This window comes from Corynebacterium sp. A21 (assembly GCF_052266655.1).
In the GTDB taxonomy this organism is placed as follows: Bacteria; Actinomycetota; Actinomycetes; order Mycobacteriales; family Mycobacteriaceae; genus Corynebacterium.
In genome coordinates this window covers 1-230686 of sequence record NZ_JBQPQY010000002.1, presented here as the reverse complement: position 1 = coordinate 230686, position 230686 = coordinate 1, and the positions used below count along the sequence as shown (strand labels likewise).

The 230686-nt window shown below is 62.2% G+C and carries 195 protein-coding genes, 1 tRNA gene and 2 pseudogenes (1 of these 198 cut by a window edge); 116 read left to right on the top strand and 82 right to left on the bottom strand.

Annotated elements, in window-relative coordinates; genetic code table 11:
* The 3 genes in view from ACTU46_RS05145 to ACTU46_RS05135 are tightly spaced (each overlapping or abutting the next) and all read right to left on the bottom strand, a layout consistent with a single transcriptional unit that may run on beyond the window.
* Nucleotides 1-904: the 5' portion of an Mrp/NBP35 family ATP-binding protein gene (locus tag ACTU46_RS05145; protein ID WP_443380000.1), read on the bottom strand. 227 nt of this gene lie to the left of the window's left edge; only the first 904 of its 1131 coding nucleotides appear in the window; it begins with the start codon at nt 902-904; its stop codon lies beyond the left edge, outside the window.
* Nucleotides 904-1494 (bottom strand): DUF1003 domain-containing protein, encoded by a 591-nt coding sequence (locus ACTU46_RS05140; protein ID WP_443379997.1) that lies wholly within the window; start codon nt 1492-1494, stop codon nt 904-906. The genes ACTU46_RS05145 and ACTU46_RS05140 overlap by 1 nt, the downstream gene beginning before the upstream one ends.
* Complete coding sequence (locus ACTU46_RS05135; RefSeq protein WP_443379994.1) at nt 1487-2770, bottom strand: magnesium transporter MgtE N-terminal domain-containing protein; 1284 nt, start codon at nt 2768-2770, stop codon at nt 1487-1489. Before ACTU46_RS05135 ends, ACTU46_RS05140 begins: the two co-directional genes overlap by 8 nt.
* Nucleotides 2771-2875: 105 nt before the next feature.
* On the opposite strand from ACTU46_RS05135, the gene ACTU46_RS05130 reads away from it, so the two are divergent.
* Both ACTU46_RS05130 and ACTU46_RS05125 read left to right on the top strand, forming a co-directional pair.
* Nucleotides 2876-3406, top strand: a complete 531-nt coding sequence (locus ACTU46_RS05130) for a general stress protein (protein WP_443379991.1) — start codon at nt 2876-2878, stop codon at nt 3404-3406.
* Nucleotides 3407-3449: 43 nt separating this feature from the next.
* On the top strand, nt 3450-4160 hold the full coding sequence (locus ACTU46_RS05125; RefSeq protein ID WP_443379988.1) for a hypothetical protein: 711 nt from the start codon (nt 3450-3452) through the stop codon (nt 4158-4160).
* 112 nt (nt 4161-4272) lie between these two features.
* Here ACTU46_RS05125 and ACTU46_RS05120 read toward each other — a convergent pair whose 3' ends face one another.
* The 4 genes from ACTU46_RS05120 to ACTU46_RS05105 form a co-directional block, all read right to left on the bottom strand.
* Nucleotides 4273-7998 carry a multifunctional oxoglutarate decarboxylase/oxoglutarate dehydrogenase thiamine pyrophosphate-binding subunit/dihydrolipoyllysine-residue succinyltransferase subunit gene (locus ACTU46_RS05120; protein WP_443379985.1) on the bottom strand — a complete coding sequence of 1242 codons (3726 nt, stop codon included), beginning with the start codon at nt 7996-7998 and terminating at the stop codon, nt 4273-4275.
* Nucleotides 7999-8140: 142 nt separating this feature from the next.
* Complete coding sequence (locus tag ACTU46_RS05115) at nt 8141-11758, bottom strand: ABC transporter ATP-binding protein (RefSeq protein ID WP_443379982.1); 3618 nt, start codon at nt 11756-11758, stop codon at nt 8141-8143.
* An 11-nt stretch (nt 11759-11769) separates the two neighbouring features.
* Nucleotides 11770-12567, bottom strand: coding sequence for a hypothetical protein (locus tag ACTU46_RS05110; protein ID WP_443379979.1), 798 nt, complete (start codon nt 12565-12567; stop codon nt 11770-11772).
* A 9-nt stretch (nt 12568-12576) separates the two neighbouring features.
* A complete protein-coding gene (locus ACTU46_RS05105; protein WP_443379976.1) occupies nt 12577-13398 on the bottom strand; it encodes a shikimate 5-dehydrogenase in 822 nt (273 codons plus the stop codon).
* A 34-nt stretch (nt 13399-13432) separates the two neighbouring features.
* Here ACTU46_RS05105 and ACTU46_RS05100 point away from each other — a divergent pair, with 34 nt between their 5' ends.
* Both ACTU46_RS05100 and ACTU46_RS05095 read left to right on the top strand, forming a co-directional pair.
* Nucleotides 13433-15010 carry a carboxylesterase/lipase family protein gene (locus tag ACTU46_RS05100; RefSeq protein WP_443379974.1) on the top strand — a complete coding sequence of 526 codons (1578 nt, stop codon included), beginning with the start codon at nt 13433-13435 and terminating at the stop codon, nt 15008-15010.
* A 139-nt stretch (nt 15011-15149) separates the two neighbouring features.
* A complete protein-coding gene (locus ACTU46_RS05095) occupies nt 15150-16022 on the top strand; it encodes a hypothetical protein (protein ID WP_443379971.1) in 873 nt (290 codons plus the stop codon).
* An 83-nt stretch (nt 16023-16105) separates the two neighbouring features.
* On the opposite strand, the gene ACTU46_RS05090 is transcribed toward ACTU46_RS05095, so the two are convergent.
* Complete coding sequence (locus tag ACTU46_RS05090) at nt 16106-16642, bottom strand: hypothetical protein (protein ID WP_443379968.1); 537 nt, start codon at nt 16640-16642, stop codon at nt 16106-16108.
* A gap of 130 nt (nt 16643-16772) precedes the next feature.
* On the opposite strand from ACTU46_RS05090, the gene ACTU46_RS05085 reads away from it, so the two are divergent.
* Together ACTU46_RS05085 and ACTU46_RS05080 are read left to right on the top strand one after the other, a co-directional pair.
* Nucleotides 16773-18026, top strand: coding sequence for an MFS transporter (locus ACTU46_RS05085; protein WP_443379965.1), 1254 nt, complete (start codon nt 16773-16775; stop codon nt 18024-18026).
* Nucleotides 18027-19397, top strand: a complete 1371-nt coding sequence (locus ACTU46_RS05080; RefSeq protein ID WP_443379962.1) for a DHA2 family efflux MFS transporter permease subunit — start codon at nt 18027-18029, stop codon at nt 19395-19397. It begins immediately after the preceding gene.
* A gap of 37 nt (nt 19398-19434) precedes the next feature.
* On the opposite strand, the gene ACTU46_RS05075 is transcribed toward ACTU46_RS05080, so the two are convergent.
* Complete coding sequence (locus ACTU46_RS05075; protein WP_443379959.1) at nt 19435-19818, bottom strand: hypothetical protein; 384 nt, start codon at nt 19816-19818, stop codon at nt 19435-19437.
* Between the two features lie 146 nt (nt 19819-19964).
* Complete coding sequence (locus ACTU46_RS05070) at nt 19965-21128, bottom strand: esterase-like activity of phytase family protein (protein ID WP_443379956.1); 1164 nt, start codon at nt 21126-21128, stop codon at nt 19965-19967.
* A gap of 186 nt (nt 21129-21314) precedes the next feature.
* Between ACTU46_RS05070 and ACTU46_RS05065 the strand changes: the two genes are divergently transcribed.
* From ACTU46_RS05065 to ACTU46_RS05055, 3 genes are all read left to right on the top strand, one after another.
* Nucleotides 21315-21992 (top strand): YczE/YyaS/YitT family protein, encoded by a 678-nt coding sequence (locus ACTU46_RS05065; protein ID WP_443379954.1) that lies wholly within the window; start codon nt 21315-21317, stop codon nt 21990-21992.
* A gap of 158 nt (nt 21993-22150) precedes the next feature.
* A complete protein-coding gene (locus ACTU46_RS05060; RefSeq protein ID WP_443379951.1) occupies nt 22151-22474 on the top strand; it encodes a helix-turn-helix domain-containing protein in 324 nt (107 codons plus the stop codon).
* A 1081-nt stretch (nt 22475-23555) separates the two neighbouring features.
* Nucleotides 23556-24245, top strand: coding sequence for a hypothetical protein (locus ACTU46_RS05055; protein WP_443379949.1), 690 nt, complete (start codon nt 23556-23558; stop codon nt 24243-24245).
* 180 nt (nt 24246-24425) lie between these two features.
* Here ACTU46_RS05055 and ACTU46_RS05050 read toward each other — a convergent pair.
* Nucleotides 24426-24726 (bottom strand): annotated as a pseudogene (locus ACTU46_RS05050) (DDE-type integrase/transposase/recombinase); the annotation flags it as partial.
* Nucleotides 24727-25171: 445 nt separating this feature from the next.
* On the bottom strand, nt 25172-26668 hold the full coding sequence (locus ACTU46_RS05045; protein WP_443379946.1) for an esterase/lipase family protein: 1497 nt from the start codon (nt 26666-26668) through the stop codon (nt 25172-25174).
* Nucleotides 26669-27128: 460 nt separating this feature from the next.
* On the opposite strand from ACTU46_RS05045, the gene ACTU46_RS05040 reads away from it, so the two are divergent.
* The 9 genes from ACTU46_RS05040 to ACTU46_RS05000 all read left to right on the top strand — a co-directional run bounded on the left by ACTU46_RS05040 (nt 27129) and on the right by ACTU46_RS05000 (nt 39286).
* Nucleotides 27129-28076 carry a UTP--glucose-1-phosphate uridylyltransferase gene (locus ACTU46_RS05040; protein ID WP_443379943.1) on the top strand — a complete coding sequence of 316 codons (948 nt, stop codon included), beginning with the start codon at nt 27129-27131 and terminating at the stop codon, nt 28074-28076.
* 620 nt (nt 28077-28696) lie between these two features.
* Entirely contained in the window at nt 28697-29608 is a 912-nt protein-coding gene (locus tag ACTU46_RS05035) for an Ltp family lipoprotein (RefSeq protein WP_443379940.1), read from the top strand.
* A 278-nt stretch (nt 29609-29886) separates the two neighbouring features.
* Nucleotides 29887-31404: a hypothetical protein gene (locus ACTU46_RS05030; protein WP_443379937.1), complete on the top strand. Its 1518-nt coding sequence runs from the start codon at nt 29887-29889 to the stop codon at nt 31402-31404.
* A 419-nt stretch (nt 31405-31823) separates the two neighbouring features.
* The gene (locus tag ACTU46_RS05025) at nt 31824-34151 is read left to right on the top strand and encodes an nSTAND3 domain-containing NTPase (protein ID WP_443379934.1); all 2328 of its coding nucleotides are present in this window, start codon (nt 31824-31826) and stop codon (nt 34149-34151) included.
* A 489-nt stretch (nt 34152-34640) separates the two neighbouring features.
* Nucleotides 34641-35678 carry a substrate-binding domain-containing protein gene (locus tag ACTU46_RS05020; RefSeq protein ID WP_443380401.1) on the top strand — a complete coding sequence of 346 codons (1038 nt, stop codon included), beginning with the start codon at nt 34641-34643 and terminating at the stop codon, nt 35676-35678.
* Nucleotides 35675-36670 (top strand): ABC transporter permease, encoded by a 996-nt coding sequence (locus ACTU46_RS05015; RefSeq protein ID WP_443379931.1) that lies wholly within the window; start codon nt 35675-35677, stop codon nt 36668-36670. The genes ACTU46_RS05020 and ACTU46_RS05015 overlap by 4 nt, the downstream gene beginning before the upstream one ends.
* Nucleotides 36667-37428 carry an ATP-binding cassette domain-containing protein gene (locus tag ACTU46_RS05010; RefSeq protein WP_443379928.1) on the top strand — a complete coding sequence of 254 codons (762 nt, stop codon included), beginning with the start codon at nt 36667-36669 and terminating at the stop codon, nt 37426-37428. Before ACTU46_RS05015 ends, ACTU46_RS05010 begins: the two co-directional genes overlap by 4 nt.
* Before the next feature lie 81 nt (nt 37429-37509).
* Nucleotides 37510-38160 carry a hypothetical protein gene (locus ACTU46_RS05005; RefSeq protein ID WP_443379926.1) on the top strand — a complete coding sequence of 217 codons (651 nt, stop codon included), beginning with the start codon at nt 37510-37512 and terminating at the stop codon, nt 38158-38160.
* Nucleotides 38129-39286: an ImmA/IrrE family metallo-endopeptidase gene (locus tag ACTU46_RS05000; RefSeq protein WP_443379923.1), complete on the top strand. Its 1158-nt coding sequence runs from the start codon at nt 38129-38131 to the stop codon at nt 39284-39286. The genes ACTU46_RS05005 and ACTU46_RS05000 overlap by 32 nt, the downstream gene beginning before the upstream one ends.
* 338 nt (nt 39287-39624) lie before the next feature.
* Here the strand turns inward: ACTU46_RS05000 and ACTU46_RS04995 are convergent, their stop codons facing one another.
* The 4 genes from ACTU46_RS04995 to hutG (ACTU46_RS04980) form a co-directional block, all read right to left on the bottom strand.
* Nucleotides 39625-40062 (bottom strand): hypothetical protein, encoded by a 438-nt coding sequence (locus tag ACTU46_RS04995; protein ID WP_443379920.1) that lies wholly within the window; start codon nt 40060-40062, stop codon nt 39625-39627.
* A gap of 501 nt (nt 40063-40563) precedes the next feature.
* Nucleotides 40564-43491 (bottom strand): DEAD/DEAH box helicase, encoded by a 2928-nt coding sequence (locus tag ACTU46_RS04990; protein WP_443379917.1) that lies wholly within the window; start codon nt 43489-43491, stop codon nt 40564-40566.
* Nucleotides 43492-43887: a (deoxy)nucleoside triphosphate pyrophosphohydrolase gene (locus ACTU46_RS04985; RefSeq protein WP_443379915.1), complete on the bottom strand. Its 396-nt coding sequence runs from the start codon at nt 43885-43887 to the stop codon at nt 43492-43494.
* 137 nt (nt 43888-44024) lie between these two features.
* The gene (gene hutG / locus ACTU46_RS04980; RefSeq protein ID WP_443379912.1) at nt 44025-44978 is read right to left on the bottom strand and encodes a formimidoylglutamase; all 954 of its coding nucleotides are present in this window, start codon (nt 44976-44978) and stop codon (nt 44025-44027) included.
* A 146-nt stretch (nt 44979-45124) separates the two neighbouring features.
* Here hutG (ACTU46_RS04980) and ACTU46_RS04975 point away from each other — a divergent pair, with 146 nt between their 5' ends.
* The 5 genes and pseudogenes from ACTU46_RS04975 (at nt 45125) to ACTU46_RS04955 (ending at nt 49515) form a co-directional block, all read left to right on the top strand.
* The gene (locus tag ACTU46_RS04975) at nt 45125-45451 is read left to right on the top strand and encodes a hypothetical protein (protein WP_443379909.1); all 327 of its coding nucleotides are present in this window, start codon (nt 45125-45127) and stop codon (nt 45449-45451) included.
* A gap of 2 nt (nt 45452-45453) precedes the next feature.
* Nucleotides 45454-45693 (top strand): hypothetical protein, encoded by a 240-nt coding sequence (locus tag ACTU46_RS04970; RefSeq protein WP_443379906.1) that lies wholly within the window; start codon nt 45454-45456, stop codon nt 45691-45693.
* A 157-nt stretch (nt 45694-45850) separates the two neighbouring features.
* Nucleotides 45851-46858 (top strand): hypothetical protein, encoded by a 1008-nt coding sequence (locus ACTU46_RS04965; protein WP_443379903.1) that lies wholly within the window; start codon nt 45851-45853, stop codon nt 46856-46858.
* A gap of 150 nt (nt 46859-47008) precedes the next feature.
* A pseudogene (locus ACTU46_RS04960) lies at nt 47009-47841 on the top strand (urocanate hydratase); the annotation flags it as partial.
* Nucleotides 47842-48180: 339 nt separating this feature from the next.
* Nucleotides 48181-49515, top strand: coding sequence for an alkaline phosphatase PhoX (locus ACTU46_RS04955; protein WP_443379901.1), 1335 nt, complete (start codon nt 48181-48183; stop codon nt 49513-49515).
* Between the two features lie 132 nt (nt 49516-49647).
* Here the strand turns inward: ACTU46_RS04955 and phnE are convergent, their stop codons facing one another.
* From phnE to ACTU46_RS04940, 3 genes are read right to left on the bottom strand one after another with little or no spacing between them, the layout of a single operon-like run.
* Nucleotides 49648-51396, bottom strand: coding sequence for a phosphonate ABC transporter, permease protein PhnE (gene phnE / locus ACTU46_RS04950; RefSeq protein WP_443379898.1), 1749 nt, complete (start codon nt 51394-51396; stop codon nt 49648-49650).
* A 13-nt stretch (nt 51397-51409) separates the two neighbouring features.
* The gene (gene phnC / locus ACTU46_RS04945; RefSeq protein WP_443379895.1) at nt 51410-52246 is read right to left on the bottom strand and encodes a phosphonate ABC transporter ATP-binding protein; all 837 of its coding nucleotides are present in this window, start codon (nt 52244-52246) and stop codon (nt 51410-51412) included.
* Nucleotides 52247-52294: 48 nt separating this feature from the next.
* Complete coding sequence (locus ACTU46_RS04940; protein WP_443379892.1) at nt 52295-53251, bottom strand: phosphate/phosphite/phosphonate ABC transporter substrate-binding protein; 957 nt, start codon at nt 53249-53251, stop codon at nt 52295-52297.
* A gap of 470 nt (nt 53252-53721) precedes the next feature.
* Here ACTU46_RS04940 and ACTU46_RS04935 point away from each other — a divergent pair, with 470 nt between their 5' ends.
* Nucleotides 53722-54414, top strand: a complete 693-nt coding sequence (locus tag ACTU46_RS04935; RefSeq protein ID WP_443379889.1) for a tyrosine-protein phosphatase — start codon at nt 53722-53724, stop codon at nt 54412-54414.
* Between the two features lie 49 nt (nt 54415-54463).
* On the opposite strand, the gene ACTU46_RS04930 is transcribed toward ACTU46_RS04935, so the two are convergent.
* The 3 genes from ACTU46_RS04930 to hutG (ACTU46_RS04920) form a co-directional block, all read right to left on the bottom strand.
* The gene (locus ACTU46_RS04930) at nt 54464-54622 is read right to left on the bottom strand and encodes a hypothetical protein (RefSeq protein WP_443379886.1); all 159 of its coding nucleotides are present in this window, start codon (nt 54620-54622) and stop codon (nt 54464-54466) included.
* A 65-nt stretch (nt 54623-54687) separates the two neighbouring features.
* Nucleotides 54688-55203, bottom strand: coding sequence for a GntR family transcriptional regulator (locus ACTU46_RS04925; protein ID WP_443379883.1), 516 nt, complete (start codon nt 55201-55203; stop codon nt 54688-54690).
* A gap of 195 nt (nt 55204-55398) precedes the next feature.
* Nucleotides 55399-56322: a formimidoylglutamase gene (gene hutG / locus ACTU46_RS04920; RefSeq protein WP_443379880.1), complete on the bottom strand. Its 924-nt coding sequence runs from the start codon at nt 56320-56322 to the stop codon at nt 55399-55401.
* Nucleotides 56323-56896: 574 nt separating this feature from the next.
* Between hutG (ACTU46_RS04920) and ACTU46_RS04915 the strand changes: the two genes are divergently transcribed.
* The gene (locus ACTU46_RS04915) at nt 56897-57262 is read left to right on the top strand and encodes a DUF4440 domain-containing protein (RefSeq protein WP_443379878.1); all 366 of its coding nucleotides are present in this window, start codon (nt 56897-56899) and stop codon (nt 57260-57262) included.
* A gap of 75 nt (nt 57263-57337) precedes the next feature.
* On the opposite strand, the gene solA is transcribed toward ACTU46_RS04915, so the two are convergent.
* Complete coding sequence (gene solA, locus ACTU46_RS04910) at nt 57338-58555, bottom strand: N-methyl-L-tryptophan oxidase (protein WP_443379875.1); 1218 nt, start codon at nt 58553-58555, stop codon at nt 57338-57340.
* Nucleotides 58556-58773: 218 nt separating this feature from the next.
* On the bottom strand, nt 58774-60201 hold the full coding sequence (locus ACTU46_RS04905) for an amino acid permease (RefSeq protein ID WP_443379872.1): 1428 nt from the start codon (nt 60199-60201) through the stop codon (nt 58774-58776).
* Between the two features lie 192 nt (nt 60202-60393).
* Between ACTU46_RS04905 and ACTU46_RS04900 the strand changes: the two genes are divergently transcribed.
* Nucleotides 60394-62424 (top strand): DEAD/DEAH box helicase, encoded by a 2031-nt coding sequence (locus tag ACTU46_RS04900; protein WP_443379869.1) that lies wholly within the window; start codon nt 60394-60396, stop codon nt 62422-62424.
* 572 nt (nt 62425-62996) lie between these two features.
* Here the strand turns inward: ACTU46_RS04900 and ACTU46_RS04895 are convergent.
* The 3 genes from ACTU46_RS04895 to putP all read right to left on the bottom strand — a co-directional run bounded on the left by ACTU46_RS04895 (nt 62997) and on the right by putP (nt 65906).
* Nucleotides 62997-63479 (bottom strand): DUF2269 domain-containing protein, encoded by a 483-nt coding sequence (locus tag ACTU46_RS04895; RefSeq protein WP_443380400.1) that lies wholly within the window; start codon nt 63477-63479, stop codon nt 62997-62999.
* A gap of 64 nt (nt 63480-63543) precedes the next feature.
* Nucleotides 63544-64209 carry an HNH endonuclease family protein gene (locus ACTU46_RS04890; protein ID WP_443379866.1) on the bottom strand — a complete coding sequence of 222 codons (666 nt, stop codon included), beginning with the start codon at nt 64207-64209 and terminating at the stop codon, nt 63544-63546.
* A 113-nt stretch (nt 64210-64322) separates the two neighbouring features.
* On the bottom strand, nt 64323-65906 hold the full coding sequence (gene putP, locus ACTU46_RS04885) for a sodium/proline symporter PutP (RefSeq protein WP_443379863.1): 1584 nt from the start codon (nt 65904-65906) through the stop codon (nt 64323-64325).
* A gap of 403 nt (nt 65907-66309) precedes the next feature.
* On the opposite strand from putP, the gene ACTU46_RS04880 reads away from it, so the two are divergent.
* Genes ACTU46_RS04880 through ACTU46_RS04865 form a run of 4 tightly spaced genes read left to right on the top strand, consistent with a single transcriptional unit; the run spans nt 66310 to nt 73993 of the window.
* Nucleotides 66310-69378 carry a DEAD/DEAH box helicase gene (locus ACTU46_RS04880; RefSeq protein ID WP_443379860.1) on the top strand — a complete coding sequence of 1023 codons (3069 nt, stop codon included), beginning with the start codon at nt 66310-66312 and terminating at the stop codon, nt 69376-69378.
* A complete protein-coding gene (locus tag ACTU46_RS04875) occupies nt 69375-70169 on the top strand; it encodes an SWIM zinc finger family protein (RefSeq protein ID WP_443379857.1) in 795 nt (264 codons plus the stop codon). The genes ACTU46_RS04880 and ACTU46_RS04875 overlap by 4 nt, the downstream gene beginning before the upstream one ends.
* A 60-nt stretch (nt 70170-70229) precedes the next feature.
* Complete coding sequence (locus tag ACTU46_RS04870) at nt 70230-71375, top strand: metallophosphoesterase family protein (RefSeq protein WP_443379854.1); 1146 nt, start codon at nt 70230-70232, stop codon at nt 71373-71375.
* Nucleotides 71376-71380: 5 nt separating this feature from the next.
* Nucleotides 71381-73993: an AAA family ATPase gene (locus ACTU46_RS04865; protein ID WP_443379851.1), complete on the top strand. Its 2613-nt coding sequence runs from the start codon at nt 71381-71383 to the stop codon at nt 73991-73993.
* A 70-nt stretch (nt 73994-74063) separates the two neighbouring features.
* Here ACTU46_RS04865 and ACTU46_RS04860 read toward each other — a convergent pair whose 3' ends face one another.
* Complete coding sequence (locus tag ACTU46_RS04860; RefSeq protein ID WP_443379848.1) at nt 74064-75566, bottom strand: acetyl-CoA hydrolase/transferase family protein; 1503 nt, start codon at nt 75564-75566, stop codon at nt 74064-74066.
* A gap of 102 nt (nt 75567-75668) precedes the next feature.
* Here ACTU46_RS04860 and ACTU46_RS04855 point away from each other — a divergent pair, with 102 nt between their 5' ends.
* On the top strand, nt 75669-76625 hold the full coding sequence (locus tag ACTU46_RS04855) for a GlxA family transcriptional regulator (protein ID WP_443379845.1): 957 nt from the start codon (nt 75669-75671) through the stop codon (nt 76623-76625).
* Between the two features lie 99 nt (nt 76626-76724).
* Here ACTU46_RS04855 and ACTU46_RS04850 read toward each other — a convergent pair whose 3' ends face one another.
* Nucleotides 76725-77264, bottom strand: coding sequence for a YceI family protein (locus ACTU46_RS04850; RefSeq protein ID WP_443379842.1), 540 nt, complete (start codon nt 77262-77264; stop codon nt 76725-76727).
* 257 nt (nt 77265-77521) lie between these two features.
* On the opposite strand from ACTU46_RS04850, the gene ACTU46_RS04845 reads away from it, so the two are divergent.
* Entirely contained in the window at nt 77522-78013 is a 492-nt protein-coding gene (locus tag ACTU46_RS04845; RefSeq protein WP_443379839.1) for a MarR family winged helix-turn-helix transcriptional regulator, read from the top strand.
* A gap of 132 nt (nt 78014-78145) precedes the next feature.
* Nucleotides 78146-78358 carry a PspC domain-containing protein gene (locus ACTU46_RS04840; RefSeq protein ID WP_443379836.1) on the top strand — a complete coding sequence of 71 codons (213 nt, stop codon included), beginning with the start codon at nt 78146-78148 and terminating at the stop codon, nt 78356-78358.
* Between the two features lie 269 nt (nt 78359-78627).
* Here the strand turns inward: ACTU46_RS04840 and ACTU46_RS04835 are convergent.
* Nucleotides 78628-78703: transfer RNA gene (locus ACTU46_RS04835), tRNA-Arg, on the bottom strand.
* A gap of 93 nt (nt 78704-78796) precedes the next feature.
* Complete coding sequence (locus ACTU46_RS04830) at nt 78797-80353, bottom strand: alpha/beta hydrolase (RefSeq protein WP_443379833.1); 1557 nt, start codon at nt 80351-80353, stop codon at nt 78797-78799.
* Between the two features lie 205 nt (nt 80354-80558).
* Here ACTU46_RS04830 and argS point away from each other — a divergent pair, with 205 nt between their 5' ends.
* Nucleotides 80559-82211 (top strand): arginine--tRNA ligase, encoded by a 1653-nt coding sequence (gene argS / locus ACTU46_RS04825; RefSeq protein WP_443379830.1) that lies wholly within the window; start codon nt 80559-80561, stop codon nt 82209-82211.
* Nucleotides 82212-83561, top strand: coding sequence for a diaminopimelate decarboxylase (gene lysA / locus ACTU46_RS04820; protein ID WP_443379827.1), 1350 nt, complete (start codon nt 82212-82214; stop codon nt 83559-83561).
* Nucleotides 83562-83636: 75 nt separating this feature from the next.
* On the opposite strand, the gene ACTU46_RS04815 is transcribed toward lysA, so the two are convergent.
* On the bottom strand, nt 83637-84548 hold the full coding sequence (locus tag ACTU46_RS04815; RefSeq protein WP_443379824.1) for a hypothetical protein: 912 nt from the start codon (nt 84546-84548) through the stop codon (nt 83637-83639).
* Between the two features lie 233 nt (nt 84549-84781).
* Here ACTU46_RS04815 and ACTU46_RS04810 point away from each other — a divergent pair, with 233 nt between their 5' ends.
* Complete coding sequence (locus tag ACTU46_RS04810) at nt 84782-85438, top strand: response regulator (protein ID WP_443379821.1); 657 nt, start codon at nt 84782-84784, stop codon at nt 85436-85438.
* Nucleotides 85435-87783, top strand: coding sequence for a hypothetical protein (locus tag ACTU46_RS04805; protein ID WP_443379818.1), 2349 nt, complete (start codon nt 85435-85437; stop codon nt 87781-87783). The genes ACTU46_RS04810 and ACTU46_RS04805 overlap by 4 nt, the downstream gene beginning before the upstream one ends.
* Before the next feature lie 53 nt (nt 87784-87836).
* On the opposite strand, the gene ACTU46_RS04800 is transcribed toward ACTU46_RS04805, so the two are convergent.
* Both ACTU46_RS04800 and ACTU46_RS04795 read right to left on the bottom strand, forming a co-directional pair.
* A complete protein-coding gene (locus ACTU46_RS04800) occupies nt 87837-88598 on the bottom strand; it encodes a hypothetical protein (RefSeq protein WP_443379816.1) in 762 nt (253 codons plus the stop codon).
* 27 nt (nt 88599-88625) lie between these two features.
* Nucleotides 88626-89402, bottom strand: a complete 777-nt coding sequence (locus tag ACTU46_RS04795) for a hypothetical protein (protein ID WP_443379813.1) — start codon at nt 89400-89402, stop codon at nt 88626-88628.
* 359 nt (nt 89403-89761) lie between these two features.
* On the opposite strand from ACTU46_RS04795, the gene ACTU46_RS04790 reads away from it, so the two are divergent.
* From ACTU46_RS04790 to thrB, 4 genes are all read left to right on the top strand, one after another.
* A complete protein-coding gene (locus ACTU46_RS04790; protein WP_443379810.1) occupies nt 89762-90418 on the top strand; it encodes a LuxR C-terminal-related transcriptional regulator in 657 nt (218 codons plus the stop codon).
* Entirely contained in the window at nt 90418-92763 is a 2346-nt protein-coding gene (locus ACTU46_RS04785; protein ID WP_443379807.1) for a hypothetical protein, read from the top strand. The genes ACTU46_RS04790 and ACTU46_RS04785 overlap by 1 nt, the downstream gene beginning before the upstream one ends.
* 239 nt (nt 92764-93002) lie before the next feature.
* Nucleotides 93003-94340, top strand: coding sequence for a homoserine dehydrogenase (locus tag ACTU46_RS04780; RefSeq protein ID WP_443379804.1), 1338 nt, complete (start codon nt 93003-93005; stop codon nt 94338-94340).
* Nucleotides 94341-94344: 4 nt separating this feature from the next.
* Nucleotides 94345-95274: a homoserine kinase gene (gene thrB, locus ACTU46_RS04775; protein ID WP_443379801.1), complete on the top strand. Its 930-nt coding sequence runs from the start codon at nt 94345-94347 to the stop codon at nt 95272-95274.
* Between the two features lie 75 nt (nt 95275-95349).
* On the opposite strand, the gene ACTU46_RS04770 is transcribed toward thrB, so the two are convergent.
* The 8 genes from ACTU46_RS04770 to ACTU46_RS04735 all read right to left on the bottom strand — a co-directional run bounded on the left by ACTU46_RS04770 (nt 95350) and on the right by ACTU46_RS04735 (nt 107081).
* The gene (locus ACTU46_RS04770) at nt 95350-96060 is read right to left on the bottom strand and encodes a helix-turn-helix transcriptional regulator (RefSeq protein ID WP_443379798.1); all 711 of its coding nucleotides are present in this window, start codon (nt 96058-96060) and stop codon (nt 95350-95352) included.
* Complete coding sequence (locus ACTU46_RS04765) at nt 96057-97982, bottom strand: ATP-binding cassette domain-containing protein (protein WP_443379796.1); 1926 nt, start codon at nt 97980-97982, stop codon at nt 96057-96059. Before ACTU46_RS04765 ends, ACTU46_RS04770 begins: the two co-directional genes overlap by 4 nt.
* Before the next feature lies 1 nt (nt 97983).
* Entirely contained in the window at nt 97984-98769 is a 786-nt protein-coding gene (locus ACTU46_RS04760; protein WP_443379793.1) for an extracellular solute-binding protein, read from the bottom strand.
* A 70-nt stretch (nt 98770-98839) separates the two neighbouring features.
* The gene (narI, locus tag ACTU46_RS04755; RefSeq protein ID WP_443379791.1) at nt 98840-99619 is read right to left on the bottom strand and encodes a respiratory nitrate reductase subunit gamma; all 780 of its coding nucleotides are present in this window, start codon (nt 99617-99619) and stop codon (nt 98840-98842) included.
* Between the two features lie 15 nt (nt 99620-99634).
* On the bottom strand, nt 99635-100324 hold the full coding sequence (gene narJ, locus ACTU46_RS04750) for a nitrate reductase molybdenum cofactor assembly chaperone (protein ID WP_443379789.1): 690 nt from the start codon (nt 100322-100324) through the stop codon (nt 99635-99637).
* On the bottom strand, nt 100324-101946 hold the full coding sequence (gene narH, locus ACTU46_RS04745) for a nitrate reductase subunit beta (protein ID WP_443379787.1): 1623 nt from the start codon (nt 101944-101946) through the stop codon (nt 100324-100326). The genes narJ and narH overlap by 1 nt, the downstream gene beginning before the upstream one ends.
* A complete protein-coding gene (locus ACTU46_RS04740; protein ID WP_443379784.1) occupies nt 101946-105689 on the bottom strand; it encodes a nitrate reductase subunit alpha in 3744 nt (1247 codons plus the stop codon). The genes narH and ACTU46_RS04740 overlap by 1 nt, the downstream gene beginning before the upstream one ends.
* Nucleotides 105690-105746: 57 nt before the next feature.
* Entirely contained in the window at nt 105747-107081 is a 1335-nt protein-coding gene (locus tag ACTU46_RS04735) for a nitrate/nitrite transporter (RefSeq protein ID WP_443379781.1), read from the bottom strand.
* Between the two features lie 283 nt (nt 107082-107364).
* On the opposite strand from ACTU46_RS04735, the gene ACTU46_RS04730 reads away from it, so the two are divergent.
* Nucleotides 107365-107850 carry a molybdopterin-binding protein gene (locus tag ACTU46_RS04730; RefSeq protein WP_443379779.1) on the top strand — a complete coding sequence of 162 codons (486 nt, stop codon included), beginning with the start codon at nt 107365-107367 and terminating at the stop codon, nt 107848-107850.
* Here ACTU46_RS04730 and mobA read toward each other — a convergent pair.
* From mobA to ACTU46_RS04705, 5 genes are all read right to left on the bottom strand, one after another.
* A complete protein-coding gene (mobA, locus tag ACTU46_RS04725) occupies nt 107847-108452 on the bottom strand; it encodes a molybdenum cofactor guanylyltransferase (protein WP_443379776.1) in 606 nt (201 codons plus the stop codon). The genes ACTU46_RS04730 and mobA overlap by 4 nt on opposite strands.
* Nucleotides 108449-108937: a cyclic pyranopterin monophosphate synthase MoaC gene (gene moaC / locus ACTU46_RS04720; RefSeq protein WP_443379773.1), complete on the bottom strand. Its 489-nt coding sequence runs from the start codon at nt 108935-108937 to the stop codon at nt 108449-108451. Before moaC ends, mobA begins: the two co-directional genes overlap by 4 nt.
* Before the next feature lie 11 nt (nt 108938-108948).
* Complete coding sequence (locus ACTU46_RS04715) at nt 108949-110238, bottom strand: molybdopterin molybdotransferase MoeA (RefSeq protein WP_443379770.1); 1290 nt, start codon at nt 110236-110238, stop codon at nt 108949-108951.
* 5 nt (nt 110239-110243) lie between these two features.
* Nucleotides 110244-111344, bottom strand: coding sequence for a GTP 3',8-cyclase MoaA (gene moaA, locus ACTU46_RS04710; protein WP_443379768.1), 1101 nt, complete (start codon nt 111342-111344; stop codon nt 110244-110246).
* Nucleotides 111345-111419: 75 nt separating this feature from the next.
* On the bottom strand, nt 111420-113135 hold the full coding sequence (locus tag ACTU46_RS04705) for a long-chain fatty-acid--CoA ligase (protein WP_443379766.1): 1716 nt from the start codon (nt 113133-113135) through the stop codon (nt 111420-111422).
* 473 nt (nt 113136-113608) lie between these two features.
* On the opposite strand from ACTU46_RS04705, the gene rho reads away from it, so the two are divergent.
* From rho to ACTU46_RS04610, 19 genes are all read left to right on the top strand, one after another.
* Nucleotides 113609-115996 carry a transcription termination factor Rho gene (gene rho / locus ACTU46_RS04700; RefSeq protein ID WP_443379763.1) on the top strand — a complete coding sequence of 796 codons (2388 nt, stop codon included), beginning with the start codon at nt 113609-113611 and terminating at the stop codon, nt 115994-115996.
* A 2-nt stretch (nt 115997-115998) separates the two neighbouring features.
* Nucleotides 115999-117072: a peptide chain release factor 1 gene (gene prfA / locus ACTU46_RS04695; RefSeq protein WP_443379761.1), complete on the top strand. Its 1074-nt coding sequence runs from the start codon at nt 115999-116001 to the stop codon at nt 117070-117072.
* Between the two features lie 7 nt (nt 117073-117079).
* Nucleotides 117080-117907 carry a peptide chain release factor N(5)-glutamine methyltransferase gene (gene prmC, locus ACTU46_RS04690; protein WP_443379759.1) on the top strand — a complete coding sequence of 276 codons (828 nt, stop codon included), beginning with the start codon at nt 117080-117082 and terminating at the stop codon, nt 117905-117907.
* Nucleotides 117908-117944: 37 nt separating this feature from the next.
* Nucleotides 117945-118604 carry an L-threonylcarbamoyladenylate synthase gene (locus ACTU46_RS04685; protein WP_443379756.1) on the top strand — a complete coding sequence of 220 codons (660 nt, stop codon included), beginning with the start codon at nt 117945-117947 and terminating at the stop codon, nt 118602-118604.
* The gene (locus ACTU46_RS04680; protein WP_443379753.1) at nt 118605-119762 is read left to right on the top strand and encodes a glycosyltransferase family 4 protein; all 1158 of its coding nucleotides are present in this window, start codon (nt 118605-118607) and stop codon (nt 119760-119762) included.
* Nucleotides 119763-120147: 385 nt separating this feature from the next.
* Nucleotides 120148-120513 carry a hypothetical protein gene (locus ACTU46_RS04675; RefSeq protein ID WP_443380399.1) on the top strand — a complete coding sequence of 122 codons (366 nt, stop codon included), beginning with the start codon at nt 120148-120150 and terminating at the stop codon, nt 120511-120513.
* Nucleotides 120514-121214: 701 nt separating this feature from the next.
* The gene (atpB, locus tag ACTU46_RS04670; RefSeq protein ID WP_443379750.1) at nt 121215-122012 is read left to right on the top strand and encodes a F0F1 ATP synthase subunit A; all 798 of its coding nucleotides are present in this window, start codon (nt 121215-121217) and stop codon (nt 122010-122012) included.
* A 92-nt stretch (nt 122013-122104) separates the two neighbouring features.
* Entirely contained in the window at nt 122105-122356 is a 252-nt protein-coding gene (locus ACTU46_RS04665; RefSeq protein ID WP_443379747.1) for an ATP synthase F0 subunit C, read from the top strand.
* A gap of 30 nt (nt 122357-122386) precedes the next feature.
* Entirely contained in the window at nt 122387-122956 is a 570-nt protein-coding gene (locus tag ACTU46_RS04660) for a F0F1 ATP synthase subunit B (RefSeq protein ID WP_443379744.1), read from the top strand.
* A 5-nt stretch (nt 122957-122961) separates the two neighbouring features.
* The gene (locus ACTU46_RS04655; protein ID WP_443379741.1) at nt 122962-123780 is read left to right on the top strand and encodes a F0F1 ATP synthase subunit delta; all 819 of its coding nucleotides are present in this window, start codon (nt 122962-122964) and stop codon (nt 123778-123780) included.
* A gap of 57 nt (nt 123781-123837) precedes the next feature.
* The gene (gene atpA / locus ACTU46_RS04650) at nt 123838-125481 is read left to right on the top strand and encodes a F0F1 ATP synthase subunit alpha (protein WP_443380398.1); all 1644 of its coding nucleotides are present in this window, start codon (nt 123838-123840) and stop codon (nt 125479-125481) included.
* Between the two features lie 56 nt (nt 125482-125537).
* Complete coding sequence (locus tag ACTU46_RS04645; RefSeq protein ID WP_443379738.1) at nt 125538-126515, top strand: F0F1 ATP synthase subunit gamma; 978 nt, start codon at nt 125538-125540, stop codon at nt 126513-126515.
* A 2-nt stretch (nt 126516-126517) separates the two neighbouring features.
* A complete protein-coding gene (gene atpD, locus ACTU46_RS04640) occupies nt 126518-127963 on the top strand; it encodes a F0F1 ATP synthase subunit beta (RefSeq protein WP_443379736.1) in 1446 nt (481 codons plus the stop codon).
* Nucleotides 127964-127976: 13 nt separating this feature from the next.
* Nucleotides 127977-128348 carry a F0F1 ATP synthase subunit epsilon gene (locus ACTU46_RS04635; RefSeq protein WP_443379733.1) on the top strand — a complete coding sequence of 124 codons (372 nt, stop codon included), beginning with the start codon at nt 127977-127979 and terminating at the stop codon, nt 128346-128348.
* Nucleotides 128349-128603: 255 nt separating this feature from the next.
* The gene (locus ACTU46_RS04630; RefSeq protein ID WP_443379730.1) at nt 128604-129071 is read left to right on the top strand and encodes a DUF2550 domain-containing protein; all 468 of its coding nucleotides are present in this window, start codon (nt 128604-128606) and stop codon (nt 129069-129071) included.
* A 28-nt stretch (nt 129072-129099) separates the two neighbouring features.
* A complete protein-coding gene (nucS, locus tag ACTU46_RS04625; RefSeq protein ID WP_443379728.1) occupies nt 129100-129792 on the top strand; it encodes an endonuclease NucS in 693 nt (230 codons plus the stop codon).
* A complete protein-coding gene (locus ACTU46_RS04620; RefSeq protein WP_443379726.1) occupies nt 129792-130079 on the top strand; it encodes a hypothetical protein in 288 nt (95 codons plus the stop codon). The genes nucS and ACTU46_RS04620 overlap by 1 nt, the downstream gene beginning before the upstream one ends.
* Before the next feature lie 69 nt (nt 130080-130148).
* The gene (locus ACTU46_RS04615) at nt 130149-130469 is read left to right on the top strand and encodes a thiamine-binding protein (protein ID WP_443379723.1); all 321 of its coding nucleotides are present in this window, start codon (nt 130149-130151) and stop codon (nt 130467-130469) included.
* 1 nt (nt 130470) lies between these two features.
* Complete coding sequence (locus ACTU46_RS04610) at nt 130471-131451, top strand: tetratricopeptide repeat protein (protein WP_443379720.1); 981 nt, start codon at nt 130471-130473, stop codon at nt 131449-131451.
* Between the two features lie 40 nt (nt 131452-131491).
* On the opposite strand, the gene ACTU46_RS04605 is transcribed toward ACTU46_RS04610, so the two are convergent.
* Nucleotides 131492-133420: an FAD/NAD(P)-binding protein gene (locus ACTU46_RS04605; protein ID WP_443379717.1), complete on the bottom strand. Its 1929-nt coding sequence runs from the start codon at nt 133418-133420 to the stop codon at nt 131492-131494.
* Nucleotides 133421-133712: 292 nt separating this feature from the next.
* On the opposite strand from ACTU46_RS04605, the gene ACTU46_RS04600 reads away from it, so the two are divergent.
* From ACTU46_RS04600 to ACTU46_RS04575, 6 genes are read left to right on the top strand one after another with little or no spacing between them, the layout of a single operon-like run.
* Entirely contained in the window at nt 133713-134720 is a 1008-nt protein-coding gene (locus tag ACTU46_RS04600) for an amino acid ABC transporter permease (protein WP_443379714.1), read from the top strand.
* Entirely contained in the window at nt 134721-135530 is an 810-nt protein-coding gene (locus ACTU46_RS04595; RefSeq protein ID WP_443379711.1) for an amino acid ABC transporter ATP-binding protein, read from the top strand. It begins immediately after the preceding gene.
* Nucleotides 135531-136502: a transporter substrate-binding domain-containing protein gene (locus ACTU46_RS04590; protein ID WP_443379708.1), complete on the top strand. Its 972-nt coding sequence runs from the start codon at nt 135531-135533 to the stop codon at nt 136500-136502.
* The gene (locus ACTU46_RS04585) at nt 136489-137313 is read left to right on the top strand and encodes a DUF1684 domain-containing protein (protein ID WP_443379705.1); all 825 of its coding nucleotides are present in this window, start codon (nt 136489-136491) and stop codon (nt 137311-137313) included. Before ACTU46_RS04590 ends, ACTU46_RS04585 begins: the two co-directional genes overlap by 14 nt.
* 8 nt (nt 137314-137321) lie before the next feature.
* Nucleotides 137322-138434 (top strand): LLM class flavin-dependent oxidoreductase, encoded by a 1113-nt coding sequence (locus ACTU46_RS04580; RefSeq protein ID WP_443379703.1) that lies wholly within the window; start codon nt 137322-137324, stop codon nt 138432-138434.
* Nucleotide 138435: 1 nt separating this feature from the next.
* A complete protein-coding gene (locus tag ACTU46_RS04575; RefSeq protein WP_443379700.1) occupies nt 138436-139743 on the top strand; it encodes an LLM class flavin-dependent oxidoreductase in 1308 nt (435 codons plus the stop codon).
* A gap of 92 nt (nt 139744-139835) precedes the next feature.
* On the opposite strand, the gene glgB is transcribed toward ACTU46_RS04575, so the two are convergent.
* Nucleotides 139836-142043 carry a 1,4-alpha-glucan branching protein GlgB gene (gene glgB, locus ACTU46_RS04570; protein ID WP_443379697.1) on the bottom strand — a complete coding sequence of 736 codons (2208 nt, stop codon included), beginning with the start codon at nt 142041-142043 and terminating at the stop codon, nt 139836-139838.
* 194 nt (nt 142044-142237) lie between these two features.
* The gene (locus ACTU46_RS04565) at nt 142238-144250 is read right to left on the bottom strand and encodes a maltotransferase domain-containing protein (protein ID WP_443379694.1); all 2013 of its coding nucleotides are present in this window, start codon (nt 144248-144250) and stop codon (nt 142238-142240) included.
* Nucleotides 144251-144346: 96 nt separating this feature from the next.
* Between ACTU46_RS04565 and ACTU46_RS04560 the strand changes: the two genes are divergently transcribed.
* From ACTU46_RS04560 to ACTU46_RS04535, 6 genes are all read left to right on the top strand, one after another.
* Complete coding sequence (locus ACTU46_RS04560; protein WP_443379691.1) at nt 144347-145168, top strand: ABC transporter ATP-binding protein; 822 nt, start codon at nt 144347-144349, stop codon at nt 145166-145168.
* 111 nt (nt 145169-145279) lie between these two features.
* Complete coding sequence (locus ACTU46_RS04555; protein WP_443379688.1) at nt 145280-146092, top strand: NUDIX hydrolase; 813 nt, start codon at nt 145280-145282, stop codon at nt 146090-146092.
* Nucleotides 146089-147282, top strand: coding sequence for a THUMP-like domain-containing protein (locus ACTU46_RS04550; protein WP_443379686.1), 1194 nt, complete (start codon nt 146089-146091; stop codon nt 147280-147282). The genes ACTU46_RS04555 and ACTU46_RS04550 overlap by 4 nt, the downstream gene beginning before the upstream one ends.
* A gap of 107 nt (nt 147283-147389) precedes the next feature.
* Nucleotides 147390-148187, top strand: a complete 798-nt coding sequence (locus ACTU46_RS04545) for an electron transfer flavoprotein subunit beta/FixA family protein (protein ID WP_443380397.1) — start codon at nt 147390-147392, stop codon at nt 148185-148187.
* A 42-nt stretch (nt 148188-148229) separates the two neighbouring features.
* Nucleotides 148230-149186, top strand: a complete 957-nt coding sequence (locus ACTU46_RS04540) for an electron transfer flavoprotein subunit alpha/FixB family protein (RefSeq protein WP_443379683.1) — start codon at nt 148230-148232, stop codon at nt 149184-149186.
* Nucleotides 149187-149191: 5 nt separating this feature from the next.
* On the top strand, nt 149192-150325 hold the full coding sequence (locus tag ACTU46_RS04535) for a cysteine desulfurase family protein (protein ID WP_443379680.1): 1134 nt from the start codon (nt 149192-149194) through the stop codon (nt 150323-150325).
* 7 nt (nt 150326-150332) lie between these two features.
* Here ACTU46_RS04535 and ACTU46_RS04530 read toward each other — a convergent pair whose 3' ends face one another.
* The 9 genes from ACTU46_RS04530 to ACTU46_RS04490 form a co-directional block, all read right to left on the bottom strand.
* A complete protein-coding gene (locus tag ACTU46_RS04530) occupies nt 150333-150617 on the bottom strand; it encodes a hypothetical protein (RefSeq protein ID WP_443379677.1) in 285 nt (94 codons plus the stop codon).
* Between the two features lie 471 nt (nt 150618-151088).
* Complete coding sequence (locus ACTU46_RS04525; protein WP_443379674.1) at nt 151089-151415, bottom strand: hypothetical protein; 327 nt, start codon at nt 151413-151415, stop codon at nt 151089-151091.
* A gap of 245 nt (nt 151416-151660) precedes the next feature.
* Nucleotides 151661-152503 carry a sugar phosphate isomerase/epimerase family protein gene (locus ACTU46_RS04520; protein WP_443379671.1) on the bottom strand — a complete coding sequence of 281 codons (843 nt, stop codon included), beginning with the start codon at nt 152501-152503 and terminating at the stop codon, nt 151661-151663.
* Nucleotides 152504-152526: 23 nt separating this feature from the next.
* Nucleotides 152527-153372 carry a sugar phosphate isomerase/epimerase family protein gene (locus ACTU46_RS04515; protein ID WP_443379668.1) on the bottom strand — a complete coding sequence of 282 codons (846 nt, stop codon included), beginning with the start codon at nt 153370-153372 and terminating at the stop codon, nt 152527-152529.
* A 34-nt stretch (nt 153373-153406) separates the two neighbouring features.
* Nucleotides 153407-153844 (bottom strand): hypothetical protein, encoded by a 438-nt coding sequence (locus tag ACTU46_RS04510; protein WP_443379665.1) that lies wholly within the window; start codon nt 153842-153844, stop codon nt 153407-153409.
* Nucleotides 153845-153901: 57 nt separating this feature from the next.
* Nucleotides 153902-154396, bottom strand: a complete 495-nt coding sequence (locus tag ACTU46_RS04505; protein ID WP_443379663.1) for an LLM class flavin-dependent oxidoreductase — start codon at nt 154394-154396, stop codon at nt 153902-153904.
* Between the two features lie 9 nt (nt 154397-154405).
* Nucleotides 154406-154954 (bottom strand): Rrf2 family transcriptional regulator, encoded by a 549-nt coding sequence (locus ACTU46_RS04500; protein ID WP_443379660.1) that lies wholly within the window; start codon nt 154952-154954, stop codon nt 154406-154408.
* Nucleotides 154955-155498: 544 nt separating this feature from the next.
* A complete protein-coding gene (locus ACTU46_RS04495; protein WP_443379658.1) occupies nt 155499-156389 on the bottom strand; it encodes a spermidine synthase in 891 nt (296 codons plus the stop codon).
* Nucleotides 156390-156430: 41 nt separating this feature from the next.
* Nucleotides 156431-157597, bottom strand: coding sequence for an AAA family ATPase (locus ACTU46_RS04490; RefSeq protein WP_443379656.1), 1167 nt, complete (start codon nt 157595-157597; stop codon nt 156431-156433).
* 339 nt (nt 157598-157936) lie between these two features.
* On the opposite strand from ACTU46_RS04490, the gene mnmA reads away from it, so the two are divergent.
* The 3 genes from mnmA to ACTU46_RS04475 all read left to right on the top strand — a co-directional run bounded on the left by mnmA (nt 157937) and on the right by ACTU46_RS04475 (nt 160749).
* Nucleotides 157937-159034, top strand: a complete 1098-nt coding sequence (mnmA, locus tag ACTU46_RS04485; RefSeq protein ID WP_443379653.1) for a tRNA 2-thiouridine(34) synthase MnmA — start codon at nt 157937-157939, stop codon at nt 159032-159034.
* Entirely contained in the window at nt 159034-160080 is a 1047-nt protein-coding gene (locus tag ACTU46_RS04480) for a hypothetical protein (protein ID WP_443379650.1), read from the top strand. Before mnmA ends, ACTU46_RS04480 begins: the two co-directional genes overlap by 1 nt.
* 420 nt (nt 160081-160500) lie before the next feature.
* Nucleotides 160501-160749, top strand: a complete 249-nt coding sequence (locus tag ACTU46_RS04475; protein WP_443379647.1) for a hypothetical protein — start codon at nt 160501-160503, stop codon at nt 160747-160749.
* A 488-nt stretch (nt 160750-161237) separates the two neighbouring features.
* On the opposite strand, the gene ACTU46_RS04470 is transcribed toward ACTU46_RS04475, so the two are convergent.
* Together ACTU46_RS04470 and ACTU46_RS04465 are read right to left on the bottom strand one after the other, a co-directional pair.
* Nucleotides 161238-161447 (bottom strand): heavy-metal-associated domain-containing protein, encoded by a 210-nt coding sequence (locus ACTU46_RS04470; protein ID WP_443379645.1) that lies wholly within the window; start codon nt 161445-161447, stop codon nt 161238-161240.
* Nucleotides 161448-161545: 98 nt separating this feature from the next.
* A complete protein-coding gene (locus ACTU46_RS04465) occupies nt 161546-162217 on the bottom strand; it encodes a 3'-5' exonuclease (RefSeq protein ID WP_443379642.1) in 672 nt (223 codons plus the stop codon).
* Between the two features lie 89 nt (nt 162218-162306).
* Between ACTU46_RS04465 and ligA the strand changes: the two genes are divergently transcribed.
* Nucleotides 162307-164391, top strand: coding sequence for an NAD-dependent DNA ligase LigA (gene ligA / locus ACTU46_RS04460; protein WP_443379640.1), 2085 nt, complete (start codon nt 162307-162309; stop codon nt 164389-164391).
* 60 nt (nt 164392-164451) lie between these two features.
* Here the strand turns inward: ligA and ACTU46_RS04455 are convergent, their stop codons facing one another.
* Nucleotides 164452-165111, bottom strand: a complete 660-nt coding sequence (locus tag ACTU46_RS04455) for an amino acid-binding ACT domain protein (RefSeq protein ID WP_443380396.1) — start codon at nt 165109-165111, stop codon at nt 164452-164454.
* 204 nt (nt 165112-165315) lie between these two features.
* Here ACTU46_RS04455 and gatC point away from each other — a divergent pair, with 204 nt between their 5' ends.
* From gatC to ACTU46_RS04435, 4 genes are all read left to right on the top strand, one after another.
* On the top strand, nt 165316-165615 hold the full coding sequence (gatC, locus tag ACTU46_RS04450; RefSeq protein ID WP_443379637.1) for an Asp-tRNA(Asn)/Glu-tRNA(Gln) amidotransferase subunit GatC: 300 nt from the start codon (nt 165316-165318) through the stop codon (nt 165613-165615).
* A 2-nt stretch (nt 165616-165617) separates the two neighbouring features.
* Nucleotides 165618-167105 carry an Asp-tRNA(Asn)/Glu-tRNA(Gln) amidotransferase subunit GatA gene (gatA, locus tag ACTU46_RS04445; RefSeq protein WP_443379634.1) on the top strand — a complete coding sequence of 496 codons (1488 nt, stop codon included), beginning with the start codon at nt 165618-165620 and terminating at the stop codon, nt 167103-167105.
* 265 nt (nt 167106-167370) lie between these two features.
* Entirely contained in the window at nt 167371-167823 is a 453-nt protein-coding gene (locus tag ACTU46_RS04440) for a hypothetical protein (protein ID WP_443379631.1), read from the top strand.
* A 133-nt stretch (nt 167824-167956) separates the two neighbouring features.
* Entirely contained in the window at nt 167957-168445 is a 489-nt protein-coding gene (locus ACTU46_RS04435) for a hypothetical protein (RefSeq protein ID WP_443379629.1), read from the top strand.
* Between the two features lie 249 nt (nt 168446-168694).
* Here the strand turns inward: ACTU46_RS04435 and ACTU46_RS04430 are convergent, their stop codons facing one another.
* Nucleotides 168695-169237 carry a hypothetical protein gene (locus tag ACTU46_RS04430; protein WP_443379626.1) on the bottom strand — a complete coding sequence of 181 codons (543 nt, stop codon included), beginning with the start codon at nt 169235-169237 and terminating at the stop codon, nt 168695-168697.
* Between the two features lie 518 nt (nt 169238-169755).
* On the opposite strand from ACTU46_RS04430, the gene ACTU46_RS04425 reads away from it, so the two are divergent.
* From ACTU46_RS04425 to ACTU46_RS04415, 3 genes are all read left to right on the top strand, one after another.
* A complete protein-coding gene (locus tag ACTU46_RS04425) occupies nt 169756-170814 on the top strand; it encodes a DUF1611 domain-containing protein (RefSeq protein ID WP_443380395.1) in 1059 nt (352 codons plus the stop codon).
* Nucleotides 170815-170836: 22 nt separating this feature from the next.
* On the top strand, nt 170837-172627 hold the full coding sequence (locus ACTU46_RS04420; protein WP_443379624.1) for an ABC transporter transmembrane domain-containing protein: 1791 nt from the start codon (nt 170837-170839) through the stop codon (nt 172625-172627).
* A 158-nt stretch (nt 172628-172785) separates the two neighbouring features.
* The gene (locus ACTU46_RS04415) at nt 172786-173646 is read left to right on the top strand and encodes a siderophore-interacting protein (protein ID WP_443379622.1); all 861 of its coding nucleotides are present in this window, start codon (nt 172786-172788) and stop codon (nt 173644-173646) included.
* A 79-nt stretch (nt 173647-173725) separates the two neighbouring features.
* Here ACTU46_RS04415 and ACTU46_RS04410 read toward each other — a convergent pair whose 3' ends face one another.
* Nucleotides 173726-174049, bottom strand: coding sequence for a hypothetical protein (locus ACTU46_RS04410; protein WP_443379619.1), 324 nt, complete (start codon nt 174047-174049; stop codon nt 173726-173728).
* A 96-nt stretch (nt 174050-174145) separates the two neighbouring features.
* Between ACTU46_RS04410 and ACTU46_RS04405 the strand changes: the two genes are divergently transcribed.
* Both ACTU46_RS04405 and ACTU46_RS04400 read left to right on the top strand, forming a co-directional pair.
* A complete protein-coding gene (locus ACTU46_RS04405) occupies nt 174146-175564 on the top strand; it encodes an MFS transporter (protein ID WP_443379616.1) in 1419 nt (472 codons plus the stop codon).
* 28 nt (nt 175565-175592) lie between these two features.
* The gene (locus tag ACTU46_RS04400; RefSeq protein WP_443379613.1) at nt 175593-176624 is read left to right on the top strand and encodes a 6-phosphofructokinase; all 1032 of its coding nucleotides are present in this window, start codon (nt 175593-175595) and stop codon (nt 176622-176624) included.
* Between the two features lie 10 nt (nt 176625-176634).
* On the opposite strand, the gene ACTU46_RS04395 is transcribed toward ACTU46_RS04400, so the two are convergent.
* Entirely contained in the window at nt 176635-176925 is a 291-nt protein-coding gene (locus ACTU46_RS04395) for a serine hydrolase (RefSeq protein ID WP_443379610.1), read from the bottom strand.
* A 458-nt stretch (nt 176926-177383) separates the two neighbouring features.
* On the opposite strand from ACTU46_RS04395, the gene gatB reads away from it, so the two are divergent.
* Nucleotides 177384-178889 (top strand): Asp-tRNA(Asn)/Glu-tRNA(Gln) amidotransferase subunit GatB, encoded by a 1506-nt coding sequence (gene gatB / locus ACTU46_RS04390; protein ID WP_443379608.1) that lies wholly within the window; start codon nt 177384-177386, stop codon nt 178887-178889.
* 152 nt (nt 178890-179041) lie between these two features.
* On the opposite strand, the gene ACTU46_RS04385 is transcribed toward gatB, so the two are convergent.
* Complete coding sequence (locus ACTU46_RS04385) at nt 179042-180364, bottom strand: glycosyltransferase 87 family protein (protein WP_443379605.1); 1323 nt, start codon at nt 180362-180364, stop codon at nt 179042-179044.
* Nucleotides 180365-180927: 563 nt separating this feature from the next.
* Here ACTU46_RS04385 and ACTU46_RS04380 point away from each other — a divergent pair.
* The 3 genes from ACTU46_RS04380 (at nt 180928) to mgrA (ending at nt 183697) form a co-directional block, all read left to right on the top strand.
* Nucleotides 180928-181506 carry an NADPH-dependent F420 reductase gene (locus ACTU46_RS04380; RefSeq protein ID WP_443380394.1) on the top strand — a complete coding sequence of 193 codons (579 nt, stop codon included), beginning with the start codon at nt 180928-180930 and terminating at the stop codon, nt 181504-181506.
* A 69-nt stretch (nt 181507-181575) separates the two neighbouring features.
* Complete coding sequence (locus ACTU46_RS04375) at nt 181576-182487, top strand: VOC family protein (RefSeq protein WP_443379603.1); 912 nt, start codon at nt 181576-181578, stop codon at nt 182485-182487.
* Between the two features lie 103 nt (nt 182488-182590).
* A complete protein-coding gene (gene mgrA / locus ACTU46_RS04370; RefSeq protein ID WP_443379600.1) occupies nt 182591-183697 on the top strand; it encodes an L-glyceraldehyde 3-phosphate reductase in 1107 nt (368 codons plus the stop codon).
* A 46-nt stretch (nt 183698-183743) separates the two neighbouring features.
* Here the strand turns inward: mgrA and ACTU46_RS04365 are convergent, their stop codons facing one another.
* Nucleotides 183744-184451, bottom strand: coding sequence for a LysE/ArgO family amino acid transporter (locus tag ACTU46_RS04365; protein ID WP_443379597.1), 708 nt, complete (start codon nt 184449-184451; stop codon nt 183744-183746).
* Between the two features lie 70 nt (nt 184452-184521).
* Between ACTU46_RS04365 and ACTU46_RS04360 the strand changes: the two genes are divergently transcribed.
* Nucleotides 184522-185418, top strand: coding sequence for a LysR family transcriptional regulator ArgP (locus ACTU46_RS04360; protein ID WP_443379594.1), 897 nt, complete (start codon nt 184522-184524; stop codon nt 185416-185418).
* Here the strand turns inward: ACTU46_RS04360 and ACTU46_RS04355 are convergent.
* Nucleotides 185415-186494 carry a glutathione S-transferase family protein gene (locus ACTU46_RS04355; RefSeq protein ID WP_443379591.1) on the bottom strand — a complete coding sequence of 360 codons (1080 nt, stop codon included), beginning with the start codon at nt 186492-186494 and terminating at the stop codon, nt 185415-185417. The two genes, ACTU46_RS04360 and ACTU46_RS04355, sit on opposite strands and share 4 nt — an antisense overlap.
* A 139-nt stretch (nt 186495-186633) precedes the next feature.
* Here ACTU46_RS04355 and ACTU46_RS04350 point away from each other — a divergent pair, with 139 nt between their 5' ends.
* Both ACTU46_RS04350 and ACTU46_RS04345 read left to right on the top strand, forming a co-directional pair.
* Entirely contained in the window at nt 186634-187437 is an 804-nt protein-coding gene (locus ACTU46_RS04350) for an HNH endonuclease family protein (protein ID WP_443379589.1), read from the top strand.
* A gap of 74 nt (nt 187438-187511) precedes the next feature.
* A complete protein-coding gene (locus tag ACTU46_RS04345; RefSeq protein ID WP_443379586.1) occupies nt 187512-188783 on the top strand; it encodes a DoxX family membrane protein in 1272 nt (423 codons plus the stop codon).
* 381 nt (nt 188784-189164) lie between these two features.
* Here ACTU46_RS04345 and ACTU46_RS04340 read toward each other — a convergent pair whose 3' ends face one another.
* The 4 genes from ACTU46_RS04340 to ACTU46_RS04325 form a co-directional block, all read right to left on the bottom strand.
* Entirely contained in the window at nt 189165-190478 is a 1314-nt protein-coding gene (locus ACTU46_RS04340) for a glycosyltransferase family 87 protein (RefSeq protein WP_443379583.1), read from the bottom strand.
* A gap of 88 nt (nt 190479-190566) precedes the next feature.
* Nucleotides 190567-192408: a dihydroxy-acid dehydratase gene (gene ilvD, locus ACTU46_RS04335; protein WP_443379580.1), complete on the bottom strand. Its 1842-nt coding sequence runs from the start codon at nt 192406-192408 to the stop codon at nt 190567-190569.
* A 58-nt stretch (nt 192409-192466) separates the two neighbouring features.
* Nucleotides 192467-193120, bottom strand: coding sequence for a PH domain-containing protein (locus ACTU46_RS04330; RefSeq protein WP_443379577.1), 654 nt, complete (start codon nt 193118-193120; stop codon nt 192467-192469).
* 209 nt (nt 193121-193329) lie between these two features.
* Nucleotides 193330-195027, bottom strand: coding sequence for a mechanosensitive ion channel domain-containing protein (locus tag ACTU46_RS04325; RefSeq protein WP_443379574.1), 1698 nt, complete (start codon nt 195025-195027; stop codon nt 193330-193332).
* A 444-nt stretch (nt 195028-195471) separates the two neighbouring features.
* On the opposite strand from ACTU46_RS04325, the gene ACTU46_RS04320 reads away from it, so the two are divergent.
* The 3 genes from ACTU46_RS04320 (at nt 195472) to ilvC (ending at nt 199138) form a co-directional block, all read left to right on the top strand.
* Nucleotides 195472-197337 (top strand): acetolactate synthase large subunit, encoded by a 1866-nt coding sequence (locus ACTU46_RS04320; RefSeq protein WP_443379571.1) that lies wholly within the window; start codon nt 195472-195474, stop codon nt 197335-197337.
* Nucleotides 197338-197856: an acetolactate synthase small subunit gene (gene ilvN, locus ACTU46_RS04315; protein ID WP_443379568.1), complete on the top strand. Its 519-nt coding sequence runs from the start codon at nt 197338-197340 to the stop codon at nt 197854-197856.
* 268 nt (nt 197857-198124) lie between these two features.
* Entirely contained in the window at nt 198125-199138 is a 1014-nt protein-coding gene (ilvC, locus tag ACTU46_RS04310; protein WP_443379565.1) for a ketol-acid reductoisomerase, read from the top strand.
* Nucleotides 199139-199183: 45 nt separating this feature from the next.
* Here ilvC and ACTU46_RS04305 read toward each other — a convergent pair whose 3' ends face one another.
* The 3 genes from ACTU46_RS04305 to ACTU46_RS04295 form a co-directional block, all read right to left on the bottom strand.
* Entirely contained in the window at nt 199184-200392 is a 1209-nt protein-coding gene (locus ACTU46_RS04305; protein ID WP_443379562.1) for a tyrosine-type recombinase/integrase, read from the bottom strand.
* A gap of 100 nt (nt 200393-200492) precedes the next feature.
* Nucleotides 200493-201767: a hypothetical protein gene (locus ACTU46_RS04300; RefSeq protein WP_443379559.1), complete on the bottom strand. Its 1275-nt coding sequence runs from the start codon at nt 201765-201767 to the stop codon at nt 200493-200495.
* Complete coding sequence (locus ACTU46_RS04295) at nt 201764-202021, bottom strand: hypothetical protein (protein ID WP_443379556.1); 258 nt, start codon at nt 202019-202021, stop codon at nt 201764-201766. The genes ACTU46_RS04300 and ACTU46_RS04295 overlap by 4 nt, the downstream gene beginning before the upstream one ends.
* A gap of 358 nt (nt 202022-202379) precedes the next feature.
* Between ACTU46_RS04295 and ACTU46_RS04290 the strand changes: the two genes are divergently transcribed.
* The 4 genes from ACTU46_RS04290 (at nt 202380) to serA (ending at nt 208839) form a co-directional block, all read left to right on the top strand.
* Nucleotides 202380-203387 carry a cation diffusion facilitator family transporter gene (locus ACTU46_RS04290; protein WP_443379553.1) on the top strand — a complete coding sequence of 336 codons (1008 nt, stop codon included), beginning with the start codon at nt 202380-202382 and terminating at the stop codon, nt 203385-203387.
* 41 nt (nt 203388-203428) lie between these two features.
* Entirely contained in the window at nt 203429-205231 is a 1803-nt protein-coding gene (locus tag ACTU46_RS04285) for a GmrSD restriction endonuclease domain-containing protein (RefSeq protein WP_443379550.1), read from the top strand.
* A 109-nt stretch (nt 205232-205340) separates the two neighbouring features.
* The gene (locus ACTU46_RS04280; RefSeq protein WP_443380393.1) at nt 205341-207047 is read left to right on the top strand and encodes an MBL fold metallo-hydrolase; all 1707 of its coding nucleotides are present in this window, start codon (nt 205341-205343) and stop codon (nt 207045-207047) included.
* 208 nt (nt 207048-207255) lie between these two features.
* Entirely contained in the window at nt 207256-208839 is a 1584-nt protein-coding gene (gene serA / locus ACTU46_RS04275) for a phosphoglycerate dehydrogenase (protein WP_443379547.1), read from the top strand.
* Nucleotides 208840-208993: 154 nt separating this feature from the next.
* Here the strand turns inward: serA and ACTU46_RS04270 are convergent, their stop codons facing one another.
* Nucleotides 208994-209959 carry a helix-turn-helix domain-containing protein gene (locus ACTU46_RS04270; protein WP_443379544.1) on the bottom strand — a complete coding sequence of 322 codons (966 nt, stop codon included), beginning with the start codon at nt 209957-209959 and terminating at the stop codon, nt 208994-208996.
* A 286-nt stretch (nt 209960-210245) separates the two neighbouring features.
* On the opposite strand from ACTU46_RS04270, the gene ACTU46_RS04265 reads away from it, so the two are divergent.
* The 8 genes from ACTU46_RS04265 to ACTU46_RS04230 all read left to right on the top strand — a co-directional run bounded on the left by ACTU46_RS04265 (nt 210246) and on the right by ACTU46_RS04230 (nt 217376).
* Nucleotides 210246-211217, top strand: a complete 972-nt coding sequence (locus ACTU46_RS04265; protein WP_443379541.1) for a VOC family protein — start codon at nt 210246-210248, stop codon at nt 211215-211217.
* Nucleotides 211210-211836 carry an alpha/beta hydrolase gene (locus ACTU46_RS04260; protein WP_443379538.1) on the top strand — a complete coding sequence of 209 codons (627 nt, stop codon included), beginning with the start codon at nt 211210-211212 and terminating at the stop codon, nt 211834-211836. Before ACTU46_RS04265 ends, ACTU46_RS04260 begins: the two co-directional genes overlap by 8 nt.
* 31 nt (nt 211837-211867) lie before the next feature.
* Nucleotides 211868-213082 carry an acyl-CoA dehydrogenase family protein gene (locus ACTU46_RS04255; RefSeq protein WP_443379535.1) on the top strand — a complete coding sequence of 405 codons (1215 nt, stop codon included), beginning with the start codon at nt 211868-211870 and terminating at the stop codon, nt 213080-213082.
* Nucleotides 213082-213612 carry a flavin reductase family protein gene (locus ACTU46_RS04250; RefSeq protein WP_443379532.1) on the top strand — a complete coding sequence of 177 codons (531 nt, stop codon included), beginning with the start codon at nt 213082-213084 and terminating at the stop codon, nt 213610-213612. Before ACTU46_RS04255 ends, ACTU46_RS04250 begins: the two co-directional genes overlap by 1 nt.
* Nucleotides 213612-214631, top strand: a complete 1020-nt coding sequence (locus tag ACTU46_RS04245; RefSeq protein WP_443379529.1) for an alpha/beta fold hydrolase — start codon at nt 213612-213614, stop codon at nt 214629-214631. Before ACTU46_RS04250 ends, ACTU46_RS04245 begins: the two co-directional genes overlap by 1 nt.
* The gene (locus ACTU46_RS04240; RefSeq protein WP_443379526.1) at nt 214613-215797 is read left to right on the top strand and encodes an iron-containing alcohol dehydrogenase; all 1185 of its coding nucleotides are present in this window, start codon (nt 214613-214615) and stop codon (nt 215795-215797) included. Before ACTU46_RS04245 ends, ACTU46_RS04240 begins: the two co-directional genes overlap by 19 nt.
* 53 nt (nt 215798-215850) lie before the next feature.
* The gene (locus tag ACTU46_RS04235; RefSeq protein ID WP_443379524.1) at nt 215851-216867 is read left to right on the top strand and encodes a 3-isopropylmalate dehydrogenase; all 1017 of its coding nucleotides are present in this window, start codon (nt 215851-215853) and stop codon (nt 216865-216867) included.
* Between the two features lie 230 nt (nt 216868-217097).
* Entirely contained in the window at nt 217098-217376 is a 279-nt protein-coding gene (locus tag ACTU46_RS04230) for a PLDc N-terminal domain-containing protein (RefSeq protein WP_443379521.1), read from the top strand.
* Nucleotides 217377-217952: 576 nt separating this feature from the next.
* Here the strand turns inward: ACTU46_RS04230 and ACTU46_RS04225 are convergent.
* Entirely contained in the window at nt 217953-218129 is a 177-nt protein-coding gene (locus ACTU46_RS04225; protein ID WP_443379518.1) for a hypothetical protein, read from the bottom strand.
* A gap of 252 nt (nt 218130-218381) precedes the next feature.
* Between ACTU46_RS04225 and ACTU46_RS04220 the strand changes: the two genes are divergently transcribed.
* The 5 genes from ACTU46_RS04220 to ACTU46_RS04200 all read left to right on the top strand — a co-directional run bounded on the left by ACTU46_RS04220 (nt 218382) and on the right by ACTU46_RS04200 (nt 223736).
* A complete protein-coding gene (locus tag ACTU46_RS04220) occupies nt 218382-219221 on the top strand; it encodes a GDSL-type esterase/lipase family protein (protein ID WP_443379515.1) in 840 nt (279 codons plus the stop codon).
* A gap of 182 nt (nt 219222-219403) precedes the next feature.
* Nucleotides 219404-221260: a DUF294 nucleotidyltransferase-like domain-containing protein gene (locus ACTU46_RS04215; protein WP_443379512.1), complete on the top strand. Its 1857-nt coding sequence runs from the start codon at nt 219404-219406 to the stop codon at nt 221258-221260.
* A 2-nt stretch (nt 221261-221262) separates the two neighbouring features.
* Nucleotides 221263-221928: an exonuclease domain-containing protein gene (locus tag ACTU46_RS04210; RefSeq protein WP_443380392.1), complete on the top strand. Its 666-nt coding sequence runs from the start codon at nt 221263-221265 to the stop codon at nt 221926-221928.
* A 334-nt stretch (nt 221929-222262) separates the two neighbouring features.
* Nucleotides 222263-223069, top strand: a complete 807-nt coding sequence (locus tag ACTU46_RS04205) for a fumarylacetoacetate hydrolase family protein (RefSeq protein ID WP_443379509.1) — start codon at nt 222263-222265, stop codon at nt 223067-223069.
* A 22-nt stretch (nt 223070-223091) separates the two neighbouring features.
* Entirely contained in the window at nt 223092-223736 is a 645-nt protein-coding gene (locus ACTU46_RS04200) for a class I SAM-dependent methyltransferase (protein ID WP_443379506.1), read from the top strand.
* A 22-nt stretch (nt 223737-223758) separates the two neighbouring features.
* On the opposite strand, the gene ACTU46_RS04195 is transcribed toward ACTU46_RS04200, so the two are convergent.
* Nucleotides 223759-224877, bottom strand: a complete 1119-nt coding sequence (locus tag ACTU46_RS04195; RefSeq protein WP_443379503.1) for an isochorismate synthase — start codon at nt 224875-224877, stop codon at nt 223759-223761.
* 60 nt (nt 224878-224937) lie between these two features.
* On the opposite strand from ACTU46_RS04195, the gene ACTU46_RS04190 reads away from it, so the two are divergent.
* The 3 genes from ACTU46_RS04190 to gltX all read left to right on the top strand — a co-directional run bounded on the left by ACTU46_RS04190 (nt 224938) and on the right by gltX (nt 228465).
* Nucleotides 224938-225870, top strand: coding sequence for an alpha/beta hydrolase family esterase (locus ACTU46_RS04190; protein WP_443379500.1), 933 nt, complete (start codon nt 224938-224940; stop codon nt 225868-225870).
* Nucleotides 225871-225977: 107 nt separating this feature from the next.
* The gene (locus tag ACTU46_RS04185; protein ID WP_443379497.1) at nt 225978-226958 is read left to right on the top strand and encodes an alpha/beta hydrolase family esterase; all 981 of its coding nucleotides are present in this window, start codon (nt 225978-225980) and stop codon (nt 226956-226958) included.
* Between the two features lie 25 nt (nt 226959-226983).
* Complete coding sequence (gltX, locus tag ACTU46_RS04180) at nt 226984-228465, top strand: glutamate--tRNA ligase (protein WP_443379494.1); 1482 nt, start codon at nt 226984-226986, stop codon at nt 228463-228465.
* 70 nt (nt 228466-228535) lie between these two features.
* Here gltX and ACTU46_RS04175 read toward each other — a convergent pair whose 3' ends face one another.
* The 4 genes from ACTU46_RS04175 to ACTU46_RS04160 form a co-directional block, all read right to left on the bottom strand.
* Entirely contained in the window at nt 228536-228760 is a 225-nt protein-coding gene (locus tag ACTU46_RS04175) for a helix-turn-helix domain-containing protein (RefSeq protein WP_443379491.1), read from the bottom strand.
* The gene (locus ACTU46_RS04170) at nt 228760-229254 is read right to left on the bottom strand and encodes a DUF2975 domain-containing protein (RefSeq protein ID WP_443379488.1); all 495 of its coding nucleotides are present in this window, start codon (nt 229252-229254) and stop codon (nt 228760-228762) included. Before ACTU46_RS04170 ends, ACTU46_RS04175 begins: the two co-directional genes overlap by 1 nt.
* Before the next feature lie 71 nt (nt 229255-229325).
* Nucleotides 229326-229877 (bottom strand): TetR/AcrR family transcriptional regulator, encoded by a 552-nt coding sequence (locus tag ACTU46_RS04165; RefSeq protein ID WP_443379486.1) that lies wholly within the window; start codon nt 229875-229877, stop codon nt 229326-229328.
* Nucleotides 229878-229882: 5 nt separating this feature from the next.
* Nucleotides 229883-230434 (bottom strand): SRPBCC family protein, encoded by a 552-nt coding sequence (locus ACTU46_RS04160; protein ID WP_443379483.1) that lies wholly within the window; start codon nt 230432-230434, stop codon nt 229883-229885.
* Between the last annotated feature and the right edge of the window lie 252 nt (nt 230435-230686).

Genomic DNA, 230686 nt, shown 5'->3' with positions numbered 1-230686 from the left:
CCTCGCCGCCACCGCTACCGAAGATCTCCATGGTGGAGCCGTCCGGCATGATCATGGCACTCATATTCTCGATGACACCGGCCACGCGCTGGCGGGTCTGCTGGGTGATCGTACCGGCGCGCTCAGCGACGGTGGCCGCGGCAGACTGCGGGGTGGTCACGATCAGGAGTTCAGCGCTGGGGACCAGCTGTGCCACCGAGATGGCGACATCGCCGGTTCCCGGGGGCAGGTCCATGAAGAGGACATCCAGGTCGCCCCAGAAGACATCAGCCAGGAACTGCTGGATCGCACGGTGCAGCATCGGTCCACGCCAGACAACGGGGGCATTGCCCTCGACGAAATGGGCGATGGAGATGATCTTCACGCCATGGGCCATCGGCGGCATGATCATGTCATCGACCTGATGCGGGTTATCGGTGTTGCCGAGCATGTCGGGGATACTGTGGCCGTAGATGTCGGCATCGAGAATGCCCACGCGCAGACCACTGGCGGCCATGGCGGTGGCCAGGTTGACGGTCATCGAGGACTTACCGACGCCGCCCTTACCTGAGGCCACCGCGTAGACGCGGGTGGTGGAATCAGGGCGGGCGAAGGGGATCTCGGGCTGGGCGGCATCGCCGCGCAAGGAGGTGCGGAGCTCGCGTCGCTGTTCGTCGCTCATGACATCGGTGGTTACCGTGACGGTGCCGATGCCTTCGAGATCCTCGACCGCGGACTGCGTATTGGTGGTCAGGGTGGTTTTCATCGGGCAGGCGGCGATGGTGAGATAGATTTCCACCGCGACATCGGAACCGTTGACGGCGATGGATTTGACCATGCCGAGTTCGGTGATGGGCTTGCCGATTTCTGGATCCTCTACGCGGGACAGCGCGCTGCGGACAGCGGATTCAGTTACTTGAGACATCACTGATCCATTCTAGTACTTCGTTTCTTGAAGTCATCCTCGGCTAGCTCACCCTGAGTGGGGTCATGGAGATCAGCGGGGGAGCCCATCCGGTCCGCGGACTCATCATCGAGCTTGGCTTCGATGCGCTCCATCAGATTGCGCAGGTCATCCAGTTCGCGGCGCAGGTAGTCACGGGAGACGGTGTCCCCGATGGCCAGCCGGACACCGGCGAGTTCCCGGGCGAGGAATTCGGTGTCGGCCTTGGTCTCCTCTGAACGGCGGCGATCAGCGGAGATGGTGACCTTGTCCCGGTCCTCCTGACGGTTCTGGGCCAGCAGGATCAGCGGGGCGGCGTAGGCGGCCTGGGTGGAGAACGCCAGGTTGAGCAGAATGAAGGGATAAACGTCCCAGCTCCACCAGAAGCCGCCGATGTTCAGTGCGATCCAGACGATCACCATCACGGTCTGCCACATCAGGTACTGGCCGGTACCGAAGAATCGGGCGACCCGTTCCGCCGCCGCGCCCACTGCATCATCGTCGAAGGAGAAGAGCCGCTTTCGCTTGGCGGCGATCGGGGTACCCAGTTCATAGCGGTTGTAGTCAGCCATGGTTCACCTCCTGGCGAAAGCCGGTCTCGCGCCAGTCCTCCGGCAGCATGTGGTCGAGCAGGTCATCCACGGCAACTGCCCCGATGAGGTGGTTGTCCGCGTCGAGAACCGGTCCGCACACCAGGTTGTAGGTGGCGAAGTAGCGCGCGGCGGTCTCCTGGTCATCATCGGCGTAGAGCGGTGGCAGATCCGGGTCGAGGATACCGGCGATCAGGGTCGAAGGGGGTTCCCGCAGCAGCTTCTGCAGATGTACGCACCCCAGATACTTACCCGTCGGTGTGGCGGTCGGCGGACGAACCACGAAGATCAGGGAAGCCAGCGAGGTGGGCAGATCGGGATTTCGGGCATGAGCCAGAGCCTCAGCGACCGTGGTTTGTGGGGAGAGAATCAGTGGCTCCGGGGTCATCAACGCACCGACGGTATCGGGGCTGAAGCTCATCAGGCGACGCACCGGGGCGGACTCCTGCGGATCCATCAGATCCAGCAGTACCTCAGCCTTGGTGTCCGGTAGCTCACCGAGCAGATCGGCGGCATCATCCGGGTCCATCTCCTCGAGCACGTCCGCGGCACGTTCAATGCCCAGGGCCTCAATCAGCTCGGCCTGGTCATCATCGGGCAGCTCCTGGAGAATATCTGCCAGCCGCTCATCATTGAGCTCGGCGGCGACCTGCTCACGCTGTCGGCGGGGGAGATCACCGAGGGACTTGGCCACGTCCGCCGGACGCATGTCAGTGAAGCCGGCGATGATTTCGGCGGTGGAGTCGGTGACCCCGACACCTCCGGCGGTGACACCGTGGATATGGGACCAGGGAATGGTGAAGAGTTTGGGGCTGCGGCCGAACTTGGGGCGCTCGCCGAAGACCGCGACCCGGGAGATCACCCAGTCCCGGGTGCGGGTCCGTTCCAGCTCCACATCGGCGATCTCCACCGGGCGATCATGGAGCTGGGTGAACTCAGGATCATCGGTATGGACTTTGGTGCCCACCATGTCCTCCATGATGGAGAGCTCACCGGCCCTGGAATGGAAGGCGCGCAAGGAGACGGAACCGGAGACCAGATGGATGTCCCCGGGTTCGATCGCGGCGATGCGCAGCATGGGCAGGAAAATCCGGCGGTTGTTGACCAACTCGACCACCACTCCCAGCGCACGGGAGGAACGGCCATCGGGGCGGATGCTGACGACGACGTCACGGACCCGGCCGATCACATCGGTGTCGGGGCCGCGGACCTGCATGCCGCGAAGTCGACCAGCGTAGACACGGGTGACGGTACTCATGGTGTCGTATTCTACCGCCGGTGGAACTATCCACCTACCTGCCACGTTGTCACTAGGAAAGCCACATTGAACATGGCCAATGATAGGGAAAGTGAGTCAAGAGAAATGTCGACGAACACCGGCCGTAACAAGCGGGTAAATAGTGATCGCGCCACGCGCCGTCGCCCCGAGGGCTGGCCGGTAGGAAGCTTCGAGTCCTATGAGCAGGCCCAGCGGGCAGTGGATCTGCTCAGCGACCGGGAGTTCCCGGTGGATGAGCTGACCATCGTCGGCCTCAATCTCATGGAGGTCGAGCGGGTCACCGGCAGACTCACCTGGGGAAAGGTCATTCTCGGCGGTGCCGCCAGCGGTGCGTGGCTCGGTGTTTTCTTCGGACTGCTCATGGGTATTCTCGGCGGTGGTTTCCTGACCCCGATGATTATCGGTGTGGTGATGGGTGCCGTCTTCGGCATCGTGCTCACCGCCGTCCCCTACGGCTTCAGCGGTGGTCGTCGGGACTTCACCTCCCAGACCCAGATCGTCGCCAGCCGATATGATGTGCTCTGTGCTCCTGGCAATGCCAAGGAAGCCCGCGATGTCATCGCGGAGTCCGGGATCGCTGGGCCGGTCCAGCCGATCAGCTCCCGGAGTGAGTAATCTATCCGGGGTAAGAAACACCGGCTTTTCCAGGAGGAACCACATGCTGAAACACCGGAAGATCGGGGTGCTCGCAGCCAGCGGTACGCTCGCCCTGCTCCTGGGTGGTTGTGCCGCTGCGGAACCGGGAACTGCGCAGCAGGCCAGCGCAAACACCCTGGTCATTGCGGTGATCACTGATACCCCGGACTCCACCGAGCAAATGGTGCTCGGTGAGCTCTATCAGCGGGCGCTGGAGGAATCGGAGCGGGACGTGGTCATCGATGTCATAGCGGCCAACGAGAGCGAGCACGGGATCTCCCGGCTGGGGGACACCTTCTCTGATCTGACCATCGGCTGCACCGGCGACCTGCTGACCGCCTTCCACCCTGATCGGGCCCGCGAGATTGCGGCGGAAATTAAGGCGCATCCGGAACAGGATTTCCGCCAGGCCACCTATGAGGCGCTGATCGGTGCGCTGCCCGCGCATTTTGATGCCCCGGATCCCTCGCCCGCTGAGGGGTGTGGTGGGACGAAGCGGCATAATGGTCTGCCGGAGAATATTGTGCCGGTGTTTGAGAAGGACTCGATCGCCAGATCGGATCTGGAGGCACTGAACCAACTGGGGCGGTCCCTGTCCACCGAGGCCATCAGGATGATCGTCGATGAGGCCCGGGAACGGGGTTCGGTCTCCGGGGCGGTGGATGACTACTTCTCCGGCAGGGGTTCCTTCACCGGTGGCGGAGATGCGCGCCAGGAGCAGCAGGAAGCCTGAAAACCTGAATCTCTCGGCGGCGTCGAAAAGCAAGGCATAAAGAACGATGGCATGAAGAAATGGCCCTCAACTTCCTGGGAAGTTGAGGGCCATGTCTTATGGCTGAAGAGAATTACTTCTCGAAAGCCTCGTCAAGCAGCTTCTTCTGCTCGGCCTGGTGAACCTTCGACACGCCGGTGGCGGTGGAGGACTGGGCACGGCGGGAGACGCGGACCATCTTGGGCATATCCGGGATGAGGTCGCGCAGGTGCTCCTGGTAGAAGGGCCACGGACCCTGGTTGGCCGGCTCGTCCTGGACGAAGCGGATCTGCTCGGCGTTCGGGTAGGTCTCGAAAGCCTCGCGCAGCCGGTTGAAGGGGATCGGATGCAGCATCTCGATGCGGACGATAGCGACATCATCGCGGCCGTCCTTCTCGCGACGCTTCTCCAGCTCCCAGTACAGCTTGCCGGAGACCAACTGGATGGTCTTGACCTTCTCCGGGTTACCGATGATCTTGCCGTCACGGTCGACCTGGTTCGGGTCATTGATGACGGACTGGAACTTGGTGACCTCGGTGAAGTCTTCCACTGCGGAAGCAGCCGCCTTCATACGCAGCATGGACTTCGGGGTGAAGACGATCAGCGGGCGCTTCAGATCCGACATCGCGTGGCGACGCAGCAGGTGGAAGTGGTTGGCCGGGGTGGAGGGCTGAGCCACGGTCATGGAACCCTCGGCACAGAGCTGCAGGAAGCGCTCGATGCGTGCGGAGGAGTGGTCCGGACCCTGCCCCTCGTAGCCGTGCGGCAGCAGCAGCACGAGCTTGGAGGTTTGGCCCCACTTGGCTTCACCGGAGGAGACGTACTCGTCGATGATGGTCTGGGCGCCGTTGGCGAAGTCGCCGAACTGTGCCTCCCAGGCCACGAGGGCATCCTCGTTGGCCACGGAGTAGCCGTACTCGAAGCCCATGCCGGCGTACTCGGTCAGCGCGGAGTTGTAGACCAGGAACTTGCCGCCGTTGCCCTTCTGGTAGGCGAGCTCGTTCAGACCGTTGTACTCGTTGCCGTTGTTCGGGTCGAAGACCACGGCGTGGCGCTGGGTGAAGGTACCACGACGGGAATCCTCACCGGCCAGGCGGACGAGCCGGCCGGCGTTGGCCAGGGAACCGAAGGCGATGAGTTCGCCCCAGCCCCAGTCGATGCCACCCTCGCGGACAGCCTCGGCGCGCTTCTTGGCCACCGGGGCGACGCGGGAGTGCAGCTCGAAGTCATCGGGAACGTTGGCGTAGGCCTGACCGATCTCCAGGAGCTCCTCGCGGGTGATGTTGGTTTCCATGCCCAGCGGCAGTTCCTGGGAACCGGTGATGCCGGTCTGCTCCTGGACGGCCCGCTTCTCGGATTCCTTGACCTCGTTGAAGACGGACTCCATCTGGTCGTGGAAGTCCAGGGCCACCTTCTCGGCGTCCTCCACGGAAAGATCGCCACGGCCGATGAGATCCTCGGTGTAGTGGGCGCGAACGGTTTCCTTGTTGTTGATGATCTCGTACATCTTCGGCTGGGTCATGGAGGGGTCATCAGCCTCGTTGTGACCGCGGCGACGGTAGCAGATCATGTCGATGAAGACATCCTTGCCGAAGCGACGACGATATTCGGTGGCCAGCTGGCCAACCCAGACCACAGCCTCCGGGTCATCGCCGTTGACGTGGAAGACCGGGCAACCGAAGCCCTTGGCGATGTCGGTGGAGTAGTGCGAGGAACGGCCAGAATCCGGGGTGGTGGTGAAACCGATCTGGTTGTTGACCACGATGTGGATGGTGCCGCCGACGGTGAAGCCACGCAGCTGAGCCAGGTTGATGGTCTCGGGCACGATACCCAGGCCGGAGAAGGCGGCGTCGCCGTGGATCAGCAGCGGAACGACGGTGAAGCCGTCCTCGCCCTTGTCCAGCAGGTCCTGCTTGGCACGTGCGATGCCCTCCATGACCGGGTTGACGGCCTCGAGGTGGGAAGGGTTGGCGGTCAGGGAGACCTTGATCTCGCCGTCGCCGAACATCTGCAGGTGGGTGCCCTCGGAACCGAGGTGGTACTTCACGTCACCGGAGCCACCGATCTGGCCCTGTTCCATGTTGCCCTCGAACTCGTTGAAGATATTCGCGAGGGGCTTGCCGACGATGTTGAAGAGCACGTTCAGGCGACCACGGTGCGGCATACCGATGACGACCTCGTCCAGGCCCTGGCCGGCAGCGGTGTCGATGGCGGCATCCATCAGCGGGATCAGTGCCTCAGCACCCTCGAGGGAGAAGCGCTTCTGGCCGACGTACTTGGTCTGCAGGAAGTTCTCGAAGGCCTCAGCGGCATTGAGCTTCTGCAGGATGTACTTCTGCTCGGCACCGGTGGGCTTCGGGATGCCGGCCTCGATGCGGTCCTGCAGCCAGAGGCGCTCATCGCGGTCGAGGATGTGGGTGTACTCGGAGCCGACCTTGAGGGTGTAGGCCTGACGCAGGGTGGAGAGCACCTCGCGCAGGGTCATGGTCTCCTTGCCACCGAAGCCACCGACGTGGAAGCGGCGGTCGAGGTCCCAGAGGGTCAGCCCGTGGGTCTCCATCTCCAGGTCACGGTGGTCCGGAACCGGCATGCCGGGCTGGTGCCAGAGCAGCGGGTTGGTGTCGGCGATGAGGTGGCCGCGGCTGCGGTAGGCCTCGATCAGCTGCATGACCCGGGTGTTCTTGTCGATGCCGGTGTTGGGCAGGTCCTGCGCCCAGCGGATCGGGGTGTAGGGGATGTGCATCTCATCGAAGATGTGGTCCCAGAAGGCATTGTCGACCAGCAGCTGGCTGAGGGTGCGGAGGAACTCGCCGGACTCGGCGCCCTGGATCACGCGGTGATCGTAGGTGGCGGTCATGGTGACGAGCTTGCCCACACCCAGCTCTGCCAGGCGGTCTGCGGAAGCACCCTGGAACTCAGCCGGGTAGTCCATGGAACCGACGGCGATGATGGCGCCCTGGCCCTTGGTCAGTCGCGCCATGGAGTGGCGGGTACCGATGCCACCCGGGTTGGTCAGGGAGATGGTGACACCCTGGAAATCGTCCATCTTCAGCTTGCCGATACGGGCACGGTTGACGATGTCCTCGTAGGCCTCGATGAACTGGGCGAAGCCCATTGACTCGGTTTCCTTGATGGCGGCAGACACCAGGGAACGGGAGCCATCCTTCTGCGGCAGGTCAATGGCCAGACCGACATTGATGTGCTCCGGCTGAACGGCAGAGGGCTTGCCCTCGATGACGTCATAGGAGACATTCATGGCCGGGTGGGCCATGACTGCCTTGACCATGGCATAACCGATGATGTGGGTGAAGGAGATCTTGCCGCCGCGGGTCCGCTTGAGCTGGTCATTGACCATCGAGCGGTTCTCGAACATCAGGCGGGCCGGCATATCGCGCACCGAGGTGGCGGTCGGAATCTCGAGGGAGGCTTCCATGTTCTTGGCGATTGCCCGGAAGGCACCCTTGAGCGGAGCGGAGCCGGACTCCGGAGCGCTCTTGATATTGGCCAGCGGTGACTTGCTGATGGAATCCTTGGCCACGGCCTTCTTCTTCTCCACTGCCTGCTTAATGGTTTGACCGGATTCGCGGGCCTTGGTGGCCACCTTCGCCGGTTCCTTCTGTTTTTCTGCTTCTACGCCGAGACCCTTGGCCGGGGCGACTGTTTTCTGAGGCGCACCCTTCTGGATGGCCGTACTCGGCGCACCCTTGGTTTCGAAGAGCTCCCGCCATTCCCGGTCAACTGCCCCCGGGTCCTTCTGGAACTGCTGGAACATCTCGTCTACCAGCCACTGGTTCTGGCCGAAAGTACTAGCGCTGCTCACGGCAGGATCTCGCCTCATTTCCTTGATGAATTCTATTCAAAATCTTTTGTTGTCGTATTCCCTTAACAGGGTAACCGGTCTGCTCCCAAGGGCGAACACGCCTAGGGGGTCATTTACCACCCCCGACTGTAGCGAATCCTACTTATTGAGAATTCCACATCGCGGCATACAGTCCGCCAGCGTGAAGAAGCTTCAGGTGAGAACCGTCCTCGATGATACGCCCACGGTCGATCACCAGGATACGGTCGGCCCGGGCCGCGGTGGCCAGCCGGTGCGCGACGATGACCGAGGTGCGTCCCCGGGTGACGGCTGCCGAGGCATCGAGGACGGTGGCTTCGGTCGCCGGGTCCAGGGTGGCGGTGGCCTCATCGAGCAGTAGTACACCTGGTTCAATCAGTTCGGCCCGGGCGAGGGCGATGAGTTGGCGCTGGCCGGAGGACAACCCCTGGCCGCCTTCGCCCACGCGGTGGTGCAGGCCGTCAGGAAGCCGGGAGAGCGCCTCGAGGGCACCGACCCGGCGGATCACGGCGATGATCTCAGCCTCGGTGGCATCGGGTTTGCCATAGGCGATGTTCGCGGCGACGGTGCCGGGGAAGAGATGGGATTCCTGGGGGACGGAACCGATCGCGGCGCGCCAGTCCCGTAGCGGGAACTCCCGCAGGTCCGTGCCGCTGGCCCGCACGGCACCCGAGACCGGATCATAAAAGCGGGACAACAGCTTGACGACGGTCGATTTACCCGCGCCGGTGGGTCCCACCAGCGCCACGGTGGTGCCGGGCTCGATGCGCACATCCAGGCCCCTCGTCACTTCAGCGCCCTCATCGGTGTAGGCGAAGGTGACGTCCGAAAGCTCGATGATCCCGGTGGCCGCCCGGTGAGCGTTGGGGTTGGTTCCCCGGTCGGGGACCTCGGTTTCCTCGGCGAGCAGACCGCGGATGCGGCCCAAACCGACCGCAGCCTGCTGGTAGCTGTCGAAGATCTGACCGAGCTGCTGCAGTGGGCCGAAGAGCTGGCTGAGATACATCACGAAGGCGATCAGCACGCCCGTGCTGATCTGGCCATCGGTGACATGGGCGGCACCGACCCCCAACACCGCCGCCTGTGCCAGTTCGGAGACCGCACCGATACCGGGGAAGTAGATCGAGACCGCGGTCTGGGAGCGGACCCGCAGCTTCCGGTAGTGGTCTGATTCCGCAGTGAGCCGGGCGAAGGTGGCATCGGTCATGCCGTGCATCTGGGAGGTACGTAGTCCGTTGACCGCTTCGGCGAAGGTCGCGTTGACCTGGCTGACCTGTTCCCGGGCCTGGCTGTAGAGCTGGGAGGAGATCCGCCGGAAGATCAGCGTGGCCAGCAGGATCACCGGGATCGCGGCGAAGGCCACCAGTGCCAGTGGGGCATCGGTGTAGAGCAGCATCGCGATGATGCCGGCCAGGGTGGCCAGCGCGACGATGGCCTCGGCGAGTCCGGTCTGCAGGAAGGCACTGAGATTGTCGATGTCGGTGGTCATCCGGGTCAGGATGCGCCCGGACATGGTTGATTCGTAGTAGCTCATCGAGAGTCGCTGCAGGTGTGCGAAGCTGCGCAGTCGCAGACCGAAGAGCAGCCGCTCACCGGTGCGCGCGGTCAGGATGGTGCGCAGCCAGGCGGAGAGCCACCCTACCGCCACCACCGCCAGACCTGCTCCCGCCACCGGCCACAGGGCGGCGGGATCCTGCTCACCGACACCGCGGTCCACCGCCAGGCGCATCAGGGTGGGGAAGGCCAAGCCGGTGAGCACTCCCAGGGCGAGCAAGGCCACCACCGCCACCAGCAGCCACTTCACCTCCCGGAACAGCGCGGAGACCCGGAAAGCGCCGGTTTCCCGGCGGATGTGTTCGGCGTCGATCGCGGGTTGTTCGGTGGCCGGGGGCAGGGCGGCGATCCGGCGCGCCACCAACTCACTCGGGGCCTCCGGGTCCTCCCAGGTGACCCCGGGGAAAAGTTCCGTGCGGCTTTCCGGGTCATCGGTGCGGGTAGCCGGATCAAAGAGCCGGGCGAAACGATGGTTATCCGCCAGGGACGCCAGCGTTCCCTCAGCGACGGTGCGGCCCTCATCGATGACGATCACCCGTTCCGCCAGCCGCAGGGTGGATTGCCGGTGGGCGATGGCGATGACCGTGACATCCGCCAGGGCGCGGCGCAGATTGGCGGTGATCTCAGCTTCGGTGCGGGCATCGATGGCGGAGGTGGCATCATCGAGAATGATCACCCGGGGTTGCGCGAACAGTGCCCGGGCCAGGGCGATGCGTTGTCGCTGGCCGCCGGAGAGGGTCAGCCCGCGCTCCCCGATGACGGTGGCGTAGCCCTCCGCCAAGTCCTCGATGAACTCCGCGGCACAGGCCAGTCGGGCAGCCTCGGCGACCTCTTCCGCGGTGGCGGCGGCACCCATCGCGATATTGTCGTGGATACTCGCGGAGTAGAGGAAGGGCTCATCAAAGACGCAGATCACGGCCTTGCGGAGCGCATCGCGGGTGATCTCGTTGTAGTCGGTCTCCTGGCCGTCGCGGTCAACCAGCAGGATCCGGCCGGCATCCGGTTCGTGGAAACCGCCGAGCAGTTGTACCGCCAGGGATTTCCCGGCCCCCGTCGGGCCCACCACCCCGAGGGTTTCCCCGGGTGCGACCTGGAAATCAAGTCCCTGGAGGACCGGGCGGTCCGGGGTGGCGAACTCCACCTGCTCGAGCCGCAGACCCAGCGGGCCGGCGGGGAGCTCCCCGGGCTGATCCGGATCCCGGTGCTCGGGGCCGGCGGCGATCAATTCGCTGATGCGGTCGACGGAGGCCAGGCCGATCTGGAAACGCACCACCATTCCCGAGAGCATGCGGGTGATCGCGGTCAGCTGGGTGAGGTAGATGGAGAAGGCGAAGAAGGTGCCCACGGTGATCTCACCCTGGATGGCCAGCCAGCCGCCGAGGATGATGTTGACCACCAAGGCGATCTGGGGGAGTTCCTCCAGGAGTGGCTGGAAACGGGCGTTGAGGCGGGCCAGCCGCATCCGCCGGGCATAGAGATTGCGGCTGTGCTGCTCCAACCGGTCGGTCTCCCGCTCCTCCTGGGCGAAGGCCTTGACCACCCGGACGCCGGAGACATTCTGTTCCACCTGGCTCGCCAGATCAGCGGTCGCCTGCTGGGAATCCCAGGAGGCGGCGTAGAGCCGACCGCGGGCCCGGGCGGAGACCATCGCGATCACCGGGAGGAAGGCCAGTGCCATGAGGGTCAGCCAGGGGGAGATGGTGCCCATGATCACCACGATGAACACCAGCTTGACCAGACTGCCCACCGCCAGAGGGAGCATGGCCAGCAGTCCCTGGACCTGCCCGAGATCACTGATGGAGCGGGAAACCACCTGGCCGGTGCTGAGCCGGTCCTGCGCGGGGCCGTCGAGCCGCTGCAGGGACCCCAGGACATCCAGCCGCAACAGGTGCTGGATATCGATGGAGAGCTTGCCGGCGGTCATGCGACGGCCGAACTGAAAAGCGAAGCGGGACAGGGCGACGATCACCAGCACGATGATGATCGCGCGCAGTGGACTGAGACCGGGCAGCAGGGCGGCAGCCACGCCACCATCAGAGGATCCCACCGCCACATCAACGGCGTCGCGGGTCAGCAGCGGGATGGCCAGCTCGAAGCCGACCACCCCCAGCGTGGTCGCCAGAGCGAGGGCCGCGACGGCGCGCTTTCGTTGCAGCGCGCGCCCCAGCTGCCTCAGTCCTTCACTCACGCTGAGCGATATTACTTTCGGAAGCGCCGGAGGAAGGCGATCTTCGGTGCCTTGATCGAATTCTTCGCCGGCGCCGGGGCGGAAAACTGTGCCGGCGGGGCGCCCAGGGACTCCGCGGCGTTATTGATCACCTTTCCCGCCAATTTACGGTTGGCGATGCTGCCGATGACCGCGCCGATCCCGAAAGGCATGATCTTGCCCAGCCAGGACGCCCCCATCTTCTTGGTCACCTGCCGCAGCGCTATGCGCATCAGCCGGTTGTTGACCTCTCCCAGCCGGGCCACGGAGAAGCGGGAGATCGTGGAGACCGAAGGCAGTCCAACGGAGCCCTCCTTCATGTCACCGGCGAAGATATCGGTCAGCGCATTGCCCTTGGAACCCAGCAGCACCACCAGGATCAGGGCGCGGCGACGTTCCGGCTCAGTGATGTCCACCCCGCGCAGATAAGCCGAAGAGACGGTGTAGAAGGCGGCCGCATCGAGGAAGACCACAGACTCCGCGCTGATGGCCACCGCACCGGTGAGGAAACCGATGCCCGGAACCATGGCGGTGGCACCCACCCCGGCGCCGCTGCCGGTGGCCAGGTTGCGGAAATGCTTATCCATCAGCTGCTGGATCTGCGCCGGGGTGGCCTCCGGCTTCTGGGAGCGCAGGTAGTTCACATAGCGTTCGATGACCGAGGTCTGCATGCTCACTGCGCGGTCCATGACCTTGATCAGGGCGCGGCCACCTGCACCAGCGCTGCGTTCCAGCGCCTGCGGATCCGAACTGATTCCATCGGTGATGATCACATTGTTTTTGAGGGGCATGGCAAACCTCTATTCGTTGGTGACGTAGCTTGCAGTGGCATATTCCTCCGCCGCCGCAATATCTGCGGAGGAGGGGCGGACCCCGGTGTAGAGCTCAAACTGTGCGGCAGCCTGCAACGCGAGGACCTGCTCGCCGGTGATGGTCGGGATGCCCAGCCGGCGTGCGCTCTCGATCAAGGGAGTGCTGACCGGGTCAGCCACCACATCAAACACCAGGGCGGCCCGAGAAATTTCCGCATCGCTGAAGGAGCGTTCGTGTTCATTGCCCGCCGCCATGCCGATCGGGGTCACATTGACCAGCAGCTGCGCGTCCGCCGGAACCTCGGTGGAGAATTCCCAGCCGAAACGACGCGCCAGGGAGGCGCCGGTGACATGGTTGCGGGCCACAACGGTGCCGGACATGCCGTGATCACTCAGTGCGGCGACCACCGCATTGGCCATCCCACCCGAGCCCCGCACCGTCACCGACAGCTCGGCCGGGACCTCGCGGATCAGTTCCGCCACGGCGGTGTAATCGGTGTTGTAGCCGGTGAGATTGCCCCCCTCATTGACGATGGTATTGACCGAGCGGATGCGCTCGGCGGAGGGATCGAGGGCGTCGAGAAGCGGGATGACCTGCTCCTTGAAAGGCATGGAGACCCCGGCACCACGGATATCGAGCCCACGGATACCCGCCACCGCGGCGGTGATGTCCAGCGGGGCGACCGCCTTATAGAGGAAGTTCAGCTCGTACTTGGCGTAGAGCCAGTTGTGGAAGCGCACCCCGTGGTTTCCGGGCCTCGCAGCCAGGGAAATACAGAGGGTGGTTTCGCGATCGACAAAATTGACCATGACTACCACCCTAAACACAACTACCGTAGATGGTATGAACGACAGGTCTTTTTCCACGGCTCCGGTCGCTGCGACGACCTCCGGATACGTGCGCGGCGCTGTTGACCGGGAATTGGGGATCCGCACCTGGAAGGGAGTTCCCTTCGGTGAGGACACCTCCGGCAACAACCGATTTCGCGCCCCGCGCCCAGCCCCCGGCTGGTACGGCGTACGTGACTGCACCAGCTACGGCCCACCCGCACCTCAACCCGTCTACTCCTGGACCGACCGGATCATCGGCAGTGAAGACTGTCTCCACCTCGACATCGTCCGCCCTGATACCGAGGAGGAACTCCCCGTGGTGGTCTACTTCCACGGTGGCTCCTTCATCATGGGTTCTTCCCATGAGCAGATGCTCCGCGGTTTTCACCTGGCCACCAGAATGAACGTGGTCTACGTGTCCGTGAATTTCCGCCTCGGCACACTCGGCTACCTGGACATGCGCAGCATCGGTGATGACTGCGTGGCCACCCCGGCACTGCGCGACCAACTACTCTCCCTGCAGTGGGTGCATGAGAACATCGACAGCTTCGGCGGGGATCCGGACAATGTCACCATCATGGGTGAATCCGCCGGCGGCGCCTCGGTGATCACGCTGATGTGCGTGCCCGCGGCGAAGGGCCTCTACCACCGGGCGATCGCCCAGTCCCCGCCGATCGCCATGCTGCACTCCACCGCGCAATCCACCCTCTGGGCCCGGGAACTGGTGTTCAATATGGCCCACCCGCGGCAGACCACCCTTAACTCGCTGCGCCAGGAATCGGCCGCCGACCTGGTGCGCGCCGGGCAATCCATGATGTGGGGCACGGGGGAGCTGATCCACCTCAATCCCTGCTTCAGTCCGACCGTTGACGGCGACACCCTGCCCGCGCATCCGCTGAGCGTGTTCGACATCGGGGAGCAGGGGCAGGTGCCGCTGCTGATCGGCACCAACCATGATGAAACCAGTTTCGGCAAGTTCTTCTACCTCCGCAGCTCGGCGCGGAGCCGCGCGGCGCTGCGGCTACTCTCCGCCTTCGATCCGGTCAACGCCGGCCAGGTCCTGGACGCCTACGGTGGCGCCGTCGCCCGCCCCGACTTCGCGGAATTGCTTGCCGACGCCATCTTCTGGGCGCCCGCGGTCCGGCTCGCGGGGGACCACTCCCGGGCCAACCACACCTGGATGTACCGCTTCGACTACGCCCCGCCCGCGCTGCGTTGGCTGGGACTCGGCGCCATGCACTCGCTGGAGCTCTCGGCCATCTACGGCGACCCCGCCTCCTCCCGCACCCGTGGTCTCTCGCGGTGGGGTGGGCTCGACGGACTGGATGAGCTGACCGAGACGATGCAGGACCACTGGGCGCATTTCATCCACCACGGCAACCCCGGGGAGGACTGGCAGGACTATCACACCAGTGCCTCCGAGGACCCCGGGCGGGCGACCAAGATTTTCGACATCAACCCTCAGCTGGAGTTCGATCCCAAGGCCACGCAACGCCGGGCCTGGCGAGACTACGACATGCTCGAATGGGGTAATGGCAGGCCCGAATTACTGCAGGAACTGGGCTTGGTGGATGAGTCCCCCTGGGAGTAGCTCCGGGCCCCGGTGCAAAATTTCCGCCGGCTTAAGCCAGAATTGCTGGGCAGCGAGCGGCTGACCCCGCTAGGCTTGGGACGGATCGTCACAGTCTGTGGCGAGCACTCATCACGTTTCGTTGGAAGGTTTGCCGGACATGAGCTTTTTCGAGGACATCGCGGCGGCCCTGGATGCCGATGGCATCGAGTCCCGCGTCAATGACGACACCATGTTTGTTCCGATCACCTCTGACCTGGAGATCCAGTTCGTAGAGATCGACGCCCTTCTTCCGGCTGCAAATGTCTACATCGCCGCAGCGGATGTGGATGAGGACGACGAGGACTTTGAGGCCGTGCTGGTCTCCGTCGTGTTCAGCGTCGAAGGCGCAGTGGAGACCGTCGCCCGACACGTGGCTACCGACCAGGTGATCACCGTTCTGCGTGATCTGCTGGAAGGCACTGATGAGCGGATCGGCGAGCTGGAATTCTACCAGGACGCCCTCAACGCCAACCTGGTCCGCGCGGAGGTTGGCTCGAACTCCGAGCTCCAGGTGCTGATTGAGGTACTCGACGGTGTCCCCACCGCCGAGGTCACCTTCGTCGCCATCGGTGAGAGCTTTGAGGACCTGGTCGACCAGGCCATCTCCGAGCTCTGGGAGTCCGATGGCGAGGCGATGCTCACCGACGAGGACCGTCAGAAGATGTTCGCCGAGCTCTCCAATGACATCGAGCTGGAGACCGACGAGATCCTCGACCTGGGTACCTTCATCGACTTCGACCGACTCTTCGACATCCTCTCCCTGGCCGCCGATCAGGCCGAGGACTGGGAGCAGCAGTTGGTCCCCTTCGAAGATGAGGAGTTCGACGAGCCCGAGGTCTACGATATCTTCGGCGAGGACGACCTCGACGATGAAGACGAAGACGATGATGATGACTTCGACGAGGATGAGGACGATTCCTTCGAAGACGCTGATGAGGATGCTGAAGACTCCGAGGTGGTGGCAGTGGAGACTGCCGAAGCCAAGAAGTAGAACCTTCCGCTAGTCTGCTGAAGCTGTCGCGCCCTGGAGGCGCGGCAGCTTTGTGCTTTCCTGGGACGCGTTTTCTGGGGCAGCTAAGCCGCATCCGCCATTCCCGCGAACAGCGAGGACGGGGAGTTCACCGGCTGGTAGTGACTGTCCACCAGCCAGCAGTAGGTCGGTGCCGGCCCACCCTCGATCTCATGGACGGCATCGATCAGCTCTTCTGAGACGAGTGCCCGGATCCAGGCTTCTGCAATACGCCGTTCGGGAGCACCTCCCTTGGGATCGGTGAGCCGGGCCGAGATGACGTAGGCCGGCTCCCGGGTTTCCCCGAAGCTACGGACCCGGGCTTTGGCGCGTGGCCCCACCCGGTGCCGGGTCAGCGTGGCGGTGAGATCATCACCACCGTGCACCGCCGGCAGGTGTTTGGACGGTGGTCGCCAGGTGGGCAGGGGTCTGGCCAGGGAACGCGGGTGGTGCAGGATCGAGTGAAGCGCCTGGAGTGTCGGGGCCTCATCCTGCCGGATCTGCTGAGCCAGGTCGGCCGGAGTGAGCGGGGCCCGGGAGGAATGGAGGGAAGCGGAGAAGCGGGAGAAGGAGCGCTTGCGGGAGTTCGGTACTTTCAACATGGCCTGAATCCTAGAAGCTCGTGCGAACATGCATACGAACAAATGATAGAACAACTGTTCGAATCATTCAAGTGGGCGGGAGCCGCAGCAATGGCCACTTGCGGGGCAACGGGCTAGCCTAATTAGTAACATGATGAAGGATCAACTAAATACGCAGCCGGGTACCGGTGAGCGCGTGGCCCCCGTGCCCAAGATTCCCACTGAGATCTGGGTACTGATTTCCGCTGCTTTCATTATCGCGATCGGCTATGGCCTGGTCGCCCCGATTATCCCGCAGTTCGCCCAGACCTTTGATGTCGGCATGGCTGCCGCCGGCGCAGTGGTATCCATCTTCGCTTTGAGTCGACTGCTTTTCGCTCCAGTCTCCGGCCAGCTCATCGACAAGCTCGGCTCCCGGAAGGTCTACCTCACCGGCTTGATGACGGTCGCGGTGACCACCGGCCTGGTGGCCTTCGCCCAGGAGTACTGGCATATTCTGCTGCTACGCGGTCTCGGCGGTATTGGTTCGACGATGTTCACCGTCTCCGCCATGGGCCTGGTGGTGCGGATGTCCCCGCCGGCCATCCGTGGCAAGGCCTCGAGCGCCTATGCCTCGGCCTTCCTCCTCGGCAATATCATCGGCCCGGTGGTCGGCGCCGCCCTGTCGATGCTGGGCATGCGCATCCCCTTCGCCATCTACGGCGCTTCGGTGGCTCTGGCGGCCTTCGTCGTCTGGTGGAAGATGCCCAAGATGGACGCCGCTACCGAGCGCAAGGGGGACACTGAACCCCCGCTGCGCTTCATGGAGGCCTTCCGGGACTCGGCCTACCGCAGTGCCCTGGTCGGGGCCTTCGCCAATGGTTGGTCGAACTTCGGTGTCCGGGTGGCCACGCTGCCGCTCTTCGCCGCGGCCATCTTCGAACATGGTGGTGCCACCGCTGGTTTAGCCATGGCCACCTTCGCCGTCGGTAATGCAATCTCGCTGCAGTTCGCCGGCACATTGTCAGACAAGATCGGGCGCAAACCGCTGATCATCTCGGGCTTGGTGATCAATGCGATCTTCACCGGTGCCATGGGCTTCGCCACCGGCTTCTGGCCGTTGTTGATCATCTCGGCGGCCGCCGGTTTCGGTGCCGGCATGCTCAACCCGGCGCAGCAGGCCAGCCTGGCCGATGTCATCGGTTCCAAGCGCTCCGGCGGCAAGGTGCTGGCCAATTTCCAGATGGCGCAGGACTTCGGCGCGATCACCGGCCCGATTCTGGTCGGCATGATCGCAGAGACCATGGGCTTCAAATACGGCTTCCTGCTCTGTGGCGTCATCGGCCTGCTGGCTGCGGCGTTCTGGGCCTTCGGCCGTGAAACCGTGGACCGGAAAGAGATGCATAATCCGGAAAGGGTTGATTAAATGACCGGCAAGATCAGTACCACCCCGATTCCGGAGAAACAGGCCTGGCGGGCGCTTGCCGCGCTCTGCATCGGTCTCTTTGTCACGCTGCTGGATCAGTCCCTGGTGGCGGTTTCCCTGCCCCGGATCCGCGAGGAGTTCGACGCCAGCATCAACCAGGTGGTCTGGGTTTCCGCGATCTACCTGTTGACCTTCGCGGTCCCGCTGCTGATCACCGGCCGACTGGGGGACCGCTTCGGCCAGCGCAATGTCTACCTGGTGGGCATGGCGATCTTCACCCTCGCGGCCTTCGCCTGCTCCCAGGCACCCAGCATTGAGGTCCTGATCATGCTCCGCGCGCTACAGGGGCTCGGTGGCTCATTGATCAACCCGCAGCCACTGAGCATCATCCACCGGATCTTCGCCCATCACCGCCGTGGCACCGCCACCGGGGTGTGGAGCGCGGTGGCCAGCTCGGCGGGACTGTTCGGGCCGGTTATCGGCGGTGTGCTGGTGGGAACGGTCGGCTGGCGCTGGGTCTTTTTCGTCTATGTCCCGCTCGGCCTGATCTCGCTGATCATGGTCGCCCGCTACGTCCCGAAACTGCCCACCGGCACCGGAAAGATCGATCTGCTCAGCGGCCTGGTCTCCCTGATCGCCGTGCTGGCGGTCGTCTTCTCCCTCCAGCAGGGCCCTGAGGTGGGCTGGAGCTGGTGGCTCTGGGTGATTCTCGCGATCGGCATCCTCGCCATCGTCTTCTTCATCCGTCTCCAGAAGCGCAAGGGCAAGGACGCGCTCGTCCCGCTCGAGCTCTTCCGTAACCGCAACTTCAGCCTCGGTGTCTTCGCCGTCGCGATGCTCGGCTTCACCGTCTACTCCGTGAACCTGCCCATCATGCTCTACCTCCAGGTCGGCCAGGGCATGTCCGCGGAATATGCCGGCCTCATGCTCGTGCCCATGGGGGTGATCTCCGTGTTCATGGCCCCGATCATCGGCCGTATCACCGACAAGGTTGCGCCGGGCCTGATCTCCCAGATCGGCTTCGGTGCGATGATCGCGGCGATGAGCATTTTCGGCATCATGATGCACCTGGAGGTCTCACCCGCCTGGCTGCTGGTCTCGATCCTGCTGCTCGGCTTCGCCAACTCCATGTGCTGGGCGCCGAACTCGACGATCTCCATGCGTGACCTGCCGCCGGATCTCGTCGGTGCGGGCTCCGGTGTCTACAACACCTCCCGCCAGGTCGGTGCGGTACTCGGCGCGGCGGCCCTCGGCGCGGTGATGCAGATGGGCGTGAACTCGATCAGCTTCGGTGCGGCGATGGGAAACGCCCTACTCCTGCCGGTGGTGTTCCTGGTGGCAGGTCTGATCGCGGTTTCGCGGTTCAAGTAGGGCGCTTATCGACGGCCGTGCCGTCCGAGGACTGGGGTCAGGCGGCGGCTTCGGCCGCTGCGGCATCCTTCCACCGGCGTGCGGTGATGAAGGACCGTACCCCGACGATGACATAGATGATCAGCAGTACGAAAGTGATGGCGCTGACGATCACGGCAGCTGGACGTTCCGCAGTGCCAGCGAAGACATCACCCAACTGGATCACGTTCATGAAGGTCCCGAGGATGCCCAGAATCGCGACGACCAGGGCAATGTGGATGCCGATCTTCGGGTTCTTCAGGCCGATCAATCCGCAGATCAGGACGACGGCGCCGAGGATCGCCGGGATCAGCGCGGTCCAGCTGACAAAAGAGGTGGCGATGTACGCGATGACCCCGAGTGCGATGAGGATGACGCCGAGGCCGATGGTGGTGCGAGGCATGGTGCTCCTTGGAGAAGGTATTTTCAGAGGAAAAACATTGCTTAGGCTAAGCAATTCCTCATCAACGCTACCAACAAGCAGAGCAAAACTAAGACCCTGAGCGGCTGAATCACTCCAGCCATCCAGGGTCTCCGGGGCTACCCGGGCTACCTTAGGTCCACGGCCACCGTGTGCAGGAGGGTGCGCTGGGTGGCGTTGAAGTTGTCATCGCTGATCACCAGCAGGGAGCGGCGGCCGTCCTCAAGCTGCGGTCCCCAGGCCAGGCCCTCGACGTTCTCGGGGTGCTCGGCGTTGTCATCGAAACTGAAGAGCAGCTCCTTGGTGGCGGGGGTCTCCTCCCCGGTCAGTGCCGGGGTGTCCAGGATGTCGGTGGCACCGTCCAGGGTGATCCGGTAGAGCTCGGCGCGGTTGCCCTCCTCCGGGATGAAGCCGCGTTCCAGGACGATGAAGCTGCCGTCCCCGACCGCGAGGATCTCGGCCATGCCGCGGTCGGTGGCGCCGGGGTACTTCGGTCCCACCTCCACCGCGTACTCGGCGGTGGGGTTTCCGGTGGCCAGGTCAAAGGTGGTCAGGCGGACCGTCGCGCCTTCTTCCTCGGTGTTGGCGGGGCCATCCTGCTGGAGGGCGCCCTCGTTCAGGGTGATGGCAGTCAGACCATCGGCGGACAGGGTCAGACCCTCATTGGCGTTATTGTGGCGGATACCGGTGGTCAGCTCGGCATCCGGGGTGTGGTGCGCCGGAACTGCCAACTCATCGATGGCCCGGCCAGTGGGGTCGGAGATGACCACCTGGGGTGCCCGGAAGTCGCCCTCGCGGGCGAAACCCTCGGTGGTCCAGAGCAGGTTGCCGTCGGGGAGCACACGCAGGGACTCGGGGTCCACCGCAAGCTCGGCGAAGGGCTGGCCCTGGGCATCGGTCAGCTCAATGATGTCGGTGATGGTGGCAGCGGAAACCGCTCCCTGCTCATCGAAAGTGATGTCGAGGTGGTAGGCGCGCGCCGGGCCACGCTGGGCCGGGTCGTCGGAGATGGCGATGTAGTGAGATCCTGCCACGTGCTCGATGCCGGAGAGACCGCCCAGGGGTGCGGCGGCCAGGCGCTCGTCGAGGTCTGTCTCCCAGGTGGCTTCGCTCAGATCCAGGTACCCGAGGTATTCGGTGACGGGCGCAGCGTCAGTGGAGCTGCCGGGGAACTGCAGGGAGCTTGAGGAGTGGAGCAGCTCCGAGCTGAGAGCGGCGGCGGGGCCGGCAGCAAGCGGAAGTGCGGTGGCGGTCAGGATCAGGGCGGTGCCGATGCGGCGGTTCAGGTTCATGGAACCGAGAGTGCCCGGCAATGGTGTCACTTAGGGGATCTTCAGGTGGCCCAGTGGTGAGCGCGGGTTGAACTTCCGGGCGCTTATCGACGCTCCCGGCATCCAGGCGTGGGTCGCAAGCGCTCGGGACGTCCTACCTCCTCACCTCAGCCCCAAATCTTCCCTCGTAAGGTAGAACTAAACTCTATGCCCGCAGACGAAACTTCGATGGATCCCGCCCAGCGCTACAGCACCTCAACCAGGTGGGTGCTGTTCTTTCTCGGGGTGTGGGTGATGACGGTCGGCATCGCCCTGACGGTCCACGCGGAGCTGGGTACCACCCCGATCTCCACGGTCCCGGCTGCCATCGCCGCTGCCACACCGTTGTCCTTCGGGGTGATCACCATCCTGTTGAGTCTGGTCTTTATCCTGGCTCAGGTGCTCATCCTGCGGCGGCGATTTGCGCTGTTCCAGTTCTGGCAGCTCCTGGTGGCGTTCATCTTCGGTGCGCTCTGCGATCTCTCGCTGGCCATGACCTCATTTATTCAGCCGGGCAATTATCTGCTGCAGTGGGTCGTGGTGATTCTCGGTGCGGTGCTGGTATCGGTGGGCGTCTTCCTGCAGATCCTTCCCCGGATTCTGTACGCCCCAGGGGAGGGGATCGTCGTGGCAATCGCGCTGGCCTCGGGCTGGCGCTTCGGTACCGTCAAGCAGTGTTTCGACTGGTCGCTGGTGGTCATCGCGATCATCATCTCCCTGATGTTCGTCGGGGAGCTGGCTGGGGTGCGCGAAGGCACCGTCTTCGCGGCCTTCGCCGTGGGTGGGCTGACCAAGGTCTATCAGCGTGTCTACGATGCTGGACTCCGACGCCGCAGGTTTCTTTAGAACCGCAGGTCCAGAGAGGGCGCTTATCGACGCCCGCGCCACCCCGGGGAGGGCCGCGGGTTCCGGCTGCCTCAGATCGACCCTGGCGGATATGGGATGGAAGCCAGTAGTACTTCGTTAGCTTTTGTGGGTGGGGCCCATCGGCGTAATGTCCGATTATGGGCACGACAACCACCCTCCACACCCCAGATGACCTGCGCACTTTCGTCGCGGAGGTCTTCGCCTCCCTGGCCGAATTTGAGCGCGATCTCATTCGGGAGCGGACCAACGCTGGTCTTGAAGCAGCGCGGGCGAGGGACCGGCCACCACTACTGAGCGGAGACAAGCTGCGCACCGCGCGGCAACTCTACGAGCAAAAGGACATGACCGTCGCCCAGATCGGTGAGGTCTTGGGAGTGAGTCGAATCACCGTCTACCGCGCGCTGCGCCGAGAATCCGGGGCGCTGCCGACACGGAAGCAAACATCTACCAAGACCGCATAACGGACCCACCCGGGTAGCGACGCCATATGAAGCTGCGGGAAAGCCCCCAAACGAAGCTGCGAGTCACACATTAATGTGACACGATTTTCCGCATGACTCAGTTTTCTTACTGGCTTGTCACCGATCCGGCCGGAAAGGGTGCCCTTTCACGTATGGGCGTCTGTCTTTGAGTGGAGGAGAATTCTGAACTTTTGAGTTGCCGTTGCAAACCCGCTTTTGGGGCCAAATTGGTGGAACCGCCACCTATCGTGCGCTACATGCTAATGAATAGAGAGTAATCCGAAACCTCTATTTGCAACAGCACCGCATAACTGCGGGCACACCGGCGGTTATGCCTGGGCGGTGGCCACCAGGCCCCACTGGTGGGGAGGCGATATCCAGCACGATTTCGGCAGCCTTCACGATCTTCATTATTCAATAATTACGCATTTAGATACTTTTGAAGCTATGCCTGGCCCATGCCGATGTAGGAATATCTTTCTCCGATACTTGCGAAGGAGCCATAATCTTGTTGCAAAGCCGGCGGACTTTAAGGCCCCAGTTCCCGGGAAATGGGACGCTCGTAGCCAACCCTTCCGAGAGATCATCGACTCAGGCCAGGCTGTTCCGGTTCCCATCCCCCCACCCATCGCTTGGGCGGTCAGCTGCAGAAAGTGAACCGTTAAAGGGGGACTGAATTCTCTCCGTTAATTTTTCGCTCCTATAACTTTATAGGTGCTGTTGCAAACTTGGGATTCTAAGACATTGATGTGAAATCCCGAGTTTGCAAAAACACTATGGAAGTCGCGTCCTGGGAAACGTTTCAAACCCTATTCGATTACGAAACAGTCCAAAAGTCTTTTCGGGATTGACACTAGTGGTCCGCATGCGGGATGCTGCCTATAGTTAGCTCCACAAAATAAATCATGTTGCTATTATCTCCTTAATTCCTGTGGGGATCGGAAAAGCGAAAGCTTAAAGAAATATTTTCGCAAACATGGGGCTTTAAAGCTCAGAGAATACTTCCTTAACTTTGTTCTGTTCTTCTTCTGCAAAATCTTTTCCCCAAAAGAGTATTTCCCAACGACATCCAGAAAAGGAGATGGGCAACATGGGATTCAAATTGCGTCTGCGTGAGGTCTACGCCAAGGACGAAACAAACACGCTTGGCACGGAATGGGGTTCCGACGAGATTTACGTCGGCGGTGCCGGCCTGGAACTCAGAGGAACTGCCAACCCGTGGGTACATAAGATTGAGCCCTTCAAGGTGGGATCGTTCGACGACGGCGACCGGAAAACATACAGTCCTCCACGCGAACTGGCGGACTTCGGGCTCGGCTCCAGCGTCTTCCCAAAGGGAATTATGATGATTCTCTTCCTCGCAGAGCGTGACGGCGGAGATGACATCAAGAAGGCGTACCAGAAACTCTGCGAAAAGTTCGAAGGGCTCTCGAAAGAGCTGAAAACAGACATGGCTGCCGACGCTGAACCTGAGAGCGAGATCGAACAGAAGATGAACTGGATTCGCTACCTCGAGAAGGCAGGGGAAGCCGCGAACTTCGTCTACAACCACTGGAAGGGCGATGAGATGTTCCCGCCTCAGCAGGTGAATGCGGTCATCGAATCCGAGCAGCATCGTTGGAACGGCGAACAGGTCAGCCGTGAAGAAGTTCTGCACTATCAGGGGCACGGTGGCCACTACATTCTGAAATACGACTGGGCGGCGCCAGCGGCATCCTCGAGAGTCCGCATGCACGAAGGACGATTCTTCGGTCTGGAGCGGCGAGTTTGAGAGACCATTGCAGATGACGATGTAGCGCGGGGCGGCACGTCGATGCCCGTGTGGGGGCCGACGTGCCCTTGCCTGTCCTCACGCTCGCCACACCCTCGATTGGGTGCTGTTACAAACTTCGAGAGGGGAGCCGAGAAGGCTCCCTTTTTATCGCGTGATCAGCGCTATGTGCCTGCGTTGTCAGGCTGTCTCGAACACTCGGCTGACGATCACGGCATCCGGGTTCAGTTGCCCATAGGCGAACATCGTGCCCTGCCCCTTCCGCAATGAGTGCATCGCCTCCATCCCCTTTGAGCGGCAGGTCACGCGGACGTCCTGTTCTTGAATGATCCCTTCCGGCCCGAGGATCCGTTTCAGCCAGTCATGACCCCCTTCAATGACGTTGCCCAAGGTATTTCATCTGCCGGTGTTCCTCTGTGGGAGGACAGATTGCTTCCGCCTTCAACTCGGATATTGCCTTGGCTAGGGATGGTGCCTTGTCAGGCCCCGGGTTTTTGTGCTGTCTCGGTAGTTTTTGACAGTGGGTCTTAGGACTTAATGGACAGGGAGTCTCACGAGTTCCTGGACACGATGTCTCAGCAGTTTATGGACAGCATGTCTCATGACATGATGGACAGCAACGGTTCATTGTGTGAGCTATGGCTCTTTCCTCTTCGATGCATAGACGCATCGCCGAATTCGATCCCCTCACTGCCGGGACAACGATCAGCCAGTTCTGCAAGGACCAACAGATCAGCCGGCAAACGTTCTACAACATCCGCGACCGCGTCACAGAACTTGGTGACGCCGGTATCATCCCCGGTTCGACTGCACCGATCACACCACACCGACTCCACAATGACCAGGTCCGCGATCAGGTCGTGCCGCCCTGGGGAAGTTGCTCCTCATCAGCGGATGTCCGTGAGTGGGCACTGTGCTGGTGCAGGTTATCGCACCCGAACTGTGAGCCTGATCTGGGCATGTGCACCGAAGAGTGCTTTTCCCTTGGCCGGCAGGCTGAAGTACGTGGTCCACAGCCCGGGTTGAGGTGACTTGCCCTGCAGGGGTTCTCCGGTGGGTCGGTAATCCTCAAGGCGGGTGGTGATCTGTGAGACCCAGGTGGCCCAGGCCGCTGTTTTTCCGTTGTGTAGCGCGATATCGATGAGCAGGTCATCGTCGAAATCAGCAATCTGCTCCTGGTGATTGACGAAGTCGAAGATCCGGCCAAGTCCCTCGCGCTCCACGAGGGAGAAGATCCGCAACTTCAGAATGTAGCGGTTTTCATTGTGGCCGGACGGTCGAAGGGTGGAATCAGAGATCAGGAATGTAGTGACGAGAGGGTTGGGTTGGTCGCCATCGTCGCTGGGGGATGTGAGGATCACCGGGCAAAGATGGCGGGCTACCTGCTCGTGCATGAGGATACTCTGACCGCGAACCGAAGCTTCTACATCAGCCTGCCAGCTACGCTCCGGACCGCCGGGAAGACGTAGTCCCACCAGATCAGCGGTGGCCTCTAAATCACCGAAGAGAAACCGGCGGAGGTTCTGATATCCCGCTTCCGAATTGACGATGCCGTAGCGTCCGCTGTGGCTGCGGTGTACGAAGGCAAATCTGGCACCCGGAATATAGGCGCTTTCCGTCTGGACCAGGCCATCGCTTTTGGGGCCGACGGCCCAGGAAGAGACCCCCATCTCGAAGTCCCCGTGGTTGGTGCCTACCAGCGTGAAGATCCGGTCCTTGGGGAAGTCCTCATCGTCCATGAGCTGAGGTTTCCAGTCTCGGGGCCGGGGCCCGGCCGGGGAGGGGTTGAGATACTCCCACATTCGGTCCGGGCCGAAGATATCGGTACCTCGGATACCTGTCAGGTCGCGGAGTCTTTCAATCAAGCCGAAACCGACATCGAAATTGATCCCGCCGTGTGGGGTGGCATAGGTGAACAGTCGGTCGACATAGTCGGTGGCGTGGCCTGACTTGTCTGGAATGATCTTCTGGATCAGACACCGGCAGATCAAGCCACCCATGGAATGTGCCACCAGGTGAACTCGTGGAGCACCAGTTTTGGCACGGATAGTATCAATCAACTCCAGCAACCCCTGGGCGGCAGCCTCGATATTGAAGGGCTCACGCTGGTTACCACCGAATTCGGAGGCGGTGTCATAGAAGCGGTAGATCCAGATGGTGGGAGCCTCGACGGAGCCATCCTGCTGCCCCTGCAGCCAGCTTGTCTGGTTGCCATAGACGAAAAGCCGATAGTCATGGTCGATCATCAACCGGAGCAGGGGACTTTCGAACTGGTAGAAGCGGATCTTTCCCTCCACTCCGGCGCGGACGTAGGTGGACCCGGTGTTGAACCCGTAGAAGGGGTCCTCCACTGACTTATCCACAGTGCCCGGATCAGCGAATCCCCGCACGTAGATGATGGGTAGGCGTCGCGACTGTTCCATGACACATCTCCAAGCAAGCGGCTGATGAAGTTATGACGGGTGGGGTGGTCCAGGAGCCCGAAACCTCAATGGGAGGGCTGGTGGTGGCGGTATGGAGCGAGTGGGTTTGTTGGCAAAAGTATATCAGCGAACGATGGTTTCGAGAGGGGTTTCAGTGGAGTATCGCGGGCAACGTGCGAGATCTGCCTCCTGGCCTGCGGGAGCTGTGCTCCTCGCCGGGATTTCGGGGCGTCGATAAGCGTCGTGCTGGTTAGGTAGCGGAGTTCCGTGGTGGGAAACCTTTAGCTCAACATAGGTGAGACTTAATTGAATGAACATTAGAAAGACTTTAGATTAAATCTAGAAGCCATTTTGCATGCCTCCAGCCTGTGCTGACCATAGCCTGGGGGACACTATTTACATATCCATTTTCCAGGTGCATAACACGGAATTCAATAATTTCTCTCAGTACCGTGACAGTATGACCACTTATGAACACCCTTTCGGGGTCAAGACCGTCGTTGTTCCCTCTGCTGGCATGGGAACCAGGTTTCTGCCGGCGACCAAGACTGTTCCTAAGGAATTACTACCCGTCGTCGATACACCCGGCATTGAACTCATTGCTGAGGAAGCCTCCTGCCTGGGGGCATCACGCATGGTGATCATCACGTCCCCAGGAAAACCCGCACTGCTGGCCCATTTCGGGGACTTCCCGGAGCTGGTGGAGATCCTCACCGAACGTGGCAAGACCGAGCAGGTGGACAAGGTCCAGCGCGCCGGCAAACTGATCAGCCCCGTCGCAGTGGTACAGGAACACCCACTGGGACTGGGCCATGCGGTCGGACTGGCTGAGTCCGTGATGGATCCGGATGAGGAAGTCTTCGCGGTCATGCTGCCGGATGATCTGGTGCTGCCGATGGGTGTGATGGAGAAGATGGCACGGGTGCGAGCTGAACTAGGTGGTTCGGTGTTGTGCGCGTGCGTGGTGGAGTCCGATGAGGTCAGCAGCTACGGAGTATTCCAAGTCGAGGACATCGAGTCGACTGATGGGCTGCAGACCGACCGGGTTAAGCGGGTGGTGGGCATGGTGGAGAAACCGGACCCCGCCGAAGCTCCCTCGAACTACGTGGCCACCGGCAGGTACCTGTTGGACCGCGGGATCTTTGAGGCGCTGAAGCAGACCAAGCCAGGTAAGGGTGGCGAGATCCAGCTGACCGATGCCATCGAGCAGATGATCCGCGAAGGCCATCCGGTGCATGTCGTGGTCCATGAGGGCAAGCGCCATGACCTGGGAAATCCAGCCGGCTACATTTCTGCGGTGGTTGATTTCGGACTGGCGCACCCGACGTATGGCCCCGGATTGAAGAAGGCCCTAATTGCGCTGCTGGCCGAGCACCAGGCCGTCGAAGACCTCACGCTGAGGTCCTGAATGGGCAGAAGCTGGGGTGTCGGGGCGGGAAGCCTGCTGAACTGAATGCATGAAGATTTGAGAGGTTGGTGGGGTAGGGCGCCAACTCACCAAAGGAGCCCTGTGGGAGTAGCAACGTTCCGGGTGGACGCCGGCCAGGGCGTCTCGCGCCCGGCGGCCCGTTCCAGTACCCCAACAGCGGTGACTATCTTCTCATCGAGATGGATCTCGATAAAAGCCACGCTCGAGGGATCTTCGCTGACGGTATGGACATTGCAGTGATCCCTTTCTTAGGGGGACGACCGGTGATTGTCGCCCAGAATCGAGACAATATAGAGGTCGAGGTGGGCTATGTTTCACACGCGTTAATTCTGGGGGGAGCGTTGGGGTCCGGGCTTGACGTTACTGACTGACAGCTCTGAACTGCGTTTTTCATGCCGCTGGTATTGCTCGGTTGAATAGCGGGTATGCCGAGCTGGTCGACCCGATAACCCTGGCCTGGCAGAAGGTGCTCCGAGGTGTTCCTTATATCTCTCACTACTCCACACAGATCCTTATTGAATCAACAGCATTTGTTCATCTAATGATATTCTTATTGGGAGTATTTTCACATATCCCACTAATAGATCTGAGGAATAGAGATGAACAGGAAAAGTGATGATCAAGGGGATCATGGTGATCAGCCGCTGTACGGCGCACAGCAGCAATACGGCAATCCATCACCTCAAAGCGGTGGCATAAACCCCAATCAGGTAGGCCCTCTAGATGGAGGGACTCTGCAGTTGAGGAAGCCCTGGTATAAGAAAGGCAAAAGTATCGCCGGAGTTATAGCAGTACTCCTCGTCGTCGGGCTGGTAGGTAGTTGCAATTCAGAAAGCTCGGAGACCACAAACACTGCACAGACTTCATCGCCCGAGGTAACTCGGGCGGCATCCAGTACCTCTGAAACTCGGGCGGCATCCAGTACCTCTGAAACTCCATCAGAAGAGGAAGGTACATCTGAAGGGGAAACGCCAATAGAAACTTCTGCTGATGTATCCCCACAGGCAACCCAAGTGATAGAACAGCCACAGACTGAAGCATCGGCTGAACAAACGACCCGAGAGCAATCCGCAGTAGACAATATTTCATCGGGGAACAGGAACGCTTTACGTCAGGCGGAAAGCTATCTCAATTATTCCAGCTTCTCAGCCCCCGGTCTCTATGATCAGCTTATCTACGAGGGTTATCTGCCGGAGGAGGCTCAGTATGGAGTTGATAATGTAGCGGCCGATTGGAATGAACAAGCGCTCGGGTCCGCCAGTGACTACCTGGACTACTCGGGCTTTTCAGCGACAAGCCTCTATGACCAGCTCATCTATGAGGAATTCACTCCCGAACAGGCGCAGTATGGCATCGATAATGTGAATGCAGATTGGCTTGCTGAAGCAGTTGAGGCAGCAGAGAGCTATACGGACTACTCGGCGTTCTCTGCTTCTGGTCTTTATGACCAGCTCATCTATGAAGGATTCACTCCCGAACAAGCACAACATGGCGTAAATAGCGTTCAGTAGTTGTATGCGCAAATCTCGCTGGGCGACTAAAGGAGAGGGAATCTAGCCCATGTCCGCTCTCCTTAAATGTTGCACAGGGACAGGATGCTGACTATTGCGCCGTCTTCTCACTGAGGGGCAGGTCCCTGTGAGAAGAACTCATCAGCGCAACGCACTATCCCAACCCCACCAGCACAAATGAAACTGAGCCATCTGCGGTGACTGATAAATTTCAATGGCGTGTGCGGTTGTTTGAAAAACTGAGGGAATGTGGACTGTTTAGATGGTAAAACTGACCCATGACAACAGAGCTCTCAGTACCCGGACCGCGTTACTTCTCTGAGGGTCCTGTTCACTTGGCAATCGGACGTGAGGATGACGTCACAACCTGGGAAATTATCGGACATCCCTTTGCCGAACGGATTCCGCTCGGCGAGCTTGAAGCTAGCTTGAGTCATCTTAATTTCGAATTCAACAATCTCGCGGAAACCGTGGTTTCACTATCCGTAAATGACTCCGCTTCTCGATCCAAAAAATCAGCAGAACTCGATCCCGCAGTGAGCAATTTGATCGCAGAGGCGAGCGCAGTGTTTTGGAAGCTGCGGATGCAGGATATTTCGGATGCGACCGACGGACTACACCTGCCTGCTGTCAATGAACTTGGACGGTTCAACTTCAGTGGTGAACCCTTGCTCAATGAGTTACACGCAAGGCGCCGTCGCGAATCAAGTACCGAGGAAAGTGAGATTTCTCAGCTGGGTGAGGTCGTGAAGTCGCTCAGGGAAAAGATTTCCTTTGGTGCGGCGGGCTTGACCGCAGCTGAACCAGATGCGTTGCCGGAGATTTCAAAGAAGGCCTTGCAAGCTGATGGTTGGGCACACCAGATTGCTTTGTTGGTGGCTGCGGAGGAGTGCCTGGCGATAGATACTCTGGCCAAGGTTCGTGCCAGTAGGGGATTGGGTACGGAATCGGATTCGGAATTCCTCGCCTTTATGCTCGGGAATCGGCATCTGGATCTCCAGCTTGCGAGCAGTTTGGAGGATCTTCATCTGCGACTCGAGGCGTATGACCCTAACCTTTTAGAGAAGCTCAAGAACACACGGACCCTTCACCGCCTTAACGAGATACTTGAGCTGTCTTCTGCTTTCAAGGAAATGCGGCGAGGCAGTGCTAGTGATGATATCCCGGCGGAAGTCCCTGAAGAGTCTGAGGCCACGATAGTTGAGGATTTCAATGAGGAGGCGCTCGCCGCGGTTTTCGGTGAGCGCTTCGAGAAGATGCTCAAGTATGCCATTGAGCGAGTTGCTGAATTACGGGAGAAATACCCTCACGATGGTATTTCGGGGACTGAAACTCGATTGAGGCGGCTATTCCAGAGTGAAGCCTCTGGTCAGGTTATTGATAGGGAGATCCCTTCGGCGGATCTTCTGGATCTCACTGCGCTCTATGCCATGTCACTGGCAGTGCTCCGGGAGATACCCGTTGACGATCCGCAAAAGCGGAAGAAGCAGGCCAAGAAGCTTTCCATGGCGGTCAAGACGACTGAGCTAGCCAATAATGCTGTGACTCCTGAGATGGTGGCGAAGATCGTTCATATAACTCACCTCCAATTGGAGTTCTTCCTGACGAAGTTGGTCATCAATCCAGCAACGCCCTGGGGGAATGCCGCCAGCTTCGTTGTCCCAGTGTTCACAGGCGTGTTGAGGCGGATTGCTCGGGATAACTCTCCCGCAGCAATCGCTCAGGTTGCGATAACTTCGCTGCATGGCTCTATGCTTCGACTGCTGGCATTCGCGGTACACAAGAGCATGCACTAATCTCGAGAACCTCATCGCGCATTCCAGTCCAGCCATAACCATCCCCGCCGGCTAACCTCAGTTTCATGTCCTCCCTGTTCCCTTGGCAGCGACACAATCTCGCCGTCATAGACGAAGCCCTGCCCGGGGCGTTGATTCTCCGGGTGAGCACCCGAGACCCGCTGAGCACTCAAGACCACGCCACCCACGACCACGCCGTCACCTGGCAACAGCACCCGCCGGCACCTCGCCGACCCTGGACTCAGCCACCCCCGAGTCCCAGTCACCTCACGAATTCACGTGAAAAATCCGGGTTAGCTCCACACAGCTTTAACATCGAGCGAGTTCGCCCCGAAATGCTCCTAGATTAAACTGCAGGTGGATAGAATGAACGGCCACTATTTCTTGTGTGCTGCAGCAACGCAAAGGCTGAGTGAACAATGGCATATCAATATAGCGAATTAGGCTCGCATGAATTTGAAGCGCTAGCGACACGAGTTTTTTGTCGGATGCGCGACAGCGAACGATTCCAGCTTTTCCAAGTTGGTCCTGATCGTGGCATAGATGGGGTAGTCACACTAAACACAGCGGACGGTTCAGGAAAGCGGGTGATGATTCAAGCGAAAAATCATCGTAAATACAACAGTTCAGATGTTCTTCCAGACCTTGAAAAATTCCGACCAGATGAGTTCGATGAATACGTTCTGGCACATGCAGCAAGCCTGTCAGAAAATGCAGTGGATCGCATTCAACACCGATTTCAGGAATTATACGGTGACGCACCCATCACAGTGCTAGGGCAGCAAACCATTGAACAGGTCTTAAAAGAGCGAGAAAATAAGGGCATTCTCGAAAGTTTTCCGAAACTCTTTCTCAATTCTTTAATGGATCTCGACCACATCATCCACCGTGAAATTTGGGAGTACTCCCAAAACAAGATCAACGCACTGGAATCACAATCCCCACAACTTGTGGAAACCCAGGCATCACGCGAGATCGCCCAACGGTTGGTCGAGGAAAAAGTCTGCGTGGTCGCAGGCCCAGCGGGTATAGGTAAGACAGTTAGCACCTTTCTCGCAGCACAACGCATCATTGAAAAAGAGAAGACCAGCGGACTTGTCGAGTACTCGCAAATCTGCTTCGTACAAGACATCAAAGATATCTATAAAGTGTCACCCCGATTGAGTGGTGTGATATTTATCTTCGATGATTTTTTAGGAGATATCACTCTTAATCCCCAGATTCCTAACGGAAATTTCCGTCAGTTCGTGGATGCAATTGACAAAATACTGCAATCCAAACTAGATCGCCTGGTTTATATTTCGCGTGATTACATCCTGAAAGATCTTCAAGCTGCTCGTGAAGATGAGAAAGATGGTGCGCTATTTGACCGCATTCACCAGCTCGCGCTCGCTGACCGTCAAAGTCGCCTCGAAGTCTTTGCATCGCTTACGTCTCAAAGAATTCGCGAACTCCGCCAGATTTCCCCAGAGTACGTAACTGACTCCTTCAAGACGGCGATGATAAATAACCGAGAGTACGAGCAGTTATTAATATTGGAGTTCTTTAATCCTCGAGCTTTGTACACGGCACTGGGGAACGAAGAAAGACTCGACGGCACATCGCTGAATCGATTGAAAGAAGAAGTAGGAAATCCTCTTACCGCGATTAAGTCCGCTACGAAAAGCCTGACCGAAGATACGTTCCTTGTTCTGCGGGCAGTGTTTGTCTCTGAAAGTTTGACAGTTGAGAGCTTGCGTAAATTACACTTCAGCCGGAACATAGATTATCGTGAACTGCTTAGAGCCCTCGATGGGATTTGGGTGAATATTGCTTCCGATCACTACTCTTGGTTGGGCAGATCGAACAGGGTTAAAGACCCAACCGTCAGTCTTGCCAACCCTACAGTGAAAGAGTTTCTAGCCGAGCGCTTCCTTTCAACAGAAGCCGAGATCAACTACTCATTCGATATCGGCCGTAGATTAGGTGCTTACGCTGGTCTTGCCCAAGCGGTTCAAGATACTGACAGGCCTCTAGGGGAATTTGACTGTTTTGCGATTTGGGTGTTTCTCGATCGCTGCCTCGACGAGATGGAAAACAATGAGCTTAATCTCTGGGCCACCCCTGGCTTTCGTGCTCTGATTCTCTGGCTTGCTCGGAGCGATCAAGACTCAGAGTCGACAAGGCGGATCAAACAACAACTCCGAAAACAGGCTTTAGACCCGCACACATTATTTCGATATGAGTTCGACATCGAAGAATTCAAGATAATATTTGAATCTATCTTTGACGGTGATGCTTGGCCTGTCGATGAAGGAGTTATGTTATCGCGCCTAATTCTAGAGATACTGGAGAAATGTGGAAGCCCCGATGAGCTCGATGAATTTCGGAATTGGTTCGAAACTCTCAACAATGCGATAGTAGTGCAAGTGGATTTGATGGAATTCATTTCTGGTTCTGAAGAAACGTTCGTTGATATGATCAGGGACAACTGGGAGAACTTTGGAGACGTTCAAGAGATTAGCGATTATGTCTCTGATTTCCAGCGCTCACTCAGCCTCTTAGGGTATTCCAGTGATTTCATTGCCCTAGACCAACTTTGCGACGACTTTAGCGAATGGCAAGAACAGAATATGTTGGACAGGGCCGTATCAAAAGATGAAGGGCGAACTTTAGTCGAGCTTCTTGAATCCAGGAAGATTATTAACCAAGATGAAGATGGTCAGTTAGAACGCGAAGCATCCTTAGTTCGAGGAATGTTCGAGTAGGCCCTTCAAGTTTTGTCGAAGTAAAAAAATATCAGATGCGCGGGGATAGATAAGGGATGCTAGTTATTGGCGGTAAGGGCCGCAGGTGCTCCATTGTTAGGGACGTGCTTTTGGTAGCAGGGTTCTGATGATCCGGTAGCACTCGGATGAGCACACAGCAGAACCAGCGACAGATCCACATCGGTCAGGCCTGTCACCTAGAGCAGCCGGGCTCCGGATGCTTACCGCGGCACCCTCACCCTCCGCGACCTGGCCCACCGCGAACGCCAGCATCTCGCCTTGGCCACCGTGACCGTAGTGGAGATCGTCGGAATCAGCCTCAAGGGTCATCAGGGCTAACCGCACCACCAGGCACCGCGCCATATACCGCCACATACCCGGCCCAGGTATCCCCAGCACAACCCCTCTGAATCGATCACGAAAGCCCGGCAGCCACCAGAACACCGTTTGACTTGATGCGTTGACCTGCGCAAACTCGTTATTGTGAAGATCAATCCGCGTTCCTCCCGTACCCAGCACCCAGGCTCGCCGAAGCGACTCAGTGTCAAGGCAGTCGCCGCCACCCTAGTAGCCACCGCCCTTGTCCTCACCGGTTGTTCCGCCACCGGTGGGGCCCCGCGTAACACTGGCGGCGGTGAGGGTGGCGGGACTGTGGATACGCCGCGGTTGACGGTGTCCATGGTCAGCCATGGCGCGCCGGGGGATACCTTCTGGGATCTGGTGCGCAAGGGTGCGGAGGATGCCGCGCGGAAGAACAATATTGAGCTGCTCTATTCGGCTGATCCGCAGGTCCCCAACCAGGCGAACCTGATCCAGTCGGCCATTGATGCCGATGTGGATGGCCTGGCGGTGACCATGCCGAACGCGGATGCCCTGGGGCCCGCAGCCCAGCGGGCTGTCGATGCCGGCATCCCCGTGGTCGGTCTCAACGCCGGGATGGAGCGCTATCAGGACTTCGGGTTGAGTGGTTTCTTCGGCCAGGAGGAGAAGGTCGCCGGCACCCGTGCGGGGGAGCGATTGGCCACCGATGGTGCGAGTCACGTCCTTTGCGTGATCCACGAGCAGGGCAACTCTTCCCAGGAGGATCGCTGTGCCGGTGTCGCTGAGGGTGCAGGCAGTAGCACTGAGGTGGAGACCATCTACGTCAACGGCATGGACCTGACTTCGGTGCAGTCCACCCTGCAGGCGAAGCTCTCCCAGGACCCCTCGATCGACTGGGTCATGGGCCTGGTCGCCCCGGTTGCGATGACCGCCGTGAACTCGGTTGAGGGTGCGAATTCCCCGGCGAAGATCTCCACCTTCGACACTAATGCCCAGCTGGTGGATGCGATCAAGAATGAGCAGATCGAGTGGGCGATCGACCAGCAGCCCTACCTGCAGGGCTATCTGGCCATCGACGCCATCTGGCTCGCCCACCGCAACGGCAGCACCGTCGGTGGCGGCCGCCCCGTCTTCACCGGGCCGAGCTTTGTCGATGCCACTAACGTGGACACCATTGCCGAGGCCGCGAAGGAGGGCCTGCGGTGACCCAACTCAAGAACCTTGCCAAGCGCCCGGAGCTGACCAGCCTGCTCGGCGCGGTCATCATTTTCGTGCTCTTCATGGTGGTGGCCCCGGCCTTCCGCTCCTTTGATGCCTTTGCCACCGTGCTCTATGCCAGCTCCACCATCGGCATCATGGCCATTGCCGTGGGCTTGCTGATGATCGGTGATGAGTTTGACCTCTCCACCGGTGTCGCCGTGACCACCGCGGCGCTGGCCGCGACAATGCTCAACTACAACCTCTGGCTGAACTCCTGGGTCGGTGCGTTGATCTCGCTGTTGATCTCGCTGGCCATCGGTTTCTTCAACGGCTACCTGGTGACCAAGACCAAGATCGCCTCCTTCCTGATCACCCTGGCTGCCTTCCTCATGCTCCAGGGGCTGAACCTCGCGATCACCAAGATGATCACCGGGGCGGTAGCCACCCCGATCATCTCGGACATGGAGGGCTTCGGCTCCGCGAAGGCCGTGTTCGCCAGTAGCGTCAGCATCTTCGGTGTGAACGTCCAGATCACCGTTTTCTGGTGGATCCTCTTCGTGGCCTTGGGCAGCTACCTGCTCTACAAGACCAAGTTCGGCAACTGGATCTTCGCGGTCGGCGGCGATGAGGAGGCCTCCCGCGCGGTGGGTGTGCCTGTCAAGCGGGTGAAGATCACCCTGTTTATGTTCGTCGGTTTCGCCGCCTGGTTCCTCGGCATGCACAACCTGTTCATGTTCGATTCCATCCAGGCCGGCCAGGGCGTGGGCAATGAGTTCCTCTACATCATCGCCGCCGTGATCGGCGGTTGTTCGATGACCGGTGGCCGTGGCACCGTGATCGGTACCGCCATCGGAGCCCTGATCTTCGGCATGGTCAACCAGGGCATCGTCTACGCCGGCTGGAACCCGGACTGGTTCATGTTCTTCCTCGGCGGCATGCTGCTCTTTGCGGTGCTGTCCAACAACAGCTTCGAGAAGTTCAACAAGGAGAGGTCATGACGGCATTGATCCAGCTGGAGGGAATCTCCAAGGACTACGGCGCCTTCCGCGCGCTCTCGGACATCAACCTCTCCGTCGCAGAGGGTGAGGTGACCTGCGTGCTCGGCGACAACGGTGCCGGCAAGTCCACCCTGATCAAGATCCTCTCCGGGCTGCACCCGGCCTCGGCGGGCACGATGACAGTGGGTGGGGAAGAAGTCCGCTTTACGACGCCCCGCCAGGCCATCGACGCCGGCATCGCCACCGTCTACCAGGATCTGGCCGTAGTCGGCCAGATGAGCGTGTGGCGCAACTTCTTCCTCGGCCAGGAGCTCACCGGATTTCTGGGCAAGCTCCGTGAGGCGGAGATGAAGCAGATCGCCGATGAGCAGCTACGCGAGATGGGCATTGAACTGCGCAATGTGGATGTCCCCGTGGCTTCGCTCTCCGGTGGTCAGCGCCAGGTGGTGGCCATTGCCCGAGCCATCTACTTCGGTGCCCGAGTGTTGATCCTGGATGAGCCGACGGCCGCACTGGGTGTGAAGCAGTCCGGGATGGTGCTCAAGTTCATTGCCGCGGCCCGGGACCGGGGGATCGGGGTCATCTTCATCACCCACAACCCGCACCACGCCTACCTGGTGGGCAACCACTTCATCATCTTGAACCTGGGGGAGCGGGTGCTCGATGCCTCCCGCGCTGAGGTCACTCTCGATGAGCTGACCCTGCAGATGGCTGGTGGGGGAGAGCTGGATGCGTTGGGGCACGAGTTGAGGGGTTAACAGCAATCCCCATTGCTGGTTTTTCAACCTCAAGTGTGGTATAAAAAGTGGAAGTAGTTGAATTTATCCCATGGAGGTCAAATGTCCCCGGCAAAAGCTGTTGTAAGTCCCCAAAGGGAACCTGACATTGATGAGGAATTGGCGAGATACGGACTTACCTGGGAGATTGTCCAGAATGCTGTTGTGGAAGCGCTTGAACGAGGGGGCGACAGCTTCTTGAACGCTTTACCTTCTACCCGTGGCACGCTGATTTATCACACGATGTTTGGAGTGCTCAATAATCAGCTTGCTCCCAGTGGGTGGATTGTCAATTCTAAGCATTGCAAGATGTTGTCCCCTGAAAAGGATTTCTACTTTTCACCTAAGAGTGCAACTGGGGTAGCGGCCCCTCAGTTCGGCCCGCCAAGATTGGATCTGCGTATTAGTTCGCTCGCAGCGCAAGCGCTAAATGCAAATTCAGATTCAGAATTGCAAGGTGCGCTTCCTTTGGAAGGGGTGACGAAGAAGGAATCGCTCGCTGCCCCCATACGACACGTGTATCTCATGATTGAGTGTGTGGACGAGAATAGCGTTCGACTGGAACTCGGGGAGCCGTTGAATGTAAGCGATTCTGGAATTGTTGATCAATGGGCGCGCCGAATTATTCTTCCAACGGTTAGTAGGGCGGGTATTACGACGTCATTTGGGGATGAGGACGATTATGAATTCGGATTTGGGATTGAACCTCGCTGAGGGCTTTGAACCTTCAAGGCTTCGTGTTGCTCGTTTAAGAAATGGCAAAACGATGAAGGCTTTCAGTGAGGACTCTGGAGTCAGTATCCGCTCGCTCAGCAATTTTGAGAAGGGCCAGGGTGCGCCCCCAAGTCCGAAGACGATATCTAGCCTTGCAGTAGCTTTAGAGGTTCAGCCAGATTTTTTTAATGGTGAACCTTTAGAAGTGCCAACTATTGGCGCAGTTAGCTTCCGAAAACTCACTAAGACAAGTGCAAAGCAGCGGGACGCTGCATTGGCTAATTCAACTCTCGTCATAGAGCTATTTCGTTTGATAAGTGAGCGGTTTGTTCTTCCCCACGCTGAGTTGCCAACGTTTGAAAATGTTCGACCTTCAGATGCTGCTTACCGTTTGAGGGCCGAATGGGGACTTGGAGAACGGCCAATTAGCAATCTTCTTGCCCTTCTTGAGTCTAAAGGTATTAGAGTTGCTGCCATTCTTCCAGGGCAAAGAGAAATTGATGCATTTTGTTTTGAGCGAGATGGCGAGAAATTTATTCTTTTGAATACTGGGAAGTCTGGTGAGCGACAACGTTTTGATCTCGCTCATGAGTTAGGTCATTTTATTCTTCATTCAAAGGATGACCTATCGACTTCGGAGTCAAAAGAAAGGGAAAAAGAAGCCAATGAATTTGCCGCCGCCTTCTTAATGCCTGCGGCACGAGTATTCGCTCAGAATCTGAGGGCCGCAACCATTGATGACATTCACGAGGCGAAGTCTTATTGGAAGGTTTCGGCAATGGCGATGACGCACCGTCTTGGTGAACTCGGTTTACTTTCAGAATGGCAGTATAGAAACGCTATGGTTCAACTCTCTCGAGCGGGATATAGGAGTGCTGAACCAGGGGGAATTGTTCCAGAGCGTTCCGTAATGCTTCCACAAGTGCTGTATGGGAAGTCGACCAAGCTTGGATTGTCAGAGATCGCTGCGCAGCTCAAGCTACCGAGAAAAGAAGTGGCAACTTGGCTAAATGGATTGCTGCCCCTTGTATTTGAAGGGGGTGCAACAGGTTCCCCGAGGGAGCTTCAAGAATCTGTTACTAAACGAACTGGTAGTGGGGAAAGCAGTCGACTTAGGCTAGTTTAGCTGTTCGAGGACTATATTTAATTTTCTAGTTGTGAAACTGGTATAGATCTATATTCAGTCGGCCTGGGTAGAGTTCCACAAGACTATGGAGACGCGATCTCTTAGGGGAGACTGTCGGCGAGCCGTCGCTGACTGAGGGGATTCTACATGCGCTGGCAGCGAGGGGGTGGTGAGTGCTTATCGACGACGCGGTAGCAGTGCGATGCGGCAGCGCCCAGGCTTTGAGCTTGGCGCTGGGTGGAATTGTTAAAGAAACGGTTAAGCAGCAAGTGTGCCGGCGCTGCCGGTTGTAGAAGATCTTGATCCAGCCGAGGCCGTAGATCTGGGGAGTCCTATTCTTAATTAGTTGCTGCGAGCAACCGAGCATGAACATTCGCAGCGACTTCGTAGATTTTCTCGACATAACCATCACGTTGCTTATGCTGAGTGCCTTTGAGGCCGTCAGCAGATTCTAGGCCGGCAATCGGAGAGTGAACGTCCTGCGCCGTTGCGGGCATGGAATGCATGTGCGGAACATGCCCGAGCAGGTGCTCGACCTCAGGTTGTCCGAGGTTTTCTGAGATGCGTCGAGCTTCATCCCTAAACTTGCCGCGAAAGCGCTCAAAGGCAGCAACTAGCTGTTCTTGACCATTAGCTTTCTTCTTCACATACTCGAGCGTGGTGTACCCGAGATAGAAGAGCTTATGGTCGCCTTGACCGTGCAGACGCAGCTTCCGAGTCTTTGACTTAACGTCGGTGGCGTAGGAGTTCCATTGCGCAAGGTTGCCTTCTGACATCTCGCTGTATTCGGTAATCCAATTGACCCGCGCTTATTTCGGGAACCGGAGTTATGGTGAAGCGGATACCCAGAAAACCAGTACCATTTACCTGCGCGCGTCATCAACCTTGCTCTCTTCAATCTTCCTGCAGCTAAAATTGGGGAGGTGAGTTATCACAATGTCGATCGTGTGTCCGTTGATGTCTCAGAAGTGGTATAACCAATCTTTGTGAACTTCATCATGACTCGAAGGCCAAGCAAGCGAACATCAGAAGTCTGTTGCCGAACTATTGGGCTAGTTTCTGGTCAGCGCATGACTCACTGGATGGCATGCTGCGGGCGGGTAGATGGTACTGGGTACCGGCATTCTGGCTATCCGGGATGCGTGCGTTACTCGTATGAATCAAGCGCTCTACCACTCGTGCCCCTTGATCCCGGCCAACGCCTTATGGCGTTCCACTAACCCGTTGTTTTCCCGGGAATAGGGCGGGTAAGGCCCTATTCCCGTGAAAAGAACGGGTTAAGAGTTGTGAGAATTGGTCAAATACTCATAGAGCCCCTGTTCTACAGGCGAAGCCAGTTTGAGGTCCATGGTTACGACATCAAGCTGGGTGCCATCGTTTCCGGGCATTTTCTTCTGTTCCTGATTCTGGGAATCCACCTGACCTATGTAATAGAAGTCTTTACCCTCCGCATCATCCTTCTTAACGAAAAGGTGGAGATCTAGCTCATTATTGAAGATGGGCTGGAGTTCAGCACTCTTCAAAGTTCGTTTGCTCTTGGTATACCAGTGCATTGTTTGAGGGTCGGTAAATTCGTCTCCGTACTTGGTGCTTTCAGAGACTTCCTCATCCTTGTGGTACGTCACAAAGATCGGCATGGTCGCCGTAGTGGAATCTTTCTTATATCCAAATAGCGTGCTTTGGTGATCACTTGGCCAGTTTAGGAGCCAGCAAACTTCCTTCCGGGAGTACATCGCTCCGGGCTTGAGTTCCCCAGACCAAAAGCCACGTTCTCGAGAAAGGAAAAGCCCTGTTTCGATGATGTCATCGACGTGACTGCTAAATGTTTCAGCCGAGCTGTGGCTTGTTCTTGGAGGAGCGAAGTAGAGATCGCGAAATGCCGGACTGAGCTCAAAGGTGTTGCCGGATTTCACTATCAAGGGCTGGTTTCCATACTTCTTAGACTGTGCCTTGGTATAGAACTCTAAAGAGAGTATGCGCTCGATCGAGCTCAGCGTGTGTTCCGATCGCGTGGTCCCCTTAGAATCCAACAACTCGATATAAGTGAACACTCTGACCGAGGATTGCTCAATGAGCTCCTTGATGAGGAGAAGTTCATGAGGACGCTTACCCGAAAGCAGCTCGGTGGACAGGAATGTCAGCACAGCAGATTCTTCTGGAGTCGGCCCATTGTCAACAAAGTTGAGAGACTTGAGCAGTTGCCAATAGTTTCTTAACGCAGGTCCCGTCTCATACTCTGCGGCCAATAGAACTGGATCAACAGTGTCAAAGCGAGCAAAGTCGAATAGCTTGGGAACCCGACCTAAGCGCTGCTGTAACTGGACGATGTCGCCTTTAAAGACCTGCTTCCCAGTGAGTTTTGCCTTGCTGAGCGACTCCAGAATTCGCGCTTGTGCGATCTGATCAAAGTTCACGCTGGACACTCCAGCAATAGTGTTGGTGGAGTTATTGTCCAAAAGATTCTTGCGAATTGAATCCTTGTTTCTTGAGTTATCTCCGAATAATGCGACGGGGATGAGGTAGTTATTTTGATAGTTGCCGATGAAGTCGATAACTCGGAGATGGTCCTTGCCGGCTGCCTTGCGCAGTCCGCGACCAAGCTGCTGGGTAAAGATGATGCTGGACTGAGTGCCTCGAAGCATAACCACCTGATTGACGGGTGGGATGTCGATGCCTTCGTTGAAGATATCGACAGACAGGATGTAGTCGAGCTGGCCGCCTTCAAGTTCTCTTACGACTGCTTCACGCACATCATTGGAGTCATCACCGGTGAGGACCTTAGTGCGAAGCTTCTGTCCGTTCAGCGTGGACTCATTGAGGAGGCGGGAAAGCTCATAGGCCTCGCTCTTCTTGCTGCAGAACATCAGTCCCTTGACGCTAGTGGGATGTCCGTATTTACGCAGGGTGCGGAGGATATGAACTACGCGCTCTTCAGAGACCAATCGAGATAACTGAGCAACATCATCAATGGTCTCGTTATCTTCACTGGTGAAATCGGTGACGCCGTAGTAGTGGAAGGGGACAAGCATTTTTGCTTCGAGAGCCTCATGAAGTCGAATCTCATAGGGCACGTTGTAATCAAAGAGTTCGAATACGTTGAATCCATCGGTGCGCTCGGGAGTTCCAGTCAACCCAAGCAGGTACTTCGGGGAGAAATGATCGATAATCTGACGGTAGCTTTCGGCGCCTGACCGGTGAACCTCATCAATGATTATGTAGTCGAATTCCTCGGGATCGAGAGAATTAAGGGTGGCTTCGCGGGAAAGTGTCTGGACCATTGCGAAGACATATTTGCGATCGATTTGGCGAAGGTTGCCGACCAGCTTGCCGAATTTCTCTGCGGGTTCTTCGAGAACTCGTTGGAATTCGGAGATTGCTTTGTTGAGTATCTGTTCGCGATGGACAATGAACAGCATCTTCTTCGGCTGGACGGCGCGCACCGCTAGCGCAGCGAGAATAGTTTTACCGGTACCAGTTGCAGAAATGACGACAGCTTTGCTTTCGCCCTGATCACGTAACTCTCGAAGTGCTTCCAGTGCTTTGGATTGCATTTCATTAGGAACGATTTTGCCGTCGACTGGCATATCGAGGGTGCTATCACCGCCAGCAACACGCACTGGGCGGAAAGTGCGATTGCGCTCGTAGTTGATAATCCACTCTTCGCTAAGCGGAAGGGAGCGGTCCTTTTGTCGCTGTATTGCGTCATTGAGTTGGTAGGCGATATCTCCGTCGGGGAGAGCTGAGAAACGCAGGTTCCATTCCTGATTAACCAGAAGAGCGTTGTCGGTTAGGTTTGAGCTGCCGATGATGGCAGTAATTCCCTCCTCGCGGTGAAAAATATAGCCCTTTGCATGGAAGCCGCGGTCAGCATCCTCATGAATGTAGACGTTGATATTTTCCAGCAGTAGCAATTCTCTAAAAGCTGCTGGATCATTGAAATCCAAGTAGTTGGAAGTGATGATCTCGCCGGTCCCCGGAAACTCAAGGAGTGCTTCTTTGAGCAGCGCAATACCTCGGGGACTGATGAAGGCCACCGAGAAAATAAATTGCTTCGCTCGAGACAATTCCTGACGAATGGCGTGGAGCATCTTGTGCTCATCGCTATTTGCAATGAGCAGAGGATTCAGAATCTGGTCAGATCTAACTGCAGCATTGAGAAAGCCGAATTCTGTATCTCTTCTCAAAGAAGAGCTATCTGCCATCATTTAGCCGAGCTGCTTAGCAATCAGTTCTACTGCTGGAATATCAGCCGGAGCCCACTCCAAGGAGTGCAACTCATCGGCGGATAACCAGCGAACTTCCTCGTGCTCAGTGAGCTGTGGTTCGCCGTTTTGAACAGTGCAGTAATACGTGGAGAGCACAACGATGCCGAAGTCATATTCATGCTCTGTGGTGGTGATGAATTCCCCAATTGAAGCATCAATAAGGAGCTCTTCTTGGAGCTCACGGGCTAGTGATTCCTCAGGAGTTTCACCGGCTTCGATCTTGCCGCCGGGAAACTCCCAGTAGCCTGCCAGCGCTTTACCGGGACCGCGACGAGCAGCAAGAATCTTATTGCCGTCGGTAAGTACAGCTCCGGTCACGTTAATGCGCTTTTTCATTTATGCTCCCAAATCTCAGTAGAAAACTCCTGTTCAGGCTAACACGTAGGGGATATCCTACTGGCTGTGATAATCAATATTTGAGTCGATCGCAGCGAAAGTTGGAGCTGTAGATCGGTTCGAGTGTGAACGTGTTCTTAGCGGGACAGTGAGCTGACCACGTGGGTGGAGATCGCGTCGTCGATAAGCCGTGCCGCGGCTTTCGCTGTGCGAGCGTCGAGGTCGAAGGAAGGGTTGAGCTCCACGACGTCGATAAGTTTCAGATGGCCGGTAGCGGCCAAGGCCATGGCGATTGCGCGGATGTGTGACATGGGCACGCCGAGGGTGGCGGGCGAGCTGACTCCCGGGGCCTCGTGGGCGGGGAGGACATCGAGATCGATGCTCAGGTGGAGGTTTTTGAACGCAGGGACCGTCTTGAACACGACCTCGGCAGCTTTGAGGGGGGAGAGCATAGCGATCTCATCATCATTGATCACCATCGCATCCAGGGCGATTGCGGTGGCGTGCAGGGCCTCGGTGTTGCCGGGGCGGGAGATCCCGATGACGGTGTAGTCGAAACCCTCTGGATCCAGGTCCGCGATCTGCTTGAAAGGGGTATCGGAGGAAGGTTCCTCCGCAGTACGAAGGTCGAAGTGGGCATCCAGGTTCACGATCGAAGCACTGTGCAGCGCGCGGCGAAGGCCCAAGTGGGAGCCGAAGGCTGCCTCATGGCCACCACCAAGGACGATGGGGAGGTGGCCCGCCTGGATTAGCGCAGCGACGGCCGTTGCTAGCTCTTCCTGAGCGCTCTCCAGATCCTCTCCGTTGACGGTAATGGTGCCGGCATCGTAGCGCGGGATGTGGTCGTGGATAGCGAAGGGGGCCAGCGCCCGGCGGATCGCATCGGGACCTGCTTTGGTGCCCAGTCGGCCGCTGTCACGGCGCACGCCCTCATCGGAAGCAAGGCCGATCAGGGCGATACCGGGGGAGCGTGCGGCGGGCTTGTTCAGTGGACGGATGACCGAATGCCAGCGGGCATGCTCGGGACCAGGGCCGTCGTTGGGGCCCGCCCAGATCTCAGGGGGAAGCTCTGGGGGAAACTGGTGGTTCATGCTCCATAGGTTACGAGGAATTCGGCTCGCGAGCAGGGCAGTGACCTGCCGTCGGGCTCAGATTGCAAACAGGAGCGAGCAGACATGCCCCAGATCCCCGAAGCACGCAACACGCTGTTCATCTTCACCTGCTGAGCACTCTCGGGGTGCCGATCTCCGCGGCCCGGATCCGCTCCGAATTTGAACTGCTGTGTTCCACGGTCTATCACTGGCTCGGCGGGATGGAGGTCGCTGGCTACGTAGTGGGACTGCCCGAGGGGCAGGTCTTTTGCCTGGGGTTGGTGGCCTACACCCTCTTGAATGCATGCACCACCCAGCAGCAGGTGGAGCGCCTCGGCGCGAAACTGGTGGACAAGGCAGGCCGCCGAGATGGTCGGCGGTTCCGCTCACATCTCCCGGATGACGGGCTCGAAGATTCGCTACCTCAACGAGCACCGTTCGTCGGGAACTCCTTCGCTGGTCCACCCCGGTAGGCGTGCGGCTGCAATCCCCGCGCACCGCCTTCGGAAATGCGATGTTCGCCGCATTGACTGAGATGGGGGCCAAGGCGGCGTTCGACACCGCGGATACCGTCGGTGAGATCTGGCGGGAGTTCCGGCAGGAGCTGGTTGCGATCCAGGAACAGGGGTTCGTCGAGGAGGTGGAGATGTCAGCCATGGGCACCGCAGTTTCTCGGTGGCGGTGCGGTCGCGGAGGATTTAAAGGGGTTGAATAGGGGAGTGTTTCCTCGAGTCCAGGCGATGGGGATCCGTGGATCCATTTCAGGTGGGGTCAGCTATTGGGGTACTTGAAATGATCTGATTCATTGCAGTAGCAATAGTCAAGTAATATTTAGCTGATATTACCATTCACAGAGATTGAAATGAGCCTTAATGAGCATTCTCCCTCGACCCGATGGCCCCCAGGGATCTCAGAATCCGACATCTAACCGGGAAAATAGCCCAGGTTCTGAATTTACCGGATTGGGACAATCGGCAGACTTCCCTAGTGTCGGTGCGACCTTCGCAGCAAAGGAAGGCGTCCATCCATCAGAGAACTATGGGCAGGTGGCCGAGGCCCCAACTTCTGCGCAGACTCCGGATATGCCTGCCAGTGCAGGTTTAAAGCCTCGAAACTTGGTACTCCTCATTGCCAAATATGTCCTGGCGTGCATTTCATTAGGACTCGGGGTCTTATTAGTATTTTCCGGTTGTGATTCGAATTTTACCGCCACCAAGAGTGGGAGACTTACTGCCATTTTGTTTGGCTTGGTCTTCGCGGTTCCTGCCGTTTGGTTTCTCGTTTGCGAAGTGATTGACAAGTACAAGATCCCGAAGACTGGCCGCCGGTTGAAGCGCTTCTCCTGGATTTCGGTGCTGGCTTCCGTAGTGTTCCTTGGGACGTTCTTTCTGACTCCGGAAGAGGGTAGCGGTAGTCACCTGGCCAGCACAGGAGCCTTCCAGGCAGTCCTAGCGGCTCACACTGAAGCGCAGGAGAACTGCTTTGACCTGGTTTTAAGCCACGCCAAATACCCCGCTAGTGCGCAGGTCGCTGAATCAGAAAGTGCCATCAGCGTGGCTACCTCCGGCCAGTTAGTGGTTCATTCATTTGCGGGAATCGCCTATTTTCCAAATCAGTTCGGCGTCTTGAGTGAGATGGAATTTCTTTGCGAGCGGAAGCAGGATGCTCGTGGCGTTGTTGGAACTGCTGCTGAAGCCGAGTTGACCTATCAGAGTGTGGACGTTGAAGAGGTTGAGTACTTCGCCACCGCTCCAGATACCCGCCCCACAGAGATTTCGGAGACTGTGGATACCGACGATATTCTTGGCTTCGATAATGCGGAGACACAGCCTCAAAGTGTTTATGTGTTCATCGAGAATACTGAGGAATCCGAATCCTAGTTTCGGTATGTTGAAGGTGCTCTATTATGTACTTTCGTGAGCCGAATTTTGCGGGGCAATTAATGGTGGGGAGCTTCGTCTAGCAACATGAATCTGCTGCGCCGGAATCTCCACGTTCTGCTCATCCAGCTGCCCCTACACCTTCCGCCGGACGGTGGTCTGATGATGTACGACCAAATGACCACGGGTTCCTCAATTTACATCGCTACCCAGGGCACCTTCCAGGGCAACTACGAAACCTTCGCTGCCAAGCGATTCAATGGCTCGCTCAGGGGAACCATCACCTTGACCGGTAGCTGCGGCGGCGTGGGCGATGCCCAGCCGCTGGTCGTGACGCTGAACGGTGGCGTCTGCATCATGGTTGACGTGGATACTTCCTGCCTCGAGCGCCGCCGCGGCAAGCGATATCTCAATGAGATCGCGCCCTCCCTTGGGTCCCACCATCGAGTGTGCCGGCCAGGCCAAGGCCACAGGTGAAGCTGTGTCCAGCGGTGTAGTGGGCAACGTCGTCGCAATCTTCCCCGAACTGCTGAATCGCCACCACGTCGGCGAGATCACCAGGTATCACCGCTCCTTTGAGTTTGCCAGCTTCGTCCCGCCTGTATTCACCCGCTATCCTGCGAGGGTCGAGGACCCCTTCCCGGGGATACGGAAGGCATTCGCGCCACCGATGGGGCCATAAAGGAGTTCCTTCTCGAGAATGAACACCAGCACACCGCTGGATCGATGCGGAAGGGGAGTACGTGGAGTTCGAGGGCCTGCTGGCTCGGATGAAAGTCATCAACTCTTTGTCCGCTGATTGAGAAAGCCAAGACCAGACAGCTGTTCAATTAGCTGGTTGCCGAGGGCAAGTTCAAGACTCTGATCGGCATCAGCCGCGACCACCTGGACTCCGCGGTTCGGTGGCCTCGCCCTACCGCGAGACTGAGGCCAAGCTCGAAGGCTCGGACGTGATCGCCGACTGGCCGCTGCTCAATGTCCTAATGTCGCCTGCCCGAGTGCTACCTGGGTTTCCCTCCACCACGGCAGCGGGAGATGGTCATTCTACTGGGCGGAACACCTCCGCCGCCTCCACCAACTTCGCTGGTCACCTGCACGCATCAACACTCGCACTGCGGGATACATAAGTCTCGGTTAATATTCACAGCGTCTCAAAACCCTCTACAAAGGTGCTATTTATTTAGCAGATGAAGGTTTTGTGGACCATGCATGCCTGGTTTTGGGGGCAACTCCCTAAGGCGTCAATAAACCTATTGATCAATCGGTAGAAATTGGTTCCGGGTGAAGGCCACGGAGCCGATTTCGGTGAGGACAAAAGCGAGATGAGCATGAACCAAGGATTCAACCGTCGCGGATTTCTGAAGGCCTCCGGCGTGGCAACTGCTGCCGCCACGCTGGCCGCACTGATGGGAACCACCGCACACGCAGCCGAGGGACGTCTGCAGGGCAAGGACACCATGCAGGCTCCGAATAACGGTGGCTATGGTCCGCTGCAGCCGGCACCGGGTGGGGAACTGCTCCTGCCCGCCGGTTTCACCTACGTGGCCATCGGTCACACCGGCACCCCGATGAGCGATGGCACCCCGACCCCGGGTATGCACGACGGCATGGCGGCTTTCGCTGGTGTCGGCGGCATGATCAACCTGGTCCGCAACCATGAGAACTCCCAGGGCGCAGCCTTCGGTGGAAACAGCTACGATCCGGCAGCTGCCGGCGGTACCACCAACCTCGTCTTCGATCCCTCCAAGATGGAACTGGTGGCCACCCACCCCTCCCTGACCGGCACCATCCGCAACTGTGCCGGTGGCCCGACCCCGGCCGGCACCTGGCTGACCTGTGAGGAAACCTTCACCGGTCTCGATGTTGCACACCCGCACGGCTACATCTTCGAGGTGCCGGCGGACGCCACCTCGCCGGTTGATCCCGTCCCGCTCAAGGCGATGGGCCGCTTCACCCACGAGGCCATCGCCGTGGATCCGGAGACCGGCATCATCTACGAGACTGAGGACCGTGGCACCTCCGGCTTCTACCGCTTCATCCCCAATGACCGCGACAACCTGGTCGCCGGTGGCCAGCTCCAGATGATGGCCATCAAGGCACGCTCGCAGTATGACACCCGCTTCAGCCAGCGGGTGGCCAAGCCGCTGCCCGTCGAGTGGGTCGACATCAACGATCCGGATCCGGACAGCTCCGACAGCCTGGCCGTGTTCAAGCAGGGCTGGGAGCAGGGCGGCGCCGTCTTCGACCGCCTCGAGGGCGCCTGGTACGGCGAGGGCTCGATCTACATCAACTCCACCAGCGGTGGCGACGCCGGCCTGGGCCAGGTCTGGCGTTACACCCCGCGCGGCAACTCCGGCGGCCAGCTTGAGCTGGTCTACGAGTCCACCGATCCCGAGGTTCTGGAAAGCCCGGATAACCTGTGTGTCTCCCCGAACACCGGTGGCCTGGTGCTCTGCGAGGACGGCAGCAGCAAGGACCTCCTGCGCGGCATCACCCCGGACGGCAAGATCTTCGACCTGGCTGAGCTGAACTCCAATAGCAGCAGCGAGCTCGCCGGTGCCACCTTCAGCCCGGACGGCAAGATCCTCTTCTTCAACGTCCAGACCCCGGGTATCACCTACGCCATCACCGGCCCCTGGGAGAACGGCGCGCTCTAAGACTGCTTGAGCAGCCTTATCGCCCCAGGCACCGACACGAGAACACCGCCCGAATCACTTCGGGCGGTGTTCTCGTGTCTCAGGGCTCAGCGGCTCAGCACCGGGTGGTTCGCGGGCGTCGATAAGCGTTGTCTAGCGGACCACGCGCCGGGCCCACATGGACAGGCCCTCAAGGGCGAGGGTGACCGCGATGATCATGATCAGCATGTAGGTCACCGTGTCGAAAGCCATGACCCTCGAGGCATTGAGCAGATAGAAGCCGATACCACCGGCACCGACGATGCCCAGGAGGGTGGCGGCGCGGATATTGTTGTCCAGCTGGTAAATCACGTGCGCCACGAAGGAGGGCATCGCCTGCCGGAATGTCGCCGTGAAGAACACCTGGGTGCGGTTGGCGCCGTTGGCACGCAGCGCCTCCTGCACGTCGGTATCGGTCTCCTCGATGGAGTCGGCCAGTAGCTTGGAGAGCAGACCGATCGAACCGATGGCCAAGGCGATGGCACCCGGCACGGGGCCGAGACCGGTGATCACGATCAGGATGATGGCCAGGATCAGATCCGGGATCGCGCGGATACAGACGATCACCCCGCGGAAGAAGCCCTGAACCCGCGCACTGCCGGACACATTCTTGGCTGCCAGAATACCGATCGGGATGGAGAGGACTGAACCCATCAGGGTGGCGGCCAGCCCGATCTGGATGGTCTCAAGCATGGCCAGCCACAGCGTCGGACCCAGGTCGCCATCGGAGGGCGGGAAGAACAGACCGATGGTGTGCGGGACCGTCGACAAGCGTGAGAAGGGGTCATTGGAGAACATATCGGCACCGATGGCCGCCAGTGCAACGAGCACACCGAGCGTGACCAGGTAAAGAACCCGACGGATTCGGCCCGCAGTCCAATGAGGGCTGACCTGGATCGCACCAGCTGGGGTGCGGGGCACCTCGTAGCCCAGCACAATTTTCCCGGACTTCTCCGCGGAGGCGGTGGTGCGGCCACGCAGCCGGTCGGCAGACTTCCAGAAGACCCCGTAGAAGCCCTGGGACTTGGCCGTGTCCTTGCCCAGGAGAGCCGCACGAGCGGAACCGGAGACCATCTCCGTGATCAGGCAAAGCACCAGGACGATCAGTGCCCAGGCGATGCCCTCGGAGTAGTTACGGGTGTTCAGGCTGTTGGAGATCTCCATGCCGATGCCGGTGACGCCGACATAGCCGAGGATCACGCTGGCCCGGAGGTTGACATCGAAGCGGTGCAGTGCGGTGGCGATCAGCTGCGGCATCAACTGCGGAATGATCGCAGTGATGACGAACTGGGCCCGCCCCGCTCCAGCGGCCCGCAGCGCCTCACTGGGACCCGGATCGACCTGCTCAATGGCATCGGCATAGAGCTTGGCCACCATGCCGATGGAACCGATACCCAGCGCCAGTACACCAGGCAGGCCACCGAGGCCGAAGATACGGAAGAACAGGATCGCCAGCACCAGGTCCGGGATCGCACGCGTGACGACGATCAGAGCACGCGAGGTCAGGCGCGCTCCATTGCCGGTGGTGGTGTTCGAGGCCGCGAATACCGCGAGCGGGATGCTCAGGAGCACGGCTAGGACCGTGGCCAAAAAGACGATGGCCAGGGTAGTCAGCGTGGCTTCCAGGATCTCGCCGAAGCTCGGGAAATCCAGCGGGAAGATATCGGCGATGAAATCCACGGCGTTGTTGAAGGAATCGACGAACGTGGCGAGGTTGATCTTCAGGTCCCACACGGACCAGGCCGCCGCGGCGAAGATAACCAGGAGGACGATGCGCAGCAGGTTGCTCTCCAACGAAGGGCGGGGCTTCGTCGGGACCTGAGTGGCGGAACTGCGCGGGGCAGCCGAAAGGGAAGTGGTCATGTGCGCGGCCCCATCAACGAATCGCGGCGACAGCAGGGCCACCGACAGACTGCTCGGTGGACTGCTGGACCGGCTGTTCCACTGACGCGGAGCTGACCCGGTCGTAGATGCCCAGGGCCGCTTCCTTGCTGAGGCTCTGGGCGTCCGCGTCGAGTACCACCTGTCCGGAATTCAGACCGATGATCCGGTCGGCGAATCCCAGCGCCACCTGCACCTGGTGGAGGCTGCAGATGACGGTGAGATCATCCTCCCGCGCGATCTGCGCGAGCAGGTCGATCACGCTGGCGGAGGAGACCGGGTCCAGGGAAGCCACCGGCTCATCGGCCAGCATGATCTTCGGCTCCTGGATCAGGGCGCGGGCGATGGCCACCCGCTGCTGCTGCCCACCGGAGAGGGTGTCCGCGCGCTGGAAGGCCTTATCGGCCAGTCCGACGCGGGCCAGATGCTCCATCGCTGCCTCCCGGACCTTCTTCGGGTACATGAACAGGCCGAGGCGGGGACCGTTGAGCGCGCCGAGCCGGCCGCTGCAGACATTTTCCAGCACGGAGGTCGGGCCGACCAGGTTGAAGTGCTGGAAGACCATCGCGACGTCGCGACGCAGGGCGCGCAGCTGGGACTCCTTGGCGGTATCCACCCGCACCCCCAGCGTCTCGACGGTTCCGCTGGTGGGCTTATGCAGCCCGTTGAGGTGGCGGAGCAGGGTGGACTTGCCGGAACCGGAGAGCCCGAGCAGCACGGTCACCTGCTTTGACCCAAAAGAGAGATTGACATCATTGAGTGCGTGGACATCCCCGTTGAACACCTTGGAGACATTCTTCAGCACAATGTGGGGAGGGGTGGTTTCGGACATCAGCGTGATCCTTTCGAACTGAGTCAGGACGCGTGGGCGGGGAAGAAATTAAGCCGCGCAGGCCTCAGCCTGGGTGACTTCGCAGACGCGTCGGACACCGTCGTAGCTGGAATCCTCCACGTCGATGTAGCCCCAACGGTCCTGGGGCAGGCTGCAGTCATCCTCGCTGGTGCAGTAACCGTTCTCGACGAGCGCTTCCTTGTTGATCATGGTGGTGAAGATCTCCTTGATCTGCGCGACCTTCTCCTCTCCGAGCTGGTTGTGCACCGCCACCGGAGCAGAGACGATGCCCTCGGACTCCCAGACGACCTCGAGGTCGCCCTCCTGGAGGGTGCCGTCCTCGATCAGGCTGCCCATCACGCCATCATGGGCGAAACCGGCATCACAGCTGTTGGAAGCCACGGAAATCGCGGAGGCATCATGCCCGCCCGCGTACACCGGCTCGACATCATTTTCCGGGTCGATGCCGGCTTCCAGAAGACCAGCGCTGGGGTAGAGGTAGCCGGAGGTGGAGGTCGGGTCGACGAAGCAGACCGTCTTGTCCTTGAAACCGGCGATATCAGTGATATCAGAGTCGGCGGGGACGATGCCGAAGGACTGGTAGCTCGCGCGGTCCGTGGCGGAGTCGGCGGAGGTGGCCACCGCAGTGACGTCGACTCCGGAATCGACAGCCGAAACATAGGAGAAGGGGCCGTAGGATCCGATATCGACCTGGCCGGCCGCCTGCGCCTCGATCAGCGCGGCGTAGCTGGTGACCTGCTGAAACTCAACATCGACACCGAGCTCCTTTTCGAGGACCTCAATGATCACGCTGAAGTCATCGGAGATTGCGGTGGAGTCCTCGCCGGGGGCAGCCGCGAAGACCAGGGTGTCTGAGCCTTCCGAGTCGCTGGAAGCTTCAGATGAGACGGCAGACTGGCCGCAGGCGGTCAGCGCGAAGAGTGCGCCGACAGACATGGCTGCCAGGGCAATGCGGTGGGCGTTCTTCTTGGGGGAGATGAACATGATCATCCTTAAAAATTTGGGCGGTACCTTCCTCCGGCATGACACCCGATGTGGGATGGGCCCAGCAGCGCTGAGAGGACTGGGGAGGTAGCGCAATGGCTTTCAATGGAACAACGACATCATTCACCGTGTAAACAAAACTGAAGCATCGGTAAGGGATCGTTCATGAAACGTTTCTATTAACATTTTAAAAGGTTGTCTGACATGAGATATCACCATTAACCTGATGTTAATTTTGCCCTTGAAGCTTCATGAACAGATGGCGAACGATTCTTCCTTATTGGCGAAAGAAGTCCCAGGTTATTGCCATTGAGCAGGCGCTATGTCAAGGTATGTTAGCGCACATTGAATGAGCTGAGTTTGGTTTTGAAGAAAATAATTCACATAGATTTGTGTCTGAAATCCCATTAATGAACCGGTATCATTTATATCTTGAGCTACCCGACTGAGATTAAAGGAATGAAAAACTTATGTACCTGCATAACCTGCGGAGCCTCGAGGGGATTCGCGTGAACGGCGGAGCCATTGCACCGGGGACGGTCTACCGCAGCGCTGGCCCACTCGCCAAAGACACAGATTTCCTCGGAGTCCATGAAGAGCTGGGAATCCGGTGGGTTCTCGATCTTCGGGAAGATGCTGAGCGAAGCAGTACCCAGGCCTGGCCTGCCACCCACTTCAACGTGTCCTCGGTCCCGGTCTTCGAGAACCAGCTGGCCAACACCTCCTGGTCCGAGCTCGATGATGTCTACCGCGTCATGGTGGAAAACCATGGACATCAACTGGGGAAGGCAGTGGACTTCCTCGCCGAGGCAAGCCAGCAGGACGGTGGGATCCTGGTGCACTGCACGGCCGGAAAAGACCGGACCGGGGTAGTGATCGCCCTGCTGCTTGCTCTCCTGGGCGCAGACAAGAAGGATATCGTCGCTGACTACCTGAAATCCTCCGAGATGCTGGGAGCTGGGTACCTCCGGGATCGGGGCCGGCTTCCGGAGGCCAATCGGCTCCCCGGTGCTGAAATCAACGTGATGATTGATGTCCGGCAGTCCTGTCTAGACCTGACTGAGATGCTGATCAACCAGCGCGGTGGGATCGCCAGCTACCTGGCAGACCATGGACTCGGTGACTCTTCGGCGGCCCTGCTCAGCCAACACCTGGTCCGATAGCCGCGAGGTATTGTTGGCGGCCTCTGTGCCTGGCGTGTTGGGTTGGGCTTTATCGGTAGGTAAAGGTCAGCCGGACAGCATCCAGCCGGAACCAGGTATCGCTCAGGAGGAGAGGTACCTCGGATTCTGAGTCAATCATCAGGCTCTCGACGTGGGAACCCAGGCTCGGCTTCTCCAGATTCATAACCCGCCAGGCCTCAGTGGGCATATCCTCCACGGTGACCACCGACTGTTTTCGCTTCGGATTAAAACCATAGGATCGGATTGATTCCGTCAGGGACTTGAACACCGGGAGGGCGGCATCGATTTCTTGGAGAGCGGGTGGAGCAGCAAAGTCTGAGTGTGGATGCTCTCCACCCCATTGATGCTGCCGATCCGGGTCAGTCGCAGCAGCGGGCTATTATCCGTCACATTAAAGCGCTGCGCCTGATGCTCGGGGAGGGGAACCCGATCCACGGATATCACCCGCATTTCGCTCAAGGCTCCGGTGGGCTGCACCACCTCATGGAGTGAGAGTAGTGCGGCATCTGAGGAGAGAAGATAGTCGAAGCGATCATTGACGAACGTTCCGATACCGCGAACGCGTTTGATCAGCAGCCGGGCCTCCAGGCTCTCCAGAGCAGTGCGTACCGCTGCCCGCTTCGCACCGAATCGGGACATCAGCTCATGTTCCGTGGGTAGCTGGGCTCCAGGCTGCAAGTGCCGGATCTCGGCGGTGAGGACCTCGGCGATCTCCTGGCCGGAATGCGCTGGGTTATCTGGCGTGCCCAGGGGTGGTAGATGCTCCACGGGAGGAACCCTTTCGAATCGGCAGCGATGGCGCGTCAGAACATGACGGTGCGCTGGATCTTCACCGACTGTCCGCTGACGTTCAGCGCTCAGCTTAGTTGTTGGGGCCGAAACTTCCGGGTCGAGGGGGTTGGAAACGCAGATCCCTGATCGCGCACCTGCCGGTGCGATATGGGGTCCCTATGGCACGGCCACCTACTGCCGATAAGAGGAGATCGCATCCTCAATCAGTCGGGCGGCGGCCTGTGCGGTGCGGTCGTCGATGTCGAAGCGGGGGTTGAGTTCCACGACGTCGATAAGCTTCAGCCGGCCGGTGCAGGCCAGCGCCTTGACGATGGCCCGGATGCGCGCCAGATCCACACCGACGGCGGCTGGGGCACTGACCCCGGGAGCGATGCAGGCGGGTAGCACGTCGAGGTCGATGCTCAGGTGGATGTGTTCGTGGCCTTCGACGGCGGCAAGTGCTGCCTCGGCGGCCTGGCGGGGAGTCATCTCGGCGAGCTCGTCATCGGTGGTCACACCGACGCCGAGTTTAGCCGCGACATCGAAAAGCGCGCGGGTGTTATTGGGCCGGGAGATGCCGAAGACGTTGTAGGAGAAGTGTTCTCCCTCCAATTCAGCGATCTGCTGGAAAGGGGTTCCCGAACTTGCCTGGCAGGACTTGCGCAGATTGAGATGGGCGTCGAGGTTGACGATGGTGGACAAGCCGACCGCGGCGCGCAGGCCACGGTGGGAACCGAAGGCGGTTTCGTGCCCGCCGCCGAGCGCCACCACGAGATGACCATCTTCGATGAGATCCAGGACTGTGTTGGAGAGCTCGCGTTGGCCATCCTCGAGGGCACCATCCTGGACGACGATGGTTCCGGCATCATAACGCGGGATATCGTCGTGGATGGCCAAGGAAGCGAGTGCGGTGCGGATGGCGGCAGGGCCATCAGCGGCACCGACGCGACCATGATTACGGCGGACGCCCTCGTCAGAGGCGAATCCGATGAGTGTGGCACCGGGAAAATCCTCGACGGGCGAGATGGCTGAGTTCCAACGTGCGTGTTCGGGGCCGGGGCCATCAATGCGGCCGACCCAGGCAGTGGGGGAAAATTCCCGGATGGTAACCGTCATACCCGTTGAGGCTATTTGAAAAGTTCGGAGGTAGCATCATCTCAAGGTGGGGGAGGCTCAAAATTTCTGAATACCCCTAACTTTTGCCCAGGAAACTTTATGGGTGAAAGGGGAGGATTTTTGCTGCTTGGCAGCATGATCGCCAGGCGCGATGAACACCTCCAAATGGGATGGAGAATGTATGAAAATTACGCCATTTTTGCAGGTAGGCCGCCTTTTGGGTGGCCGCTAGTGTGACGTTAATGTGGTGTGCCCTCTCCGCTATGGGCGGCTTGACGTCCGATAAGAATTGGTTCCAGGTGATGGTGAGGGGCATTTCTATTGGGGTGCCGGTGGGGGTGCCAATGTTTAGCCACTTCCAGCCTCGGGATCAGCCGTCGGTCGGGATCTGATCATCCTGCCGGGCCATATCCTCATGTAGGTACTGCGGCCAGCGGGACACCTCGGCGGGCGGTGGCTGAGGTCTACGCCCCGGGGCAGCCGGGGTGCACCGAGATGAGGTTGGAGCGCGTACTGTCGCCCTGAAGGATTCCTGTGGGTGTGCCAGCTCATAGTATTGGCGTACCCTGGAAACATGAGCGAACTGCTTCCCGCCTTCGTCCACGACTTCTTCGTCCAATACGCCGAGGCTCTGCTGGCCAGAGACGCTGCCGGCCTTGCGGAACTCTACGCGGTCCCGGCACTGATCCTCTTCCCGGGAAATTCAGTCCCGGTCAGCGAGCGAACACAAGCCGAGGAGTTCTTCGCCGCTTCCTGGGAGCAATACGAGGGCGTTGAATCCCTCACCAATGAGGTCCATGTGGTGGGGGAAGCTCCCTCATCACTGTGGGTCGACGTGGCCTGGAGCTATGACGGCCAGGTCCGGGAGCGGTTCTGCTACCAGCTGATCGAGGATGCAGGGGAGTGGCGAATTGCGGTGCTGACGCCGCTGGCAGTTTAGGACCTCGGCCCCGGCCTTGGCGAGTGCCCCGGCGAGCTAGTTGTCCACTGCGGGCGGGGCATCGATGAGCACTGCTCAGGCAGACTGTTCCACGGTGGCGCGGACCTCGGAGAAACGCAGCGGATCAAACATCGGGACCCCGCAGTCCGGACTGTCCCCCTCGACCAGGTCGGCGAGCATCTCGCCGACCACCGGCACGAACTTGAAGCCGTGCCCGGAGAAACCACAGGCCAGGATGAAGGCCTCCCGACCGGGGCGCGGATCGCGGCCGATGACGAAATGCTCGTCTGCGGTGGTGGTGTACATACAGACCTTGGCCTCGACGAACTCACCGGCACCCAGGTCCGGCAGGGTGCGGGAGAGTCGTTCGCGCATGGCGGTCTGCTCATCCTCGCTGACCTCCCGGTTGAGCCGGTCCGGATCCGCCGCCGATCCCCGACGGAAGAAGGCCACCTTCGTGCCGCCCCGGGGGCCGTCGATGGAGGGGAACCCGTAGATCTGTTCACCCGCGGCAGTCTCGTGGACGTACACCGGTCCGGTGCGGAAATCTTCCTGCCGGGTGGTGGGCCGGAACCAGTACATCACCTGGCGTTCCACCTTCATCGGAATGCGTAGCTCTGCCAGGATCCCCGGAGCCCAGGCGCCGGCGGTGACCACGACCCGGTTTCCGGTGAATATCCCGGTGCTGGTGTGGACCGCAATACCGCCTCCGGGTAGCTGCTCGGTGCGCAGCACCCTGGTGTTCTCCAGGACGGTGGCGCCGTGCTCGCGGGCCCGATCCACCTGGGCCTGCACCGTGGCTTCCGGAATGACGTAGCCGGCGTTGTCCTCGACGAGGGCCTCCTCGCCCGCAGCCGGGGTGAACTGCGGAAATTCAGCGGTCACCTCTGCGTCCTTGAGCACCCGGTGAGGGAGCCCGTGGATCCGGGAGGCCAGCAGCGATCCGGCGAAGGTGGGGGAGGCGGCAGGTCCCATGTAGAGGCCACCGGTGCGGAAGAACAGTCCGGCTCCGCCCCGTTCGCGCTGCCAGGTGTCCAGGTCATCCCAGAGTTCATAGGCGCGGCGCAGCAGCGGCACATAGTCGGGGTGTTCGAAATAGGACTGGCGGATCAGCCGGGAGCCGCCGTGGCTGGATCCCAGGGCATGGGCGATGGTGAACTGCTCAATACCGAGAACCTGGTGTCCGCGCCGGGCCAGGTGGTCGAGGGCGGCGGAGCCCATCGCACCGACCCCGATAATGATCGCGTCGTAGACCGTGCCGCTCAATTCTGCGGCCTCGGGGTGCTGTTTCATGGTGGTGGCTCCTGATCGGATTATCAGAGGGCGATGGGACCGAAGATTTCCGGCTGCCTGGTCTTATTGTGCCCGGTCGCAGCGGATGCGGAAAGGCCTCACCCCAGGTCGCCCGAACCCACCCAGCGAGGGGTCCGCTGATCAGGAAAAACGCCAAACCCCGCCCAGCGTGAGCTGGGCGGGGCGTCGATAAGCAGCGCGCCGATAAACGCGGGTTTTTAATCCTTCAGCGGATCAAGTTCCTCATAATTCACCGGGGCGATCGCCTTGGGGCGGCCGGTGGCGAAGTAGAGCACCGTCATCAACACCAGGAAGCCGACACCCACACCGAGGGCGAGGTGGTAGTTCGAGAACCACATCATGATGCCGAAGGTGAAGATGATGAAGGCGATCGCGAAGTACTGGCCATAAGGAAAGAGGGGGACCGGGAACTTCAGGCTCTTCACCTCGGCCGCATCCATATGGCGGCGTGAGGCGACCTGGGCGAGCAGGATCATCAGCCAGACGTAGACCGTGGCGAAGGTGGCCAGCGAGGCGACGATGACGAAGACCTCCTCCGGCAGCACGGCATTGAGGATGACGCCGGCAACCAGGACGATCAGCAGGATCGCGGTGGTCATCACCGGAACACCAGACTTGGTGACTTTACCCATGGCCTTCGGGGCCAGGTTCTCCTTGGCCAGGCCGGTGAGCACGCGTCCGGCACCGAAGAGATCCGCGTTGATGGCCGAGAGGGCGGCGGTGATCACCACGGCGTTGAGGAGCGCGGCGGCCCAGTTCACACCGAGGGTGTCGAAGATCTGGACGAAGGGGGATTCCTCGCCGGTGATGCTCGGCCAGGGGTTCAGCGCCAGGATGACCAGGATCGCACCGACATAGAAGAGGAGGATGCGTACCGGGACAGTGTTAACAGCCTTCGGGATCGCCTTGGCGGGATTTTCCGCCTCGGAGCCGGCGACGCCGATGATCTCGGTGCCGCCGAAGGCGAAGAGCACCAGGATGAAGGCGGCAATCATGCCCCCGACCCCGTTCGGGAAGAAGCCGCCGTGTTCCCAGAGGTTGGAGATACCGGATACCTCGGAGCTGGTGCCCAGACCAAAAGCGAGGATGGCGGCACCGCCGAGGATCATCGCCACCACCGCAGTGACCTTAATGATGGTGAAGATGAATTCCAGCTCACCGAACCAGCGCACACTGGCAAGGTTTGCGCCGCCGACGATCAGCAGGGTCGCTGCCACCCAGATCCACTGTGGGGAGTCCGGGAACCAGAACTTCATGTAGATGCCGATGGCGGTGAGGTCGGCCAGACAGACGATCAACATCTCGAAGGCGAACATCCAGCCGGTGATATAGCCGGCCCAACCACCCAGGTGGGCGCGGGTGTACACCGCGAAGGAACCGCGCACCGGGTGGTGCACGGACATCTCGCCGAGGGCCCGGAGCATGAAGTACACGACCGCGCCGCCGAGCAGATAAACCAACAATACGGAAGGGCCGGCTGCCTGGATCGCGCCGGCGGAACCGTAGAACAGGCCCGTGCCGATCGCTGAACCAAGGGCGATGAAGTGAATGTGGCGGGCTTTCAGTCCGCGGCGCTTGAATTCGGTGGGTGGTGCGGCGGCAGCTGTGCCCGTCGGGGAAACCACAGGTAGAACCTCTACTTTGCTCGTTAATTGAGTCCGTGTCGGCTGATGTTCCGTCGGGACTTCGAGGTGATGTGACGGCGTTTGACTTTACGCTGGGTTGGTTGGCAAAAAGAAACGGGTGGGCTAGATCATGTTGGTTAATTTGCTAAAGGAATAGCTTTATCGAGAAAGATGCACTAAAGTTTCTCAGCAATGAGCATTACCGATAACGCCGCCGGTGGCGTAGAAGAACCGGACAACATTATTTCGTCGGACTCTCAGGAAACTTCGCAGGATAGTGCAGTTGACGCTGCATCCGCACCCACCAACGTTGAGGAAGTTCTGGCTGTTGGCCAGGACGACGCAGCTGAGGTAGAGGCGGACCAGAATAACGGGGATGCGAACACTTCTGAGGCCACCGGCTCCGCGGATGCGGACAACGATTCCACCGGGTTCAACAGCCTCGGACTTCCTCCTGAGGTTCTAGCAGCCGTCAAGAAGATCGGCTACGAAACTCCTTCACCTATTCAGGCCCAGACCATTCCGGTCCTGATGGACGGCAAAGATGTCGTCGGTCTCGCGCAGACCGGTACCGGCAAGACGGCAGCATTCGCGCTGCCGATCCTCGCCCGTATCGATCCTTCTGTGCGCAGCCCGCAGGCTCTCGTGTTGGCACCTACCCGTGAGCTCGCGCTCCAGGTTGCTGACTCCTTCCAGTCCTTCGCCGATCACCTGGGCAAGATCCAGGTGCTGCCGATCTACGGTGGCCAGGCTTATGGCATTCAGCTCTCCGGCCTTCGCCGTGGTGCACAGATTGTCGTCGGTACCCCGGGTCGTGTCATCGACCACCTGGAAAAGGGCTCCCTGGACATCTCCGGTCTGCGCTTCCTCGTCCTGGACGAGGCAGATGAGATGCTCAACATGGGCTTCCAGGAGGACGTCGAGCGTATTCTCGCCGACACCCCCGAGGACAAGCAGGTCGCTCTCTTCTCTGCAACGATGCCCAATGGCATCCGCAAGATCTCGAAGCAGTACCTGAATGATCCCCGCGAGATCTCGGTCAAGTCCGAGACCCGCACGGCAACCAACATCAAGCAGAGCTACCTCAACGTTGCACACCGCAACAAGCTCGATGCGCTGACCCGGATCCTCGAGGTCACCAAGTTCGAAGCAATGATTCTGTTCGTGCGCACCAAGCACGAGACCGAAGAAGTTGCCGAGAAGCTCCGCGCCCGCGGATTCTCCGCTGCAGCCATCAACGGCGATATCGCCCAGGCTCAGCGTGAGCGCACCGTGGACCAGCTCAAGGACGGCCGCCTGGACATCCTGGTTGCCACCGACGTCGCTGCCCGTGGTCTTGACGTTGAGCGCATCTCTCACGTGCTCAACTTCGATATCCCGAATGACACCGAGTCCTACGTCCACCGCATTGGCCGTACCGGCCGTGCCGGTCGTAGCGGCGAGGCAATCCTCTTCGTCACCCCGCGTGAGCGCCGGATGCTGCGGTCCATCGAGCGTGCGACCAACGCAACGCTCATTGAGATGGAACTGCCTTCCGTTGATGACGTGAACGAGGGCCGTAAGGTCAAGTTCACCGACTCGATCACCAAGTCCCTCGAGGACAAGCAGATCGATGTCTTCCGCACCATGATCAAGGCCTACGCCGAGGAGCATGACGTCCCGCTGGAGGATGTTGCTGCTGCTCTGGCTACCCAGGCTCAGGCTGGTGAGGACTTCCTCCTCAAGGATCTGCCGCCGCAGAAGCGTGACCGCTTCGAACGCGACGATCGTCGTGGTGATGACCGCCGTGGCGGCCGTGACCGGGATCGTGGCGACCGCGGAGATCGTGGCGGGGACCGTGGTGGCTCTCGCTTCGAGCGCAGCGCCGACATGCAGGTTTACCGCATTGCCGTTGGTAAGCGTCAGCAGGTTCGTCCGGGTGCCATCGTCGGCGCCCTGGCTAACGAGGGTGGTCTGAACTCCAAGGACTTCGGCCGCATCACCATCGCCGTGGACCACACCTTGGTTGAGCTGCCCAAGGGCCTCGGCCAGGATGTCCTCGGACGTCTGGCTGACACCCGCATCTCGGGGCAGCTGATCAACATCGAGCCCGACAATGGTCAATCCCCTCGTTCCGACGACGGCGACCGTGGCGGTTACCGTGGTGGCCGTGGCGGCGACCGCGGTGGATACCGTGGCGGACGCGACAACGATCGTGGTGGCCGTGGCGGCTGGCGCGACTAATCTCCCCGGAGATCGTAGTCTGATCTCGTTCTGAGATCACAAGCCTTCAAAAGAGCCCGTTTCCTTCCCCCTTGCGGGGCAAGGAGACGGGCTCTCTTGTGCTTTTGGGGTGGGGGCGGGCGGTGCGCTGAGGACTTCTCAAGGCCATCCCGCACCGCCTGGTTCCAGGGCATCCTGCTTATTGCTCAGCTGATTCACTCCCGAACTTCGCCGTGACATAGCTGCGGATGATGGTGAGTTCCTTATTTCCCTACTGACTTTCTCTGTTATCGGATTCATGGCTCAGGCATCGTGGCGGAATTCCACAGGCTGCCGGCCATCATTGACCATAGAACAGTCAGGGCGGTGGAGTTGACTATCAGATGGTGATCCTGCACGTCCCAGCGGAGCACGTTCCAGCGAAGCACGTCCCAAACAACCTGATGCCGGGGCAGGAAGCAGGGCGGCCGCGCAGCCGCCCAGGATCTTCTCTGCAGGCGCAGTACCGCCACCACTCGAATCCAAACAGCACCCCGCGCATGGCAAAAGCCCCCGGTCAGAGGATTCGACCGAGGGCTTGGGCACGGAATATTCTAGAGGAACATCAGCACCAGGATGATCACCCAGAGCAGGGCGAAGATACCACCGAACATGGAGAGCTGGCCCTTGGCCTTCTTCCAGTCAGCGATCTCGAAGGTCTTGCCTGCTGCGTCCTCAGCGTCGAGCAGACCCAGCGCGCCCACCATTTTCTTCTGGCGCGGGATGATCAGGAAGAGCAGCAGGGCCCAGGCGATCACGGCCAGGGCGATGGAGGCGTGGAAGTTGCCCATCTTCCAATAAGCGGTGTTGGTGAACATCACGGCGACACCGAGGATCGGGATGAGCAGGGAGAGCATGCCATAGGTGTTGGTGACCTTGTGCAGCAGCTTGGCCATGCCGGCGGCCTTATCGGCGTCCTTGCCGGAGCCGCTGTGGGCTTCTACTGCGCGGACATGAAAGGAGGAGGTGGCGTAGGTGACCGGGCCGAGGAAGAGGACGGCGGTGAGCACGTGCAGGAAGATGAAAATGGTGGACATCATAGAGTGAATCGGGCCTTTCAGAGGACTGTTGGGTGATCATTGATTCAGTGGTCCAGCCTATTCAACCGCCTATGATTTCGCTAAGTCGGCACTGAATCTTCATCGCTCTGAGATCTTCCGCCGGAAGCGGCAGGGCGTAGATCGCGGCCACGTGGGCCAGTCGACGGGCGTACCAGCATCGCGCCTTCGAATCCTCCGGTAGCCAGGTGGCGGGGAGCAGATCGGATTTCTGCTGGTTGGCTTTCCGGGAGGTGAGCACCAGGTTGCGGGGGTCGTTGGCAAAACTCAGGCGTTCTTCAAAGCTCCAGGCGTGGGCCCCGAGATCCCAGGCGGCGCTCAGCGGCAGGATGTGGTCGATCTCCACGGGCTCAGCATCCGGGCTGATGTCTAACTCCTTCCCGGTGTAGGGATCTACCGTTTCGCCGCTGGCCGAGCAGTCCGGCCCCGGGGGCTGTGCGACTGCGGTGGCGATGATCAGGTCCCGGGTGGTGCAGAAGGCGTGGGGCACCGGGGCTGGCGCCCAGCCGGAGCCGAAGTGCTCGCGCTCATAGCCGAGGATGCGGACACGTTGGGGGACCGGCGGGACGGTGGCCAGGGAGTCGGCTAAGCGTGGCGGCGACCCGCCGGGCGGCTCGGGTCCATCGGAGAGATAGGGGAGCAGGGCGGCAATCAGGAGTGCTGCCGTGGCCAAAGTCAGCAGCCGGAGATATAGACGCTTGGGATCCATACCCTCTTGGACCCCGGGGGAGTCCGCGGTGGTTCCAGGTGGGTAGCGCTATTCCCCCTCGCCCGCGAACGTGCTGGGCGGTGAGGGGGTCAGGCTGGGGAGTCGCGGGCGGGTTAGCTGTGGTCGGTGACCTCGCCGGTGCTGATCTTCTCCTTCGCGGTGGAGATGTCCAGATCGGGGTTGGCCTTCGTGATCTTGGACAGTCGGGTGGCTTCGTCGAATTCCTCGAGGATCTCCGGCTTCGGCGGGCTGGTCAGCAATGAGACCACGACCAGGACGATAGTGGAGACGAGGAAGCCCGGGACGAGTTCGTAGATGATGTCACTGCCGCCGGTCATGCCCCAACCGGTGGAGACGATGGCACCGATGACCATGGAGGACAGGGCGCCGGCGACATTGAGGCGCTTCCAGTAGAGCGAGGCCAGCATCAGCGGGCCGAAGGCGGAGCCGAAACCGGCCCAGGCGAAGCCCACCAGGCCGAGAATGGAGTCACTGGGGTTGATGGCCAGCGCCGCGGCGAGGAGGGCGACGATGACGACCATGGCGCGGGAGAGATTGATGAGGAACTTTTCGCTGGGCAGATTCTTCTTGAAGATCTTGTAGAGATCCTCGATCAGCGAGGAGGAGACCACCAGCAGCTGGGAGGACATGGTGGACATGATGGCCGCCAGCACGGCGGTGAGCACCAGACCGGCGATCAGCGGGTGGAAGAGGAGGCGGGCCATGTCCAGGAAGATGGTTTCGAAGGCGGACTGGTCGACGATGGAGAAATCCGGGTTCTGGGAGAAGAAGACGGTACCGATCACGGCGGTGGCGGTAGCTCCGACAATGCAGAGGAACATCCAGCCGATGCCGATGAGACGGCCCTGCTTGGCATCTGCGGGAGTGCGCAGCGCCATGAAACGAACCACGACGTGGGGCTGGCCGAAGTAGCCCAGTCCCCAGGCGAGGTTACCGATGATCGCGGCGGCGGAGACCCCGGAGATCATGGACCAGTAGGTCGGGTTGCCGCCCTCGTGCGGACCGTAGGTGTTCTCGGTGGCCCAGGTGAAGATATCGCTCGGGTTGTCCAGGGTGATCAGGGCCATGACCGGCACGATGATCAGGGCGCCGAACATCATCAGGCCCTGCACCACATCGGTGTAGGAGACGGCCAGGAAGCCGCCGACGAAGGTGTAGCAGACGGTGACGGCGCCGACGACCAGCAGGCCGATCAGGTATTCGCCACCGAAGGTCGACTCGAAGTAACGGCCACCGGCGACCATGCCGGAGGAGACGTAGAAGGTGAAGAAGAAGATGATGATGATTGCGGAGACCGAACGCAGGGCGCGGGACTTGTCACGGAGCCGGTTCTCGAAGAAGGAGGGCAGGGTGATCGAGTTGTTGGCTACCTCGGTGTAGGAGCGCAGTTTCGGCGCCACCCAGGTCCAGTTGGCCCAGGCACCGATCAACAGGCCGATACCGATCCAGAGTTCGGACATGCCGGTGACGAACAACGCTCCGGGCAGGCCCATGAGCAGCCAGCCGGACATGTCTGAGGCGCCTGCTGAAAGTGCGGCGACAAAGGGGTGCAGGCCGCGGTCGGCGAGCACATAATCATCATATTTAGTTGTTTTGGTGTAGCTCCAAAAGCCGATCGCCAACATCACCAGCATGTAGGTGACGATGGCGATGATGAACCAGGTTGCTTGTGACACCGGGTCCTCCTCAGTGGTAGTTGATCCGGGGTTGCTGGACTCGTCTTAATGGGAAGGTTTTAAACGATATGTGTTCCTAATCACTCACTCCAAGCTACTGTGTTTAGCGCTTCAGTAGAAGAGGGCACTGTTCGACGTTAGGGCGAGTGTGGTCTGGGCCTCAAATGCTGGTGAGGTTCATTCTGACAGTATTTCCACAGGTTTCGGGGCGGTTTCCGTTGGTCACCTGCACTTATCACGGAACTGTAACGATCCTTCTTTCCATGCATGATCCGGCGGTCTGCATCCGGGCCCCGGGAAGCGGGCCGCGGTCGCGGCGTCGATAAGCGAAGAGAGTTCGAACAGGGGGTGCAGTGGCGTGCGCTTTGGCAGCGGGTTCGGGGTGGCTGGTAGAAAGGTCTTTATGACCTCTCACCTGCTGCATGGACTCTGGATACGGGGGTCCGGACTCCATTTGTGGATCGAACAGGTGAATGGGCACCGTATTGTGGTGCCCGGCAGCGTGCCCGCCGGCACTTTTCCCGCCGCTGCCGACCACCTGCTTTCCGATAAGAAATTCCGCCACCGGCTCCGCGCTAACCTGCGCACCCCCAAGGGGCGGGAGGTGGAACTGGTGATCCCGACCGCCGCCCACGCCCCCGAGCAGGCGGTACAGGTGCTCGCTCAGTTGGCCTTCCTGGACCAGCCCTCACCGGCAGCCACCCAGGCCCAGCGCCTGGCCATCGCCCCGGACCTCTACTGGCTGATCCGGCTGTACGGTGGGCTAACCCGCTTCGTCCGCGCCGGTCGGGTGACCTTCAAGCTCGCCTATGAGGACGATCAGTGGTGGCCGCAGTGGCAGCTGGCCTCCGGGTTGGGGGAGCGGGGCTGGGTCGCGGAGATGGCGGCCGCGGCACCGGGGATCCTCACCCGCAATAATTCGATTCTGGTGGAGGACCTGATGAAGGTCCTGCCGCACTGGATCGCCAATTCCATGCTCGCCGATCTCGCGGAGACCACGCGGCCCTATCCCTGGCATGAGTTCTCTGAGTCACTCATGCATTCCCAGCCGCTACGTCGCGGCGGGGCTAACCTGCTGGGTCGCCTGAACGAGTGGAAGGATTCCATCACCTCGGTGGACCTGCAACTGGTCTTCATCGTGGAGCAGCCGCCGGCGGATTCCGAGGCGGCGGATCCGGCGGACAGTACCTGGCCGATCCGGCTGCAGGTGCGTTCCGGCGTGGATTCCCCGGTGCCGATCCGGGTGTCCGATCTGGATCGCGGCAGCATCGAGAAGCTCCGTGAGCGTCACCGAAGGGCCCTGGAAGTCACGTATCTGCTCGACCCCGGCATCCGTCCGGCCCCCCGCGAAGCGGATTCCGGGGACTGGGATGTCGCGCTGAGCACCTCTGAAATCATTGAGTTCATCAGCCGGGATGTCCCCCTGCTCAAGAACGCGGGCTTCAACGTCATGCTGCCCAAGGCCTGGTCAAACTATGAGACCACGGCCCGGCTGGAGACCTCCGAGGCCACTGACCCAGCGGTGGGCTCCACCAAGGCACATATCGGTCTGGATCAGCTGGTGGAGTACAACTGGCGGCTTTCCGTCGGTGATGTGGATCTGACCGATGCGGAAATGACTGAGCTGGTCAACTCCAAATCCGGTCTGATCCGGCTCCGCGGTGAGTGGGTCATGGCGGACCCACAGGCACTGAGCCGCATCACCGGTTATATGGATCAGCTCTCCAAAACCTCGCAGAAGCGACGTCGCACCGAGTTGGACAAGCTCGCCATGCAGGTGGAATTGGCCAAAGCCGAGGATCGCCCCGGCTGGGGGCTGCTCATGGAGGAACTCGAGGTCAAACGGGAGGAGTTCAACAATGCCTTCAAGGGGCTTGGCGAGGTCACCATCGCCGAGCTGCGCCAACTGGCACTCGAGGCCGTGGCCGCTGAGCCGGTGGAATTTACCGGCTCCACCTGGTTCTCCTCCCTGCTCGGTGGCACGGATACCCCGGCACCGGAGCGTATTGATCTTCCGCCGACCGTGACCGCCGAGCTGCGTGATTATCAGCGCCGGGGGGTGGACTGGCTCTACTGGATGTCCCGCAACAACCTCGGCGCCGTCCTGGCCGATGACATGGGGCTGGGCAAGACCCTGCAGCTGCTGGCCCTGCTGGCCGTGGAAAATGCCGAGCGCGACACCGGCCCGACCCTGGTGGTGGTGCCCACCTCGGTGGTGGGCAACTGGGCCCGCGAGGCCGAGAAATTCGTCCCCTCACTCCGCGTCGCCGTCCACCACGGCACCACCCGACTCAAGGGGGAGGAGCTTATCGACGCCGCGCAGGAGCATGATCTGGTGATCACCAGCTATGGCGTGGTCACCCGGGATTTCGCCGAGCTCGGTGAGATCAGCTGGGAACGCGTGGTGCTGGACGAGGCCCAGCAGATCAAGAACTCCACCACCCGCTCCGCGAAGGCGGTGCGCTCCCTGCCCTCGCGGCACCGGGTCGCGCTGACCGGCACCCCGGTGGAGAACCGGCTCTCCGAGATGCGCTCCATCCTCGACTTCTGCAACCCCGGTGTGCTCGGCTCCGCCAGCTTCTTCCGCAATCACTTCGCCAAGGCGATCGAGCGCGATGAGGATGAGGAGATGACCAACCGGCTGCGCGCCCTGGTCGCCCCCTTCATCCTGCGACGCCTCAAGACCGACCCGACGATCATCGATGACCTGCCGGAGAAGACCGAGCAGATCCTCACCGTGAACATGACCTCCGAGCAGGCCGCCCTTTACAAGGCCCTGGTCACCAGTGTGCAGCAGCAGCTGGAGGAGCGCGAGGGCATCGCCCGGCGCGGTCTGGTGTTGGCGACGATCACCCGTATCAAGCAGATCTGCAATCACCCGGCCCACTACCTCGGCGATGGTTCTGCGGTGACCACCCGCGGCCGGCACCGCTCCGGCAAGGTCGAGGAATTGATCCGGTTGCTCGACGGCGCCATCGAATCCGGCCAGAAGATGCTGATCTTCACCCAGTACCGTGCCTTCGGTGACCTGCTGGCGCCCTACCTCAGTGAGCGACTGGGGGAGAACATCCCCTTCCTGCATGGCGGGGTGACCAAGACCGGGCGCGATACCATGGTCGAGCGCTTCCAATCAGATAATGGCCCCACCGCGATGATCCTCTCCCTGAAGGCGGGCGGCACCGGTCTGAACCTGACGGCGGCCTCCATCGTCGTGCACATGGACCGCTGGTGGAACCCGGCGGTGGAGAACCAGGCCACCGACCGGGCCTTCCGCATCGGTCAGCAGAAGAATGTCCAGGTGTTCAAGATGATCACCGCCGGCACCATGGAGGAATCCATCCAGGACATCCTCGACGGCAAGATGCACCTGGCTGGTGCCGTCATCGGCCAGGGCGAGGGCTGGATCACCGAGCTCAATCCGGAGGAATTGACAGAACTGATGAGCTACCGAGGCAGGGAGGCCTCCCGATGAGCGAACACCCCAAGATGGACAATGTCATCTACGCCAACTTCGGCCGCAAGACCCAGGTTGATGAAGTCACCCCCGCGGCGGTGAGCACCCTGGGCATGTCCCGGGCTGCCACCTGGCTGCTCAATGCCGTGAACTCGAAGTCCGATTCCGGGCGCATCAGCCGCGGCAAGAGCTACGCCCGCAACGGCAATGTTCTGGGCCTGGAGGTCCAGTCCGGCCGGATCCACGCCAATGTCGCCGGTTCCCAGAATGAACCCTTCCATGTCACTCTCCAGTTGCCCTACCGCAGCACCGATGACATCGCCGAGATCGCCGCCGGTCTGGCAGATACCACCAATGGGCTCAAGAAGGCCCAGAACGGTGAGGTGGACCGCGAGTTGCTGGAGATTCTGCTCACCGGACCGGGCGAGGATATCCGCTGCTACTGCGACTGCCCTGATTCTGCGGTGGCCTGCAAGCATGCCGTGGCGGTGGCGGATATCGCCGCCACCAAGATGGATGCCGATCCCATGATGGTCTTTCGGCTCCGCAGCCTGGATCTGGTGCAGCTGGAGAAGGCGGTGGCTGAGGCCGCCGCACTCATCGGTGAGGAATCCGCCTACTCCTCTGATGAACGCTTTTGGAATGGCCGGGAGCTGCCGGATCTGCCCGATCCGAAGACGGCCTCCGCCCTGGCTGATTCCGATCTGGATGCCCTGCACCGGGCGATGCGGCTGGTGTCCTACACTGCGGTGGACCAGTTGCGCGCGGTCTCTGATATTGAGGATATGTACGATCATCTGACCAGGTAGCATCGTGTTTTTGTGGCTGTCCGGGCGCCGTGTCCGGCGCCGCTGATAGAACTTAAGGACATGAATCCCGTGAATGTGAAGGCCCTGAAGTTCCTGCACACCTCTGACCTGCAGATCGGCATGACCCGCTCCTTCCTGGACGCTGATGCCCAAGCCAGGTTCAATGACGCCCGGATCAGGGCGATCAACCGCATCGGTGAGGTCGCGCTTGTCCATGATTGTGAGTTCATTGTGGTGGCCGGCGATGTCTTTGAGGCGAATTCGCTGAGCGCCCAGACCACCTCGCGGGCGGTGGAGGCGCTCAAGCAGCTGCCCGTGCCGGTCTACCTGTTGCCCGGCAACCACGATCCACTGGTCGCGGACTCGATCTTCTACCGGACCAGCGGGATCGAAGGGGTGCATCTGCTGGGCGATGCCACCCCGGTGGAGGTTTCCCCTGGTGTGCAGGTGCTCGGCGCCCCGCTGAAGAGCCGTTATGCCACCACTGACCTGGTCCGCCAGGCCCTGGAACCGCTGGACCCTTTTGAGGGGGTGCGTATTGCGGTGGGCCATGGACAGGCGTTCTCCCGCGCCACCGAGGCCAAGCCGGATCTGATTGACCTGGCCTTCGTGGAGCAGAAGCTGAGCGAGGGGGTCATTGATTATCTGGCGTTGGGGGATACCCACTCCGCCCAACCGGTGGGCAGCAGTGGAAAGGTCTGGTTCTCCGGTGCGCCGGAAACCACCGACTTCCATGATCTGACCCCGGGTGTGGAGGGCGGTGAACTCAACTCCGGCAAGGTGTTGGTGGTGTCGGTGGCGGCCGGGGAAGTGGCGGTCTCGGAAGTCGAGGTGGGGCAGTGGACCTTCCACGCCCTTGATGCGGATCTGACCTCCACCTCGGATGTGCAGGAGTTTCTCGGACGACTTGAGGCGTATCCGGAGAAATCCACCACCGTGATCAAATACGCCCTGCGCGGCACCCTGGGGCTGGTGGATCACCGACTGCTGGCGGCGGGAGTGGACCGCCTGCGCCCCGCTTTCGCCGCGCTCTATGAACGCACCCGCCTCATGGACCTGCACCTGGAACCCGGCGAGGATGAGCTCGCTGACCTCGGCATTTCCGGCTACGCGGCGGCGGCACTGACGGAACTGGTGGAGAGACGCGAGGAACCGGAAGCCCGCGACGCCCTGAACCTGCTCTTCCGGCTGAGCCAGGGGGCCTGAAGACCATGCGCATCCACGAGATCATCATCGACAATTTCAAGGCCATCGGACACCTGGAACTCCGGGAGCTCCCGGATACCGGGGTCATCGTCATCGCCGGTGACAATGAGCAGGGCAAATCCACCATCATGGAGGCCATTGACACCGTCCTCAACATCAAGCACCGCTCCAGCGCCCAAGTGGTCAAGGCTATTCAACCGGTGGGTCGGGATGTGCCCTCCACGGTGTCCCTGAAACTCACCGTGGGGGAGGTGAGCCTGCGCATCACCAAGCAGTACAACCGCAAGAAGTCCGCCACCCTCGATATCCTGGCCCCGCGCACCGAGAATCTCACGGGTGATCAGGCCGAGGACCGGCTGGCTGAGATTCTGGCGCAGCACACCGATGAGCAGCTGCTGGCCACGCTGTTCATGCGCCAGGGCACTGTCGACGCCGCGATTGAGGCCGTGGGTATTCCCACCCTCGCCCAGGCCCTGGATGGCCAACGCGAGAACTCCGGCGCCGAGGACACCGCCCTGAACTCCGCCGTTGAGCGCGAATATCTGCGCTACCACACCCCGAAGGGCAAGGAATCCGGGGAGCTGAGCAAGGCACGGGCCGAAGCCGAGGCCGCCGACACTGAGCTTGAGGGTGCCCGACTCGAGGTCGAGGCACTGTCCGGCCATGTCGACGCGGTGGCCCGGCTGACCGCCGAGAGCGAGCGCGCCGAGGCCGCCCGCCCGGGAGCCCGGGAGGATCTGGCGGCCAAGGAAGCTGCCAAGCTCGAGGCCGAGGACGCCCAGGATCAGGTGGCCGCACTGACCGAGGACCTGGCCCGGGCCACCGCCGAGGTGGCACGGGCACAGGCCGAACAGCAACGCCGGGAGGTGCTGCGCCGGGAGGTGGCGGAACTTCGTGCCGATGTCCAGGCCAAGGAGCAGGGCCGTGAGGACGCAAGCGGGAAAGCCAATCAGGAAGCTGAGACCCTGGAGACCCTGAACGCGGACCTGACCGTGGCACGGGAGGCCGAAGCGGCAGCTGCCGCGGAGTTGAAGGCAGCGAAGCTGGATCTTCAGCTGCTCACCCAGGAGCAGCGCAGAGATGCGCTGAGCGAGCTGCTGGCCAGCATCGATGAGATCGATGATCAGCTGGCCGAGGTGGGGGATAGTACCCCCATCACCGCTGCCCAGGTAGCGGCGGTGGAGGAGGCCAGCACGGATCTTGCCGTGCAGCAGAAGGTACGGGACTCCCTGGCCGCGAAGCTGACCCTGCGGGCTACCACGCCCACCGAGGTGGAGATCGATGGCGCAGCCGTACCGGTGGCAACCACCGCGCAGATCATTGAGTTGAGCACCACCACCACCCTGAAGATCGGCGAGCTCATCGCCGAGTTCACCCCGGGGGAGAGCACCGGCACCGATACCGTGGCGGAAGCCACCCATCGGCTCGATGCCTTGTTGCAGGAACTGGATTGCCCTGATGTGGCCGAGGTACGCCGCCGCAGCGAGCAATCGCGCCGGGTAGCTGAGACCACCGCCGGCCTGGAACGGGAACGGACCCACCTGCTGAAGAAGCAGGATCCGGCACAGCTGCGCCGTGAAGTGGACACCCTGAACCTTCAGCTCGCCGAGGCAGCGATCCCCACCGGTGAACTCGAGTCAGCGGCGGCTGCGGTGGACGCCGCGGAGCAGGCACTGTCCGAGGCCACCGAGTCCGTGAAGCTGCTGGAATCCCGGCTGGAGCCCTGGCGGGAAAAGAAGCACTTCCATGCCCTGAACCTGCTGCTCGCCCAGCTGGAGGCCGCCGAATTAGCGGTGGAGCGCAAGGCTGCCGAACTCGAGAGCACCGAAGCCGAACAATCTGAATCCGAGCTGCGCACTGCGGTGACGCAGGCCGAGGAGCAACGCCAGCAGGTGGCGGCACGTCTGAGCCAGGCGGAGCAGGAACTGGCACTCGCGGACCCGGAGCTTGCCACCCAGTTCTTTGAAGGTGCGCAGGCCAAGCTGGCCGGCCTGGAGGAGAGCCTCCATCGCGCCGGGCACGAACTCGCCCGCCTGACCGGTTATATCGAGCAGTCCACCGGTGCCGATGAACGGCTGGATCGGGCGGAGTCCGCAGCGACGGCGGCGGAGCACAAGCTGGCCTCGGTGGAACGCCGTGCCACCGCGGCGGCCGTGCTCAAGGAAGTGCTGGAACGACATCAGGCGCAGGCCCGAAGCCGCTACGCCCAGCCCTTCGCGGAGCAGCTGACCAGCCTGGCCCGCACGGTTTTCGGTCCGGAGGTGACCTTTACCCTGGATGAGAAACTGCAGGTGGCCGCTCGGAGCATCGGCGAGCGGGCGGTACCGCTGGAGGCACTGTCCGGTGGTGCCAAGGAACAGTTGGCGATCCTGACCCGCTTCGCCATTGCCCGGCTGGTGGCGGAACAGGAGGAGAGTGTGCCGGTCTTCGTCGATGATGCGCTCGGTTCCACCGACCCCGGCAGACTCGACCGGATGGCGGCACTGTTCAGCCAGGCCGGTCGCACCTCCCAGGTGTTCGTGCTGACCTGCGTGCCGCAGCGCTATGAGTCGGTCACCGGAAAGCATGAGTACCGGATCGAGGATCTCAAGACCCAGCTCTCGTTGGTCCAGGAGTAGTCACTGCAGCGCCCGGGCACTGTGATGGTGCCCGGGCGCTGTGCGCGGCGTCGAAAAACGACTTCTCGAACTAGCCCTTCATCGAACCCTTTTCCTCCAGATTGATGTGGAAGTCGAAGGCGGTGCGCAGGTCATGCGGAGTCTGCAGGTGACGCTTGGACAGGGCACGCTCGAAGTACTCCTCGAGTAGCGGGCGATAATCCGGGTGGGCGACCGCGATCATCTTGGGCACCCGCTCCTTCGGGGAGAGACCACGCAGATCGGCATAACCGTATTCAGTGATCACCACCATCGCATCGTGCTCAGTGTGGTCGGTGTGGGAGGCAAAGGGCACGATGGCGGAGATCGCGCCATCCTTGGCCACCGAGGGGGAGATGAAGGTGGAAGCGAAGGCGTTCCGGGTAAAGTCGCCGGAGCCGCCGATACCGTTCATGATGCGGGTGCCACCGACATGGGTGGAGTTGATGTTGCCGTAGATATCGGCCTCGATCATGCCGTTGGAGGAGATCAATCCCATGCGGCGGATCACCTCGGGGCTGTTGGAGATCTGCAGCGGACGCAGGATCAGGTGCTCCCGGTACTTGCTGGCCTCGCGGTTCATCTTCTCCGCGTACTCCGGGGAGAGTGCGAAGGAGGTGGCCGAGGCCACGGTCATCTTGCCGGCGTCGATGAGATCGAGCATGCCGTCCTGGATCACCTCGGTGTAGGCCTGGACATTCTCAAATTTCGAGTCCAGCAGACCCGCCATCACCGCGTTGGGGACGTTGCCCACGCCGGACTGCATGATGTAGCCGTCATAGGACAGGCGACCGGCAGCGACTTCGCCTTCGAGGAAGTCGAGGAAGTTGCCCGCGATCTGCTTGGACACCTCATCGAAGGGCTTGAAGGGCGAGTTGCGGTCCGGGGCATCGGTCTCGATGACCGCGATGACCTTGGAGGTGTCGATCTGGATGTAGGGCTCGCCGATGCGGTCACCGACGTTGTTGATCGGGATCGGGGTGCGGTTGGGTAGGTGCGCGAGCCGGTAGACATCGGCCATGCCCTCCAGCTCGAGGGACTGCCAGGAGTTGACCTCGATGATGATCTTTTTGGCGGTATCCAGGTACTCCAGGTTGTTGCCCACTCCGGAGGAGGGGATCAGGTGGCCTTCCTCGGTGATGCGGGCGACCTCGACGATGGCGACGTCGAGCTCGCCGAAGAAGCCCTGCTCGACCTGCAGACCGGAGTGGGAGAGGTGGATGTCCTGGTACCTCATGTCACCGGCGTTGATCTTGGCGCGCATGGCCGGGTCAGACTGGTACGGCATGCGGTACCCGATGGCGTCGGCCTCGGCCAACACCCCATCGCAATCCGGGGCGGTGGAGGCGCCGGTGAGCATATCGACGGTGAATTCATCACCTCTGCCGTGGATCTCCTTGGCCTTCTCGGCGATCGCGGTGGGCATCGCCTTCGGGTAGGCCGCACCGGTGAAACCGGACATCCCGAGAATATCGCCGTGGTTGATGAACTGGGCGGCCTCCTCTGCGGACATCACCTTGGCGCGCAGTTCAGCATTGGCAATTCTTTCAGACATAAACTTCCCCTTCGAAAAATTGATGTGTTCCGTCTCTCATTCTCCTCTACGGGGATATGCTTGGGCCATGTCTATTGAGCCAAGAAACCAGCAGAATACGACATGAGACGCATTGGTTTCCTCGTCTTCGAGGGGACGACATTGCTTGATCTCTCCGGCCCCGCAGAAGTTCTCAGCCGTGCCCCAGGCTATGAGCTGCAGGTGTTTTCCCCCTCCGGCGAACAGGTCACCTCGGCCAGCGGACTGCCCATCGCCGGTACCCGCCCGGTGACTCCCGCCGCCGCGGCCACACTGGACACCATCATCATCACCGGCTCTGATGTCTTGCCGGAGAAAACGTGGGACCCGGCGCTTCTCGACGCCGCCGCGACCCTGGCCACCGGCCCCCGCCGGGTGGCCAGTGTGTGCACCGGGGCGTTCATTCTCGCCGAGCTCGGGCTTCTCGACGGCCGCCGGGCAACCACCCACTGGCGCAATGCCCGCGAACTGGCGCGACGTTATCCGCAGGTCCGGGTCGATCCCGATACCCTCCACGTCCATGATGGACGTTTCTTGTCTTCGGCGGGTATCACCGCTGGCATTGATCTGGCGCTTTCCCTGGTGGAGGAGGACCTGGGGCCGGAAGCCGCCCGGGACATCGCCCGTGAGATGGTGTTTTATATGCAGCGCCCCGGTGGGCAGTCACAGTTCGCCGGGGCGCCGAACACGACGGTGGTAGGTAGCCCGATTCTGCAGCGCGTGCTGGATCTGGTGGAGGAGGACCCGACCGGGCCCCATACGGTCGCGGAACTGGCCACCGGTGCCGCGGTGAGTCCCCGCCATCTTGCCCGCCTTTTCCGTGAGGAGCTGGACACCACCCCGGCACGTTGGCTGGAACGTCTCCGCCTGAGTACCGCCCAGCGATTGATTCTGGAGGGTCACTCCGTGACCGCGGCGGCCCGGAACTCCGGCTTCCGGACTGATGAGAATCTCCGGCGCGCCTTTGAGCGCCGCCTGCAGACCACCCCCTCGGACTACCGGAGCAGATTCAGCTCGACCTTTGTGCGAACCCGCGCCTGAGCGCGTGGTCTTCGCGGCGTCGATAAGCGCAGAACTGCCCGGCACCAATGTGGTGCCGGGCAGTGTCAGCTCACGCTGTGAAGAGTAAGGGAGGCGGTATTAGGCCTGCTTGATGGCGGAAGCCTCAACCTCAATCTTGATCTCCTCGGAGACCAGCATGCCGCCGGACTTCAGGGGAGCCTGGAAATCGACGCCGAAGTCCTTGCGCTGGATCTTGGTCTTGGCCTCGAAGCCGATGCGCACGTTGCCGAAGGGATCCTCTTCCACGCCGTCAACCTCGACGTCGAGAACGACGGACTTGGTGATGCCCTTGATGGTCAGGTCACCGGTGACGGTGCCCTCGGACTCGTTCTTGATGGTGAAGGAGGTGGCGGTGAAGGTGATCTCCGGGAACTTCTCGACGTCGAAGAAGTCCTCGCCGCGGGTGTGGGCGTCGCGGTCGGCGTTGCCGGAGTTGGTGGAGGCGGACTTGATGGTGACGTCGGCGGAGCTGTTCTCCGGGTTGTCCATGTCTACGACGAACTGGCCCTCGAACTCTTCGAAGGTGCCGCGGACCTTGGTGACCATGGCGTGGCGGGCAACCCAGTTGATGTTGGTGTGGGCGGTGTCGAGGACGTAGGTGCCGTTCAGGTTAGACATGTGGTGCTCCTTGTAAAAGTTTGTTGGTGTTATCTCGGCCCCTTTTGGAGGGCCTGGCATCGACTATACACCAGGTTGGTGACACGTCAACAGGTATTGGGTGAAATTGATTGAAGATTCAAGTAAATGTGCAGGTTGTGACGTGAATATAAATAATGCTCCGGAGTCTGGTTGGGCCACTGGCCTGCATGGAGTCGTTTGGGTGACGTATCACTTAAACTTTAGGAAAACTTCCTCCCATTCGATATGGTGGGGCCATGACAACTCCCAGATGGCTCAATGATGAAGAACAGGCGCTCTGGAGACTGATGCTCGCAGCCTCCCGGAAGATGGACCGCTGCCTGGACGAAACCCTGTTGACCGGCAATGACCTCTCCACCTCCGAGTTCTCTGTCCTGGTCTCCCTCTCTGAGAGTGAAGCACCTGGCCTGCGCCTCCGCGACCTGTGCAGCGTGCTCGACTGGGACCGCAGCCGCACCTCCCATCAGATCACCCGCATGGAAAAGCGCGGCCTGGTGACCAAGGAGTCCTGCGAGGGGGATGCCCGTGGCGTGATCGTCGTGCTGACCGCGGAAGGAATCCGCCGCCTCGAGTCGGCCGCCCCAGATCATGTGGAGAGCGTGCGTCGGCTCATTTTTGATCACCTCACCCAGGAACAGGCCGATGTCCTCGAAGGTTTCCTGGAGGCTCTCGTGGCCGTGGATAACGTGCCCGGTGCCAAGGGCTTCGACGGGATAGCCAAGGCATAGGACACTGGAAGGGGCCAGGGCTTACTCGGGGGAGTGGGGCCTGGAAGATCAGGGGAGTAATCAGGGTTAATCCTGATGCGCCGGGACACCTCGAAGAGGAGACTGTAGGAAGTCATCCAAGAGAGGTAAACCATGAGCATGAACTCCGTCCCCTTCCATCAGCGTCGACTTGAGCGCTCCACCACCGACAAATGGGTGGGCGGCGTACTCGGCGGCATCGCGCAGACCTATGACTGGAATCCCACCCTGGTCCGTGTCCTCTTCATCGCCAGCTTCGTGCTGCCCGGCCCGCAGCTGCTGATCTACCTGGCCGTCTGGATCGTCATGGCGATGAGCGGGCGCTAAGGGATCCCGGGTTTTCCGGCTCTTGCAACTGTCTGGCTGAAGGAATTGGCGGACCTCCTGTTGCAGGGGCCGGTTTTTCCATGGTTAGGGCTGGTGCTGGTTAGGGCCCTGACCTGGGGTTTGACGTTTAGGTCTCGAGGATCGGCCCAATTGCCCTCTGGCGAAGGTCATTGGGCTGATCCTCGAGACCTACCCTTCATCAGGGAAAAATGTGTGCCCAAAAAGGCGCCGGCCACAAGCTATAAGCTTGTGGCCGGCGCCTTGACTGCTGGTGTCCCCGACACGATTCGAACGTGCGACCTTTGGTACCGGAAACCAGTGCTCTATCCACTGAGCTACGGAGACCCGCCATCACTGGTGAGTGACAACATTGGACATGTTAGCACCACCGTGATGTGTGACCTAAACGCGGGGTCCTGAATGTTCGGACCTGAAAAATCAGTTCAGGCCGGGCAGGTCAGTGACCTCAGTGGTTCCGGTGCGGAGGTACTCCACCACAGTCTGGTCGACAGCCTCGTTGCCCAGCGCAACCTGGCCGTGGCCGGCGCCGTGGACGGTGACGAAGTGGCTGTTCATCAGTTCATGCATGCGGCCGGAGTGCTGGTAAGGGGTCTGCGGGTCGCCGGTGGCCTGGATCTGCAGCGGACGGTGCTCCAGTCCCGCCCCACTCAGCGTCGGCGGGGTGGTCACCGGCTCAGCGCCACCACAGGCGGCCCCCGAGCTGAACATCAGGGAAGGTGCACTGAAGATATCGCCCACGACGAAGTTCGTCCACACATAGTTCGGGATGTCCAAGGGGTTGGCGGGCACCTGGTTCTCATTGCACAGTTGCAGGGACTGCATCATTACGGAGGTGTTCATGGCCACGGCTTGTTCCTCGGTGAGCTGCATCGAGGGGATCGGCTCGGAGCCGTTAATGATCGAGGCCAGGTAGGGCCACTGGGAGGTGGCGGGGATCAGCTGGCGGGTGACCTGCAGAGTCGGCGAATAGGCCTGGTTGGAGCCCGGGCGCATGATCATGTTGGCCAGGTTCTGCAGCTGAGCCTGGGTCGGGCCCACGGCGGTCAGCACATCGGCCCCGGTCTGGCCTGAGGAGAGCAGCGCCGGCGGGATATCGCCGACCTGGGCGGGCGGTGGGGAGACGGTCGGGTTGGTGCCGGTCTCGGCGACGATCTTGTTGGACCAGGCCTGGTAGGCGGCCAGTGGGGTATCGCCCATGCCATAGGTCTCGTTATTGGCGGCGAGCCAGTTGAAGAACTCGTGCAGGGTGTTGAGGTAGCCCTGCTCCTGGCTATCGAGGATGCCGTTCCAGGCGTGCTCGGGGTTCATGCCGGAGTCCAGCACCACCTTGTCGGTGTGCTCGGGATACTTGGTGGCGTACATGGAACCGAGGAAGGTGCCGTAGGAGAGGCCCATGATGGAGATCTTCTCCTCACCCAGGGCCTGGCGGACCCACTCCCAGTCACCGGCGGTGTTTTCGGTGGTGATGGAGGCGGTGTAGCCCGGGGTGCCCTGCTCGCAGGCCTCGCGCAGGATGGCCCCGTAGCGGGTGTAGAGCGAAACCGGGTCAATGTTGCTCGGCTCGGGGCAGTTGACCGGGGTAGAACCCGGCAGGCCGCGCGGTTGCACCGCCACCCGATCCCATTCATTGCGGATCTCCTGGGGCCAGCTGAAACCGGCCTGGGTTCCGCCGAAGTAGGAGTAGCCGTCCCCACCGGGGCCGCCGGGGTTGCCGAAGAGCAGGCCGCGGCTCTGGCCTTCGGCGGGAACCTTGACGAAGCCGACGTCGATCTTCGCGCCGGCGGGGTCGGAGTGGTACATCGGGACCTCGACGCGACCGCACTCGGCGCCTGATTCATCGACCTGGACCGGGCAGTCTTCCCAGGTGATTTCGGGTGCGGTCTGGGCACCGGCGACCATGGTGGTCACGCTCAGCGCACTCAGGCCCGTCACCGCGGCGGTCATGGTGGCCAGGACAGTTCTTTTCAGCGACATAGAATGCTTGGTCTTTCCATCTTCGGGAATATGCAGAGGAGAACATGAAGGTCGGGAGGATGACCTGAATGCTAACTGGGTTTTTCCCCATTTGCCGGAGAACCACACCTCGGATGAACCCCAGTTGATCAAAAATCCCACAGGAGTTCCCCTGACCTATGCCCGGTTCAGCCGATCGGTACCTCCTCGGCTAAACTTTTCCCCCATGACACCTGCAGATCTATCGTCCCTGATTAAGGAGACCGCCCGCGCGGTTTTCGCTGAGCGTAACCTGGACACCTCCACTATCCCGGAGCAGGTCACTGTTGAGCGTCCCCGTAACCCGGAGCATGGTGACTATGCCACTAACCTGGCACTGCAGGTAGCGAAGAAGGTGGGACAGAACCCGCGCGAGGTGGCCACCTGGCTGGCGGAGGCACTGGGCCGGTCCGAAGCCATCGAGGTCGCGGAGATCGCCGGCCCGGGCTTCCTGAACATTCGGCTGGCAGCTGCCGCGCAAGGTGAAATCGTGGCCAGGATCCTCGAAGCGGGGGAGAGCTTCGGTCACTCCGATCTTTATGCAGACAAGAAGATCAACCTGGAATTCGTCTCGGCGAACCCGACCGGGCCGATCCACCTCGGTGGTACCCGGTGGGCTGCCGTGGGTGACTCCCTGGGTCGTATTCTCGTGGCCAATGGCGCCCAAGTCACCCGCGAGTACTACTTCAACGACCACGGCGAGCAGATCGACCGCTTCGCCCGTTCCCTGGTCGCTGCAGCCAAGGGCGAGCCGACCCCGGAGGACGGTTATGGCGGCGGCTATATCGCCGACATCGCCGCCACGGTCGTCGAAAAGCATCCCGAGGTGCTCTCGCAGGAGCCCGCGCAGCTGCAGGAGACCTTCCGTGCCACCGGCGTGGACATGATGTTCGATCACATCAGGGAATCCCTGAAGGAGTTCGGCACCGAATTCGACGTCTACTTCCATGAGAACTCGCTGTTTGAGAACGGTGCGGTCGACCGTGCCATCCAGACCCTCAAAGACAACGGCAACCTCTATGAGAATGAGGGCGCCTGGTGGCTGCGCAGCTCCAACTTCGGTGATGACAAGGATCGGGTGGTCATCAAGTCTGATGGCAACGCCGCCTACATCGCCGGAGACATCGCCTATGTGGTGGACAAGATCGAGCGTGGGCACGATCTGTGCATCTACATGCTCGGTGCTGACCACCACGGCTACATCGCCCGGCTGAAGGCCGCCGCCGCTGCGCTGGGCTATGACCCGGCCCGCGTTGAGGTGCTCATCGGTCAGATGGTCAACCTGCTCCGCGAGGGCGTGGCCATGCGCATGTCCAAGCGCGCCGGCACCGTGATCACCCTCGACGACCTCGTTGAGGCGATCGGTATCGACGCCGCCCGCTACTCCCTGATCCGCTCCTCGGTGGACTCCTCCCTGGACATTGACCTGGCACTCTGGGCCTCCCAGTCCTCGGACAACCCGGTGTACTACGTCCAGTACGGTCACGCCCGACTGTGCTCCCTCGCACGCAAGGCCGCCGAGCTGGGCGTCAGCTACGAGAACCCGGATCTCTCGCTGCTCACTCATGAGCGTGAGGGTGATCTGCTCCGCACCCTCGGGGAATTCCCCACCGTGGTCAAGGCTGCCGCGCAATTGCGTGAACCGCACCGCGTCGCCCGCTACGCTGAAGAACTGGCCGGTGTTTTCCACCGCTTCTACGATAATTGCCAGATCCTGCCCAAGGGTGAGGAGCAGACCGCACCGATTCATTCGGCACGTCTCGCACTTGCCGCCGCCACCCGACAGACCCTGGCCAACGCACTGCGGCTGGTTGGTGTCACCGCCCCCGAGAGGATGTAGATGACCTCCGTACAAAACTTCAATGAGGTCCCGGCCCACGTCTGGCCGAGGAATTCCCTCCGCCAGGAGGACGGCGTGATCACCATCGCCGGAGTCCCGCTGCCCGAGATCGCCGAGGAGTACGGCACCCCCGTATTCGTCGTTGACGAGGATGATTTCCGTTCCCGTTGCCAGGACATGGCCAAGGCCTTCGGCGGTGGCGATAACGTCCACTACGCCTCCAAAGCCTTCCTGAACAAGACCATTGCCCGCTGGGTGGATGAGGAGGGGCTGAGCCTCGATATCGCTTCCCTTGGGGAGCTGCGCATTGCTCTGGCCGCCGATTTCCCCGCCTCCCGGATCACCGCGCACGGCAACAACAAGGGCCCGGAATTTCTGCGTGCCTGCGTTCGTGAGGGGGTCTCCCACATTGTGCTCGACTCCGAGCAGGAGCTGGAGCTGCTGGATCTGATCGCCGCCCGTGAGGGCAAGATCCAGGAGGTGCTCATTCGCGTCAAGCCCGGCATCGAGGCTCATACGCACGAGTTCATCGCCACCAGCCACGAGGACCAGAAGTTCGGTTTCTCCCTGGCCTCCGGTTCAGCTTTCGCTGCCGCCCGGGCCGCCGTCAACGCTGAGAACCTGAAACTGGTGGGCCTGCATTGCCACGTCGGCTCCCAGGTCTTTGATGCTGAGGGCTTTTCCCTGGCCGCTGAGCGGGTGCTGGGGCTGCTCTCCCAGATCCACGCTGAGCTTGACCCGGCGGCGGTCACCGGGATCAGCGTCCTCGATCTCGGCGGCGGCTATGGCATCGCCTACACCGCCGCTGAGGAGCCGCTCAATGTCGGGGCCGTGGCCACCGAGCTGATCGCGAAGGTCGCCGAGCACGCCACCTCCCTGGGCATCGAGACCCCGCAGCTCATGGTGGAGCCGGGGCGCGCCATCGTCGGCCCCTCGACGGTCACCGTCTACGAGGTGGGCACCATCAAGGACGTCCATGTCGATGATGAGAACACCCGCCGCTACATCTCCGTCGATGGTGGCATGTCGGATAATATCCGCCCCGCGCTCTATGGTTCCGAGTACGATGCCCGCGTGGTCTCCCGCTTCGTCGATGGTGATCCGGTCGCCTCCCGCGTGGTGGGTTCCCACTGCGAGTCCGGTGACATTCTCATCCATGATCAGCAGTACCCCTCGGACATCAGGACCGGCGACCTGATGGCACTGGCCGCCACCGGCGCCTACTGTTACGCCATGAGCTCACGCTACAACCAGTTCACCCGCCCCGCCGTGGTGGCGGTCCGGGCCGGACAGACCAAGCTCATGCTCCGTCGCGAGACTCTTGAGGATCTGCTCTCGTTGGAGCCATAACCCGGGAGCTTTTAACAAGCTTTTCGACGGTCGCGCTTCGGCGCGACCGTCTTTTTTCATCCCCGGGGCAGGGGGTCAGCGGCGGCGGTAGGGGAGGAAGACGACCATCAGGCCCACCAACACCGCGATCACCAGGGTGATCAGGGAGGTGGACTTGGAGCTCCACTGGTTCTCCGTGGTCAGGGGAGGTAGGGACTCCGCGACCTCACCACTGGCCAGATCCGGTGCTGGTGCCGCCAGGACCTTGGTGGATCCGACGGGTACCGGGACCGCTGTGGTGCTGGACGGAACGTAGCTGACACCCAGATCCAGGACCGGGAACTCTCCGGCGATACCCCAGGCGCATGCCTGGTAGGCGGCATTTACCGAAAGTAGATGATCCAGATAATCGATGTCTTCCGCCGCGGAAACCTGCAGGGCCAGCAGGCTCTCCGAGGCACCGGGGACGCGGGCTGGCCAGTAGGCCGCCAGATCTTCCGCTGTTTTGGGCTGGAAATTCAGGAAGAGCTCGGTATCTGAGCGATTCCATTCACCATGGGTATCCAGGGGGATCCCGATGATCCGGGAATCGATCTCCTGCTCCAGGGAAGGGATGGCAGCAGCATCAACAATGGATTGGGGGAGTTCCCCGTCATGAAAACCGTTCTCGATTCCGCGGTCGTTGATCTCCTGGTAGGTCCTTCCCAGGTATCCGGAGGTAGGGACCCGGGCGGCGTATTGCGGTCGGGACTGTACTTGCTGTTGGAGATAGCTGATCTGATCACTGAGTTCCGGATACTTGCTGTGGACCTGATCGGAGATTGCCTGGCGGAGTGCCAGCTCAGCGTGGATAGTGCTCAGGACATCGGATTCACTGACCCCGAAGGTGCACTTCTCGTCTTCGATATCCACCGAGATGGCGGTAGCTGAGGGAGTGGCGGCAATCGTGAGCGTCAGGAGAGCCCCAGCACTGAGTAGCGCCGCGCTGACCTTGCCGAAGGTTCGCATGTTCAAGATCTTGCCCGCCCAGCTCAAACTCGATACCTCAGTTCTCAATCACATGGAGCTATCTCAAGGTGTGCCGTGCAACAGAATGGCATCAATCTTCCTATAACGATAGATAACGAAACTGTTTCGAGAGAGACATATTTTGCAGGGACCCTGAAATTGGGGGCATCTTCAGGTGGCATCTAGGGCTAAACTTGATAATATGCGGTCGGGAAAATGATAGATTGCTGAGTATGAGTGTGAATGTTCTAGCAATAGACGATCATCAAGTAACCCAAATGGGGGTAAGGTCGATCCTCTCAAAAGCCGAGGGGATGCACCTGGTGGGCGCGCACTACACAGTTGCTGAAGCGCTGACCCAGATCAAGGACCCGAATCAGCCTGAAATCCATGTCGTCCTGCTCGACTTGCGGCTGGGCCCGGATAGTGACCCCTATAGCAATGTGCTGGCGCTGACCGAGGCCGGTGTGGAAGTACTGATCTACAGTTCCCTGGAAAGTCCTTTCCTGGTACGGCGGGCGATCACCGCAGGAGTGGCGGGTGTGCTGGAGAAGTCCGCGGATCCGGAGATCCTGCTCCGCGCCATTGAGGTGGCGTCGAAAGGCGGCACCTTTGCCACCGCCGAATGGGCCGGCATCATCGACGCCGATCCGCTTTTCGACGCCGTCGATCTTTCACCCCGGCAGCGTGAGGTGCTCGAACTCTATGCGATGGGGGAGTCCGCGAAGCGGGTGGCCAGCATCACCGGTCTGGCGCAGGAGACCGTGCAGGATTACCTGGGCCGGATCCGGGTCAAGTACTCCCTGGCAGGACGTCCGGCCGTGACCAAGGTCGAACTGTATCAACGCGCCCAGGAGGATGGCTTTCTCCCGGGACCGAAAGAGTCATGAACCTACCCAGCTGGTTCTTTGAACCAGCACCGCTGAGACAGCCGGGCGTGTTATCTGCGGAGGTCGAGAAGCGTTATTGGCGCAGCCGGGGTGCCAGCCTTTCCTTGTTGAGGTTGGTGGCGACCCTCGGTGGTGTCAGCCTGGCGATCATGTTCCTGTTCGTCCGGGACCGCTGGGCCATCATCTTCGATCCTGCTGCCTGGAACCTAGCCCGAGTCGATGTCTGGGTGGGTGTGTTATTGGTCACCTCGGCGGTGTTGGTGGCGATGGCGGGGGTGTGGCACCGGTGGGAGTGGTACCTGAAGTGTTTCCGCATCGCTGGTGGGGTCTATCTCGCCGCGCTGACCGTTCATGTCTCCGGCCTTCTCACCGGAGGGTCCGTGTTGGAAGAACTCCACCTGGCGGATTACACAGGATACGCCGTGGCGCTGCTCCTGATTTCTATGCCCCGCCTCCTGGGTATCCCACTGGCGATCCTGACCATTGTGGTAGCCAGTGGCAGCCACCAGGGACTACCGATTTCCGTGGACAATCTGATGGAAGGGGTATGGGGATTCCTCATCATCCTGCCCTTTCTGCTGCTGCTGCTCTCTGCAATGCGCACCACCGAGGAGATTGACCTGGAAGCCCGCCGAAGGCACGGCGGTGCGCTTCGGATGGCGCGCTCGCGTTCCCTCCTGGATGCGGAAAGTCGTTTCCTGGGATATCTCCACGATCAGGTTCTGCATCACCTCGATGGGGTCCGTCGCGGACTGATCTCCCCGGACCCACTGCCGGTTACCTTCCCTGAGGACATGCGGCAGGTGGCCAAACCGCTGCCGGTCCGGGTTGAAAGGTCGGTGATGGATCTGCTGCAGAGCCTGCATCGGCTTGACCCGGAGCTGGAGGTGAAGCTCCCTGATGAGCTCTCTGGCATGTCCAATGTGCCGCCGGAGGCCATGAGCCTGATCTCCGACGCCGCGGTGGAGGCACTCGATAACAGCATGAAGCATGCGCCGAACGCCGCCCGTAGTGCCGAGATCAGCCTGGAGATCGACGCGGATCCGGAGTGTCGCTCCCTGAAGGTGGTCCTGCGGGATGAGGGACCGGGTTTTTGCCCCTATAACGTTCCCGCGGAGCGTGCCGGGGTCCGGGTCTCCATTCTCGGCCGGATGAGCTCTGCCCCAGGGCTTTCCGCTGAGATTGATTCTGCCCCGGGAAAGGGCACCACGGTGTTCCTGTCCTGGCAGCGACCCGAGGCCGGGCAAGAGGAAAGACCGTGCCCGCAGTCTGCGGACATCATTGAGGGTGTCTTCGATATGGGTACGGTGTTTACCCCGGTCTTCGGCGTCTTCACCTTTCTGTTCTTCATGCTGATGGGCTTTGGACACCAGCGTTCGGACTGGGGAGAGTTTATCCTGGCCCTGGTGTTGCTCGCGCTGGCAATCGGTGGGGTGCTTCGGGGAGACAAGAATAAACTTCCGATGCGTAACACCGTCTTTGTGGCCCTCTGTCTCTTCGGTTATATCTGCGTAGTGGCACATGAGTCCATCGGGCTCGCCAGGTGGTGGCCACCTTTGTGGTATACCTCGATCTTCGTCTTCATGTGTGTGCTCTTGGCGATGCGCAACCGTGCGTTGGTGGCCTGGGGGCTCCTGCTTCTTGGCATACTTTCGGTCTTTCTCCTCGAGGATGACCCCGAGATCGTGAACTACCTTTCCTGGTACATGTTGGTGGGGGGTGCTGCGTTGATGGTGCCCGGCACCCTCTTCCCGTTGGCTCTGCGCTGGTTGCTCAGTTCCTTGAACTCGAACCTCGTCGAGGACTCCGCGCGGGAGGCGGATCTGATCGTGGCAGCCACCCGGCGCAGTTATATCAGTGACTCCGCGAATTGGTTGGAGATGCAGATCGGGGCAGTCCTGAACCCCCAATTCCCGGCGGAGCAACGCATCCACCGTGCCAACCTATTGGAGCTACGGCTGCGTGATGCGATCCGCTCCCCGGGCTTTGATGTCAAAGGGACCAACCGCGAGGTGTGGCGAGCCCGGAAACGGGGGATCACCGTCCGCCTCCAGGATGACCGCAGTGATGAACGAGGAGTCGATCCCGTGCCGCTGCCGCTGACCCATTCCTTTATGCACCGGCGGCTACAAGCGGAACTCAGGGACGCCGAGGTCAAGGTCTCCGTCCGGATGCTGCCGGTTGGTCGCCGAATCTATGCCACCATCCTGGTGGAATCAGTGGGGGAGAACGGGGATCCACAGGTGGAGCAGATCCAGATTCCCACCGGAGTTACCTCGCAGGCTGAAACCATCGCAGGCAGTGGAGGGGCATCCCGATGGTGCCGGAAATCCGGTGAAGAGTAACGGCGCTCAGGGCATTAATCGGGGAGCCCCGGAAAGAGGCTCGGCACCGCCGGCTAGCAGTCGTCTGAGCTCTCGTGGGTCGTGGCATTGTTCTCCGGAATCACCGGGTTCTCTGGCACTGTCGGATTGTCCGGAACTACAGGGGCCTCCGCTGGCGTAGTCGGCTGGGGTTCCTTTCCGGAGAGGTGGTTGATGCAGGTGCTAAGGGCGGCGTTTTCTGCCCGGCCGTATTCGTGGTATTTCCAGAGCTTCAGATCATAGACTTCGCGGTTGATTTCATACATGCCCCCGCTGCTCGCAGGGGTGGGGTCCGGGTCATATGCGGATGGATAGATGATCTTGGGCAGTGGGGTCAACCGGTTGAGATCCCGGCGGTTGAGGACGCTTTCCTCACCGGGGACGATGCTGGGATTGCTGAGATTGCTCCGATAAAGCTCGTAGTCTCCGCCGGCTCGGTAGATGGTGTAGAGCACCTGGAATCCCAGCCCGGTGGATTTGGCTTCAGCTGCGGCACTGATACGGTCTGCCATCTGCTGCACATCCGTCGGCAGGGTGGGACGGGCCATGCTCTGTCGCCATAAAAAGACCCCTTCAATGTCCGCGGCTTCCGCGGGAAACATCTCCTGCAATCTGGTGATGGCAAGCTCGGCGGGGGCCCGGAGGTACTCATTACTGAGGTCCACATCTGCCTGGGTGTAGACGATCGTGCAGGTGTCCTCGCCATACTCAATCTCGTGGGACTGGGCGGATGCCACATTTGCCGCCCCGGCCAGAAATATCAGAACCGCGGACTTCAGGAGGATACGTTTATTCATGTCGATGTCCTCTGTGGGGTGCGAAAGTTAGCTGCTGGAACTACTGAAGTTGCGAAACCTGCGGGGTTTTTCCACTGTCGGTTCGGGCTCTTTGACGGAATCTGAGAGTGGGAAGTTACCGCCGGTGCCGGTTGCACAGCTCTGTAGTGCGCGGTTGAGTACCCCACTGAGATTTGGGCTGCTGACCTTGGCATTGGCCGCAGCATAGAGCGCGAGGAGCTGGGGGCTGGCACCCTCTCGAGGTTCCAGGACACCCAGGTTCAGGTTGGCGTCTCCAGTACCGGATTCAAGCTCCGCCAAGGTGGCGGCGGCCTCTGCCAGGGTACCGGAGTCGGCCGGAATTTCGCCTTCCACCAGGAGTACCTCCCTGATCTCGGCATCACTTTTCTCGGTGTATGCCTTGGCGAAGGCAGCACCCATCACGATGCCGCCATATTCTCCCGGGTTGAATCCGGCGGTTTCCACAGCTGCACTGATCCGCTCACTGCGCTTAACGTCTTCCACGTTGGGCATGTGCCCTTCTGCTCCACCATTTCTTCTGAAGGTCGCCAGCGCGTTGTTGTACTCCGTGTCCAGATCAGTCCTGGCGGAGGGAACGGCTAGCTTCAGCTGGGTGAAGAGTTCATTGAGATGATCATTCTGGATCTGAAGGAGATGGCGGTAGTCGGCAACAGTGAGGGTGGTAGCGCAGACTTCTTCATCCACGGCGACGGTGATTGCGGAGACCACTGGAGTGGCAGCGAATAGGCTTCCGGTGAAAGCGGTGGTGGCGGCTAGGGCGATGAGAGTTTTAGGAAAACGCATGGGATTCTCTTCCTCAAAAATCACAATGAACTTGTGTAGCAGAAACGTTGGGTTGAAGGTGGACCGCAGGGTCAGATGTATATTCCGGTCGGGTCCAAAACTCACCAGTGATTAAAGCATGAGGAAATATTAAGAAACAGACAGTTGATCCGGTGTCCCTAGAGTGGGGTCACTCACTCAGTGGTCCCAGGATTAGGCGTATTTACTGGGGGTTTCCCGTTTCAAGGCAGACTTCTGAGGGGCCACTGACTTATTTGCAGGTCCCACTATGGGGTGAATTTCACGGTTTTATACGTACATAATCTATTTATTACGCAGATATCTGGTTTATCCTGAGGTTTACCTGTTAACTTGGTTTCATGAATATCAAAGTGGTAGCTATTGACGACCACACAGCAGCGCTTGCCGGTGTCGGCGATCTTCTTGGCGAAATTCCCAACATTGAATTAGTGGGGATGGTCAACACCGTTGATCAGGCACTCGACCGTATTCACCAGATGATTCCCACCGATATCGATGTTGTGCTGCTTGATCTCCGGCTCGCTGACGGCAGTGACCCCTACAACAACGCTGTCCTGTTGTTGTCGACCGGGGTTCACGTCCTGGTGTACAGCTCGATGGAAAGCCCCTTCCTGGTCCGCCGCGCCCTGAAAGCCGGGGTCTCCGGGGTCGTCGATAAGTCTGCCAGGGTGGAGAACCTGGTCATCGCGATCAACGAGGCTGCGGCCGGTCGGACCGTGGCAAACGCGAACTGGGCGGGGGTCATTGATTCTGATCCGCTCATCAACTCGGTGCAGCTTTCTGCGCGGCAGCGGGAGGTGCTTGAGCTCTATGCCATCGGCGAGTCCGCGAAGCGGGTGGCCTCCATCACCGGGCTCTCCGCAGACACCGTGCAGGACTATCTGGGCCGGATCCGCACCAAGTACGCTTTGGTGGGGCGCCCGGTGCACAGCAAGATCGACCTTTTCCGGCGTGCCCAGGAGGATGGATTTCTACCTGGTCCCGGAGATCGCTGATGGCGGAGAGCCGGGATCCGCTGCCCCCGGCGGCGGCCAGTAGCGAATTTCCCGAGGGTTTTCAGCGGCCAGCGCCGCTCCAGGAGGTGGGGGAGCTCTCGGACATTGCCGAGGCCGAGTATCTCCGCGCACGGACGGTCTCGCTGGCCGTGCTGCGGGTGGTCGCCTTCGGCGCCGGCGTGCCCTGGCTGATCTTCATGATGCTGGGCCGGATCCCCGAGGGCAGATATGAGGGAACCCCCTGGCTTCCTTTCGCGGATCTGGTGTCCGCGGTGTGGTTTCTCTTGATTGTTGAGGTGCTGGGGGTCATCCTCGCTGCCTTCATCCACAAGCGACAGGTTTATTTTTGGACTTTGTTGACCGCTGGCGGCACCTTTGTCGCCGTACTCATCTGGCATGTCGGGGCGGTGGTGTTCATCGGCGAATCTCCACTGAGTGGCCTGTATCTGGGGGACTTCGCTGGACTACCGGTGGCGATGCTGGTCACCGTGCTCCCCAGTAGATGGGCCATGTGGGTGGCGGTGATCAGTGTCGGATCTGCGGCCGCGGTCAATCTGGGCAGCCCCGTGGGTTTCAACATGGGGATCGAGATTGCCCATTCGGTTCTGCTGATACTGCCCTTCCTGATCCTGCTGCAGTCAGCGCGGCGCACCTCGAAGCTGTTGGATGAAATGGTCGCCCGAGCGTATCTGACTGCTGGTCGGCTGGCCCGGACCAAAGCCCTGAAGGAATTGGAGGTCCGCTTCCTCGGCTATCTCCATGACCGGGTGATGAGTAATCTGGATGCGATTCGTCGCGGAGTGCGGTCGCCGAATTTGCGGGACCTTCCCGCCGAGACCTTCGCACTGGGTGCCTTGGCACCCTCGGGACAGCTCGGGCTCAATCAGGTGCTCCTGGAGTTACGTGCCCAGATCACCGCGCTTGCCCCACAGCTGGAAGTTCGGGGCCCCGGCATGCTGCCTGAGTCCGCCACCCTTCCCGCCGATGTCTCAGCGGCGCTGAGTGACTCCACCCTTGAGGCGGTGCACAACACCCTTTCCCACGCCTCGGGTGTCCCCGCGGAGGTGGCGATCAAGGTTGACTTAGACGGGGATACCTGTCAGGGGATCACCCTGATGATCCGGGATGAAGGTCCGGGTTTCAATCCGGCGACTATTCCCAATGGTCGGGCTGGAATCAGGGTGGCCATCGCCGGCCGAATGCAGGCCACCGATGGCTGCTCCCTGGAACTGAAGAGTGTGCCGGGGGCGGGGACCGAGGTCATCCTGCGGTGGCATCCGGATGGCCCGGTCAGAGGCGACGGCGGGGCGGACAGTTCGGATATCGAGGTGCCCTCCGCCTATCAGATGGTCGGCATGCGCCAGGTTTTCCAGCCGCTGAGTGCCGTGATCGCCTGGCTGGTGTTTTTCAGTATGAGTCTGAATAACCAGCATGATCACCTCAATGTCCGGTTGCTGGCCTTGGCGGCGATCGCGGTGGCGCTGGCCATGCTCACCTGCGGCCGGAAACTGCGCCTGCCGACTCAGCCCACTGTGATCGCCACCGTGGCCATCGGAGTGTTCTATGCCGCGGCGGCACTGAACTTCGTTGAACTTGGGCCCTACTGGCCCGCGGCCTGGTACCCCTGGGTCTTCATTCTGCTGTGCACCTATCTCGCCCTGCGCGATCGCGCGCTGGTGACCTGGATCCTCTGGGCCGCCGGAATGGGCTTCAGTGAAGTGCTGGTGCAGCTGGGGGTCAATGATCCGGTCCTGGGGGCCGTCCCACTAGCAATGGCGAGCCTCGTGCTCATTCCGGCGACGTTGATTCCTCGGCTGGTCAAGCTGACCACCCGGGGACTGCCGATCGCGATCTCCACCCGGCGAAGTGAGCTGACCACCATGGAGGTGATCAGTCGGCAGCGGCGCTTCCTCAGCGATACCTCCACCTGGGTGGAGATCCAGGTCAGGGCAGTCCTGGATGAGCGCTTCCCGCCCGAGGTGAGAAAAGCCAACGCACATCTCCTCGAACTCAAGCTCCGTGATTCCATCCGTTCCCCGGCCTTCACCACGGAGGCCGTCAATCGTGCGGTGTGGGATGCCCGGGCCACCGGCCGGCAGGTCCAGATTCTCGATGACCGCTCCACGCAGGGGGAGCTGCCGGAGCCGGACACCCAACTGCCGCATCTGCACCGGCAGTTCATCGGGATCCTGGAGGAACGGAACTACCGGGAGTTGACTCTCCGCCTGTTTCCCGCGGGACGTGCCAGGTACGCCACCATTCTCCTCACCAATACAGAGGGGGAAATACAACGGATAGAGGTGGCGGCCGTCGGTGCAGTTGGGGGCTCGGAGAATACCGGCTAGCCCAGGTATACGTCCTTACCGGGGGTCGCGCTGGGCAGGAGGGCCCCTGAGCGAAGACAAATAAGACAGCTTTGTCTATACTGGCTCGAGTGGCTGAGGATCACCCCGATTCGGGCCCGGGTGTGATCTACTCAACCGAACCGGTGAGATTGAGATTCGATAACTACACTTGCTGGACATGTGCCTGCCGTATCCTTCGGCGGGTCGCACCGATTGACTGACCCCGACCCTGGAGAGATATGACCACGACAGCTCAGAGCACATTCAACCCCGGCAAGGGCGTGGGAGAGCCCGTCGGAATCGCCATTCTGGGACACGGCACCGTGGGCAAGGAAGTCGTGCGACTGATGCACGAGTACTCCGAGGACTTCACCCAGCGCATTGGCGGCTCATTGGAGCTCAAGGGTGTTGCCGTCTCCGATAAGGAGAAGCACCGCGGTGCCCTGGCTGAGGATCTGCTCACCGATGACGCCATGTCGCTGATCGAGCGCGATGATGTTGACCTGGTAGTCGAGGTAATCGGTGGCATCGATTATCCGCGCAAGCTGGTTCTGGCTGCGCTGAAGGCCGGTAAGTCCGTCATCACCGCGAACAAGGCCCTGGTGGCCGCCCACGCCGCGGAGCTTTCCGAGGCCGCCGACGCCGCCAATGTCGACCTCTACTTCGAGGCCGCCGTCGCCGCCGCCATCCCGGTGGTTGGTCCACTGCGCCGCTCCCTGGCCGGTGACCAGATCGAGTCGGTTTCCGGCATCGTCAACGGCACCACCAACTTCATCCTTGATGCCATGGATTCCAGCGGCGCGAGCTACGATGACTCGCTGGCTGAGGCCACCGCACTCGGTTATGCCGAGGCCGATCCGACGGCCGATGTCGAGGGTTTTGACGCTGCCTCCAAGGCCGCCATCCTCGCTTCGCTGGCCTTCCACACCCGGGTGACCGCTGATGATGTCTACTGCGAGGGCATCACCAATGTCACCGCCAATGATATTGAAGCCGCCAAGAAGGCCGGTTACACCATCAAGCTGCTCGCCATCTGCGAGAAGCTGACCGACAAGGACGGTAACCAGTCTATTTCTGCCCGCGTCCACCCGACACTGATTTCCCGGGAGCACCCGTTGGCAACCGTGAGCAAGTCCTTCAACGCCATTTTCGTCGAGGCTGAGGCTGCTGGGCGCCTGATGTTCTACGGCAACGGCGCCGGTGGTAACCCCACCGCCTCCGCCGTGCTCGGCGACATTGTCGGCGCAGCCCGTAACAAGGTCCACGGTGGCCGCGCGCCCGGTGACTCCACCTACGCGAACCTGCCGCTCGCTGATTTCGGTGATGTGCCCACCCGTTACCACATCGACATGGAAGTCCTTGACCGCGCCGGGGTGCTCGCGGAGATCGCCAGCAGCTTCGCCGCCGAGGGCATTTCCCTGCGGACCGTGCGCCAGGAGGAGTCCGGTGAGAATGCCCGACTGATCGTGGTCACCCACACCGCCCGTGAGGCTGACCTGGCGCGTACCGTCAACCAGCTCAAGGAGACGGACATTGTCAAGGCCGTCACCAGCGTCATCCGCCTCGAAGGAGAGTAAGCGGATGGCGATTGATCTGGAAATCGGCACCAAAGCCAAAGTTACGGTTCCGGCGTCCTCGGCTAACCTGGGCCCCGGATTCGACACCCTCGGCCTGGCACTGAGCCTCTACGACACCGTGGAGGTGGAGGTGACCTCCTCGGGCCTGGAGGTAGAGATCTTCGGTGAGGGGGAGGGCGAACTTCCCTTGGACGGCTCCCACCTGGTGGTCAAGGCCATCAGGCAGGGACTCGCCGCCGCAGATGCCGACGCCCCTGGCCTGCGCGTGGTGTGCACCAACAACATCCCGCAGTCCCGTGGCCTGGGTTCTTCAGCCGCGGCTGCGGTGGCCGGGGTGGTTGCGGCGAATGCGCTGGCAGGTTTCCCGCTGGACAACGATAAGATCGTCCAGCTCTCCTCGGCCTTCGAGGGACATCCGGACAATGCCGCGGCCTCGGTGCTCGGCAGCGCGGTGGTCTCTTGGACGGAGATTCCGGTGGACGGCCGTAGTGTGGCCTCCTACCGGGCGGTAACCATTCCGGTGCATGAGACAATTCGTGCCACCGCGCTGGTGCCGAACTTCCATGCTTCCACCCAGGCGGTGCGGCGGGTGCTGCCCAGCCATGTCACCCACACGGATGCGCGTTTCAATGTCTCGCGTGCCGCAGTGATGACCGTGGCGCTGCAGAACCACCCGGAGCTGCTCTGGGAGGGCACCCGCGACCGGCTGCATCAGCCCTACCGCGCGGATGTCCTGCCGGTGACCGCAGAGTGGATCAACCGGCTGCGCAACCGTGGTTATGCCGCCTACCTCTCGGGCGCCGGTCCCACCGCGATGGTGCTGTCTCAGGAACCGGTGGATCCCACGATCCTGGATTCCGCCCGTGAGGCTGGCCTGCGGGTCATTGAACTTGAGGTGGCCGGCCCAGTGACCGTCGAGGTCTCGGCGGCCTAGCCGGACCCCCGACAAGACACCAAAGGTCCGGGAGAGCTGATCAATCTCAGCTCTCCCGGACCTTTGTGTTGCCGCTTAGGCGGTGACTTCCGGGGAGGATTCAGTCCGGAAATTGACGCTGCAGTACCCCGGACCATCGAAGGGCCGGATGGAGACCTTCACCGGTCCGCTCGGGCCGACGGTCTCCTGGATGAATCCCTCGTGGATGGCGCAGATGAAGGGGGAGGGGCGTACCCCGCCGGTGATGAAGGGGCAGCTGTGCAGGGATAATTCCGCTTCCTCTTCCTGCTGCTTGGCGGTGGAGGGATCGAAACCCATTTCGCGCAGTTTATGGAAGAGCTCTCCCAGGGCGTCATCGATACTGCTCCAGGTCTGTCCGGTGCTGGACATGTGACTGGCCCACTGGTTGCCGATGCGCCGGGCTCGGTTGAGTGACTCGGTGTCCGGGTGCTCAGCATCGCCCAGAGTCCGGGCCAGCACCTCGATCAGAGAGATGTATTCCTGGGCCACCGCCCGGTTATCGGGGACCCGGACCTGGAAGATCAGCGAGGGTCGGCCACGTCCCTTGGCGGGCGCAGTCACGGTGCGCACGGCATCCTGTGCGATCAGCTCCTCGAGGTGGCCACGGGCGGTGTTGACGTGCATCCCCAGCTTCGCGGCAATCTCCGTGGCACGGGCTCCCTCGGGAAATTCTTGCAGGGTGGAGAGAACCAGACGCTGTTTCGGGCTCAATCGGAGGGAGTCCGGGAAGAGATCAGGGGCTGAACGCGGCAGCGATGGGTTCATGGTGTTACTCCGTTCCGGTGCGGCCGGGGATGGATGTTCACCGAGAGTGCCTTGGTTAAACATTCCACCTCCTTACCTTCCTGCAGTTCCAGTGCGACGGCGGATTGCCGGGTCACCGGGACCGTGATGTTGATGTTCCCCCCAAGTTCGATGCTGACCTCCACATGGGAACCGAGCGTGGCAGCCAGTCCAACAACCCGGCCCCGCCATCTGTTCCGGACGGATTCCCGCCGGTCGGGTCCGGGGAGCCGAAGTGTGGTTGCTTCCGGAGGGAAGGTAGCCACCGTAGCCTCCCCCTCCCGCGGTGTATGGGAGGGGTCCATGATACCGGTGATGAGCAGGTCTTCTCCCCTGATGGTAACGGTGTCGGGGTCGATTGCGGAAATCTCGCCCACAATCCGGTTGATCCCGGCGACGCTGGCCACGAAGGGATTATGGGGGACCTTCAGCAATTCGCTGGGCTCTCCCTGCGCCACGGTATGTCCGGCTTCCAGGACCACGAGATATTCGGCCAGTCCGGCGATGTCGACCGGATCATGGGTGACCATGATGGTGGTGCGGTCCTCGGCGGTGGCCTTGAGAAGGCGTCGCCACCGGGCGGTGGAGGCGACATCGATGGCGGCGAGCGGCTCATCGAGGATCAGGACCCGGGGTTTGGCGGCCAGGGCCCGCAGCAGCGCGACCTGGGCAGCCTGCCCGCCAGAGAGTGCGGGTACCTTGACGTCGGCGAGTTCCGCGAGCCCGGCGGCCTGTAAGAGTTCCCTGGTCCGGGCGGGGGAGCGGGAGGCCATGGTGATGGCCCCGGCGACCGTGGTGGTGCGAGGCAGCCCGGGGTGCTGGGTCAGCAGCACCACGCCGCGGCGATGCGCCGGAATGAAACGTTCGCCGTCCAGGATCTGCTCACCCACGGTGACCGAAGCCCCGCGCAGCCGGCCGGCCAGTGTGCCCACCAGGGTGGTTTTGCCGGAGCCATTGGGGCCGATGATGGCGGTGGTGGCATTGGCGGGGAAACGGGTCTCCACCCCATCCGCCACATGCCGCACGGCCAGCCCGGGTAGCGGCCGACACAGCTCCCGGATCCGGCCGGCATTGAAGTCGCCGATGGTCCGGGGTGCCGGTGTGGCTTCCCGTCGCAGCAGCATGGGCAGTGCGGTCAGCGCCAGAGCGATCACCGCCATCAGGATCAGCACGGCCGCGAGCACATAGGCGGATCCGGGGTCGATCTCACGCTCCAGATAGATCCCCAAGGGCATGGTGCGGGTGACTCCGGGCATGGATCCAGCGAAGGTGAGGGTGGTGCCGAATTCCCCCAGGGATCGGACGAACGCCAGCCCGGCGCCGGTGGCGATCGCGGGTGCGATGGCGGGCAGGGTGACCTTGAGCAGCACCTCCCAGGGGCTCAACCCCACCCCGGCGGCACTGGCCAGGATCTCCCGGTCGAGCTGCCGCAGGCTGGATTCAACGGCGACCACCACATAGGGCAGGGCGATGAAGACATGGGAGGCGATGACCCCGGGGAAGGCGAAAGCGAACTGGATGCCCAGGGCGTCGAGAAGCGGGGCGGTGACCCCGCGGTTGCCGATCGCCGCAGTCAACGCCAGCCCCGCGACGACCGGGGGCATGGCCAGCGGCAGCAGTACCAGCAGGCGAACCAGGCCGGAGCCGCGGCGGAGCCCGGCAAGCCAGACCGCCAACGGTACCCCGAGGACCAGGGTGATGAGGGTGGCCTGAAGCGCGGCGTAGGCGGTGACCCGCAGCAACTCGGTGGTCTCCGGATCGCTGAGGATGTCGCGGAACCGGTCCCAGGGCACCCGGGTAGCCAGGGCAACCACCGGACCGATGATCACCGCCACCGCCAATAGGGCGATGATCAGGACCAACGCGGGGACCCGGGTGGGGGCGGGCCGGGGAGCGGGCGACATTTTAAGCCTCAGGGGTGAAACCGTTGTCCTCCCAGACACCGGCCATGTCCTCGCCGGTGATCAGCTCCAGCAGGGCCTGGGCCTGCTCCGGGTTGGCGGAATCAGTGGACACCGCGGCAACGAGGGTATTTAGCACCTGCTCGGCACCGGGGATCTCGAAGACGGCCACGGTGTCACCGGCGGCCTGGGCATCGGTGCGGTAGACCCAACCGGCGTCCGCCTCCCCGGAGGTGACCTTGCCCAGGGTGTCAGCGACCGAGTGCTCGAGGCTGGCGGCCTGGAGCTCGATGCCCTGATCAGCCATGATCTTCCCGGAAACCGCCCCACAGGGCACCTGCGGATCACAGAGCACCACATTGGCGCCCTCGAGGGAGGAATCCACCCCGGTGATCCCGGCCGGGTTACCGGCGGGCACGACCATGACCATCGAGTTGGTGGCGATGGCCACCGGACCGCCCACCACACCCTGATCTACTGCACGGTCCATGCTGGCCTGGTCGGCGGTGATGAGCAGATCGCCCGGGGAACCATCGCTGAGCTGTTGGACCAGCGTGGCGGAACCGGCGTTGATGAACTCCAACTCCTGCTCACTGAGTTCGCTGAGTTCTTCATTGATCACCCGGGTTGAGGCCGCACCCAGGACGACCAGCTCGACCGACTCGGCCCCATCCACCCCGGAACCGGCACCCTGCGTGCTGGGGTTCTGATTACCCGGGGCGCAGCCCACCACTAGGGCACCGATGCCGATTATCGTGGCGGTGGTGCCGAGGATGCGGGAGAGCTGCATGTTTATCCGTCCTGAAGCTTCTGGGAAGTGTCTGCTTCTTTAGAATAGGGCAGTGGCATACAGCTTCCTATCAGGCACCATGCCAGCGTGCCTCATCATCGAGCTGCTTCTTGTTCGACTGCACCGGCTCCCAGGCCACATGTCGGCGCGCCGGGCGGGCACTGATATCGCGGGAACGGTAGACCACATAGGGTCGGGTGACATAGCCGACCGGGGCGGAAAACGCGTGCACCAGCCGGGTGAAGGGCCACAGGGCCATCAGGCTGAAACCGGAGATGACGTGCACCTTGAACTGCCAGGGCACCTCGGCCATCAACTCGGGTTGGGCGTTGAAAATCAGCAGCTGGCGCAGCCAGGGGGAGATGGTCTCGCGGTAGTCATAGCCGTGGGGACCACCGAACAGCTGGAGTGAGATGGTGGCGATCGTACCCGAGAGAATCGCCGCGCTGAGGAAGAGGTACATCACCTTGTCCGAGCGGGAGGTGGCCAGGAACACCGAACGGTTGACGATGCGGCGGTAGAGCAGCCCCGCCAAACCCAGCACCACCGCAATCGCCGCCAGAGCACCAGGGTAGGTGGCGATGACATGGTAGAAGGCATCGCTGATCCCCACTGCCTGGGTCCAGGATTTTGGGATGGCCAACCCCATGAGGTGACCGACGATCACAAAGACCATGCCCCAGTGGAAGAGCGGAGAAGATAGTCGCAGCAGCCTGGATTCATAGATCTGGGAGGAATGGGTGGTCCAGCCGAATTGATCGCTCCGCCAGCGCCAGAACATACCGATGGCGAAGGCCGTGATACACAGCCAGGGAAACGCCACCCACAGGAAAATTTCATAGGAAGGCATGGTGCGGGACTCCTTTTAAGTGTGGTCCGGGAGGTGGGTCGGGAAGGGGAGCGGGGTGCCGATTCCCACCAGCTCGGCGGGCGGGCCGGAGCGGATCAGCTCCATATAGCTATCGGCAGTGGCCTGCTCGATCTTGGGAAGCCCCATGGTCAGCGCCACCACGAGGTGGGAGTAGGGGGAATCCACCTGCTGCAGTGCTGAACGAAGGACCTCGATACCGTCACGGTGGGCGGAGAGAATCTCGGTGGCACCGTGGTGGGCACCTTCATCGCCGGTGGCGGCGGCCTCCAGCACCACACCGAGATGGTCGGCCAGTTCCTCCCGGACGAACTCGAAGCCCAGGGCCTGCAGCTGCTGCCGGAAGGCCAGGATCGCCGCCCCGCGCTGCCGGGTATCGCCCACCGCGTAATAACTCAGGTTCAGTGAGCAGCGGCGCCGCTGGTCGAAGGTCTCCACGAAGTGGATCTGCAGACCGCGCAGCCCCAGGGCGCGGGTGCTCTCAAGGAACTTATTAAGCTCGGCGGCCACCCTCGGCGGCAGCCCGTCGATCTGCTTATCGACGACCGCGAGAATCTCGCGATGCCGTTCCTCGGGGTAGTCCAGCAGCAATGAGCCGATCATGAACAACGTGCGTCGCTGCGCCTCGTTCATCGGCACCGGTGGGGAGAAATTCTCCGGCAGGCGCCCGGTGAAGGTCCGTTTCATCACCGGTCACCTCGCTCGGGGAACATCGAGCTGGGCCGTTCATCCGGGCCCCAGGACAACAGGCTTACCACGCCAGCCTTAGTCGGATCTCCTGCCGTGGAGCCACAACCCTCATCAGAGCAGGCCGAGGGCGCGCCCATTCCCAGATCATTGAGCTGCACCATTGAGGCTGCCGGATCAACGTCACCGAAGGGGTCAAGACTGGCGATGCCGCGCGGGGTCTCCGGGGAGGCGGTGGGGATGACGTAGCGGTCATCGTATTTGGCGATGGCCAGCAAACGGTACATCTGCTGAATCTGGGTGCCGCTCATGCCGACGGCCCCGGCGATCTGCTCCCGGGGCTCATCTCCCAGGTTGATGTCCCGCATATAGGAGCGCATGGCCACCAGCCGTCGTAGCGACTTCTCCACCGGGACGGTATCGCCGGCGGTGAATAGTCCGGCCAGGTATTTCAGCGGGATTCGCATGGTGGACAGTGCAGTGAAGAGCACCTTATGGTCCTCGCCGTCATTGCCGGAGGCGGTGACGGTATCGACGATCGGGGACAGTGGCGGGATGTACCAGACCATCGGCAGCGTGCGGTACTCCGGGTGCAGCGGCAGCGCGACCTCATATTTGAAGATCAGGTCCCAGACCGGGGACTGTTGGGCGGCCTCAATCCAGGAGTGCGGGATGTTCTCCGCGATGGCGGCTTCCACCACCCGCGGATCATTCGGGTCGAGCAACAGCGATTTCTGGGCCTCGAGCAGATCCTGCGGGTCCTCGGTCGCGGCGGCCTCCGCGACCTTATCAGCGTCATAGAGAAGCACACCGAGGTAGCGCAACCGGCCGACACAGGTCTCAGAGCAGACGGTGGGCTGGCCAATTTCCAGCCGCGGGTAGCACAGGGTACATTTCTCGGCTTTGCCCGACTTATGGTTGAAATAGACCTTCTTGTAGGGGCAACCGGAGACACACATCCGCCAGCCTCGGCAATGATCCTGATCGACGAGCACGATGCCATCCTCAGCACGCTTGTACATCGCGCCCGAGGGACAGGATGAGACGCAGGTGGGGTTGAGACAGTGCTCGCAGATGCGCGGGAGATAGAACATGTAGGCATCCTCGATCTCCTTGGACACCGTCAGGTTCATCTGTTTGAGCACCGGATCATCATCGAGGGTCGTGGTGGAGCCACCGAGGTTGTCATCCCAGTTGGAGGACCACTCGATTTTGTCGATCGGCCGGCCGTCTATCTGGGAAATCGGGCGGGCGGTGGGCTGGGTCTTCTGTCCCTTCGGGGCGGAGAGCAACTTCTCATATTCATAGGACCAGGGCTCGTAGTAGTCCTCGATACCCGGGAGATTGGGATTATGGAAGATGGTGGCCAGCTTCTTCAACCGGCCACCGGCCTTTGGCTTGATCTTGCCGTTCGCGGTGCGGACCCAGCCGCCCTTCCATTTCTCCTGATCCTCCCAGCCTCGCGGATAACCCACACCGGGGCGGGTCTCTACATTGTTGAACCAGATGTACTCGGTGCCTTCGCGGTTGGTCCATGCCTGTTTACAGGTCACCGAGCAGGTGTGACACCCGATGCACTTATCCAGATTCATGACCATGGCGATCTGGGCCATAACCTTCATTAGTACTCAACCTCCTGGGCGCGGCGACGGATCCGGGTGACCTCATCGCGGTTGTTTCCGGTGGGACCGATGTAGTTGAAGCCGTAGGTCAGGTGCCCGTAGCCGCCGGCGACATGGAGCGGTTTGATCATGATCCGGGTCAGCGAGTTGTGGGTGCCGCCGCGGCGGCCGGTGTGCTCGTTGACCGGGGTTCCGGTGGTTCTTTCCTGGGCGTGGTTCATGAAAACCGTGCCCGCCGGGATACGGTGGCTGACAATCGCCCGGGCGGAGACGATGCCGTTGCGGTTGTGTGCCTCCACCCAGTCGTTATCGGCGATACCGAGCTTCTCGGCATCCTTGTTGGACATCCAGATCACCTGGCCACCCCGGGAGATGGACAACACATGCAGGTTGTCGTAGTACTGCGAGTGGATGGACCACTTATTGTGTGGGGTCAGGTAGCGCACCGTAACCTCCTGCTCACCCCGTTCACCGGTGACCAGCTCGCCGGGGCCGTTTTCACCATTGAGGTGCAGCCGGTCCAGCGGTGGGCGGAAGATCGGCAAGGCCTCGCCGTAGTCAATGAACCAGTCATGGTCGAGGTAGTAGTGCATCCGCCCCGAGAGCGTGTGCCAGGGCTTGTCATACTCAATGTTGATGGAGAAGGCGGTGTAGCGTCGCCCGTTCTTCTTCGAGCCACTCCACTCCGGGGAGGTGATCACCTCGGCGGGACGTTCCTTGACCATGTCCCAGTTGATGCGGGTGCCCACGGTGTCCTCGTAAAGATCCGACATATCTGCGCCCACGCGCCTGCCTTGGTTGGTGAAGCCCTCCTTGGAGACCTCACCATTGGACACGCCCGAAAGATGCAGGATCATCTCCGCCACCTTCGGGGCGGTGCTCAGATCCGGGCGCTCACCTGCAGAGATGGTTTCCGAGGTGCCGTTGATCAACTTCAGTTCCTCGACCTGTTTGGACACGTCGAAAGCTGTGCCATGGGTGCTGGTGCCCTTCGCTGCGGTCAGCGGACCCAGATGCATCCACTTCTCATAGACCTTGGTGTAGTCACGCTCCACCGGAATCAACTTGGCCATGGTCTTGCCGGGGATCAGGCCCTCCGCCGCGATATCCTGGACGATGCCGCTCGGCATGTTCAATTCATCAGGGGAGTCATGACCCAGCGGGGCAGCGATCACATCCTGTTGGGTTCCCAGCCAACGCTCGGCCAGCCGGGAGAAGGTCAACGAGAGATCCCGGAAGACCTCGAAGTCACTGCGGGCCTCCCACGGCGGGTTGATCGCCGCATTGAAGGAGTGGATGAAGGGGTGCATGTCCGTGGTCGAGAGATCGTGCTTCTCGTACCAGGTGGCCGCCGGCAGCACCAGATCAGAGACCAGGGTGGTCGAGGTGTTACGGAAGTCCGTGGTCAGCATCAGATCGAGCTTGCCCTCGGGGGCCTGATCCCGCCAGACGATGGATTCCGGCCGTTCCCCGGGACTGAGCTCGGTGGCGGTGTCATCGGAATCCACCCCGAGCATGTGACGCAGGAAGAATTCGGTGCCCTTGGCGGAGGAACCCAGCAGGTTGGTGCGCCAGTTCAACAGGATCTTTGTATGGTTTTCCGGGGCATCCGGATCCTCACAGGCGAACTGCATCCTGCCCTCACTCAACTCATCCACGATGTAGTCCGAGACCGAGACTCCCTGCTCCGCGGCCTCGGCGCTCAGCAGGAGGGGATTGCGGTTGAACTGCGGGAAGGAGGGCATCCAGCCACGCTTCATCGATTCGATCAGGGTGTCCGAGGTCATCTTATCGCCGACTGAACCCCGGCTGGCCAGCGGTGAGGCCAACCGGTCCGCCCGGGTGTTGTCATAGCGCCACTGATCGGTGAGCAGATAGAAGAAGCCGGTGGTGATCATCTGGCGCGCCGGGCGCTGCCAGTCCAGGGCGAAGGCGTACTGCGACCACCCATTCATCGGGCGCAACTTCTCCTGGCCGACATAATGGGCCCAACCACCGCCGTTGACACCCTGGGTGCCACACATCGAGGTTAGTGCCAGGAAGGTGCGGTAGATCGAGTCGGCGTGGAAGTAGTGGTTGACACCGGCACCCATGATGATCTGGGAGCGGCCCTTGGAATCCACCGCATTCTGGGCGAACTCCCGGCCAATGCGGATCGCGGCATTGGCCGGTACCCCGGTCAGTTCCTCCTGCCAAGCTGGGGTGCCCGGCACGGTGGCGTCATGGAAGTCACTCGGCCACTGGCCGGGAAGATCCAGCTCTTCACGGTTGACACCGTAATGGGCGAGCATGAGATCGAAGACGGTGGTCACCTTCTGGCCGTTGACCTCGCGGACCGGTACTCCACGATGGACCACCCCGGCACCGATGGGGCCGGCCACGCCAGCTACACCCGGGAGATCAAAGCGGGGGAAGAGCACCTCAGCGGTGGCCTGCGCGCCGGTCTCAGCGACCGACATGACCGGGTCGACCTCATCGAGCCGGAGGTTCCACCTGCCCTCACCTTCGGGGCCGTAACGGTCGGCCAAGGTGCCGCCGGGATCGACGACCGAGCCATCGGCCTGCATCACCAGCAGCCGGTGGGTGGCATGGGGGCTCTCAGCCAGTTCACCGTCACCGACGGTGGTGGCGGTGAGGAACTTCCCCGGGGTCCAGGTACCATCGCCGCGGTCCTCGAGTGCGACGAGGAAGGGGGAGTCGGTGTATTTACGCATGTAGTCCAGGAAGAAGGGGGTGGACTCACCCACGTGGAATTCCTTGAGGATGACATGCCCCATGGCGAAGGCCAGGGCACCATCGGTGCCGGGATTGATACGGAGCCATTCATCAGCGAACTTTGTGGAGTCGGCGAAGTCCGGGGAGACCACGACCACCTTGGTGCCCTTGTAGCGGGCCTCGACCATGAAGTGGGAGTCCGGGGTGCGGGTGACCGGGATATTTGAGCCCCACATCATCAGGTAGCTGGAGTTATACCAGTCCCCGGACTCCGGGACATCGGTCTGATCACCGAAGGTCTGCGGGCTGGCAGGAGGCAGGTCGGCGTACCAGTCATAGAAGGACAGGGCCACTCCGCCGATCAGCTGCAGGAATCGGGTTCCCGCGCCATAGGAGATCTGGGACATCGCCGGGATGACGGTGAATCCGGCAATCCGGTCGGGGCCGAACTCGCGGATGGTGTACACATGCGCGGCGGCGGCGATCTCGATGGCTTCCTCATAGGGAATGCGGATCAGACCACCTTTGCCACGCTGACTGACATAGTCCGCGCGCTTCTTCGGGGTCTCGACGATCTCCCGCCAGGCCAGCACCGGATCCCCGAGCTGCTGCTTGGCTTCGCGGTAGGCGTCGACCAGGGCGCCGCGGGCGTAGGGATAGCGGATCCGGGTGGGTGAGTAGGTGTACCAGGAGAAGGAGGCACCGCGGGGGCAGCCGCGGGGCTCATAGTCCGGCATCTCGGGACCGGTGGAGGGGTAGTCCACGGCCTGGGACTCCCAGGTGATCACGCCGTCTTTGACGTAGACCTTCCAGGAGCAGGAGCCGGTGCAGTTCACGCCGTGCGTGGACCGGACCATCTTGTCGAAGGACCAGCGGTTGCGGTAGAAGACATCCGCCTGACGGCCGCCCTGGAGGAAGATCTGCTGGCCCTGGCTTCCGGTGCTGCCGCGGCGCAGGTAAGTACCGAACCTGAAGAGCGGGTTCACCGAGTCCTTCTGGGTGCCGGACTGCGGGTGAGTCGTGGTCATGGGGATCCTAACGTCGAAGAGATGAGGGGGGACATAGCTTGTCGGGGCTGAGATGAGCTACCCCGGGTAAGGGGCGCCGGGGCGGGCGTAGAAGATCCACACCAGGACGGTGGCGAAGGCGAAGAAGACCACACAACCCCAGAAGAAGATGGTCGGGGCCATCAGGGAGAGCAGGATGCCCACGATGAAAGGGCCGAAGGCGGCGATGGCACCGGTCCAGCCGATCACTCCGCCGGACTGACGCTTGGGCAGGATCATCGGCATCTGCTTGAAGGTGCCGGCGTTACCCAGGCCGGTGAAGAAGAACATCACCAGCATTGATCCCATGAACCACCAGAATTCATCCGGGGATGAGGGGTTGAGGAAGAGGGCCGCCACCGCCGTGAAAATCGTCATGCCCACGCCGCCGATGAAGGTCCAGATCGCCCCGCCGAAGCGGTCGCAGAGCGGACCCCACAGGGCGCGGACCGCGGCGCCGATCATGGGGCCGAGGAAGGCGTAGGCGGCGCCGCGGGGCAGATCCTCCAGCGCGTAGGTTTCGGCGAAGGATGAGTTGGCGCCGAAGACATTGTTGATGATCAGGGCCAGCTGAGCGGCGAAGCCCGAGAAGGCACCGAAGGTCATCAGGTAGATGATGGTCAGGACCCAGGTGTTGAGATTGCCGAAGATGTCGATCTGTTGGCGAAAGTTGGCCTGGACCGGCACATCCTTGAGGTAGATCCAGGCGATAACCGCCATGACGATGGCCCAAGGAGCGAGCACGATGGCGGGGTTGTGTACGAAGATTTCATGCCCACCCGGTGCTCGCTGTGGGGCGAGGAAACCAATGCCCAGCAGGGTGAAACCCATCAGCCAGGGGGCGACCAGTTGGATGAAGGACATCCCGAAGTTGCCGAGGCCAGCCTGCAGTCCCAAGGTGGTACCGGCCATTCGCCGGGGGAAGAAGTAGCCGGTGGAGGGCATGAAACCGGAGAAGACACCGCCACCGATGCCGGAGATGAAGGCCAGGGTCATCAGCCACCAGTAGGGGGTGGAGGTGTCCTGGACAGCGAAAAACCAGCCAAGCATCGGGATGACGAAGAGCAGTGAGGAGAGCGAAACCAGTTTCCGGGTGCCCAGGATGGGCGGGAGAAACATGAAGAGCAGACGGAAGAGGCCGCAGGCAAGGCCCGGGATCGAGGTCAACCAGTAGAGCTGACTGGTGCTGAGATTGAACCCGATCTGATTGAGCATGGGGGCGATGGCTGAAACCAGATACCAGGTGGCGAACCCGATGAAAAGAATGGTTGTGGAGATCCACAGTGTCCGCCAGGAAATTTTGGCGTCCCAGGTGTCCTCGTTTTCGGGATCCCACCCGATAAGTACCCGGTCCTCGGTATTAAGGGATGTCACAGGTTCCACCTCATCTGAGAGAGTTTTCCATGGGAACTCATCTGCGCCAGCAGTTTCTTCTATTCTCCCTTGAATCTGACTGCCGATGAGCGTTCTGGTCCAGACTAATCGCCCTGACCTGCGCTGTCGACTTTTAAGACGATCTTTTCCGTATTTAAATAGGGCACACTAATGTTGTCGAAATTGTTGCTGCAGGTCATAGTGGGTGTTGCGCTGTGTCCCGCGACATGTGCTTGAATTATGAGGAATTCATATGGAAAATTGCGAGAGGAGTGATGTTGAGATGGAGAATCTTCAACACATCCGAGGGGCCGTCATTGTGGTCTCGGACCGTTGCGCCGAGAGCGGGCGGGAGGACACGTCCGGTCCTGCGGCCGTGGCTGCGTTGGCCCGTTTCGGGGTGGAGGTAGCGCGCGTTGTGGTGGTCCGGGAGGGGCTTCGCGAAGTCGCGGAGGAGTTGCGCGCCGCAGTGGATGCCGGGGCGCAGGTGATTCTCACTGTGGGTGGTACCGGCATCGGACCGCGTAATCTCACCCCGGAGGCCACCGCACCGCTCTTGGCGGTGGAGCTACCTGGGGTGGCCATGCAGATTCTGTTGGCGGGGCTGCAGTCCACCCCGCAGGCGGGCCTGTCCCGCGGACTGGTCGGACTGACGGGCCGGGGGCCCGGTGCTGCGGTGATCTGCAACGCCCCGAGTTCCCGCGGCGGGGTGGAGGACACGATCGGGGTGATCGGGCCGCTGCTGCCCAGACTGCTCGAGCGGGTTTAGCTCTCCGGCAGCTCGTAGTCGCCGAAGGCGGCGAGATCCTCGAGGGTGTCGTAGTCGCGCTCCTCGCCGGTTCCGGGCACCTCGACCGAGGTGCCCGCGGCGTCGATAAGCGCCATGGCTGGGCGATCTGAGGTCTCGCCAAGCTCATTGAGTGCCTGCCACAAGGCCTCGGTATTCCACACCGCGCACAGCGGTTGCAGATGCTCCTTATCCTCCCGGATCAGGGCGACAGCAGCCGTTGAATCATCCAGGGCCTCGGTGAGATCCGGGATCAGGTTGGCGGATTCCGGGGCATCGACCGCCAAGATCGCGGTCCGCTCGGCGGCTTCGGGGCGCAATTCATCCACCCCGGCGAAGATCGCCGCCACCGGTCCGGCGAAGGGCGGGTCCTCGGCAGTGACCTTCACCCCTGGGCGGACGCTGATGTCACGGGAAGAGACCACCACGACCTGTTGCAGGGCATCGAGGACAGAAACCTCGTCCAACAGCAGGTCAATCAGGCGTTCGCCGTTGACACTGACGGCAGCTTTATCGATGCCGCCCATCCGCTTGCCGCGGCCACCGGCCACGATGATGACATCCAGTCCAGGTACGGTACTCATGATTTCGGTAGCTCCCGGGTCCAGTCCCCGGAACGCCCGCCAGATTTAGCGGTGATTCCGCAGGTGCGAATATAGGCGGAACGGTCCACTCCCTTGACCATGTCAATGATATTCAGGGCGGCGACGGAGACTGCGGTCAGCGCCTCCATCTCCACGCCGGTGCGATCAGCGGTGCGCACAGTCGCCTCAACGGCTACGTGGTCCTCCTTGATCTCCAGTTCCACCGAACAGCCGTGGACCCCGATCGTGTGTGCCAGGGGCAGCAGCTCCGGTACTTTCTTCGCCGCGGAGATCCCGGCGATCCGGGCCACCGCCAGCACATCACCCTTGGGGACAGTGCCTTCACGCAGGGCGCGGAGGATATCCGGGGAGCAGGCGACTTCGCCTCGGGCGGTGGCACTGCGCACCGTCGGGCTCTTCTCGGTGACATCGACCATGTAGGCCGTGCCAGCCTCATTGAGGTGGGTAAATTTTGGTGCCGTCATACCCGCCCAGATTAGCGGAGAAGCAGGACCTGGATCGGCTCACCAGCCTGGGGGACAGGGAATTCAGGGGTGACCGCGGCTTCGGGTGGCTGCGGTGCCAGCACCACCAGACCATTGACCCCCGCGAGCGAAGCCACCCGGTGGCTGCCCTTTCCGCCTGGGGTGAAGGGCGTGGCCACGGCTTCGGACCGGGACCAGTCCAGCCGGACCGGCACCACCAGGGGGCGAGAACCTGGCATCGGGAAGGTCGCCCCGGCGCGGGCCTGGATCATGGGTCGGTCAAGGGGATCGGACTGTGGGGAATGGCCGGCCAGCAGCTGCAAGAGGGGAGTCAGGAAAAGATGGAAGGAGACGAAGACCGCCACCGGATTGCCGGGCAGGCAGACCAGCGGGGTGCCCCGCCAGAGGCCCAGCCCCTGGGGTTTTCCGGGCTGCATGTCCACCGGGCCGAACCACATCTCAGAGTCCTCGGCCGAGGGATCCTCGGCCACCTCACGCACCACATCAAAGGCCCCGGCGGAGACCCCACCGGTGGTGATCACCAGGTCTGAATCCTGGCTGGCCTGATCGAGCTGGAAACGGAATTGGGCGGCGGAATCCGCGACATGCCGGGTCGAGATCTCGGTGATTCCGGCTGCCCGAAGGAGTGCCGCCACCATCGGTAGGTTCGAGTCCGGCAGTTGGCCGGGGCCGGGAATCTCGCCTGCGGCCACTAACTCATCACCGCTGCTGATCACCGTCACCCGGGGCCGGGGATAGGCGGAAATCTCGCCGATACCGGTGGAGATCAGTGCAGCCAAGGTGCCTGGATCGATTAGGGAACCGGCGGTGGCAACCACCTCGCCGGCGGCGGTATCCTCGCCGCGACGTCGGATATGGGAACGGTTGTGATCACCGGCGGCGATGAGCACCCGTGAGGGGAGGGGGGCCGGGCCGCGCGGAATATCGCTGCTTTCCACCGGAACCACCCGCAGATCTACCGCTGGCGGCTCACCCACCGGAGCTCCCGTCATGATGCGCAGGACGCTCTCGGCTGGTAGTGCCAGGGCTTCAGCACCGGCGGGGACATCGCCGGCCACGGGCAACTCCCAGGGGCCGGTGCCGCTGAGGTCCCCGGCACGGACCAGGAATCCATCCACCGCGGAATTACTGAAGGGCGGTACCGGTAGTTCGGCGCGGGCATCCTCGGCGAGTACCAGTCCGGCGGCTCTGACGGGGGTGAACTGCTGGGGCTGGAGCTGTGGAACCAGTGCCTGGAGGGCAGTCAGGTGTTCGGTCATGCTGCGGGGGGTTGTGGTCATCGGTTTCAGCCTCCGATCGCGGACATCGGGCGGTCGGGCTGCAGGAACCCTGGGTCATCAATGCCATGGCCGGGGAGTTTTCCCCACATGGCGCTTGCCCAGGCGGTGGCGAGCTCGGTGTCCGTGGCCCCGGCCCGCATCATCTCCCGCAGGGGGGTTTCGGTGCGGGCGAACAGACAGTTGCGGATCGCGCCGTCGGTGGTCAACCGGGAGCGGTCGCAGTCCCCGCAGAAGGAATGGGTGACCGAGGCGATGACACCGAGGCGGCCGCCGGGGAACTCCGCGACGTCCCAGAGGGCGGCCGGTGCGGCACCCCGGGGTTCAACGGCGGGGCTCAGGGTGAATTCCGCCTGCAGCCGCGCGAGGATGTCGGCGGCGGTGACCATTTCACTGCGCCGCCACTGCTCCCGGGGGCCGAGCGGCATCTGCTCGATGAAGCGCAGTTGGGCACCACGTTCCAGGCAGTAGCGGGCGAGCGGCACAATATCGGCCTCATTGACCCCGGGCATCACCACGGCATTGATCTTGACCGGGCTGAGTCCGGAGGCGACCGCGGCATTGATACCTGCCAGCACATGCTTGAGTCGGTCGCGCCTGGTCAGCGCCTTATAGCGTTCGGCGTCGATGGTGTCCAGGGAAATGTTCACCCGGTTAAGGCCGGCCGCCTGGAGCTTCTCGACGTGCTTGTCCAGGCCCAGGCCGTTGGTGGTCAGTGCGGTCTGCACCGGCTCTCCCTCATCGGTGCGCAGCGCGGTGGTGAAGGCGATGATCTCCGCCAGTTCCTTGCGCAGCAGCGGCTCTCCGCCGGTGAAGCGGATCTGCCGGATTCCAAGCAGCTCGACGGCGATGCGGATCAGCCGGGTGACCTCTGGGGTGCTCAGGGTTTGCTCGGTGGGCAACCATTCCAATCCCTCGGCAGGCATGCAGTAGGTGCAGCGGAGGTTGCAGCGGTCGGTGAGGCTGACCCGGAGATCCCGGGCCACTCTTCCATATCGATCCGCCAGTACTCGGGTATCGCCTGGCCCGGCGGCGGGTAGGTCCGCAGGTGTGGGGATGTCCGCAGAGTGGTGCGGGGCGGTGGGCAGGAGGGTCAGGTGGGTGGTCATTGACTCCCAATCCTAGGAGGTTGCGGAATTATATCAAGGTACTGCGTTATCGTTCGCGATGGCGAGGCGGGGCAGCTATTTCTCGCCGGGGCCCTTGAGCTTGATGATGTCCAAGTCCCCGTTAGCCAGGTGTTTACGCAGATCCTTCTTGTCGAACTTGTCCACCGAGGTCTTGTCGATGTGCTGGACGAAAGCCCAGTACTCCGGGAGCATCCAGCTCGGCAGTTGACTACGCATCAGATCACGCAGTGCTTCCGCGGTGTGTCGGCCAGCCTCAATCTCATTGTGGAGCACCACCACCGCCAGAGGACGTTCACCCCATTTCTTATCGGGGTAACCGATGATCGCACATTCGACGACCTGGGGGGCATCCACGATCAGGTTCTCCAGCATCACCGAGTAGATCCACTCGCCACCGGAACGGATCACATCGCGGGCGCGGTCCTGCACGGTGAGGAAACCATCGGAGGTCACCGAACCGACATCGCCGGTGCGCAGCCACCCATCCGCGGTGAACTGGCTCTCTGCGGTCTCGACCTCCTTACCCCGGAAGATATGGGCGGCACCTTCCTCCAACTCAGTCGGAGACTGGTAGTAGGAGTCGGTGACCCAGTTTCCGCGCACCTGGATCTCACCTTGGTTACGGTCGGTGCGGGAGACCACCTGCCCGTCATTGACCACGCGGAACTCCACCGAGACCGGGAAACGGCCCTGGCTGATCCGGTAGGCCCACCGGTCTTCGCCGGAGACACCGGTTGGTGGGCGGGACACGGTGCCCACCGTAGACGTTTCCGTCATCCCCCAGACATGGATGACATCCACGCCATAGCGTTCCTCCCACAGTCGGATCAGGGTAGGCGGTGCGGGGGAGCCACCGACGAAGATCTCCGTCAGGGACATCCGCTCCGGAGGATTGTGCAGGTAGTGCAGCATCAGCTGGGTCCAAACGGTGGGAACGCCATGTGCCATGCGCGGGTGGGTGGTGGCGATCAGCTTGGCCAGATTCGGGGCGGAGACATTCGTTCCGGGGAACACCAGCGGGGCACCGGCCATGAATGCGGCGAAGGGCACCCCCCAGCTGAGGACATGATAAATCGGTACACAGCAGAGGAAGGAAGTTCCGTGGGTCACCGAGAGGGAATCATTGGAGCGCAATGACATCGACTGCAGATAGAGCGAACGGTGTGAGTAAACCACGCCCTTCGGGGCGCCGGTGGTGCCGGTGGAGTAGCAGATCGCGGCGGCGGTGTTCTCGTCGAGCACCGGCCAGTCGTAGTGGGTGGAGCGGCCGTCGAGAAGCGCTTCATAGGAATACACGGAGATGTGCGCCGGGAGGTGTTCAGCGAAGGCCCGGAAATCTCCCAGCCCGATGAAGACCACCGCCCGCACGGTGGGGCAGTCCTGCAGTACCCGCCCCAGTTGCTCGGCGAGACTGGGGTCGGCGATGATGACCTCATCCTCAGCATGGTTGATGATGTGTCTGATCTGGTCGTTCATCAACTGTTTGTTCAGGGGATTGAACACCGCGCCCATACTCGACACCGCGAACATCACCTCAAGATGCTCCGCACAGTTGAACATCAACGTGGCCACCCGCTGATCACCAACGATGCCCAGATCATCGTGGAGCGCATGAGCGAGCGCCGCCGCCCGGGAGCCGATGGTGGCGAAGTCGGTGACCTGCGGATCTCCGTCGAAATAGGTGGTCACTTTCGTGGCACCGTGGACGGTGGAGCCGTATTCGAGGACCCGGGAGATCAACAGCGGCAGATTCTGCATCGTGGAACGCATGCGGACCACTCTAGCCGCAGCACAACGGCCGAGGTTGGGCCGCCGGAACACACGCTGGAAGGGCCGGCCCGGATATCAGTGACGAACCGGTGGCCCCAAATTCCTCGGCAATGACCGACATGCGCTAAAGTATCGGGCAGATCGAATAAGGCACCTGTTCCGCCTCGGGCGAACAACCAGCACGTGTGGCCGACCCACCCCCAATATTTTGGGGTGCGATCCCCGGGTGCCGTCAATTCCTCGGTCTGCAGAAGCCGGAAGTCAAGCGCATTCCGAATCATATCTTTCTTTAGGGGCTCCGCGTCCTAGTCGACGCGGGTTGAAATCGCCTGCTTTAATCAGGCGGTCAGGTCCGTATCCACGACGTCGTGTGCCCCGGCAATTACACAGAAGAAAAGCTCCAGCCGTAAAATCGGTGGCTCCCATGTCAGGTGAGCCTCGCCCACGGCTGCTGAAGCGATGAAAGGACATCTGTGACCCAAACCGATAGCGCCGCGGCAACTGCCAGCGGCGAACAGCAGAACCTAGCCTCCCTACGACTGCCTGAACTGCGGAAGATCGCAGCAGACAAGGGCCTCAAGGGAGTGTCCGGACTGCGCAAGGGGGACCTGATTACTGTAATCCAGACCGGACAAGTGTCCGCTGCCGCCAAAAAGGAGGCTGCCGCTGAGGTGGCTCCGGCGGCTACTGCGGTGCCGCACACTGAAGCTGCGCCGAAGGGGGAAACTCCACAGGTCTCGGCTGCTGCGGCACCCGAGAGCGAGGGTCCGAAAACCGGCACCACCCGCCGTCGGGCCGTCAAGCGCACCACGACGAGGCCGGAGACTCCGCCTGCTGAGGGCAACGAGGCACCCGCCCAGGTTGAGGTTTCCCGTGCGGAACCGACCCTGCAGGAGTCGAGCCAGGATGATTCCGGGAATGAAGACCCCCAGAATCAGGATTCCGGCGATGATGATGGCCGTTATGAGTCCCGCTCCGCAGCACGCCGGGCACGTCGCAATCGGGCTCGACAGAGTCAGCGGGGGCGCGGCCACGAGGATTCCCATCAGGACGACCAGGATGCCGATCACTCCGGTTCCGGCCACGATGTGAATGAGCATTCCGATCACCGCGAGGACAATCGCAGAGAAGCGGAGCCCAGCCACGAGCAGCAGTCGGGGGCTGAGCGCGAGCCGAGTGGCCACCAGGGCAACCAGGATAACTCCCAGGATCGCCAGGTTAACGCTCCGTCCGCTCAGGATCACCGTCAGAACTCCCAGGGGGAGCAGGGCGGCGAGCAGCCGCACCGAGGCAGCCGCACCACCCGCAATGAGCGCGGCCACCGCAGCGACAACAACCGCAGCGACAACAACCGCAGCGACCGTGACCGCGATCAGCGCAGCGACCATAGCGAGCGGGATGAGCAGGACAACGACCGCGATCAGCGCAGTGACCGCAACGACCGCAGCGAGAACAACCGCGACCAGCGCGGCAACCGCAACGATCATAACGACCGGGACGAGCAGGACTCGGATCGCCGCGGCCGCCGGAACCGCCGTGGCCGCCGCACCCGCAATGACCGCGACAACCGTGGCGACAACCGCGACACTCGCAGCGATAACCGCAATGACCGCAGCGACAACCGCAGCGAGCGCCATGATCGTGGCCAGCAGCAGGACGATCACCAGCAGGACAACCTGCAGGATGTCGCCGGCATCCTGGACGTTTTGGACCAGAACACCGCGTTTGTCCGCACCACCGGCTATCACGCCTCCCCAGCGGATGTCTTCGTCCCGAACCAGCTGATCCGCAAGTTCGGTCTGCGCCGCGGTGACGCCGTGATCGGCCAGGTCAAGATGAACGGTGCCGCCCAGAGCAGCAATAGCCACCAGGGCGGCCGTGGCGGTAACCGGCAGAAGTACAACAGCCTGGTCCGGGTGGACAGTGTCAACGGTCTGACCATCGAGGAGACCCGTCACCGGTCTGACTTCGGCAAGCTGACCCCGCTGTACCCGAACCAGCGGCTGCGTCTGGAGACCGAGCAGAAGGTCCTCACCACCCGTGTGATCGACCTGATCATGCCCATCGGTAAGGGACAGCGTGCGCTGATCGTCTCCCCGCCGAAGGCCGGTAAGACCACCATCCTGCAGAACATCGCCAACGCGATCGCCACCAACAACCCCGAGTGCTACCTGATGGTCGTCCTGGTGGACGAGCGTCCCGAGGAAGTCACTGATATGCAGCGCTCGGTCAAGGGTGAGGTCATCGCCTCCACCTTCGACCGCCCGCCGGGAGAGCACACCGCCGTGGCCGAGTTGGCCATCGAGCGGGCGAAGCGCCTGGTGGAACAGGGTAAGGACGTGGTGGTCCTGCTGGACTCGATCACCCGTCTGGGCCGTGCCTATAACAACTCCTCGCCGGCTTCCGGCCGCATCCTCTCCGGTGGTGTGGACTCGAACGCGCTCTACCCACCGAAGCGTTTCCTGGGTGCCGCCCGCAACATTGAGAACGGTGGTTCTTTGACGATCATCGCCACCGCGATGGTGGAGACCGGTTCCGCCGGTGACACCGTGATCTTCGAGGAGTTCAAGGGCACCGGTAACGCGGAGCTGAAGCTGGACCGTAAGATCTCCGAGCGTCGGGTTTTCCCGGCCGTGGATGTCAACCCCTCCGGTACTCGTAAGGATGAGCTGTTGCTGCAGCCGGACGAGGCTCGCATCATGCACAAGCTGCGGCGTATCCTTTCTGCATTGGATAACCAGCAGGCCATCGATCTGCTGATCAAGCAGCTCAAGAAGACGAAGTCCAATGGCGAGTTTCTGCTGCAGGTCGCCTCGAGCGCCCCGATGGCCGCGGACAAGGAAGATGAGGACTATTCCTGATTATGAGTTCACAGGTATCAGCAGTAGATGACATTCTGGCCGAGTACCAGGGCCTGGAGGCTCAGCTGGCCGACCCGGAGTTGCACAATGATCTCGCTGCCGCGCGCCGCGTGGGTAAGCGCTACTCCGAGCTGCAGCCGATCATCAATGTCCATACTGAGCTGACCCAGGTCACCGAGGACCTGGCGGATGCCCGGGAAATGGCGCACGAGGATCACGATTTCCAGGCTGAGGTGGAGCGACTTGTCGCCGCTCACCTGGAACTCGAGGAGAAGCTGGCGGACTTGCTGGCGCCGCGTGATCCGCAGGATGGCGATGACATCATCATGGAGGTCAAGGCCGGTGCCGGTGGCGAAGAGGCGGCGCTCTTCGCTGGTGAGCTGTTGCGCATGTACCAGCGTTATGCCGAGAAGCACGGTTTTGCCACTGAGATGCTGGGGCTCTCTGAGTCCGATCTCGGTGGTGTCAAGGATGCGACCTTGTCTATCCGGGCGAAGAAGCCCGGTCGTGATGGCGCCTGGGCTGCCTTCAAATTCGAGGGCGGGGTCCACCGTGTGCAGCGCGTGCCCGTCACCGAGTCCCAGGGCCGTATCCAGACCTCGGCCGCTGGCGTGCTGGTGTACCCGGAGCCGGATGAGGTCGAAGCGGTGGAGATCGATGAGAAGGAACTCCGCGTCGATGTCTACCGCTCCTCCGGTAAGGGTGGTCAGGGTGTGAACACCACTGACTCCGCTGTTCGACTGACCCACCTGCCCACCGGCATCGTGGTCACCTGTCAGAAGGAACGTTCACAGATCCAGAACAAGGCCCGTGCCATGCAGGTGCTGGCCGCCCGCCTGGAGCAGCTGAACAAGGAGAAGGCGGATGCCGAGGCTGCTGAGCAGCGCGGCACCCAGGTCCGCACCATGGACCGCTCCGAGCGGATCCGGACCTATAACTGGCCCGAGAACCGCATCAGTGATCACCGCATCGGTTTCAAGGCCAATAACCTCGATTCCGTGCTCAACGGCGAGCTCGATGATCTCTTCGCCGCTCTCAAGGCGGCGGAGCGCGCCGAACGACTCGAGGCGGAGTAGAGCTACGGTGCGAACCCTCTCTGAGGCGTTGGTCGAGGCCACCGCAGTGCTTATCGACGCCGCGGTGCCCTCACCCGGCAATGATGCCCGGCTGATCGCCGGGCATCTCCTGGACGTCGATAAGCTGCAGCTTTTCCTGCGCGGCGATGGCCCGGTGCCGGCGGGCTTCGATGAGATGGTGGCCCGCCGCGCCACCCGGGAGCCGCTCCAGTACATCCTGGGGGTGGCACCCTTCGGGCCGCTGGACCTCAAGGTCGGACCCGGGGTGTTCATTCCGCGGCCGGAGACTGAAGTGCTGGCGGACTGGTCGGTCAAGTCTCTGAACGGGATTTCGGCACCTCGGGTGGTGGATCTGTGTACCGGTTCCGGGGCACTGGCCGCCTACCTGGCGCATGAACGTACCGACGCCGAGATCGCGGCCGTCGAGAAGTCCCCCGAGGCGGCGGCCTTCGCCCGGCTCAATCTGCCGGCGCAGGTGCAGCTGATCCTAGGGGACGCCACCTCGCCGGAACTGTTGGCGGAGTGGAATGACAGCTGCGATCTCGTGGTCTCGAACCCGCCCTATGTCCCGGAAACCCCAGACCTGGATCCGGAGGTCTACCAGGATCCCCATGAGGCGGTCTTCGCGGGTGCGGACGGCATGTCGGTGATCAATGAGATGGTCGACCAGATCCACCGGTTGCTCCGGCGCGGGGGAGTGACCGGTATCGAACACGATGATGCCACCTCCGAGCTGGTGCAGCAGGTCCTGCGCTCCCACGGCGGCTTCGCCGAGGTGGCACCGTTGTCCGACCTGACTGGCAGGGCACGCTTCGTCACGGCGAGTAAGGTGTGACAATGATTCAACAGCGGAAGTCGACGGGAGCAGGCAAGTGAGCAAGATCTATCAGTGCGGAGATGACGAGCGCCGTGCGGCCGGTGTCGCTGCGGCGGTTGAGGCCGTCAAGGGCGGACGCCTGGTGGTACTGCCGACCGACACCCTCTACGGGCTCGGTTGCGATGCCTTCGACAATGACGCCGTGGCCAGCCTCCTGGCCACCAAGCGCCGCGGACCGGACATGCCGGTGCCGGTGCTCGTGGGCAGCTGGGACACCATCCAGGGCCTGGTCCGGGAGTACAGCCCCCAGGCCAAGGCACTGGTGGAGGCCTTCTGGCCGGGTGGCCTGTCCATCGTCGTCCCCCAGGCCCCCAGCCTGCCCTGGAACCTCGGCGATACCCGCGGCACCGTGATGCTGCGCATGCCGCTGCACCCGGTGGCCATCGAATTGCTGCGGCAGACCGGCCCGATGGCCGTCTCCAGCGCCAATATCTCCGGCCAGCAACCGCCGACCACCGCCGTCCACGCCAAACAGCAGCTCGGCGCCGCGGTCGCCGTCTACCTCGACGGCGGTGTGACGGCCATCGGTGAGCCCTCCTCCATCGTCGATCTCTCCGGGCCGGTGCCGCATATTCTGCGGGAGGGTGCCATCGCCGCCGAGCGCATCGCTGAGGTGCTCGGCATAGACGCCGAGACCCTGCGGGGCGCCCGTTAGATGGGTCTCGGAGTAGCCGGGGTACCACTGCGCGAACTCGGCCTCGTACTCCTGGTAGCGGCGGTAATCACCTATCTGCTCACCGGAGTGGTGCGTTCCCTGATGGTGCGCTCCGGCCGGATCGCTGAGATCCGCCAGCGCGACGTGCACACCCAGCCGACCCCGCGGATGGGCGGATTGGCGATGTACTCCGGCTTCTTGGCCGCGGTCTTCCTGGCCAGCCAGCTGCCAGCACTGACCCGCGGCTTCATGCCGGTGACCCCCGAGATGTTGGCGGTGATCTGGTCCGGATTCATCATCGTCATGGTGGGGGTGATCGATGACCTCTATGAACTGGATGCGATCACCAAGCTGATCGGCCAGATCCTGGGCTCGGTGGTGATGAGCCTGTTGGGTCTGTCCTGGACGCTGCTCTACCTGCCGGTCGGCGATGGCACCACCGTGGTCCTCGACCAGGTCCAGTCCACCATCGTGACGGCACTGTTCACGGTGGCCCTGATCAACGCCGTCAACTTCGTCGACGGCCTCGACGGCCTGGCGGCGGGCCTCGGCATGATCGCCGGCCTGGCCATCCTGGTCTTCTCCCTGACCGTGCTCTATGACCAGGGCGGAGCGGTCTCCGCCTATCCGCCCGCGATCATCTCCGCGGGCCTGGTGGGAATCTGCCTGGGATTTCTGCCCCACAACTTCGAACCCTCCCGCATCTTCATGGGGGACTCCGGTTCCATGCTGATCGGCCTGTTGCTCGCCGCGGCCTCCACCTCGGCCTCCGGCAAGATCACCATGAGCCTCTATGGCACCGCCGACATGGTGGCCCTGATGTCGCCGATCATCGTGGTGCTGGCCGCGATCTTCGTGCCGATGCTCGACCTGATCATGGCGGTCTTCCGCCGGCTCTCCAAGGGACAGTCACCCTTCGCCGCAGACAAGATGCACCTGCATCACCGCCTGCTCGGCATGGGACACTCCCACCGCAAGGTCGTCCTGGTGCTCTACCTCTGGGTCTCCGTGGTGGCACTCGGCGCGGTGTCCTTCTCGATCTTCCCCGCCAGCTGGGCGTTGACCGGCTGTCTGGTGGCGATTCTGGTCGCCCTGCTGTTCACCTTCGTGCCGGTCATACGCAGGGGTAGGGGCAGGCACCGTCCGAACCGGGCCTGAACGCTGCCCGATGATTGGTTGGCGGTGTCCGGAAAAGGTAGGATTCCACCCTGTGAGCACCCCCAAGGACAGCATTCCCGTAGAACTCGACGCCGATGGTTTCGTCATTCAGCCAGCACCGGCAGGTGATGTCACCCCGCCCTCAGCTTTCAGGGAGTCCGTTTTGCCTGCCCCCGCCGAGCCGCGTGAAGCCCCAGTGCCGAGCGCAGTGTCAGCGGAGGTTCCAGAAGTGGCAGCGGTCTCGGCTGAATCCGCTGAACCCACAGCGGCAGCGACCCCCGGAACCCCTGAAGTGGCCGAGGTCTCCAAGGCTTCCGAGGTCTCCGAAGGTGAGACCGCCGAGCTCTCGGAGTTCGATGATCCCCGCCGCCCCCTGCTGCGGGCCATGCGAATGGGCTCGATCGCGCTGTTGGTGGTCACCATCGTCTCCCTGATCGGCTGGGGTGCCTTTGCCGATATCGCCGGTATCTGGGGCGTGGTGATTGGCGCCATCATCGGTGGCGGATTCGTGCTGCTGACGGTGGTCAGTGTGCTGGCCACCTCCAAGACTGACATCATCACCACCGCTGTGGTGATCATGGCTGGCTGGCTGATGAAGATGATCATCTTGATGGCGGTTCTCTGGGTGCTCAGCGGCATGACCTTCTACAACACGATGGCGTTGGTGGTGACGATCATCGCCTCGTTGGTCATTGTCCTGGTCGCGGAGACCTGGGGCGTGATCACCGCTCGCGTGACCTACCTGAGCTGATCCACCGCAGCTGTCACGGTGATGGGGCGGGGCCGGGAAGGAAATTCCGGGCCCCGCCCGGTTTTGTTTTGCCCGCCGGGAGCATCCACAGTGCATCGCGGGCGGGGGGAGCGTAACGGTGGGGGACGGCGACCGACGGGCATGGGTCCTCAACGGGCGCCTGGATAGGGCCCTGCCGGGATAGCGCTAGTTCATTGGACCTGCGGACCGCGGGGGGAGACCAGGCCCGCAAAGGGGCCCTCTGGGGCCGCGCATGAACTCGAAATACGTTGAAACTGAGTGGTTACTGCGGGGTGGGGAGGATGTTTCCCCCATATCTCATTTCATTAGGTCACAGGGGGTGAAACACCCCCGAGCGGGGCGGTGAAATGAGGGTGTGACGGACCTTACAGAGTGCGGAAACGGCCGAATAGAGGGTGTTTCGGGGCAAAGGGGGGAGTGGAAAGCCCGACACGGGCAACCCACATGCGAAAAACCTGAGGTTGGCTGATAGTCTTTATCGCGGGTTACCTCGGCAACTCTCTGCGGGTTTTGTGCGCGCGGAGTGGATTACTGGGGGACATCCCCTGTGACCACCGCGCTGATGTGCGACGGAGTCGGTGGTGGGCACAGAAAGTTCTACAGACGTCCATCGCACCGTTTAAGTATCCGCTTCAACGGCCCGAACACGGGAGAGAACGCTGAGCGTTACAACACTGTCCATGAAGGGTGAGTTTCATGCACCCAACCTGGATCAAGAATTTTTCCCGGGGGAATACTACGGCCACGTCATCTTCGATGATTTCGCCAATGGATGGTTCGCACTTGATCGCTTCATGCTGATCCGCCTCTTGATGGCGGCTCTGCTGGTGATCATTTTTGCTGTCGCAATGCGGAATCCGAAGCTGGTTCCGCATGGACTGCAGAACGTCGTTGAGATCGCGCTGGATTTTGTGCGGGTTCACATCGCAGAGGACATCCTGGGTAAGAAGGAAGGCCGTCGGTTCCTACCGATCATCGCCACCATCTTTTTCACCGTCCTTTTCATGAACCTCCCCGCCATTATTCCGGGTATGAATGTTTCACCTAACGCGCGTATCGGCATGCCGATCGCGTTGGCACTCCTTGGTTACATCACGATGATCTACGCCGGCTCCAAGCGTTATGGCTTCGGCAAGTTCATCAAGTCCTCGGTTGTCATCCCGAACATTCCGCCTGCACTTCACATTCTCGTGGTGCCGATCGAGTTCTTCTCGACCTTCATCATGCGTCCGGTCACTCTCGCGCTTCGTCTCATGGCGAACTTCCTGGCCGGCCACCTTATTCTGGTTCTGCTGTTCTCCGCCACGAACTTCTTCTTCTGGCAGATGAACGCCTGGACCATCATGGGTGGTGTGACCCAGATCGTCGCAATCCTGTTCACGGTTTACGAATGCATCATCATCGTCCTGCAGGCATATATCTTTGCCCTGCTGGTCGCGGTGTACATCGAATTGTCGCTGAACGCCGACGCGCACTGACCGACTCGCGAATCACGCGGTCAACTGAATTACCCCGAAAACCACATCGCCCGTAAATAAAACCGGGCACCAAGAAAGGGAACGACTTTCACATGAACGAGATCATCCTGGCACAGGCAGCAGAGCCGGCAGCAGTTGCACACCTCGGCGCCATCGGTTACGGCATCGGCACCATCGGGCCGGGCATCGGCATCGGCATCCTGGTCGGCAAGACCGTCGAAGGCATGGCTCGCCAGCCCGAGATGGCCGGTCAGCTCCGTACCACCATGTTCCTGGGTATCGCCTTCGTTGAGGCCCTCGCCCTGATCGGCCTTGTCGCCGGCTTCCTGTTCGCTAGCGTTTAATTCAGAGCAGATAACGAAGACTGGAGACTCATGACGAACGTCATTTCTGTGCTTGCGGCAGGTGCCGAGGGCCTTCCCCTTGAGGAAGGCAACTCGATCCTGATCCCCAAGACCTACGACATCGTCTGGTCCCTCATCCCGCTCATCGTAATCCTGTTCGTCTTCTGGAAGTTCGTTCTTCCGAAGTTCCAGGAGGTCCTGACTGAGCGTGAGGACCGGATCAAGGGAGGCATTCAGCGTGCCGAGGCCGCACAGGCCGAAGCCAAGTCTGCCCTTGAAAAGTACAACGCGCAGCTCGCCGAGGCCCGTGCCGAAGCAGCCGAGATCCGTGAGCAGGCCCGTGAAAAGGGCAAGCTGATCCAGGCTGATATGAAGGCACAGGCAACTGAGGAGAGCAACCGCATCATCGAGTCCGGTGAGAAGCAGCTTCTGGCCCAGCGTGAGCAGGTCGTTGTTGAGCTTCGCCAGGAGATGGGTCAGAACTCGATCAACCTTGCTGAGCGCCTTCTCGGAGGCGAGCTTTCTGACGCCACCAAGCGTTCTGGCACGATTGATTCCTTCCTGTCCGACCTTGACACCGTGGCACCGGCAGGAAAGTGAGCAACATGCACGCAGCGAGCCGCGCCGCACTAGCGCAGGTTGAATCCCATCTGGACTCTGCACTGTCCGGGGCAGACAACGCCGTCGCAGTCGCCGCACAGGTCGGTACCGAACTGTTCGACGTCGTCGAGATTCTCGACGGAGACCGCGGCCTGCGTGTCGCCGTCGCCGATGCCTCGGCAGCTGCCGAGAGTAAGACCGGCCTCGTGTCGGAAATTTTCGGCGGCAAGGTTTCGGACGCTACCCTCGAGGTCCTGAAGGACGCCGTCACCCAGGCCTGGTCGACTCCCCGTGAGTTCCGCACCGGACTGGTTGAGCTCGGCCGTCGTTCGCTCCTGCGCTCTGCAGAGCAGCAGGGACAGCTGGGACAGGTCGAGGACGAGCTGTTCCGGTTGGGTCGCATCCTTGATAAGGAACCGCGTTTGACCCAGCTGCTGTCTGATCAGGCTGTCACTGCAGCTGATCGACGGGGACTGCTGGCCAATGTGCTCTACGGCAAGGCCACCATGATCTCCGAGGCGCTCGCGCTTCAGGTCATCGGCCGCCCGGAGCACAATCCCATCGACGACCTCGCCAACATCGCGGCATTTGCAGCTGGTCTGCAGGGCCGCACGGTGGCACACGTCGTTGCGGCTAGCGATCTCAATGAGGGCCAGCAGGCGACGCTTGCTGAGAAGTTGGGACGAATTTACGGTCGTGCGATGAGCATCCACTCTGAGGTTGACCCCAGCCTCCTCGGTGGTATGACCATCCGCGTCGGTGACGAGCTGATCGACGGAAGCACTGCAGGTAAGCTGCAGCGTCTCCGGACGAACCTCGTCTAAGACACGACATTCGATTGATTGATAATGCTGGAAGAAACAACCGAGAGCAGGAAGAACATGGCGGAGCTGACGATCTCCTCCGATGAGATCCGTAGCGCGATTGCGAACTACACCTCGAGCTACTCCGCGGAGGCCTCCCGTGAGGAGGTCGGCGTGGTCATTTCGGCAGCTGACGGTATTGCCCAGGTTTCGGGCCTGCCGTCGGTCATGGCGAATGAGCTCCTCGAGTTCGCAGGCGGCGTCATTGGCGTCGCACAGAACCTTGACACCAATTCCATTGGCGTTGTGGTCCTGGGCAACTACGAGACCATCGCAGAAGGCGACGAAGTTAAGCGGACCGGCGAGGTCCTTTCCATCCCGGTCGGGGATAATTTCCTCGGTCGAGTAATCAACCCCTTGGGTCAGCCGATCGATGGCCTTGGCGCCATCGAGGCCGAGACGGAGCGTGTCCTCGAGCTGCAGGCTGCCTCCGTGCTGGAGCGTCAGCCCGTCGAGGAGCCGATGCAGACCGGCATCAAGGCCATCGATGCAATGACCCCGATCGGCCGTGGTCAGCGTCAGCTGATCATTGGTGACCGTAAGACCGGCAAGACCGCGGTCTGCATCGACACCATTCTGAACCAGAAGGCCAACTGGGAATCCGGCGACAAGAACAAGCAGGTTCGCTGCATCTACGTCGCCATCGGCCAGAAGGGTTCGACCATCGCTTCGGTGCGTCGCACCCTCGAAGAGCAGGGCGCTCTGGAGTACACCACCATCGTCGCGGCTCCGGCCTCCGACGCCGCGGGCTTCAAGTGGCTCGCACCGTTCTCCGGTGCAGCCCTTGGCCAGCACTGGATGTACGAGGGCAATCACGTCCTGGTCATCTTCGATGACCTGACCAAGCATGCTGAGGCTTACCGTGCCATCTCGCTGCTGCTGCGTCGTCCCCCGGGACGCGAAGCATACCCGGGTGACGTGTTCTACCTGCACTCCCGTCTGCTGGAGCGCGCAGCCAAGCTCAACGACGAGCTTGGCGCTGGTTCGATGACCGCTCTGCCGATCATCGAGACCAAGGCGAACGACGTGTCGGCCTTCATCCCGACCAACGTCATCTCCATCACCGACGGCCAGGTCTTCCTGGAGTCGGACCTGTTCAACAAGGGTGTCCGCCCGGCGATCAACGTGGGTATCTCCGTTTCCCGTGTCGGTGGCGCAGCGCAGACCAAGGGCATGAAGAAGGTCGCAGGTTCCCTGCGTCTGGATCTGGCCGCATTCCGCGACCTCGAGGCATTCGCCATGTTCGCCTCGGACCTGGATAGTGCTTCCAAGGCTCAGCTGGAGCGCGGTCAGCGCCTGGTCGAGCTGCTGAAGCAGGCTGAGAACACCCCGCAGTCCGTTGAGTTCCAGATGATCTCCATCTGGTTGGCCAACGAGGGTGTCTTCGACGTCGTTCCCGTCGAGGATGTCCGTCGCTACGAGGCTGAGCTGCACGAGTACCTCCGTGCCAACGCTGCTCAGGTCTACGTCCAGGCCGACGGCGGCGCCAAGCTGTCCGACGAGTCCCAGGAGGCTCTGCTGAAGGCCAACGACGAGTTCGTCCGGACCTTCCAGACCACCGATGGCACCTCGGTCATCAACGAGCCCGAAGTTGATGCACTCGACGGCAGCCAGGTCAAGAAGAACCAGCTCAGCGTCTCCCGCAAGACGGCAAAGAAGTAAGGCAGTAGTGCCCGAAACTATGACCGTTCAAGTTAAAGAAGGGAGGAGCATGAACCATGGCTACGATTCGTGAACTGCGTGACCGGATTCGGTCCGTCAACTCAACGAAGAAGATCACCAAGGCTCAGGAGCTGATCGCCACCTCGCGCATCACCAAGGCGCAGGCCCGCGTGGAAGCCTCGCTGCCTTATGCCCACGAGATTCAGAATGTGGTCGAGCGGCTCGCTTCGGCGAGTTCCCTGGACCACCCGATGCTCCGTGAGCGGGAGGACGGCAAGGTTGCCGCCATCCTGGTGGTCTCCAGTGACCGCGGTCAGTGTGGCGGTTACAACCACAACGTCTTCAAAAAGGCTGCCGAGCTCGAGAGGCTTCTCGAGAACGAGGGCTATGAGGTCGTGCGTTACGTGACCGGTAACCGCGCTGTCGGCTACTTCAACTTCCGACAGGAAGAGGTCCTCGGCTCCTGGATCGGTTTCTCCCAGGATCCGACCTGGGACGCGACCCATGATGTCCGCCACCACCTGGTGGAGGGTTTCATTGCAGGCTCCAAGGGACAGACCAAGGCACGCCCCGGTCTGACGGATGCGGATGCCGCTGAGGTGCGTGGATTTGATCAGGTGCACGTCGTGTACACCGAATTCCTCTCCATGCTCAGCCAGCAGGCCCGCGCACAGCAGCTGCTGCCGATCGAACCCGTGATCACCGAGGAAGAGTTCGAGGTCGGCGAGGGCATCCTCGACGGATCTGAGAACCCTTCCGCTGACTACGATTTCGAACCCGACGCCGATACCCTGCTCAGCGCTCTGCTGCCGCAGTTCGTCTCACGGAGCCTGTACTCGATCTTCCTCGAGGCATCGGCTTCTGAGTCGGCCGCGCGCCGTACCGCCATGAAGGCGGCCACGGATAACGCGACGGAGCTGGTCAAGGACCTGTCTCGGGTGGCCAACCAGGCTCGTCAGGCGCAGATTACCCAGGAAATCACAGAGATCGTCGGTGGCGCTGGCGCGCTCGCCGATAGCGGAGAAAGTGACTAGATATGACTACAGCTCTTAACGAGCAGAACGCACAGCTGGCGGCTACCGCCGGCCGTGTCGTGCGTGTCATCGGTCCGGTCGTCGACGTGGAGTTCCCGCGCGGCGAGCTGCCGGCCCTGTACAACGCACTGACTGTCGAGGTCACCCTCGAAGCAGTCGCCAAGACCATCACCCTCGAGACCGCACAGCACCTGGGTGACAACCTGGTGCGCGCTGTCTCCATGGCACCGACCGACGGCCTGGTCCGTGGCGCAGCTGTCACCGACAGCGGTTCCCCGATCTCCGTCCCCGTCGGCGACATCGTCAAGGGCCACGTGTTCAACGCCCTGGGCGATTGCCTCGATGAGCCGGGTCTGGGCCGCGACGGCGAGCAGTGGGGAATCCACCGCGACCCGCCGCCCTTCGACCAGCTTGAGGGCAAGACCGAGATTCTCGAGACCGGCATCAAGGTCATTGACCTGCTGACCCCGTACGTCAAGGGCGGCAAGATCGGCCTGTTCGGTGGCGCCGGTGTGGGAAAGACCGTGCTCATCCAGGAGATGATCACCCGTATCGCCCGCGAGTTCTCCGGTACCTCCGTGTTCGCCGGCGTCGGCGAGCGCACCCGTGAGGGCACCGACCTCTTCCTGGAAATGGATGAGATGGGCGTCCTCCCGGATACCGCACTCGTCTTCGGCCAGATGGATGAGCCCCCGGGAGTCCGTATGCGCGTGGCGCTGTCCGCTCTGACCATGGCGGAGTACTTCCGCGATGTCCAGAACCAGGACGTGCTGCTGTTCATCGACAACATCTTCCGTTTCACCCAGGCCGGCTCTGAGGTCTCGACCCTGCTGGGTCGTATGCCTTCCGCCGTGGGCTACCAGCCCACCCTGGCTGACGAGATGGGTGTGCTGCAGGAGCGAATCACCTCGACCAAGGGTCGTTCGATCACGTCTCTGCAGGCCGTTTACGTGCCTGCCGATGACTACACCGACCCCGCTCCGGCGACCACCTTCGCCCACCTCGATGCGACCACCGAGCTTGACCGCGCGATCGCCTCGAAGGGTATTTACCCGGCTGTGAACCCGCTGTCCTCGACTTCTCGTATCCTCGAGCCGTCGATCGTCGGCGAGCGTCACTACGCCATTGCCCAGCGCGTGATCGGTATTCTGCAGAAGAACAAGGAACTGCAGGATATTATCGCCATCATGGGTATGGACGAGCTGCCGGAGGAAGACAAGATCACCGTTCAGCGCGCCCGCCGCCTGGAGCGCTTCCTGGGCCAGAACTTCTTCGTTGCGGAGAAGTTCACCGGCCTGCCGGGTTCCTATGTCCCGCTGGAGCACACCATCGAGGCATTCGAGCGCATTTGCGACGGCGACTTCGACCACTACCCGGAGCAGGCTTTCAATGGTCTGGGTGGCCTGGACGATGTTGAGGCAGCCTACAAGAAGATGACCGAGAAGTAGGGGAAGCGAAGACATGGCTGAAATCACCGTTGAACTGGTGGCCGTGGAGCGCATGCTGTGGTCCGGTCAGGCCAGCATCGTTACCGCACAGACCACCGAGGGTGAGATCGGCGTGTTGGCCGGCCACGAGCCCATGCTCGGCCAGTTGGTCGAAAATGGTGTCGTGACCATCCGTCCGGTCGACGGCGACAAGCTTGTCGCCGCCGTCCAGGGTGGCTTCCTCTCGGTCTCGACCGAGAAGGTCACCATCCTCGCGGATTACGCCATCTGGGCGGATGAGGTTGAATCCTCCGTCGCCGAGGCTGATCTGCAGTCGGATGATGAAAAGACCAAGTCTCGTGCCGAGGCCTCGCTGGCAGCCCTGCGCCGCCAGCAGCTGGCCTAGGCTCAAGACTGAAGTCGAGACCTTCGGCTTCAACGCGCTTAGCATCACCTTCCCTGAGCCCCACCGCATTCTGGCGGTGGGGCTCAGGTGTTTTTCGGGTGAGGCACCGCCGCATCGCCGCTGTTCGGAGAGGGCGTCGATAAGCATCACGGTGGGTGCTGGGCCAGGAATCTTCCCTGTTATGCCGCAGGGAGGGTGGTGGGTAGACTAGGGAGAATTCAGTCGGGTCCTCGGCAGCGGAAACAGAGGAGTGCAATGGAGATCATCATCTGGGCACTAGTCATTATCGCGGTGCTTGCGGTCCTGCTCGCCGCCTGGCGCTTTTTTACGCAGCGCTCCCGCGGTACCATCGTCATCCTGCGCGCGTTGCCGAATACCGGCACCCACGGCTGGCGGCACGGTTCGATCCGTTACAACGGTGATGAGGTGGAGTACTTCAAGCTTCGTTCGCTCTCGCCGACCTCTGATCTGATTCTCAATCGCACCGTCACCGAGTTGGTCCACCGCCGGGATCTGCGCGCTGATGAGCTGGCATTCATGCCCTCGCATGTCCACATCCTGGAGGTCACCAGCGGCGGCACCTCCTATGAGATCGGCATCGGCGGGCACGGTGAGATGGCGCTGACCGCCTGGCTCGAGGCTGCCCCGGCCCGTCGTCGGGAGCGCATCAACCACGAAGAACTCAAGCGACATTTCATCCGTCGACAGGGCCGTGGTCAGTAGCCGGAGAGCAATTGGCTATCCTGACAGAATGCGACTCGTGATTGCCCGCTGTTCTGTCGACTATGTGGGACGCCTGGAAGCCCACCTTCCCAGTGCCGACCGTCTTCTGATGGTCAAGGCCGATGGCTCGGTGTCGGTGCACGCCGATGACCGCGCCTATAAGCCCCTGAACTGGATGACCCCACCCTGCTCACTGCGGGAGTCGGTGATCACTGATGAAGATGGTGAGGATACCGGCGAACAGCTGTGGGTGGTGGAGAACTCCAAGGGGGAGCAGCTGCGCATCACCATGGAGAAGATCCACCATGAACGCAGCTTCGAACTCGGCGTGGATCCCGGCCTGATCAAAGATGGTGTGGAAGCACATCTCCAGGAACTGCTCGCTGAGCACATCACCGAGCTGGGGGAGGGTTACACCCTGGTCCGCCGGGAGTATCCGACCGCCATCGGCCCGGTGGACCTCCTCTGCCGTGATGCTGATGGTGCGACCGTGGCGGTGGAGATCAAGCGTCGTGGCGGCATCGACGGCGTGGAACAGCTGACCCGCTATCTGGAGCTGCTCAACCGAGATGAGCTGCTGCGCCCGGTGGTCGGGGTGTTCGCGGCCCAGGAGATCAAGCCGCAGGCCAAGACCCTGGCGGAAGATCGCGGCATCCGCTGTGTCACCTTGGATTATCAGGCCATGCGTGGCATCGAGAGCGATGAACTGCGGCTATTCTGATGGCACGGAAGAACCGTCATGACCGCTCCACCACCCCGCGGGATCTGCCCCGGGACGGGGGAGCTTATTTCGGAACCCAGGAGCAGGAGGGGCCGGGCTGGACCTACGGGGAGCCCTACCTGGTGCGCCAGATGGGTTCCCACGCGGCCAAGAAGTTCTACGTCTGTCCGGGCTGCAACCAGAATATTCCGCCAGGGGTGGCACATGTGGTGGCCTGGCCCAAGGAGATCGGCCGCGGTGCCGAGGACCGTCGTCACTGGCACAAGCCCTGCTGGGAGCGGCGCTAAGGCGCTTATCGACGACCCCGTGGGTACGCCCTTCGGCGGTGATCCGGCGGGCTGGGTAATCTGGAGAGCATGATTGTTGCCTTTTCTGTAGCCCCAGCTGTCACTGATAATCCTGAGGCGGAGATGGCCGATGCCGTCACCGCCGCGATTCGGGTGGTCCGGGAGTCCGGTCTGCCCAATGAAACCAATGCCATGTTCACCCTCATCGAAGGGGAGTGGGATGAGGTCTTCGAGGTGATCAAGCAAGCCACTGCGGCGGTGTCCGAGGTAGCTCCGCGTACCTCCCTGGTGATCAAGGCGGATATCCGACCGGGTCATACCGGCCAGCTCACCCGGAAGGTCGAGGCTGTCGAGGAACGCCTGGCAGCAGCTTCCCGGGAGGGGAACTAACGTGAGCACCCCTGATCGTTTTATCTCCGGTGCCGTTGACCTGGGTCAGGTGAAGGCCCGGGCGGAAGCTCGTCAGCAGGCTGAGCAGCAACGCGCACAGCCGGGGCAGCCGGCCTCAGATCTTTCCGCCGGGGCCGCCGGGGCAGAAGTCATCACCCCCTTCTTCACCGCCACCGTGGAGAACCTGGAATCTGAGGTGCTGCGTCGTTCGGTGCAGATCCCGGTGGTGGTGCTGGTGGGTACCTCACGTAGCCCGGATTCCGAGCAGCTCAAGGCGGATCTGGCGATCCTGGCGGCTGAGGCCGAACTGAAGTTCGTGGTCGCCTACGTTGACGCCGATGTCTCCCCGGACATCGCCCAGATGATGGGGGTCAGCGCGCTGCCGACCGTGGTGGCGCTGGCCGCCGGCCGCCCGCTGACCGATTTCCAGGGCGGTCAGCCGCTCGACTCCCTCCGACAGTGGACCAGCTCGCTCCTCGAGGCCGTGGCTTCTCAGCTGCAGGGGCTACCCGAGGGCACCGTTGCCGCCACCGGGCCAGCGCCGATTGACCAGGAGCCGCCGAGCGACCCGCGTTTCGACGCCGCGACCGAGGCCCTCAATGCCGGTGACTTCGCCGCCGCCATCGAGGTCTATGAGGGCATCCTCCGCTCGGAGCCGAAAAACACGGAAGCCAGGCAGGCCCGCGACAGCGCCCGACTGCTGGCCCGGCTGGCGGAGCAGAACAGTGCCGAGGAAGATCCCATCGTGGCAGCAGACGCTGATCCGACCAGCGTCGAGAAGGCTTTTGCGGCTGCGGATGCACTGATCGCCGCGGGTAACCCGGCGGGGGCCTTTGACCGGTTGCTGGTCCAGCTCACCCGCACCACGGGGGAGGAGAAGACCGGGGTGCGCGATCGCCTGGTTGAGCTCTTCGCGCTCTTTGAACCCACCGACGCCCGGGTGATCAGCGCCCGTGGTCGGATGGCCAGCGCGCTCTACTGAGGGTGCGGGGGCGGCGTCGATAAGCACCCGGGGGCGGGACTCAGCCCTCGTTGAACTCGGCGGCTGCCTGGAGGATCTGTCGGGCGATGCCGTCATTGCGACGGAATGCCGCGGCATCAGTGCCGGGGCGGGCGAAGGCACCGACCTGGACCTCGGAGGTATTGGGCCCGGCCGCCCAGATCCGGCGGTGAGGGTGACCGTTCTGGGCGAGCAGCCGGAACTGTTGGTCCACTTCAAGACGACCGGTGGAGTACTCCCCTTCCGGACTCTGGAAACGTTGCTCCCGACCCAAACCACCCGGGGCGGCCAGATCCGCCAAGAGGGGGTTCGCGGATCCGGCCACCACCTGCGGCGGGAGATAGGCGTCAAGGTAGGCATCGGTGCTGACGCGGTCCGGAGACTGATCCGAGGTGGCGATGAACCGACCGGACTCCTCATCGAGGGAAATCCGCGAGCTGGGGCCGAGGAACATGATCAGACCCTGGCGGTGGACGGCCAGCAGCTGACGCAGCCGCAGCGGGGGCGGGCCGGAATCGACCAGGCTGAAGAAGCTGGTCCAGCCGCCGGGGAAAGCCAGGCGGGAATCATCATCGAGGCGTTCCAGCGGCAGGATGCGGGCCAGAGTGTCCTGGATGAACAGCAATCCGTAAAACAGCGCCAGCGTCTCGGAGTGCTCCGCAGAGGTGCGCAGCCGCAGGTCCTCGGAGATGTAGTCGCGCAGAGCCTGCTGGACCTCCTCGCGGGAGGAGAACTCGCGGTCGGCGAAGGGATGGTTCAGCCACGGCAGGTCCACCCGGAGAGCCGGATCGGGCACTGCGGTGGCGATGAGTTCGTGGCGGTCCTCCCCGGCCTTCACCGCGGCGATGAAGCGGGGGCGGAACTCCGCCCAACTCATGCCGGCCCACTCGGGGTGGCCGCTGAGGATCTCGCGGTAGACGAAGTACTCCGACTCGGCGATGATCATCGGCAGCACATCCCGCCGGAAATTGAAGGGGGTGGGCAGCTGGGCGAAGAATTCTTCGCTGATGAACTCCAGGCCGGGGGAGAACTCGCCCTTGAGGGTGGCGGAGATCTTGGAGTGATAGGGGACGCCTCGACGGGAGCCGACCCAGAGACGTGGTTCCCGGCCGGAGGGCTGGTAACGCAGCCGCTCGGGATCGTGGGGGCGGGGATCAGGGTGGAAGGTGCCGCCGCGCCCCTCGAAGAGCAGCGCCAGCAGATCGACGAAGGCCAGGCCCATGCCGGAGACGAGGACATTACGGTCCCAGCCGAGCGGGGAATAATCGACATCCTGGGTCTGTGCGGGACGGGCGTAATAGAGTCCGTGGCGGGCGGCGAAGTCCTCCTTGGCGGTATCCCTCGGAGTGGGGTGGGAATCGGTGTGGCCGAGGGTGAGTGCCACCAGGTCCGCTTGGATGAGCTCACCGGAGTCAAGGGTGGCGGTGTAATGCTTCGCGGTGCTGTCAGCTGCCAGATTCTCCCGCAGGGAGGTGACGGTGTTCTGGTGGGTGTGCAGGGTGAAATTTTCCGGCAGGCAGTCCACCAGATCCTGGAATACCCAGCGCATGTAGCAGGACTGGACCTTGCGGGAGGCGAAGGTGTCCGGGGTGAGTGCCTCGATTTCAGGGCGGATCTCCTCCGCGGTGGAATCGAGGGTTATCTCACCGCGCCGGACCTGTTCCGCCCACTCGGACAAACTCGGCCCCGGGCGGACCGGCCCCTCGGCGGTGAAGGAGTCATCAGTGAAGATGGTCACATCCGCGGCCCGGGAGTTCATCCACAATAGACCGTGCTGTTTATAACGCCAGATCCGTCCGGAACCGGGGGAGTAGGGGTCAACCAGGTGGATCTCCAGACTGGTGGCTGCCGGCAGATCGGGGGTGCCGTTGTTGGCGATGAGACGGTCTAGGACACCGATGGCTCGGGGACCCCCTCCGACGATGAGAAGGTGGGTGGCTCCTGTTGCCATGCTGGTCCTTTCAGGTTTCCGCTGGTGCGCCGAATAATTCGACATAATTCGACAATGCCCCGGTGATGGTCCGGCTGGGGTAGGTGCCGGGATAACTGCCCATGAACGCCGGAAAACCCGTCTGGTGGGGTCGTCGATGGGCCAATAAGTGATTGTGAAATAGCTGCCAGGCTGTCTACTTCTACAGTTCTGAACTATTCTCTTTTCTAGACGGTTTAGTCTATCACTTTAGACCGAGTAGTATGTTGATGGATCATTGAATATACCTCGGACCACATAGGAAGGCGGCGACATGGACACCCAGAACGGGAATCAGCCCATTCAGGGCAGCGCCACCACGAAGTTCCGCGAGCGGGGCTCGCGATCAATCACTGACTTCGAAATTAAACCGGTGCGCCACCCCGGCCGCTGGGTGGGAAGCACCATTGTCGCGCTTCTCGTCATCGGGGTGCTCTGGTCCTTCATCACCAACCCACGCTGGGGTTGGGATGTCTTTGCGGACTGGTTCTTCGCCAGGTCCATCCTGGTCGGACTCTTCGAGACGCTGCGGTTGACCGTGGTCTCCGGGATCTTGGGCTTCGCCCTCGGCCTGGTGCTCGCCCTGATGCGACTGGCCAAGTCACCGCTGCCAGCCGGTGTGTCCTGGGTCTTCTCCTGGTTCTTCCGCTCCACCCCGCTGCTGGTTCAGCTGTTGCTTTGGTACAACCTGGGCTACCTCTACGAGCAGATCTCGCTGGGCATTCCCTTCACCGACATCTCCTTCTTCAGCGCGCAGACCAGTGACATGATCACCCCGTTCATGGCCGCCATTCTCGGTCTGGGACTGCATCAGGCGGCCTATGCCGCCGAGATCATCCGAGGCGGCATCCTGTCGGTGGACCAGGGCCAGATCGAGGCCGCTGAGGCCCTCGGCATTCCGGCCCGGGACCGCCAGCTGCGCATCGTGGTCCCGCAGGCGATGCGAGCCTCCCTGCCAGCAGCCTTCAATGAAGTGATCTCCCTGGTCAAGGGCACCGCCATTGTCTACGTGCTGGCATACCAGGAACTCTTCCTCACTGTCCAGGTCATCTACTCCCGCACGCAGGAGGTGCTGCCGATGCTGATGGTGGCCACCGTCTGGTACGTCGTGATCACCTCACTGTTGAGCATCGCCCAGTACTACGTGGAACGGCACTTCGCCAAGGGGGCGCTCCGCGAGGTCCCGCCGACCCCATTGCAGCGACTGCGCGCGAAGTTCCAGGCCAACCGCCCGGATCATGAGAACACCGTGGGAACCAAGATCAAGAATGAGGCATCCTAAGTGAGTGAATCCCAGCACCCGACCCATGGCAGGGTGGAACTGACCGACATCCTTAAGCGGTTCGGTGACAATGAGGTCCTGAAGAAGGTCTCGCTGACCGTGGAACCCGGCGAGGTCACCGTCATCATCGGCCCTTCCGGTTCCGGCAAGTCCACCCTGCTGCGCACCATCAACCGCCTGGAGGGCATCAACGGCGGCATGGTCCGCATCGATGATGAGATCATCGGCTACCGCCAGGAGGGACGTTCCCTCTTTGAGCTCTCTGAAAAGGAGCTGCTCAAACAGCGACTTGAGGTGGGCATGGTCTTCCAGAGCTTCAACCTTTTCGGGCATATGACGGTGCTGCGCAATATCACCGAATCTCCGATCCGGGCACTGGGGATGTCCAAGAGTGAGGCCGAAGCCCGGGCCCGTCGCCTGCTCGAGCGCGTTGGTCTGTCCGATAAAGCCGATGCCTACCCGCGTCAGCTCTCGGGTGGGCAGCAACAGCGCGTGGCCATCGCCCGCGCCCTGGCACTGCAGCCCAAGGTGTTGCTCTTTGATGAACCCACTTCGGCCCTGGACCCGGAGCTGGTTGATGAGGTCCTCAACGTCATCCGCGGGCTGGCGGATGAAGGCACCACCTTGATCGTGGTCACCCATGAGATGGCCTTCGCCCGGGATGTCGCCGATACCGTGGTTTTCATGGATGCGGGTGAGATCGTGGAGCAGGGCAGTCCGGCCCAGCTCTTCAATAACCCGGTCCAGGACCGCACCAAGAAGTTCCTCTCCGCGATCAGCGGCCACGGCGGCCAGGTTGGGGAGGTTTAGATGCGTAACAACCCCCTGATCCGGCGCCGGGCTGCGGCCCTCGGTGGCTTCCTGCTCGCTGCCAGTCTCACCCTCAGCGCCTGCGCTGATCCGGTTGATCCCGCCAACGGGGCGAATGCGCGTTTTAATCTCTCCGCTGATCAGGACCGCATCCGCAGCCAGGTTAACCCTGAACTGGCGGCACTGGTACCGGAGAAGATCGCCGCGGACGGACAGCTGACCTTGGGTACCCTGGTCACCCCGACGCCGCCGCTGGTCATGCTCGCCACGGATAACGCCACCCCGATCGGCTCCGAGATCGACCTCGCTCAGCTGGTGGCGGATAAACTCGGCCTGGAGTTGGAGGTCCAGATGACCAGCTGGGATAACTGGCCGTTGAAGCTGGATTCCAGCGAGTATGAGATCGTGCATGCCAATGTCGGCATCACGGAGGAACGGCTGCAGAAATATGATTTCTCCAGTAACCGGGCAGCATTTCAGGCCTTCCAGGTGAAGGCGGACACCAGCCTGGTGATCGATGAGATCGATGATCTTTCAGGACTGCGTATTGCCGCCGCCGCCGGCACGAACCAGGAACGGATGATGTTGACGTGGAATGAGGACTTTGCGGCGCGGGGGATGGAACCGATCCACATTTACCACTACGTCAATGAGAACGACATGCTGCTGGCGGTGCTCTCCGGCCGAATCGACATGACGTTCGGGCCTGGACCAGCCGCCGCCTGGCGGGCTGAGAACCGGGATGATCTCGCGGTCGCCTGGCGGGTCAATGCGGGCTGGCCGAATAACACCCTCGTCGCATCGACAGTGCAGCGTGGCAACGGGCTGGGGCCCCTGGTCACCCAGGCCTACAACGAACTCATGGCGGAGGGCACTTATCTCCAAGTCCTGGAACGCTGGGGCCTGGAAGAAGAGGCCATCCCCGAATCAAACACCTATTCACTGGAGGAATACCGAAGTGCCGAACTCTGAGCGAAACCCTGAGCAGTTCCAAGCCGAATTTGAGGCTTTCCGTGCCTACCGCGAGCAGCTCGTGGCTTCTCCTTTCGGCCCGCTCTCCCCGGTGGGGATGGCCTGGCTGGATGAGAACCCGGTGGCGGTCAACGGTGCCCCGGGGCAGTGGTCCTTTCAGGATGGTCGGGTCCAGCTGGTCCTGCGGTCAGGCGAAAACCTGTCCCTGGATGGCACGGCGCTGAACCCGGACAATACCGAGGTCAGCATTGACCTGGGTGCTGTTGATGTCCCCGGGATTCTCCTGGAGGAGGGCGAGAAGCGCATCGAGGTCGCCCTTCGCGGTGCCCGTCCGATCGTGCGCCCGCGCGACCCGAACAACGCCCTGCTCACCAGCCACACCTCGGTCCCGACCTTCCCGGCGGATGAGGCCTGGGTCATCGAGGGCACCTTCGAGCCCTATGCGGAGCCGAAGGAAATCACTGTCGGTGCGGTGCTCAAGGGGGTGGCACACCAGCACATCGCCGTGGGCACCGTGCACTTCGAGGTCGAGGGCACGCCGCAGCAGCTGGTGGCCCTGAACACCGGCAACCCGGCCTCCCTGGGGCTGCACTTCACCGACGCCACCTCCGGCAAGACCACCTGGCGCGATGTCCGCGTCAACATCGCGACTCTCCAGGCCGATGGTCGGACCGTGGTCATCGATTTCAACCGCACGCTGAATCAGCCCTGCGCCTTCACCGACCACGCCACCTGCCCCCTCCCAGCGGAGGGTAACCACCTTGAGGTCGAGATCAACGCCGGGGAACAGATCCCCGCGGAAAGAAAGTGAATAGTCAAGTGAGTAATAAGCGAACCCTGGCGCAGCCTTTCCTGGCCTTCAACCTGGATGGCGAGGGCGATCACCCGGCCGCCGGTACCGGTGCCGATGACGCCACCCACTTTTCCGGAAAGTCCTACGCCCGGCGGATCCGCAGCGCGGAGACCGCAGGTTTCCACGCCATCACCATCGCTGACGGCCCGTTGGGCGCCACCGCCGACAGTCATCCGGCCCGCCTGGCCGCGATCCACACCGCAGCTTTCGCGGCGCCCCTGACTCGCCGTGCGGCGTTGGTCCCGGTGGTCGATGCGGTGTTCACCGAGCCCTTCCACACCGCCACCCAACTGATGACGCTGGACCATGTGAGCAACGGCCGCGCCGGCTGGCTGGTCTACGGCACCGGCTCGCAGGTTGAGGCTGCTTCGGTGGGTAGGGAAGCGGTCGATGGCGCCCGCGTCAAGCGCGAGGTTATTGACGCCGTCGAGGTCGCCCGTCGCACCTGGGATTCCTGGGAGGATGACGCCGAGATCCGCGAGGTCGAGAGCGGACGTTTCATTGACAAGCAGAAGGTCCACTACGTGGATTTCCAGGGGGAGAACTACTCCGTCAAGGGTCCCTCGATCACCCCGCGGTCCCCGCAGGGCCAGCTGCCGGTGATTGCCCCGATTGAGCTGATCGACCTTGCGGGCGAGCGCGCCGACATTGATGGCGTGCTGGTCCGTGGTGAGTCCCTTATAGCGCTTATCGACGCCGTGGGCACCGCGCGCGCCGCCGGCTTCCGCATCGTCATCGCCGAGATCGCGATCGCCGCCGACTCCCGTGGTGAGTCCGGCGCCGACCGGGTCGCCCGGCTCGACGCCATCGCTGTCTGGGAGCCAGGGACCGTCCTGCTCACCGGGGCAGCACCGGACGTCGCAACGCAACTCGCCGAGGTGCTCGCCGTCGCCGACGGGGTGCGCCTGCACCCAGCCGAGGTCGATACGGACCTGGGCGAACTAGCACACGCCGTGCTTCCGGTCCTGCGTGAGCAGACCGGGATCGCTGACCTGCCGCTGGAGGGTAGCTTCCGCAGCATTCTCGGTCTGGAGCGGCCCCTCAGCCGCTACGCAACTGCTGCTTCGAAGGAGAACTAACTTGAACACCAATGAATTCACCCCCTCCGGCCAGATCCAGTTCGGCTGCTTCTTCCAGGGCGTCAACGTCGGCACCATCTGGAAGTCCCCGGAGTCCGGTTCCCAGATCTCCTTTGAGTCTTTCCGTCAGCTCATCCAGACCGCTGAGCGCGGCAAGTTCGCCGCCTTCTTCCTCGGTGAGGGGCTGCGGCTGCGGGAGAACAAGGGGGAGGTCTACGATCTCGATGTGGTCGGGCGACCCGATGCCCAGACCCTGCTGGCTGCCGCCGCTGCGGTGACCGAGAACATCGGTCTGGTGGCCACCCAGAACACCACCTTCAATGATCCGGTGGATCTGGCACGCCGGCTGCAGTCCCTGGATCTGCTCTCCGGTGGCCGTGCGGCCTGGAATATCGTGACCACCGATAACGCCTGGACCGGCGAGAACTTCCGTCGTGGTGGCTATATTGACCATGCCGACCGTTACCGGCACGCCGCCGCCTTCATCAAGGTGGCGGAGGATGTCTGGGCAGGTCGTGAGGTCAACCACGTCGGTGACCACTACACCATCAACCACACTCCGGGGCTGCCGCGCAGTCCCCAGGGCAAGCCGGTGCTCTTTCAGGCTGGGGCCTCACCGGCGGGCCGTGACATGGCAGCCGCCCAGGCGGATGTCATCTTCTCGCCTTATGCCGGTCTCGCAGAGGCCACGTCCTTCCGTGAAGACATCGTCAAGCGCACCATTGTCGCGGGCCGGCCGGTCGCTGAGGTGAAGATCTACCCGGTGGCGGAGTTCATCCTCGCTGAGACCGAGGCTGAGGTGAAGGAGAAGGAAGCCCTGATCCGCTCCCAGCAGGTCGGTCCGGAGCAGGCGATCGCCTACTTCGAGAACTACTGGGGTACCGATCTGAGCAACCTCGATCCCGAGGGCCCGCTGCCGGACTTCGATCCGGTCATCGAGTCCACGGACGGCTCCCGTGGCACCGCCTTCTCCGGGGCGAAGGCGAAGGAGCAGGTTGAGGCCTTCCGTGCTGAGGCGGAGGCCAAGGGCTGGAACCTCCGCCAGCTGGCCACCGCCAAGTTGACCCGTCCGGACACCTCCTTCACCGGCACCTATGCCCAGGTGGCCGAACGGGTGGCCGAATATGCTGCGGTCGGGGCGGTCGACGGCTTCAACGTCTCGCCCTACCTGATCCCCACCGGCTTGGACGACATCGTCAACGGTCTGGTCCCGCGCCTGCAGGAGCGCGGCATCTACCCGGCCGAGTACGCCGGCGCTACCCTGCGGGAGAACCTGGGGCTGCACCGGCTGCCCAGGCACGCGAAGTAGGGCACCGGACTTAAAGCCCAAAGAGAGCGGCTGCCGATCCAGGGATGTCAGGATCGGCAGCCGCTCTTGTGCTCTCCGCTAGAAGATAGTGACTAGCGCTTGAGCTGGTACCACTGGACACTCATGGCGGGGGAGTTGACCTTCACTGAGTAGGGCTGGCCGTCCCAGCCGTCCTCGGCACCGTGCAGTTCGGTGGCCAGCTCATTGCCGGCCCCCTCGTAGGCCTTGTCATCGGTATTGAGGATCAGCTCCCAGTTACCGGCGACCGGGATACCCATCTGGTAGTTCTCCCGCGGTGCGCCACCGAGGTTTAACACGGCCAGCACCGCGGAACCGTCGGTGCCCCAACGGATGTAGGCCAGCAGGTTAGCTGCGGCATCATCGCTTTTGACCCAGCTGAAGCCCTCCGGACCGAAGTCCTGGGAGTGCAGTGCGGAGACCTCGGTGTTGAGCTTGTTCAGATCCTGAACCAGGGTCCGGATGCCGACGTGGAACTCGCCCTGCCAGCCCTCCATATCTCCCCAGCCCAGGGACTCGCCCTCTTCCCACTCCTCCTGCTGGCCGAACTCCTGGCCCTGGAAGAGCAGCTTCTTGCCGGGGTGGGAGTACATGTAGGCGTAGAGGGTACGCAGCCCAGCGGCCTTGTTCCAACCATCTCCCGGCATGCGGTCCCAGAGGGAGCCCTTGCCGTGCACGACCTCATCGTGGCTGAAGGGGAGGATGAAGCGCTCGGAGAAGGCGTAAATCAGTGAGAAGGTGAGCTCATTGTGGTGGAAGGAGCGGTGGATCGGATCCAGGGAGAAGTACTCCAGGGTGTCATTCATCCAGCCCATGTTCCACTTCAGGGAGAAGCCCAGCCCGTTGTTGTGGGTGGGGGCGGTGACACCCGGCCAGGAGGTGGATTCCTCGGCGATGGTCAGCACTCCGGGGTGCTGATTGTGGACGGTGGCGTTCATCTCCTGGAGGAAGGTGACAGCCTCCAGGTATTCGCGGCCACCGTACTGGTTGGGCTCCCACTCGCCGTGTTCACGGGAGTAATCGAGGTAGAGCATCGAGGCCACGGCATCGACCCGCAGGCCGTCGACGTGGAACTCCTCGATCCAGTAGAGGGCGTTGGCGACCAGGAAGTTGCGGACCTCATTGCGACCGAAGTCGAAGACGTAGGTGCCCCATTCCTTCTGCTCGCCCTTACGCCAGTCGGCATGCTCGTAGAGCGCGACACCGTCGAAGCGGGCCAGCGCCCAGTCATCCTTGGGGAAGTGACCGGGGACCCAGTCGATGATCACGCCGATGCCCGCCTGGTGGCAGGCGTCGATAAGCGTGCGCAGGCCATCCGGGTCACCCCAGCGGGAGCTGGGGGCGTAGTATCCGGAGATCTGGTAACCCCAGGAGCCGCCGAAGGGATGTTCGGCCACGGGCATGAGCTCCACGTGGGTGAAACCCTGCTCGACGACATAGTCGACCAGCTCGGTGGCTAGGTCGCGGTAGTCGCGGCCCTGCCGCCAGGAACCCAGATGCACCTCGTAGATGCTCATCGGGCCATTGGTGGCATCGATCTCAGCGCGCTTGTTCAGCCACTGATCATCCTGCCACTGGTAATCGGAGGTGGCGACGATGGAAGCGGTTCCCGGGGGAATCTCGGAGAGCTTGGCCATCGGGTCAGCCTTGTCGCGGCGGTGACCCTCCTTGGTCTGAATGGCGAACTTGTACTTCGCACCCTCAACCACGTCGGGGATGAACAGCTCCCACACGCCTGCGGAACCCAGGGAGCGCATGGCGTGCTGGGAGGCGTTCCAGCCGTTGAAGTCACCGACCACGGACACCCCGATGGAGTTGGGGGACCAGACGGCGAAGGCGGTACCGCGGACGGAACCCAGGGAAGTCTCGTAGGTCTGGATATTCGCCCCGAGGACCTCCCAGAGACGCTCATGGCGACCCTCGCTGATCAGGTGGATGTCCATGTCTCCGAGGGAGGGCATGAACCGGTAGGCATCAGCGATGAGCACCGGCTCGGCAGCCGGCCAGGTGATGCGCAGACGATAGTCGCCAGCTTCACTCTTGGTGTCGAGTTCGGCGATCCAGATGTCATCGCCGACGGCGACCATCTCGATGCCCCGGCCGTTGAGCAACAGTTCCACCCGCTCTGCGCCCAGCTGCCGGGTCCGGACCACGGATCCGGTCTCGGTAGCGTGCCAGCCATAGAAATCATGTGGGGCATGGTGGCTGCAGTGGCGCAGTCGGAGCAGGTCAGCCTCGGGGATGAGATTGAAGGGATGGATGTTGGCACTGGCGTCGGTCATGCTCGTTCCTTGCGGTATGGGCCCATTGCAGTTTTGACCTGCAAATTCTTCAGTAGTGAACGTACTTCAGTACTGAACGTACCGGAGTACGGGGCCGCGGGCGGGACAAATCTGGGGATTCCACACACTGCGGGGGTACTTGTGGACTCCCACCGGGGGAGTCCACACTCAGGGAGTGTGGAAAACCGGGGTGATTAGGGGCGGTAGTCGGTGACCTGGCGGAAGGCCAGTTCATCCCGAAGGTGCTCCGGAACCTGCGGCAGCTCCAGGATGTGGGCCACATGACCCAGCGGCTCAAGTCGGACGAAGTTGTGCTCGGACCAGGTCCAGTGGGCCCCGGAGACGGCGTCCCGGACCGGGAAGGTCGCACCGGGTTCCTGCCCGATGGCGGCCAGGTCCACGTGCACGGTGGCTTCCTGGGGGTCGTGGGAATCCAGATTGACCACCACGAGCACAGCATCGCCGGTGGCCGGGTCAACCTTGGAGTAGGCCAGGACACTGTCATTGTCCACGGTGTGGAGGTGGAAGTTGCGCAGCTGCTGCAGCGCCGGGTGCTCGCGGCGGACCTGGTTGAGCTGGGTGATGTAGGGCTCCATGGACTCCCCACGGGCCAGCGCGCCGGCGTAGTCGCGGGGACGTAGCTGGTACTTCTCGGAGTCCAGGTACTCCTCGCTACCTTCCTTGACCGCGAGGTGCTCGAAGAGTTCATAGCCGGAGTACACGCCCCACAGTGGGGACATGGTGGCGGCCAGGGTGGCGCGGATGGCGAACATCGCGCGGCCGCCGTGCTGCAGCGAAGCGTGCAGGATATCGGGGGTGTTCACGAAGAGGTTCGGCCGCGAGATATCGGCGGCGTCGCGGATCTCGGTGGCGAACTCGGACAGCTCTTCCTTCGAGGTCTTCCAGGTGAAATAGGTGTAGGACTGCGAGAATCCGAGCTTGCCCAGGCCATAGAGGCGGGCCGGGCGGGTGAAGGCCTCAGCCAGGAAGAGGACCTCTGGGTTGGTGGCGTGGATCTCGGCGATCAGCCAGGCCCAGAAGTCAGCGGGCTTGGTGTGGGGGTTGTCCACCCGGAAGGTGGTCACTCCCAGATCAACCCAGAATTTGACCACGCGGTAGACCTCCTGGGTGATGCCCTCCCAGTCGTTCTCGAAGTTCAGCGGGTAGATGTCCTGGTACTTCTTCGGCGGGTTCTCGGCGTAGGCGATGGTGCCATCGGCCAGCTCGGTGAAGAACTCGCGGTGATCGCGGGCCCAGGGGTGGTCCGGGGCGGCCTGCAGCGCCAGATCCAGGGCGATCTCCAGGTTCAGTTCCCTGGCCCGGGCGAGCAGTGCGAGGAAATCCTCCTCGGTGCCCAGTTCCGGGTGGAAGGCATCGTGCCCGCCGAGCTCGGAACCGATTGCCCAGGGCGAGCCCACGTCGTGGGGCTCCGGGGTCAGGGTGTTGTTGCGGCCCTTGCGGTTGACTTCGCCGATGGGGTGGATCGGGGGGAAGTAGACGGTGTCGAAACCCATCGCGGCGACGCGGTCCAGTGCCTTCGCGGTGGTGGCGAAGGTGCCGTGCACCGGGTTGCCCTGGTTGTCCCAGCCGCCGGTGGAACGCGGGAAGAGTTCATACCAGGAGTTGAACAGGGCGGACGTACGGTCCACCCGCACCTCGTGGACCTGGCCGCGGCGCAGCTGCTCACGAAGGGGATGCTGCGCCAGGATAGTGGTGGTGGTGGCGGAGAGTGCGTCGTCGATACGCGCCTGCAGATCGCCGGGGCTGCGCAGGCCCTCAGCCACGCGCTTGAGATGGGCCCCCTCGGCGGTCGGTGCCCCGGCGGCGGCGCGCTCGAAGATCTCGACGCCGTGGGCGAGGTCATTGGCCAGCTCATCCTCGGTCTGACCGGCGGCGAACTTCTTGGTCACGGCATTGCGCCAGGTGGCCACCGGGTCGGACCAGGCATCGACCCGGAAGGTCCAGGAACCGGGCTCATCGGCGGTGAAGACGGCGTGCACGCGGTCCACATTGTCGCGGTCGCGGGTCATGGTGAACACCCGGGCCTCGGCATCGCCGGGGCCGCGGACGTTCAGGCTGGCCGAAATAGCGTCATGGCCCTCCCGCCAGACCAGTGCGGTCACCGGAATGACCTCTCCGACAACGGCCTTCGCCGGGAGTCGACGTTCTGAGACAAGGGGACGGACATCATCAATCTGGCCGGACATCTTCAACACCTTCGATCGAGGGGGCGGGATCAGAGAAAGACTAACTCAGCTGTGTCAATTCCACAGCGAGACGGAGAATCAGTCATGATGGTGGGTGTGAGCGAGATTAATGAGGACCTGCTGATCGACTTCCGTGACGTCACCTTCGCCCGTGGCGGCCGGAACCTCGTGGGTCCAGTGAACTGGCAGGTTGAACTCGATGAGCGATGGGTGATCATCGGCCCCAATGGGGCCGGCAAGACCACCCTGATCCGGATGGCCGCGGCCGAGGAGTTCCCCTCTTCGGGGGCGGCGTATGTGATGGGCGAAAAACTGGGCAAGGCCGATATGCGTGATCTCCGGTCGATGATCGGGGTCTCTTCCGCGGCCCTGGCCAACCGCATCCCCGGTGAGGAGACCGTCTCCGATCTGGTGATCTCCGCCGGATATGCCATTCTCGGCCGCTGGCGTGAGGAGTACACCGAGCTCGATCTGGGCCAGGCCATCGAGGTCCTGGAACGGGTGGGCGCCTACCACCTGGCTGACCGCACCTGGGGCACCTTGTCCGAGGGCGAACGCAAGCGGGTGCTCGTCGCGCGCGCCCTGATGACCAATCCCGAGCTGCTCATCCTCGATGAGCCCTCCGCCGGGATGGATCTGGGCGGCCGCGAGGACCTCGTCGGCTATCTCGGCGATCTGGCGATGGATGCCGATGCCCCGGCGATCGTGATGATCACCCACCATGTGGAGGAGATCCCGGACGGCTTCACCCACGCCCTGCTGCTCGACGAGGGCGAGGTGGTGGCCCAGGGCCTGATCAACTCGGTGCTGACCTCTGAGAATCTGACCCGGGCCTTCCATCAGCCGATCCAGGTCGACCGCATCGGGGAGCGTTACTTCGCCCGCCGTATCCGTCGGGGCGGATCCCACCGCCGCTAGCCGGTTAGCCGGAGCCCGGCGGCGGCAACCGGGACTCCCCGGCGGCACCCGCCGGCTGGCTCCGTAGAATGTGAACAAAGCCATGTGAACCGGGGGAGGAGTGATGGGGTAGTGCCGACAACCGAAGATCAGTCCGGGCTGGGCGGATCTCGACTGGCAGCCACCGTCCTGCTGATCCGGGACGGTACCCAGGGCCTTGAGGTCTGGGTGCAGGAACGGGTCTCGACGATGCGCAACTACCCGGGGATGACCGTGTTCCCCGGTGGGGGTGTGGACCCGCGGGATTTCCCGCCCCGGGTCTGGGACAGCGGTGACCTCTGGACCGGGCCCTCGGTGATCTCCGTCGCCCGGCGGATGGGCACCACCAAGTACAAGGCACATGCGCTGGTCTTCGCGGCCGTGCGGGAACTCTTCGAGGAGACCGGAACCCTCCTGGCGACGCATGCCGACGGCCGGCCGATCACCGATGCGGGGCCCTATCACGCGGACCGGCTAGCCCTCGAAAGCCACCGGCTCTCCCTGACCGATGTCCTCAGCGACAATGAACTCAAGGTCCGCTCTGATCTGCTCACCCCCTTCGCCCGCTGGGTGGGAACCTCCCAGAGCGGAAATACCTTCGACACCTACTCCTTCCTGGCGGTCGCCCCGGAAGGGCAGGAAACCGACGGCGAGACCTCCGAGGCGGCCTCCGCCGGCTGGCTGTCCCCGAAACTCTTATTGGAGGGCTGGCAGGTCGGTTTAGTCCGGCTGGTGATCCCCACCTACGCCCAGCTCCACGCCCTGGCCCAGTCACATACGGTCGCCGAGGCCCTGGCCGCCACCGAGATCGCTGATCTGAGCCCGGTGATCGGCGATCCCACCGAGGACCCGCGCTACCACGAGTTCTTCCACACTTCCCGCCCCGATCGGATCGGAGACTTTTGAGCTACACCCTGAACGAGATCGCCTTCCTGCACTCCCAGGATGCGGAGATCACCGCGATCGGCCAGACCCTGCCGCTGAGCAAAACATCCATGCTTTCCGACGCCACGACCCTGCGGGAGCGCTTCGGCGAGCACGGCCGGGCCGCCGCGGAACTGCTCAACGCCCGCCGCAGCGCCCTTGACAAGCTGCCCGCCGGATGGCTGGCCTGCCATGAATCCGCCCAGCAGGCCACGCCACTGCCGGTGGCGCAGGTCCGCGCCGCGCACCTGCGCGCCCAGCTCGGCGGCGACGCGATCGCCCACGACGTGACCTGCTCGATCGGCACCGAAGGAGCGGCCCTGGCCGGGGCCGGGCTGGGCTACCTCGGCTCTGACCTGGATGCCACCCGCACCCGGATGGCCTTTCATAATCTGGCGGGCACCCCGGGCACCCTGATCTTCCGGGCCGACGCCCTGGTCCCGGCGTCGACAAGCGCCGATGTGATCCTGGCGGATCCCGCCCGCCGCGAGGGCGGCCGCCGGATCACCGACCCGGCCAAACTGATCCCGCCGCTGCCGGATCTGCTTGCGGCCTGGCCGGGCAGTGAACTGGCGATCAAATGTGCGCCGGGGCTGGATTTCAGCCAGTGGCAGGGGATGGTCTCGGTCTCGAGCGTGGAGGGCGCGGTCAAGGAGGCCTGCCTCTACACCCCAGGCCTGAGCGATGGGGCACGTCGGGAGGCGATCATGATCGACCGCACCGGGGTGGTCGATCGCCTGGATGACCGGCTGGATGATCACGCCGGGGAGGATCTTGCAGCCGCACCTGGGCGCTTCATCATCGACCCGGACGGTGCCGTGGTGCGCGCCGGGCTGGTGCGGCATTATGCGGTGCGTGAGGGATTGTGGATGCTCGATGAGCGCATCGCGTATCTCACCGGGGACCGGCTGCCTGCCGGCCGCAGTGGTTTCGAGTTCATTGAGCAGGTTCCGCTGAAGAAGCTGCGTGCCGCGTTGGCCGGCCGTGATGTGGGAAGTCTGGAGATCCTGGTACGCGGGGTGGATGTGGATCCCGATCAGTTGCGGCGGAAGCTCAAACTCAAGGGATCGAAACCGATGGCGGTGGTGTGCACCCGCATCGGTTCCACCGGCGTGGCACTGATCTGTGGTCCCCGGGTGTGGGCGACTACGGTAGAGGACAAAACTGCCTGAGCCCCCGATCGTGTCACCTTGCCCGGCGTAGGGTGGCCTAAAGAGTTTGCTAGACTTGGCAGTTCAATAGATATAGACAGAGCAGTACGTTTTACGAGAGGTGAATGATGCCCACAATCGTGGCACTTGTGAAGAACGTTCCGGATACCTGGTCGACCCGGAAGCTCACCCCGGATTTCCGGCTGGACCGCGAAAGCGTGGATTCCGTGATCGATGAGATCAATGAATTCTCCGTGGAACAGGCACTGCGCCTGCGGGATGAGAACCCCGACGCCGGTTACCGCGTGATCGCCCTCGGCGCGGGTCCCGCCGGTTCGGAAGAAGCGCTGCGCAAGGCCCTGGCCATGGGTGTGGACGACGCCGTCCTCCTGGCCGATGAGGCCCTGGCCGGCTCCGATGTCATCGGCACCGCCTGGGCGCTGAACAACGCCATCAACACCATCGAGGATGTGGCGCTGATCATCACCGGCGTGGCCTCCTCGGATGCCGCTGTGGGAGCGTTGCCGGGCGTGCTCGCCGAGTACCGCCAGATTCCGGCGCTGACCAGCCTGAGTGCCCTGAAGTTCGAGGGCGGCCAGCTCTCCGCCACCCGGGAGACCAACAAGGGCACCTATCAGCTGCAGGCCGCTCTGCCGGCGGTGGTCTCGATCTCCGATAAGGCCGAGAAGCCGCGTTTCCCCAACTTCAAGGGCCTGATGGCCGCGAAGAAGGCCGAGATCACCGTCCTGGATCTCGCCGCCATCGGGGTCGCCCCGGAGCAGGTTGGCCAGGCCCATGCCGCCACCTCGGTCACCGCTGCTCAGGATCGTCCGGCCCGCACCGCCGGCGAGGTCTTCCAGGCCAATGACCCGGCTGCCGCCGCCGCGAAGATCGCTGACTTCCTCGCCGCCCAGAAGCTGATCTAAGCAGTTTTTCGCCTCTTCACACCTTCTAGGAGAATTTCACCCATGAGCACCGCATATGTCCTGGTAGAGCAGCAGGGCGGCACCCTTGACCCGGTCACCGCCGAATTGATCACCGCCGCCCGCAACCTCGGTGAGGTCACTGCCGTGGTCGTCGGCAAGACCGGTACACACCAGGCGCTCGCCGCTGAGCTGGCCGCCGCCGGCGCCGCCGCGATCATCGCCGCCGAATCCGATTCCTATGACGCCCGGCTGATCCTGCCGGAGGTCGATGCCCTCCACACGATCGCCTACGGCGCACCCGGTCCGATCCTGGTCGCCGCCACCACCGAGGGCAATGAGATCGCCGGCCGCCTGGCCGTGCGACTGGCCTCCGGGGTGCTGACCGATGTCGTCGCCGTCCACGCCGACCGGACCGCCACGCAGTCCATCTTCGGTGACACCGTCACCGTCTCTGCAGTTGTTGGCGGCGGTTGCCCGGTATACACCTTGCGCCCCGGCGTCACCGAGGCCGTGGCAGCACCGGCCGCCGGGACCGTGCAGGTCATCGGCCTGCCCGAGGCCACGGCCAAGGATGTCACCGTCGTCTCCTTCACCCCGGCTGAGGTGGCTCAGCGCCCGCCGCTGACCCAGGCCAAGACGGTGGTCGCCGGTGGCCGCGGCGTGGGCTCCGCGGAAGGCTTCACCGATCTGGTCGAGCCGCTGGCCGATGCCTTTGGTGGTGCCGTGGGCGCCACCCGTGATGCCGTGGATGAGAAGTACTACGGCCCGGTCTTCCAGATCGGCCAGACCGGCGAGACCGTCGCCCCCGATCTCTACATCGCCCTGGGCATCTCCGGCGCCATCCAGCACACCTCCGGCATGCAGACTGCCAAGACGATCATCGCGATCAACGAGGACGAGGACGCCGCGATCTTCCAGATCGCCGACCTCGGCGTGGTGGGCGACCTCTTCGAGATCACCCCGAAGCTGATCGACGAGATCACCAAGCGGAAGCAGTAACACCGATGCCGGGGCAGACCTACCTGGACCACGCCGCCACCACGCCGATGCGGCAGGTGGCGGTGCAGGCCTGGGTCGAACACGCGCAGGCGCTCAACCCGGGTGGCCAGTACAACTCCGGCCGCCGCGCCCGCAGTGTGCTTGACGACGCCCGCGAGACCATCGCGCAGCTGCTCGACTGCGATCCGGTGGAGGTCATTTTCACCGCCTCCGGCACGGAAGCCGACAATATCGGTATCCAAGGGCTTTATGCAGCCTCCGGTCTCTCGCGGGTGGTGTCCACCCCGATTGAACATCCGGCGGTCTTCGATACCGTCACCGCGCTGGGTGCTCTCGGCGCTGAAGTTGCATTACTGCCGGTGGATGGTTTCGGGCGGGTCTCGGAGTTCTCGGCGCTGGACACACCAGCTGCCGTGGCCGCCTGCATGTGGGCCAATAATGAAACTGGGGCGATCCAGCCGATAGCGGAGGTCATTGCCCGAGCCGCCGCCGCCGGCACCCCGGTCCACGTTGATGCGGTGCAGGTGGTCGGCCACCTGCCGGTGAATTTCCGTGAACTGGGAGCCACCACCTTGGCGGCCTCGGCCCATAAATTCGGTGGACCCAGGGGAGTGGGCCTACTGCTGGCCAAACGCTCCCCGGCACCGACCGGGATACTCCACGGCGGCGGCCAGGAACGTGGCATCCGCCCCGGCACCGTCGATGTCGCCGGAGCCGCAGCCACCGCGGCAGCGCTGGCCGAGGCAGTAGCTGAGATCGAGGTGGAGGTGCCGCGACTGCAGCGCCTGCGGGACCGGCTGCGCGCCGGGATTGCAGGACTCGTGGATGACGTGGCCTTCCACACCACCGAACCCGCCCTGCCCGGCCACCTGCACATGTCTTTCCCCGGTGCGGAAGGCGATAGCCTGCTGATGCTGCTGGACAGCCTCAGTGTGGAGGCCTCCACCGGTTCAGCCTGTGCCGCCGGCGTGAACCGGGCCAGTCATGTGCTCCTGGCGATGGGGGTCAGTGAAGCCGAGGCCCGTGGCGCCCTGCGGCTGACACTGGGACGTACCACCACCGCTGAAGATGTGGATCGGGTGCTTAGTCTCATCAGCGATGTCGCTGCCCGGGCCCGCGCAGCGGGCATGGCCTTCTGATCAGCGGTTACTTCCGGAACTCGTGGTTCGGGTCGAAGGCGATCTTTGCGGTTTCCCCGGCAACCGAGGAATTGCCACCGGTGATGATGAAGATCAACACCGGGGCCACCGCGTCCAGGGCGTGGCAGGTGAACTGGCTGCTGGTGTCGAGCGTGGTGCAGTCCCGCCACTCCATGGTGCCCACCATGGAGTCGCGCCAGGAGATCAGGCCGCCGAGGAGGGAAGCCTCCTGCCCCAGGGGTAACCCACCCGAGGTCATCGGCTCACCGTAGACCCCCGTCTGGGCCGGCACCGTGGAAGCTGGCGGCCGCCAGTGGCATTCCGCCAGCCACCGTTGCGGCGAGCACCCCGGCTGCTGTCATATTCCGAATGCTTCTGGACATATGTGACCTCCGGGCCATCATTAATGCGATGAATCCGGGTTAAGGGTTTGCTCAGGAGTTCTCTGGGTATTCTCTGAAATGGTTGTGATGGGGTGTGTGGATGAGGGGAGCGGGCACCTCCCTTGTGCGGTCTCCGCTGGAGCGCCCATGAGGCGTCGGGGAGGGCGTGGGGCAGAGGGAGCTGTTGCAACTTTGGGCGAAGAACTGAGAATGCTCCGTTCTTCGTCGCCTGGTCGGCATTATGGTCCAGCACGCTGAGGTCGTCGCGGACACCCGGCTAAGAATGCTGGCAGTGGGTACTCCTCAGGTGGTGAGAAACTGAGTCATCTCAGCGGTTCACCCAGGATTCTGCAACAGTATCTGTCCTCCTTGTAGATGAGTTATACGCGCCCGCGGCGCCAAGTCCATACCGATAAGCCCAGGCCCGCAACAGCGGTAACAACCCACAGGATTTTTCCCGGCCACAATGGGTCCGCGTAGTCGTCCGAGGGATCAGACAAGGGGGCGTACATGGTCCATCCATATTCCAGGCCCAGTGGCGCAACGGGGAGGAATGAATAGACGGTGAGCGCCACGGCCAAGGCGGTGATGGGAAATACCACCCAGAACCAGGGAAAGCCGAGCTGCTCTTGTTTAGCCCGCCGGGGAAGTACTGCCCCGGCGACTGTGAGGACGATGAGGACCGCGAGCCCCAGAAGCCATGTCATGGAACCATGATGTCATTTTCTTCCGGAAGTTTCGTTGGGTCGCTGTGTACGTCACTCTGGGGGTGCTGTTGCAAACAGGAATTCCAGATATTTAACTATTTGTTAGCGTGCAGCGCAGTGTGGGTGCCGGATCCGCTATTTTCGCCGAAAACGCGAGTTTGAAACAGCGCCAACCTGCGGAAACCGTCGAGCGAAGCTGCGAGTCGCATACCAGTGGCAGGGCACTCCCAGATTGGTTAGAGCTCCTATTGCTGTAGGAGTGGCCATTGGGGGTGCTGCTCGACGCGGGTCTCCATGTCGCGGAAGACTTGCAGGGAGCGCTTGAGCTTGTTGTAGATGTCACTTCCCCATTCCCAGTTCTCGAAGCCTATCCAGCCATCGAAACCGACGGCTTTGAGTGCGCCGAGCATGGCGAAATTGTCCAGCTCACCTCGGTCCAGAGGCTCGACGGTGGATACGCCCGCGAAGCCAAGCGGATGTCGGCGGGCACCGGATAGGTTCGCCTGACGCAGGTAGGGGGAGATGGCCTTTAAGGTGGCGTGGATGTCGCCGCCACCGGTGGCGTACCAGTGTGGCCCACAGAAGACGATACCGAGGTTAGGGTGGTCGATTACTCGAGCCAGTCGCAGGGCGTCATCGTGGGTTTCCATCCAGAACGTCAGGTGTGAGTACAGCAGCAGGTCGATGCCGCGGCGCTCCGCGATTTTCAGTGCCTTGTTCAGCCAGCGGATCGCGGCAGCGTCGCCGGCGGGATCTGATGGGCCGATTCCCCTTCCGGTGGTCCGGACCGCAATCTCCACCGTCGAGCAGCCTTCGAGACGCTCCAGCATCTGCAGGATCCGCTGGTTGTCCGGGTGGTGCTCGCCCTTGGCCAGGTCAGGCATGGCATATACCCCTGCCATCTCCAGGCCGTATTTGTCTTGGACGCTGCTGATCTTGTCCAGGTCTCGGTAGGCTTGCGGAGTCCAGAGTGCTAGGTACGCGCCGTCGAAGCCGATATCCTGGAGCATCTCCAGCTGGGCCTCGAAGCTGTAGATGCCGAGCGGGTTATAGAAGCAGGCGTCCATGTTGTACACGCGGTGGGTCATAGGTGATCTACTCCTTGATTTTCTTAGCGTCCGGTTTTCAGCACGGCCCAGTGCGGGTGCTTGTTCACGCGTTGCTCCATGTCGCGGAATGATCGAAGGGAATGCTCGAGGTTGTGGTAGGCATCACCGCCGAGATCCCACCCCTGGAAACCGATTCGTCCCTCAAATCCGGCCCTCTTGAGTGCACCCAGCACAATGAAGTTGTCGAGCTCTCCTTCATCGATCAGCTGGACGCGGGCCACTCCGGCCCATCCGTGGGGATCTTTGATCAGGCCCGACAGATTCGCCTGCCTCAGGTACGGTGCCATTGCCGCCAAGTCCCGGTCGAGGTTACGTCCGCCGGTGAGGTACCAGTGCGGTCCACAGAAGACAATCCCGAGGTTGGGGTGGTTGAGCTGCTGGCAGAGTCGCACGGCGTCGTTGTGCTGCTCCATCCAGTAGGAGTAGTGGGGGTAGAGCAGGAGTTGGATTCCTCGGCGTTCGGCGATCGCGAGGGCCTGCTGTAAGAAGTCGATCGCAACCGCGTCCCCGGCGGCAGCGGAGCGAGGGTATTGCCGGCCGACGGACAGGATGGGCAGTTCCACGGTGTCGGTGCCCTCCAGTCGCTCCAACAAGTTCAGAACGCGTTGAGCCTGCGGACTCTGGGTTCCCTGCGAGAGGTCCACCGGAACGAAGACCGCGGCGACATCGATCCCATACTGCTTGACCTCAGTGAGCCGCTCTGCCTCAGCCCATCCCTGGGGGCCAAAGAGCGACAGATAGGTGGCGTCGTAGCCTAGTTGCTGCAGAATTTGGGCGCGAGTCTCAAAATCGTAGGTGCCCATGGAGTTGGAGAAGAATGTGTCCATGGCATAAAGGGAATGGGTCATGGGGTTTCCTTTTGGGTTGTTGCTGTGGTCTGGGTTAGTCGAGGCTCGATGGGCACTTATGGGCGGGGAACAGGAGGACCACGTGTTCCCCCAGTTCCTCGATCACCTCGGCTGCGGGCCGGGATCCGTATTTCAGGAACAAAGTGATGCTGTTGATTCCCACTTCCCGGGCGGCGTGGAGGTACGTGATCAGGAAATCTCGTCCCGAGGCGAATCCGCCATGAATGGGGTGGGGATCTTCGGTGGGGTTGTCTCTCAGATCGAGAGTCAGGCTCTGGGCGAAGGGCTTGAACTCTCCGGCATGGTGGTGCCACTGCTGGATCCGGGAGTGCTGTGCGCGCAGTTCCTGGGGGTAGAACAACCACACGTCCGTGTTTTTCGCGAGCCATTCCACCGACTGACCGGAATGCCCCGTTCCCAGGATGGGAACGCCGGTATGTCGGGGCTTTGGAATGACGTCTCCTTGCGCCATGTCGACCCGTGGGGTGTTGAATCGCGGGAACTCCTCCGCCCAGGAACGCTGCAGGACCTAGACCGTTTCTCGATACAGGCCAGCTCTCTTCTCGTGATCGACCTGGAAAGCCGGGAACTCTAAGGGGCGGTCACCCGTGGCCAGGCCGAGGAGGAACCTCTCATCGGATATCCGGTCCAGTGAGGCAGCGGCCTTCGCCATATGCAGCGGGTGTCTCAGGGAGGCCACCATGCTGGACGTTCCGATCGCGATGTGGCTGGTTCGTGCGGCGAGATAACTGAGAAAGACCCAGGGGTCGTGGACGATCCCGGCATCGCCGAAATTTGGGTCATGCAGTGGCGCATCCCGCACAAAGAGCGACGCAAAACCCAGCTCCTCCGCTCTTTGTACCAGCTTCATCTGCTCTTCGAGATCCATCGCAGCGAAACTGCCGGAATAGGCTTCCAGGGGGAACAACAGTCCAAGCGTCAATGCTCCCTCACGGTAAGTCCGTGCATATCCGGCATGGGAAGACAGGTCAACCATGTTCTCCGTGGTCGGAACAGGAGGCATCTCAATCTCCTATGTGATCAAGCTCTGCTCGGCCCATGCTTCGAGCTGGGTAGAGGTGTGGGGGTAGTCGGCCCAGATCTGCTTCTTGAGGGAATCGACGGTCTCCTGTTGAAGCGCGTGCCGCCAGGCAGATTCGGCTTCATTCATGAGCCGGGTCAGCTTGCAGTGGCCCGGCTCTTCATCGTGGGTGACCAGCCCGTCGAACAAGCCGTTGGAGGAGTACAGGGACTGCCGTCCTTCAATCGCCATATAAACGTCATAAATCTGGATCTCACTGGGAGGGTTGCACAGGCGGAACCCTCCCTTTGCCCCCGGGATCGATGTGAGGAGACCGGCCTGGACCAGCTTCCGGAGCAGTTTCTGAAAATAGGTGGGCGAGGCACCCAGCCGGGAACTGAGCGCCTCACCCGACAGCACGGCCCTCTCGGGCAGCAGGCTGAGAATCAGCAGGGCATAGACGGCCTGCTCCACTCCCGTTCTCATTTGCATGGAGCTCATCCTTTCCGGGAACGAGTCGACACGAACCATTCCGATATAACGTGGATAATAAATATCCACGTTAACAGAAGTTTGGTTGCGGGGATTTCGAAGATCACATCGGTGGGTGTCCATGATGGGGTTTGCCAGTTAGTCTGCCCGGAGTGCAGGGGACTTCTGACGGCGCGAAGGGAGTGCGGATGTTTTGTGGGACCACCCGGTGGCCCGAATGGTTCGCCCCGTCCACTTTCCGGGGGTCGGGCCCGTCCCCGTCGTGACAGGTAATGAGCAGGACTCCCTCAACGTGCCCTGTCGGTGAGATCTTCGATTATCGTGAAGAAAATGGGGGCGGCATGAAGATCGAACTGACAATCAACCACACCCCGATTGAGGGCGAACTGTATGGCAACCCAGTGGTAAGCGAACTCGCCTAGATGCTGCCACTAACTCTCGACTTCGATGATTTCAACGGTGCTGTTGCAAACAGGAATTCCAGATATCTAACTATTTTTTAGCGTGCAGCGCAGCGCGGGTGCCGGATCCACCGTTTTCGTTGAAAACGCGAGTTTGCAACAGCGCCCTACCGGAAGTTACCGACCGGGAGATTTCGGCATGATCATGCCGGTTACTCTGCCTCGGGAGCGAGTTCATCATGGCGAGGCTTTCCGCCGGAAGCGAAGCGTCGGGTCCATTGTTCATCCTGGTACTGGGCGGGGACACCACCGCCGAGCAGCTCGCGGGCCATGGCCGCGGCGGCGGGGGAGGCGGCGTCGATAAGCGGGGTGTCCGAGCCCAGGAGGATGATGTTGCCGTAACGGCGTCCCTTGAGCATCGGCGGATCGGCGATCACCGCGACGTGTGCGAAGACTTCGAGCATGCCGGAGATCTCGGCCTTGGCGCCGCGCAGATCGGAGTGGTCCCCGCAGTTGGCCACGTAGAGCCCGCCGGGTGCGAGACCGCGCTGGCAGTGCCGGAAGAACTCCACGGTCGTGAGGTTGTCGGGGGTCACCGCGCCGGCGAAGACATCGCGGATGATGAGGTCGCGGCTGTCCGGGGTGAAGGTCTCGGCGACCGTGCGGGCATCCTCGACCCGGATCTTCACCCGGGGCGCGCGGGGGATATCGAACCATTCACGTACCAGTCGGGCCAGCTCGCCGTCGAGTTCGACCACGGTGTTGCGAGAGGTGGGGTAGACATCGGCGAAGTAGCGGGCCAGGGAGCAGGCACCACCGCCCAGGTGGGTCAGCCGGAGTTTGTCGGCCGCCAGGTGTTCGCGCACGTGTGCCTCGACCCCGGTGGCGATCCAGCGCATGTACTCGAATACCAGCTGGCGGGGATCATCCAGCACAATATGGGAACTGGGCACGCCATTGACATTGATCAGCCAACCATTGGGGGTATAGGGATCCGCCGCCAGTTCCAGCGGGCCGAAGCTGCCCTGGTAGACACCTGCCTGCGGGCCGGAATCGGCGGCGGGGGAGATGTCCTTCTTGGCGTTGGAGCGCTTGCGGGCCACGGTGGGGATGTCCTTTCGGAACTGTTCAAGCAGTGAGTTTCTTAAGTTATCGGTCGGTGTTGCGGGGAATCCAGGAGATACTCCCGCAGATAGGGAAGCGAGAAGCTGAGATAACCGTACTTGGGTACCTCCACCAGGCCGCGTTCGAGGAGGGACTTGCGTGCCATCGACAGCGCATTGGGCTTTACCCCGAGGTGCGCAGCGACCTCGCCGGTGGACACCATCCCCGCTGTTGGCGACAACTCCGCCAGGGTGTAGAGCAGGCCCAGTTCGCGGTCCGGAACCTGGTGCAGGGAAGGCCCATGGACCTGGCTGCCCATGCGCCTGATCACGTCAGTTCTGATCGCGTCGATCTGCGCGGTGGTGATCGTGGATTCCCCGGAGAGCGTGGTGTGGGCCCACGCCAAGGAGCCGGTCAGTTGCATGAGATAGGGATATCCGACGCTGAGGGCGGTGGCAGCTTCAGCGGCCCCGGCGCTCATTTCCCGGCCACCGGCACGGGCGGTCGCCAGGAACATCTCGCGGGCCTCAGAATCGGCCACCGGTCTGAGATGGATGCGCTCCGCTCTTCTGATGAAGGTGGTGCCCCGCTGCTGGAGCAGCCGTTCAATTCCTTCGGGTAGGCCGGCGGCCACCAGGGCGATATCAAAATCATCGCGGAGCAGATCCTGCACCGCAGTCGCCAGCTGATGGAGTTGATCCGCCTGCGCAGCCTGAAGTTCATCAAGGGTGATGAGCACACCGGTGCCATAGGGACGAAGATGCTCCGCGAGGTCGCGGAGTCGGGTGATCAACGTCGGCGTGGGATGGGTGGCATCCGGATGTGGGGCAGAGGTGATGGACCCGATCCCCGCAATCCCGCCGCCGGTGAGCATCCTTCTGGGCGGCTCACCGCGGACCTGTGCCAGAGCCTGGGGGATGGTCGTCCCCGCCAGGGTGGATACCAGGTGCTCATCCGGATAAGCGCGCAGGGAGATCCACCCCTGTGCCGCGGCCGCCTCCTCGAACTCATTGAGCAGGACGGTCTTCCCCATGCCGCGGGCACCGGAGATCAGCAGTGCACGGAAGGGGCTGCCAGGACCCTCCGCCAGCCCCAGCCGGAAGGAATCCAGGAGTGAATCGCGACCGGCCAGAATAGTGGGCGAGACTCCGAAGGTCGGGCGGAAGGGGTTGCGCAGCGGCGGGCTGAGCGCGGTACTGTCGGCCATATGAGGCTTCCTGAGTTGGGGAAGAATGAGAGCTCTCATCCGAGGGGAGACATAGCTTCCTCAAGGACCCATCATACCGGCTTAGATTTGATAGAACTCTGAAGCAGCCTTAGATCTGGTAGATCATTTCAGGAAGTGTAGATCCGATAGATCTACCGGGGAACTGCCAGAGTTTCACCGTGACCTCATCGGGGAAGACCACCCACCGGTGATCCGCACAGGTCCCGCCCGAAGGAACTTGTTGATTAATTCGCTGATTTCGGGAACAGCGGGATACGCTACGGTGTTGAAACTCAGCGAGAGATATCAAGAGATATAGCAGCACAAACGAGGGAGATCATGCGGGTTCTGGCGGCAATGAGTGGCGGCGTTGATTCGGCGGTGGCCGCATCGCGGGCGGTGGAGGCCGGCCACGAGGTTATCGGCGTGCACCTGGCGCTCTCGCAGGATGCTCAACAGACCCGCGAGTCCTCCCGCGGCTGCTGTTCGTTGGAGGATTCCGCTGATGCGCGCCGGGTCTGTGACAAGATCGGCATCCCCTTCTATGTCTGGGATTTCTCCGACCGTTTCAAGGAGGATGTCATCGATGATTTCATCAACTCCTATGCGGCCGGGGAAACCCCGAACCCCTGCCTGCGCTGCAATGAGAAAATCAAGTTCGCAGCCTTGCTTGAGCGTGGTATCGCGCTTGGTTTTGATGCCGTGGTCACCGGCCATTACGCCCGACTCACCCAGCCGGTCGACGGCGGTGACGGCTACCTGCGCCGCTCCATCGACCCGGACAAAGATCAGTCCTATGTGCTCGGGGTGCTCGGCGCCCATGAGATCGCGCACTGCATGTTCCCGGTCGGCGATACCCTCAAGCCGCAGATCCGCGAGGAGGCGGGTGGGCACGGCTTCTCGGTGGCCAAGAAGCCGGATTCCTATGACATCTGCTTCATCCCTGATGGCGACACCCAGGCCTTCCTGGGCCGCCACATCGGCCTGCGCCCCGGCCTGATCAAGGACCAGGACGGCCACGAGATCCAGGAACACGCCGGTGTGCATGAATTCACCATCGGTCAACGCAAGGGCCTGGATATCAAGACCCCGACCGAAGATGGTCGACCGCGTTATGTCACCGATATCGATGCCGCCACCGGTACCGTCACCGTCGGCCCGCGGGAGAAGCTCAATGTCACCGAAATCCACGCGGACCGGCTGAAGTTCCTGCACCCGGCGATGTCCGGTGAGCTGGACTGTGAGGTCCAGGTCCGGGCGCACGGCGGCGTGGTCAAGTGCCATGCCAGTATCGACCGCGAGGGTGATCTCATGGTGCTCAAGCTCGTCGAGCCACTCTCGGGGGTCGCCCGGGGCCAGGCTGCCGTGCTTTATCTTCCTGATGCTGAGGGCGATATCGTCCTGGGCTCCGGCACCATCTGCGGGACGGGCAATTAATGTCGGCCTATGGCCTGGGGGAGCTTCCCGGTATCTCGGTAGCGGAAGCCGCCGACATGATCCTCGGGGAGACCGGTGATCTGGTCCACCTGCCGCAGTTGACCGCCCGAGGTTTGGGCTCGGAGGGTATCGGCCGCACGGCCTCGCTGCTTGAGGGCCTCAACGTCGACCTTGGTCCGCGCTCCTGGATCATGTCCGCCCGCCCCCAGTTGGAGACCCGCCGCAACCGGGATCTGATCGAACGCGATCTTGAGGTCTGCGCCGAGACCTGGAACATGAAGGCCAACATCATCAAGGTGCAGGTGACCGGTCCCTGGACGCTGGCCGCGCAGATCGAGCTGGCCAACGGGCATAAGGTGATCACCGATCGCGGCGCCCTGCGCGATCTCACGGAGTCCCTGATCTCCGGGGTGCGAACGCATCTGGGGCATGTGGCACATTCCCTGGACCTGCTGGCCAGCCCCGGCGCGCTCTATTCAGAGAGCACGGATCCGCTGGTGGTACTGCAGATTGATGAGCCCTTGCTGCCGAAGATCACCGCCGGCAAGATCCTCGGCACCACCGAATTCGAGAATATCCCCGCGGTGGCTGAGAACGATATCGCCGAAAGGCTGAACCAGGTCATCGAATCCGTACGCGGTGGCGGGGTGTCCTCGGTGCTGCTGAACCAGACCGGTTATGCCCCGCTGTGGGAGGTCGCCCGGGAATCCGGTGCGGACACCGTCCAGCTGAGTCTGGACCTGCTCCGCGGCAATGAACACCTTGAGGGCTTCGGCCGCACCATCAGCGAGGGCGTGCGCTTGGGGCTGGGCATCACCCACCCGGGCGATCAGATTGATGAGCTGGGGGAGAAGCCCCGCGCCCTAGCCGTCCGCGTCGCCCGCCTCTTCGATGAGATCGGACTGGACCGCGGGCTGCTGTCCTCGGCCGTGGATGTGCACCCACGCGAGGGCATCACCCAGGGGACGCTTATCGACGCCGCGGGGGCCTACCGCATGGCGCGGGTCGTCGCCGGCATGCTGGAGCGCGACGCGGGGGACTTGTAGAAGGTTCGGGTCCATTGAGGGCCAATGCAGAAATCAGTATTCTGACTGCCGAGATTCTGGGCGCTGACCCTGGCGGTTTCCCTGCTCGGAGCTGCGCTGGCTTGGTGGATCTGGGACTTATGACTTTCGATCCCGGGAGCCCTGATCCTCCTGATAGGCATGTTCTTCCTGCTGCGCCGCGAGTTCCGCCCCAACCGTTCACAGGGACATTGTGTGGGTATCGTTGACTGCACACGAGGTGCCCCTGCGCTGAGGGAACCCCTGAATGCTCTCCGGGAGATTGTTGCTCTATCTGAGGGGGAGGCCTGCCTCTAAGGCCGACTGGAATCTGTGTCCGTGGCGGTCGGGGTAGGCAGAGAACTACCCTGAGGAAGGCAGCCGGAGTATGGAACTGGACCAGGACAACCGAAGAGTGAAGCCATGAAGATACTGCACAGATGGGCCTGGATCTCGGTCTGGGTGTCCCTTGCCGTAGGGGTGTCGCTGGCTATCGGCGGGTTGAACGGCTTCTACGTCACCCTGCGTATGTTGCAGTTTGAGGATGCCAATGTGTCAGCTCCCCTGCATCGCATTGAGACGGCCTGGGGATACATGTGGCCGGGGGTCTGGTTCCTGGCTTATGGGGCGATTCTGGGAATCGGGATGAAGGTGCTACCGAAAACTTTCTGAGGCACTCGCCTAGGGCAGAGGGAATGCCATACTGGCGCTCCGGAGCTTCAGGGCAGGGTTCTTTGAATCCCGCTCACCGAATCCCGGCGCCGTGGCCATGTGGCACTTCCATCCAACGCCCGAAACACCGCCAGGCCAGGGAGTATTCAGAGTGCGATTGCGGTGGGCCACCACAGCCACACCGGGATATGGGTGTTCCACACTGAGATGCACACCATGAAAAACAGGCCGGACACAATGGTGGAGGCCGCTGTCCGCAGCGGTTTCCCAGGTTTCCTCCAAAGTGTCCAGGTGGTGTGCACCGCAGTAGTTAGGGCCAGGATTGCCAGCTATAGGGGTCAAGCTGTGGCCCTTGCCTTTTGTCGGCAATTCGGGACCATTGTGCCGCAATGTACATGCTTCCCTCAGCTCGGCGCGCAAATGGCCTCGCAACTTGAAATTGCGAGGCCAGTGAGCTCGTGGAAGAGAGTTTCCCGGCTCGGCGAATGCTACTTTCGCACAGCCTCGTAGCCAGCTTCCTTGACAGCGGCGATGACGGCCGCATCATCAAGCTCGCCTTCGGTGGTGACGGTGAGCAGCTTGGTGTCCTTGTTCGCCTTGGCGGTGGTCACGCCGGGAATTTCGGAGACCTCTTCCTGGACGGAGGCTTCGCAGTGGCCGCAGGTCATGCCGGTGACGGTGTATTCGAGGGTGCTCATGATGACTCCTAGTGCGTTTAAAATGTAGGGGGTACCCCTATAGGGTATCAATCTGTTGGCGGAATTGCACTGCTACCGGGGTCCTGGCTCTTCCTCCCTCAGCCCTGCATCGGCCAGGAGGTGTTGACGGTGGTCGCGTCCCTGCCCCGTCCCTCGAGGTACTTCTTGAAGTCGGTCTGCATCTCGTAATAACCCACCGCCTGGAACTCCATCAGTTCCTCCGCGGACATCTGCGCCAATTCCGGCCAGAGCTTGATCTGCTTCCAGGCGATCCGGGCGGCGGCCAGTGCATCCGAGGTGGCCTCGTGGGCATTGTCCAACCGGACGTTGTAATGCGCACAGAGGTCAGTCAGGGTGCGCTTGCCCTTGCGGTACTTGTCCTTGAGCTTGTCGATGACGAAGGGATCATAGACCAGGCCGTCGACGGTGAACTCCGGGCTCTGGGAGCGGAGGATCGTCAGATCATAGGAGGCATTGAAGACGATCAGTGTCAGCCCGTCATTCCAACCCGCCCGGATTCGTTGGATGGACTCGGCGAGTACCTCATCATGCGGGCGCCCGTGTTCCCGGGCGTATTCGGTGCTGATGCCGTGGATAGCGGTGGTTTCCTCGGGGATCTCGATGCCCGGGTCGGCGAGCAGCTCGACCGGGTCGACCTCGCGGCCGTCGATACGCACCATGGCGGAAGTGACGATCCGCGCTTCACGGGGGTTAACGGAGGTGGTCTCGAGATCGAAGGAGAGCATGCGGGAGGCATCGAAGTTACTCATGCCCACAACCCTAGCGGGGCCACCGGACACGGCTGCCGCCCACCGTGGCAAACCACCCGTGTCCGGTGCTCTCGATAGAATCGGACACCGTGACTGATAAAGACGTGGACCTGCGCCGGAAATGGAATGATCTCGCCGAGGAGGTCCGCCACCACCGGGACCTCTATTACAACCGTCAGCCCATCATCGCTGACGCCGAGTTCGACGAGCTTTTCATCGCGCTGCAACAGTTGGAGGCGGAGCATCCGGAACTCGCGGTACCGGATAGTCCGACCATGCAGGTCGGTGCTCCCGTGGCGGTGGCCTCGAGCTTCGCCAATGTCGAGCACCTCGAGCGGATGATGAGCCTGGACAATGTCTTCGATGATGAAGAACTGCTGGACTGGCTCACCCGCACCCCGGCCCCGCGCTACCTCACCGAACTCAAGATCGATGGCCTGTCCATCGACCTGATCTACCGCAACGGTCGCCTCGAGCGGGCAGCCACCCGTGGGGATGGTCGCGTGGGTGAGGATGTCACCGAAAACGCCCGCGTCATCGAGGATATTCCCGGCGAGCTGAGTGGTAGCGAGGAATATCCGGTCCCGGAGCTGCTGGAGGTCCGCGGTGAGGTCTTCATCGCCATCGAAGACTTCGCTGAGGTCAATGAACGCCGCATCAATGATGGGGGCAAGCCCTTCGCCAATCCCCGCAACGCCGCGGCTGGTTCGCTGCGACAGAAGAACACCGAGGATGTGAAGAAGCGCCGGCTGCGCATGATCTGTCACGGCCTCGGCGCCACCACCGGTTTCACCCCGGAATCCCAGTGGGAGGTCTACCGCGCGCTGGCTGCCTGGGGCCTGCCGGTCTCGCCGTACACCGAGGCCGTGGAATCGGTGGCGGCGATCCAGGAGAAGGTGGCGTACTGGGGTAAACACCGTCAGGCCGCCACCCATGAGATGGACGGCCTGGTGGTCAAGGTTGATTCCCTCGCCGGGCAGCGTGCCCTCGGCTCCACGAGCCGCGCCCCGCGCTGGGCGATCGCCTACAAGTACCCGCCGGAGGAGGTCACCACCACGCTGCTGGATATCCAGGTCGGGGTGGGGCGTACCGGCCGGGTGACTCCCTTCGCCATCATGGCGCCGGTTTTGGTCGCCGGTTCCACCGTCGCGATGGCCACCCTGCACAACCAGACCGAGGTCAAACGCAAGGGGGTGCTCATCGGGGATACCGTGGTCATCCGCAAGGCCGGAGAGATCATCCCGGAGGTGCTCGGCCCGGTCGTCGAAAAGCGTACGGGCAGCGAGCGTGAGTTCATCTTCCCCACGCTGTGTCCGTCCTGCGGCACCCGCCTGGCGCCGCAGAAGGAGGGCGATATCGACTGGCGCTGCCCGAACACCCGCAGCTGTCCCGCACAGCTTTCCGCCCGCCTGACCTACCTGGCTGGCCGCGGTGCCTTCGATATCGAGGCGCTGGGGGAGAAGGGGGCCCAGGACCTGATCCGGCACGGCATCCTCACCGATGAGTCCGGACTCTTCGACCTGGACGAGGAGAAATTGCTGGCTTCGAAGGTCTACACCACCAACGCCGGGAAGATGAACGCCTCCGGTAAGAAGCTGCTGGAGCACCTGGCGCAGGCGCGGCAGACTGATCTGTGGCGGGTGCTGGTGGGCCTGTCGATCCGCCACGTCGGCCCGATGGCCGCCCGCGCGTTGGCCGCCCGCTACCACTCCATGGCCGCGCTTCGCGACGCCGCGGTGGAGGACATCGCCGAAACCGACGGCGTGGGGCTGATCATCGCCCAGAGCTTCCGCGAATGGTTCGAGGTGGACTGGCACCGCGACATCGTGGCGCACTGGGCCGCCGCCGGCGTGACCATGGAAGAGGAAGCCGGGGAGGAGATCGCGCAGACCCTGGCCGGGTTGACCATCGTGGCCACCGGTTCCCTGGAGGGCTTCACCCGCGACTCCGTCAAGGAAGCCATCATCTCCCGGGGCGGCAAGGCCTCGGGGTCGGTGTCGAAGAAAACCGACTATGTGGTGGTCGGTGGGAATGCCGGCTCCAAGGAAGTCAAGGCCCGTGAACTCGGTCTAAAAATCCTTGATGAGGCAGGTTTTGTCCGCCTGCTGGCGGCGGGGCCGGAAGTTCCTGAAGAGGAGCCCACTGCCGCGGAAGAGAACGGCGAGGGGGAATAGCGGGCCCATGCGGAAGCCGCCGGGGAGCGGAGAAGATGCTCCCCGGCGTGACCAGCCGCGCTAGGTCAAAATGGTGCCGACGATCTTGCCCAGGGCGCCCAGGTGCTCGACCTCGCTGGCCAGGAAATTGGGGCCGCCGGTGCGCCCGATGACCATCACCATATTGGTTCCGGCCAGCCGCGTGGCCGCCAGCGTGGAGTCCAGCAACGCCCAGGAATCGGGGATCCAGGACTCGGAATCCGGGTCGAGGACCCGCGCCTTGGTGATATCGACTTCGGGGGCGGAACCATCATCTTCAGGGGCAGCCTGTGAGGCGGCGACCCGCCTGGAGGAGTTCGCGGTATCGAGCACGATCACCCAGCTGGCGGTCATCGACCGCGGGATCACCGCGACAAGCTTTTCCATGGCCTTGGCGATGTTGTGCTTCTGGGAGGCGATATCGGAAAGCATATGGATCTGACCGCGGCGGTCGATGGTGCCGGTGAAGGGGCGGATGGAATCGACCTCCGCGCCATCGATGGTCTGGATGGCGGTGATCAGGCTGTCCGCCATGGTCGTCTTTGGCAGGTGCACCACGATATCGTCGACCACTGTTTCATTCGGCAGGGTCTGCACTACATCCACGGACTGGATATTGCCGTCTACCAACCCGATTGCTTCAGCGAGTTCCCCCAAACTGCCCGGGACATCAGGCAGCTGGACGCGGATCAGGAAGGACATCGTGGGTTCCATGGTTCCTCGGGCATTCATCTCTAGGTTTATAACTGTTCCAATGCTAGCCACATTTCCTTTCCGACGACAGGAACCTGCTATCAGAGGTGCTCGCGGTGGGTGTGGGGGCGGTGCAGTAGGATTACCTGAGGTCGGGCCCACTGGGGCCCATCATCCCCGGAAGTCCACGATGCGAAAGAGGAAGTAGTACACGTGCCTGAGATTTCGCGTGACGAGGTCGCCCACCTCGCGAAACTATCCCGTCTTGCCCTGAGTGAGGAGGAACTCAAGGAGTTCGCCACCCAGATTGACGGCATCATCGGTTACGTCTCGGACGTGCAGAAGGTCGACGCCCAGGGTGTTGCACCCATGAGCCACCCGCATGCCATCCAGACCGCCATGCGAGAAGACGTCGAAGAAAAGACGCTCACCGCTGAGCAGGCCCTGGATCAGGCGCCCGCAGTGGAGGACCAGCGATTCGTCGTACCGCAGATTCTGGGGGAGCAGGACTAATAATGAGCACCAACTACGTGGTCGGCGATGCCGGCCTGACGAGCCTTTCCGCAGCCGAACTGGCTGAAAAGATCCACTCCCGCGAGGTCACCTCCCGCGAGGTTGTCCAGGCGCACCTGGACCGCATCGCCGAGACCGATGGCCAGCTGCATGCTTTCCTGCACGTCGGTGCCGAGGAAGCCCTGGCCGCCGCGGATGCCGTGGACAAATCCCTGGATGCAGGCGAGGCTCCGGCCTCCCCGCTGGCAGGTGTGCCCCTGGCGCTGAAGGATCTGTTCACCACCACCGATGCCCCGACCACCGCGGCATCGAAGATCCTCGAGGGCTGGATCAGCCCTTATGACGCCACCGTCACGCGCAAGCTCCGCGAGGCCGGCATCCCGATCCTGGGCAAGACCAACCTGGATGAGTTCGCGATGGGTTCCTCCACCGAGAACTCCGCCTACGGTCCCACCCACAACCCCTATGACCTGGAGCGCACCGCAGGTGGCTCCGGCGGCGGCACCTCGGCCGCCCTGGCTTCCGGCCAGGCTCCGCTGGGTATCGGCACCGATACCGGTGGTTCCATCCGCCAGCCGGCCGCGCTGACCAACACCGTCGGTGTGAAGCCGACCTACGGCACCGTCTCCCGCTACGGCATGATCGCGTGCGCCTCCTCTCTGGATCAGGGTGGCCCCACCGGTCGCACCGTGCTGGACACCGCCCTGCTGCATGAGGTCATCGCCGGCCACGACCACTTTGACGCCACCTCCGTCAACCGCCCGGTTGCCCCGGTCGTCGCTGCCGCCCGCGAAGGCGCCAACGGTGACCTGAGCGGTGTCAAGGTCGGGGTGGTCAAGCAGTTCGACCGGGAGGGCTTCCAGCCGGGTGTGCTGGAAAGCTTCCACCAGGCCGTGGCTCAGCTGAAGTCGCAGGGTGCGGAGATCATCGAGGTCGACTGCCCGAACTTCGATGAAGCACTCTCCGCCTACTACCTGATCCTGCCCTGTGAGGTCTCCTCCAACCTGGCACGATTCGACGGTATGCGTTATGGTCTGCGCGCCGGCGACGACGGCACCCATTCCGCGGATGAGGTCATGGCGATCTCCCGTGCGGAGGGCTTCGGTCCCGAGGTCAAGCGCCGCATCATGCTGGGCACCTATGCCCTGTCCGTGGGCTACTACGATGCCTACTACCTGCAGGCGCAGCGCGTGCGTACCCTCATCGCCGAGGACTTCACCAAGGCCTATGAGCAGGTCGACGTCCTGATCTCCCCGGCCACTCCGACCACCGCCTTCAAACTGGGCGAGAAGGTCGATGATCCGCTGGCGATGTACAACTTCGACCTCTGCACCCTGCCGCTGAACCTGGCTGGCCTGTGCGGTATGTCCGTGCCCGCAGGTTTCGCCGAGGACACCAATCTGCCGGTTGGGCTGCAGATCATGGCCCCGGCCTTTGCCGATGACCGCCTCTATAAGGTGGGCGCAGCCTTCGAGGCTGGCCGGAAGTAGTACAGACTGCTCGAAAGCGTTTTAAGTCCTGCGGGGCAGGGAGTTCGCTCCCTGCCCCGCAGGACTTTTTCCTGCTCTCATCACCTGGTGGTGGTTGCTGCGGAGAAGAAGCTTTGATGGATGCGCTAGGCCCCATTAAAGCCAGTCAGCTCATCGGCTAGCTACTCGCACCATCTTGCTAAGGTTCGGTCGCCATTAAATATGTTCAAGCCCTACGCTAATCGTTGATCTTTGACCTTCGCTGAGTTGTGAAATCGTGAGGAAAATGACCGCCAAAACCAATGTTTTTCAAAGACGTCTTAATGGAAATATCTTGAAGCTCGTTATAGTCACTGCGGCAATCCTGCTGGTCACCATGGGATGGTCCATGTGGTCATCAGACTTCAGTGTGGTGTCTGTCTTGATCTTCCTTGTCTGTGTTGTTCTGAGCGTATGGGTGCTCACGATGCGCGTGATTTTGACCGTCGGGGAGAAAGAAGTAGTGGTGTCTGTGGCCGGAATCTTCTCTGAACGGATCCCGGTGGCTGATATTGATCGAGTTACCCCCGGTCCGGAGACCGGGATCAAGGAAGGCGCGGGTGCCAGGTTCATCGGCAATGACATGGGCTATCTCGTGGGTGGGAGCAGCGTACGTATTTCACGATCACAACAGTCATTTCTGGTCTCGGTTGATTCGCCAGAAGATGTTATCCAGGCCATCGATGCAGTCACATCCTAATCACGGCAGGTCTTGAGATTAAGACACTGGATTAGTCCCGAAAAACACTGGATTATCCGAGGGGCCGACCCCCGTCCACTTTCCGGAGGTCGGCGCCCAGGCGCCACGCCTGAACGCGAAAACCTGCCGCAAGGTGGGCAAATCCGATGCGTTTGATGCCCACCAGATCGCTGCGGCCACGCTGGGATCGCCGGAGGAGAAGCTGCGTCGGCTTCGGTCGGGCGACGGGATCCGCCAGGAGATACGGATCCTGGCGACCGTCAGGGGCTCCATGACCAAGGACCGCCCCAGATCGGTCAGTGCCCTGGTGCGCAGCAACGATCTGGGCACCGGTGTCCGCAAGAAACTCGCCCCCGCCCAGATCGCCGGGGTGTCCCAGCGGCGGACGAGGGAAGAAGAACTGTCCTTGACCTGGATGATCAACTTAAGGCCAACGAGATGCAGCTGGAAGAGACAGGATTCAAGACGATCAGTGCGGCGAAGATCCTCACCGCGTGGTCTCGCGAAGGCCGAGTTCGTAACCAAGCAGCCTTCGCTTCCCTGGCGGGAGTCAACCCCCTCCCTGCCTCGTCTGGGAACACCGTCAGACGCCGACTCAACTGAGGCAGCGGTAGCTCCCTGAACAGCGCTCTGCACATGGTCGCTCTATCGAAGATGACCCAGGATGCCGAAACCCCTAAGCATGTGGAAAAACGTCGAGCCAAGCACCGAACGGACAAAGAAATCCGCCGCGGCATCAAACGTTACCCGGCCCGCTGGGTCTACCGGATACTCAATGCCTCAGCTGTAGCTTCAAATGCGGCTTGATAGACATAGAAGTCAAAGCGATGCTGCAAGCCACATATTTGCCCTGGTCGACGCGATATTCTGGTTATCTACCGTTCTCCGCGCACCACTGCTCACCGTACTGGGCAAAGTCTTTAGAAGTGCCGTACACGTGGTTTGGTGCCTGAAATGCATCACGCACGACAAGACCAGGCTCGAGCGATTCAATCTCTCCTACGGTTAATGCCACGCCGGAAAGGTATTTCTCCTCGGCAAAAGGAAGGGGTAACCCACCTTTCTCAACGCTCGGGCTGGCAATAATGTACTTTTCCTTTTCCGTGGGTAGCGCAAGTGGCTCTACAACGTCCCACGGTGCAGGAGCTGCCAGGTTGACGGCGACGTATCCCGACGCTGGCTCGGGAGGCTCGAGTGCTCCTAACGGGGGATTATTCGTCCCGGAAGGACCGTCGTAGAAACCGCCCACGAGCTCCAGGCGGTTCACCGCGTTGTTGTCACAGATATGCATATGGACGGTGATATTTCCGTCGCCATTGGATGAGATACCGGATATGCCTTGGGACTCCACGTTGATGTAGTTGCCGCAGCCAGTGAGGGCGAAAACCGGTAGCAACAGGATGAGGCGCTTCATATACTCAAGGCTATAAGGTTCTCCAGGCCCTGACTGACAAAAGCTTTCCGAAGGAAGCACAGCTACCCAAACGGGTGCTGTGACTCGCAGCTTGACAGGCATAGAGGAGCTCAAACGAAGCAGATAACCGCACACCGGAATCGAAGAAAACCGACTCCACAGGAGCCGGAAAAGTGAAAAATTGCCTTGATCTTGAGTCCGTCAAGGTCTTTTCGCTATTTTTCCAGAAAATTTCTTGGGATATAACCGCAGGTCAGATCGATGGCAGCGCTAAATGAAAAACTCTTCATGTGGGCTTAATGGTGGGATCATCATGGCTTGGTTTATTAGTAATCAGCAGCCGGGCAGTTCCGCCGGGCAGTGTGAATCCTCAACCCGAAGGAAAAGCCATGACCTCTGTGCTTACTGAAAACCTTGCCCCCATCACCGCTGACACCATCGCCGCACTCAGCACTGCCCCTACCGCACCGCACGCCGAAGAGATCATCACTAACCCGGCTGCCCTTGGCCCCGTCGAGATGATCCCGGTCCCGGCGCGCATCCAGTCCTCCTACACCACTCGTTTCGTCGGTCAGGCTCTGGACTCCGGTGCCGGCTTCCACCTGGTCCGTGGCGCTGAGATCCGCCCGCAGGTCGGTGATGTGGTGATCGCCCGCGTCGTGACGATCAACAATCACAAGCGCATTGAGACCCAGGACTCCCGCAAGGCCATCCTCTTCGAGGGTGCCCTGGTCATGCTTTCCTATGGTCACCGCTATGCCGCGGATCAGTTCCTGGCGCATGTGCCGGAGAACCTGGATAGCTGCCACCTGGTCGCGGCCGGTGGAATCGCGGGTCAGGTCACTGAGCGTCACGCAAAGATCGGTGCGCCCACCGTGATTGAGCCGCTGGGTCTGCTCGCGACTGCTGACGGGGTGGTCAACCTCCGTGACTTCGCCGCCTACCGCAATGACACTCCCGAGTGCGTTCCGGCTCGCCATAATCGCCCCGAGGTCATCGCGGTACTGGGTACCTCGATGAACTCCGGAAAGTCCACCACCATGGCCTGCCTGGCGAACGGTCTGAGCAAGGGGGGCCGTAGCGTGGCCTCCGGCAAGATCACCGGTACCGGGGCCGGCAATGACCGGATGATCTACCACGACGCCGGCTCTGATCATGTCATCGACTTCACCGACTACGGTTATCCCACCACCTTCAAATTGGACATGGCGGATATCCGGGATCTGACCATCAACATGGTCACCGATCTGGCCGCCAAGGGTGCTGATGTCATCCTCGTGGAGATCGCCGATGGTATCTACCAGACCGAGACCTATCAGTTGCTGCGCGACGAGAAGTTCCAGGCCGTGGTCGATCAGGTCATCTTCTCCGCCACTGATGCCCTCGGTGCCCGCACCGGCGTCCAGGAGCTCATCGCCGCTGGGCTGCATGTCGGTGCCGCCTCTGGCCTGATGACCAGCTCCCCGCTGGCCACCAACGAGGCCGGCATGGTGCTTTCAGAGTTCGGGGTACCGGTGGTCGGGACCTATAACCTCAAGGATGCGGGCACGGCTGCCAATATCCTGATCCGTAATTAGCGCTGAGGAAGCGGTGACCGTAGTGACACAGACCCTGGGCCAGAACAGTGAGCGGGCGATCGAGCCCGGCACCTCGTCCGGAACTGCCCGGAGCGCGCCGAAGATGCCCCCGGTGTGGCAGGGCCGCCGCCGCATCCTCCTGATCACCCTTTTCATCCTCGGCGTGATGCAGGCGGTGCTCGCCCTGACCATGACTTTCAGCGTGGATCAGTTGCTTCAATCCGTACCGGACGCCCAGGATGGCGCGGTCCTGCAGGACGGTGCGCAATGGCGGCGGCTGCTGGTGCTGGTGGGTTCGGTCCTGGGGATTGGTGTGGCACGTTGGCTGGAGCGCATTGTGGCTGAGGATCTGGGGCAGGACTATGTCTTTGAGCAGCGGCACCGGCTGGTCACCTCGGCGTTGGGGAGCACCAAGGAGGGGCGTTCGCTGGGGGTGATCGTTACCCGGGCCTCCAATGATCTCAGTGCGATCCGCAATTGGTTGGCGCTGGGCATTGTCCCGCTGATCACCGCCGTCCCGTTGATCTTCATCGTCCTGGGGGTGCTGGCCTTTCAGAACTGGCCGGTGGCGCTGGCGGTGACCATTCCGATGGCAGGGATGCTGCTGACCCTCCCGTGGATGGCCTCGGTCGCTCATACGCGGGCGCGGACGCTGCGCCGCTACCGTGGTCGACTTTCTGCCCGCATCGCGGATTCGGTGCGGGCAGGGGAGTCGGTGCAGGCCGCCGGCGCGCTGCGGCGCGAGCTCAAGGCGGTGGACCGGGACTCCACCAAGGTGGTGGATGCCGCGGTGGACCGCGCGGCGATCACCGGCCTGATCCGGGCGATGACGGTCACGGTTGCTTCGCTCTCCACCGTCGCGGTGGTGGTGACGGCGACCATGGGCCTGGTCAGTACCGCCGGGGTCGCCTCCATCATGACCTTGCTTGGAGTGCTGGCCACTCCGTTGGGTGATCTGGGCAAAGTGGTCGAGTACCGCCAGAACTATAAGGCGGCCCGCCGCACGCTGGGCCCGATGCTCACTGAGGCGGAGGAGATCAAGAAGGATGAGAAGTCCCGGGAGCGGCGCTTCCGGAAGTTGCCTCAGGAAGCTGAGAACCCTGCGGCTGGTCTGGAGATCCATCATCTGGTGGTCAATGGTCGGGTGATCCCGGAGGTGTCGGCGAAACCGGGGGAGCGGATCCACCTGGTCTCCGAGGACCCTGGCCAGGTTCGGCGGGCTGTCCACGATCTGATGGCGGGCCGCTCCTCGGGGCCCTTCGATGCCGAGCTCGCTGCGCCGGAGATTGAGATCTCCGGACTCGACTTCGTTAATGCCCCGGGCAAGGTGCGCCGCACTCTCGTGGGCTTCGCCTCTGATCAGGTTCCCCTGGAGCGCGGCAGCATCAGGCGACTGGTGTCGCTGCGCGCCCCGGACGCCTCCGATGCGGAGATCCGGGAGGTGTTGGAGCAGGTGGGTCTGCTGGCGAAGGTTGAGTCCCGGGAGAAGGGGATGGGCCAGACGCTGAAGAATGGTGGTGCGGCCTGGTCGCCCAGCGATGTAATGCGGCTGAAACTGGCCCGGGCCCTGCTGCACTCCCCGGCACTCCTGCTGCTGGAGGGGGTGGATACCGCCCTTGATGCCGATGGCCTGGTCCTGCTGAACCGGATCATTGCGGAGTACCCCGGTGTGGTGCTGTGTTCCTCACATCGTTCTGATTTCTTCCCCGGAGAGTTCCGCGAGTGGGATCTCGATGGCCCCTCCCTGCTGCCGGAACACTTCAACCGCGGTTGGCATTCCAGCGGCGACGCCGGGGAAGAAGATGATGATTAGCAGCCTGCCGGGCCGCGGGCGTCGCTAAGCAGTTTCCCTCACGATATATCGGAATAGGGTAGCCTTAGTGAAGAGGTTCCTCATCCTGGGCCGGCGTGCCCCACCTGCCGGCCCAGGATGATGAACTAGTACCGATAGGAAAGTAGGTTCACTCACTCATGTCCACCCCCGCAGCAAAACCCGGCAATCCGCGTAAGGGCCGCCAGGCCACCGAAGCCACCGTCACCTCTGTCACCCGGCTCAGTAATGAGCTGGTGCGCATCGGTTTTGACAGCCCCGGTATCAAGGGCGCGGAGCTGCCGCACACCGATCACTACGTCAAGCTGCTCTTCGTTCCGGAAGAGGCGGACTACTCCTGGCCCTTCGATCTGGCGGAGATCAAGGACACCTACCCGCGTGCCCTGCACCCGGTGACCCGCACCTATACCTTCCGACGGGTCGATGTTGCGGCCGGCACCTTCGAGCTGGATTTTGTCACCCATGGTGACCAGGGTCTGGCCGGGCCCTGGGCCAAGCGCGCCCAGGTCGGCGATATCATCGCCTTCGTCGGTCCCGGTGGCGCCTGGCATCCGGCAGCCAGCTATGAGCACTTCATCTTCGCCGGTGATGAGTCCGCGGCCCCGGCCATCGCCTTCTCGCTGGAGAATCTGCCCGCAGGTGCCACTGCCACCGCCTATGTTGAGGTCGCGGATGAGAACGCACACTTCGAGATGCCCCAGCCGGCGGGCGTGGAGCTGGTCTGGGTGCACCGTGAAGGGGACACCCACGGCCATCAGCTGTGCGAGGCCGTCCGCGAAGCGGGTATCCCGGATCAGCGCACCAGCTGGTTTGTCCACGGTGTCGCCGAGATGCTCAAGGAGATGCGTCGTTTCCTCTTCTTCGACCACGCGGTACCCAAGGAAGATGTCTCCATCTCCGGTTATTGGCGCATCGGCATGACCGAGGATCAGTGGCAGGAATCCAAGCGTGATTTCAACGCCGAGATCGAGGCCGCCGAGGCTGAGTTCGCCGGGAAGTAGCACGGCTGTAATAGAACACGGCCGTCGATAAGCGCTTATCGACGGCCGCGAAACGCCTCCGGGGGAGGCACAGGTCAGGCTATTTAGAGTCGGAGAGCGCGTAGGCGGCACCGGCCGCCGCAGCGGTGACGGTGAGCACGGCCGGCCAGGAGCCGATCTTCTTGGCCAGCGGGTGTGAGAGACCGAAACCCGCGACATAGGTGGTGGCCAGCGCGGCGGTGATGGCCGGGTTGGTCTTGGCCAGCCAGGAGCGGCCGGCCCAAATTCCGGCGGCGGCGAGCACGGCACCGCCGACCGGACGGATTCCGGTTTCGCGGGCGGAGAGGTATCCGCCGAGGATGCCGGTGGTGACCACCAGTGCAGTGTTGACGTCTTCAGGCTTCTTGATGTCGATCATTCCCATGAGGATGAGACTACCCTCGGCCCCGTGAGCGGGGGAGTCGGACTCCGGGCGGCACACCTCTCAACGAGTGCAGGAATAGGGCTTAGAATCACTGAAATGACCACCTCCAACCCAAACTCCCTGGTCCTGCCCGCGCCTCAGGCGTGGCGGGCGCTGATCGCGCTGTGCATCGGGTTCTTCATGATCCTGCTGGACCAGACGATCGTCGCGGTGGCCACCCCGGCCTTCCAGCAGGAACTCGGGGCCTCGATGAACCAGGTCGTCTGGGTCACCTCGATCTACCTGCTCTGCGTCCTGGTGCCGATGCTGTTCACCGGCCGGCTCGGAGATCGTTTCGGCCAGCGTAATCTCTATCGCGTCGGCATGACGATCTTCATCCTCTCCTCCCTGGCCTGTGGCCTGGCGCCGACCATCGAGGTGCTCATCGCGGCGCGCGCGGTCCAGGGGATCGGCGCGGCGATTTTGACCCCGCAGACCATGAGTGTGATCAACCGGGTCTTCGCCCGGGAGAAGCGGGGCGCGGCACTGGGGGTCTGGGGTGCGGTCGGCGGCATCGCCGGGGTGGTGGCACCGACGCTGGGTGGCTTCATCGTGGAGGCGGTGGGCTGGCAGTGGATCTTCCTCATCAACATTCCCATCGGCATCGTCTCCCTGATCCTGGTCAGCCGCTGGGTGCCGGATATGCCCCGGGCGGTGCGCCGGATCGACACCCCCAGTGTGCTCGCCTCCCTGGTAGGGATGGGTGCGCTGGTCTTCGGCATTCAGCAGGGTCCGGAGCTGGGCTGGCCCTGGTGGATCTGGCTGCTGCTGGCCGCCGGTGCCAGCGTGATGTACTACTTCCTCAGGTTGCAGTGCAGTGCGGGACAGCGGGGCAATGACCCCCTGCTGCCACTGGAGATCTTCCGCAACCACAACTTCTCCCACGGGGCCTTCTCGATCGCCACCATGGGATTCACCGTCTCCTCGATGATGCTGCCGATCATGTACTTCCTGCAGGACGGCCAGGGACTGAGTGCCTTCCAGGCTGGACTGATGATGCTGCCCATGGCGGCATTGTCCATCGTGCTCTCACCGACGGTGGGCCCGCTGGCGGACCGACTGCACCCGCGGATCCTCTCGATGTGGGGTTTCGGGGCCATGGCCGTGGCACTGATCAGTGCCTCCCTGGTGATGCGCTTGGAACTCAGCGTCTGGTGGTTCCTGGTGCCGGTGGTGATCATGGGCTTCGGCCAGTCCCTGGTCTGGGCGCCGAACTCCGCGACTTCGATGCGCACGGTCGACCCGGTCCACATGGGTGCAGCCTCAGGGGTCTACAACACCGCCCGGCAGGTCGGTGCGGTGGCCGGTGCCGCAGCCGTCGGCGCCGCGATGCAGACCGGAATCACTCACCTCGAGGTGGACATCGTCATGGCCAACGCCATTTTGCTCCCGGGATTCGCCCTGATCGCGGGCTTCATCGCGGTTGCCCGATTCCGGGCGGAGGATCACCTGGAAAACGCCTCCAGCCCAGCGTAAGCCTGACGCCGCAGCTACGATGAACAGCATGCGAATTGCGACTTTGACATCGGGCGGAGACTGCCCTGGGCTGAATGCAGTCATCCGGGCCATCGTGCGGACCGCGAACGCGGAATTCGGCTCCACCGTCGTCGGATACCAGGACGGCTGGGTCGGTCTGATGGAGGACAAGCGGGTCCAGCTCTACGATGATGAGAGCATCGACCGCATCCTGCTGCGTGGCGGCACCATCCTCGGAACCGGTCGCCTCCACCCGGACAAGTTCAAGGCCGGGCTCGAGCAGATCAAGCAGAACCTCGCCGAAGCCGAGATCGATGCCCTGATCCCGATCGGCGGCGAAGGCACCCTCAAGGGCGCGCAGTGGCTCGCCGATAACGGCATCCCGGTGGTCGGCGTTCCCAAGACCATCGACAATGACGTCAACGGCACCGACTACACCTTCGGCTTCGATACCGCCGTCGCCGTGGCCACCGACGCCATCGACCGGTTGCACACCACCGCCGAGTCCCACAACCGGGTGATGATCGTCGAGGTCATGGGTCGCCATGTCGGCTGGATCGCCCTGCACGCCGGGATGGCCGGTGGCGCCCACTACACCGTGATCCCTGAGGCACCCTTCGATATCGCCGATATCTGCAAGAAGATGGAACGACGCTTCCAGATGGGCGAGAAGTACGGCATCATCGTCGTCGCCGAGGGCGCGCTCCCCAAGGAGGGCACCATGGAACTCCATGAGGGGGAGATCGACCAGTTTGGCCACAAGACCTTCACCGGCATGGGCCAGCAGATCGCCGATGAGATCCACCGGCACCTGGGCCACGATGTGCGCACCACCGTCCTAGGCCACATCCAGCGTGGCGGCACCCCGACTGCCTTCGACCGCGTGCTGGCCACCCGCTATGGGGTGCGTGCCGCCCGCGCCTGCCATGAGGGCCAGTTCGGCAAGACCGTCGCCCTGCACGGGGAGAGCATCGAAATGGTCGCGCTCGCCGATGCCGTGGGCACCCTCAAAAAGGTGCCGATGCGCCGCTACGAGATCGCCCAGGCGGTCTTCGGCTAGCGTCCTCCGCTTATCGACGTCCCGCGCCTGCCCGGCGTGGGACGTCGCCTTGTGTGTTCCTCCGGGCGGTCGCCAGGCGGCCCTGTTCGACCAGCCGGAGAGCGATGGCGGCGGTAAAGGTCTTGGATACCGAGCCAAGGTAGAAGGCTTCCTGGGGATCCGCACCGTCGGTATCCAGGATCTCGCCGGAAGCGAAAGTCACCACCTGACCGTGGGGACTGCCCTGGGCAACCATTGAGCTCCGCGCGGCTGCTGCCGGGGTGGCGTCCGCAGGAACCGCCAGCCGGGTGTTCGAGAGCATGCCCAGGGTGTGAGTAGTGCGAAGAACATGATGGCGACACTGAGTGCGACTGTCAGCCGCCGAAGTTTCATTTCCCAGATGTTATCGCCGGATGAGGGGTTTGGCAGGGTGAGAAAGTATTCGGAGACGCTGTCACTGCCAGGTGAGGGGCCACATGAAGGGTAGGTCTCGAGGATCAGCCGAATGACCCCAGAATCCACCCAATTCACTCGATTCTCGAGACCTACCCTTCATCCGCCCCGCTGAGATGACCCGGATGGCAACGCTGCGCGCGGCGGTGGGAATGTCCGCAGAGGTATCCGGCACGGATGAAACCCACTCCAGGGACGGACCCCAGCCATCATCCTGGGGCACATACCTACCCCGGCGAGTGCACAAGTGCGAATAGCACTACTATACGCACCATTACGCACCCCATGTGAGCACGGTAGGCACTGTGCGGGCTAGAATCTGGACACATGACTGCCGCCATTTATGACCTGATGGACTTCGAAGAAGTCCTGGAGAAATTCGATCCCGTCATGGGCCTGGAGGTCCACGTCGAGCTGGCCACGGAAACCAAGATGTTTTCCGCCAGCTCCGCTCATTTCGGTGCGGCACCGAACAGCAATGTTGATCCGGTGTCGCTGGGCCTGCCGGGTGCACTGCCCGTGGTCAACGCCAAGGGTGTGGAGTGGGCCATCAAGATCGGTCTTGCCCTGAACTGCAAGATCGCCGAGGCCTCCCGCTTCGCCCGGAAGAACTACTTCTACCCGGACCAGCCGAAGAACTACCAGATCTCCCAGTACGATGAGCCGATCGCCTATGACGGCTACCTCGACATCGTCCTCGAGGACGGCACTGAGTGGCGTATCGAGATCGAGCGCGCTCACATGGAGGAGGACACCGGAAAGCTGACCCACCTGGGCGGCACCACCGGCCGAATCTCTGGCGCCACCTCCTCGCTGGTGGACTGCAACCGTGCCGGCATCCCGTTGATCGAGATCGTCACCAAGCCGATCGAGGGCGCCGGGGGCCGCACTCCGGAGATTGCCCGCGCCTATGTCACCGCACTGCGTGAGTTGGTCAAGGCACTCGGCGTCTCTGATGCCCGGATGGATCAGGGTTCGATGCGGGTGGATTCCAACCTCTCCCTGCGCCCGATCGGCCAGGAGGAATTCGGTACCCGCACCGAAACCAAGAACATCAACTCCCTGAAGTCCGTGGAGCAGGCTGTTCGCTTCGAGATGATGCGTCAGGCCGCTGCCCTGGAGAACGGCGAGGAGATCGCACTGGAGACCCGCCACTACCAGGAGACCGACGGTTCGACCTCCAAGGGTCGTCCGAAGGAGACCGCCGAGGATTACCGTTACTTCAACGATCCCGACCTGCCGCCGGTGATCGCGCCGAAGGAGTGGGTCGAGGAGATCCGGGCCACCCTGCCGGAGCTGCCGTGGATCCGCCGTGCGCGTATTCAGACCGACTGGAAGCTCGCCGATGCGGAGATGCGCGACCTGGTCAATGCTGGTGCCCTGGATCTGATCATTGCCACTGTTGAAGAGGGGGTGACCCCGGATGAAGCCCGTGCCTGGTGGGTCAACTACCTCTCGCAGAAGGCTAAGGAAGCCGATGTCGAGCTCGACACCCTGCCGATCACCCCGGCTGAGGTGGCCCAGGTTGTCGGCCTGGTCAAGGAAGGCAAGCTGACCACCAAGCTGGCCCGCAAGGCTGTCGACGGCGTGCTCGCCGGTGAAGGCGATGTCGCCACCGTGATCAAGGATCGCGGCCTGGAGGTCGTGCGTGATGACGGCGCGATCGAAAAGGCCGTCGATGAAGCCCTGGCCGCCAACCCGGGTGTGGTGGAGAAGTACCGTGCCGGTAACACCAAGGTCACCGGTGCCATCGTCGGTGCCGTGATGAAGGCTACCCAGGGCAAGGCCGACCCGGCCCAGGTGAACAAGCTGATCGCTGAAAAGCTGAAGTAGGCACAGCGTATTCCGGCGTCCCAGAGAAACTCTGGGACGCCGGTTTTCTTTATTCACCAGTCAAGGTCGCAAGGTTGCGTCGACGAGGGCTCCGGGAGGTGCTACCGGGGCCCACGTCGCAGCAGAATGGGTCACCTCGTGGACTTGTTGGCCTAGACGAACCAGAGCACCGCTGATCCGATGGCCAGCACAATAGCGATCGCCAGCTGGATCAGGGCCCACCAGTGGAGCACCCGCTTCTCCGGCGCCATCGGGCGGGTGAAGGGAAGCAGAATGCGGGGCACCAGCAGAACACTGACCACCGCGAAAATGGCGATGATGACATAGGTGTTGCCCCATGGCTGCGCCCACAGTGACCAGTCGAGCTCCCGGTTCTGCGTGTTCGGCAAGTTCCAATGGGGCTGCAGCAGGGCGGATGAGAGCACCAGGACGAACACTCCGGCCGATAGCCGCTCGGCCAATCGATCACCGGCGGACCGGGCACGACAGAGAGTCACGCCCGTGATAATCGCCAGTGGCAGCAGCCATACCCAGTGGTGGGACCAGGAGACCGGAGAACAGACCAGGGCCACCAGGGAGTTGAGGACCACAAGGCCGACTGCGGATTCTGCCGGGGAGACCGCAGCACGGTGCACCCGGAACATCGCGGCGATGATGCCGATCAACGCGAGCGCCACCAGCACCAACCACACCGGATCCACAGTATTTTCGGGCAGCAGTCGGAAGAGGAAGCCCTGGATGGACTGGTTCGCCGTGTAGGCCAGCCCGCCGATACGGCCGGTGTCTCGCAGCGTGTCCAGCCAGTAGGTCCAGGAGATCGTGGGGTTGAGGACAAAGGCGAGGAGGGTGAAACCAATTCCGGAACCCACGGTGATGGCGGCGCTCTTCCAATCACGACGAACCAGGAAATAGAGAATGAACACCGCCGGTGTCAGCTTGATCGCGGCGGCGAGGCCGATGAGTACGCCCTTGGGCAGCCATGGTCGACGTGACAATGTATCCACCAGCACAAACGCCATGAGCAGAACATTGATCTGACCGAAACCGAGGGTCTCCCGCACCGGCTCGAAGAGCAGAGCCACGGGAAGCAGCCAGGTCGCCAGCACCCGATGATCGGAGTTCGCCAGCCGAGGCAGACAGTGGCGCAGGACAATCACGATGCACCACCACAGCAGAGCTGCGGTGACCAACGTCCAGAGCGCGGCGCCAAGCAGCATCGGGATCCAGGTCAGCGGGACGAACAGCATCGCAGCCAGCGGGGGATAGGTGAACGGCAAGTTGATGCCGCGTACCTCGTAGCCCCGGGTATAGAGGTTATCTCCATCAAGGAGAGCCAGGGCACCTTCCCGGTAAACGTGGAAATCGATGTGATACCTCAGCACCTCCTCTGTAGCGGAGAAGAACCCGCCGAAGTTGAGAATCCACGGCAGCAGCACCGCCGCGGAGGCCACCAGGGCGACAATGGTTCCAGCCAAGTGCCGGGGATTATTGAACCTGGCGCCTGGGGTTTCGACAGCGGTGGGTTCCGGGGCGCGAGCTACTGAGGAGTTAACGTGCACAAGGGGACTATATCGGGGTGGGGAACTGTGCATGGCATTGATACTCCGCAGAGGGGGTCCTCGATGGGGTGACCAGGGATGATGCGTCGATTCAGGGATGGATCCGGAGGTTTGTGCGCACGGATGCTGGCACCGCAGTGAAAATGCGGGGAGGAACTCTCAGCCAGCCCTCCAGGGGTTCTCAGCTGTATCGACGATCAGGGATTCAATAGTGGTTCTTCCGGTCGCGGCGGGGAGGTGTGGCACTGAATTAAACCGGGAGCGCCAGTTGGGGAGATGGAACGGGGCCGCTCAACAGTGAAAAAGGGGATGTCCGCACGCGGAGTCATGAAACTTTGCCCAAATAGTTGACATGGCAACTAAGTGGGTTTAGGGTTGAGTTCATGATCAAGGAACTGCTCCAGAAGCTGTTCGGCGGACAAAAAACCTCCCCGGCAATGACCATCCCAGAACGCGAAACCCACCAGGAGAACAACGACATGACCAACTACACCATCTTCGGCCGCGGCAACATGGCGACCGCAATCGCCGGCGTGCTCACCAATGGTGGGGCCTCCGTGGCCCACATCGGTTCCGGGCACTCCAACGATGCCAAGATCACCGGTGAGGTTGTCATCCTGGCTGTGCCTTACGACGCCGCCATGTCGATCGTCACCAATCGCGCAGCAGACCTGGCCGGAAAGACCGTCATCGACATCACCAACCCGCTCAACTTCGAGACCTTCGATTCCCTCGTGGTTCCCGCCGGTTCCTCCGCCGCTGCCGAGCTTCAGGCCAAGCTGCCGGATTCCCAGGTTCTCAAGGCATTCAACACCAACTTCGCCGCCACTTTGTCCACCACCAAGGTCGGCGACCTGACCACCACCGTCCTGGTGGCCGGTGATGATGAGGAGGCTAAGGCTGCCCTCGTCGAGGACGTCAACGCAGGTGGCCTCGATGCCCTCGATGCCGGTTCCCTCAAGCGTGCCCACGAGCTGGAGGCCGTCGGCTTCCTGCAGCTGACCCTGGCTGGCTCCGAGAAGATCAGCTGGACCGGCGGATTCGGCCTGGTCAAGTAATCCGCCAGTCTTCAATGCCCGTACTGGGTGAGTGATATATCGATTGAGTTTCGGTAGGAGAGAAGTCGCATGAACACCACCTCTGAGAAGATTCTGGCCCCGGACACCGGCATGGATGCGGTGACCCTGCGGGTCGGGGACCTGGAGAACATGTCCTCCTACTATGAGGATGCTCTGGCGATGGTCCCGCTGGAGGAGAAGAGCCACGGCCCGGAGGTGTACCGAGTACTCGGCCGCCGGGGAGTGCCTTTCATTCGACTGATCTCCACCCCGGACCTGCCTGGTGTGGACCGTGCCCAGGCTGGGCTGTACCACACCGCCTGGCTTTTCCCGGACCGGGAAAACCTGGCGGCCACGGTGTATCACGCCGCCCGGGACTCACGGAGTCGCTATGTGGGCGCCAGTGACCATCTGGTCAGTGAGGCCTTCTATTTCACCGACCCTGAAGGTAACGGGATCGAGCTCTACTACGATCGCCCACGGGAGGACTGGGTGCACCAGAACGGCGAGATCGCGATGGACACCATCGCACTCGACCCGAATAAGTTCCTCAAGGATTACCTCCGCGAGGAACTGGTGGCCACGACCAGTCTGCTGGAGGGCAAGGTCGGGCATGTCCACCTACAAGTCGGGGATGTGGCCCGGGCCCGGGCATTCTACGTCGATGCGCTCGGTTTCGCGCCCACCCAGACCGGCTACCGCGGGGCACTCTTCGCTTCGGCGGGCGGCTACCACCACCACGTCGCCATGAACTCCTGGCACAGCCGCGGGGCAGGTCCCCGGGCTGCCAGATTAGGACTGGGGAGCCTGGCCATCACCCTGTCTGACCGTGAGGAACTCGATCGTGTGGCGGCTCGATTGCAGGAGCGCGGGATCTGGCTTTCAGATACCGGACGGACGATCACGACGAAGGATCCCTGGGACACCCAGGTGACCCTCTCCCTGCCCGGCACCACCACCGAGGACCTGCTGGCAGCCTGAGGTACTTGCCCTGCCCGACAGATGTTCCACCCCATCCCGAGTATTCGGTGAGGGGTGGAATTTTTGTCGGCAGGATCCGGGAAAAACGGGCACACTTGGAGCCATGACATTCAAACGGACCGTCACCGCACCTTATGTTCCCGCCGCAGACCGCTACGAGAACATGGAGTACCGCACCGTCGGCAACTCCGGCCTCAAGCTGCCGGCCATTTCATTGGGCCTTTGGCATAACTTCGGCGATGATAAGCCGCTGGAGACTCAGCGCCAGATCATCCACCGCGCCTTCGACCGTGGGGTGACCCACTTCGACCTGGCCAATAACTATGGCCCGCCCGCCGGAAGCGCCGAGATCAACTTCGGCCGGATCCTGCGCGAAGACCTCAAATCCCACCGCGATGAGCTGGTCATCTCCTCGAAGGCCGGCTGGGACATGTGGCCCGGCCCCTATGGCTTCGGTGGATCACGCAAGTACCTCAAGGCTTCCTTGGACCAGTCCCTGGATCGCCTCGGGTTGGACTATGTGGACATCTTCTACCACCACCGCCCGGACCCGGACACCCCGCTGGAGGAGACCCTCTACGCCCTGCGCGACATCGTTACGTCGGGCAAGGCCCTCTACGTCGGTATCTCCTCCTATGGCCCCGAGCTGACCGCAGAGGCTGCCGAGTTCATGCAGGAGGAGGGCTGCCCGCTGCTGATCCACCAGCCGAGCTACTCCATCGTGAACCGCTGGGTGGAGGAGCCAGGTGAGGACGGTGAATCCCTGCTGGAGTCCGCCGCCGACAATGGGTTGGGTGTCATCGCTTTTTCCCCGCTGGCACAGGGCCTGCTGACCGACCGCTACCTCCGCGGCGTGCCCTCGGATTCCCGGGCCGCCGCAGGCAAGTCCCTGAGCGAGGGCATGCTCTCCGAGGGGAACCTGGCCATGGTCTCCAAGCTCAATGACATCGCCTCCGAGCGCGGCCAGACCCTGGCACAGATGGCACTGGCCTGGGTGTTGCGCGAGCAGGGCGACTTCGGTGAGCAGACCGTCGCCAGTGCGCTGGTCGGCGCATCCTCGGTGCCACAGCTGGACCAGAACCTCGACGCCCTGAACAACCTTGAGTTCTCCGGGGCTGAGCTCAGCGCCATCGATGAGGCCGCCTCAGATGCCGGAATCAATATCTGGGCCGGTGCCACGCAGTCGAAGATCCACGGCGAGCAGAACTAGCACACCCCGCCCAACAGCCTGGCCCGGCAAGCAATGCCAGCATCACCTACATCCGGGCCAGATTGAAGGCGATCACCGCCAGCACCACGGCGATTGCGAGGTTGAGCACCCGCCACACCCGCGGGCTGGACAGTGGCCGGGTGAGCAGGCGGGCACCGTAGCCGACCACGGGGAACCACAGCAGGCTGGCTAGAAATGCTCCGCCGGAGAAGAGCCAGCGGCCCTGTTCGCCATGCTGGTTGGCGATGCCGCCGATCATCACCAGGGAGTCGAGGTACGCGCCGGGGTTGAGCCAAGTTAGGGCGATCGCCAGCATCATGGGCTTGAACCAGGGGCGGTTCAAGGCCTGCTGCTTGATTTTTGCGGGGCTCAGGCGTGCCCGGGTGAGCACGCCCGTGCCGGAACCACCCAGTGCGCCCAGGTTCTCATCTTCCGGTGCGCGCGGCGCGGATTCCGAGACGACCGTGACCTCGCCGCGGCGCAGGGCGTCGCGAAGCGCCGCGATGGCGAACCATGCCAGGTAGGTCACGCCAGCCCACTTGATCAGCTCGAGCACCAGGGGAGCGGACTCGGTGAGCACGCCCACGCCCAGGGTGCCGGCGGTGAAGAGGAGGGCATCAGAGATCAGGCACACCAGAATCACCGCGGTAATTCCCTCACGATGAACTCCCTGCTTGAGCAGCAGGATATTCTGCGGGCCGATGGCCACGATCAGGGAGATGCCGAGCAGGAACCCGGAGAGCATGATGGACATGTCCCTCATCCTGCCTCCGCCCCTTGGTGAAGTAAATTTGATGAAACTCATCCTGGTTTAGAATTGCTTCATGAACCTTAATCCCCAGCACCTGCAGACCCTGTTGGCCATTGTCGATGAGGGCAGCTTCGAGATTGCCGCGGTGGTGCTGGGCATCTCGCCCTCCGCGGTCAGCCAGCGGATCAAGGCGCTGGAAAAGGAGGCCGGGCGAGTGCTCGTCCGGCGGACTTCCCCCGCCACGGCCACGGATGCCGGGGAGGTTCTGGTGCAGACGGCCCGGAGAATGGCGTTGCTGCAGGCGGAGACTGCGAATCAGCTCCGGGGGCGTATCGACCGGGTGCCGTTGGCCGTGGCGGTCAACGCCGATTCCCTGGCCACCTGGTTTCGACCCGTGCTCGCTGATATCGCCGGCTATGGCACTGCGACCCTGCAGCTCCAGGTTGAGGATGAGTCCCACACCCTGAGTGCGCTGCGGCGCGGCGATGTCCTGGGGGCGGTCACCAGGGAGGGGAGCGCGGTCACCGGCTGCGAGGTCGTCGAACTCGGGGAGATGCGATACCTGGCGGTGGCCACCCCTTCATTGAAGGCGGAATTTTCCCGGGGCACTGAGGTGGACTGGGCTGAGATGCCCGCGCTGCGCTATGGCCCCAAGGATGCCCTGCAGGACCGTGATCTAGTGGACAGGCTTGATTTAAATCAAAAACGGAACCGTCGCATCTCCCAGATCCCCTCCTCGGAGGGCTTCCTTGAGGCCGCGCGGGTGGGGCTGGGATGGGCGTTGGTTCCGGATGTGCAGGTCGCCCCGCTGCTGGCGCGGGGCGAGTTGGCGCTTCTCGACGATCGCGTGGCCCGGGTCCGGCTCTACTGGCAGCGTTGGCGGCTGGAATCGGAGCTGCTGGGCCTGCTCACCGAGTCGGTGATAGCCGCAGCGGCGGAGTCCATCGCCGTCGATCGGCCTGAAATCTAGCGTTGGAAGGGCTCGGGGTTCTTGACCTCTTCGCCGGCCGGGATCGGGCCGGGGAGGGTGGTTCCCTCGACGAAGGGGGAGCCGCCGAGCTTTTCGCGACCGTGCGGGGTGGCGAAGCCGGAGAGGTCCGGGCCCACCGGGACGATCTGGGTGGGGTTCACTTCTTGGTGGGTGATGAAGTAGTGCTGCTTGATCTCGGCGAAGTCCGTGGTGTCGCCGAAGCCCGGGGTCTGGAAGAGATCGCGCAGGTAGCCCCAGAGGTTGGGCATCTCCGTGATCTTGTTCCGGGAGCACTTGAAGTGGGAGTAGTACACCGCGTCAAAACGCACCAGGGTGGGGAAGAGGCGGATATCGGCCTCGGTGATGTGATCGCCCATCAGGTAGCGACGGGTGGACAGGCGCTCCTCCAGCCAGTCCAGAGCCACCCAGAGGCGCTCATAGGCCTCATCATGGGCTTCCTGGGAACCGGCGAAGCCGGTGCGGTAGACGCCATTGTTGATCTCGGTGAAAATCCGCTTCATCACCGGGGCCATTTCCTCACGCAGGTGCTCGGGGTAAAGCTCCGGCGCACCCTCGCGGTGGAACTGCTGCCACTCGAGGTTGAAGTCGATGGTGATCGAGGGGTAGTCGTTGGTGACGACCTTCTTGGAGGACTCCTCAACGATCGCCGGCACGGTGATGCCGCGAGGGTAGTTGGGGAAGCGATTGAAGTAGGCATCCTGCAGGCGAGGGATTCCGAGCACCGGGTCGACCTTGCCGGGATCGAGATCGAAGGTCCAGGAGCGGATGTCATGGGTCGGGCCGGTCAAGCCCAGGGAGATGACATTCTCCAAACCGAGCAGTCGGCGGGTGATCACGGTGCGGTGTGCCCAGGGGCAGGCGCGGGCGGCGACCAGGCGGTAACGGTCGGCTTCGACCGGCCAGTGGAAGGTGTCGTCGGATTGTGCGAGTGGCTCGGATCCGGCGGGGACATCGGCGACGATGCGGTCGGTGATGTAGTTGGTGTCGCGGACGAATTCTCCATCGGCGGAGGCGTTCTGCGGGGCTCCTGCCCAGTCCTGCTGTTGCGTGCTCATCTTGGCTCCATCTTCAATTGGGTGACGTGTCAACAATCATAGCGTGAATTGCCGGATCTGGCCAGAGGGGGGAGATGCGAACAAGTGAGTGATGCCGATTCTCAGGCATCGGGACCGGCCTTCTAGGCTTAAGTCCGATATGTGTAGAAACTCACTGAAAATTCGGCTCCGCACCACAGTCCTGATCCTCGGCATCGGCGCGCTGGGGCTGGGCGGCTGCTCGGTCCTGGATGGGGCCGCCTCCACCACCGCGACGCTCGCGGAGAGCACCGCCGCATCGAGTGCGGCGTCGACAAGCGCGGGGCCGGGCAGCACCATCGCGGCCCCGGGCACGGCGTCGACAAGCATTATCGCGGCGGACCAGAACCCGGAGGAGATTTTCCGCGCCCTATTGGGCACCCTGCAGATCAAGGGGCGTGCCCCGATGACCGGCTATGACCGTGAGCTTTTCGGGCAGGCCTGGGCCGATGATGTGGACGTGACTGGGGGACGCAACGGTTGCGATACCCGCAATGACATTCTCCAGCGCGATCTCGCCGAGGTCCAGATCCGACCTGGTACCGAGGGCTGCCTGGTTGAGTCCGGTGTACTGCAGGACCCCTTCTCCGGGGAACTCATGAATTTCCAGCGGGGAACCGACACCTCGGGACGGGTACAGATCGACCACGTGGTGCCGCTGGCCGACGCCTGGGCCAAGGGGGCACAGCAGCTGGATGAGAAAACCCGCCGGGACTTCGCCAACGATCCGCTGAACCTCCTGGCCGTCAACGGTCAACTCAACATGGAGAAGGGGGCCGGGGACGCTGCCACCTGGCTGCCGCCGGACCGCACATTCCGTTGCAAGTACGCTCAACGTCAGATCGGGGTGAAAGCCACCTATGGACTGTGGGTGACTCAGGCGGAATATGAGGCCCTCGGCCGGCAGCTCGACACCTGCGGATAACGAACGTATCCCAAAATCCCGGCACGCCGCAGCAATCTCAACCCCAGGTTGAGGTTTCACATACTCTGGCAGGCATGAGCGATAAAGCGAACACCCCGCAACCGGATCGCGCCGGAGACGGATTCGACGATCTCGACGTGCCCACCTATGCACCCCAGAAGCCCGGGTCCGAAAAGCCGGTATCTGAAAAGCCGGTGCCGGAGAAGACCGTGCCGGAGCAGTCTTCCGCCGCCGATAAGGCCACCCCGGGTGCCGGGAAGCCGGCCACCGCTGGCTCCGGTACCGCCAGCCTCTATGAGCGCATCGGGCGAGCTGCCCCGCAGAGCATCCCCGCCAACCCGAAGCCGAAGTCAGACGCAGCTGCCGCCGAGCCGGTGGTCAGGGAGCCCAGTTCCGCTGAGACCGCCTCATTCGCGGCGGCCTCGCGTGCGGCAGCCACCGGTACCGGAGCGGCTGGCGGAGGTGCCGCTGTTACCAGCACGGCCAAGGCGGGCAATCCGGCAGAAGACAAGTCCGAGCCGTTGCGCTCGGACGCCCCCACCACCTCCTTGGACCGTTCCCCGACGCCGGGTTCGACTGCGGCTGCGGCGAAGACCACCCAGATTCCCCGGGAGTCCTCCTACAAGGACACCGATTTTGCACCGACCAGCTCAGGAGCCACCGTGCAACCTTTCACACAGTCCACGCCAGAGTCTTCCCCGCAGCCCTTCGACCAGCCTGCGAACGCCCCCACCACGACCAGTACCGCCGCGGGCGGCCTCTACACCGGTGGGGCGGTAGCCGCCGCTGACGAAGACACCTCCGATACCCGTGGCACCGCCAAGGACGGTAAACGTGGCACCATCGACTTCGGTCTCCTGATGATCCGCGTTCTCCTCGGCGCTTATCTGGTGCTCACCTCGGTGGCCACCTTCTTCCAACTGGGCGGCAATGAGGGCCTGGCCGGGTTGGAATCCCAGTTCGCCGGTTATGTCCTACCGAATATCCTCGCCATCCTCGTGCCGTCGATGCAGCTGGCCGCGGGTGTCTTCCTCATCTTCGGCCTGATCACCCCGCTCTTCGCGGCACTGGCTACCGTGGTCACCTCCTTCACCGCGCTGCACGCCCTCGCCGATAGCGGTGCCGGCCTGAATATCTTCGCCTGGGATGACTCCGTGATGCTCTCGATCATCCTGCTGGTCATCTCCCTGGCCCTGCAGTTCACCGGCCCGGGCCTGTACTCCTTCGACTTCGGCCGCGGTTGGGCCCGCCGACCACTGGTCAGCTCCTGGATCTTCGTGGTCCTGGGCATCGCCGGTGCAGTCGCACTCTGGTGGTTCGGTGCCGGGGTTAACCCGCTGAACTAATTCGTGGATCAATCGCTCAGATCACAGCGTCCGTTCTCTCCAGCTGGAGGGAAGGGACGTTTTTTGGTGCTGGTGCAAAGTTGGGACAGCATGACCACGGGCATGGGGCAGCTCAGGCCTGCCATGCGCTGGGCATAAGATGTGCCGGTGACCTTTTCATTGATCAACATCCTGGTGGGGCTGGGGATGGTTCTCAGTGGGTTGACCTGACTGGTCCCCGCGATGAATGCGGTGAATCCGGGTTTCCCCGCGATTGTGTTGCCAGGCCTGGGGCTGATGATACTGGGTGGTCTAGTCCTGCTGCGCAGACCACAGAAAACCCGGTCCGGCGGATCCACCGAGGATCTACGCGGACCGGGTTGAGGGGAACCCCCGGGAAACTTAAGGTGTGGGCACCGATTCTGGGTCGGCCACCGCATCCGAGGTGCCGTCCCCGGCAGAGATTCCACGTACCACGAACCACAGAGCCACCAGGTAGGCCAGCGCCAGCCAGACGAAGTCAGAGACCAGGAACTTCTCCCAGACGGAGAGGGTGAACACGTCCACGCCATCGCCGAACCACCACTTCGGTGGGTCAGTGAGCACCAAAAAGGTCCACACGCCCACCACTCCGGCCAGGAGATTCCGGGCCCAGCCGGCAGGGAAGAAGCTCATGCACCGCCATACCGCCACAGGCAGCAGCAGTGCCAGCCAGACCCAGTGGTGGGACCAGGAGACCGGCGAGATCAACAGCATGACCACAGCGTTGACGAGCACTGCATCGGTGAGCATCCCACGCTTGATCAGTCGCAGCATCAGGGCGGCACCGGCCACGATCACCAGGACCACCAGCACCAACCAGATCAGGTTCAGCAGGGTGCCGTTATTTTCCATGGCCTCACGGGTGTCGAAGAAGCGCATCACCATGCCCTTGAGGGAGCTATTGGAGGTATAGGTTGAATCCACCCCGAACTCGTTGGTGGTGCCCATACCCAGCAGCACCACACTGAAGTACTCCCAGGTGGCATCCCAGCGCACCGCTGCCGCGATCAGAGTGACCACGATGGCGGCGCCGATGGCGCTGAAGATGGCCTTGAAGTCCTTGCGCAGCAGGAAGTAGAGCAGCATGGCAGCCGGCGCGATCTTGATGGCGGCGGCGATACCGATCAACGAGCCCTGCGGCAGGAACCTTCGCTTGCGCGGCATCAGATCCAACACCACCAACGCCATGAGAACCACGTTGATCTGGGAGAAGGAGGCATTGAGCCAGATCGGCTCGATCGTCAGGGCGAAGGGCCAGGCCACCGCAGTGGCGGTGATCATCAGGTTCTTTTGCGCCCGCGGGAACAGGGTCCGCAACACCAGATACAGACACAGCGCCAGCAGCAGGCTGGATAAGACGATCATGATATTGCCGGCGCGATCATCGCTCATCCAGTCAAAGATGCTCAGGGGAGTGAGCACCAGCGCACCGAAGGGCGGGTAGATGAACGGTAGCGCCAGATCGCCTGCGAACATCGGCTGGGAGTACATCTCGCCGCCGGTGAGGAATTCCCTGACACCGGCGCGGTAGATGATCATGTCAACCGGGTAGTCGGTGATCTGGGTCTGTCGGAAGGTCAATCCGATGGAGGCCAGCACACCCAGCAGAGTGATCATCCGGTGATAGGCCGGTGGAAGGTGGATCTTTGTGGATACTCCGGGGTCAATAGTCACCTGCCTGAGGTTAGGTCCCATGCCGGAGAAAAGACAAAACCCACACCGTGGAAGGTGCGGGTCAGTCGTGGATTAATGTGTCTGCGGGTTAGTCGACCTGGCGGACGGCACCCTTGTCGGCACTGGTGGCCAGCTTGGCGTAGGCGCGCAGGGCCTTCGAGACCTTGCGGTTACGACCAACCGCGGTCCACGGCTGCTCGGAGGCTTCCATGGCGGCACGGCGCTGCGCGAGGACGGTCTCCTCGACGTCCAGGGAGAGCTGACGGTTGTGGATGTCGATGGTGATCTGGTCACCATTCTCGATCAGCGCGATCAGACCGCCGTGGGCGGCCTCGGGGGAGATGTGCCCGATGGACAGGCCGGAGGTACCGCCGGAGAAGCGGCCGTCGGTGATCAGCGCGCACTTCTTGCCCAGGCCAGCGCCCTTGAGGAAGGCGGTCGGGTGCAGCATCTCCTGCATCCCCGGGCCACCGGAAGGACCCTCGTAGCGGATGACCACGACCTCGCCGGCCTGGACCTCACGCTTGAGGATCATGGAGACGGCGGCCTCTTGGCTGTCAACCACCCGGGCCGGGCCGGAGAAGCGCCACAGCTCCTCCTCGACACCGGCGGACTTGATCACGGCGCCATCCTCGGCGAGGTTGCCGCGAAGGATGACCAGGCCACCGTCGATGGTGTGGGCGTGCTCGATGTCGTGGATGCAGCCGTTGGCGGCATCAGTGTCGAGGCTGTCCCAGCGGTTGGAGGTGGAGAAGGCCTCGGTGGTGCGGACTCCGCCAGGGGCGGCGTGGAAGAGCTCGAGGGCTTCCTCGGAGGCCTTTCCACTGCGGACATCCCAGGTCTCGAGCCACTCCGCCATGGTGGGGGCGTGGACGGTGGTGATGTCCTCGTTCAGCTTGCCACCACGGTAGAGCTCACCGAGGATGGCGGGGATGCCACCAGCGCGGTGGACATCCTCCATGTGGTAATCCGAGTTCGGGGCGACCTTGGAGAGGCAGGGGACGCGCTTGGAGAGCTCGTCAATGTCATATAGGTCGAAGTCGACCTCGCCCTCCTGGGCGGCGGCGAGGATGTGGAGCACGGTGTTGGTGGATCCACCCATGGCCATGTCCAGTGCCATGGCGTTCTCGAAAGCGGCCTTGTTGGCGATGGAGCGCGGCAGTGCCGACTCATCTTCCTCACCGTAGTAGCGGCGGCAGAGTTCGACGACGGCCTCGCCGGCCTTCTCGAACAGCGCACGGCGGGCGGTGTGGGTGGCCAAGGTGGAGCCGTTGCCCGGCAGCGACAGGCCCAGTGCCTCGGTGAGGCAGTTCATCGAGTTCGCGGTGAACATACCAGAGCAGGAACCACAGGTCGGGCAGGCGGACTCCTCGACCTTGGCCAGACCTTCATCGCTGACGGCGTCATTGGCCGAAGCGGAGATGGCGGTGACCAGGTCCATCGGGGCGTGGGCGACGCCGTCGACGACGACGGCCTTGCCGGCTTCCATCGGACCACCGGAGACGAAGACCACCGGGATGTTCAGTCGCATAGCGGCATTGAGCATGCCGGGGGTGATCTTGTCGCAGTTGGAGATACAGACCATGGCGTCAGCGGTGTGCGCATTGACCATGTACTCCACAGAGTCGGCGATGATCTCACGGGAGGGCAGTGAGTAGAGCATACCGCCGTGGCCCATGGCGATGCCGTCGTCGACGGCGATGGTGTTGAATTCCTTGGGCACGCCGCCCGCGGCGCGGACGGCGCCGGCGACGATGTCACCGACGTCCTTCAGGTGCACGTGCCCCGGGACGAACTGGGTGTAGGAGTTGACGATCGCGACGATCGGCTTGCCGAACTCGTGCTCCTGGGTGCCGGTGGCACGCCACAGGGCTCGGGCTCCGGAGGCGTTGCGGCCGACGGTGGTGATTCTGGAACGAAGGGGGATCAAGTGGTGCTCCTGGAAGAAAACGTGCGGTTGTGGAAGGGGAGAGGTGAGGCAGTCGGACTTAATCCCGGGGGTTATCGGGGGTGTCTCCGTCGTCGGGTACGGAGCTGGTGTGCTCCGGGGCTACCTCGGTGGAGTTATCGTCCATGGTCTTGTCCCGTTCGGTCTGTTCGGCCGAAGTTTCAGCTTCGCGGCGGGCCTTTGCGGCCTCGCGCTCGGCATGCTCCTCCCGGGTGATCAGGATCTGCTCGCCGTCCTTGTTGAAGACGACGACCTTGTCGTCGGCGGCGGCTCGTCCTGCGGTCAGCACATCGGGGATCCGGCCCGTGGAGGCTTCCTGGAGGAGGGGGAGTGAGTTGAAGGTGACACCGGGCAGCGAGTGGTTGCTCTGCGAGGTCGTGCGAAGCAGCGCCTTGGAACCCTTGAAAGCCACGCCCTCGACCTCATCCCAGCCGAAACGACGGTTGCCACGGAAGGCGTAGTCGATCTCGACTCCGTTTTCACCGACGCGGGTCTCAGACTTGAGGACCCAGAAGATGAAGACGATGGGGAAAGCGAGGATCCAGAAGAGATACAGCGGGGCGTAGCCGACGCCGAGTAAGAAGATCAGGAAGATCACCACAGCCGCGAGAATATGGGTGCGTTCAGGTTGGAACTTCACGGATTCGGTCGCGGTATCTGCCGGTTGGCCTGCCTTGGAACTCATATCAGACATAGTAGCCACCGCCCTGCGTGGCCAGTAATCCGGGATGGAGAGGGGAGACGGTGGCGGTGGACACCGGCAATGTCCTTCGCCCGCGGAACCCGGCCGACAGTGCGAATGCACCGCACCCCTGGCCGGTGTGCCGGTCAGGGGTGCGGTGGAGCGTCGCCGGGGATTTCTCCTGCGGACGGCTGGGTGGGCCAGTGCCGTGGGCGAAGGGGCTAGAAGGTGCTCACGCTGTCTTCGGCGACGGTGCCCTGACCCCCGTCCTGGGGCGACTGCAACTGCCCGGTCGGAGCCTGCTGGGTCTGCTGCTGCGGGGTGGTCGGTGTGCCAGTCTGCGCCGGGTCCTGCAGCTGTTCCGGTTCGACCTCGGATTGCCCGGTGGACTGGGTGACACCCTCCTGCTGTCCTGGGGTGGATGTGGGGGTGGCGGTGTTGGTCTGGGGGTCGGTGGTCAGCGTCTGCTCAGCGCTCTCCGTCGGCGTCGGCTCCGTGGTTTCCCGGTTGGAGGGGGAAGCCGGGGTGCTTTCCCGTTGCTCCGTGGTTCCCTGGTTGGAGGTCTCAGCCGTCGCCGGGGGATTGTTCTCGAGCCATTGTTCGGAGGGCTCGATCAGCAGCAGCCGGAAGAAAACCAACGCGAGCAGGATGAGGATCAGCGCGGTGGTGGAGGCGCGTACCCGGCCACCCGCGGTGGAGATCCGGCGCCAGCGTGAGTGATCCTCCACCGGCTCCAGCTCAATGGGCTCGGACAATGTGGCCTCTTCGGCGGCCATGACCGAGGTCGCCGTGGTCTCGGGGGATTCCATGAGCTCGCCCGGGGTGCGGGCCGGGTCCCGGCCCTGCTCATCAGCTAGCTCGGCGGGAACCGGCGGGCTCTCCGGTGGATTCTCACCGGGGGCGGGCGCAGTTTCCACCGGCTCGGTGGTGGTGGCAGGGGACCGGGGGCGGTCGTAGGCGACGTCGATAAGCGGGTCGCTGCGGAAGGCGCGGTTGGTGTCCTGGGGGCGTTCGGCCGGGGCGGTGATCAGGCTGTCCCGGAACTCGCCGGAGACGGTGGTGGCGGAGCCGTACTCATCCCAGAACTCATCAAGGATCTCAGTGCGAATGGCTCTTTCGACGAGCCAGTGGTTGCCGGCGGTGACCTGGATCATGAAGCGCATGTTGATCATCCAGGGCATGCCCACCACGGAGGGCGGTTGAATGCTCACGCCCGGCTGTACGTCGAGCTCGCCGAGCAGTTCCTTGGCAATATCGGGACGGGCCAGCGCACGGCGGGTGGCGGCCTCGGAGCGGGCGATGACCTCCGCGGAATCCCCGGAGCCCAGGAGCGGTACCGGGATGACCACCACAGCGCGGGACCAGTAGTTGGAGGCATTGATGCAGACCCTGGCGGTGGAGTTCGGGATGATCACCGTTTCCTGGGCCAGGGTGCGGATCCGGGTGGCACGCATGGTCACCTGGATGACGGTGCCCTCGACGATCACCCCATTGCCTTCGAAGCGGACCCAGTCGCCAACACCGAACTGCTTCTCGGTGAGAATGAAAAAGCCCGCCAAAAAGTCGGCGATGATCGATTGCGCACCGAAACCGATGGCCGCGGAGACGACCGTGGCCGGGATGGCGGCACCCGCCAGGGAAAAGCCGACCGCCTGCAGGAAGAAGAGGATCAGGATGAAGTAGGCGACCAGCTGTGCGATATAGACGAGCACGCCCACCAGGGCTCGTTGGGTCTTGCCCTCCTCGGCGGCGTCCGGATCCTCCTCGGCGGCTTTCTCGATGTTGCGGTTGAGGTACCACAGGGCGAAGCGACCCACCCGGGGCACCAGGAGGGCGAGGACCAGCAGCAGCGCCATCTCCAGACCGGTGCTGGTGATCCACTCCCACATCACGGAGGAGATGTATCTGAATTTCGTCATAGGCTGCGATCCTAGTCTTTTTCGCACGCCTGTTCAGGGCGTGAGAGCGGGCTAGGAGGCGACTTAGCCCCAGGTCAGGTGTTTGCGCTCACACCTGCATAGGGGGTGAGAGGTGGTGCTCCTTTGCGGAGAACCTGGCGGTGATGTGTATCATGTGGGGCATGATCATTATTCGACTTGTAGATGTACCTGCGCGGCGCCTGCCGTAACGGCTTACAAGTCGTACCGACAAGCGCCCTCGACAGCACCCACCAACGTGGCTGTTCGAGGGCTTTGTCATTGTGGTCGTGGCAATCCGACGGCGCACAACGTGCCAAATGGCTTCCGCTGAGTCCTCACTCCGCTCCCTTCACGTGCCGGTAATCCCGGTGGCGAGGGCGAGGGAGTGGGGAGGTGGAAACAATTTCAACCAAGACATCCTTGAAGATTAGGAGCCAAGAAGTCGTGAACGTGGCAGCTTCGCAACAGCCCACTCCGGCGACGGTCGCCCACCGCGCCCGGACTACGCCGGAGAAGATGACCGGTGCCCAGGCAATCGTGCGTTCCCTGGAGGAACTCGGCACCGATGTGGTGTTCGGCATTCCCGGTGGTGCTGTCCTTCCTCTCTATGACCCGCTCTACTCGTCAGAGAAGCTGCGCCACGTACTGGTTCGCCATGAGCAGGGTGCCGGCCATGCCGCCACCGGTTACGCCCAGGCCTCTGGACGCGTCGGTGTCTGTATCGCAACCTCCGGCCCCGGTGCCACCAACCTGGTGACCCCGCTGGCCGATGCCAACCTGGACTCCGTCCCGATCGTGGCCATCACCGGCCAGGTCGGTACCGGAATGCTGGGTACGGATGCCTTCCAGGAGGCGGACATCCGCGGCGTGACCATGCCGGTGACCAAGCACAACTTCATGGTCACCGACCCCAATGACATCCCGCAGGCCATGGCCGAGGCATTCCACCTCGCCGCCACCGGCCGCCCGGGCCCGGTCCTGGTTGATATCCCCAAGGACGTCCTGAACGCCGAGGTCGATTTCATCTGGCCGCCGGTTATCGATCTCCCCGGCTACAAGCCGGTGACCACCCCGCATTCCCGTCAGATTTCCCAGGCGGTCAAGATCATCGCCGAGGCAGAGCGTCCCGTGCTCTACATCGGTGGCGGCGTGATCAAGTCCAACGCCCATGTTGAGCTGATGGCCTTCGCCGAGTACACCGGCATCCCGGTGGTCACCACCCTGATGGCGCTGGGTTCCTTCCCGGATTCCCATCCGCTGCACATGGGCATGCCGGGCATGCACGGCACCGTCTCCGCGGTCGGTGCCATGCAGAAGTCTGACCTGCTCATCGCCATCGGAGCGCGTTTCGACGACCGCGTCACCGGCGATGTCGAGAGCTTCGCGCCCGATGCGCAGATCATCCATGCCGATATCGACCCGGCGGAAATCGGTAAGATCCGCCCGGTCAAGGTCCCGATCGTCGGTGACGCCAAGGAGGTCCTAGTGGCACTGCTCGAGGCCTATCAAGCCGACCCAGCACTGGATCTCCCGCACATTGATGCCTGGGTTGCCGAACTCAAAGACCTCAAGCAGCGTTTCCCACGCGGCTATGAGAAGCCCGAGGACGGCATGCTCTCCCCGCAATTCGTCATTGAGACCCTTTCCCAGCAGGTCGGCCCAGACGCCATCTACTGTGCCGGCGTTGGCCAGCACCAGATGTGGTCCGCGCAGTTCCTCGACTTCGAGAAGCCGCGCACCTGGTTGAACTCCGGTGGACTGGGCACCATGGGCTACGCCGTCCCGGCAGCATTGGGGGCCAAGGCCGGTGCCCCGGACAAGGAGGTCTGGGCCATCGATGGTGACGGCTGTTTCCAGATGACCAACCAGGAGTTGACCACCGCCGCAATCGAGGGCTTCCCGGTCAAGGTCGCCATCATCAACAACGGCAACCTGGGTATGGTCCGCCAGTGGCAGACCCTCTTCTACGAGGGCCGCTACTCCAGCACCAAGCTGCGCGAGCAGGGCGAGTACCTCCCGGACTTCGTCCAGCTCTCCGAGGGACTGGGTTGTGTCTCCTTCCGTGTCACCAAGGAAGAGGAAGTCATCCCGGCCATCCAGCGGGCCCGGGAGATCAACGACCGCCCGGTGGTCATCGACTTCATCGTCGGTGAGGATGCCCAAGTCTGGCCGATGGTCTCAGCCGGCGCCTCCAACTCTGATATCCAGTACGCCCTGGGCCTGCGCCCCTTCTTTGAGGGCGACGAATCCGCCGCGGAATCCCCGGCGGATATCCATGAGGTCATCGAGCGAAACGCTGAGGAGAACTAAATGTCGAACACCGATATCACCCGCAACATCCTCAGCGTCCTGGTCCAGGACATCGAAGGCATCATCTCCCGCGTCTCGGGAATGTTCACCCGCCGTGGTTTCAACCTGGTGTCCCTGGTCTCGGCGAAGACTGAGACTGAGGGCATCAACCGGATCACCATCGTGGTGGATGCCGATGAGCTGCGCATCGAGCAGATCACCAAGCAGCTCAACAAGCTGATTCCGGTGCTCAAGGTTGTCCGCCTCGACGATGAGACCACCATTGCCCGGGCGCTGATGCTGGTCAAGGTTACCGCCGACGCCAACAACCGCCCGCAGATTGTCGACGCCGCGAATATCTTCCGCGCCCGCGTGGTCGACGTCGCACAGGAGTCCGTGGTCATCGAGGCCACCGGTACCCCGGGTAAGCTGCGTGCGCTGCTGGATGTCCTGGAGCCCTTCGGCATCCGGGAGCTGATCCAGTCAGGTCAGATCGCGCTGAACCGTGGCCCCAAGACCATGGCGCCCACCAAGTACTAAGGCTGCTAGGGTGTTTCCGCATGCGTGCGGGAACACCCGCGCACCCCACCCGCTAATCTCACCCGAGAATCCCGTCAGGTGAGATGGGGTGGTTAAAGTCGCAGGACAAAACCGAAAAGCGACGAAGAATATCCGTACACTGTCTCATTGTGCGATACTGATAAGAAGGTCACCCGCACTGATCCAGAGGGTCTGATTCACTCGCTTAGATACTCTGGGGTAGTGCAGGTTCACATTGAATGTTCAACGAAAGGTGAGTTCCACACTCATGGCTATTGACGTTTTCTACGACGCAGACGCTGATCTCTCCCTCATCCAGAGCCGCAAGGTTGCCATCATCGGCTACGGCTCCCAGGGCCATGCCCACGCACAGAACCTGCGTGAGTCCGGCGTCGAGGTCGCAATCGGCCTGCGCGAGGGCTCCAAGTCCGCCGAGAAGGCCAAGGAAGCTGGCTTCGAGGTCAAGACCAACGCTGAGGCTGCAGCCTGGGCTGACATCGTCATGCTGCTGGCTCCGGACACCTCCCAGGCGTCCATCTTCACCAACGACATCGAGCCGAACCTCAAGGACGGCAACGCGCTGTTCTTCGGCCATGGTCTGAACATCCACTTCGACCTGATCAAGCCGGCCGACAACATCACCATCGGCATGGTCGCACCGAAGGGCCCGGGCCACCTGGTTCGTCGTCAGTTCGTCGACGGCAAGGGCGTTCCCTGCCTCATCGCCATCGATCAGGACCCGAAGGGCAACGGCCGCGAGCTGGCACTTGCCTACGCTTCCGCCATCGGCGGCGGCCGTGCAGGCATCATCCCCACCACCTTCGAGGCAGAGACCGTCACCGACCTCTTCGGTGAGCAGGCTGTTCTCTGTGGTGGCACCGAGGTCCTGGTCAAGACCGGCTTTGAGGTCCTGACCGAGGCCGGCTACGAGCCGGAGATGGCCTACTTCGAGGTTCTGCACGAGCTCAAGCTGATCGTTGACCTCATGTTCGAGGGTGGCATCGCCAACATGAACTACTCGGTCTCCGACACCGCAGAGTTCGGTGGCTACCTCTCCGGCCCGCGCGTCATCGACGCCGGTGCCAAGGACCGCATGAAGGACATCCTGACCGATATCCAGGACGGCACCTTCACCAAGCGTCTGATCGCCAACGTCGACGGCGGCAACAAGGAGCTCGAGGGTCTGCGTGCCGAGTACGCTGCGCACCCGATCGAGGAGACCGGTGCCAAGCTGCGCGACCTCATGAGCTGGGTCAAGAACCCGCTCACCGAGACCGCCTAGTCTGACCAGCAGGGGAGCGGTTTACGGCACCGCCTTCAGGTGCCGTCATCCCGCAGAAATCCCGCAACCGATAGCGCTGGAGATCGCATCCCGCATTCCTGATCCATCTCGGTCAAGAATGTGGGTGTAAATATCCAGCGTCATCGACGCTGAGGAGTGCCCCATCACGGCACTCACCTCATGGATCGGCCTTCCCGCGGTAATGAGCGACGACGCGAAAAAGTGCCGCAGGGAATGGAAGTGCACACGCTTGATACCGGCATGCTTCGCTGCGCGGGACACATACACCGCCAGCCGCGATGACCGGAGTGCCTGACCCTGAGCCCCACAGAACACATAATCTGTGGGGCTCTTCCCATTTGTCTGGCGCCGCAGGATCACCGCGAGCTGCGGGGCGATAGGAATGTCGCGTCGCGCAGCCCTCGTCTTGAGCGGACCACGCTGCCGGGTCCTCACGTTGAGCTGCCGCGTGACGTAAATAACCCCGGTGTCCAAGTCAAGATCATCGCCGATCAGGCCGCACAGTTCATTGATCCGCATCCCGGTGAGCATCGCGGCAACCATCATGTCGGCCATGACCGGCGCCGGCCGGGTGGTGTAGGTGCGGGGCTCCTGCTTCTTCTGGTCTTTCTTCTTCTTAATCTCGGTGTACTTTGCACCACCCGCTCTCACGAGATCCACCACAGTGTTGATCTCCTTGATGGTGGGGATGTCCTCGCGGAGCACCGCTTCCTCATCCTCATCGAGTTTCGGAATGACGACCGGGGACTTTAAGACGATGCCTTTATCGATGGCCCACCGGTAGGCGGATCTCAGGCGGCGGAGTTGGTCTCGGGCTGTGCCGGGCGCCAGACCGGTGTCGGTCTTGTCGAGCCAATCCCGGCAGGTTGTCAGATCTTTGTACCAGTCGGACACGTTCTTCGTGGTCAGCTTCACTGCCGGATAGTCCGCGATGGGCGGCAGCTGCAGGCGGAGCGTGTTGTCGTAGAGGTCCATCGTGGATTGTCGGCGCGTGGTGTCGTGCATCCATCCTTCGAAGATTTCCCGGACGGTGATCTTCTGGGTGGAGGGGTCTTGCCATGCACCTCGGGCGAGCGCCTGGGCTTGCTTGGCGTCCTCGGCTTTTGCTTCCTTTTCGGTGTCGAAGCTTTTGGAGTGCTCCTTGCCGGAGGGGTCGCGGTAGCGGACGACCCATTTTGGTTTCTGTCCTTTGTCCTGCGGGCTTCCCTTTTTTGGGCGTCGCTGAACCGTCATAGCTATACTTCCTTTGTCTGATCATTGTGTGGTTGGACATCTGCCCTCTTCACCTGTCGTGCCGCCAAGCTGTCAGGTGAAGGGGGCTTCTTTTTGCGTTCTAGTACTGGTGTGTTTCGACCCAGGCGACGGCCTCGCAGAGTTGTGGGTCGGTGATATATCCCTCCTGGCAGCCATCGAGAGTCTGGATCTCTCCGGACGAGGGGTTTCGCTGACCCTGGTCGTTAGTCCCGTATCCGCACTTGTATGCGGGGCACGTGCCACCGTCTGCGAAGGGGATGCTGGCGAGTCGTTCTTGTTCGGCGTAGTACTCGGCGAGCTCCGGGTTGTCGGGGCTGGAGTAGTAGTGCTCTGCATAGGGGTCGGATTCGTTCGAACCCTGTGGCGTGGTGGCTGATGTTTCCTGGGCGGCGGTCGTCGACTGCTCGATGGACGCGCCTTCCCCAGGTGTGGGCTCGGATATGTCTTGAGGGACTGGCCATGTGAAGGATACCGGCTCGTACGGTCCGTCAAGGACAATGTTCTCCGGAAGCTCTGCAACCCAGTATTCCTCGACTGCTCGAGCTTTCTGCCCCGCGTCGATCGGATTGGAGAACGACCTGAAGCCCGGCATGTCGTCGGCCGGGTCGTTGCACTCGGAAGCAGGCATGAAATCGACGGCATACCCGTCGGCAGTAGTGCCGTCCCAACCGCTGACGGAGTAGTTGACCTGGTGCTCGATTACCTCGAATTCTCCAGTGATCTGAATGAAGTAGCCGTGGTCGTTGTAATAGCCGTCGTAGGACCCTTCGCTGTAGCTATTCAGCCCAGAGTGGCACTGTTCGGAAACGCTGATGTCGTCGATGCGGACATTGATGTCGCGTGGCCCATTCGCCCCGACCGTCAGATTTGCCGTATCGCCAAGCTCGATCGCGACGGGATCAGGAGATGCTTCGGCGGTGGTTGACGGTGTCGCGGTATCGGCACCCATATCTTCCGCCGGGTTCCAGTTCTCGTAAACTGGTTCGCCGGTGTTCGCGGTGACGCTGACCAGCGTCCCTTCTCCGGCGTTCAGCACAATCATGTTGGCATGCGAGAGTTCGACGTCGGTTTTCATGACGGCGTCGTTGACTTTTTCCCATGCGGCTATCGCGTTGTCTTCATCCCATTCGGGGAGGCACACGCCGGTGAGGGCGAGGTCTTCGATCATGCCGACGCTGACGATTTCGCCTCCGTTGGGGAGCCTGGTTCCGGACAAGTCGAGGCCATCTTGGAAGGACTTGGTGGTGCAGTTGTTCTGGTAGTCGGCGGTTTCCTTCCATGCGGTGTCGGTGCCGCACCCGGCGAGACTGAGGGCGAGGGCCGTCGTGGTGGCGGCTGTGATTAGTCGTTTCATAGTGCGTTGATCCTTGCGTAGTGGTCGCGCCAGATGGTGGCGTGGTGGATGGTGACGCAGAGTTCTTCGGCAATGCGGGGCAGATCGGGGCCGTAGATGCGCTCTATCTCAGCGTACTGTGAGGTGCTTATCAGTATTTGGGTGGCGCGCCGGTCCGCGGACCGCTCGGCCATGGGGAGATGTCCGCAGGGGTCACCAGACTCTGCGTGGGCAATCTCGTGGGCCAGGGTGGATCTGGTCTGCGCTTCGCTCATGTCGTGTCGGATGGAGATCGGCGGGGTCAAGAACCCGCTCTCCGAGACCGCCTAATTAAAAGGTCTCTGAGGGGTTCAACGGCCCTTAAACTCAGCAGGAGCACCTTCCCCGTGCATTCGGGGAGGCGCTCCTGCTGTTTTGGGAGATGTCCTGGGGCGATGAAGGGAAAGTCTCGAGGATCGGGCCAATTGCCCTAATTTTGAGGCTATCCAGCTGATCCTCGAGACCCACCCGGCACCCGACAATCCCTCCACCGCCTCAGCTAGTATCGAAAACCCTTTTCACCTGGTCAAATGAAAACGAAACCCCATTTTCAAAAGGCTTTCAATAAGATCTCCGGTGTGCTTAGGTGGAGATATGACAGCACCTGAACAGACCGGAAAGAACGGTCGTGACTGTGGACTGACCCGCCCACAGGGTGGGGGAGCCCAGCAGCACCACCACGAGCATGGCGCCAGCGACCACGGCCATGATCACAGCCACGCCCCGAAGTCCCTGCGCGCGCTGGTGGCCGTGATCGTGCTGACCTCGGTGATTTTCCTGGCCGAGCTGATCGGCGGTCTGGTTTCCGGATCCATGGCGCTGCTGGCCGATGCCATGCACATGCTCTCGGACTCCACCGGCCTGATCATCGCGCTGGTGGCCATGCTCATCGGCCGCAAGTCCGCCTCCTCCACCGCGACCTACGGCTACCGCCGGGTCGAGGTGCTCGCGGCGATGCTCAACGCGGGCGTCGTCACGCTGATCTCGGTTTGGGTGGTGGTGCAGGCGGTGATGCGGCTGGGCGGCGGCACCGAGATCGACACCGACCTCATGCTCATCGTCGCGGTCATCGGTTTCCTGGCCAATGGAATCTCCGCCCTGGTTCTGATGCGCCACCAGGACGGCAACATAAATATGCGTGGTGCCTTCCTGCATGTGCTCAGTGACATGCTCGCCTCGGTGGCGGTCATCATCGCCGGTCTGGTCATCCGCTACACCGGCTGGATGTTCGCCGATACCATCGCCTCCCTGGTCATCGCCGCCATCATCCTCCCGCGTTCCCTGGGCCTGCTTCGCGACGCCGTGGAGGTGCTGCTCGAGCGCGTCCCCCGCGGCGTCGATACGCAGCAGCTGGAGGATGGCCTGTTGGGGATCAACTGCGTGCGGGAGGTCCACGATCTGCATGTCTGGAGCCTGGACGGCAAGGACATGCTCGCGACAGTGCACCTGGTTGTCGATGGCGAAGCTGCCCAGCCGAGCAGCTGCCTGGTGCTCGATCTCGCGGATGAGGTCTTCGCCGGGTTCGGAATCGGGCACTCCACCATTCAGCTGGAAAGCCCCGGCCACCAGCCCCATGAGGGCGGTCTGGAACTTCATCACTGATCAATTCACCGGAGTTCGCCGGATTAGCTAGAGTCAGTCGCATGGGATTTGCCACTCCGAGTTACACCCTGCCCGATCTGTTCGCCCGAGTTGACCGGGGTGACCTGCAGCTTCCTGATTTCCAGCGGACCTACTCCTGGGACGTGGACCGGATTCGTTCACTACTTGTCACCGTGCTGCGGGGCTACCCCATTGGTTCCCTGATGGCGCTGGACACCCGCAATGAGCCCATGCGCTTTCGGCCACGCCCACTCTCTGGCGCCCCGGACACCGGTGAGAACCCCGGGCTGCTGCTCCTGGACGGCCAACAGCGGCTGACCACCCTCTACCTCTCCCTGACCGGTGATGGCACGGTGGAGACCGTTGACTCGCGCTCCAAGCGGATCACCCGCCGCTTCTACGTGGATCTGCGCCGCGCGGTGCAGGAGCCGGTGATGCCCGATGAGGCGGTCTTCTCCGTGGATGAAACCGGGGAGGTCCAGTCCCATTTCGGGCCGGTGATCTCCGGTGGGCTCAGCCACCCGGGGGCGGAGCTGGAGAATTTCTGTGTACCGGTGTCCGCGTTGCTGGGGGAGGAGGCCACCGATTTCATCTTCGACCTGATCGGTCGGGCTGAGGCGCCGATGCGTCAGTCCATCAAGGATTTCTACAATCAGCTGTTGCGCCCGCTCGCCGGCTACAGTGTGCCGATCATCCGGTTGGCCAGGGAGACCGCGCAGGCCGGGATCGGTTCCATTTTTGCCCAGGCGAACTCCGCCGGGTTGCAGATGGATGTCTTTGAACTGCTCACCGCGGTCTTCGCGAGTGAGGACCCGGACTATGAACTCAACCGGCAGTGGCGGCGCACCCGCGCCTTGCTCCGGGAGTATCCGGTACTCGACAGCATTGGCCGCACCGAGTTTCTCACCGCCATTTCCCTGCTGGTCACCGGCCGCCATGGCCGGGCAGTCGGTCACCGGGAGGATATTCTCAAGCTGACGCTGGGGGACTACCGCCGTGCCACAGAGGATATGCGTATCGCGTTCCAGGAGGCCGCGGTCTTCCTCTCCCAGCGGTGCATCCTCACGGCGGGGCAGGTGCCCTATCCCGCCCAGATCATCCCACTGGCGGTGATCCTGGCGATCCTGGCGGATGAGCCGCAGTCCCTGGCCAACACCCACAGCTGGGATCGGCTGCACCGCTGGTTCTGGTCCGGGGTCTTCGGCGAGCTCTACGGCTCCGCCGCGGTGATCACCCGCATGGGCTATGACGTCGACCAGGTCAGCCGCTGGGTCGGGGCCGGCACCGATGAGGTGGTCGACGAGCCGAAGACGGTGCGCGATGCCGAGTTCACCGAGTCCCGGCTGCTCAGCGTCAATCAATCCTCCGGGGTCTGGCAGGGGATCTACGCCCTGCTGATGGCCCGCGGTGCCCGTGACTGGCGCACCGCCCAACCCTTCGACCGATGGACCTTTAAAGACCTGGACACCGGCTTCCACCCCATCTTTCCGCGGGGTTGGTGCGAGGACCGCGGGGTGGATCTGATCCTGGCCGACAGCGTGCTCAACCGCACTCCCATGGGGCGACGCACCCAGGTGATGCTGGATGGGGCGGCACCGGGCCGATACCTCAACCGGGTGCAGGAGAAGTCCCTGATGGACGATGTGGAATTTGATATCGTCCTGGCCGGACATGATCTGGACCCGGCATTGCTTCATGCCTCGGATGCGGAGGCCTTCTTCGCGGACCGTCGTAGTCGTCTGCTCGGGGTCATCGAATATGCCATCGGCAAGCCGGTGTTGCGCGATGTCAATGAGAAAGATCTCTCCGCCGGGGCCGAAGGGCCGGGGGCTTTTGTAGACTGAGCGGACATCCCGGCTAGCCTGGACGTATCATCCAAGCTCAACCGCCCAATTTCTCTGAGAGGTCCCACGCGTGCAGGATTCACACACCCGTCTCCGTCGTCTGACTACCATGGCCAGTGCCGTGGTCATGAGTGCGACGGTGTTGGTCGCCTGTTCCAACGGGGAAGGCGCGCAGATTGAAACCGCGCCGGCCGGAGAACAGAATGAGGCCTCGGCCAATGGTGCCCCGGCAGGCAACGGCCCCCTCGCCGAAGCCCGGGCAGCCAATATCAACCGAAACGTCGACCCGAAGTTCGGGGAGACACCTCAGGTGCTCAGTGATACCACCGGGAGTGGTTTGGAAAGCAGCAGACTCTTCTTCGATCAGTCCGAAACTCTGGTGGTATCCGGGGCGAGCGAGGCGGCGCAGCTGCGTGCAGCCTCCATCGCCGTGGTCTCCCACGCCCCGGCGGTGCAGTTTTCCCCCGGGCAGCGGGAACAGATCCTCGCCGAGATTGAACGCCTGGGTGCCACCAAGGTGCTCACGGTCGGGGACGTCGACCTCCCCGCGGTCGAGGGCGTGGAGATCTTCGCCGATGACGGCTCAACGGACGCCCTCGCCGAGCTGAGCGCCAAGAAGTTCAGCGAGCAGCCAGTCGCGGGCTACGCCGACATGGTCGCCGCGACTGCCGCCCTGGAGCCCGACCAGAACACCCTGCTCACCGCCAGTTGGGAACAGTTCCCCGATACCCGTGGTGAGAATGCCGAGAAGCTGCCCGCGCTGCCGGCACAGTCGCGCCGGGATGCCGGTGCAGCCCCGGTGATCATCGCCAGCCCCGGCAGTTCCACCATCGACGTTGCCAATGCGCGTTCCTATGGTGGGGAGGTCCGGGTGATGGATTATCACGATCCGCGGCTGAACGCCGAGACCATGGAGATGGTTGCGGGGCTGTCTGATCATCCGTTGGTGGCACTGGGTGCCCAGTTCGGCACCGGGGAGCAGCTGGCGGAGAAGATCGAACTCGGGGAGACCGTGACCACCGAACTCCCCGGCGGCGGTGGCCTGGTCTTCCCGGGTCGTCGTATGGTGGCCCTCTACGGGCATCCCTCCGGACCGGCGCTCGGCCTGATGGGGGAGCAACCTCCGGCAGAGGCCGTGGCCCGGGTGCAGGGCTATGTGGATCAGTACCAGGCGCTCGTCGAGGAGCCGGTGATCCCGGCCTTCGAGGTCATCGCCACCGTCGCCTCGGAATTCCCCGGCGATGACGGCAACTACTCCAATGAGTTTGCCGTCGAAGATCTGCGGCCCTATGTCGATGCCATCGTCGACGCCGGCGGCTACGCGGTGCTCGATCTCCAGCCCGGCCAGGCCTCCTTCCTGGAGCAGGCGAAGCTCTATGAGGAGCTGCTCAAGGAGCCGAATGTGGGCCTGGCCCTGGACCCGGAGTGGAAGATCGGGCCCGGCGAGCAGCCGATGCAGCGGGTCGGTTCCGCCGAAGCCGCTGAGATCAATGAGACTGCGGACTGGCTGGCAACTCTGGTCAAGGACAACGGTCTGCCGCAGAAGGCCTTCGTGCTCCACCAGTTCCAATTGCAGATGCTGCGTGACCGCGAGCAGATCAACACCGACCACCCGGAGCTGGCTTTCGTCCTCCACGCCGATGGACACGGTACCCCCGGTGATAAATTCGCCACCTGGGATGCGTTGCGCCAGGGGTTGGATGACAACAGCTACTTCATGGCCTGGAAAAACTTCATCGACGAGGACTTTCCGACCTTCACCCCGGAACAGACCTACCAGATCAATCCCAAGCCCTGGTTCATCAGCTACCAGTAGTGGTGAGATGGCCATTGTGGCGTTAGCACTAACTGTTGTCTAACCGTTAATGGGGGTGAAGTGCCCTAGCCCACTGTGCGTTAGGGCCGGGTCACTCAGTAGTCTTTGATTTGTTGCACGCCACCCTGAGCCGGCGTGAGCCAATCTCTTCTGCGACGCGGTCGTGCCGCGAAGGGGCTGAAATTCTCAGAATGTAGGAGTCACACCTGTGAGCCGTCCTGTAGTCCTCATTGCCGATAAGCTTGCGCAGTCCACCGTGGATGCGTTGGGAGACGCCGTAGAGGTGCGCTGGGTCGATGGACCGAACCGCCCCGAGCTGCTCGCCGCTGTCGCCGATGCCGATGCGCTTCTCGTCCGTTCCGCCACCACCGTCGACAAGGAGGTGCTGGATGCCGCTCCGAAGTTGAAGATCGTCGGTCGCGCCGGCGTCGGCCTGGACAATGTCGACATCGAGGCCGCCACCGCTCAGGGTGTGATGGTGGCTAACGCGCCGACCTCGAATATTCACTCCGCGTGTGAGCACGCTGTCTCCCTGCTGCTCTCCGCCGCCCGCCAGATCCCCGCTGCGGATGCCACCCTGCGTCAGGCAGAGTGGAAGCGCTCCTCCTTCAATGGTGTGGAGATCTTCGGCAAGACCGTCGGCATCGTGGGCTTCGGCCACATCGGCCAGCTCTTCGCCCAGCGACTGGCTGCCTTCGAGACCACCATCGTGGCCTACGATCCCTATGCGAACCCGGCGCGCGCCGCTCAGCTCAACGTTGAGCTGGTGGAGCTGGACGAGCTCATGGGTCGCTCCGACTTCGTGACCATCCACCTGCCCAAGACGAAGGAAACGGCCGGCATGTTCGATGCCGAGCTGCTGGCCAAGTCGAAGAAGGGCCAGATCATCATCAACGCCGCCCGCGGTGGTCTAGTGGATGAGCAGGCACTGGCAGATGCCATCAAGTCCGGCCACATCCGTGGCGCCGGCTTCGATGTCTTCGCCACCGAGCCCTGCACCGATTCCCCGCTCTTCGCACTCCCGGAGGTCGTGGTCACCCCGCACCTGGGGGCCTCCACCATCGAGGCTCAGGACCGCGCCGGCACCGATGTCGCCGCCTCCGTCCTCAAGGGCCTGGCCGGCGAGTTCGTCCCGGATGCCGTTAACGTCTCCGGCGGTCGCGTCGGCGAAGAGGTCGCCGTCTGGCTCGATCTCTCCCGCAAGCTCGGCCTGCTGGCCGGCAAGCTGCTTCACGACGCCCCGAACACCCTCGAGATTGTCGCCCGCGGCGAGCTCTCCACCGAGGATGTCTCCGCCCTGGGTCTGTCCGCCGTCCGTGGCCTCTTCTCCGGCATCATCGAGGAGTCCGTCACCTTCGTCAACGCCCCGCGCATCGCTGAAGAGCGTGGCCTGAACTTCGTGGTGGAAACCGCCAGCGAGTCCATCAGCCACCGCAGCTCGCTGGAGGTCACCGCCATCAGCGCCAACGGCGAGAAGGCCACTGTCGTCGGTGCCCTGACCGGCCTGGACCGCGTGGAGAAGTTCGTCCAGATCAACGGCCGCGGCGTGGACCTGCGTGCCGCCGGCCGCAACCTCTTCCTGCGCTACACCGATGCCCCGGGTGCCCTGGGCAAGGTCGGTTCCCGTCTGGGCGAGGCCAGCATCAACATCGAGGCTGCCGCCATGACCCAGGCAGCCAAGGGCGATGGTGGCGTGCTGATCCTCCGCGTTGAGTCCGAGGTTCCCGAGGACCTGGCGGACCAGATCGCCGCTGACCTCAACGGTGAGGTCATCCAGCTGGCCCTGGATTAATCTCCACCGATCGGCCTGAACGCCCCGACCTTGATGCTTCTCCGGAAGAATCTGAGGTCGGGGCGTTCGTGTTGCTTCGGTCTTGCTTGGATTCGAGTGGTTCGGCGTGGCCCCATCTCGGGGGAGTGGGTGTCCTCCGGGCGAGGGGAGCTGCTCAGCTGAAGTGGCCGAGCGCGCGGCGCCGGTACTCGGCCGGGGTGCACCCTTCCACCTGGCGGAATACCTGCCCGAAGTAGGAGATATTTTCCACTCCCCAGCGCCGGATGAGCTGTTCGATTGATTCCTCGACCAGCAGCGGTGAGGCGAGGTCCTCCCGGACCCGTTCCAGACGACGTTGCCTGATATGGCGGGCCACCGTGGTGTCGGTGGCGCTGAAGAGCTGGTGCAGGTAGCGCGTGGAAATGAAGGCCGCGGCGGCGACGCGCCCCGGGGTCAGCTCCGGATCGCTCAGCTGGGATTCGATATAGGCCAGGCACTGTTCGCGGAGGGTATCCGCGGAAGACTCCACCGGCGGCTGCGGGGCACCTCTCTCCTGGATCATCTGCTCCACCATGGAAACGACATGGTGGGAGAGGCTGCTCCTGGTGGCGGCCCCGAGTTCCCGGTTCCCGGCTTCCAGGTGCTTGAGGAAGGACCATACTGCCGGGGCCAGGCCGCCATCCGCGGCGAAGCTGGTGGCGCTGAAATCATGCAGCTCGGCAGGGGAGCTGCGGAAGCGGCTCAGCGGGATCTTCAGGCTCAGGGAGCCATAATCCCGGGAACCCTCGATAAGGACCGGGGCATCAGAGGTGTAGAGCGCGAAACTTCCGGAATCCACCCGCGCCTTCCTACCGAACTGTGAGAGGTGGAGTGTTCCAGAGGACTGGAAGGAGACCACGCAATAGCCGTTCTCCTCGCCCTGGACGTGCTGGGTGGTGCGTTCAGCGGCATGGAGGCCGCTGTGCATGGAGAAGATCCGGGTGTCCAGGAGCGGGGTCGAGGTAATCCTGCCCTCGAACTCGCCACCTGCCGGGACATCGACGCCGAAGGGGAGCACGGTCTGATTGACCAGGTCCTGCCAGGACTTCCGGTCTGCTGCGGGCCCAGTTTCAGCGGTGGCATCCATCTGATCCTCCGGCAATGTCTGTCCACCTCGATGTCAAATTATTGATCGTGCCACCGGATGCGTGGCACGACGATCGCGGGCATGAAAAGTGATGAGCGGTCTGTGTCAATCTACCTGAACGAGAAAGAAACTAGGCAATGTGGGTCACATGCGGTCTCGTATTGTGGGACTGGGCACTTTAGTGCGCGGAATTGAGAGTGGTGCTCCTTCCAGTGATACAGATCATGTCCGGGATCGCCTTATGGTGAGAACTACATCACAGGTCGGTGCAAGAGCCGATCGGAGTTGAAGGAGAAAAACGATGGCCTACCTGCTTGGTTCCCACCATGTGACCCTTTCTGTCGGCGGCGCCCAGGAGGATGTGGACTTCCATACCCGGGTGCTGGGAATGCGCTTCATCAAGAAGACCGTCCTCTACGACGGGGCCACTCCCGTGTACCACCTGTACTACTCCAATGCACAGGGGGACCCCTCCAGCGTCATCACCACCTTCCCCTGGGCCCAAGCCGGACTCTACGGGCAGCGGGGCACGAACCAGGCCCGCGAGGTATTGCTGGCCGTTCCCGCCAGCTCCATGGACTTCTGGGCCAAGCGGCTGGCGGCACTGAACATCAGCGCCCAGCAGGAGGAGATCTTCGGCGAACGACGCCTCTCCTTCCTGCACCCGAGTGGCATCGAGTACCAGCTCGTGGGCACCGAAGGCGATCCCCGCCAGGGGCACCCCGGCCACGGCGTGACGCCGGAGGCCGCGATCCACGGCATGCACGGCGTGGGCATCCATGTCTTTGACCAGGATCGCATGGTCGACTTCGGCAATGAGGCGTTCTTCTCCCAGGGGCAGGTCCTCGAGGAAGGGGATCGGGCACGCTTCCGGGTCGGCAGCGACACCCACGGAAACTGGATCGAGCTGACCGGCAACCGCACCGATGCCCAGGGCACCTGGCGCTATGGGGCAGGCACCTACCACCACTTCGCCTGGAACCTGGACACCCTGGAAAACCAGGAAGAGGTCAAGTTCGACATCGAAGGCGCCGGCTACACCGACATCTCCGAACTGAAGAACCGAACCTACTTCAAGTCCCACTATGTCCGGTCCCCGGGAGGCGCCCTCTTCGAACTCGCCGTGACTCACCCGGACGGCGGCTGGGACTGCGATGAATCCCCCGAGGAGCTGGGCCAGCGTTTCATGCTGCCAGCGCAGTTTGAGTCCGAGCGGGATTCGATCATGTCCCGTCTCGAGACGATCACCACCGAGTCCGAGAGCGATGAGTAGCCCGCAGATCCACGGTGCCGCCGCCGCCGAGGCGGACGTCCTGATCTACGGAGTCCACGGCCGTGGCCAATCACCGGAGTTCATCAGGGACCTGGCCGAGCGGATCGGCGAACTCCACCGATTCTCCTGGATCATGCCGGCCGCACCCGGGAACACCTGGTACCCGGAGGGCTTCATGGCACCCACCGAGCGTAATGAACCCGCCCTCGCTGCGGCACTGGGCACCATGGACACCCAGCTCGCTGAACTGGTGGGAGGTGCCAAGCCGGTGGTGGCGCTGGGATTCTCCCAGGGAGCGTGCCTGCTGGCGGAACACCTGCTGAACGCCCAACCGAAGGTAGCCGCCATGATCCTTCACACGGGCGGCTACCTGGGGCCGGAGCCCCGCAACTTTCCCCGGCAACCGGGATGGGAAGCAACACCGGCGCTGCTCCTCACCGCTCGGGCGGACCCCTGGGTACCGCTGCACCGCAGTGAAGAAACGGCCCAGGCCCTCGCGGATGCCGGTGCCACCGTGGACCTCCGCATCTACGAAGACACCGAACACCACATCAACGATGATGCCGTCGCAGAAATTCGGGAGCTCCTGGCACAGGTAGCCACCACCCACCACCGCTGAACCGCGAACACCTCAGATTAAGGAAGACATCATGACCACCTCCATCAAAAACTCCACCCGCGTCCAGGCCCGACTCAACGAAGGCTCGGAATTCCCCGCCCTGATGCAGCGGCTCGATGAGATCACCCCGCTGCTCAAGAAGAACTTCGCCAAGAATGAGGAACTCGGCGAACTCTGCGAGGAGACACTCAACGCCCTCCACGAGGTCGGTGCCTTCAAGATCGGAATCCCTGTGGCACTCGGCGGCTATGAGCTCACCCCGACCCAGACCATCGAGGTGCTGGAAAAGGTCTCCTACGCTGACTCCGCCGCTGGCTGGGTGCTGATGGCACTCCAGATGATCACCGGCACCACCGCCGCCTACCTTCCGGAGGAAGCCCAGGATGAACTCTTCCCTGACGGAAGCTACGCCCTGATCGCCGGCCAAGGCACCAAGAACGGTAAGGCAATCCGCGTTGAAGGTGGCTACCGGGTCACCGGCAACTGGTCCTTCGGCTCCGGAATGAAGCATGCCACCCACATTCACTCGGCGGCCTTCGATGAGGAGAACAACCGCCCCATCGTGGTCACCTTCCCCAAGGAAGAGGCGAAGCTCCTGGACAACTGGGATGTCATGGGACTGCGCGCCACCGGCAGCATCGACTACTCCTGCGAAGACCTCTTCGTCCCAGACACCTACGTCTATGAGCCGACCACCACGGCACCGCTGAGCGGCGGTGCCCTGTACACCCTCGGCCTGGCGAACATGTCCGGTATCTGCCACACCGGCTGGGCACTGGGCATCAGCCGGCGCATCCTCGATGAGATGAAGTCCCTGGCGCAGCACAAGCACGGGGCACCCGGAACCTCGGTGGACACCGACCACTTCCTCGCCGAGTACGCCAAGGCCGAAGCCAAGATGCGCTCCACCCGCGCCTGGGTGAAGGACGTCTGGGCGGACAATGAAGCCGCCATCGCCACCGGTGAGCTGCTCTCCGCAGAACAGGAGACCCAGACCCGGCTGATGCTCAACACCGTCACCTGGACGGCACATGAGATCGGTGAGTTCGTCCACTACTGGTCAGCCACCGCCATGGCCCGGCGCGGCGACCTGCAGCAGCTCTTCCGGGATCTCAATGTCGGAACCGGCCACATCACCAGCGGCCCGGGCGTCCTGCAATCCTGCGGCAAGCACCTCGTCGGTTTCGCTCCGGATGCTTTCTGGGCCTTCATCAAGCTGGTCGAGCCGCAGGAGGGGAGCAAGTAATGAATTCCCAAGCAGTGGATCCGGCCATCATCGGCCAGGACCTCAAAAACGCCTTCCGTTCCCATCCCGCCGGAGTCGCGGTCGTCACCGCAGACCCCGGAAACGGCCCGGTCGGGTTGACCGCCACCAGTGTCACCTCGGTGTCCATGGACCCACCGACGATCGCCTTCTCACTCTCCGCTCTCTCCAGCTCTGGAGTGAAAATCCGCACCTCCGAGTATGTGGTGGTCCACCTCCTCAGCGCGGACCAGATCGGCCTCGCCCAGCTCTTCGCCACCAGTGGGATCGACCGCTTCGCGGATACCTCGAAGTGGGGCCGACTCGCCACCGGTGAGCCCTACCTCAAGGACAGTGAGGTGTGGATGCGCGGCAAGATCACCGGAAGCATCGACATCAACGGCTCCGCCCTGGTGGCTGTCGAGATCATTGAAAGCCAATGCACCGCCCCACCGGAGCGGGTACCCCTGGTCTACTGCAACCGAACCTGGCACCAGCTTTCTGAAACCAGCGCACTGAATGAGGGAAAATAATGACGACCACCCAGGCACCGAAGAACACCCAGGCACCCCACCTGAACCCGAACTCCCCGGCAGTGACCAGCCACCGCGGCCGGTTCTGGATCGCCGGAGATGTGGTGGACACCTTTGCCGGCCCGGCACAACGCGGCCCGCTCTACGTGGAGTGGGAGGTCGCGGACCCGAACACCACCAAACCTGCGCTGGTCCTCATCCACGGTGGCGGCGGTCAGGGGACCGACTGGTTAGGCACCGTGGACGGCCGACCAGGATGGGCGCAGCACTTCGTCGCGGCCGGCTACCCGGTCTATGTTGTCGACCGCGCCGGGCACGGACGCTCGCCCTATCACCCGGAGGTCATCGGGGAGATGGGTGCACCCTTCGGTTATGGCCCAGCCACCGGACTTTTTGTCCCACCGGAGTTCGAGGAAGATCACAGCGCCTGGCCATGGGGTCGGGAATCAGGTGCGCCGGAGTTCGATCAGCTGGTCGCCGCCTTTGGTCCGCTGCCGGCAGATCTGGGTTACTCCCAGGCGCTGGATGCCGATCGGATCGCTGCCCTGCTGGACAAGATCGGCCCGGCCGTCCTGATCACCCACTCCGCGGGTGGCCCCGTGGGCTGGGTGACCGCAGATCGCCGACCGGAGCTGGTCAGTGCGATCGTCGCCATCGAACCGATGGGCCCGGCCTTCGTGGAGTTCCCGGGCATGGGCACCCTGGACTGGGGACTCAGCGCCGCCCCGATGACCTATGATCCGCCACTGGCAAGCCCCGAGGAAGTCGCTGCGGCAGCGCCTGAATCCCGCCGCATGCCGGCTCTGGTGGACACTGAGGTGCTGGTGGTCACCGGCGGGGCCTCACCCTTTGCCGGATTTGCGGATGAGGTGGTGGATTACCTCAATCATGGTGGCGCCCGCGCCAGTCACGCGCACCTGCCGGATCATGGGGTGGTGGGCAATGGGCACGCGATCATGCAGGAGCAGAATTCTGCGGCGGCGATCGTGCCGGTCCTGGAGTGGCTCGAGCAGCGCTGACCGCCGGTGCCGAGATGAAGCGTAACTTCCATCACCGGACCCTGCCCCAGAAGGTCTGCTTCGGGGCCGGCCGGGCAGGAGACTATCTGGCGGCGGAGGTCACGCGGCTCGGTTCCCGAAGGATCTTGCTGATTCTCACCTCAAGCGCCGTTCCAGCGGCAGAGTCGATGATGCCGGGACTTCCGGTGGCTGCCCGGATTGAGGGGGTGACCCAGCATGTCCCGGAAGCGGATGCGGTACATGCCCGGAGCGAAGCGGTGCGCATTGATGCTGATCTCATCATCAGCATCGGTGGTGGTTCCGCGGTCGGGTTGGCCAAGGCCGTGGCAGCAACCCACCCGGTTTCCCTGATTGCAGTGCCGAGCACCTATTCCGCCTCCGAGGCCACCGACATCTGGGCGATCACGAGGGCGGGCCGCAAGCAGCTCAGGCAGGATCCCCGGGTGCTCCCGGCGACGGTGATCTATGATGCCGAATTGCTGGCCGGGCTGCCGAAGGACCTGGCCATGCGTTCGGGGTTCAACGCGATCGCACACTGCACGGACACCCTCTGGGCAGGCGAGGCAAGCCCGATCTCCCGACTGTTCGCCGGCGAGGCCCTGGCCGCCCTGGCCCAGGGGATCCCGATGCTGGCTGCCACGCCAGAGACAGACGCGCCTCCGTTGGTAGCCCGGGAGCTCTGCCTCTACGGCAGCTATCTGGCGGCGGTGGGTTATCGCAGTGTGGGCAGGGCTCTCCACCATGAGATTGTCCATGTCCTGGGTGGCAGGTTCAATCTGCCGCACGCGCTCACCCATGCTGTGATGCTGCCCTACGTGGTGGCGGTTAATGCACCGGCAGCACCACCAGGGAGAGCGGAGATCCTGGCAGCTGCCCTGGGGGCCGCACCAGCGGAGATCTCCGGGGACCCCGCCCGCGCTGGCGTCGATAAGCTGCTGGAACTGCGCGAACAACTGCCTGGGCCGTGGTCCCTGGGGGAGTTGGGGCTGGCGGAATCAGACCTGGCGGAGGCAGCCGCGTTGATTCTCCGGGAGGTACCGCCGGGAAATCCGCGGGCGTTGAGCACGGTGCTGATCAGGGAAGTTCTGCAGGCAGCCCATGCCGGTGACGACCCGCGGAAGTTATTGGGGGAGGGGATTACCCCGACTTCGGGGACCTGCGACTGAGGGCCTGTTAGAATCAGGGAAAAGTTCGCATGGTGAGAAAGGAATCCCACAGAATGAAACTCGCAGTAATTGGTGGCGACGGAATCGGCCCCGAGGTCACAGCAGAGGCGCTGAAGGTGCTCAACACTGTCCGCCAGGACATCGAGGCCACCGACTTTGATCTGGGCGCCCAGCGCTACCTGCGCACCGGCGAGATCCTCACCGATGAAGATCTGAACGCACTGAAGGACTATGACGTCATCCTGCTCGGTGCCATCGGCGCCCCGGGCCAGGTGCCGCCGGGCATCCTCGAGCGCGGTCTGCTGCTGAAGCTGCGATTCGCCCTGGATCACCACGTGAACCTGCGTCCCTCCAAGCTGTACCCGACCTCCACCAGCCCGCTGGCCAACCCCGGCGAGATCGACTTCGTCGTGGTCCGCGAGGGCACCGAGGGCCTCTACGCCGGTAACGGTGGCGGACTGCGCGTGGGCACCCCCCACGAAGTGGCCTCCGAGGTCTCCCAGAACACCCGCTACGGTGTCGAGCGTGTCGTCCGCGACGCCTTCGCCCGCGCCCAGGAACGCTCCAAGAAGCTGACCCTGGTCCACAAGACCAACGTGCTGGTCAACGCCGGTGGCCTGTGGCAGCGCACCGTGGACGAAGTGGCTCCGGAATTCCCGGACGTCACCGTCGACTACAACCACATCGACGCCGCGACCATCTACATGGTCACCGACCCCTCCCGCTATGACGTCATCGTCACCGACAATCTCTTCGGTGACATCCTCACCGACCTGGCAGGTGCCGTCACCGGTGGCATTGGCCTGGCCGCCTCCGGCAACATCGACGCCACCGGCACCAACCCCTCCATGTTCGAGCCGGTCCACGGTTCCGCCCCGGACATCGCCGGCCAGGGCATCGCCGACCCGACCGCCGCGATCCTCTCCGCCGCGCTGCTGCTGCGCCACCTCGGTGACGAGGCCAACGCCGCGCGCATCGAAGAGGCTGTGGCCGCTGATGTTGCCGCGCGTGGCGACGCTCCGGTGCGCACCACCGAGGTCGGCGACCGCATCGCCGCCGCCCTGAAGTAACTCAGCTGTACTAATACAGCTCGCTGAGAAGCCGCCACCCAATCTGGGTGGCGGCTTTTTGTGGGTTTTCTGCCTCCTTCTGGCCGTGGAAAGTTCCTGCTCGTTGCAGCTTCTGTACCTTAATCTTTTATGAGAAGGTAGGTGAAGATCACTGTTGTGATCGAAGGCGCGCTGCAGCTCAAGCTGTTACGGTCTATCGAAGAAACCGGGAGTAGATAAGGATGAGCAGAGTGGCGAACGAGGAACTTCCAGTGGAAAGCCTTCCTTTAGAAGGCGGGGGAGACGCTATTCTTATCCCCGCGACCTATGACATTGTGTGGTCGATTTTTCTGATTTTCCAGCTGCTGATTGCGGTCTGCGTGGCTGTTGCCGAGCGACGACGGGGTGCTTCCTGGGTGGAGACATTTCTCTGGGGCGCACTAGCCCTGCTTCTTCCGGTTGCCGGCCTGGTCATCTGGGCGCTCTACCGGATTGTGGGAAAGGCGCGACCTGAGGCTCAACCGAACTAAGCCGAGACACCTCAGATAAAAGTACTCAGCCAAAAATTGGAGCCACTCTCATCCCACCTACTTCGGAGTCCAGGGCCTACGAGATCCACTAATCGTAGGCCTGGTCATGGAAAGCCCTTGTGCTGTTAGCTGGGAGGTCTTGAAAACTCTGAGGTGTTCTCGGGTCAGCTGACCGGGGTGAGTATTCAGTGGTTCGAGGTTATTGGGCGCCGTTGATCTGGAGGTAGTGCTGGAGGAACGGCATCACCGGGTTCATGAGCTCAGCGCTGAGCTGAGCCGGGGGAGTCAGGGCATTGTTGCCCATCCCTCCGATGAGCATGACGATGAGGATATTGCGATAGGTAGAGCTGAGAGGCTCACGGCGCCTTCAACAATGGTGGAGAAGATTTCTGGTGGGATGAGGTGGAGATCCATTGGGAAAAGTCCTTTTCATGAGGCGGCAGTTAAAACCATGCCAGCGGTTTAATCCCCCGGGGATCGGGGGAGGTCAGGTGCAGCTGGGCGGCTCCGGAGATGGTCTATCTCTTCAGGCCTGGGGGCAGGGGAAGGATCCACCGGTGATCTGGCGGAAAAGCTCTACTGCTGGTTCTGAGCGCGCTCTTCCAGGATCGGAAGGAGCTGTTCGAGTGTCCCGAGGGAACTGCCCCAGAGATCGCCTCCCGAACCATCGACAACGGCGGTGACTAGGCCGAGCGCGCCGATGAGGAGACCGAACCCGGTGGCGTAGTTGCTGCTGAGTTGTATCCGATCCATGAGGTTCTTTTTGGAAAAATATGAAGGTTTTCACAGGTCTAACCGGAGGTTGCTCTTAAAGTGTTATCTCGGGGGTCTACAAGTGCTGAGGTCGCGGGATGTGGGGGGCTGACGATTGAATAGACGATTGGATAAAAGAATTCATTATGTCGGCGACTCCCCGCTTCCAATATGGCTTCTCTATCGATGGTGGTTTCACTGCTCTTTCAGCGCGAACCGTCCCTTGAAGAACCGTCCACCAAAGGAGAACATGTGCTGTTGAAAGGTCTCCGCTGTCGACTGTTCGCATTGCTGACGGGACTACTGCTTACTGTCATGGGATTGGTCGCGGTGGCTGCGCCCGTCCAGGCAGGAGAACGCAACCTGGTGATTTTTGGCGATTCCGATATCGCCGATGCCTCTTTCCTGGAGCACTTCCAGGTAAAATTGAGCGCTTCCCGGATAACGCCTTCCGCTGGCGGATGTGCGACCTCTGACCGCAGTTATGCCGCCCAGGCTGCACAGCAGCTGGATATCGAGGCCCAGGACTATTCCTGCGTCGGAGCCACGTCCTTCACCCCCTCGGCCGCGACTTTCGACGCTCAGGTTGACCGTGCTCTGGTTGAGGGCACCCTGAACCCGGCTACCGAGCGAGTCCTGGTGAGCATCAGTTTCAATGATATTTACCGCAACATGAATTTCTCCCCGGCTGAGATCCAGGCACGCTTTATCGATACCATGATCCCGCAGATCTCGAGGATTAAGGCTGCGGCACCGCATGCACGCATCCAGACCATCGGCTATGCCAGCATCGCTGACGGGGACTTCCTCTGTCTTGTGCATATCGGCGGTAATCTTCATGACCGCACCTATCTCCCGATAATCGGCTCCTGGGAGCAGCTCGTCCAAGATATGCAGCGCGACCTGGCGCAGCTCACCAGCACCGAGTTCATCGACCTCAAGGCCGCCACCGCCGATAATGACACCTGTGCCCCGGACAATCACCGTATGTGGGGCGGGCTCGTTGACGTTGCCGCTGGACCGGGCAAGCTGCCGATCCATCTCAATGCCCGCGGCCACGAGTACGTCGCAGGAGTTATCGCGGCCAGATAGGAGCGAGCACAATGCCGAACCTATGAAGGCTCAAGGCGGCCCCGGCCGAGCTCCCGATGATCGGCACCATGCTCACCCGCAGGTGCCTACCGGAGTCCCTCCCTGCCCTCGGGAACCAGCCCGGGCCCAGATGGGCGTCGATAACCGCTCCGGGCACCCAACCTGGGCGATAAGCTCAGTTCATGATCGTTGAACTTGAGGAGGTCCGTGCCTTCCTGGCGGAGATTGAGCCCTTTCTCCGGTTGCCGGAGGAGGAACTCGCACAGCTGCCGGCCAAGATGACCATGCGCTATGCGCGGCGGGGAGATACGCTGCTGCGCATCGGTGAGCCCAATGGCCAGCTCTTCATCATCCGATCCGGGGCGGTGGACCTGGTCGATGAGGACGGGGTGCTGCTGGACCGCCGTGATGCGGGGCGCTCCTTCGGCTATTCCACCCTGTCCGGGGAATCGAATTCGCGCTACACCATGATCGCAGTGGAGGACTGTCTGTTGCTCAACCTCCCGGAAGCTGACTTCCAGGAGCTCGCCCAGCGGCACCCCGATCTGGCACGCTACTTCTCCAGCCAGTCCCGCCGGATTCGGGCGGTGGCCGATGAACTTCGCCAGGACACCTCCGCCGAAGTGTTGCGGACCCGGCTCGGGGGTTTCAAGATCCCGGAACCGGTGATTGTCTCGGCGGACACGAGTATCCGGCAGGCCGCCATCAAGATGGAGGAGTTGCGGGTTTCCTCCCTGTTGATCGGCGCACCAGAGAACCTGGAGGGCATCATCACCGACCGGGACCTGCGCGGCCGGGTGGTGGCCGTGGGCCTGGACATAGATCTGCCGGTCGGGGAGATCATGACCATGAACCCACGCATCGGTACCTCCGACACCCTGGCCTTTGAAGCGATGCTGATCATGACGGAACTGCGGATCCACCATCTGCCGATCGTCGATGGCGGGCAGGTCACCGGAATCGTCACCTCCGCAGATATCATGCGCCTGATGCGTCAGGATCCGATCTACCTCACCGCAGATGTCGCCCGACGATCCTCACCCGAGGAACTTGCCGGTTCCTACACCCAGGCCTCTGAGATCGGGATGCGCTTCTTTGAACGCGGCGCCTCCGCAGAGGAGACGGCAGGGCTCATGACGATTGTCGCCGACGCGATCGCCCGCCGGCTGCTCACCCTGGCCGAGGAGAAGCTGGGGAAACCGCCGGTGCCCTATGCCTTCGCAGTGGTCGGGTCCCAGGGGCGGCATGAGATGGGCTTCGCCTCCGACCAGGACAATGTCCTGATCCTCGATGATTCCTATGAGGACGCCGCGCATGGGGCCTACTTCGCCGAGCTCAGTGAGTTCGTCTGCCGGGGGCTGGATCGCGCCGGGCAGGTGCTCTGCCCCGGCGACATGATGGCCATGAATCCGGAGTGGCGCAAGACCATCAGCGAGTGGGAGGATGCCTTCCATCTCTGGGTCACCGCCCCGGATCCGGATGCCCTGCTCTTTGCCCAGACCTTCTTCGATCTCCGTGCCATCCACGGTGAGCTTTCATTGGGGGAGCAGGTCCATTCCGCAGCGGTGGTGATGGCTTCCGGCGCCAGTCGGATGCAGGCGCACCTGGCTTCGCTGGCGGTGCGGCGAGAACCTCCGCTCGGCTTCTTCCGAGGGTTGGTGGTGGAACGCAGCGGCGAGTACACCAATACCCTCAACGTGAAGAAGGGTGGCACCGCCGGCATCGTGCAGATGGCGCGGCTCTTCTCCCTCAACGATGGCATTGTGGCGCTGGGCACCCGGGCCAGGCTGAGCTTGTCGGCCGGTGGCGGGGCAGTCTCGGAACGAGGGGCCAATGATCTGCTCGATGCCTTCGAGTTTCTTCGCTCCGTCACTTTCCGGCACCAGACGCAGCAGCTGCGCAATAAACAGCACCCCGACTACAATATTGACCCCAAGCAGCTGAGCAAGATGGACCGGGAGCATCTCCGGGATGCCTTCCAGATCATCAAAGGCATGCAGAATGCGCTGGCCACCCGCTACCCGGTCAGGAATATCTGATGGTGTTTTCTCGCTGGCGTGACCCGGCCAAGCGGGCAGAAGGAGCCCTGCGGACGTTCTATGAGGTGGCACCTCCGACCGCGGAGACCCTCTCGGCGGAGCTCAACCTGCTGGCGGTGGATGTGGAGACCACCGGACTCCATCCCCGCAAGGATCAGCTGGTGTCCATCGGGTGGGTTCCCGTCAACGCCGGAGTCATTGACCTCTCCGGGGCGGGTTATGTGATCTTGCGGGGAAATGAGGGGTTCAGTGTGGGGCCCTCGGCGGTGATCCACCAGCTCACCGATGATGAGATCGCGGCAGGAATTAGCCACAAGGACGCCCTGGAGCAGCTACTTGAGGCGCTGCAGGGTCGTGCGATGCTGGCGCACTTCGCCACCCTGGAGCAGGAATTCCTTTCCCATGCCTGTGAACGTCACTTCGGGGCCGGACTCAAAGTTCCCATCGTGGATACCTTCGCGCTGGAGCGCCGGCACATGGAACGCATGTCCACCTATCCCCGGGGCGAGGATCTCCGGCTCGCCCGGGTCCGGGAGCGCTATGGGCTGCCGCGTTATGGCAACCACAACGCGCTCGGTGATGCCCTGGCCTGCGCGGAGCTTTTTTTGGCACAACTGGCCCAGCTCCCGGAATCTTCGCTGGAGCGGCTGAAGCAGTTGGAGGGCTGATCCGCGGCTCACCACCCAGGAACAGCGCCTCACCGCCCGGAGACTGTTGCCGTCCCCGCCAGGATCGGCGTCGACCCGCGGCCCGCGCCAGTGTGTCCCTCGGGATGGTGGTGATGAGCGTCGTGGATCATGCGCTACGCATTAGTGTATTTGCGGCAGTTTCGTCGCCGAATTGCCTTAGTGTGACCATTGCCTCACCTGCTCCCCGGGGGCAGGGAAGCGCTGGTTAAGCCACTTGTAAATCTTGCAAATCCTGTGGTTTGCATGGCGAATGGCTGGCTATTTCCCGAGGGTGGTGCATGTGAAGTTTGTTGATGGTTGTACAATGAGCCTCATGCGTTTTGGACGAATTGCCACCCCTGATGGAATGTGTTTTTGCACGATCACCGGCGAAGGTGATGACCATGCCCAGTTGACCGCCAAGGAAATTGAAGGCACCCCCTTCACCGAGCCCACCTACACCGGCCGCGAGTGGCCGCTGAATGAGGTTCGCCTGCTGGCCCCGATGTTGCCGAGCAAGGTTGTCGCCATCGGCCGCAACTATGCCGATCACGTCGCCGAGGTCTTTCAGAAGTCCGCGGATTCCCTGCCGCCGACCCTCTTCCTCAAGCCGCCGACCTCTGTGGTGGGCCCCGGTGCCGCCATCAAGATCCCCAGCTTCGCCACCAAGGTGGAGTTCGAGGGTGAGCTGGCTGTCGTCATCGGCAAGCCCTGCAAGAATGTCAAGGCCGCAGACTGGAAGTCCGTGGTTCTCGGTTATACCATCATCAACGACGTCTCCTCCCGTGATCTGCAGTTCGCCGATGGCCAGTGGGCCCGCGCCAAGGGTATTGACACCTTCGGCCCGATCGGCCCCTGGATCGAGACCGACCTCGATGCCATTGACCTGGATAATCAGGTGATCCAGGCACGTCTGACCCATGAGGGCAAGACCGAGCTGCTGCAGGACTCAAACTCCAGCCAGATGATCATGAAGATGCCGGAGATCATCGAGTTCATCACCGCTTCGATGACGCTGCTCCCGGGCGATGTCATCGCCACCGGCTCCCCGGCCGGCACCAAGGCCATGGTTGACGGAGACTTCATCGAGATCGAGATCCCGGGCATCGGTAAGCTCGGAAACCCGGTCGCCAACGCCTGATATCCCAGGCTAATCTGGCCGCATGGCCAACCTCCCGCATCAGCACTCTGATCACCTCTCCGAACCGCCCGAGTACCACGCCCCGGCCGAAGCTGAAAGCTTCTACCGGGGGACGGAACCGCGCTGGTCAGGGGCACCGAATCAGGCGTTGGTGCGGGAATTTTCGTCTCTGGAACCCGGTCGGGTGCTCGATATCGGCTGTGGTGAGGGGGCGGATCTGCTCTGGCTCGCATTACGCGGCTGGGATGCCCTCGGCATTGACCATGCGCCCACCGCAGTGGCGCGCACCCGGGCGCTTATCGACGCCGCGAGCGCAGCGAACACCGGCCTGCGTGCCCGGGTTCGTGAGGCGAGTTTCCCCTCCCATGGTGAGTCAGGTTTCGATCTGCTGACCTGCTCTTATGGGCAGCTGTCGCGTACCACCGAGACGGTTGAAGCACTTCGCCGGGCGGTGAAAGTCGGGGGCACTTTGTTCCTTCTCCACCATGATTTCGGTCCTGGGGAGTCGGTCCGGCCCCAGGGGATCATCTTGCCGCACTGGCTCGCGGAACAGCTGGGGCCGGACTTCCGGGTGGAGAAACTGGCGAAGTCGGCCCGGGAGGTGAGCAGTGGGGCGGGAGCCCATCACCGCGATGATGTGGTGCTGGTGGCCACCCGCCTCGCCTGAGCAGCGTCAGAAAGGGTCCAGCTTAGAGTCCCAGCGAGCGCATGATGGTCCGCAGCTTCGCGGTGGTCTCATCGAATTCCTGCTGGGCATCGGAGTCGGCGACGATGCCGCCGCCGGCCCAGGCCCGGGCGGTAGTGCCGTCCCTGGATACTTCCGCGCAACGGATGGCCACCATGTATTCGCCATCGCCGGCGGAATCGCACCAGCCGACGGCACCGGCATAGAAACCGCGGTCAGATTCAGCCAGCCGGATGACATCCTCGGCGGCGTCGGTGGGCGTGCCACAGATCGCCGGGGTGGGATGGACCCGCAGTGCCAGTTCCAGGGCGCTGGTCGTCGGGTTCTGGAGAGTGCCGGTGATCGGGGTCGCCAGGTGCCACATCTCATTGGTCCGGGTCAGCTCGGGGTGTGCCGGGATATCCAGGCGAGAGCACAGCGGGGAGAGGTGTTCCCGCAGGTGATCAACCACGTAGGAGTGTTCCTCCAGATCCTTGGCGGAGGTGTGCAGCTGTTGGCCCACCACGGCATCCCGGTCACGGTCGGGGTGGCGGGCTGCGGAGCCCGCCAGGGGATAGGCGGTGACGGTGGAGCCCTGACGCTTGATCAGCACCTCGGGAGAGGAGCCGACAAGCATCCGTCCCTCAAATTCGCCGCCGGCGGGGCTGAGGTCGGCGATGAAGCCGTCCTTGTTCTGTGAGTTGTTGATCAGCCGGGCGGCGACGAGCAGGGGGTCCACCGGCGGATCGAAGCCGATTTCCACGGCGCGGGCCAAGACAACTTTTTGGAGGCGGGAATTGCGGATAGTACCGATGGCCGCGTTGACTCGGTCCAGGTGCTCATCCGGGGCCGGGTCCAAACTCAGCAGCCGGGCATGGAGTTTGCTGCCTGGCCCGAAGCGGTAATAGGAGTGTGGCTCGAGGGGGCCATCCTCCCGGATGATCTTTTCCGGCACAGTCAGCGCGGCCGGGTCCTCCCGGGCGAAGGGAAGGGCTCCGACGATCATCTCCAGACCACCGCGGTGCAGGGCATCCACTGCTTCCCAAGGGTTGGTGAAGGTCTCGCGGGCCCCCTGGGTACGTACCGATCCATGGGCCCGGGAGAGGAGGAAATCAGGCGCGGTCGGTGGTCGTTGTTCGTGCATGGTCAATCAGTTTAGCGGCCCTGGTTTGCCAAAACCTTATTGGTCGCCGAACATGCTCAGGTGGCTCATATTAAATTTATTTCCCTCATATCTGCCGGACTGCTGACACTGGGACTGGCGGCCGCTCCACCGGCCCAGGCGCAGTCGGTGCACCTGTCCTCGGGCTCCTCCAGTTCTTCGCTGCCGATCTCCTCTTCCGAGGAGATCGACTACCCCGGATTCCCGGAGATCTTCCCGGACATCACTGAGCGGCTGGAGGTTCCGGTGCCCGGATTCGGGAACCGTGACGTCCTGGTTTCACTGCCGGAGAACTATGACCCGACCCGCTCCTACCCGGTGTGGCTGGCCTATCCCGGCCGATTCATCAGCCCAGAGCACATGTCGACGGATACCGGACTGCAGATCGCCTCGGACGCCATCGTCGCCTATGCCCGCGGTGAGGGCGGGGCATTCGCCGGGGCACCCTATGCGGTGACCGAGATCGCGGAGGATATCGCTTACTCCCGGGCCATCATCGACCGGATCGAGCTCGACTACGCCATCGACCGCAGCCGGGTGTACGCCATCGGCCACTCCAACGGTGGCGGCTTCTCCCTCGCACTGGCCTGCTACGCCCCGGACCTGGTGGCCGGGGTCGCCAGTGTCTCCGGCATCTACTACAACCCGGGCACCCCGGTGTCCGGGGAGTGCCTCAATCAGGCCGTCCCGACGATGATCATCCACTCGCGAGATGACGGTCTATCGCTGATCGACGGTGCTACCGCGCATGGTGCTCCCTACGTCGGGGCCCGGCCGATGGCGCGGACCTGGGCCCAGATCAACGGCTGTGAGGGCAATCCGCTGCCCCGACCTGTCACCCCGGGGGTCACCGCCCATGTCAGTCAGGGCTGCGAGCGGGAGACCGAGTTCGTCCTCGCGGAGTCCAGGGATCATGGTTGGCCCAGCTACTCCGCCTTTGTGGCGTGGGAGTTTCTTTCCCGCCAGTCGCGCTGAGGCCGCCGGTTTCCGGGGCCTGACAAATAAGGTGCATCGCACTACGCTCACTGCGTGTGTACCGGCAACTGAATTTCGGGAAGGGTCTGTCCCTTCTTGGTTTTGCCATGTTCAGCAGCGTCCTCGTCTTGGTGGCAGTGCAACAGGGCGAGAGCGGTGAGAGCGGTGAGCCCCCGGAAAAGACCATACAGACACCGCCTACCGAGACCACTCCGCAACCCCCAGCGTCGCCCACCACCGCAGCTTCTGAGCCGGTCGGTTTGAGCGAGGAGGAGATCGCGCACTTCGTTCCCGCCTTGACCGCCGCGGCACCCGGCACCACGAACACCGTCACGTTGACGATGCCGGACGGGCGGGAACGGCGCTACCTCTACTCCATGCCCGCTGGACCAGATCCCCAGGAGCCGCTGCCGGTACTGCTGGCGATGGGCGGGTGGACCGATCCACCGGAGAACTTCCTCAATTATGCGGGCTTCAATTCCTCGGCGGCTGCCTCACAGGCGGTGGTGGTCTATCCCGCCGGAGTCGCCGACGCCTGGGCGGGAGCACCCTACGCCGAGACCACGGAGGAGGAGGACATCAGTTTCCTCCGCGCGGTGGTGGCCCAGCTGGCAACGGCGATGCCGGTGGACCGCGAGCGGATCTACGCTGTGGGGATGTCGAATGGCGGCGGGATGGCGCTGGAACTGGCCTGTCATGCCCCTGATCTGGTGGCCGGGGTAGCCGCGGTCTCCGGGGCCTTCTATGAGGGGATCTACGAGGGCTGTGCTGCCACCCCGATGGCCAGTCAGATCATCCACGGCACCGAGGATGAACTGCTGAACTACGGCGGCGGCATCCTCCATGACACGCGCTATCTCGGGGTCGAGGAGGTGATGCGGCAGCAGGCGGTGCGCAACGGTTGTGCAGCACAGCCGGCTGATTCGACGCCACTCGGAGACAATGCAGATCAACTGAAGTCACCTGATTGCGAGGCTCCCACCGAACATATCCGGGTCAACGGTGGCTTCCACGACTGGTACATAGATCCCGCCACCGCCGATGAGACCTGGGCGTTTCTTTCGGCACAGCGTGCCGTCGGGGAGTGAGCTCGGCTGGTCTACGATAGTGGGCATGTCTGAAGTTCGCGTACGTTTCTGTCCTTCGCCCACCGGCACCCCCCATGTGGGCCTGGTGCGCACCGCACTGTTCAACTGGGCCTACGCCCGGCACACCGGAGGCAAACTGGTCCTCCGCATTGAAGATACCGATGCAGCCCGTGACTCCGAGGAGTCCTTCCAGGCCATCGTCGAGGCGATGACGTGGCTGGGGATGGACTGGGATGAAGGTGTGCTCAAGGGGGGCCCGCATGAGCCTTACCGTCAGAGCCAGCGGATGGATCTCTACCAGGACATCCTGAAGCAGCTGATCGATGCCGGTGAGGTTTATCCGGCATACTCCACCGCTGAAGAGGTCGAGGAGCGCCACAAGGCCGCGGGCCGCGATCCGAAGCTGGGCTATGACAACTTCGACCGCGAGCTGTCCGAGGAGCAGGTCGCTGCCTTCGAAGCTGAGGGCCGCAAGCCGGTCTGGCGGCTGCGCATGCCGGCGAAGAACTGGTCCTGGACTGACCTGGTCCGCGGGGAGGTGGAGTTCAAGTCCGAGACCCAGCCGGACTTCGTCGTCGCCCGTTCCAACGGTGCGCCGCTCTATACCCTGGTCAACCCGGTCGATGATGCGCTGATGCGGATCACCCATGTCCTGCGCGGCGAGGACCTGCTGCCCTCGACCCCGCGTCAGCTGGCTCTCTACGAGGCGCTCCAGCGCATCGGTGTCACCGATTTCACCCCGCAGTTCGGCCACATGCCCTTCGTGATGGGCGAGGGCAATAAGAAGCTGTCCAAGCGTGATCCGCAGTCCGACCTCTTCAAGCATCGTGATGCCGGCATTATCCCGGAGGGCATGCTCAACTACCTGGCGCTGCTGGGTTGGTCGCTCTCGGCTGATCAGGACATCTTCAGCGTCGAGGATCTCATCGCGAACTTCGATATCGCCGATGTGCTGGGCAATCCGGCCCGCTTCGATGAGAAGAAGCTGCTGGCCATCAATGCCGACCAGATCCGGCTGCTGCCCGCCGAGGAATTTGAGAAGCGACTGCGCGCCTACCTGAGTGAGTTCACCGAGTTCCCGGTCGATTATCCGGCTGAGAAGTTCACCATTGCCGCCGACCTCGTCCAGACCCGCATCAAGACCCTGGGCGATGCCTGGGGCCTGCTGAAGTTCCTGGTCACCGCCGATGAGGACCTGGTCCTCGAGGAGAAGGCCGCCAAGAAGAACCTCAAGGAAGCTGCCGTTGCCCCGCTGGATGCCGGCATCGCGGCCCTGGAGGGAGTCTCCGCATGGACCACCCCGGACATCGAGGCTGCCCTGAACAAGGCACTGATTGAGGATCTGGAGCTCAAGCCGCGCGTCGCCTTCGGTGCCTTGCGCGTGGGGCTTTCCGGGGAGGCCGTGTCCCCGCCGTTGTTCGAGTCCATGGAGCTGCTGGGCCGTGAGTCCACGCTGACCCGGCTGCAGGCGGCCCGCGCCGCCACCCCGTACGTCGCTGCGGAGTAGTACAGGAAGTCCACAAGGCCGCCGGGAGAAGTCTCCCGGCGGCCGTTGAGTTCGCTTATCGACGCTGCGACTAATGCTCCCCGGCATCCTCCCCGGGCTCCCAGCGCAGCAGGTCCCCGGGCTGGCACTCAAGCACCTCGCAGAGCGCCGCCAGGGTGGTGAAGCGTACCGCCTTGGCCCGGCCGTTCTTGAGTACCGAGAGATTAGCCGGGGTGATTCCGATCCGCTCGGCGAGTTCCCCCACCCCCATCTTCCGCCTGGCCAGCATCACGTCGATGTCCACGATGATCGGCATCAGATCACCCCGTCCAACTCGGATTCAAGTTGACGGGCCTGCACATCGCGGTTGACCGCCTGCGCCAGCAGGGTGCGCTGGACGTAGACCAGCAGTGCCACCCCGAAGATGAGCATGGACAACACCAGGCTGACGAGGATCAGGCCGGGGGCATCGTCGAGCTCGGCGGGGATATAGGCCGCCGGCGGCACGAGTACCGCGGCGACCGCGATGGCGATCGCGATGGTGTCCACCCACCGGAAGGTCTCGCGGTTGAATATGCGGTTGTGGGCCACCAGATGCAGCAGTTTGAACAGACAGACGATCACCACCTGCACGCAACACAATCCGGCGAGGATGAGGATGACCAGGATGACCAGCGGGATGGGGGAGAGCTCGCCCTGGTCCTGGCCATCAGCGATCAGCTTGATGATCAGGAGTACCTGCACCGCCGTGATGATCAGGAAGCTGGTCCCGAAGATGATGCGCAGTGCCAGGAGCATAAAGGGGTTCATGGCAGACCTTTCAATTGTCGATACTTGATAGAAACATATCGAAAGTCGATAGGTTGCGCAATACTTGGGGATCAGTCTCTGGGGGCTTCTCCCAACGCTTGGGCGCCTGCCTCCCAGGCTCCGACGGCTGGTGAGTCGCCATCGGGGCCGGCGAAACGGCCGTCGATCTCGAGGATGGCCATCCCGTGGGCGAAGGCCCACAGGGCCTGGCCCCGGATCGGATCCTGGCCGGCGGCGAGGAAGAAAGGGGTCCCGGCCCATTCCTCCAGACCCTCGGGGAGTTGCTCGCGGGGAAAGCCGGTGCCGGTGAGAAGTCGGTAGAGATGTGGCTGCGACTTCGCCCTCCGCCGGTACTCCGCCAGAAGTTCCACGGCACCGCCGCCGCTTTCAAGTGACCGGTGCAGGGCACCGCCGAGCTCGATGAAGGCGGCGGTGGCCAGGTGGGCGGCGATGTCCTCCTTGTGGCGGACATGCTTGTACAGGGAGGGGGCCTTGATCCCCAGGGTGTCGGCAAGCATGCGGGTGCTCAGCTTTGGCCAGTCATGCACCTCCAGCAGATCTCGGGCGGTATCGATGATCTCGGCCAGGCGGCCGGTGGGTGCATCGAAGTGTGGTGCCTGCATCGGGGTTAGAGTTCCTCCGCCCGGTCGCGCAGTGCCTGATTGGCGTCTTCAAAAGAGGCGCCCAAATCCATGATCAACGGGGCGGTGGGGGCCAATATTCCGGTGAACTTCTCGGATTGGACCAGTCGGGTGCCGCCGGCCGGGGTTTCCGTCAGGGTGAAGGAATGCTCGCCGTCGAAAAGCCCGGGCACCAGGACCTGGCCCAACCAGCGCAGCTCAATGCCGGGCTCGGCGGTCAGAACGGTGGGGTTAAAGCGCATGGTGGAGCCGCCGGCAGTGATCTCGACGTCTAACTTCTCGCCGACCTCGGGAGTGCCGGAGATGGTGATGATGTGCGGATTCCAGACTGGATAACTCTCGAAATCGGTCAGCACCTCCCAGACCTGCTCGGGAGAGGCATTGATCTCAATCTCGCGGATGGTGGTGGCGGGGAAGAAGTGGCTGAATCCGAAGGAGGCTGCGGGCAGGAAAAGAAGAACTGCTCCGGCGCCGATGGCGATGTTGCGGGTTCGGTGGGTTTTCCGGACAGGGGGCTGACGGTGAAGCTGCATGTTCATCGGTTGCTCCTGGGAAGTTTGGGGAAACTGCCCACAGGCTAACACTGTTAGCCACTTTGTAAAAGGGGTGGCTTGATGTGAATCTGCGGAGGATCTCCGCGGGACACTGTTCTGGCAGGCCCACTTCTGAGTGTCTGACCTGCGGATTTGCCGCTGATCTACCGTTGCGGTTAAGGTAATGCTCGTTGAACAGCGCGGCGGGCAACCCGAAACGTTGATTTTCAATGGCCTATGGTGTAATTGGCAACACAG

Excerpts from the sequence above, each read along its gene's own strand:
- ACTU46_RS04655 (WP_443379741.1), top strand. The coding sequence starts at position 122,962 with ATGCACGCAGCGAGCCGCGCCGCACTAGCGCAGGTTGAATCCCATCTG.
- ACTU46_RS04425 (WP_443380395.1), top strand. The coding sequence starts at position 169,756 with ATGATCCCGGTCCCGGCGCGCATCCAGTCCTCCTACACCACTCGTTTC.
- ACTU46_RS04170 (WP_443379488.1), bottom strand. The coding sequence starts at position 229,254 with ATGAACCCCTTTATGCTCCTGGCACTGCGCATCATCTTCGGGACCAGC.
- ACTU46_RS04985 (WP_443379915.1), bottom strand. The coding sequence starts at position 43,887 with ATGAAAAAGCGCATTAACGTGACCGGAGCTGTACTTACCGACGGCAAT.
- mgrA (WP_443379600.1), top strand. The coding sequence starts at position 182,591 with ATGACATTCAAACGGACCGTCACCGCACCTTATGTTCCCGCCGCAGAC.
- ACTU46_RS04515 (WP_443379668.1), bottom strand. The coding sequence starts at position 153,372 with ATGACCCATTCCCTTTATGCCATGGACACATTCTTCTCCAACTCCATG.
- ACTU46_RS04805 (WP_443379818.1), top strand. The coding sequence starts at position 85,435 with ATGAACCTACCCAGCTGGTTCTTTGAACCAGCACCGCTGAGACAGCCG.
- ACTU46_RS04350 (WP_443379589.1), top strand. The coding sequence starts at position 186,634 with ATGTGTAGAAACTCACTGAAAATTCGGCTCCGCACCACAGTCCTGATC.
- hutG (WP_443379880.1), bottom strand. The coding sequence starts at position 56,322 with ATGACGGTTACCATCCGGGAATTTTCCCCCACTGCCTGGGTCGGCCGC.
- ACTU46_RS04995 (WP_443379920.1), bottom strand. The coding sequence starts at position 40,062 with ATGTCAGAAGGCAACCTTGCGCAATGGAACTCCTACGCCACCGACGTT.
- ACTU46_RS04355 (WP_443379591.1), bottom strand. The coding sequence starts at position 186,494 with ATGAGCACGCAACAGCAGGACTGGGCAGGAGCCCCGCAGAACGCCTCC.
- mnmA (WP_443379653.1), top strand. The coding sequence starts at position 157,937 with ATGCGGGTTCTGGCGGCAATGAGTGGCGGCGTTGATTCGGCGGTGGCC.
- phnC (WP_443379895.1), bottom strand. The coding sequence starts at position 52,246 with ATGTCCGAAACCACCCCTCCCCACATTGTGCTGAAGAATGTCTCCAAG.
- atpD (WP_443379736.1), top strand. The coding sequence starts at position 126,518 with ATGACTACAGCTCTTAACGAGCAGAACGCACAGCTGGCGGCTACCGCC.
- ACTU46_RS05125 (WP_443379988.1), top strand. The coding sequence starts at position 3,450 with ATGCTGAAACACCGGAAGATCGGGGTGCTCGCAGCCAGCGGTACGCTC.
- ACTU46_RS04405 (WP_443379616.1), top strand. The coding sequence starts at position 174,146 with ATGACCACCTCCAACCCAAACTCCCTGGTCCTGCCCGCGCCTCAGGCG.
- ACTU46_RS04860 (WP_443379848.1), bottom strand. The coding sequence starts at position 75,566 with ATGTCTGAAAGAATTGCCAATGCTGAACTGCGCGCCAAGGTGATGTCC.
- ACTU46_RS04830 (WP_443379833.1), bottom strand. The coding sequence starts at position 80,353 with ATGTCGCTGAAAAGAACTGTCCTGGCCACCATGACCGCCGCGGTGACG.
- ACTU46_RS05005 (WP_443379926.1), top strand. The coding sequence starts at position 37,510 with ATGTCCCCGGCAAAAGCTGTTGTAAGTCCCCAAAGGGAACCTGACATT.
- ACTU46_RS04845 (WP_443379839.1), top strand. The coding sequence starts at position 77,522 with ATGACAACTCCCAGATGGCTCAATGATGAAGAACAGGCGCTCTGGAGA.
- ACTU46_RS04225 (WP_443379518.1), bottom strand. The coding sequence starts at position 218,129 with ATGGATCGGATACAACTCAGCAGCAACTACGCCACCGGGTTCGGTCTC.
- ACTU46_RS04235 (WP_443379524.1), top strand. The coding sequence starts at position 215,851 with ATGAAACTCGCAGTAATTGGTGGCGACGGAATCGGCCCCGAGGTCACA.
- ACTU46_RS04260 (WP_443379538.1), top strand. The coding sequence starts at position 211,210 with ATGAGTAGCCCGCAGATCCACGGTGCCGCCGCCGCCGAGGCGGACGTC.
- ACTU46_RS04430 (WP_443379626.1), bottom strand. The coding sequence starts at position 169,237 with ATGAAGCGCCTCATCCTGTTGCTACCGGTTTTCGCCCTCACTGGCTGC.
- ilvN (WP_443379568.1), top strand. The coding sequence starts at position 197,338 with ATGTCGAACACCGATATCACCCGCAACATCCTCAGCGTCCTGGTCCAG.
- ACTU46_RS04295 (WP_443379556.1), bottom strand. The coding sequence starts at position 202,021 with ATGAGCGAAGCGCAGACCAGATCCACCCTGGCCCACGAGATTGCCCAC.
- ACTU46_RS05065 (WP_443379954.1), top strand. The coding sequence starts at position 21,315 with ATGCCCGCAGACGAAACTTCGATGGATCCCGCCCAGCGCTACAGCACC.
- ACTU46_RS05105 (WP_443379976.1), bottom strand. The coding sequence starts at position 13,398 with ATGGTCAATTTTGTCGATCGCGAAACCACCCTCTGTATTTCCCTGGCT.
- atpA (WP_443380398.1), top strand. The coding sequence starts at position 123,838 with ATGGCGGAGCTGACGATCTCCTCCGATGAGATCCGTAGCGCGATTGCG.
- ACTU46_RS04475 (WP_443379647.1), top strand. The coding sequence starts at position 160,501 with ATGAAGATACTGCACAGATGGGCCTGGATCTCGGTCTGGGTGTCCCTT.
- ACTU46_RS04540 (WP_443379683.1), top strand. The coding sequence starts at position 148,230 with ATGAGCACCGCATATGTCCTGGTAGAGCAGCAGGGCGGCACCCTTGAC.
- ACTU46_RS05045 (WP_443379946.1), bottom strand. The coding sequence starts at position 26,668 with ATGGAACAGTCGCGACGCCTACCCATCATCTACGTGCGGGGATTCGCT.
- ACTU46_RS04165 (WP_443379486.1), bottom strand. The coding sequence starts at position 229,877 with ATGCAGGCACCACACTTCGATGCACCCACCGGCCGCCTGGCCGAGATC.
- gatB (WP_443379608.1), top strand. The coding sequence starts at position 177,384 with ATGACTGCCGCCATTTATGACCTGATGGACTTCGAAGAAGTCCTGGAG.
- ACTU46_RS05040 (WP_443379943.1), top strand. The coding sequence starts at position 27,129 with ATGACCACTTATGAACACCCTTTCGGGGTCAAGACCGTCGTTGTTCCC.
- ACTU46_RS05025 (WP_443379934.1), top strand. The coding sequence starts at position 31,824 with ATGGCATATCAATATAGCGAATTAGGCTCGCATGAATTTGAAGCGCTA.
- ACTU46_RS05140 (WP_443379997.1), bottom strand. The coding sequence starts at position 1,494 with ATGGCTGACTACAACCGCTATGAACTGGGTACCCCGATCGCCGCCAAG.
- ACTU46_RS04620 (WP_443379726.1), top strand. The coding sequence starts at position 129,792 with ATGGCACGGAAGAACCGTCATGACCGCTCCACCACCCCGCGGGATCTG.
- ACTU46_RS04795 (WP_443379813.1), bottom strand. The coding sequence starts at position 89,402 with ATGCGTTTTCCTAAAACTCTCATCGCCCTAGCCGCCACCACCGCTTTC.
- phnE (WP_443379898.1), bottom strand. The coding sequence starts at position 51,396 with ATGACCACTTCCCTTTCGGCTGCCCCGCGCAGTTCCGCCACTCAGGTC.
- ACTU46_RS04890 (WP_443379866.1), bottom strand. The coding sequence starts at position 64,209 with ATGGATCCCAAGCGTCTATATCTCCGGCTGCTGACTTTGGCCACGGCA.
- ACTU46_RS04400 (WP_443379613.1), top strand. The coding sequence starts at position 175,593 with ATGCGAATTGCGACTTTGACATCGGGCGGAGACTGCCCTGGGCTGAAT.
- ACTU46_RS04480 (WP_443379650.1), top strand. The coding sequence starts at position 159,034 with ATGTCGGCCTATGGCCTGGGGGAGCTTCCCGGTATCTCGGTAGCGGAA.
- ACTU46_RS04415 (WP_443379622.1), top strand. The coding sequence starts at position 172,786 with ATGTCCACCCCCGCAGCAAAACCCGGCAATCCGCGTAAGGGCCGCCAG.
- ACTU46_RS04790 (WP_443379810.1), top strand. The coding sequence starts at position 89,762 with ATGAATATCAAAGTGGTAGCTATTGACGACCACACAGCAGCGCTTGCC.
- narH (WP_443379787.1), bottom strand. The coding sequence starts at position 101,946 with ATGAAGGTTATGGCCCAGATCGCCATGGTCATGAATCTGGATAAGTGC.
- ACTU46_RS04280 (WP_443380393.1), top strand. The coding sequence starts at position 205,341 with ATGGCCAGTGCCGTGGTCATGAGTGCGACGGTGTTGGTCGCCTGTTCC.
- ACTU46_RS04265 (WP_443379541.1), top strand. The coding sequence starts at position 210,246 with ATGGCCTACCTGCTTGGTTCCCACCATGTGACCCTTTCTGTCGGCGGC.
- ACTU46_RS04615 (WP_443379723.1), top strand. The coding sequence starts at position 130,149 with ATGATTGTTGCCTTTTCTGTAGCCCCAGCTGTCACTGATAATCCTGAG.
- ACTU46_RS04855 (WP_443379845.1), top strand. The coding sequence starts at position 75,669 with ATGAGACGCATTGGTTTCCTCGTCTTCGAGGGGACGACATTGCTTGAT.
- ACTU46_RS04715 (WP_443379770.1), bottom strand. The coding sequence starts at position 110,238 with ATGACCACAACCCCCCGCAGCATGACCGAACACCTGACTGCCCTCCAG.
- prfA (WP_443379761.1), top strand. The coding sequence starts at position 115,999 with ATGAGTTCACAGGTATCAGCAGTAGATGACATTCTGGCCGAGTACCAG.
- ACTU46_RS05000 (WP_443379923.1), top strand. The coding sequence starts at position 38,129 with ATGAATTCGGATTTGGGATTGAACCTCGCTGAGGGCTTTGAACCTTCA.
- ACTU46_RS04765 (WP_443379796.1), bottom strand. The coding sequence starts at position 97,982 with ATGTCGCCCGCTCCCCGGCCCGCCCCCACCCGGGTCCCCGCGTTGGTC.
- ACTU46_RS04255 (WP_443379535.1), top strand. The coding sequence starts at position 211,868 with ATGACCACCTCCATCAAAAACTCCACCCGCGTCCAGGCCCGACTCAAC.
- ACTU46_RS04535 (WP_443379680.1), top strand. The coding sequence starts at position 149,192 with ATGCCGGGGCAGACCTACCTGGACCACGCCGCCACCACGCCGATGCGG.
- ACTU46_RS04870 (WP_443379854.1), top strand. The coding sequence starts at position 70,230 with ATGAATCCCGTGAATGTGAAGGCCCTGAAGTTCCTGCACACCTCTGAC.
- gltX (WP_443379494.1), top strand. The coding sequence starts at position 226,984 with ATGTCTGAAGTTCGCGTACGTTTCTGTCCTTCGCCCACCGGCACCCCC.
- lysA (WP_443379827.1), top strand. The coding sequence starts at position 82,212 with ATGACCTCCGTACAAAACTTCAATGAGGTCCCGGCCCACGTCTGGCCG.
- nucS (WP_443379728.1), top strand. The coding sequence starts at position 129,100 with ATGCGACTCGTGATTGCCCGCTGTTCTGTCGACTATGTGGGACGCCTG.
- argS (WP_443379830.1), top strand. The coding sequence starts at position 80,559 with ATGACACCTGCAGATCTATCGTCCCTGATTAAGGAGACCGCCCGCGCG.
- ACTU46_RS04865 (WP_443379851.1), top strand. The coding sequence starts at position 71,381 with ATGCGCATCCACGAGATCATCATCGACAATTTCAAGGCCATCGGACAC.
- narJ (WP_443379789.1), bottom strand. The coding sequence starts at position 100,324 with ATGAAACGGACCTTCACCGGGCGCCTGCCGGAGAATTTCTCCCCACCG.
- ACTU46_RS04630 (WP_443379730.1), top strand. The coding sequence starts at position 128,604 with ATGGAGATCATCATCTGGGCACTAGTCATTATCGCGGTGCTTGCGGTC.
- ACTU46_RS04200 (WP_443379506.1), top strand. The coding sequence starts at position 223,092 with ATGGCCAACCTCCCGCATCAGCACTCTGATCACCTCTCCGAACCGCCC.
- ACTU46_RS04375 (WP_443379603.1), top strand. The coding sequence starts at position 181,576 with ATGAACACCACCTCTGAGAAGATTCTGGCCCCGGACACCGGCATGGAT.
- ACTU46_RS05085 (WP_443379965.1), top strand. The coding sequence starts at position 16,773 with ATGATGAAGGATCAACTAAATACGCAGCCGGGTACCGGTGAGCGCGTG.
- ACTU46_RS05100 (WP_443379974.1), top strand. The coding sequence starts at position 13,433 with ATGAACGACAGGTCTTTTTCCACGGCTCCGGTCGCTGCGACGACCTCC.
- ACTU46_RS05030 (WP_443379937.1), top strand. The coding sequence starts at position 29,887 with ATGACAACAGAGCTCTCAGTACCCGGACCGCGTTACTTCTCTGAGGGT.
- thrB (WP_443379801.1), top strand. The coding sequence starts at position 94,345 with ATGGCGATTGATCTGGAAATCGGCACCAAAGCCAAAGTTACGGTTCCG.
- ACTU46_RS04160 (WP_443379483.1), bottom strand. The coding sequence starts at position 230,434 with ATGAACATGCAGCTTCACCGTCAGCCCCCTGTCCGGAAAACCCACCGA.
- ACTU46_RS04505 (WP_443379663.1), bottom strand. The coding sequence starts at position 154,396 with ATGCCTCCTGTTCCGACCACGGAGAACATGGTTGACCTGTCTTCCCAT.
- ACTU46_RS05055 (WP_443379949.1), top strand. The coding sequence starts at position 23,556 with ATGGGCAACATGGGATTCAAATTGCGTCTGCGTGAGGTCTACGCCAAG.
- ACTU46_RS04330 (WP_443379577.1), bottom strand. The coding sequence starts at position 193,120 with ATGTCTGATATGAGTTCCAAGGCAGGCCAACCGGCAGATACCGCGACC.
- ACTU46_RS04935 (WP_443379889.1), top strand. The coding sequence starts at position 53,722 with ATGTACCTGCATAACCTGCGGAGCCTCGAGGGGATTCGCGTGAACGGC.
- ACTU46_RS04810 (WP_443379821.1), top strand. The coding sequence starts at position 84,782 with ATGAGTGTGAATGTTCTAGCAATAGACGATCATCAAGTAACCCAAATG.
- ACTU46_RS04395 (WP_443379610.1), bottom strand. The coding sequence starts at position 176,925 with ATGCTCTCGAACACCCGGCTGGCGGTTCCTGCGGACGCCACCCCGGCA.
- ACTU46_RS04175 (WP_443379491.1), bottom strand. The coding sequence starts at position 228,760 with ATGCCGATCATCGTGGACATCGACGTGATGCTGGCCAGGCGGAAGATG.
- ACTU46_RS05010 (WP_443379928.1), top strand. The coding sequence starts at position 36,667 with ATGACGGCATTGATCCAGCTGGAGGGAATCTCCAAGGACTACGGCGCC.
- ACTU46_RS04850 (WP_443379842.1), bottom strand. The coding sequence starts at position 77,264 with ATGTCTAACCTGAACGGCACCTACGTCCTCGACACCGCCCACACCAAC.
- ACTU46_RS04815 (WP_443379824.1), bottom strand. The coding sequence starts at position 84,548 with ATGCGAACCTTCGGCAAGGTCAGCGCGGCGCTACTCAGTGCTGGGGCT.
- ACTU46_RS05130 (WP_443379991.1), top strand. The coding sequence starts at position 2,876 with ATGTCGACGAACACCGGCCGTAACAAGCGGGTAAATAGTGATCGCGCC.
- ACTU46_RS04590 (WP_443379708.1), top strand. The coding sequence starts at position 135,531 with ATGCGTAACAACCCCCTGATCCGGCGCCGGGCTGCGGCCCTCGGTGGC.
- narI (WP_443379791.1), bottom strand. The coding sequence starts at position 99,619 with ATGCCTTCCTATGAAATTTTCCTGTGGGTGGCGTTTCCCTGGCTGTGT.
- ACTU46_RS04470 (WP_443379645.1), bottom strand. The coding sequence starts at position 161,447 with ATGAGCACCCTCGAATACACCGTCACCGGCATGACCTGCGGCCACTGC.
- ACTU46_RS04360 (WP_443379594.1), top strand. The coding sequence starts at position 184,522 with ATGAACCTTAATCCCCAGCACCTGCAGACCCTGTTGGCCATTGTCGAT.
- ACTU46_RS04780 (WP_443379804.1), top strand. The coding sequence starts at position 93,003 with ATGACCACGACAGCTCAGAGCACATTCAACCCCGGCAAGGGCGTGGGA.
- ACTU46_RS04290 (WP_443379553.1), top strand. The coding sequence starts at position 202,380 with ATGACAGCACCTGAACAGACCGGAAAGAACGGTCGTGACTGTGGACTG.
- ACTU46_RS05075 (WP_443379959.1), bottom strand. The coding sequence starts at position 19,818 with ATGCCTCGCACCACCATCGGCCTCGGCGTCATCCTCATCGCACTCGGG.
- ACTU46_RS04345 (WP_443379586.1), top strand. The coding sequence starts at position 187,512 with ATGAGCGATAAAGCGAACACCCCGCAACCGGATCGCGCCGGAGACGGA.
- ACTU46_RS04730 (WP_443379779.1), top strand. The coding sequence starts at position 107,365 with ATGGAGAATCTTCAACACATCCGAGGGGCCGTCATTGTGGTCTCGGAC.
- ACTU46_RS04305 (WP_443379562.1), bottom strand. The coding sequence starts at position 200,392 with ATGACGGTTCAGCGACGCCCAAAAAAGGGAAGCCCGCAGGACAAAGGA.
- ACTU46_RS04680 (WP_443379753.1), top strand. The coding sequence starts at position 118,605 with ATGGGTCTCGGAGTAGCCGGGGTACCACTGCGCGAACTCGGCCTCGTA.
- ACTU46_RS04900 (WP_443379869.1), top strand. The coding sequence starts at position 60,394 with ATGAGCATTACCGATAACGCCGCCGGTGGCGTAGAAGAACCGGACAAC.
- ACTU46_RS04635 (WP_443379733.1), top strand. The coding sequence starts at position 127,977 with ATGGCTGAAATCACCGTTGAACTGGTGGCCGTGGAGCGCATGCTGTGG.
- moaC (WP_443379773.1), bottom strand. The coding sequence starts at position 108,937 with ATGACGGCACCAAAATTTACCCACCTCAATGAGGCTGGCACGGCCTAC.
- glgB (WP_443379697.1), bottom strand. The coding sequence starts at position 142,043 with ATGACCGACGCCAGTGCCAACATCCATCCCTTCAATCTCATCCCCGAG.
- ACTU46_RS04185 (WP_443379497.1), top strand. The coding sequence starts at position 225,978 with ATGTTCAGCAGCGTCCTCGTCTTGGTGGCAGTGCAACAGGGCGAGAGC.
- ACTU46_RS04955 (WP_443379901.1), top strand. The coding sequence starts at position 48,181 with ATGAGCATGAACCAAGGATTCAACCGTCGCGGATTTCTGAAGGCCTCC.
- ACTU46_RS04840 (WP_443379836.1), top strand. The coding sequence starts at position 78,146 with ATGAGCATGAACTCCGTCCCCTTCCATCAGCGTCGACTTGAGCGCTCC.
- ACTU46_RS04250 (WP_443379532.1), top strand. The coding sequence starts at position 213,082 with ATGAATTCCCAAGCAGTGGATCCGGCCATCATCGGCCAGGACCTCAAA.
- ACTU46_RS04665 (WP_443379747.1), top strand. The coding sequence starts at position 122,105 with ATGAACGAGATCATCCTGGCACAGGCAGCAGAGCCGGCAGCAGTTGCA.
- ACTU46_RS04605 (WP_443379717.1), bottom strand. The coding sequence starts at position 133,420 with ATGGCAACAGGAGCCACCCACCTTCTCATCGTCGGAGGGGGTCCCCGA.
- ACTU46_RS04675 (WP_443380399.1), top strand. The coding sequence starts at position 120,148 with ATGCGAATGGGCTCGATCGCGCTGTTGGTGGTCACCATCGTCTCCCTG.
- atpB (WP_443379750.1), top strand. The coding sequence starts at position 121,215 with ATGAAGGGTGAGTTTCATGCACCCAACCTGGATCAAGAATTTTTCCCG.
- ACTU46_RS04510 (WP_443379665.1), bottom strand. The coding sequence starts at position 153,844 with ATGGCGCAAGGAGACGTCATTCCAAAGCCCCGACATACCGGCGTTCCC.
- ACTU46_RS05070 (WP_443379956.1), bottom strand. The coding sequence starts at position 21,128 with ATGAACCTGAACCGCCGCATCGGCACCGCCCTGATCCTGACCGCCACC.
- ACTU46_RS04525 (WP_443379674.1), bottom strand. The coding sequence starts at position 151,415 with ATGACATGGCTTCTGGGGCTCGCGGTCCTCATCGTCCTCACAGTCGCC.
- ACTU46_RS05110 (WP_443379979.1), bottom strand. The coding sequence starts at position 12,567 with ATGCCCCTCAAAAACAATGTGATCATCACCGATGGAATCAGTTCGGAT.
- ACTU46_RS04990 (WP_443379917.1), bottom strand. The coding sequence starts at position 43,491 with ATGATGGCAGATAGCTCTTCTTTGAGAAGAGATACAGAATTCGGCTTT.
- ACTU46_RS04195 (WP_443379503.1), bottom strand. The coding sequence starts at position 224,877 with ATGCACGAACAACGACCACCGACCGCGCCTGATTTCCTCCTCTCCCGG.
- ACTU46_RS04380 (WP_443380394.1), top strand. The coding sequence starts at position 180,928 with ATGACCAACTACACCATCTTCGGCCGCGGCAACATGGCGACCGCAATC.
- ACTU46_RS05035 (WP_443379940.1), top strand. The coding sequence starts at position 28,697 with ATGAACAGGAAAAGTGATGATCAAGGGGATCATGGTGATCAGCCGCTG.
- ACTU46_RS04520 (WP_443379671.1), bottom strand. The coding sequence starts at position 152,503 with ATGACCCACCGCGTGTACAACATGGACGCCTGCTTCTATAACCCGCTC.
- ACTU46_RS04205 (WP_443379509.1), top strand. The coding sequence starts at position 222,263 with ATGCGTTTTGGACGAATTGCCACCCCTGATGGAATGTGTTTTTGCACG.
- ACTU46_RS04455 (WP_443380396.1), bottom strand. The coding sequence starts at position 165,111 with ATGTCCTTCCTGATCCGCGTCCAGCTGCCTGATGTCCCGGGCAGTTTG.
- ACTU46_RS04940 (WP_443379892.1), bottom strand. The coding sequence starts at position 53,251 with ATGTTCATCTCCCCCAAGAAGAACGCCCACCGCATTGCCCTGGCAGCC.
- ACTU46_RS04800 (WP_443379816.1), bottom strand. The coding sequence starts at position 88,598 with ATGAATAAACGTATCCTCCTGAAGTCCGCGGTTCTGATATTTCTGGCC.
- ACTU46_RS04365 (WP_443379597.1), bottom strand. The coding sequence starts at position 184,451 with ATGTCCATCATGCTCTCCGGGTTCCTGCTCGGCATCTCCCTGATCGTG.
- ACTU46_RS04930 (WP_443379886.1), bottom strand. The coding sequence starts at position 54,622 with ATGCCCACTGAGGCCTGGCGGGTTATGAATCTGGAGAAGCCGAGCCTG.
- ACTU46_RS04895 (WP_443380400.1), bottom strand. The coding sequence starts at position 63,479 with ATGTCCACCATTTTCATCTTCCTGCACGTGCTCACCGCCGTCCTCTTC.
- ACTU46_RS04645 (WP_443379738.1), top strand. The coding sequence starts at position 125,538 with ATGGCTACGATTCGTGAACTGCGTGACCGGATTCGGTCCGTCAACTCA.
- ACTU46_RS04740 (WP_443379784.1), bottom strand. The coding sequence starts at position 105,689 with ATGACCACGACTCACCCGCAGTCCGGCACCCAGAAGGACTCGGTGAAC.
- ACTU46_RS05090 (WP_443379968.1), bottom strand. The coding sequence starts at position 16,642 with ATGTTGAAAGTACCGAACTCCCGCAAGCGCTCCTTCTCCCGCTTCTCC.
- ACTU46_RS05060 (WP_443379951.1), top strand. The coding sequence starts at position 22,151 with ATGGGCACGACAACCACCCTCCACACCCCAGATGACCTGCGCACTTTC.
- gatA (WP_443379634.1), top strand. The coding sequence starts at position 165,618 with ATGAGCACCAACTACGTGGTCGGCGATGCCGGCCTGACGAGCCTTTCC.
- ACTU46_RS04915 (WP_443379878.1), top strand. The coding sequence starts at position 56,897 with ATGAGCGAACTGCTTCCCGCCTTCGTCCACGACTTCTTCGTCCAATAC.
- ACTU46_RS04300 (WP_443379559.1), bottom strand. The coding sequence starts at position 201,767 with ATGAAACGACTAATCACAGCCGCCACCACGACGGCCCTCGCCCTCAGT.
- ACTU46_RS04660 (WP_443379744.1), top strand. The coding sequence starts at position 122,387 with ATGACGAACGTCATTTCTGTGCTTGCGGCAGGTGCCGAGGGCCTTCCC.
- ACTU46_RS04760 (WP_443379793.1), bottom strand. The coding sequence starts at position 98,769 with ATGCAGCTCTCCCGCATCCTCGGCACCACCGCCACGATAATCGGCATC.
- ACTU46_RS04325 (WP_443379574.1), bottom strand. The coding sequence starts at position 195,027 with ATGACGAAATTCAGATACATCTCCTCCGTGATGTGGGAGTGGATCACC.
- ACTU46_RS04705 (WP_443379766.1), bottom strand. The coding sequence starts at position 113,135 with ATGCGTTCCACGATGCAGAATCTGCCGCTGTTGATCTCCCGGGTCCTC.
- ACTU46_RS05095 (WP_443379971.1), top strand. The coding sequence starts at position 15,150 with ATGAGCTTTTTCGAGGACATCGCGGCGGCCCTGGATGCCGATGGCATC.
- ACTU46_RS04215 (WP_443379512.1), top strand. The coding sequence starts at position 219,404 with ATGATCGTTGAACTTGAGGAGGTCCGTGCCTTCCTGGCGGAGATTGAG.
- ACTU46_RS04965 (WP_443379903.1), top strand. The coding sequence starts at position 45,851 with ATGAGCATTCTCCCTCGACCCGATGGCCCCCAGGGATCTCAGAATCCG.
- ACTU46_RS04785 (WP_443379807.1), top strand. The coding sequence starts at position 90,418 with ATGGCGGAGAGCCGGGATCCGCTGCCCCCGGCGGCGGCCAGTAGCGAA.
- ACTU46_RS04410 (WP_443379619.1), bottom strand. The coding sequence starts at position 174,049 with ATGGGAATGATCGACATCAAGAAGCCTGAAGACGTCAACACTGCACTG.
- solA (WP_443379875.1), bottom strand. The coding sequence starts at position 58,555 with ATGAAACAGCACCCCGAGGCCGCAGAATTGAGCGGCACGGTCTACGAC.
- ACTU46_RS04770 (WP_443379798.1), bottom strand. The coding sequence starts at position 96,060 with ATGAACCCATCGCTGCCGCGTTCAGCCCCTGATCTCTTCCCGGACTCC.
- ACTU46_RS04490 (WP_443379656.1), bottom strand. The coding sequence starts at position 157,597 with ATGGCCGACAGTACCGCGCTCAGCCCGCCGCTGCGCAACCCCTTCCGC.
- ACTU46_RS04245 (WP_443379529.1), top strand. The coding sequence starts at position 213,612 with ATGACGACCACCCAGGCACCGAAGAACACCCAGGCACCCCACCTGAAC.
- hutG (WP_443379912.1), bottom strand. The coding sequence starts at position 44,978 with ATGAACCACCAGTTTCCCCCAGAGCTTCCCCCTGAGATCTGGGCGGGC.
- ACTU46_RS04875 (WP_443379857.1), top strand. The coding sequence starts at position 69,375 with ATGAGCGAACACCCCAAGATGGACAATGTCATCTACGCCAACTTCGGC.
- mobA (WP_443379776.1), bottom strand. The coding sequence starts at position 108,452 with ATGAGTACCGTACCTGGACTGGATGTCATCATCGTGGCCGGTGGCCGC.
- ACTU46_RS04465 (WP_443379642.1), bottom strand. The coding sequence starts at position 162,217 with ATGAGTAACTTCGATGCCTCCCGCATGCTCTCCTTCGATCTCGAGACC.
- ACTU46_RS04600 (WP_443379714.1), top strand. The coding sequence starts at position 133,713 with ATGGACACCCAGAACGGGAATCAGCCCATTCAGGGCAGCGCCACCACG.
- moaA (WP_443379768.1), bottom strand. The coding sequence starts at position 111,344 with ATGACCACCCACCTGACCCTCCTGCCCACCGCCCCGCACCACTCTGCG.
- ACTU46_RS04880 (WP_443379860.1), top strand. The coding sequence starts at position 66,310 with ATGACCTCTCACCTGCTGCATGGACTCTGGATACGGGGGTCCGGACTC.
- ilvC (WP_443379565.1), top strand. The coding sequence starts at position 198,125 with ATGGCTATTGACGTTTTCTACGACGCAGACGCTGATCTCTCCCTCATC.
- ACTU46_RS04565 (WP_443379694.1), bottom strand. The coding sequence starts at position 144,250 with ATGTCCGGCCAGATTGATGATGTCCGTCCCCTTGTCTCAGAACGTCGA.
- ACTU46_RS05080 (WP_443379962.1), top strand. The coding sequence starts at position 18,027 with ATGACCGGCAAGATCAGTACCACCCCGATTCCGGAGAAACAGGCCTGG.
- ACTU46_RS04285 (WP_443379550.1), top strand. The coding sequence starts at position 203,429 with ATGGGATTTGCCACTCCGAGTTACACCCTGCCCGATCTGTTCGCCCGA.
- ACTU46_RS04545 (WP_443380397.1), top strand. The coding sequence starts at position 147,390 with ATGCCCACAATCGTGGCACTTGTGAAGAACGTTCCGGATACCTGGTCG.
- ACTU46_RS05135 (WP_443379994.1), bottom strand. The coding sequence starts at position 2,770 with ATGAGTACCGTCACCCGTGTCTACGCTGGTCGACTTCGCGGCATGCAG.
- ACTU46_RS04440 (WP_443379631.1), top strand. The coding sequence starts at position 167,371 with ATGACCGCCAAAACCAATGTTTTTCAAAGACGTCTTAATGGAAATATC.